Raw genomic sequence first — 187,069 nt, 5'->3', positions numbered from 1 at the left:
ACCCGGCGGGGCGGGGACCCAGGGATGCGCCTTGCCGGTGCCAAGCCCGTGCGCCGGGTCCGCAGGACCGAGCCGCCGGGACCAGCTCTCCGCAGGATTTCCGGCAGGGCGCGCTCTCCGGCGCGCTGAGCGGACGGGGCGGAGAGCGCATCGAGCGATGGGCAGCGAGGCGGAAGGAGGGGGGCGTGGCGCCAGCAGCACCGCAATAGCCGCCGACCCGGCGCAGGTTGTCGAGATCACCCGGGAGAGACGACGGTGGCAGGGGTGCGCCGCCGCAAGGCCTTACGCCCTCGGCGATCGGGACCTGCATCGGCGACTTGCGGCGGAGCATGGAGACTGCCGTTCGCGCCAATCCGCTCGTTCTCCGGCCGCAATGCGGGACACAGCTGCGGGTTCTGCACGACCTCTATGGCGGAGCAGTGCCTGGACTGCGGGCGCGCGGGGGATCATGAAAGCCACTGGTCCGGAAGCATGGCCGAACGGGGCAAGGCCGTCATGAAATGCGCCTGATTGGTCGGAGGCCGGTTTCCGGAGCGCGCCCCTGCGGGTGCGCCATTCGGATCGGTTGAATTGCCCCTCCGCGGGGCTTTCGGAGCAAGACAGCCCATGCCCGGACGGCACCGCATCCATGGCATCGGCTGCAACCTCCAAATCGTCGCCGAGCGTCATGGCAGCGAGACGCTGCATGCCCCCGGCCGCTGCCGTGATCTGTCGCGCAACCGGATCGGCATCTGGATCGGAACGGCGGAGGCCGCGCCCTCGGCGATGGGCGAGCACTTGTTCGCCACCGCTTCTGGAACAAGGGGTGAGAGCGGCGGCCTAGTTCGAGGCCAAGATCGCAGCACTTGAACGGCTGGCCAGGCGCCGGACGCTTAAGATCGGGTTTTCAAAGGGCGCCCATCACGGTCAATCGGCTCTGAAACGGGGCTCTGCCTCAATTTTGGTTCTGGCCTTTGCCTATGGCATCGCAGTCATCCACGCCTTCGGCCTGTTGGCAGCCGTCCGGTCATGCCTCTGCCGTCCCGGCATGTTCAGCCCGGTGATCTGTCCTCGGCCCGGCCGTCCGACCCTGGTCCAGGCCGCGGCCACTGCGTCGCAGTCCCTCCGGAGACCGTCGGCAAAGGCGCCCGGCAGGCTGTCCCAGTCCTCTTCGAGCCACGGAGCCAGCATCGCCTCCGTTGCGCAACGAGCGCAGCTGCGCCACCGGTCCGGGCCCCCGCGCGCATGTGGCGCCCCTCTCGGCCGGCGTTCGGGCCGGCGCCTCCTCGACCCGTCGCTGGCCGCGCGCCTGCCCGGCGCGCTCTCGGGCGGACAGAAGCAGCGCGTCTGCATCGCCCGCGCGCTCGCCGCCGAGCCGCGGCTGATCATCTGCGACGAGGTGACGAGCGCGCTCGATCTGCTGGTTGCCGAGGGCGTGCTGAAGCTGCTCTCCCGGCTCCAGGCCGAGACCGGCGTGAGCTATCTGTTCATCACCCATGATTTCGGCGCGGTGGCTTCCGTCGCCGACCGGGTCGCGGTGATGAAGCAGGGCGCGCTCGTCGCTTCGGGGCCGCTGGCGGAGGTGTTCGACGCGCCGCCCGACCCCTATACCGCGGCGCTGCTCGAGGCGGTGCCGCAGCTCTCCCCCGGCTGGCTCGACGAGATCGCCGCCCGCCGTTCCCTTCCCGACACTGCAAGGAAAGACCATGCCGTCTGACGCCAACGCCCTTCTGATCGCTGCCACGGGCGAGGACCCGGTGCCCTATCGCGACGCGCTCAGGGCACATATGCCCGATCTGGAAATCCATGCCGAGGGCGAAGCCTACGACCCGGCGACGATCGGCTATTCCCTGGTCTGGCAGCCCGCACCGGGGCTGATGGCCAGCCTGCCGAACCTGAAGGCGATTTTCTCGATGGGCGCCGGGATCGACCATATCCTGGCCGATCCCGACCTGCCCGGCGCGGTGCCGATCGTCCGGCTGATGCATGACAAGACCCGCGAGCAGATGCGCGACTATGTCCTGCACGCGGTGCTGCACTACTACCGCCAGATGGACGTGGCGGCGGCGCAGCAGGCCGGGGGCGCCTGGCGCTTCCTGCAGATCCGCGACAAGGCCGCCCTGCCGGTCGGCTTCCTCGGCATGGGCGAGATGGGCCGGGCGGCGGCGGCGGCGCTTGCCGGGCTCGGCTTCACAGTGATGGGCTGGTCGCGCAGTCCCAAGGACATTCCGGGCGTGGAGACCTTGAGCGGCGAGGACGGCCTCGCCGCGATGCTGGCGCGGACCCGCTTCCTGGTTTCGGTGCTGCCCGCCACGCCGGAGACGGTGGGGTTGCTCGATGCCCGGCTCTTCGCGCAGCTGCCCGAGGGCGCGGTCGTCATCAATCTCGGCCGCGGCAACCATCTCGTCGCCGCCGACCTGCTGGCGGCGCTCGAGAGCGGCCAGGTCGGCGCCGCCACGCTCGACGTGTTCGACCCCGAGCCGGTCCCGGCGGACAGCCCGTTCTGGACCCATCCGAAGGTGCGGCTGACCCCGCATATCGGCAGCGACGGCAATGCCGCGATCTGCGGCATCGCGGTCAGCGAGAACATCGCGCGGATGGCGCGCGGCGAGGCGCCCGCCCCGCTCGGCGACCGCATCCGCGGCTATTAGGAGGCAGAGGCATGGAGCCGAAATATCTGGTGATCGACGCCGGGGCGCCCGGCGTGGCCCCGGTGGCCGGCAGTCCGGCGTCGGAGCGGGTGATCGATGGCGCGCCCTCGAACCTGACCTGGGATCTGGAGCGCAGCCCCGACGGCAAGGTCGAGACCGGCGTCTGGGAGGTCGCCCCCGGCGCCTGGCACGTGGTCAAGGACGCCTGGGAATTCATGCATGTGGTTTCGGGGCATTCCGAGATCACCGAGGAGGGCGGCAGCGAGACCGTGACGCTGCGCGCCGGGTCGAGCTTCGTCCTGCGCCCGGGCTTCCGCGGAGTCTGGCGGGTGATCGAGCCGACCCGCAAGGTATGGGTCACCTACGGCTGACCCGCCGCCGCGCGCATCCTCAGCGGGATGCGCGCGGCCGGACCGTTGCCCCGGCTGTGCGCTTCGCGTCGCCGTCGGGATGCCCTGTCTTGATCCGGCACTGTCAGGAAGGTGGCCAGCCTCCGGCCATGACGAACCGCGAGGCCTCAAGGGGTGTGCGGCTGGGGCATCGAGGCGCTTGCGTCCCCGGTGCGGCGTCGCGGTTTTCCGCGCGAAAGGCACTTGCGGGCCACGCGATGTCCAGGCCGAGCGCGTTGGAAAAGGACTGCCCGGCACATCCGGAGCCGCGCAGCGCGCGTGTCAGGTCACGTGTTTCCGGTCCCCGGGCCGCTGCAATCCGGCTCCGCCTCATTTGCGGCTGCGTTCGGACCAACGGCATTGCCGCTCGTTCATGGACCGCTGCCCGGCCCTTGGAGGGGCCGGGGGCCGGCGCCGCCGCATGATGCCATCGGGACTGGGGCTTTCAAGCTGGGCCGGAATGCGGCAACAAGGCTCCGGACATCGGGACCTGCCGCATCCGGAGCAGATGCGCGGATGGCGGCCCGCCCGCCCGCTGGCCGCCGTGGATGGCCGCGGCTCCGCGGCATTGCCCGGCTGACCCCTGCGCGGGGATGCCCTGCAACATGCCGGCCTGTGCCTAGGCGACCGCTGCGCTGTCCTTCCGGGCCCTGCGGAATTCGGCGGCGGCTTCGTCCAGAAGCCCCGGTTCGGCCGCAAGATCGATCGCGGTCAGCGCCATGGCCCTGGCGGCGTCGAGGATCGCCTCCTCGGCCCGCGGCCCGGCTGAAGCCGCATGGAATTCATGCGAATGCGGCGGCACATCCCGGTCTGTCATGGCGATTTGCGGCTGGATCGCCGGGATCTCCCAGCTCGCCGCGCTGGTATCGCCTGACCAGGCTCCCGAGAGCTCGTCGCGTCCCCGCACCGCGCGGCCGAGCCGCTGGAGGTTGCGCCCGAAGCTCCGGGCCATGGCGCGGTTGCTCAGAAGCGGCGGACCGACCGAGGGCGACCACTGCCGGTCGAGCCGCGCGCCGGTCATCTGCGCCGCGCCCTGCAGGCAGGCCTCGATCCGCGGCCGCACCGCCTCGATGGTGGCGGCGTCATTGGCGCGCAAGGTCAGCACCGCGGTGACATGGTCGGGAATGACCTGCGGCAGCGTCCCGCCCTTGGTGATCACGTAATGCACCCGGACATCCGAGTGCAGCTGCTGGCGCAGCGCGGCGATGCCGTTCAGCGCCAGCAGCAGCGCATCGAGCGCGTTGATCCCCAGCTCGGGCCGGGCCGCGGCATGGGCCGCCCGCCCGTGATAGGCGATCTCGGCCCGCGTCACGGCGAGCGCGCGGGAATCGGCGATGTTGTCCATGCCGGGATAGACCAGCATCATCGCGTCGATCCCGGCGAACTGGCCCTCGCGCAGCATGATGTGCTTGCCGCCGCCGCCCTCCTCCGGCCTCCTGCCGCACTGGTCCCGCTTGGGGAGGCCTGCATGGCGCAGCGCCGGGACCCGGCGCAGGGCAGGGCGGGACGCGGGCCGGCATGGACGATGGTGACAGGCCATGCGCCGCGTGCAGCGTCCGATCCGGCGGTCCGCCGCAGGGAATGCAAGAGACAGGCCGGGGAGGCCGCGTGACGATGAAACCCGACGTGATGATGCTGCATGCGCAGCGCCCCGCCGCCATGGCGCAGCTCGAGGCGGCGTATCGCCTTCACCGCTGGGACCTGGCGGAGGACAAGGCGGCCTTCCTGGCCGAGCATGGCCCGAAATGCCGGGCCGCGGCCACCAACGGCCATGCGCCGCTGACCGCGGAGATGCTGGCGGCGATGCCCGCGCTGGAACTTGCCGCCTGTTCCTCGGCCGGGTTCGACGGGTTCGACGTGGCCGAGATGGCGCGGCGGGGGGTGAAGCTGACGAATTCCTCGCCCGCGCTCTGCGACGATGTCGCCGATGCCGCGATCATGCTGATGCTCGCGGCGCGCCGCGGCATGGTGCAGGGCGATGCCTGGGTGCGCTCGGGCGACTGGGCGAAGAAGGGACCGATGCCGCTGATGCACTCCACCTCGGGCAAGGTGCTGGGCATCGCCGGGATGGGAACGATCGGCCAGGCCATCGCGCGGCGCGGCGCGGCGATGGGGATGGAGGTCCGCTACTGGAACCGCCGTGCCAAGGACGTGCCCTGGGCGCATGTCGCCGATCTGGCCGATCTGGCCTCCCAGGCCGACACGCTGATCGCCATCGTCGCGGGCGGCGAGGGCACGCGCGGGCTGGTCTCGGAACGGGTGATGGAAGCTCTGGGGCCCGAGGGGCTGCTGGTCAATGTCTCGCGCGGTTCGGTGGTGGACGAAGAGGCGCTGATCGCCTGCCTCGGCGACGGCCGGCTCGGCCATGCCGCGCTCGATGTCTATGCCTCCGAGCCCGATCCCGATCCGCGGCTCGTCTCGCTGCCAAACACCACGCTCTATCCGCACCATGCCTCGGGCACGGTCGAGACCCGGGACGCGATGGCGCAGACGGTGGTGGACAATCTCGCCGCCTTCTTCGCCGGGCAGCCGCTGCTGTCGGAGGTCATCCTTTCGGGCGGGGCGCCTGCCGCAGGGGAGCGTGCGCCATGCTGAGATATTTTGCCTGGGCGCATGCGGCCACGGCGGCGGGACTAGGGCTTGCCCTCTGGCTCGGCTGGGCGCAGACAGGAACGGCGGCGGGCGCGCTCGGCTTCCTGATGATCGGCGCGGTGCTGGCGGTGCTCGAGATTTCGCTGAGCTTCGACAACGCCATCGTCAATGCCAGCAAGCTCAACGAGATGGACCCGGTCTGGCAGCGCCGCTTCCTGACCTGGGGGATCCTGATCGCGGTCTTCGGGATGCGCATCGTCTTCCCGCTGCTGATCGTGGTGGTCGCCGCCGGTCTCGGTCCGGTCGAGGCGATCCGGCTCGCCGCGACGCAGCCGGCGGAATATGCCGCGATCATCCGCGGCGCGCATCTGTCGATCGCCGCTTTCGGCGGAACCTTCCTGATGATGGTGGCGCTGACCTGGTTCCTCGACGAAGCCAAGGAAGTAGACTGGATCGCCGGCATCGAACGCGCGCTGCGCCGCTGCGGTTCGGTGCGGGGCACCGGGATCGCCATCGTCCTGGCGGTGGCGGCGGTGATCTCGCGCTTCGTGCCGGAGGCGGCGCAGGGCACGTTCCTTTTCGCCGCGGCCTGCGGGCTCCTGGCCTTCCTCGGCACCGACATGCTCGGCCATCTGCTCGACCGGGCTCCGGCCGCGGCGGCGGGCGCGGTGGCGAAGGGCGGGCTGGGCGCGTTCCTCTATCTCGAGGTGCTCGATGCGAGCTTCAGCTTCGACGGCGTGATCGGCGCCTTCGCGCTGACCCAGAACCTGTTCCTGATCGCGATCGGGCTGGGGATCGGGGCGATGTACGTGCGCTCGATGACCATCATGCTGGTGGAGAAGGGCACGCTGGCCGAGTTCCGCTATCTCGAGCATGGCGCCTTCTGGTCGATCCTCGTGCTCTCGGCGATCATGTTCGCCCAGGCGCTGGCCCATGTTCCCGAACTGGTGACGGGCCTGCTCGGCGCGGCCTTCATCGCGACGAGCTTCGCCTCGTCGCTGCGCTACCGCAGGACCCAGGAGGCCGCCGCAGATGGCTGATCCCCGCCAGGCCCTCGTCACCGGCGCCAGTTCCGGCATCGGCGCCGCCATCGCCGCGCGGCTCGCCGCGGAGGGATGGCAGGTCACCTCCATGAGCCGCCGCGCGCCGGGCACCGGGCGCCAGCGGTGCGGGGAAGGCGGCCCTCACCGCCCTCTGCCGGGCATTGCGGCGCCCTGCCGGGAACAGGACGGCCCCGGCCCCGAGGCCGGAGAAGAAGGTGCAGAGCGCTGGTGGCCCGGGTTGTGCCCGTCAAAACGCGCAGCCGGCCACAGCCGCAAGCATGGCGCCTCGCGGGGACCTCGTCCCGGCGTGCCGTAGCATTGGCTGAACCGGAACTCCCCTTTCAGAAGCTCCGGGCGGCCGGTCGTGACAATGTCCGGGCAGGCGGTGCAATGCGAACACTCTCGGCGGTGCGATCCCGGGGGGCACCGGGCCTTGTGGCCGGGGACGGTCGGCGGTTTCAGCCACGGACTTGAGCATCCCCGATGGCCAAGGCGAAGATGGAACTCTCCGAGCGTTTGGCCCGATCCGGGGGACAGACTGCGCGGCAGTGCGCAGGCCGCGCTGCAGGAGATCGAGGCAAGAATGGTGCAAGGGCGTGTGTGGCGCCGGGCGGCACGCGCGCCGGACATGGCGCAACGGCGCTTGCGATGCCTGGCCGGACATGCCGAAGCTGCGGCAGGGCAGCTGCTTCTCCGTTCGGCTCCTCGTCCGCCGCTCCGCGGACCGACCGTTGCCTGCGGCGCCGGGCACTTGCGCCCCGAGGCCGGGAAGACGACGGCGTCAACCTGGTCGAGCGCGCCGAGGGCTTCGGCGTCACCGTCGCGGGCGACAAGGCCGCGCTCGACGCCGCGACCTCCGCGCCGCTGCTGGGCCTCTTCGCCGACAGCCATGCCGATTACGAATCCGACCGTCCCGGCGAAGAGCCGTCGCTGGCCGACATGACCCGCAAGGCGATCGAGGTGCTGTCGCAGAACGAGAACGGCTTCTACCTGGAGATCGAGGCCGGCCGCGTCGACCATGCCAACCACGCCGGCAACGCCAAGCGCGCCATGACCGACGGCAAGCTCTTCGCCGACGCAATCGCGCTGGCCGACGAGCTGACCGATGACGAGGACACCCTCATCATCGTCACCGCCGACCACGAGCACGCCATCGCGATGAACGGCTATTGCGGCCGCGGCACCCCGATCGACGGCCTGTGCTACGACGTCGCCAAGGAAGGCATCATGCATTCCGACGAGCTGGTCAAAGCCTCCGACGGCAAGCCCTATACCGTCGTGGGCTATCTCAACGGCGTGGGCTCGGTCATCGCCGAGCAGGCCGACGGCACGTTCGCGGCCCCCGAAGGCCGCCCGGAGCTGACCCAAGAGCAGGCGCAGGACCTGGACTATGTCCAGCAGGCGCTGATCCCGAAGGACTCCGAGTCGCATTCCGGCGTCGATGTCGCGCTCTATGCCAAGGGCCCGTGGTCGCACCTGTTCGACGGCACCATCGAGCAGAACGTGATCTTCCACGTGATGAACTACGCCGTGAACCCGCAGTAAGCGCAGCGCCGCAGCGTTTTGCGAAGGGCCCCGCCATCCGGGGCCCTTTTCCCGTGGGGGCGGGTGCTTGCCCCGCAAAGCATGTTATACTATCGCATGCCCAGCCCCTGCCTCCGCCGAGCCAAGAGGATGACCCGATGAGACCGGACCGCCGCAGCTTCCTGACCGCCGCCCTCGCCGCGCCCTTCCTGATCCGCCCCGCCTTCGCCGCGGAGGAGCCGGTCAAGCTGCGCGACCTCTACAACAAGGACCGCAGCTTCTCGGATCTGGCGCTGTCGCTGGAGGGCCGCCGGATCACCGTGCCGGGGTTCATGGCGCCGCCGCTGAAGGCCGAAAGCAGCTTCTTCGTGCTGACCAAGATGCCGATGGCCTATTGCCCGTTCTGCGAGAGCGAGGCCGAATGGCCCGACGACATCCTGGCCGTCTACACCAAGCGCACGGTCGAGGTCGTGGCCTTCAACATCAACATCAAGACCCGCGGCGTTCTGGAACTGGGCGGCTACAAGGACCCCGAGACCGGATTCTATTCGATGATCCGCCTGTCCGATGCCAGCTATGGCTGACGGCAGCCTGCCGGTCCGGGGGTTGCCGCTGTCGGTCGCGGGACTCGGCGTGCGCCGCCCGGACGGCACCGCGATCCTCTCGGTCGACCGGCTCGAGGTCGCGCCGGGCACCGCGCTCGGCATCCGCGGTCCCCCCCCGGACTGCGTTCCGACCCTCCCCGCTCCGGCCCAGCCCGCCGGTCGATCCGTCCGCGCTGACGTTCTGGCGCAAGCGCCTCGGCGCGCGCGGCGGCGTGCGCCACCGGTCCGGACACGCCGCCGAACGGGGCGAAATGGCTGCTCATGCAGACTGAGGAGTGTCAGGAACGGCCCCGGTGGCGCGCCTCCCCGGCGAATGAGGCCGGGAAGGCCTCCGGAGCCGCCGACGGGCGCAGCCTGAAGCGCATCGCCGTCGACGCGACCGTGACGGAGAAGACGGCTGCCCATCCGACGGACGCCCGTCCCGGCGAGCGCGCCCGGGCGCAGCTGGTGGCCACGGCGCAGGAAGGCGGGGCGGAGCTGCGCCAATCCGATGCCCGGATCGGACTGCCTCTGTCCCGGCAGGTCGGCCGCTATGCCCATGCCCGGCAGGTCAAGCAGATGCGCAAGGCCCTGGAAAAGCTCAGGGATACACCGGCCGCCGTCGCAGGACGCTCGAACCGGGGGCGCAGCCTGCTCAGTGCGCGACTTGGGCAGCATCCCCAACGGCACCCTGCGCGGCCGGGGGGCGGCGAAGATCGCGCTGGTGCTGCGGCCCTTGCACCGGAAGCCGGCAGACGCGCCGCCCGAGGCGGCCTGGGTATAGGCCGCCTCCATCCCGACCGAGCCGCCGAAGCCGCTGGAGACGATGGTCTGCAGCGTGATGTAGAGGCTGCCGGGCACCGAGATCTTGCCGCCGCCGACGGCATTGGCCTCGATCGGGTCGGCGACCCGGCGGAACCAGCGCCGCCCGGCGAGGTAGGACAGTCCGACCAGCACGCCCCCGGCCAGAGGGCCCGCGAAGGCCCGCAGGGGATCGAGCTCCGCCGCGCCGCTCACCGGATCGGCCGTGCCGAAGATCCACAGCCCCATCAGGTGGATCAGCTCCTGCATCCCCAGCACCGCAAGCCCCGAGACCAGCCCCACGATCGCCGCGAGGAGGGTGTAGGCCATCTCGTTGCGCCGGATCAGGGTCCGGAGCCGGAAGGGCGCGGTGATCCGGCGCAGGGCCCTGCGCCGGCGGAGGGGATGCAGGCGGCGCGGCACTGCTCAGCCCGTGATGTAGGCTTGGTAGAGATCGTTGATCCGCGCCGTCAGCGGGCCGGGCTTGCCGGTGCCGACGGGACGGCCGTCGATCGAGGCCACCGGGGTGATGCCGCCCAGCGTTCCGGTGACGAAGGCCTCGTCCGCCGAATAGACCTCGGCCAGGGTGAAGGGCTTCTCGCGCACGGTCATCCCGGCATCGGCCCAGACCTTCATCGCCTTCTTGCGGGTGATGCCGTTGAAGCAGGTCAGCCCGTCCGAGGTCCAAAGCTCGTCGCCGCGGAAGATGAAGAAATTCGTCGAATTGCAGGAGGCCACGAAGCCGCGGTTGTCGAGCATCAGCGCCTCGTCGGCGCCCATGTTGATCGCCTGGATCAGCGCCTGGATGAAGTTCAGCCGACTATGCGAGTTCAGCCGCAGGTCGAAGACATCCGGGGTCGAGCAGCGGATCGTCGAGGTCATCAGCTTCAGGCCCTTCGCCTTCAGCTCGGGATTGGGCTGCTTCCACTCGGCGACGATCACGATGGTCGCGCCGCCCGTGATGAAGCGCGGGTCCTGGTTCGGCGTCGATTTCAGCCCGCGCGAGATCATCATGCGGATATGGACGCCGTCTTCCATGCCGTTGTGGCGCAGGCATTTCCAGATTTCCTCCACCAGCCCTTCCTTCGAGAAGCCGATGTCGAGCTGGATGGATTTCGCGCCCTCGAAGAGCCGGTCGATATGCTCGTCGATCGCCAGCAGCTTGCCGTCGATCAGGCGCAGGCCTTCCCAGACGCCGTCGCCGAGCACGAAGCCGGCATCGAAGATCGAGACCTTGGCCTCGTCCCTGGGGAAGAACGCGCCGTTGACGTAGATCTCCACGCCGTCATTGCGGGGATCTTTTACGTAGCTTTGCGACGAGGAACTGCTGAGAGGCGTCATGGGGGTACCTTGGATCGTATTGGGTCAGAAAGCAAATTCGCCGAAGCGGCGGAGGAAGTCCTGGGTGCGGGGCTTCTGCGGGTTCTTGAGGACCTCGTCGGGCGTGCCCACCTCGTGGAAGACGCCGTCGGCGAGGAAGATCACCTTGGTGGCGAAGTGGTAGGCGAAGCCCAGCTCGTGGGTGACGAGCAGCATCGTGCGGCCCTCTCCGGCCAGCGTGTTGATGACGCGCAGCACCTCGCCCACCAGTTCCGGGTCGAGCGAAGAGGTCGGCTCGTCGAAGAGCAGCACCTCGGGCTGCATCGACAGCGCCCGCGCGATGGCGACCCGCTGCTGCTGCCCGCCGGACAGGCGGCCGGGCCAGGCATCGTGCTTCTCGGACAGCCCGACCTTGGCCAGCTCGGCTTCGGCGATCCGCCGGGCCTCGGCCTTCGGCATCCCCTTCACCGTCACCAGCCCTTCCATGACGTTCTGGATCACCGTCATGTGCGGGAAGAGGTTGAACTGCTGGAACACCATGCCGAGCCGCTCGCGGACGGAGCAGAGCTGTTTCTCGGGATAGGTGACGCGGCCGTTCCGCTCGGTGCCGATGCGGGTGCCGTCGAGCCAGACCTCGCCCTCGCTCGGCGTTTCCATGAAGTTCATGCAGCGCAGGAAGGTGGATTTGCCCGAGCCCGAGCCGCCGATGATGGCGACGCGCTCTCCGGGGGCGACGGAGAAGTCGATGCCCCTGAGGACATGGTGGTCGGCGAACCGCTTGTGCAGGCCCTTGATTTCCAGAATGGGGTGCTGGGTCATGGTCTTGGTCCTTTCCGGGCTCAGCTGGAGCGCGCCAGGTGCTTTTCGAGACGTCCCGCGAGAAACGTGCCGGGATAGATCAGGACGAGGTAGATGAAGGCCACCGCCGTCAGGATCTCGAAGGGGCGGTAATAGGTCGAGGACAGCAGCCGTCCCTGGTACATCAGCTCGTGGACCGAGATGACCGAAGCCAGAGAGGACATCTTGGCGACCTCGATCGTGCGGTTGGTGAAGGCGGGCAGCATGCGCTTGACCACCTGCGGCAGGATCACCCGGCGCATCGCCTGGGCACGGCTCATGCCGATGGCGAGCGCGCCCTCCATCTGGCCGCGGTGGATCGACTTGATCCCGCCGCGGAAGATTTCCGAGGCATAGGCGCTGGTGTTCAGCGTCAGGCCCAGCAGCGCGGCGGCGAAGGGGCTGAGCTGGACGCCCACCAGGATCGGGAAGGCATAGTAGAACCAGATCAGTTGGATCAGCACCGGCGTGTCGCGGAACAGTTCCACATAGACGAGGCTGCCGCCCGACAGCCAGCGGCGCCGCGACAGCCGCGCCTGGGCGATCAGGAACCCGCCCGCGAGCCCCATGGCGATGGAGGGCAGCCAGATCTCGATGGTGACGACCAGCCCGCGCAGCAGGACCGGCCAGTTGGCCCACACGACGCTGAAATCGGGAGTGTAGTTCATGGCTCGGACCTCACTGATAGGCGGTAAGCCGGGCTTCGGCGAGCCGGGCGAGCTGGCTCGCCGTGACCAGCAGCACGAGGTACATCAGCGCGATGGTCGTGTAGACCTCGGGCGGGCGGGAGGTCTCGGAATTCACCAGCATCGCTTGGTAGAGCAGGTCCGCATAGGCGAGCGTCGAGGCCAGCGCCGTCGTCTTCAGCAGCTCGAAGCTGCGCTCGATGAAGGGCGGGACCATGCGCGAGACCGCCTGCGGGACGATCACCCGGCGCATCAGCGCCGCATGGGTCATGCCGAGCGCGCGGCCGCCCTCCCACTGGCCGCGCTCCACCGAGACGATGCCGCCGCGGAACACTTCGGCATAGAAGGCGCCCGATTGCGTCGACAGCGCCAGCACGGCGGCCACATAGGGGCTCATGCTGACCGACAGGAGCACCGGGAAGGCATAGAAGAACCAGAAGAAATGCACGATGGGCGGCGTGTTGCGGTAGAACTCGACGAAAACGGCGGCCGGCCAGGACAGCCACCTGCGCGAGGACAGGCGCATCATCGCCAGGACCAGCCCCACGAGCACGCCCAGGACGATCGATACGGCCGCGATCTTGACGGTGTTCAGGAGCCCCAGCGCGAGCATGTCGAAATGCTCCAGCACCGGGCGGAAGTCCCAGCTATAGGTCATGTATCGGCTTTCGGTTGGAAGAAACGGGAGGAGGCCCGCGCGGCGCGGATGCGCGCGGGCCTCCGGACCGGCGTTACCAGGCTTCCTTTTCGAGGCCCGGGATGTCGGCGGGATCGATGTTCTTGCCCTTCAGGTAGGCGCCGAACAGCTCGTCGGGGACACCGGCGGCATAGAGCGCGCCGAAGGTGCCGTTGACCCAGTCCTTGAAGGCCGGATCGGCCTCCTTGCGCATGCCCGCCGAGGTCGCCACCGGATTGACCGGGGTCGGCAGCAGCACCTTGCCGAGCTTCAGGCGCGAATACTGCACCACCAGCGCCGGGTGGAACTGGACGACGGCATCGACGCGGCCCGAGGCAAAGGCGGCGATCGCCTCGTCATTGGAGGAAAAGCGGCTGATCTCGGCGGAGGTCATCATCTCGGTCACGTTGCGGTCGAGCGAGGTGCCCAGCGTAACGCCGATGCGGGTCCCGGCCGTGTCGAGATCCGCCCAGGTCGCAGCCTCGCTCTTGTCGGAGACCAGCGCCCCCATGGCGTAGTAGAACAGCGGGTTCTCCGGGAAGTCGATCGCCTTCTTCCGCTCTTCGGTCGGGTCGAGCACGAACATGATGTCGAACTGGTTGGCCTGGAGCCCGGCAACGGCATTGGCCCAGGAGGTTTCCACCGGCACCATCTTCACGCCCAGCTCTTCGGCCATGCGCTCGCCCATGGCGACGCCGACGCCGGTCCATGTCTCGGTCATCGGATCCTTGAAGAACCACGGCTCGGCCGAGGCGACGCCGATGCGCAGCTCGCCGGAGGCCTTGACCTGCTGCAGCGTTCCGCTGTCCTGGGCGCGGGCCATCGGCGCCAGTGCAATGGCCGCCGCGGCGGCGAGAATGAGGGACCGTCTCTTCATGTCTTTCTCCTGCTGGAACCGGCCTTCTCCGCCTCGACCGAGGAGACGAAGGCCATCGTCTTGTCGAGTCCGCGGCGCATGTGGCCGCGGATCTCTTCCTTCATGCGCTCGCAGCTGCCTTCCAGCGCGAGGCGGACATAGTCGTCATGGCTTTCCCGTTTGGGGCCGGTGATGCCGTGGGCGCGGTGATGCGCCGCCCAGTAGAGCTGGAGCCGGGCGCGGATGCCGCGCCAGCTCGACAGCAGGATGCCGTTGCCGCAGGTCTCGTAGGCGAGCCCGTGCAGGTCCAGCTCCGCGCCGATCGAGCCGATGTCGTCTCCGGCATCGATCGCCTCGAGCAGCGCCGCGTGGCGCGCTTCGAGCGCCGCGCGGAAGGTTTCGCCGCGGCGGTCCCAGATCTGCTCGAAGGCAAAAATCTCGAGGCAGATCCGCATGGAATAGATGTCCTCGATATCGGCCGAGGTCAGCTGCAGGACCCGCGTGCCGGTATAGGGGATGGCGACCAGCAGGCCTTCATCCGTCAGCTGCCGCATCGCCTCGCGCATCGGTCCGCGGCTCACGCCGAATTTCACGGACAGGGCGGTCTCCGTCACCGGCGCGCCGGGCGCAAACTCCCCCGAAAGGATTGCGCCCCGCAGAAGGCTGCCGAGCTGGCTGCCCATCGTCTCTCGCTTGATCGTGCCGGCCATCGGAGGGTCTCTTGGCGATTCCATGATGTAGATTGTCTACAATCAGGCAGCGCCGCGAGGGAAGAGCCCAATTGCAGATTGTCTGCAATCTTGGGAAACTGGCGGAGCTGCCTGTTTTTTTGACCACCCGCCGGACGCTCGCGCCTGCAAACGCATCGAAAAACCGCAGGCGGGCGGTTCATTTGTCCCGTTGGCCACGAGGGGAGCGGAGCCATGTCCGTCAAGATGGCGTCGATGCCGGACTCGTCCTTTGCCGCGCCGCTATGGGCAACGGTCCCGATCGCTCCGCGGCTTGGGCCTGGACATGGGACGTCCCGGCGATGCGGCGGTCGCGGCCCTGCCCCTCCGCGCCGGCGGCCCGGGGATAATCCCGGAGCGGCCGCACAGACGGTTATACGGGAAATGTCCGGCCGGTTCTGCCGCCCCGCACGGGTCCCGCGGCGTGACGGCGCCCTGTGCCGCGGATCAGCCGCTTCCCGGCGCGGGCGAAGGGCGCGCGCGTGCCCGGCGCGCCGCGCGGGCCCTTCCCGATCCGATGCCGGCGCCGCCGATGACCGTCCTGCTGCCCGTGCCGCAGGAGCGGATCGAGGCCGCCATCGCCTCGCTTGACGCGCTCGGCCAGGAGGTCCTGGAGCGCTCCGGCGTTCCGGGGCTGGCGATCGGCGTGGTCCATGGCGGCGAGGCGGTCTACCTCAAGGGCTTCGGTGCCCGGGTCGCGGGCCGTCCCGAACGGGTCGATGCCGATACCGTGTTCCTGCTGGCTTCGCTGTCGAAATCGGTCGGCGCGACCGTGGTCGNCGCGGCAGGTCGGCTATGGCCTCGTGAACTGGACCAGCCCGGTCCGGGACTTCCTGCCCTGGTTCGATCTCGGCGATGACTGGGTCAGCGGCCATGTCACGATCGGCGATCTCTATGCCCACCGCTCGGGGCTGCCGGACCATGCCGGGGACGATCTCGAAGATATCGGCTATGGCCGCCGCGAGGTTCTCGAACGGCTGGGCAAGCTGCCGCAGGGTCCGTTCCGCGCGCAATATGCCTATACCAATTTCGGCCTGACGGCTGCGGCCGAGGCGGTGGCGACGGCCGCCGGGACGGACTGGGCCGCGCTTTCGGAGGAGGCGATCTACAAGCCGCTGGGCATGACTTCGACCAGTTCGCGCCATGCCGATTACATGGGCCGCGCCAACCGCGCCGCCGGCCATGTTCCCGGCGAGGGCGGCTACGAGGCGGCGGACCTGCGCCAGCCCGATGCCCAGAGCGCGGCGGGCGAGCCCCGGGAGCCCCTGCTCGGCCTGCGCCATCGGCGCCGCGGTCAGGAGCAATGCCAGGGCCGTGCCGGTGAGGAGACGGAAAGATGCCATTGCTGCGGTCCTTGCAAAAACTGGCGCCCCAGCCCGGGCGCCCGTGGCGACTCGTAGCCGGGCCCTTGGGACCGGGTCCACAGCTTTTCCCGGAACCGGGACGATGTGGCACCGCTTTCAAGGGCTTGACCCCCGGCCATGGCGGCCGGGCGGCTGCTTCGGCAAGACGCACGCCCTGCATCCCGTGGCGACGGGCCGCCGGAAACGCCCGGCACCGCGCAGCTCCGGCCGGGTTTTCCGCGGACGGCCCCGGTTTCGCCGGGCCAGGACGGCATCGCCGCCCTGGTGCGTCACCGGGCGCGGCCGGGCCCTGGCCTTCTGCGCGGCGGGCTTCGGCGTGGCATAGGCCCGCGCGCCCAGGCCCTCGACATGCGAGAACCCGGTCTGTTCGCAGAATGCCTGGTAGACCAGCTCGGGGTCGAGCCCCAGATACCGTCCATAGGACCGGACATAGCCCGCGATGAAGCCGGGCGTCTCGAATGCGGACAGATCTCCGTCCTCGATCGCGGCGATGTAGCTCGCCTTGACCTTGATGTCGCGTTGTACGTCAAGAAGCGACTTCCCCATGGTGGCGCGTTCGCCCCGGAGGATGTCGCCGAGCACCAGCTCGTAATCGTCGAAGCCTTTCGGCAACTCCTGATATGTTCCGTCAGCCGGCGCAGCTTCGCGCCTTGTCATAGGTTCCAGCCCATGGTTGCCGCTCGTGTCCCCAGATGCCCCACGATTCGAATAGCGGGTGCGTTATAAGACAGGGTTAGCACAATTCAACGAGTCTGGCACCCGGGCTCGGGAAAAACCGGGCATTTTAGGGACCTGCCCAGAGGGCAGATCCGTGCTTTCGCGGGCGGACTAGGCGGAAAGCTGCTGACGCGACAGCGCGCATTGCGACCAGAGCTCGTCCAGCGCCCGGATCAGCCGGTCCATGTCCTCGGGGCCGTGCACCGGCGAGGGCGTGAAGCGCAGCCGCTCGGTGCCCTGCGCGAGGCCAAGGACAAGGCCGAGTTCGACCAGTTCATGGAAGACCGCGCCCGCCGCGCCGCCGACACGGCCNGGCGCCTGACACATCTCGGNGGCCGGCCCGCATCCCGGNGCCGNCCCCTCCGCAACGGGAGACGACATGCATTCCAATCCATACTGGGGCCTGCCCGACCCTGAAACGGGCCATGCGNTTCTATGACGGCGTGACCCGGCGACGGCTGCTGGCCTGGGTCGTCGACANTGATCNCTGACCGTGGGGCTCGTGCTGCTGGCGATCCCGCTGACCGCCTTCACGGGACTGTTCTTCCTGCCGCTCCTGTGGCTTGCCGTCAGCTTCGCCTACCGCACGCTGACCATCGCCAATTCGGGCGCCACCTGGGGCATGCATTTCGCCGGGATCGAGCTGCGCCGCCAGGACGGCAGCCGCCCCGACGGGCTGATGGCCGCGCTGCATACCGGCGCCTATCTGGCCATGACCATGGTCTTCCCGGCACAGCTGATCTCGATCGCGGTCATGCTGTCGAGCACGCGCGGCCAGGGCCTGCACGACATGCTCNCTGGGCACGGCGATGATCAACAAGTCGCAGATCTGAGCGCTGCGGCTCCTGTCCTCCGGGCGTCCGCCGCGGCGCGGCGCGCGGAGGATGCCCCGTTTCCCGGCAATCCCGGGCAAGTCCGGTGCAACGCCCGGCGGTCCGGACGGCCGCTCCCCGCACCGCAGGACGGCAAGGCGCTGATTGCACGCCCTGAACCACGCCGCATCCGGCCGGCCGTTAGCAGTCCGTTAGCTCTTTAGGGACTTGGCGGAGGCAGGAAGCATTGCTAGGCTCCGCTGGAAAACCGAACGGAACCCATGCGTCACAGCCTTCCCATCGCCCCCCAGTTCTACGTGACTGCTCCCCAGCCCTGCCCCTACCTGCCGGGCCGGATGGAACGCAAGCTGTTCACCGCGCTGCAGGGCGACTATTCGGAAACGCTCAACAACGCGCTGTCGAAACAGGGCTTCCGCCGCTCGCAGAACGTGCTCTACCGCCCGTCCTGCGCGGAATGCATGGCCTGCCTCTCGGCCCGCATCCGGGTCTCCGATTTCGAGCCGGGCCGCAGCCAGCGCCGCACGCTGAACCGCAATGCCGACCTGGTGCGCCGTGCCACCTCGCCCTGGGCGACCGAGGAACAGTTCTCGCTGTTCCGCAGCTATCTCGACAGCCGCCATGCCGATGGCGGCATGGCCGACATGGACATCTTCGAATTCGCCGCGATGGTCGAGGAAACCCCGATCCGCAGCCGCGTGATCGAATACACCCGGCCCTCGCCCGACACGCCCGGCCGCAGCAAGCTGACCGCGGTCTGCCTGACCGACGTGCTCGATGACGGGCTTTCGATGGTCTATTCCTTCTACGAGCCGGAGCTGGAGCGCCGNCTCGCTGGGCACCTACATCATCCTCGACCACGTCAACATCGCGCGCGAGGCCGGGCTGCCCTATGTCTATCTGGGCTACTGGGTGCCGGGCAGCCCGAAGATGGCCTACAAGGCGAATTTCGGCAGCCTGGAAATCTACAAGAACGGCCGCTGGATCGATCTCGGCGACCCGGAAAGCCATTCCGCCGCCGCCCATCCGCTGTCGATCGACCCGATCGCCGAGCAGGTCGCCAAGATCAGCCTGCCCGACACGATGGCCCCGCCGCAGAAGCGCTGAGACGGGACCCCGCGCTCNAGGTGCCGGGGAAGGCGAAGCTGGTCTTCAGATCCGGGAACTTGCGCGCCGCCAGCTCGGCATTCTCCGCCGCATAGCGCTCGCGGCAATAGTCCGTCACCCGCGCCAGATCCGGANCGCGACGGNCCGGTCGCCCTGCTCGCTGGCAAAGCGGTNGGATGCGCTNCGAGAAGCCCGGTGCGCTCCTGCGCCGCNTTTCTGGCCATNTGACCGGCAGCGCGTTCAGGNATGCGGGCGACCTCGACCGTGGTTTCCGACAGCGACGGGTTCGCCGCGCGCATNCTTCGGCGCCTTGNTGCTCGGAGACATCGACGCCGAGCGGCGCGAGGCAGCGGGCATAGAGCTCGGCATCCCCNGGACTCCTCCAGCATCTCGAAGGGCACGACNGAAGACATTNCTCGGGCCCGAAAGNCCGNCGTCGAACNGCGTCGGTCACCGACAGCCAGGACAGCGCCGAGAGGTCGACGCGCTGCTCCACCCAGTCCTCGAAGCTGCCGGTCTCGCCGCTGCGCTTCACCCGGTGGCCGTAGCAGGAGCGGACATAGCGGTCCTGGCGGCGCACGGTCAGCAGGATCTGCAGCCCCGGCAGTTCCGCCGCCTTGAGGAACTCGATCAGCCGCTCCGTGCCCGCAAAGCCGGTGCGGTCGGTGCCGTGTCCGGGAATGTAGAGATTGGTCAGCGACTCCTCGCTGGCCAGCGCCTTCTTCACCCGCACCTCGGCAAAGACCCGGCGGAAGGACGCAGGCTCCGGCGTGTCCGCGGCGCCCCTCACGTAGTTCAGGCAGGGGCTGAGGATGTCGCTCTTGCGCAGGTCCTTCGGCGACAGCACCCGCACCCCGCCCTCGACCCGCAGCCTGCGGCGGTTGGCGTTCATCCAGCGCTGCAGCGTCGAGGTCGCNCGTCTTCGGTCCGCCNGACATNGCATCAGCACCGACTCGAGCTTCATCTGCGGCNTCGGGCNGCAGCCTCGNGTCTCCGGGGCGGCANGCCTCTGNCCGGNGGCGCCCCCAGAGGCCGGCNGGCGGAGCGGCAGCGGCGGCGGGAGCGGGCTTCGGCGGGCGGGAGGAAAACAGCTTCATGGCCACCTTGAAATATCCGGGAGTGTGCGCTGGATCTAAGGACGGCGCGGCGANGACGGTCAAGAAACGCANATGCCGCACAGGCCTGCGNGCCGCNCGGACCCGCCNTATCCGGNCGAAATGCGCAANCATTATTTCAAAGCANCCCGCTCCCGCATNATACTTAATTGTTTTCNGGTTGACGCCCGGGANTCGCATTGCATAGACAGGCCGCGTTACAGGAAGGNATGCCCCCGATGGAACNTTCGNGATCGTACTTGCAGGAAGACAGCGCATGGGCCGGTGACGNGACCCTGGATGAACCCCATGCGCCCCCGAGTAACTCCGGGGGCTTTTTTGTTTCTGCAAGACCGCGATCCGGAGCCGCTGGGGCTCCCTCGAGGCCGCCATGACGGAGTGGACAAGATGAAGATGACCGGCGCAAAGATGGTTGTTCAGGCCCTGAAGGATCAGGGGGTCGAGGTGGTTTTCGGCTACCCCGGCGGCGCCGTCCTTCCGATCTATGACGAGATCTTCCAGCAGGACGACATCAAGCACATCCTGGTGCGCCACGAGCAGGCCGCCGTGCACGCGGCCGAGGGCTATGCCCGCTCCACCGGCAAGGTGGGCTGCGCGCTGGTGACCAGCGGTCCGGGCGCGACCAACGCGGTGACCGGCCTGACCGACGCGCTGATGGACTCGATCCCGATCGTGGTGCTCTCGGGCCAGGTGCCGACCTTCATGATCGGCAACGACGCCTTCCAGGAAGCCGACACCGTCGGCATCACCCGCCCCTGCACCAAGCACAACTGGCTGGTGAAGGACACGGCCGACCTGTCGAACGTGATCCACCAGGCCTTCCACGTGGCGCGCTCCGGCCGCCCGGGCCCGGTGCTGGTCGACATCCCGAAGGACGTGCAGTTCGCCTCGGCGCAGTATACCGAGATGAAGAAGGCCAAGACCTCGCATTACCAGCCCAAGGTGAAGGGCGATNGCGGAGGCCATCGAGCGCATGGTCGAGCTGATGGAGACGGCCGAGCGGCCGATCTTCTACACCGGCGGCGGCGTCATCAACTCGGGCCCGGCGGCGTCGCAGCTCCTGCGCGAATTCGTGGCGGCCACCGGCTTCCCGATCACCTCGACGCTGATGGGCCTCGGCGCCTATCCGGCCTCGGGCGACGGCTGGCTGGGAATGCTCGGCATGCACGGTCTCTACGAGGCCAACCTGGCGATGCATGACTGCGACCTGATGATCAACGTCGGCGCGCGCTTCGACGACCGCATCACCGGCCGCGTGCAGGATTTCAGCCCGAAATCGCGCAAGGTGCATATCGACATCGACCCCTCCTCGATCAACAAGGTGATCCCGGTGGAGGTGCCGATCATCGGCGATGTCGGCCATGTGCTGGAGCACGCGCTGAACCTGTGGAAGGCCCGCGGCCGCAAGGTCAACAAGGACGGCCTGAAGAAGTGGTGGGCGAAGATCGAGGAATGGCGCAAGGTCGAATGCCTGCGCTACAAGAACTCGGAAACCGTCATCAAGCCGCAATTCGCGCTCGAGCGCCTCGAGGCGCTGACCAAGGGCATGGACCGCTATGTCGCCACCGAAGTGGGCCAGCACCAGATGTGGGCGGCGCAGTTCCTCGGCTTCGAGGATCCGAACCGCTGGCTGACCTCGGGCGGGCTCGGCACCATGGGCTACGGCTTCCCGGCCTCGATCGGCGCGCAGGTCGCGCATCCCAAGAGCCTTGTGATCAACGTCGCGGGCGAGGCGTCGTGGCTGATGAACATGCAGGAGATGGGCACGGCCATGCAGTTCGGCCTGCCGGTCAAGCAGTTCATCCTGAACAACGAGCGCCTGGGCATGGTGCGCCAGTGGCAGCAGCTGCTGCATGGCGAGCGCTACAGCCAGTCCTGGTCCGAGGCGCTGCCCGACTTCGTCAAGCTGGCCGAGGCCTTCGGCGCCAAGGGCATCCAGTGCAAGGATCCGGCAGATCTGGACGACGCGATCATGGAAATGATCAAGTATGACGGCCCGGTGATCTTCGACTGCCTGGTCGAGAAGCACGAGAACTGCTTCCCGATGATCCCCTCGGGCGAGGCGCACAACAAGATGCTGCTGGGCGACGTCCAGGCCACCGACGCGATCCAGGGCAAGGGCGCCGTGCTCGTCTGATCCGGTCCGGGTGCCCTGCGGCACCCGGGTTCCCGCGGGGGCGCTCAGTCCCCGCGAATCCGCATCACGGCAGCCGTCACGATGGCAAAGAGCACATGACCCACCAGCGCCACCCAGGCGATCTGCGCGAAGCCGAGGAAGGGCGGATTTCCCGCCACCAGCGAGGCCATCACGTAGAGCGCGAAGATCCACAGGACCACGCCGTAGAGCGCGGCCGCCGCCAGCCAATGGAGCTGCGGCAGGATCAGGCGGCGCAGCGGCTCGGCCACCAGCACCCAGCCGGCCGGATAGGCGATCATGCCGGCCATGTAGTGCAGCGCATGGGCGCCGGGCAGGCTCTCGGCGCCGATCACGGTGCGGATCACCTGGTTGGCCAGCGGCACGGGGGCGAGTCCGGCGAAGCCGAGCCCCGGGCTGAGGCTCTGGCCGAAGAAATCGAAGGCCACGGTGGCGAAGGCCCCCGCGGTCAGAACGGTGGCAATGCGGTGCGGCAGGCTGTGCAGAAAGGTCATGGACGGGTCGCTCACGGCGGTCATGGGTCTGTCCTCGAAGGCTATGTCAGCGGAATGCCGCCTGTCTACCGCAGCGTGTGCCGCCACATCACCCAGCCCCACGGCGNGGTTCATCCGCCGTGAGATTCCGGCCCCCGGGGCCGCCCGTTCCGCAGGGTCCTGNAAACAATCCGGCCGCCCGGACCGCCTCCGGGCCGCCAATGTTTCAGCCTGCCCCGACAGAGACCGGCCCGGACCCCGGCCCGGCCCCATACATACAGACCCGGAGGTACTCCCGATGTCCGCGCTACAGATCAAGAAAGGCTCGTCGAAGCACTCGGCCTACGATCTCCGCAGCCACATGAGCGAAGTGATGGAGCGCCACACGCTCGCCGTCCTCGTCGACAACGAATCCGGCGTGCTGGCGCGCGTCATCGGCCTGTTCTCGGGCCGCGGCTACAATATCGAGAGCCTGACCGTGGCCGAGGTGGACCATACGGGCCACCGCTCGCGCATCACCGTGGTCACCACCGGCACGCCGCAGGTGATCGAGCAGATCAAGGCGCAGCTGCAGCGGATGGTCCCGGTGCATGACGTGCATGACCTGACCGTCGAGGGCCAGTCGGTGGAGCGCGAGCTGGCGCTCCTCAAGGTGGCGGGCACCGGCGACAAGCGGGTCGAGGCGCTGCGCCTCGCCGACATCTTCCGCGCCAATGTGGTCGACACCTCGCTGGAGAGCTTCATCTTCGAGATCACCGGCACCTCGGAGAAGGTCGATGCCTTCGCCGACCTGATGCGCCCGCTGGGCCTGATCGAAGTGGCCCGCACCGGCGTGGCCGCGCTGAGCCGCGGCGCCGAAGCCTGAGACGCAGCAGGGGGGGGGGCACGCCCCCTCCCGGTCCCTCCCCCGGCCCCGTTCCGGCGGCGGCGCGGCTGGCAGCCGGAATCCGGTTCAGGCGCCGATGCCGGTTCCGATCGGGCAGGTCACGCCGGTGCCGCCGATCCCGCAATAGCCGTTCGGGTTCTTCGCCAGGTATTGCTGGTGGTAATCCTCGGCATAGTAGAAGTCCGGCGCCGGAAGGATCTCGGTGGTGATCGCGCCGAGCCCCGCCGCCTTCAGACGCGGCTGGAAGGCATCCCGCGCGGCCTCGGCCGCGTCTTGCTGCGCCTCCGAACAGGTGTAGATGCCCGAGCGGTACTGGGTGCCGACATCATTGCCCTGGCGCATCCCCTGGGTCGGGTCATGGCCCTCCCAGAAGACCTTGAGCAGCGCCCCGTAGCTGGTCACCGAAGGGTCGTAGATCACCCGCACGACCTCGTTATGGCCGGTCCGCGCGGTGCAGACCTCCTCGTAGATCGGGTTCGGGGTGTGGCCGCCGGCATAGCCGGCCATGGTCAGCCAGACACCCGGCAGCTTCCAGAACATCCGCTCGACGCCCCAGAAGCAGCCCATGCCGAACATCGCCTCTTCCATCCCCCCGGGGACCGGGGCCTTGAGGTCGCGGCCATTGACGAAATGGGTCCGCGCCGTGGGGATGGGATCGGCCCGGCCCGGCAGGGCCTCCGCCGCATCGACCATCCGGGTCTTTGCCGTCTGCATGAAGAACATCGCGCGCTCCTTATTTCCGGTGCTCCCCGAATATAGGCAAGGACCGGGGAAATGCCATCAGGCGGCGCGATAGGCCGCCGTGGCCTCGGCGACCAGCTCCCGGAACCAGCGCGCCGCCGGATCGCCCTGCAGCCGCCGGTGCCAGCCAAGGTACATCTGCATGTCGGGCAGCGTCACCGGCAGCGGCGCCCGGGCGATCCCGGGCCCGCAGGCAGCCGGCGGCGGCATCGACCGGCTCGAACCGGACGCGGTCGCCCGCCTCCAGCAGGAACGGATCGGCACGGCGCGGATCGAAGAGCCGCACCGGCGTCGCCCCGAGGAACCGCCAGCCCGAGGGACCGGCCACGGAATTGATGTTGCCCTGCTTGCCGCCGATGCCGACCGCGCCTGCCGGAACCAGCTGGCGCGGCTGCGGCAGGCGCGGGGCATGCAGGATCTCGGGCAGCCCGCCGAGATAGGCGAAGCCAGGGGCGAAACCGATCATGTAGACGCGGTATTCGGCCCCCGAATGCAGTGCGATCAGCTCCTCGGGGGTCATGCCCTTCTCTTCGGCAAGGCTCTCGAGGTCGAGCGCGGCCGGGCCGCCGTAATGCACCGGCACGTGCCACAGCCGCCCGGTCTCCGCTCCGGTCTCTAGCCCTGCATAGAGCGCCAGCAGCGCTTCGCCGAGTGCCGCGCCGCGGATCCGCTCGGGATCGTAGCGCACGAGAAGCGAGCGGTAGGTCGGCACGCGCTCGGTGACGCCCGGGATCGCACCGCTTTCGACGGCCAGGTCGAGTGCGGCGGCCAGCGCGATGATCCGCCGGTTGGCGCCTTCGTCGACGGCTTCGGAGATCTGGAAGGTCAGCGCCTGGTCGCCCGAGGGGAGCAGGCGCGGGATGTAGCCAGCGTTCGGCATCAGCGGTCCGCCATCATGTTCGGCACCACGTCGACGATGCCCGGCACCACGGCGATGAGCACGACGAAGCCCGCGAGGATCAGGAAGAACGGCAGGGTGGCGCGCGTGATCTTGCCGATCGAGTCTCCGGTGATCCGCTGGATCACGGTCAGGTTGAAGCCCACGGGCGGGGAAATCTGCGCCATCTCGATCACGACCACCAGGAAAATGCCGAACCAGACCTTGGAATAGCCTGCTGCTTCGATCAGCGGCAGGGTGATCGGCAGCGTCATCACGATGCAGCCCAGTCCTTCCATCACGGTGCCGAGGATCACGTAGAAGACCAGCAGCATCAGGATCAGCGCCAGCGGCGACAGGCCCCAGCCCTCGATCGTGCCGGCGATGTAGCGCGGCAGGCCGAGATAGCCGATGGCGGTGGAGAGGAACATGGCGCCGATCATGATCAGGCCGATCATGGCGCAGCTGTCTGCTGCGGCGCGGCAGGAGGCCAGGAGGCCGCGCAGGTCCAGCGTCCGCTGGAAGATGCCGATGGCCATGGCGCCGAAGACACCCACCGCGGCCGCTTCGGTCGGCGAGGCGAAACCGGCATACATCGAGCCGATGACGATGAAGATCAGAACCATGAGCGGTCCCAGGTCCTTCAGCGCGCGCAACTTCTCGACAAAGCTCGTAGGCGCGGGCGGCGTGCCGACCAGGGATGGGTTCATCACCGCGCGCAGGCCGAGATAGCCCATGTAGGCGGCGGCGATCATCAGCCCCGGCAGGATGCCCGCGATGAAGAGGCGCAGTACCGATTCCTCGGCCATGACGCCGTAGATGATCATGATCGTCGAGGGCGGGATCAGGAAGCCGAGCGTGCCGGCGCCCGCCAGCGATCCGGTCACCAGCCCGCGGTCATAGCCGCGGTCGAGCAGCTGTTTCGCGGTGATCCGGCCGACCGTCGCGGTGGTCGCAGCCGACGAGCCGCAGACCGAGGCGAACATGGTGCAGCCGAGAACGGTCAGGTGGCTCAGGCGGCCGGGCACGCGGCGCAGCCAGGGCGAGAGGCCGGTGAACAGCGCCTCGGAAATCTTGGTGCGGAACAGCAGCTCCGCCATCAGGATGAAGAGCGGCAGTGCCAGCAGTTCCGCCGAGGAGAGCACGTTGAAGGCTTGCTGCGCGATCAGCTTCTCGACCGGCATGTTGGGCTTGAAGAGGGCGAGCATGCCCGCGCCGCTGCCGATCAGGCCGAGCCCGATCCAGACGCCGGAGCCGAGCAGCAGGGCCAGGAGCCCGAGCAGTGTGAAGGAAATCTTGGCCATGGGATCACTCCAGTCCGGAACCAGCGGGAAGGCCTTCGCCGCGGACCAGCCGCAGGAACTGGGCGGCAAGCTGCAGGCAGAGGAGGATGGCGCCGAAGGCCAGCACCGACTGCGGCAACACGAGCGGAATTCGGACGACCGAGGCAGAGGTGGAGCCGCGCTCGAAGCTGAGCCAGGCCATCTGGCCGATTGCCCAGGCCAGCATGACGGCGGCGGCAAGTCCCGCGAAGCACGCGAAGAGGTCGAGCGCGTGCGCCGCTTTCGGCGGCAGGTTCTCGGCCAGGCCGGTGACGCGCACGTGGCTGCCGGATTTCAGCGCGCTGGCGCAGGACAGCATGAAGCACGACCCCATCAGGTAGGCGGCGACATCCCAGGAAAAGGAGATCGAGGTATTGGCGAGGTTGCGGGCCAGCACCTCGGCTCCGACGAGTCCGAAGATCGCCAGCAGGCAGAGCGCGGCAGCAACATTGGCGATGTCGGCCAGCCGGTCGGCAGGCGCGATGAACCAGGCGAAGCGGCCCGCGGCAGGGCCGGAGGGATCGTCGGGGGCAGGGTGGGAAGGCTTGCTCTGCATGCGGTCTCCGCTATCGGGAATTCGGGGAAGGCGCTGCCCCGGAGGGGGAGGGAGGGACAGCGCCGTCCGGCCGGAAGCAGCCGCCGCGGGGATGCGCGGCAGCCGCAGGTTGGCGGGCAGGCGTCAGTCGCGCGCGTCCAGGTAGGCGTCGACCACCGGCGCGGCCTCCGGCACGCGTTCCTTGAAAGCGTCCCACAGCGGCAGCGCCTTCTCCAGCAGCTCCGCCTTCAGCTCGGCCGAGGGGGCGGTGACGGTCATGCCGTGCTCTTCGAGGGTGGCGATCTTGCTGGCATCCTCGGCGCGGGAATTCAGCCAGAACTGGCCTTCCATGGCTGCCGCGGCGTCCTCGATCGCCTTCTGGTCCCCGTCCGACAGGTCGTTCCAGGCGTCGAGATTGACGGTTACGATGTTGGAGGAAGCCTGCCAGTTGAAGGTGCTCATGTTGTCCATGAACTCCCAGAACGCGCCGTCCACGCCCGAGGAGGAGGAGGTCGTGACGCCCTCGATCGTGCCGGCGGCCAGGGACGGGATCACCTCGCCCCAGGGCATCTGCACCGGCGCGGCGCCGAGCGCCTCGAAGAAGTCATGGCCGTTGGCATCGACGACGCGGATCTTCAGGCCGGAGATGTCCGCCAGCGTCTCGATCGGTTCCGGCGAGAACACCGCCTGGCCCGGCCAGGGGGTCATGTAGAGCAGCTTCTGGTTCATCTCGCCTGCGATCTTCTCGATCAGCGGGCGGTAGAACTTGTGCAGAAGCGCCAGGTCCTGGCTGGTCGGCGCCAGGAAGGGCAGGGTCTCGACGCCGAGCGCCGGGTTCTCGCCGACCTGCTGGCTCATCAGGATGTCGGCGATCGGCACGATGCCGTCGCGGACCGCTGCCATGCCTTCCGGCCCCTTGATGCCGAGCGCGCCGCCGGAATGGATGGTGATGTTCACCTCGCCGTCGGTCACTTCCTTCACCTTCTCTGCGAAGGCCATGGCGTTCTGCGTGTGGAAGTTTCCTTCCGGCCAGACCACGGACATGTCCCAATCGGTCTCGGCAAGCGCCGGGGCTGCGGCAGCGACGGTGAGAAGCGCAGCCAAAGCCGCGTTATGTCCCTGTTTCATATGTATTTTCCTTGCTGGTAGAGGCAGTTTGTCAGCCACTCGAGGCTTGCCATTTCAGTATACCAGCAGTATCCCGGACGAAACCGGCAACGTCGCGATTGCGAATGTAGCGCTGCAAAATGACTACTTTTTGCGCGCAAGCCGACCCAGTCGATGACAAAGAGTGCAACAGAGGAATGACATGACCCGGACGATCGACCTGAACTGCGACATGGGCGAGAGCTTCGGCGCTTGGACCATTGGCGACGACGCCGCCATGCTGGACCTTGTTTCCACGGCAAATATCGCCTGCGGCTTCCATGCCGGCGACCCCGTGGTGATGCGCCGGACGATTCGCCTGGCGAAGGAGAAGGGCGTTTCCGTCGGTGCGCATCCCTCCTTCGCCGATCTCTACGGATTCGGCCGCCGCCGCATCTCGGGCGAGCGCCCCGAGGATCTGGAGGCGCAGCTGATCTACCAGATTGCCGCGATGCGCGGCATGGCCGAGATCGAGGGCCACGCCATGACCCATGTGAAGACGCATGGCGCGCTCGGCAACATGGCCGCGGTCGATGCCGATCTTGCCGCGCTCTGCGTGCGTGCGGTCAAGGCCGTCGATCCCTCGCTCACCTATGTCTCGTTGCCCTATTCCGAGACCTATGCCGCCGCCGAGAAGGCGGGGCTGGCCGTTGCCTGCGAGATCTATGCCGACCGCAGCTATACCGACCAAGGCGAACTGACCCCGCGCAACCAGCCCGGCGCCGTGATCCATGACCCTCAGGAAAGCCTGGAGCAGGTGCTGGAAATGGTCGTGAACGGCCACATTCCGACCACTGGCGGCAAGCGGCTGCCCGTGGAACCCGCCACGCTCTGCGTCCATGGCGACACGCCCGGCGCCGTCGAGATGGCCCGCACGCTGCGGGCCGCGCTCGCCGAGAATGGCGTCGGCATCTCCCCCTTCGCCCGTCCCTGACCCTTCCCGAAGTACAAGTAACGAGACCTCCCCAATGACCCGCATCGTCTATCTCAACGGCTCCTGGCTGCCCGAAACCGAAGCGAAAGTGTCGATCTTCGACCGCGGTTTCACCATGGCCGACGCCATCTACGAAGTGACCTGCGTGCTTGACGGCATGCTGATCGACTACGGTCCCCATGCCGCCCGCCTGAAGCGCTCGGCAGCGGCGCTCGGCATTCCCGTGCCGCTCTCCGACGAGGAACTGCTTGATGCGCACCGCCAGATCGTCGCGATGAACAAGCTCGACCAGGGCATGATCTACCTCCAGCTGACCCGCGGCGAGCAGGACCGCGATTTCGCCTATCCGCCCGAGGACACGCCGCCGACGCTGGTGATGTTCACCCAGGCCAAGAACGCCCTGAAGAACCCGGCGGCCGAAAAGGGCATCAAGATCGCCACCGTCCCCGACCTGCGCTGGGGGCGCCGCGACATCAAGACGGTGCAGCTGCTCTATCCGTCGATGGCCAAGATGGAGGCCAAGGCACGCGGCTGCGACGATGCCTGGCTGGTCGAGGATGGCGTCGTGACCGAAGCCTCTTCCGCCACCGCGCATATCATCACCGGCGGCAAGCTGATCACCCGCGAGCTGTCCCATGCGCTCCTGCCCGGCGTCACCCGCGCAGGTGTTCTGGAGCTGGCCGGACGCCACGGGCTGGAGATCGAGGAACGCGCCTTCACCGTCGCCGAGGCCCGCGCTGCCGACGAAGCCTTCATCACCTCGGCCACGAATTTCGTGCTGCCGGTGGTCTCGATCGACGGCGCCACGATCGGCACCGGCCGTCCCGGCCCGGTCGCGCGCGACCTGCGCCAGCTCTATATCGACACCCGCCGCGCCGCCGCGATCTGAGGAGGCCGCAATGACACATCTGATCGACCGGACCTCGTCCGGCGTCTACATCATCGCCGCCACCCCCTTTGCCGGGGACGGCAGCGTCGACTATGCCAGCATCGATACGCTGGTCGAATTCTACCGCGGCCACGGCGTCACCGGCATGACCGTGCTCGGCATGATGGGCGAGGCCGACAAGCTGACCCAGGAAGAGCGCCGTGCCGTGCTCGACCGTTTCCTCTACCGTGCGGGCGACATGCCCGTGGTGGTGGGCGTCTCCGACGCCGGTCTCGGCAATCTCGCCGATCTGGGTCGCTACGCCATGGACAAGGGCGCGGCCGGGGTCATGGTCGCCCCGAACCGCGGCCCGGCCCGCGAGGACCGGGTGGAGGGCTATTTCCACGCCGTCGCCCAGGCGCTCGGCCCGGACGTGCCTCTCTGCTTCCAGGATTTCCCGCTGGCGACCGGTGTGCCGGTCTCTGCCGGGCTGATCCGCAGGCTGTCGAACGACCTGCCGCAGATGGTGATGCTCAAGCACGAGGACTGGCCGGGGCTGACCAAGATCTCGGCGCTGCGGGAGCATGAAGCCGGGGGCGATGTTCCGCGGCTGTCGATCCTGTGCGGCAATGGCGGACTCTACCTGCCGCAGGAACTGGCGCGCGGCGCCGATGGCGCGATGACGGGCTTCGCCTATCCGGAGGCGCTGGTGCGCTGCGTGGAGCTGTTCCGCGCCGGGAAGGCGGATGAGGCCGAGGACCTGTTCGACGCCTATGTCCCGATCCTGCGCCACGAGCAGCAGCCGGGCTGGGGCCTCGCGCTGCGCAAGCATGTGCTGACGAAGCGCGGCGCCATCGCCCATTCCGGCACCCGTGCGCCGGGGCCGAAACTCAATGCAACCGACATCGCCGAGCTCGACCGGCTGATGGCCCGCACCGAAGCCAAGCTGGAAGGACTCTGACCCATGGATCTCGGACTGAACGGAAAGCGCGCGCTGGTTCTCGCCTCCTCGCGCGGACTCGGCCGCGGTGTCGCGGCGGCGCTGGCAGCTGAGGGCGCCTCCGTCCTGCTGACCGGGCGCGACGAAGCCGCGTTCGTCGCGGCAGCGGCGGAGATCAATGCCGCGGGGCAGGGGCAGGCACAGTGGGTCGCCTCCAACCTCGCCGATCCGGATTTCGCGGCGAAGCTCGCGGAAGCCGCCGGTGAACGGCTCGGCGGCGTCGACATCCTCGTCAACAACACCGGCGGGCCGAAGCCCGGCGGGGCGCAGGCGATGACGGCGGATGCCGTCATGGCGGCCGCGCAATCCATGGTCGCGCCGGTGATCGGCCTGACCACCGCGCTGCTTCCCGCCATGCGCGCGGCGGGCTGGGGCCGCATCCTGACGCTCGCCTCCTCGGGGGTCGCGCAGCCGATCCCGAATCTCGCCCTGTCGAACACGCTTCGCGCCGCGCTCTCGGGCTGGTCGAAGACGCTGGCCTCCGAAGTGGCTGCCGACGGCGTGACCTCGAACCTGCTGCTGCCGGGGCGCATCCATACCGACCGGGTTGACCAGCTTGATGCCGCCGCCGCCGAGCGCCAAGGCAAGGAGATCGACGCCGTGCGCGCGGCCTCCCGCGCCACGATTCCGGCCGGACGCTATGGCCGCGTCGAGGAATTCGCTGCCGTCGCGGCTTTCCTCTGCTCCGCTCCGGCTTCCTATGTCACCGGCGGCATGATCCGCTGCGACGGCGGCATGATCCGCGGGATCTGAACCCGCTTGGCCGGGCCCGGAAACGGGCCCGGTGTCACTCAGCTTGGATGGCCGGGGGCCGAACCTTCCTGCGAAGGCGCGGAGTCCGGGCCCGGTGCCGATGGTCAATCCGCATCGACCCCGGGAAGGCGTGCGGCGTTTTTCAACGGGGGTGCCATCAGCGCCCGTGTTCAGGCTGTACGCTCCCCCGTCCCGGCCGTGGGCCCGCCTCCGACTGTTCCCCTGGGGAGCGCGTCGGCGGCCCCTTGGCCTCTCGGCATCTCTTCCGGCCGTTCCGGGCCGAGCCAGGCGCAACCGATCGGCGTCCAGCAGCGCGTGCCGCCTGACCAGCGCGCGGACCTGCAGGTGGCGTCCAGCCGTCCGCTCGGTCTGCGGCTTTCATCTTGCTTGGTATATCATGCATCGTCCTTGGCGGCGCGGGGGCCGTCATTGCCGACCGCGGCGACGACCGTCACGCCATGCGCCCGGGCCGAGCCGATGCCCCGGTCGAGCAGCTTGTTGTAGGGGCCTGCCAGGCTGACATTGACGAGGCTGCCCCCTGCGCCGCCATCCAGTCAAGCGCCTGCAGAAGGCTGTCGACCCCGGCTTCCTGCTGGCCGCGCGCCGACGTGCCGACCACGGCCGCACTGTAGAGCGTGACGCCGGAGAGGCGGCGGGGATCGGCCAGCAGGACGGCGATCTCGGTGCCGTGGAGGACCGGAGCGGGCGTCCCGCGCTGGAAGCGTTCCTCGACGATCCGGACTTCCGACAGCTCGGGCAGCGCGGCGTCGATGCCGGTGTCGATCATGCCGATCGGTCCCTGGGCAGGACAGGGCCGGTCCGGCCAGCCCATCATCGCGGTCGCGTAGTCGAGCCCGGCGCGCGCGGGATTCTGCGCGGCAATGCGGTAGGCGTGGTTCACCCCCGCCGTCGCCGAGGGCTCCAGCGCCTCGAGCGCGGCAATGGCGCCCGGCCCGTCAATTCCGCTCCCCCGACTATTTCAGCAGCCTGCTACGCCCGATAGCCGGCCGGGGCGCCTTCGGGCGTTTTCCTCCGCGGCCTGGCGAACGGGGCATCCCATCTCGGCCGCGCCGGAATGCCGGACTCGGTCCTGCCCCTGTCGCAGGGCGGCCCGGTTCGTCTGCAGCGGGGACCGCCGCAAAGGCCGGACGGAGCCACAGGCGCCGACGGGGAATGACGTCCTGCGGGCTGGCCGGAGGCCATCCCGGACTGCGGACATGGAAGGGACGGGTCAATGTGCAGCGGCGGGAAGGGCGGTGCCTTGGCCGCTTTCGGTCAGGGCGCAGGAGGTGCGCTGGACAAGGCGGTTCTTGTCGTCGATCCGCTGCAGCCGTTCCTCGATGTTTTCCTGGAACTGGTCGAGCTGCCGGATCACGCTTGTGAGGTTGTCGCCGGTGTTGCGCAGCCTGGCGCCCTCGATCTTGCACATCATGCGCGTCGCGCCGAGCCCGGTGATCAGCCGCTTCATGTCGCGCACGGACAGGCTGAACCGCTCGGCCTGGCGCGCGACCAGAACCATGCCGTCCTGCGCGGCCGCGTCATGTGCAGCGGCCTGGGTTTCCAGCATCCGCGCCTCGGCCGCCACGTCCATATGCGCGTCGAGCCCGGTTTCGCGGGGAAAGGCAGCAGCCATTTCCTGCTGGATCTGCGCCATGCATTGCCGGAAGAGCGCCTGTTCCACCGCCTTGCGGATATCGGCGAAGGCGCCGCCCGACTCGTCGGCGAAACTGCGCATCCAGCCGCCGATTTCCTCCGAGAGGATGCCGTAATTGGCCGAGATCACGCTGATCGGACCGCCGGCCGCTTCGAGCCGCGAGGCGAGGATGCGCATGTTGTAGGGGATGCCGCGGATGCTTTCGAACACGGCCGAGAGTTCGCGGGTCTGGGCTGCGACGTCGGCCACGGCTGCGGAAATCGTGCGGAACGGCTCCAGCCAAGGGCCGGGGCTGCGGCCGAGCGCGCGGGCGCGTGCCTCGGTCTCCGCAGCCAGCGCATGCGACATGAAGGCGCCGTAGCTGGGGAAGCCCAAGTCCGCCAGCCGCGAGAGCAGGCGCTCCGCCGAGGCTTCGGGGTCGAGCTCGCCGCTGCGCTCGCGCGCCAGCAGCGCGGCATATTCCGCCTCGACCGTCTTCAGCAGCGGGCTGAGCGGCTTCAGCCGGACCGAGAGATAGCCGCCCTTGACCGGGGTGACGATGGCGAAGACCCAGTAGTGCAGCCCGTCGCAGGCCATGTTCTTGACATAGGCGCCGATCGGCTCGCCCGCCTTGATCGTCGCCCAGAGCAGGTGGAACACGCCCTTCGGCATGTCTTTGTGGCGGATGATCTTGTGCGGCGCGCCGATCAGCCGGTCCCAGGGGTGGTCCGCCACGCGCTGGAACACCGTGTTGCCGGTGGCGATCACCCCGCGGGGATCGGTGCGGGAGAAGAACAGTTCCCCGGCAAGGAACGGGGCCTCGCCCTTGGCGGGGCGGTGCAGGCAGGTGGAGGGCGGCCTCATGCCGGGCCCGGCACGGGCTGTGCTGTTCCGATATCTGTCACGCGGCTCCTCCGGTTTTCGCGGCATCGCCCGCTGCTGCGGGGCGGCGATGCCGCGACCCTAGGCGACTCGCGGTTTGCGAAGGCTTAATGGCGCCGGGCCGCCCGGCGGGTGTTTACCTCGGCCTTTTGCCTGCCTATAACCCGCGCCATGACCGCGATGTGCATCATTATTGCGCGAATTATCCGCCCGGCGCTCCACGCTTGAGTTGCCGGGCCAAGGTGCATGATCCCTCGCGCCGCCATCGCCGTTCACGAATTCCCCCTTGAGGACCGTCCGCATGTCGTCTGAGACCGAGACCCCCGACTACAAAGACACCCTGTTCCTGCCGAAAACCGATTTCCCGATGCGCGCGGGGCTGCCCAAGCGCGAGCCGGGCTGGCTGGCGCGCTGGGAGGAGATCGGGATCTACGACCGGCTGCGGGAAAAGGAGGGCCGGGCGCCCTTCACGCTGCATGACGGCCCTCCCTATGCCAACGGCCACCTGCATATCGGCCACGCGCTGAACAAGGTGCTGAAGGACATGGTCGTCCGCAGCCAGCAGATGATGGGCAGGGACGCGCGCTACATCCCCGGCTGGGACTGCCACGGCCTGCCGATCGAGTGGAAGATCGAAGAGCAGTACCGCGCCAAGGGCAAGAACAAGGACGAGGTCCCGGTCATCGACTTCCGCCAGGAATGCCGGACCTTCGCCGAGGGCTGGATCGATATCCAGCGAGAGGAGTTCAAGCGGCTGGGCGTCACCGGCAAGTGGGAGAAGCCCTATCTGACGATGGACTTCCACGCCGAGCGGGTGATCGCCGAGGAATTCATGAAGTTCCTGATGACCGGCACGCTCTACCAGGGCTCGAAGCCGGTGATGTGGAGCCCCGTGGAGAAGACCGCGCTGGCCGAGGCCGAGGTCGAGTACCACGACCACAAGTCCCACACGATCTGGGTGGCCTTCAATGTGCGCCGCGCCGAGGGCGCGCCGGTGCCCTTCGACGACGAGGGCGGCGACTACGACACGGCGAACCAGGCGCTGCTCGACGAGGAGATGGCGCAGGCGCGGGTGGTGATCTGGACCACGACCCCCTGGACGATCCCGTCGAACAAGGCGGTCGCCTTCTCGAACTCCATCGAGTACGGCCTCTACCGCGTGAAAGCCACGCAGGAGGAAAGCTGGACCGCCGCGGGCGAGCTCTATGTCTTCGCCGACAAGCTGGCGGGCGATGCGCTGGAGAAGGCGCGGGTCACCGAATACGAGCGGGTGCGCAGCGTCTCGGCCGACGAGCTGGGCGGTCTCGTGCTGTCGCATCCCTTCGCGGGAATGGACGGTGCCGAGGGCTTCTGGGACTACGACGTTCCGGCGATCGACGGCGACCACGTGACCGACGATGCGGGCACGGGCTTCGTCCATACTGCGCCGTCGCACGGCCAGGAGGACTACGAAGCCTTCGTCGCGCGCAACTGGATCGACCGGATGACCCACAATGTCGGCGAGGAATCCGAGTTCCTGCCGCATGTGCCGTTCTTCGCCGGGCTGCAGGTCTTCGACCGCAAGGGCAAGGAAGGCAAGGCCAACCGCGCCGTGATCGAGAAGCTGGTCGAAGCCGGCGGCATCATCGCGCGCGGCCAGGTCAAGCACAGCTATCCGCATAGCTGGCGCTCCAAGGCGCCGGTGATCTACCGCAACACGCCGCAATGGTTTGCCGCCATCGACCGCGAGGTCGGCGACGGGCAGGACGAGTTCGGCAAGACGATCCGCCAGCGCGCGCTGACCTCGATCGACCAGCTGGTGACCTGGACGCCGAAGACCGGCCGCAACCGGCTGTATTCCATGATCGAGGCGCGGCCCGACTGGGTGCTGTCGCGCCAGCGCGCCTGGGGCGTTCCGCTGACCTGCTTCACCCGCAAGGGCAAGCTGCCGACCGATCCCGACTTCCTGCTGCGCGACCCCGAGGTCAACGCCCGCATCGCCGCCGCCTTCGAGGCGGAAGGCGCGGATGCCTGGTATCAGGACGGTGCCAAGGAGCGGTTCCTCGGCAACGGCTACAATCCGGACGAGTGGGAGCAGGTCTTCGACATTCTCGACGTCTGGTTCGATTCCGGCTCGACCCATGCCTTCGTGCTGCGCGACCGCGAGGACGGCTCGGCGGACGGCATCGCCGATCTCTATCTCGAAGGCACCGACCAGCATCGCGGCTGGTTCCACTCCTCGATGCTGCAGGCCTGCGGCACCAAGGGGAGGGCGCCCTACCGGGGCGTGCTGACCCACGGCTTCACGCTGGACGAGAAGGGCATGAAGATGTCCAAGAGCTTGGGCAACACCGTCGCGCCCGAGCAGGTGATCCAGCAATACGGCGCCGACATCCTGCGGCTCTGGGTGGCGCAGTCGGACTACACCGCCGACCTGCGGATCGGCCCGGAAATCCTCAAGGGCACCGCGGACAGCTACCGCCGCCTGCGCAACACGATGCGGTTCCTGCTGGGCAACCTCGCGGGCTTCACCGAGGAAGAGCGGATCGACGTGTCCGAGATGACCGAGCTCGAGCGCATGGTTCTCGACTGGGTCGCGGAACTCGATGACGTGGTGCGCGACGGCTATGCCGCCTACGACTTCCAGGGCGTGTTCAACCGGGTGTTCAACTTCGCCACGGTGAACCTGTCGTCGGTCTATTTCGACATCCGCAAGGATGTGCTCTATTGCGACGCGCCCGACAGCATCCGCCGCCGCTCGGCCCGCACGGTTCTGGACATCCTCTTCCACCGGCTGACCGCCTGGCTCGCGCCGGTTCTGGTCTTCACCATGGAGGAAGTCTGGCTGGAGCGCTTCCCGGGCGAGACGTCGTCGATCCACCTGCAGGACTTCCCGGCGGCCAATCCGGAATGGAAGGCGCCGCAGCTGCGCGCCCGCTGGGAGACGCTGCGCAATGTCCGCCGCGTCGTCACCGGCTGTCTCGAGCTGCAGCGCCGCGAGAAGGTGATCGGCTCGGCGCTGGAAGCCGCGCCGGTGATCCATGCCCCGGCCGATGTGGTGGCGATGATCGACAACCCGCAGTTCTTCGCGGACATCTGCATCACCTCCGCGGTGGAGCTCAGCACCGATCCGGTTCCGGAAGGCGCCTTCACCCTGCCGGACGTGCCGGGCGTGGGCGTGGTGTTCCGCGAGGCCGAGGGCGGCAAATGCGAGCGCTGCTGGAAGGTGCTGCCGGATGTCGGCACGCATGCCCATGCGGGCGTCTGCAGCCGCTGCGACGAGGCCCTGGGCTGATCAAGGGCGGGAGGGGCGCGGCCCTCTCCCGCGGGCCTCCCCGTCGGCCGGAGCAGGCCGGCCACCCTCCCGGCGATTTGGCCATAGGGCACCTTGGACAGGCCCTTTGACCGGAAGGCAGACTTGGATGGCCGCACCGGAAAACGCAGGCGGACATCCAGGCCGCCCATCGCGCGACGCGCCCCGGGCCATGTCCCTGCCGGCCCGGATCGGGAGAGCCCCCCGCTTGCGCAGCCGCGCGCTGCAGCCGGACCAAGTCGTCCTGCGACGGCAGGCGGGACACGGCTTGCCCATGCGGCCCGTGCAACCGCATGGATTTGCGAAGTGACTCCACAGGCATCAGAGGGCTGCAACGACGCCTCTTGGCACCGGAAGCCCGAATCCGCCCCAACACGCTAGCCCGCAAGACTGCAGCCCCCAGGACGCTTGCGTCGGAAGGTGAATTTTCGGGGGCAAGAACGGCACGGACGACGCGCCTCCGGCTCGATTGCCGACAGGTGCAGGGCGACCTGTCATCGGATCTATTTTTGCAGTCCGACGTCCCGGCGCTCCGTTTCCGGCAGAAGGGCAATTCTTGGATCGCCTTGCCCGGGTCCATGGCGTGCAGCCGCTCGAGCCGCGACAAGAGCTCCATCTCCTTTTTGAGCGCCAATTCCTCGCGGCCGGGCATCATTCCCATGCAGATGAAGCCCCACCTGAAGAACCATGGCGCTGTCGCGGCCAAGGACATTGTGCCAACGATCATTTTCTAGATCGCTGCGGGAATGGCCCGATGATCGCGAGGCAAGACAAGAAGGATAGCGATCAGGTAGATGGGCCATGTTGCACAAAGACGGCCTGGGATTCACATCGTGAATGCAATGTAGTCGCGGGCTGGCATGAGCAGACCGCCGCAACCGGCCTGCAAGACCGCCAACTGGCTTGGCTAGCGAGCCGCTGCGCGCCACCGGTCCGAGCGCAACGGCGAGCGAGGCTTTGAAGCAGCGCGGATCGTCGACCGTCTGGTCCGATCCCTCGATGCAATGGGCCGCGGCGCCGTCCGGGCGCCGCGGCCGCCAGCAGGCGTATGGCGAATGAGGAGGCTCAGGAAATCGTCCGGGGGAGTCCGGGCCGGTCCGCCAGAAGACGGGGGTCATGGCGAGCCTGCTGGAACTGTCCGGGCTGGACTGGTCCGTGCCGGACTTCAGCACCCTGTCGCGCCGCCAGAGCGAGACGGGACCGTGGCGCCAGTGGCGCCGCGAAAGCGCGCAGCACGGCACAGCCGCAAGCACGGTGTTTCCAAACGACGTGTTCGCGGGTTCGCTCGGACCGGTGGCGCAGCCCGCTCCTGGCGCAAGATCCACCTCGGCATAGACGAAATGGAGGAGGATCAGGAAACGGTCCAGCGGACCGTTTCCCCGACGACGGTTGGAGATCCGGGCCNCGCCAGCCATGACGCCATCGCCGCCCGTGACGCGGACGCGGTTCGTCGGGCAAAAGGTCCCCCGGACCTTTTTCTGAACCTCCTCACTTCCGCCCCGCCGCAACGCGAGGCCATGGAAGCCGGACACGGGGGAGCCCGGGCGCGCAACGGGATCCTGAGAACCTCGAAGCACCTCGGCCGGGCGCTCCGGCGGAACCGGAGCGGGGACCACCGCCGCAGCAGGGTGGAGAGATGAGCCGGACCGGGAAAATGTCCGGGGGACCTTTTCCCCGGCGATTGAATGACCTGCGTGAAACTGCTCGGCCAGAGGCTGATGTCACGGGATTTCGACCGCCATGTTGCCGAGGTCCGGACCCGCGCATTCGCGGCTGCGCTTGAACCAATGACGCTTGCCGCTCATTCATGAACCGCCTCGCTGCCTTCGGCATCCCGGTCACCGTGGCAATGGGAAAGTGTGTCCAGGGGAAGGGAAACTGCGGTCATCAGCTGATTTGCGCAACTGTGCCGGTTCCGCCGCATCGGGACAATCGCTGTGATCCGGCGTTGTTCCGCCTTTCCGATAGTGTCCGAGGTGCTGGTGTAATTTCACTGCAGCCAGCGGTGTGATCCCGGGTGGCCATCGAGGTGTAGGATCGAGGCAGAGTTTCGACGCTTCAACCTGAACCATACGGAGACAGCACCCGGCCGAGCGTGGTCTTGCCCCGGCCCGAGGGTCCGTCGAGGCCGAGGATGCGCCCGGGTTCGAGCCGGAGGCTCAGCCCCTCGAAAAGCGGTGTGCCGCCGAAGCCTGCGGCCAGGTCCTGCGCTTCAAGCATCGGCGCGGAACCCGTTTTCCGGCAGCGCCCGCCAGAGCGCGCGGGCATGGCCGGAGGTCAGAAAGCCGCCGTCGCCGCGGAACGCAGCTGCCGGTTCCAGCCCGCTCATCCGGCCCTCGTCGAGAATCGCGACCCGGTCGGCAAAGGGCAGCGCGGCTTTCAGGTCATGGGTGATCAAGAGCACCGCGCCGCCTGCCCCGGCATGGTCCCGCAACAGGCGCAGGACGGTGTCGCGGTTTTCCGGGTCCAGCCCGGCCGTGGGTTCGTCGGCGACCAGCAGATCCGGCGCGCCGGAGGCGGCCATGGCGAGCAGCACCCGGCGCGCCATGCCGCCCGAGAGCTGCGACGGGTAGTCCCTGCAGGGACCGGCGGCGGCGGTGCCCAACCTCCGGAGGCTCGTGGCTCTGCGCCTGGGCGCGGCCTTTTCGGGGCGCGGGTTCGGGACGTTTCCGTCCGCGGCTCCGGTGGAACGGCATTTCCGGCCCCGCCTGTCCGGCGTTCCGCAGGCCCCGTCGGCGGCGGTCTCGTGCTTCGGGACCGCTCCGATGCCGCGCATGGCCTTTCCGTGATTCCGTCTCCGGGCTGCCGGTGCCAATGCCAGCGCGGCAGGCTGGCGGGCATGTCCGGATGATCCCGGGCTCTTCCGGACGCTGATCGGCCCCCCGCCTGTGACGGCCTGTTCAGGCGCTCCCGCGCAGATCGCCGCCGCTTGCACGGGCTCCGGGCGTCGCTTCGGCCAAGGCGCCGGGGCAGCAGGGACATTTTCCGGCGATCTTCCGGTGCCCAAGGGTGCGCTTCGGCGGCAGGGGTGCCGGAAAGGCGAGCGGCGCTTCGCTGGGACGCCGCTGGCGAACCGCTGCGTCTTGCCTTTCCGGACGGTGCCCAGAGGTGGTTCTCTGGTTGCGGCTTTGTCAAGCGGAGGTCTGATCTGTCCTTCGGGGGTCATGGTTCTCTCCGAGGTCGGGCGTATGCGCGCCTCATGATGGCGTCCGGTGGCGGACCGTCTCAGATGTCGCGGGCTGGGTCCCCGCGGGCTGGGTCCCCGGTTGAAATCCGGTGCCCAAACCACCTCAGCGAGATCGATCATGCCCCCGTCCCGTCGGGACATCTTGGCCTGGCCGTCGCTCGGCCAAGTATTTCAACGTGTCTTCAGGCTGCAGCCTCCGCAGTCCATCGGAAGTCCGCGCCCGTTTTCCAGAGCGTCGGCATCAGCACGGCGATCTTGCGGGCGACGGCAACCCTGGCCCGCTTGGCGCCCTTGCGCGCGGCCAGCCGGAGCGCCCATGCCTTGAGCGGCGGGAACCGTTTCACCCGGCACATCAGCGACGTGGCGGCCTCGAACAGCAGGCTGCGCATCGCGGCATCCCCGCATTTCGATATGCGCCCCTGACAATCTGTCTCTCCGGACTGGTATCGGCGGGGGTGAGGCCGGGGAATGCGCCGATGCTTGCGGACCTGCCGAACCGGTCGGCCCTGTCCACGACGGCGGTGAAGTTGAGCGCGACAATCGCTCCGGCACCGGGAACGGTCATCAGGCGCCGGGCCGGCTCCGACCCCTTGGCGAGGTCGCGCAGGTCCTTGTCGATCGCGGCAACGGCCGAGCACAGCGTGGCGTGGACTGTCATGAAGCCGCAGGCCGATCACGCCGAAGACCGGTTCGCGGCTGGCGGCCTCCGCCAGCTGATCGCGGAACGATTGCCGGAGCCTGCCCTGGTGAATGCCGGTCATCCGGATGCGAGCGGTCTTCAGGATACCACGGACATGGCGTTCGGGATCATTGCGCAGACGGAGCAGCCGGTCGCGGGCCCCGATCAGCGTCCGGAGCCGGTCCGCATCAAGGCTGCGGACATGGACAGGCATGATCCAGCCGGTCCGTGCGAGCTGGGCCAGCCTCTCGGCATCGGCGGCATCGGATTTGTTCAGCCGCGCGGACAGGACCTTGTGGGCACCCCTCGCATCCACGCAGGTCACGGCCAGGCCCAGATCGCTCAGCGATCGCTGCAGCCAGATCGACAGCTGGCCGCTTTCGTGAATGGCGAGGACCGGTGCGATCCGCTTCCCTGCGAAAAACCTTGTCACGGCGGCAGGATCGCAGGCAACGGTCTTCCGGGCTTGGACGGCCCCGGTTTCGCCGACGACACAGATCGAGATTTCCTTGAGGGATACGTCGAGCCCGGCATAGTGCTTCATGGTCTTTCGCCTTCCGGCGGTTTCCATGTGTGGCTGAGGATATCTGACCTCGCTCGCCATCGGGGAGCGACCGCCGCAATCACACCATGTCCCGGCGCCGCGGGCGGTGCCGTCGTGGCCGGGAGTTGCCGCTGCAACGCCATGGAAAGCATCGTGCGAAGGGGGCGCCACTGGAAGGGGGGCGGGCGTCTGCTGCCAGCCGGCCTGCGGCGCCATGCGCATGGCCGCCTTGCGCAGGGGGAATGCGGTGCCGCTGCCGTCCGAAGGGCGCGCTGCCCGAAGGGGTGATTCGAATCGCTCCGGTCCGTCTGGCGCAGATGCCGAGCCGGACCGCGCGCGCGATGGCGGCGGGCCGGGCGGCCGTCAGCGGAAAAGGGCAGGTGCGGGGCGGCCGTCAGGCCAGCATGATCCCGGCGACCACGGCCATCAGGCCGAAGGCGGAAATCATCAATGCCGCGAAATTCAGCGTCACGATCTGCTTGAGCCGCGCGCGCAGCGCCGCGTCGTCGAGGCCCGCCGAACGGGCCTTCATTGCCATGACGATGCAGGCGATCAGCCCGCCGAGCCCGCAGAGCGATACTGCGGCTCCGATCCAGATAAGCGCTTCCATGCCCTTGCCCTACTTTGCCCCGTCCGCGAAGGCAAGCGGGCCTTGCATGGGCGCGGGCGAGCGCTTACGACGCGGGGCCTGAGATCAGGGGAGCCCCATGGATATCCAAGAAGACCAGAAAAGCGACCAGTTCCGCGTCACTGCGGCCGAGCTGCGCCAGTTTGTCGAACGCGTCGAGCGGCTCGAAGCCGAGAAGAAGGACATCGCGGAGCAGATCAAGGAAGTCATGGCCGAAGCCAAGGGGCGCGGCTACGACACCAAGGTCATGCGCAAGATCATCTCGCTGCGCAAGCGCGACCGCGACGACATCGCCGAGGAAGAGGCGGTGCTGGAACTCTACATGGAAGCGCTCGGCATGTCCTGAGCGCCTCCGGCCGGGGCCGCCCTGCGGCGGTCTCCGGCCCGATGATCGTCCTTCCGTAAAGACTTTCTTTGCGTTGGCCCGGTAGCACCGGAGCGGAGGCGTGCCTGCCGGGCGCGCCGCAATCCGTTTCCTGGTGGAGGCAGGCCCCGGCATGAAGGACGCAAGACAGCCCATCCGCGTTGCCATCGTCGACGACTCGGCCACGATCCGCCGTCTGGTCGGCCTCGAACTCGCCCGCCACCGCGACCTCGATCTGGTCGGCGAGGCCGAGCATCCCTACCAGGCGCGGGTGATGATCAAGACGATCAATCCCGATGTGCTGATCCTCGATATCGAGATGCCGCACATGAACGGGCTCGAATTCCTCGAAAAGATCATGCGGCTCAGGCCGATGCCGGTGCTGATGTTCTCGTCGCTGACCCGGCGCGGCGCGCAGGCCGCGGTGGAGGCGCTGTCGATCGGCGCCGTCGACTGCCTCGGCAAGACGCCGACGCTGTCGACCGACGGCACGCTGCAGCGGCTGCCCGGCCTGATCCGCATGGCCGCCGCGGCGCGGCTGGCGCAGCCGCGGATCCAGGATGCAGGCGCAGGCAACACGTTCAGCAACCGCAACCGCATCGTCCTGATCGGCTCCTCGACCGGAGGCGTCGATGCGCTGGAACAGGTGGTCGGCGGCTTTCCCGCGAACTGCCCGCCGACGCTGATCACCCAGCACATGCCGGCCGAATTCCTCAAGAGCTTCACCGCCCGGCTCAACACCATGGCTGCGCCCGAAGTGCGGCTGGCCTCAGACGGCGCGCCGCTGCGCGAGGGCGTGGTCTATGTCGCCCCGGGCGGTCCGCACCACCTGGCCATCGATGCCCGCGCGGGCCCGTGCTGCCGCCTCGACCCGCAGGACAAGGTCTCCGGACACCGGCCCTCGGTCGACGTGCTCTATGCCTCGGCCGTGCCGCTCGCGAAGCGCGTCGTCGCGGCGATCCTGACCGGCATGGGCTCGGACGGCGCGAAGGGCATGCTGGAACTGCGCCGCGGCGGGGCCCGCACCCTTGCCCAGGACGAGGACAGTTGCACCGTCTTCGGCATGCCCCGCGTCGCGCTGGAGAATGGCGGGGCAGAGCGTGCCGTGCCGCTCCGGCGGATCGCGCCCGCCATTCTGGACCTATGTACGCAACCCGGTCTGCAGACCGTCTGATCCAAGGAAGCGCCGATGACGGGACCCCGCACCCAGCACATAAATCAGGGGGAGTATGCCGTCGGCAGCGATGCCGAGCACATGATCACGACGTTGCTCGGCTCCTGCGTCGCGGTCTGCCTGCACGACCCGCGCAACCATGTCGGCGGCATGAACCACATCCTTCTGCCCGAGGAGACCGGCGGCGCGGCGACCGGGGCCAGCTTCGGGGTCAATGCGATGGAACTGCTGATCAACGGGCTGATCAAGATCGGTGCGGACCGCTCGCGGCTCGAGGCCAAGGTCTTCGGCGGCGGGCGCATGGTTGCGGGGCTTTCGGATATCGGCGCGCGCAACCGCGATTTCGTGATGCGGTTCCTGACGGCCGAGAAGATCACCTGCGTCGGCGAAAGCACCGGCGGCAATTCCGGACGCCGCATCCAGTTCTGGCCGCACAGCGGCAAGGCGCGCCAGAAATTCATGGATACCGTGATCAAGGAGGCGCCGGTCGTCGTCCCGAAGCCGAAGCCCAGCGACATCGAGTTGTTCTGACCCCGGTACCTGTGTCCTGCCAAGGCTCCGGCTGGCCCGAGTCCTCCTCCCGCGGGCACCGTGTTGTTCCTCGCGTGATGCGTTGGCCGGTCCGTATGGCATTGTTGTTGAAGTGGGCCTCAAGATGCGATGCCCTCTCCGTGGATTTGGCTCCGGCCGCGCGCGCGATCCCGGCGGCGCCGGGGCGTTGACGCGGTTCGCGACTTTGCGGCAAGCGTCCCCGGTCCGAGCGCAGCCGCGAATGACCCGGATGCGGAGTTCGGCGGTTCGGCTGCCGAGGTCCGTCGAGGCGATCCGCTCGCCGAAGGCTCTCGAGCACCGCATCCTTGCCCCGATCCTGCTCCGGACATGGCGGACCGACGATCGCTTGCAGCGCGAACCGGAACCGGGGCGCCAGTGGCGCCGCGAAAGTCCGGAGAACGCGGACGAGGCACCGGGGAGACCTAGGGATGTCGCTGCGGGCCGGGGCGGCAGGGCAGTCCGCCTTCCGGCAGCGGCCGTTCCTGCGGTTCCGGAGCCAGGTCATGGCTGCCGACGGTCCGAAGGCCTGCCCGAGCCCCTTGCCTCTGCGCGCCAGAAGCGCCTGGTGGAAGCGGTCCTTGGACCGGTGCCGCATTGGCTGGCGACGCGCCGGTGACGGTGCCGATCTTCTCTTCCGCCGGTATCCGGTCGAGAAGATCCGGGAAGGAGCGGGATCAGGAAACGATCCGGGCGCCGTTTCTCCGGCGAATGGGGCTGCCGCCCTCGCGGCCGGAGGTGACATCCACCGCCCGGATACCGTCTGCTGCCGTGTCCGTCGCAAGGTGGGTCTTGCAGCGCTGGCGGCGGCTGTGTGCCTTTGCCCCCGGATCCCGGACCGGGGCAGATATTCACACTGCGGCCATCTTGGCGGCCATGTCGATCCGTGTCGGCTCGGGCGTGCGATGTCCCATGATCGAGTGGCGGCGGCGGCGATTGCAGAAGATCGCAATGCAGTCGAACAGCGCCGCCTTGGCCCCGCGGCGGGACCGGAACCTGGTGCGGTGCACCAGCTCGGCCTTCAGCGATCCGAGGGCGCTCTCCATCGGCGCGGTCTGCGCCTTCGAATGATCCCCGGGGTTCCCCCGGATCATCCGATCCTCCGGTGGGGACCAGCTTGAACTCGAGGCAATCACCCTTGCGTCTCATCGAGGCAGCTGCCTTCCAGGCATCGGGAAGCTGCCGGCAATTGCCGCTGGCATATTGGATTCCGAGATCGGAGCGGCAGATCGGCCCCGGTGCCAGCTTCCGGTTCTGCAGCGCCATGCGCATCGCATCGACCGCGGGACTGCTCTTGAGCCGGTCCGGCGTGGACCCGCTGCCGGCAGGCAATTGCGTGCAGTCGCCGGGAAGGACCGGCGATTTCCATGGGCGCGTCCGCCATTGCCGCCCGGAGTTGCCCATCGCGGCGTCCCCGGTCCCGGCCCGATGGCTGAGCTGCCAGCCGGAACCGGGCAGCAGCCGCAGCGCCTCGGCGAGCATGGCGTAGCTGTCGAGCTTGTCGCCCTCGCGCATCATCGCGACCGTCACCAGATGCCCGGGGATCGGCGCGGGCGCGGCCTCGCGGAACGGCGCCGTGTCGATGAAGGGCGGCAGATGCGCGACCCGGATCGACGGGTCGGTCTCGAGCAGGCCCTTCATGTCGCGGCGGGTGAAGCAGATGTTGATCCGCGCGCCGCGCACGGCATCGAGCGCCCGCTCCTGGAAATCGGCCCAGCAGCCGACCGAGCGGCGGGCGGATTGCGAGGCCTCGACGGTGATCCACGGCACCCCGTGGCGGCGGCAGAGGCCGGGTCCGATCAGATCCGGGGACTTGTGGTAGGGATGGTAGGACACCCAGAGATCGGGCGCGCCCCCGGTGCTCCAGAGCGCATCGAGCCGCGCGCTCTCGCGCTTCGCGGCCTCCAGGTGCAGATGGTGGGTGTCGCTGTCGCCGGGGTCGCGCAGATAGGTCTGCAGCCCCGAGGCCAGCTCCACCTCGTGCCCGGCCATCGCGAGCGCCGCCATCAGGTTGCGCGCCACCTGGCGGTCGCCCGAGGGCGAGGGATGGTCCGGCGGCTTCATCGGCGCGTAGAAGGCGATGCGCCGCCGCGTCCTTGCGGGCTCGGGCTGGGTCATCTGGCCTCCGGCCTCCCTCGGGTCATGGGCTCCCCCCGCTCCGGATCAGGCGAGGACGAGATTGTCCCCGTCCGCCCCGGAACGCCGGCAGACATTGCGGGTGTCGACGACCAGCTGCGCATCCTCGAGCAGCCCGGCATAGTCGACGCAGTCATGGTCGGTCACGATCAGGCAGGCATCGTATTGCCCGGCCAGCCCCCGCGCCCAGGGCACGCTGCTGCGACCGGCAAGCTGCGGATGCTCGCGGGTCCGCGGGATGCCGGGCACATGCGGATCGTGGTAGTCGACCACGGCGCCGCGCGCCTCGAGCAGCACCATGATCTTCAGCGCCGAGCTCTCGCGCATGTCGTCGACATTCTTCTTGTAGGCCGCGCCCAGCACGAGGATGCGCGCACCGTTGAGTCCCTTGTTCAGGCGCTGGTCCATGGCCAGGGCCATCCGGTTGACCACGCGGTGCGGCATCGAGGAATTGATCTCGCCGGCCAGCTCGATGAACCGGGTGCGCATGTCGAATTCCCGGGCCTTCCAGCTCAGGTAGAACGGGTCGATCGGAATGCAGTGGCCGCCGAGCCCCGGGCCCGGGTAGAAGGGCATGAAGCCGAAGGGCTTTGTCTTGGCCGCTTCGATCACCTCCCAGATGTCCACGTCCATCGGTTCGAAAATCGTCTTCAGCTCGTTCATCAGCGCGATATTGACCGAGCGGAAGATGTTCTCGGTCAGCTTGGTCGCCTCCGCGGCCCGCGTGCTGGAGGTCGGCACGACCTGCTCGACCACCGCGGCATAGAAGGCCGTGGCAGCCGCGCGCGAGGCGGCGTCGTCGGCCCCCACCACCTTGGGGATCGAGGCCGTGGTGAAGGCGGCATTGCCCGGATCCTCGCGCTCGGGCGAGAAGGCGAGGAAGAAATCCGTGCCGCAGGCCAGCCCGGAGGCCTCGAGGATCGGGCGCACCACCTCGTCGGTGGTGCCGGGATAGGAGGTGCTTTCGAGCACCACGAGCTGTCCCGGCCGCAACGTCTCGGCGATCGCCCTGGCGGTGTTCCGCACGAAGGACAGGTCGGGCTCCTGGTGGCGCGACAGCGGGGTCGGCACGCAGATCACCAGGATGTCGGGCTCGGACAGGCGGGCGAAATCGCAGGTGGCCGTGAACCGCCCGCTGCCGGTGGCGGCGGCGAGATCGGCCGAGGCGATATGCTTCAGGTAGCTGTCGCCGGCGGCGATGCGGCGCGGCTTCTCCTCGTCGATGTCGAATCCGAGGACGGCCAGGCCCCGCGCCGCCGCAGCCAGGCAGAGCGGCAAACCGACATAGCCAAGTCCGACAACGCCCATGACGGCTTCACGGGAGTCAAGTTTCGCAATCAGCGCGTCGCTCAGGCTTTCGGACATCCGGAATACTCTTGTCAGCCCTTCCTCGGCGGGAAGTCGTTGCCGGCCTAACACAATTTTCCGGGTTGGACAGCCTCATTGCGGCCCGCCCCCGCGACGCCGGCGCCGCGAGGCGCATTCCCCGGGTCCCGGAGCCTGCCAGGCTGGGCCCGCGGCGGGGCCCGGAGGCCCCCAAGGCCCGCAGCGGTTTTGCGGCGGCCCGGGCCGGGCACGCCGCGTTCCGGACCGTGCGGAGGCGCCGGGAGGTCCGGCGCTTCCGGGTGCGCGGTCAGAACAGGAAGTCGCTCTGGTCGAGATCGCCGATGTGGAAGTCTTCGAGTGTGAGGACATTGCCCGCGCCGAAATCGATCACCGTGTCGCCGCCCTGCTGGAGCGCGATCGCAAGGATGGCGCTCCATCCGCCGTGGCCTGCAAGCTGGAGGTCGATCACGTCGGTGCCGTTCTCGAAATCGGTGACCGTGTCCTGGCCGTCGGCGAAGACGAAGGTATCCGCGCCGAGGCCGCCGGCCATCACGTCATTGCCCTCGCCCCCGTCGAGCAGGTCATCCCCGGCGCCGCCGATCAGCAGGTCGTCGCCCGCGCCGCCATCGGCCTTCAGCGCGATCGAACCCGCCTCCAGCGCGCCGCCGTCGATGGTGTCGTCGCCGCCGAGGCCGTCGACCTCCAGCACCAGCGGGTCGGCGGCAATGCCGATCGCGTCGAGGATGCGCGCGGCGGCGACCGGGCCGATGCCGGGGATCAGCTGCAGCACGCGGAACCCCGCCACGCGGTCGCGCGGGTTGCGGGCGAAGCGCAGCACCGACATCAGGTCCTTCACATGCGCGGTGTCGAGGAATTTCAGCCCGCCGAATTTCACGTAGGGGATGTTGCGGCGGGTCAGTTCGGCCTCGAGCTGCAGCGAATGCGAGGCGGTGCGGAACAGCACCGCCTGGTCCTTCAGCCGCAGGCTTTCCTCGCGCGCCGCCAGCACGTCCGAGGCGACCATCCGCGCCTGCTCGGCCTCGCCCGCGACCGTGACCAGCCGCGGCAGCTCGGCAGAGTCCCGGCTGGTCCAGAGCGTCTTGGCATGGCCTTCGCGCGCCAGCCCGATGACTGCGTTGGCGGCGTCGAGGATCGGCCGGGTCGAGCGGTAGTTGCGCTCCAGCGCGATCACCTCGGCAGGCGGATCGTAGGCGGCGGGGAAATCGAGGATGTTGCGGACGGTGGCGGCGCGGAAGGCATAGATCGACTGGGCGTCGTCGCCGACCACGGTCAGGCCGCGCCCGTCGGGCTTCAGCGCGGCGAGGATCCGCGCCTGCAGCCGGTTGGTGTCCTGGTATTCGTCGATCAGGACATGATCCCAGGCGGCGCCGAGATGCGCGGCGAAATCCGGGTCCGACATGACCTGCGCCCAGGCCAGCAGCAGGTCGTCGTAGTCGAGCACGTTCTGTTCCTGCTTGGCGCGGACATAGGCGGCGAAGAGGCGCTTCAGCTCGTCCTGCCACATCGTGCACCAGGGAAAGCGGTCGCGCAGCACCTCGCCGAGCGGCTCGCCCGCATTGACCGCCCGCGAATAGATCGCGAGGCAGGTGCCCTTGGCCGGAAAGCGCGTCTCGGACTTCGAGAAGCCGAGCGCGTGGCGGCAGAGATTCATCAGATCCGCGCTGTCCTCGCGGTCATGGATGGTGAAATCCGGATCGAGGCCGATCGCCTGGGCCTGCTCGCGCAGGAGCCGCGCGCCGATGCCGTGGAAGGTCCCCGCCCAGGTCAGCGCCGCCGCGCCGATGCCGTGGCCCAGTGCTTCTTCGGTAATCCGCTCGACGCGCCGTGCCAGCTCGGCGGCCGCGCGGCGCGAAAATGTCATCAGCAGGATGCGCTGCGGATCGGCGCCGTTGACCAGCAGATGCGCCACCCGGTGCGCCAGGGTCGCGGTCTTGCCGGTGCCGGCCCCCGCGATCACCAGCAGGGGCGGTGCGACCTGGCCGGGGGCCACGCCGAATTCCGCCGCGCGGCGCTGCTCGGCGTTCAGCTTGTCCAGATAGCCCGGCCGCGCCGCGGCCTCTCCGATCGCCTGCTCCATGATCTGCCCCTGCCTCGTCTGCCTCGCCTCCAGCATAGGGCAGTCGGAACATAAAGGGAACTTATTCGGGGCCGCATCACGTCGGGAAGTCGTACCGGTATTCCTTGCGCAGCCAGGGGCTGCCGAAGACCGGGCTCCGCCGCCGGTCGGCCAGCCCGGCCTCGTAGAGCGTGTCGAGGAAATCGCCGATCCGGCTTTCGGAGGGCAGGGTTTCCAGCACGGTGGCTTCGTTGCGGGCGGTCTTCATCAGCTTGCGCAGCGCGCCGGGGGTGACGTATTTGGTGCCGCGCTGCATCAGCGCGATGGCGACGGCGCGGGCGGCCTCGAACTGGGCCTGCGACCCGCCCTTGTCGAGCAGCCGCGCCTTGCGCAGCACGTGGTCGAGATCGGTGTTCCGGTAGAGCCCGCGCAGCAGCAATTCGCTGAGCACCGTGCCCTCGACCGTGCCGATGATGCCGCCGCGCCAGACCGGGATCCACAGCCATTTGCCCAGCGTCCGCGCCGTGGCGTTCAGTGGCGTCAGGTCGATCACCCGGTTGACCACCTTGGTCAGCCGCGAGTTCCCCTGCGCGAAGATCGGCTTCAGCGCCTTGTCGCCGATGCCGGGCCAGGCGGGGTCGGGAATGTCCGGCATCGGGCCGGGGTCGATGATCGCTTGGGCGCTGCCGCCGCCCATCACCGGGTTCGACGGATCGAGGGTGAAGTGCTTTTCGAGGAAGCGCTTGCAGTTGCGCTGGCCGAGCAGGAAGTCGTGCTTGCGGAAGCTCTCGTCGAGGAAGCCGCCGAAGCCGTTGAGCGAGCCGCAGGCCATGGCATTGCCGCCGGTCAGATAGGTGTCCTCCGCGACCTTGCGCACCGGCGAGATGATGAAGCGAGAATGGATGCCGCTGTCGGAGGCCAGGAGCAGCTCGGTCGGCTTGAACCGCGCCTGGGCGATGACCACCGACAGGAGCTTCGAGCCGATCGCCAGGAGCCCCGAGAGCTTGGTCGCCGCCTCGGGCTGGAGCGGCATGTATTTCTCCATGTCGGGGAAGGGGTCGATCATGATCACCGCGCGGTTGGCGTCTTGGCGGCCGCGCGGGTTCTCGCGCAGCTGGTTGGGTTTCGCGCCGCGCTTGCGGATGGCGAAGCGGGCATATTCGAAGGGCTCGTTGTTGATCGTGCCGCCATCGACCGCGACATAGGGGGCGGGGCTGTCCGGGGCGACGTCCTCGGGAAAGATCCGCGGGATGTCGCTGCCTTCGGTGATGTCCACGGGCAGCGCGCCGCCGCGCCGCGGCTGGGTGTCCGAGCGGGCGCCCAGCTCGGCCGCGGCCGACAGGATGTAGCGCGCGGGCAGGGCGAAGGGGAAGGCGCCGGTGGCGATCGAGGCGACGGTGAATTTCTTCCACTCGCCGGCATAGTCCTTGTCGCTGAACGGGATCCGCCCGCCGACCGAGCTTTCCGGATCGAGCGCGATGCCGACATCGTCCCAGTCCTCGAGCCAGGGCGAAGACAGCGCGATCCCCGCGCCGAGCCGCGGGATGCGGAAATGGCGGACCAGCGAATGCTGGGTCATGTTGAAGTTCTGCTCGCCGCCGAAGCCGATCTGGTTGCTGACCCCGTTCATCGCGGTGGTGGTCAGGAACAGGTCAAGCTCGCCCGACATGAAGCTGTAGCCGGCGGTCTCCGCGGTCCAGGAGCTGATGCCGTCGATCGCCCCGGTGGCGACGGCATCGAGATAGCTGCCGTTGAGCAGCGACAGCAGCGGCAGGTCGGCTTCGGGCGCCAGCGAGGTGCGGTCGATCAGCACCGGCGGGGTCTTGCCCAGGTCGTCCTCGGCCAGCAGGCCGGTGCCCTGGCCGTAGAAGCGCAGCTGCCGCACCCAGACCTCGTAGACCGGGCCCAGCACATAGCCGAAGCTCGCCGTGCCGTCGCCGGTGACCGGGACGGTGTCGGTCTTCGGGCTGTCCCAGGCGTCGCTGTCTTCGCCCCCGGCATCGAGCAGGCTCGCGACGATCAGGCCGGCGGTGGTGCCCCCGGCCGAGGTGCCGCTGATCGCCTTGACCATCACCTTGTGGCGCGGCCCGCCTTCGGTGCCGACGCGGCGGTTATGGGCACGCATCGCGCGGAACAGGTAGTCCACGACCCCGGCGGTATAGGCGCCCGCCGAGATGGCGCCGGCCATCGCCAGGCCGATCACGAAGACCGGGGTGTCGCCGTCGAAATCGGGCGGGATGTCGGGGAGAGCGTCTTGCGGCATGGCTCCGGGTCCTTCCGGGAAATGCGGGTCTGGAAATGCGCTCGGAAACGGCAGCGCCCCGGAGGAATCCGGGGCGGCGGGCACTCGCAATGACCTTACGTTAGGACCGGTTCCCGCCCCGCGCAAGCGCCATCGGCGGCGCGGGCGGGGCGGGGCAGGGGGTCAGCCGGGCAGGACGGCCTCGGCTTCGATCTCGACCTTGTAGGGGCCGATCAGGCGCGCGACTTCGAGGAGCGTGTTGGCCGGGCAGATGCTGCCGAAGACGCGGCCATGGGCGCGGGAGACGGCCTCGCAATCGGCGGCGTCGGTCAGGTAGACGCGGGTGCGCACGACATGCTCGGGGCCGCCGCCATGGGTGCGGATCGCGGCGAGGATCTTGTCGAGCACATAGGTGGTCTGGGCGCCGGCATTGCCGGGCGCAACGGCGTGGTCCTGGCCATGGGTCGCGGTGGTGCCCGACACGAGGATGCGGTTGCCGACGCGGATCGCCCGGCAATAGCCCGCGACGGGTTCCCAGGCCGAGCCGGTGAAGACCCGCGCGCGGTCCGGCAGCGCCGCGTCGGGCGTCGCCGGATGCACCGGCGGGATCGCGTCGAGATGGTGCGACAGGTCGCCCGAGGCAGTCAGGAAGGGCGGCTTGCGGTATTCGTCGCCGCAATCGCCGGGGACCGGGGCCATCTTCGCGAAGACGGCCTCCAGCGCCGCGTGGTCGCCGGCATCCAGCGCGAAGCCGAAGACATTGAGGTTGTCGGCACGGTGCTCGGCCTCGGTGATCCGTGCGCCGATGATGGTGGCGGCGACGGCGCCATGCTCCAGCACCCAGCGGCTGGCGACATTCGACAGCGACACGCCGTGCTTCTCCGCGATCCCGTGGGCCGTGGCCAGCAGCTCCTGGAAGACGTCCCAGCCGCCCGCGGCGTCGATGAAGCGCTTGTACTTCATCCGGCTCCAGTCGGGAATCTCCGCGGGTTCGGCCTTGCCCAGCCAGCGCTCCGACAGGAAGCCGCCGGAGAGCGTGCCATAGGCCAGCAGCTTCACGCCGGTCCGCGCGCAAAGCTCCGAAAGGGCCCCGGCGGCGCGGCGGTCCACCAGCGAGAAGCTCACCTGGTTGGAGACGATGCCGATGCCTTCCTCCAGCGCGATCTCCAGATGCGCCGCGTCGAAATTGGTGACGCCGATGGCGCCGATCAGCCCCTCTTCGCGCAGCTTCTCCATCTCGTGCAGCGCGTCGAGCCAGCGCGGATCCTCGAAGCTCCACCAGTGGAATTGCAGGAGATCGACCTTCTCCGCGCGCAGCCGGTCCAGCCGCTCCTGCACGCCCGCCCGGACGATGTCGGGCGTCATCGGGCCGGGTTCCGGGCACCATTTGGTGAAGGCGCGCACCGGGCTGCCTTCGGGCTGGCGCGAGATCAGCTCGCCGGTGATCAGCTCTGCCGAGCCGTAATGGTCCGCCATGTCGAAGCTGTCGAAGCCCGCGGCGGCATAGGCGGCCAGCTTGTCCGCGGCCGCCACAGGGTCGAGCGTGGCGCCGTCCTTCTCAAGATCCGCGACCTGCCAGAGGCCGCAGACGAGGCGGGAGATCTCGAGGCCGGGGGCCAGCGCGAAGCGGTCGGGCATGTCAGGCATTGGTCTTCTGTCCTTGGGAAATCTTTGCAGTGTCGCGGCGGGCGGCGCGGCGCAGCGGCGCGCGCAGCGTCCCGGCCTCGCCGAGCAGGGACGAAGGGTGGCTCTACCTGGCGGCAGTCAAGGACATGNTGGTCCGCGCCAGCGGATCGGATGATCCGGGGGATTATCCGAAGGCGCAGAACGCCCCAATGGAGAGCTTCTTCGGCTCCTTGAAGACCGAGCTCGTCCACCGCACCAGGTTCCGGTCCCGCCGCGAGGCCAAAGCGGCGCTGTTCGAGTACATCGCCATCTTCTACAACCGGCAGCGCCGCCACTCCAGCATCGGATATCGCACGCCCGAGCAGGCGAGGATCGACATGGCCGCCGCGATGGCCGCATAGTGAATATCACCCCAGTCAGGGATCCGGGGGCAAGGTCAGCCGGACTTCGAACCCGATCGAGAGCACGTTTGCCACCGTCCGGCACCGGACGAAACGCACCAAGGGCTGCCTCAGCCGCAAGACCGGGCTCGCGATGGCCTTCCGCCTGATGATGTCGGCGCAGAAGCAATGGCGGAAGCTAGACGGCCGGAACCGCCTGCCGGAGATCATAAGCGGGGTTGAGTTCCGCGACGGCGTCTGCCACCTTCAAGCTGCCGCCTGATCAAGCGTCACCAACTTTCACGTATACCTCGTTTCGGCGCATATCTCCGCTGCGCGATGTCGGCGGGACATGCATCAAAGTGCAGCAGATCGGCCTCCGGCAAACTCGGTGCGTGCTGGACGTTGAGAGGCGTCTTCTGTCGTTTTTTTGCTTTCGCCCCGACGGCCCCGGCCGCCGCGAAGCTCGACGCCCCGGCGCCGCAGCCGATGTCGAGCACGCGCATCCCCGGACGCGGCGCGGCCTCGGCCAGCAGAAGATCCGTCACCCTTCCATGCAGCAGGTCGAGATCGGGCTGGAACTCCACCCAGCGCTGGCCCGGTCCCTTGTTCCAGAAGGCTTCCTGTTCGTCATTCGCATGGCTCATCGGCATACTCCCTCGCCGGGACGCTAGCGGCGGGGAGGCCCCGGGTCGAGGCCCGGGGCGGGATTTTCCTGCTGCCTCAAGGGCAGGCAAAGATGCCGAAATTTTCCGCCGCCCTGCCGCCCCCCGCCCGAGCGCCGCAGCGTCCCGCCAGCAAATGCAGGGTCCCCGCCGCGCCTTCGGTTTTTCCGATCCGATGCGGAGCGAAAACCTTCTGGCGGCCGCTGCCCCGCCGCGTCTCGCTGGCCGCGAACAAACCGGAGGCGGACATGGCAGCGGATACCTATGACTACATCATCATCGGCGCGGGCTCGGCGGGCTGCGTGCTGGCCAACCGCCTGTCGGCCGGATCGGCCACGGTCTGCGTGATCGAGGGCGGCGGAGCCGAAAGCGCGCCGAACGTGCAGGTCCCGGCCGGCATCCTGTCGCTCTACGGCAATCCGAAATACGACTACGCCTATGTCGGCACGCCGCAGCCGGAACTCGGCAACCGCCGCATCCCGGTGAACCGCGGCAAGGCGCTCGGCGGCTCCTCGACGATCAACTCGATGGTCTTCATCCGCGGCGCCTGCTCCGACTATGACGAATGGGCGGAACTGGGCTGCGGCGGCTGGGCCTGGGACGACGTGCTGCCGGTCTTCAAATCGCTCGAGAGGAACATGATCGGCCAGTCGCCGGACTGGCACGGGCAGGAGGGCGAGCTCTGCGTGAACCGCGCCCGCGACCCGAACCCGGTCTCGCGCATGTTCGTCAAGGCAGGCCGCGCCATGGGCCTCCCGGAGAACGACGATTTCAACGCGGGCACGCAGGAGGGCCTCGGCATCTATGACGTGACCCAGAAGGACGGCAAGCGCTGGTCCTCCTACCGCGCCTTCCTGAAGCCGGTGGAGGACCGCCCGAACCTGACGGTCATCTCCGGCACCGAAACCCGGCGGCTGATCCTCGAGGGCAAGCGGGTCGCCGGCGTGGCCGTCTCCGGCCCCGAGGGCGAGCGGGAGATCCGCGCCGGGAAAGAGGTCATCCTCTCGGCCGGGGCGATCGGCTCGCCCGCGCTGATGATGCGTTCCGGCATCGGGCCTGCCGAAATGCTGAAGGCCGCTGGCGTCGAGGTCGTCCATGACCTGCCGGGCGTCGGGCAGAACCTGCGCGACCATGTCGACGGCATGATCACGGTCCGCTCCGACTCGATCGTCACGCTGGGGCTTTCCGTCGGCAACCTGCCCTCGATGATCGCCGCGCCGTTCCAGTGGCTCGCCGCGCGCAAGGGGATGCTGAGCACCAACTATGTCGAGGCCGGCGGCTTCGCGCGGACGAAATATGCGGGCCAGGAACCGGACATCCAGTTCCACTTCGTCCCCGGCTACCGCAGCCATCGCGGGCGGCTGGTCGAATACGGCCATGGCTATGCCATCCATACCTGCGTGCTGCGGCCGAAATCCGTGGGCGAGATCCGTCTGGCGCCGGGCGGCGCCGCCGAGATCGACCACCGCTTCTTCACCGCACCCGAGGATGCCGCCACGCTGGTCGAGGGCATCAAGGTGGCCCGCAGCATCCTCGCCGACCCGGCCTTCGAACCGGTCCGCGGCCCCGAGATCCTGCCCGGCCCCGACGTGCAGACCGATGACGAGATCCTCGCCTATCTGCGCGCCGAGGCGCTGACCGTCTATCACCCGGTCGGCACCTGCAAGATGGGCACCGATCCGATGGCAGTGATCGACCCGCAGCAGATGAAGGTCACGGGCATCGAGGGGCTGCGCATTGCCGATGCCTCGGTCATGCCGACGCTGATCGGCGGCAATACCAATGTGCCCAGCATGATGATCGGCGAGCGCTGTGCCCGCGCGATCCTTGCAGCTTAGGGCAGGACTAACCAAAGATGACAGAGCTTTTGCTTTTCCCGAAGCTCCCGCTCGGGCAGCAGAGGGGACAACAGGAACTCCCCGGAAAAGGACAGGAACATGGCCGTTGAGAAGACAGAGGTGCTGGTGGTCGGGGCCGGACAGGCCGGCATCGCGATGAGCGAGCATCTCGGCCGGATGGGCGTCTCCCATCTGGTGCTGGAGCGCGCCCGCATCGCCGAGCGCTGGCGCTCGGAGCGCTGGGATTCGCTCGTGGCCAACGGGCCGGCCTGGCATGACCGCTTTCCGGGGCTCGACTTCGAGGGCGAGAATCCCGACGCCTTCGTCGGCAAGGAAGCGATCGCCGACTATTTCGTCCGCTATGCCGAGATGCTGAAGGCGCCGGTGCGCTGCGGCGTCGAGGTGGGCCAGGTCACCCGGCTGGAGGGCCGCCCGGGCTTCCGCGTCGAGACCTCCGACGGCGTGATCGAGGCGCAGAACGTCGTCGCCGCCACCGGCCCGTTCCAGAAGCCGGTGATCCCCGCGATCGTGCCGGAAGAGGCCGGCGTGGTGCAGATGCACTCCACCGGCTACCGCAACCCGGGCCAGCTGCCCGAAGGCGCGGTTCTGGTGGTCGGCGCCGGCGCCTCGGGCGCGCAGATCGCCCAGGAGCTGATGGAGGCCGGCCGCAAGGTGTTCCTGGCCGTCGGGCCGCATGACCGCCCGCCGCGGCGCTACCGCGACCGGGATTTCGTCTGGTGGCTGGGCGTGCTGAACAAGTGGGACATGGAGACCACGCCGGGCGCCGAGCATGTCACCTTCGCGGTTTCGGGCGTGCATGGCGGCCAGACGGTCGATTTCCGCCGTCTCGCCAATGACGGCATCACGCTTCTGGGCAAGGCCGACCGCTACGAGAACGGCACGCTCGGCTTCACCCCGGATCTGGCCGAGAACCTCGCCCATGGCGACCGCAACTACCTGGCGGTGCTGAAGGAAGCCGACGACTTCGTCGCCCGCAACGGGCTCGACCTGCCGGAGGAGCCGGAGGCGCACCGCATCCTGCCCGACCCGGACTGCGTCACCGACCCGATCCTGTCGCTGGATCTGGCCGCCGAAGGCATCGGCTCGATCATCTGGGCGACCGGCTTCACCCAGGATTACAGCTGGCTGCCCGAGGGCGCGCATGACGGCGCGGGCCGCCCGCGCCATTCGCGCGGCGTCTCGGTGTCGGAACCCGGCATCTATTTCCTCGGCCTGCCCTGGCAGACGCGGCGCGGCTCGTCCTTCATCTGGGGCGTCTGGCACGATGCCGCGGCGATCGCCGGCCACATTGCCATGCAGCGCGCCTATCTCGCCCATGAACCGGCCCATGCGCCGGAAACCGAAACCGCCTGACACACGCCCCGGAGACCCCAAGTGGCCCATACCCGCATCCGTCCGTTCAACACCAAGGACACCTATCCCGAGCAGAAGCTCGACAATGATCTTGCCCAAGCGGTGGTCGCGCGCGGCACCACGATCTTCCTGCGCGGCCAGTGCCCGCAGGATCTGGACACCGCCGAGAACATCGCCAGCAACGATCCGGTCGAGCAGACCCACAAGGTGATGCAGAACATCCGCCAGCTGGTCGAGGAATCCGGCGGCCAGATGGAGCATGTCTGCAAGCTGGTCGTCTATCTCACCGACGTGCGCCACCGCGAGGCGGTCTACCGCACCATGGGCGAGTACATCAAAGGCGTGCACCCGGTCTGCACCGGCCTCGTCGTGGTGGCGCTGGCGCGTCCCGAATGGCTGGTGGAAATCGACGCCACCGCCGTGATCCCGGACTGAACGAAAGGCAGGGCATGACCTTTTCCATCGTGGCGCGCTGCGCCGAAACCGGACAGTTCGGGGTGGCGATCTCGTCGTCTTCCCCGGCCGTCGGCGCGCGCTGCGCCTTCGCCCGCGCGGGCACCGGCGCAGCCGCCTCGCAGAACGTGACCAACCCCGCGCTCGGCCCCTTCGTCCTCGACCGGCTGGCCGAGGGCATGACCGCTTGCTCCGGCACGCGGCTGCGGCATCCGGCCCGCCGATCCTGCACGGGGCCGCCGGTGCGCCCTGTCCCCCGCCGGCGGAGGATCCTGCACCGCCCGATCGCCGCAATCCCGGCCTCGCGGACGGAAGAGACATCGGCTGATCCCTGGATTGCGCAGCAGCCTGGCTCGAGACATTCCGCCTCCGGCCCGCACTCGGCTTCGGCCTGATCAGCGTGCGGGCGCGTTTCCGGCTTTCCAGCCGGAGAAAGGCTCCGGCTCGGCCGGGCACCGCGCCCCGCGGCCTGCAGTGTCACCGCTTCGGAGCTTGGCGGCGCAGATGCGGAACGGGAGCGGCGGCACCACATGGCAGGGCACGCACGGGGCCATCCCGGCAGGAGCCGGAAGAGCGAAGATCCGGCAAGGCGGCCGGACGCGGTAGAGGGGCCCCGTCCCCTTGGGCATCCGGACCCGCCCGCCATCCTTCCGCGAAGCCCGACGGCAGCCCCGGCGTCCTGTGCATGTCCAGTCCAGACGCGGAATCCGGCGGACCCGCCCCCAGCTCGGGCACCGCTCCGGCGGCGAGCCGGATTGACGGACGGGATGGCCTGCGCTGCCGCGGCCGAAATGCGGGCCGGCCCTTGCGGCCCCCGGGAAAGGTACACGGCATCGCCGCCCCTAGCCCAGCACGGTCAGTTCCGGCACGCGCTCCTTGAGAATCCGGCAGATCAGCCGGAAAAGCAGCAGGAACTCGTCCTGGCGGGAGGTGCCGCGGCGCCAGACCATGCCGATGGTGCGAGTGGGTTCGGGGCTGCGGAACCGGCGGGCGACCACGATGTCCTGCGGCTCCACCTCCGAGCGGATGTAGAGCGCGGGCATCAGCGACAGCCCCATGCCCATCGCCACCATCTGGCGCAGCGTGTCGAGACTGGTGCCTTCGTAATTCTTCAGGAGCGTCGCGCCATGGTCGCGGGCCACCGCCTGGACCAGTTCCTGCAGCCGGTGCGCCGCCGACAGCGACAGGATCGTCTCGCCCCGCAGCATGCCCGGCCCGATCACGGTTTCCGCCGCCAGCGGATGGTCCCAGGGCATCACCAGCCCGATCGTCTCGCGGCAGAGCGACAGCGTCTCGAACTCGGCGCTGCGCACCGGCAGCGGGAAGAACAGGAGGTCCAGCGTCGAGTCCTGGAGATCCCGCAGAAGTTGATCCGGCAGGCCCTCGTGGATGTAGAACCCGAGCTTGGGATAGGCTTCGTGCAGGCTCGGGATCACGTGCGGCAGCAGGTAGGAGCCGGTCGACTGGACCACCCCGACCCGGATCGCGGAGCCCAGGACATCCTGTCCGCTTTGCGCGACAAATCTGATTTCCTCTATTTCCCCCAATACCTTGCGGCTGCGCTCGACGATCTCTCTGCCCGCGGGGGTCAAAGCTGCGCCCGAGCGGCTGCGGTCGAGCAGCCGGGTCCCGAGCCGCAGCTCGAGGTCTTTCAACTGCGCGCTGAGCGTGGGCTGGGTGACGCCGCAGCGCTCGGCGGCGCGGCGGAAATGCAGGGTGTCGGCAATGGCGACGAGATACCGGAGCTGGCGCAGGGTGGGCATGGCACCTTATAGACAAAGTCTATCAAAGCTTCGACCAAATTCGATTAGAATAAATCAAGCCGGGCCCCACGTCCTTCACGACAGCAACGGGAGCATGGGCATGGGCGCGTTCCGCAACATACTGGTCATCTGCGACGAGGAGAGCAGCTGCGAGCATGCCTTCGACCGGGTCTGCGGATTGGGGCAGCGCGACGGTGCGCGGGTGACCCTCGCCGACGTGATCGACGGCAGCCCCGGCGACCTCTCCGGCCTGCTGCGCCGCCTGGCCGGGGCGGAGGGGACCGGCGACGGGATCGCCGAAGCCTGCCCTGGCCGGGCTGGCCTTCGGCCTGCTGGCGCTGCGGCGCGGCGGGGTGGCGGACGCGGTGCAGTCGCATGCCGCGGCCAATGCGGTGATTGCCGCCGCCGCCGTCCTCTCGGGGGCTTGGCACCTGATCTGAGCCTGTCCGGAGCGCGGGGTTTTTCGGCGAACCGGCGGTTCGGCGGGAGCTTGGCGCGGCGCGAAGTGCAACAAAATGCTGCACCTGCGAAATTCCACCGGACACATTCGCGAAACTGACGCAATCTCCCCCTAGCCAAATCGGTACCGGAACCGACGCAATCTGTCCGGGGGGAGAGGAATGAAGACAGCGATAACCCCAGCCCGTGCCGCGGAGATGATCCCGGACGGCGCGAGCCTCCTGATCGGGGGCTTCATGGGCGTGGGAACGCCGAACCGCCTGATCGACGCGCTGGTCGCGGTCGGCCGCAAGGACCTGACGGTCATCGCCAACGACACCGCCAAGCCCGGGGTCGGCATCGGCAAGCTGATCAGCGCGGGCGCGGTCAGCCATGTCGTCGCTTCGCATATCGGGCTGAACCCCGAGACCCAGGCCAAGATGATCTCGGGCGAGCTGACGGTGGAGCTGGTGCCGCAGGGCACGCTGGTCGAGCGCATCCGCGCGGGCGGCGTCGGCCTCGGGGGCGTACTGACGCCCACCGGCGTCGGAACCCCCGTCGAGGAGGGCAAGGACAAGATCGAGATCGACGGCACCACCTATCTGCTGGAACGGCCGATCAAGGCGGATTTCGCGCTGATCGCCGCCAAGCAATGCGATTACGTGGGCAATCTCGAATACACGCTGACCGCGCATAACTTCAATCCGGTGATGGCGCTGGCGGGCCGCAAGGTGATCGCCGAGCCCGACCACATCCTGCCGATCGGGGCGATCCCGCCCGATGCGGTGAAGACGCCCGGCGTGCTGGTCCACTACATTCTCGAGAGGAAGCACTGATGGACGCCAAGGAACGCATTGCGCGCCGCGTGGCGCTCGAGGTCGAGGAAGGCACGCTGGTCAATCTGGGCATCGGCCTGCCGTCGCTGGTGGCGAATTACCTGCCCGCCGACGTGCATGTCTATTTCCAGGCCGAAAACGGGGTCATCGGCCTCGGCGCGCGGCCGCCCGAGGGGATGGAGGACCGCGACCTGACCGATGCGGGCGGCGGCTTCGTCACGGCGGTGCCGGGCGCGGCCTCGATCGACAGCGCGATGAGCTTCGGCCTGATCCGCGGCGGGCATCTCGACATGACGGTGCTGGGCGGGCTGCAGGTCGACGAGCGCGGCTATCTGGCGAACTGGATGGTGCCGGGCAAGATGGTGCCGGGCATGGGCGGCGCGATGGATCTGGTGCAGGGCGCGCGCAAGGTGGTCGTGGCGATGGTCCATGCCGCCAAGGGCAGCCCCAAGATCGTGCCGGAATGCACGCTGCCGCTGACCGCGATGCGCCGCGTCAGCCTGATCGTGACCGAGATGTGCGTGATCGAGCCGACCGAGGCGGGCCTTGTGCTGCGCGAGCTGGCCGAGGGCGTCAGCGTCGAGGATGTCCGCGCGGTGACCTCGGCGGCGCTGATCCTCGAGGGCGAGCCTAAGGTGATGCCGCTGGCATGACGCAGACGGCCGGAACACTGGATCTCAGCCGGGCGCTGGTCTTCGCCTCGCGCGCCCATGCCAACCAGCGGCGCAAGGGCGCGGCGCAGGAGCCCTATGTCAACCACTTGATCGAGGTCATGGACCTGGTCGCGCGGACGACAGATGCAGCCGATGTCGAATTGATGATCGCTGCGCTGATGCATGACGTGCTCGAAGATACGCCCGTGACCGCCGCCGAGCTTGCCGCCGCCTTCGGCGCGCGGGTGGCGCGGATCGTGCGGGATTGCTCGGACGACATGAGCCTTCCCAAGTCCCAGCGGCGCGAGAACCGCATCGCCGCGATGCCGGGCAAGCCGGCCGACTCGCGCATGGTCAAGATGGCCGACGTGATTTCCAACATCCGCGCGGTGGTGGTCTCGGCGCCGGCCGGCTGGACCGCCGACCGCAAGCTCCAGTACCTCGCCGATTGCCGCCGCCTGATCGCGGCGGGCAAGGGGGCGAATGCGCGGCTGGAGGAGATTTTCGAGCAGACTGCGGCCGATGCCGAAGAGGCGATCCGCAAGGGCAGCGGCATGGCGATCGACGGCGTGCCCGAGGCGGTGCACGAGCTCGAGAACACCATCGGCCAGCCGGTGCACAAGGTCTACATGGCCAATACCTCCGCGCGGAAGCTGACCGACGGGGATCTCGAGCATCTCGGCCGGCTGATCGCCAGCCAGTTCCCGTCCGGCACGATCGAGAAGGGCCATGCGGTCTATGACAACCGCATGCGCGAGGTCTTCATGGCCTATATCCGCACCGACAGCCCCTCGGCGATCGTCTCTTTCGCCCAGCGGGTCTGCCTCGAATTTCAGCAGAGCTTCGCCGGCATCGAGGTCGGCGGGCGGTATATCCGGGTCTATGCCGACGATACCGGCTAGGATCCTCCGCGGGGCGGGGGAGGTCCCCGGCCCGCGGCGTGACCAGGAACCGCGCGCCCCGCGGGGCGGCACAGACGCGAAGTGGAGTGAGGCCGATGTTTTCCCTGGAAGGCCAGAAGGCCCTTGTGGTCGGGGTTGCCAATGACCAGTCGATCGCCTGGGGCATCGCCAAGGCGCTGAAGGAACAGGGCGCGGATGTGGCGGTGACCTATCTCAACGAGAAGGCCGAGAAATACGTCCGGCCGCTTGCCGAGGAGCTGGGCGCCACGATCATCGAGCCGCTCGATGTCGCCAGCGACGCCGAGCTCGACGCGCTTTTCGGCAAGATCACCGCGGAATGGGGCAAGCTCGACACGCTGGTCCATTCGATCGCCTTCTGCCCGAAGGAGGATCTGCATGGCCGGGTCACCGACTGTTCGCGCGAGGGCTTCGGGATGGCGGTCGACATCTCGGTCCATTCCTTCCTGCGCATGGTCAAGAAGGCCGAGCCGCTGATGCCGAAGGGCGGCACCTGCATGACCGTGACCTACATGGGGTCGGGCAAGGTGGTGGACCATTACAACGTGATGGGCCCGGTCAAGGCCTGCCTCGAATCCGTCACCCGCTACATGGCGGCGGAACTGGGCCCCAAGGGCATCTCGGTCCATGCGCTCAGCCCCGGGCCGCTGAAGACCCGCGCCGCCTCGGGCATCGCGCATTTCGACGAATTGCTGAACAAGGCCGCCGACCGCGCGCCGACCCATGCCCTCGCCACGATCGAGGATGTCGGCGCCTATGCGGCCTTCCTGGCCAGCCGGGAGGCGTGGAACGTCACCGGCGGCACCCACCATATCGACGGCGGCTACAACATCGTCGGCTGACCGCCTCCGACGCCGCAAGGGAGCTGACCCATGAACGTTCTGAACGCGCTTCAAGACCCGACGGAGATTTTCGACGCGATCGAAGCACGGGCCGACACGGTCCGCGTCGCGGCGTCGGCGCATGCCTCGCGGGGCACCAAGTACATCGAAGGCCAGGCGGAGGATTTCGCGGAGAAGGCCTCGGAGATCGCCGAGACCCTGGCGCGCCGCGCCAGCGAGGAGAAGGGGCTGGGCGCGGCCTGGACCGAATATGCCAAGGACGCGCTGCAGCGCTACATCCTGTTCCTCGACGCGCTGCGCCAGCGCAGCGACATGGTGATCGAGCACAACAAGAACGGCGCGCCGCCGGTGCTGGTCTATGACAGCGAGCTGGTGATGGACGGCGCGACGCTCCCAGGCCCTGCAACTATTTCCTCCTGCGCATCCTGCCGCCCGAGGGCGTGACCGTCGATCCGGCGAAGCGCCCCTATGTCATCATCGACCCGCGTGCGGGCCACGGCGCGGGCATCGGCGGCTTCAAGCAGGACAGCCAGGTCGGCGTCGCCTTCAAGGCGGGCCACCCGGTCTATTTCGTCGCCTTCCGCCAGATGCCGGAGAAGGGCCAGACCATCGCCCGCGTCGCCGAGGCCGAGGCGGCCTTCCTGCGCGAGGTGCAGCGGCTCCATCCCGACAGCCCGCTGCCGGTGGTGGTCGGCAACTGCCAGGGCGGCTGGGCGACCGCGATCCTCGCCGCGACCAATCCCGACATCACCGGCCCGATCGTGCTGAACGGCGCGCCGATGTCCTACTGGTCGGGCAAGATCGGCCAGGACCCGATGCGCTATTCCGGCGGGCTGGCAGGCGGCGTGCTGCCTGCGATGCTCTCCGGCGATCTCGGCGGCGGCATCTTCGACGGCGCCGACCTCGTCGACAATTTCGAGAAGCTGAACCCGGCGCGGAACTATTTCGGCAACTATTTCGACCTCTACCAGAATGTCGACAAGGGCGTGCCGCGCTATCTGGGCTTCGAGAAATGGTGGGGCGGGTTCTACCTGATGACCACCGAGGAAATCACCTGGATCGTCGAGAACCTGTTCGTCGGCAACAAGCTCGCGAAGAACATGGCGCAGCTGGAGCCGGGGCGGAACATCGACCTCAAGCAGATCCAGGCGCCGATCATCTGCTTCGCCAGCCACGGCGACAACATCACGCCGCCCGGCCAGGCGCTGAACTGGATCATCGACACCTATGCCGACGAGCTGGAGATCGAGATCCAGGGCCAGCGTATCCTCTACATGGTCCATGACCAGGTCGGGCATCTCGGCATCTTCGTCTCCTCCTCGATCGCCAACCGCGAGCACAGCCAGATGGCCGAGACCTTGGCCAATATCGAGGCGCTGGCGCCGGGGCTCTACGAGATCATGATCGAGGACGTGGTCGGCGAGGACCAGGAGAAGAGCTTCAAGCTGTCGATCGCCAAGCGGACCTTCGCCGACATCATCGAGGAAACCGGCGACCGTTCCGAGGAAGTCGCCTTCGCTGCCGTCGCCCGCGGCTCCGAAGCGCTGGCCGAGGCCTATGACGCGACGCTGCGGCCGATGGTGCAGGCGATGGGCTCGGACAAGCTCGGCGACCTGCGCCGCCGCACCCATCCGCTGCGCGTGGTGCGCACCATGTTCGCCTCCGACGTTCCCGGCATGGCGATGCTCGAACATGCCGCCGAAAAGGTGAAGGCCGAGCGGACGCCCGCGCCCGCGGCCAACCCGTTCCGCCAGATGGAGATGCTCTGGGGCGGCATGATGGAGGCCGGGCTGAACATGATGCGCGACATGCGCGAGTTCCAGCAGGAGATGAGCTTCCTCGGCCTCTATCTCGGCCCGCTGGCGATGCGCTACGGCGCGCACCGCAACTACGAACGCGCGCGCAAGGATCCGTCGCTGCTGGGCCAGTCCCCCGAGGTGCAGATCCAGCTCAACCGGATGTGCATCGGCGGGCTCTCCGAAGGCCTGATCCGGATGCTCGTCATCATTGCCGGCACGCGCGGCGACGTGCGGGCCGACCGGCTGGCGCGCTCGCTCGAGACCCTGCACAAGCGCGCGCCGCTGAACGAGCTGAGCACCCATGAGCGGGTCGAGATCATCCACCACCAGACGGTGATCGCGCATTTCGCCCCCGTTGGCGCGCTCGAGACGCTGCCCGACCTCTTGAAGACCGCCGCAGACCGCAAGGCGGCGATGGAGGCGGTGTCCTATGTCGTCGGCTCCGAGGACGAGATGGCCCCCGAGACCCGCGCGATGATGGAGCGGTTCCGCAAGATCCTGGGCCTGCCGGAGGATGGTGGCACGTCCTCCTCGGCAGCGGCGGCAGAGTGAGAAGAGACGATGAACATGCTGCGCAACACCCCGTATGACAGGCTGGAAATCGGCATGGAGGCAGAGGCGCACCGCCTCTGCGTCGCCGACGACCTCTTCGTCTTTGCCCATGCCTCGGGCAATTTCAATCCGCTGAACCTGCCCGACCAGGACGGCGACGGCGACGGCAAGGCCGAGGCGGTCGCGCCCTCGATGTGGATCGGCGCGCTGATCTCGGGCGTGCTCGGCAACAAGCTGCCCGGGCCGGGCACGGTCTACAAGTCGCAGACCCTGCGCTTCCTCGGCCGTGCCATGGCGGGGGACGAGCTGGTCGCCAGGGTCAAGCTGGTCTCGAAGGGCGCCGACCGCGTCGTCACTTTCGACACCCGCGTCGAGAAGGCCGACGGCACTGTGCTGGCCGAGGGCGAGGCCGAGGTCTATGCGCCCGATTTCGAGGCCAGCATCGACAGCGAACTGGTGCCCGGGCTGACAGTGCAGAGCCACCGGCATTTCGACCGGCTGCTGCTCGAGGCGGAAGGGCTCGACCCGATCCCGACCGCGGTGGTCGCCCCCGAAGAGGCCAATTCGCTGGGCGGCGCGCTTCTCGGCGCCGAGCACGGGCTGATCACGGCGATCCTGATCGGCGACGAGGTCAAGATCCGCGCCGCCGCCGCCGCGCTCGGCAAGGATCTGTCGGGCTACGAGCTGATACACGAGCCGAACCACAAGGCGGCGGCCGCGCTCGGCGTGGCGATGATCCATGACGGACGCGCCAAGGCGCTGATGAAGGGCCATCTGCATACCGACGACCTGCTGGGCCAGGTGGTCAAGCGCGACGGCGGGCTGCGCGTCGGCCGGCGGCTCAGCCATGTCTTCGTCATGGATGTGCCGGGGCTCGACCACCTGCTGACCGTGTCGGACGCGGCGATCAACATCGCGCCGGATCTCGACACCAAGGTGGACATCACCCAGAACGCCATCGACCTGATGCGCTGCCTCGGCGTCGAGGTGCCGAAGGTCGGCATCCTCTCGGCGGTCGAGATGGTCAACCCGAAGATCCCCTCGACGCTCGACGCGGCCATCCTGTCGAAAATGGCGGATCGCGGGCAGATCCGCGGCGGGCTCGTCGACGGGCCGCTGGCGATGGACAACGCCATCGACGCCGAGGCTGCGCGCACCAAGGGCATCACCTCGATGGTGGCGGGCAAGGCCGACATCCTGATCGCGCCGAACCTCGAGGCCGGCAACATGCTGGCCAAGGAGCTGACCTATGTGGCCCATGCCGAGGCCGGCGGGCTGGTGCTGGGCGCGCGCTGCCCGGTGATCCTCACGAGCCGCGCCGATGGCGACAAGGCGCGGCTGGCGAGCTGCGCGATTGCCGCGCTCTACGCGGCGCGGGCGGCGATGCTGTGACGGGAACGATCCGATGAAGTACATCCTGACGCTGAATGCGGGCTCCTCCTCGCTGAAATACTCGGTCTACCGCACCGTCGACGACGGCCCTCTGGAGCTGCGCGCGGTGGGACAGGTCGACAAGATCGGCTCGGACGAGGCGATGCTGATCCTCAAGCATGGCGGCGAGAAGGAGACCCGCGAGCTGGGCCATGCCGACCATGCCCGGGCGGTCGAGGCGATCCTCGAGACCTGCGCGCCGCACATGCAGGGCGCGCCGGTCGCGGGCGTCGGCCACCGGATCGTCCATGGCGGCACGCTGTTCGACAAGCCGGCGGTGCTGAATTCGGACATCCTCTCGGCGTTGCACCGGCTGGTGCCGCTGGCACCCCTGCACCAGCCGCACAACCTGGCGGCGGTGCGCGCGGCGATGTCGTCCTTTCCGGATGCGGTGCAGGTCGGCTGCTTCGACACCGCCTTCCACCGGTCGCAGCCCTGGGTGGACGACACCTTCGCGCTGCCCAGGGAATACTACGACAAGGGCATCCGCCGCTACGGCTTCCACGGGCTCAGCTACGACTACATCACCGGCGAGCTCGACAGGATCGACCCCGAGGACCATCACCGCAAGACCGTGGTGGCCCACTTGGGCAACGGCGCCTCGATGTGCGCGATCAAGGGTGGGAAATCCGTCGCCTCGACCATGGGCTTCACCGCGCTCGACGGGCTGCCGATGGGCACGCGCTGCGGCCAGCTCGACCCGGGCGTGCTGCTCTACATGATCGCGCAGGAGGGCATGGGCCACAACCAGATCCGCGACCTGCTCTATACCAAATGCGGGCTCTTGGGCCTGTCGGGCATCTCCAACGACATGCGCGAGCTCGAGGCCTCGAGCCGGCGCGAGGCGAAGGAGGCGATCGATTACTACGTCTTCCGCATCCGCCGCGAGCTGGGCGGGCTGACCGCCGCCATCGGCGGGCTGGAAACGCTCGTCTTCTGCGGCGGCATCGGCGAGAACTCGGCGACGATCCGGGCCAAGGTCTGCGAGGGCATGGAATGGCTCGGCATCGAGATCGACCCGGAGGCGAATGCGGCCTGTGCGGATGTCATCTCCACGGGCGCTGTGACGGTGCGGGTGATCCGGACTGACGAGGAGCTGGTGATCGCGCGGGCGGTGGACAAGGCGCTGGCCGCATGACGGCGGCCGCGGATCGCGGGACCGGCTTCCCGTTTCCGTGATCCTTGCGCTGGATCAAATCATCTTTCCATGATCGGTGTACACTCCCTCTCACGACCATAGGGGGAGAGACATCATGGCCTGGACAACCGAAAGGGGTGTCCCCGCCGACTGCACGGTCCTCACTGCCTGGAATGCATTGCACCAGACCGGGATGACGACCGCCGCGACGGCCATGGACATCTGGATGAACACCTTGAACGCGATGTACGGCAATTACGTCGCCTTCCTGAACGAGCGGACCCAGCAGAACCTTGCGGCGATGCAGAGCCTGCTGAGCAGCCAGGATCCCGTCGAATTCTTCGCGCGGCAGCAGAGCTTCACGGAAAAGGCGCTGGAATCCTGCCGCGACGAGTCCGAGCAGCTGGCCGAGCTGGCCGAGTCGGGCATGCTGGCCATGGCCCGCGAAGCCCGCGGCGGCGGCGGCGTTCTGGAAGAAGCGGACGCTGTTCCCGTCTGATCCCGGCTGCGTCCGGCACGCAGGCGCAGCCGGGGCCCGACCCGGCAACCGGGGCGCACCGGTCCGGCGCAGCAGCGCCGGTCCGATGGCGCGGCCGAGCCAGCCGGAGGCGCCGGCGAGGACAATGAGGGGATCGGACATCGGGAGGCTCCTTCCATGCGCGGCCCTGGTGCCGCGGGGCCGCAGCCTAGGCGCCGCCGGGCAGCGCGGCAAGGGTAATTGACAGCGGTGTACATTTTTGCGGGGCCTCCGACTTTAGGCGTAGTGCATCCCCCTTGTTTCGTTTTCCGTTCCGGGTAGGCTCACCGGCGGGAGGACATTGTCCGACAGGCAGTTGCGCAAGCAGCCGGTGCAGGAGTGGAGCCTGGGCCGGGCCGGTCGCCGTGTCCGCGGAGGTCCCGCGCGGCAGCGCCCGCCGGGGAACGGAAGGGCGGGATGAGGATCCCGCCGGAAGGGAGGACCCATGACCGAAGTGACCTTGACGGTGAACGGCAAGGCGGTGAAGCGCGACGTGCCGGACACCATGCTGCTGGTGGAATTCCTGCGCGAGGAGCTGCGCCTGACAGGCACCCATGTCGGCTGCGACACCAGCCAGTGCGGCGCCTGCGTGGTGCATCTCGACGGCAAGGCGGTGAAATCCTGCACCACGCTGGCGGCGCAGGCCTCCGGCGGCACGGTCATCACGATCGAGGGGTTGGCGAACGGCGCGCTGCACCCGATGCAGAAGGCCTTCAACGACAATCACGGGCTGCAATGCGGCTTCTGCACGCCCGGCATGATCATGTCCGGCGTCGACATGGTGGCGCGCTACAAGGCGGCGGGCAAGGAGCTGACCGAGCACGCGATCCGCGAGGAGCTGGAGGGCAATATCTGCCGCTGCACCGGCTACCACAACATCGTCAAATCCATCCAGCAAGCCGCCGGGGAGATGTGAGCCATGAGCGAGAACGGGATCGGGAAGTCCGTCAAGCGCCGCGAGGACAAGCGCTTCATCACCGGCAAGGGCAAGTACACCGATGACGTGCGGATGGAGAACCAGGCCTATGCCGCCTTCGTCCGCTCGCCCCATGCCCATGCCAAGGTGACCGGCATCGACAGCTCCGAGGCGCTGGCGCAGGACGGCGTGATCGCCGTGCTGACCGGGCCCGAGCTGGTCGGCGACGGCATCGGCAACATCATCACCGGCTGGGCGATCACCTCGAAGGACGGCACGCCGATGAAGGTCGGCGCCTGGTCGGCGCTGGCGACGGAAACCGTACGCTATGTCGGCGACGCGGTGGCGGTGGTCATCGCCGAGACGCGGCAGGGCGCGCGCAACGCCGCCGAGATGGTCGATGTCGCCTATGACGAGCTGCCCGCGGTGGCGCGCGGCGACAAGGCGCTCGAGCCCGGCGCGCCGACCCTGCATGACTGCGCCCCCGACAACATGATCTTCGACTGGGAGATCGGCGACGAGGCGGCGACGGATGCGGCGCTGGCCAATGCCGCGACGGTGGTCGAGCTCGATCTGGTCAACAACCGGCTTGCGCCGAACCCGATGGAGCCGCGGTCCGCGGTTGCCGTCTATGACGAGGCCGAGGAGCACTACACGCTCTACACCACCTCGCAGAACCCGCATGTCGCCCGCCTTGTCCTGTCGGCCTTCTACCAGGTGGCGCCCGAGCACAAGCTGCGGGTGATCGCGCCCGATGTCGGCGGCGGCTTCGGCTCGAAGATCTACATCTACCCGGAAGAAATCGTCTGCCTCTGGGCCTCGATGAAGACCGGCCGCTCGGTGAAATGGACCTCGGACCGCAACGAGGCCTTCATGACCGACGCGCATGGCCGCGACCATGTCACCCATGCCCGGATGGGCTTCGACGCGGAGGGGCACATCACCGGCTTCAAGGTCGACACGGTCGCCAATCTGGGCGCCTATTGCTCGCTCTTCGCCACCGCGACGCCCACCTATCTCTATGCGACGCTGCTGTCGGGGCAGTACAACATCCCGGCGATCTACGGCAACGTGAAGGCGGCCTACACGAACACCGTGCCGGTCGATGCCTATCGCGGCGCCGGGCGGCCCGAGGCGACCTATCTGGTCGAGCGGATGATGACCACGGCCGCGCGGCAGATGGGCGTCGACGAGACCGAGCTGAGGCGGAAGAACTTCATCCAGTCCTTCCCGCACCAGACGCCGGTCATCATGTGCTATGACGCGGGCGATTTCGCGGGCAATCTCGACAAGGCGATGGCGGCTGCCGATGTGGCGGGCTTCCCGCAGCGCCGCGCCGCGGCCGAGAGCCGGGGCAAGCTGCGCGGCCTCGGCTACTCTTCCTATATCGAGGCCTGCGGGATCGCGCCCTCGAAGGCGGTGGGGTCGCTCGGCGCGGGCGTGGGCCTCTGGGAATCCGCGGAAGTGCGGGTGAACCCGGTCGGCACGATCGAGATCCTGACCGGCTCCCACAGCCACGGCCAGGGCCATGAGACCACCTTTGCCCAGATCGTCGCCGAGAAGTTCGACCTGCCGATCGAGAACATCTCGATCGTCCATGGCGACACCGACAAGGTGCAGTTCGGCATGGGCACCTATGGCTCGCGCTCCGGTGCGGTCGGCATGTCGGCCATCGTCAAGGCGATGGACAAGGTCGAGGCCAAGGTGAAGAAGATCGCCGCGCACCAGCTCGAGGCCGCCGAGGACGACATCGTCATCGAGGGCGGGCAGGTGAAGGTCGCTGGCACCGACAAGGCGCTTGGCTGGCACGAGATCGGTCTGGCCGCCTACACGGCGCACAACCTGCCCGACGGGATGGAGCCGGGGCTGAAGGAGACGGCCTTCTACGACCCTGCGAACTTCACCTTCCCGGCCGGCACCTATATCTGCGAGGTCGAGGTCGACCCGGATACCGGCGTCACCGAGATCGTCCAGTTCACTGCCGCCGACGATTTCGGCACGATCATCAACCCGATGATCGTCGAGGGCCAGGTCCATGGCGGCGTGGCGCAGGGGATCGGCCAGGCGCTGCTGGAACAGGTGGTCTATGACGAGGACGGCCAGCTGCTCACGGGGTCCTACATGGACTACTGCATGCCGCGCGCCGATGACGTGCCGTTCTACACGATCGAGCACAACAAGACCGTCTGTCCCGGCAACCCGCTGGGCATGAAGGGTTGCGGCGAGGCCGGGGCCATCGGCACGCCGCCCGCGGTGATCAACGCGATCACCGACGCGATCGGCACCAACGACCTGTCGATGCCCGCCACGCCGCTCAAGGTCTGGCAGGCGATACAGAAGACCCGCGCGCCGATGGCGGCCGAATAAGGAGGACTGCGCATGTATCCGACGAAATACCATCGCCCCGCCTCCCTTGCCGAGGCGCTCCAGCTTCTCGCCGACAACGAGGATGCCAAGCTGCTGGCCGGCGGGCAGACGCTCCTGCCGACGATGAAGCAGCATCTCGCTGCGCCCGAGGCGGTGATCGACCTCTCGGCCTCGGGGCTCTCGGGCATATCGAACGGCGGCACCATGGTGACCATCGGCGCCATGACCACCCATGCCGAGGTCGCGGCTTCGGCCGATATCGCCGCCATCGTGCCGGTGCTGAACTCGGTCGCTTCGGGCATCGGCGATCCGGCGGTGCGCCATCGCGGCACCATCGGCGGCTCGATCTCCAACAACGATCCGTCGGCGGACTATCCGGCGGCGCTGGTCGGGCTCGACGCCAGGATCGTCACCAACAAGCGCGAGCTCGCGGCCGACGAGTTCTTCGACGGCATGTTTGCCACCGCGCTCGAAGAGGACGAGATCGTCACCCAGGTGCGGGTCGTGCAGCCGAAGCGCGCCGCCTACGTGAAGTTCCCCAACCCCGCCAGCCGCTACGCCATGGTCGGCGTGATGGTGGCCGAAACTGCAAGCGGCATCCGTGTCGCGGTCACCGGCGCGGGCGAGGACGGGGTGTTCCGCCACGAGGGGCTGGAGGCGGCGCTTTCGGCCGATTTCTCGCCCGGCGCGGTGGACGGCGTCGAGGTGGAGGCCGACGGGCTGCTGACCGACATGCATGCCACCGCAGAGTACCGCGCGCATCTCGTCAAGGTCATGGCCAAGCGGGCCGTCGCCGCCTGCTGAGCGCCGTTTCCCGGCCTGGAGCGGAGCCCCGGCAGGCCTGCCGGGGCTCCGGCTTTTGCGGGGCATGTGGCCCCGTTGCCGCCCGTCCGCGCTTTGTCATGTGGTTGAGAACAATGGACTGGCTTTCGCAGCGGCACCGTGCAAGGTCGCCGGAGTTCAAAGGTTCAGGAGAGATGACGATGGAAGCGCCGAGCTATCTGGACACCCCGCAGGGCCGCCGGCTGGCCTATCACCGGACCGAAGGCAAGGGTCCGGGCGTGGTCTTCCTCGGCGGGTTCATGTCCGACATGTCCGGCACCAAGGCGACCCATCTCGAGGCCTGGGCCAAGGCCCGCGGCCAGGCTTTCCTGCGCTTCGACTATTCCGGCCACGGCTGCTCCGACGGCGCCTTCACCGAGGGCACGATCGGCAAATGGGCCGAGGATGCCGCCGCCGTCATCACCGCCGTGACCGAGGGCCCGCAGGTTCTGGTCGGCTCGTCGATGGGCGGCTGGATCTCGCTCCTGCTGCTGCGCCGCCAGGCGGTCGAATGCTGCGGCCTGGTGACCATCGCCGCCGCGCCCGACTTCACCGAGGACGGGTTCTGGGACAGCTTCTCCAATGCCGCCCGCGAGGAGCTGATGAGCCATGGCGTGGTGCATGTGCCCTCGGATTACGGCAGCCCCTATCCGATCACCCGCGGCCTGATCGAGGACGGCCGCCGCAACCTGGTGCTGCGCGAACAGCTCGTCCTGCCGATGCCGGTGCGCTTCCTGCAGGGCACCGCCGACCGCGACGTGGATCAGTCCCGCGCCACCATGCTGCTGAACCACGCCCAGGGCGAGGACATCCGCCTGACGCTGGTCAAGGGCGCCGATCACAGCTTCTCCACCCCTGAATGCCTGGCGCTGGTCGACCGTTCGATCTGCGAGGTGCTGGGGGATGCATGATCCGGCGCGCCGCGCTCCTTGCCGCGCTGGTTGCGGCGGTCCTGGCGGTCTGGAACCGTGAGACGCTGCTGATGGCGTGGCAGGAGCCGGTCGAGCTGGAATGGCAGGACCCGGGCGTGCCCGGCATCGCCGAGCTCGACGCATGGCTCGCCGCGAAAGAGGCGCAGGTTCCGGCTCTGCGCCCCGATGCCGCCAAGCAGATCGTCTGGGCCGGCGAACCGGGCGCGCGCACGCCCTTGTCGCTGGTCTATGTCCACGGCTTCTCGGCGGCGCCGCCCGAAACGAAATGCCCTCCGGGCAAGCCGGGGCGGGTCAAACAGCCGCGGCGGCAGGGTTTCGCCGAGCAGCGGAATGACCTTGAGGCCGGGATGGTCCGACTTGGCCAGCGGTCCCCAGAGCACGGCGGCATCGGTTTCGCCCGCATCGACATCGTCGAGCATGTCGAGCGCCGGAGATTCCACCCGCCGGTCGACCGTCAGGTTATAGGCGTTCGCCTTGCCGATCAGCCCGTTGCACTTGTTCTCGCGCAGGGTTGTTGCGGATGATGCCGGTGGCGATAATAAAAGATGCTANCCCGGCGGCGGTCAGCGTGACGCCGCGCGGCCGCCGTTCGACCAGCGCCACCCCGAGCTGGGACTCAAGCTCGGCCACCTGCATCGACAGCGCCGGCTGGGTGACATGGCAGAGCGCCGCGGCGCGGCCGAAATGCCCGGTGCGGGCCAGCGCCTCGAAATAGGCGAGCTGCTTCAAGGTAACGTGAGCCATCAGTTGACCTTATCGGAGGGAACCCAAAGCGCAATCTGCTCTTTGACCAGCAGAACGCGTCAACCCATCCGACCGACGGAGGAAGTCCATGAGCAAGCGTCTCACGACCACGGCAGGCGCCCCGCTGCCCTCGAACGAGCACAGCCTGACCGCAGGCCAGCGCGGGCCGGTTCTGATGCAGGACTACCAGCTGCTCGAAAAGCTGGCCCACCAGAACCGAGAACGCATCCCGGAGCGCACTGTCCACGCCAAGGGCTGGGGCGCGTTCGGCGCGCTGACCATCACCAAGGACATCTCGCGGTATTCCTGCGCCAAGATCTTTTCGGAGGTCGGCAAGCGCACGGAAGTGCTGGCGCGCTGGTCGACCGTGGCAGGCGAAGCCGGCGCGGCGGATGCGGAACGCGACGTCCGCGGCTTCTCGCTGAAATTCTACACCGAGGACGGCAACTGGGACATGGTGGGCAACAACACGCCGGTCTTCTTCGTCCGCGACGCCTACAAGTTCCCCGACTTCATCCACACGCAGAAGCGCCACCCGGCCACCAACCTGCGCAGCCCGGAGGCAATGTTCGACTTCTGGGCCGGGCAGCCGGAATCGGTGCATCAGGTCACCATCCTGATGTCCGACCGCGGCATCCCGAAGAACCCGGCGCACATGAACGGCTATGGCTCGCACACTTATTCGATGTGGAACGCCGAAGGCGAACGCTTCTGGGTGAAGTTCCACTTCAAGACGCAGCAGGGCCATGACTTCCACACCGCGGAAGAGGCCGAGACGCTCATCGGCAAGACCCGCGAGTCCTATCAGGAAGACCTCTACGCCATGCTGGAGGAGGGCCGGTATCCGAAATGGACCTTCTGCATCCAGGTGATGTCCGAGGAAGACGTGGCCAAGCAGGGCTTCAACCCGTTCGACCTGACCAAAGTCTGGCCGCACGGAGATTTCCCGCTGATCGAGGTCGGCGAACTGGAGATCAACCGCAACCCGGAAAACTACTTCATGTATGTCGAGAACGCCGCCTTCTCGCCATCGAACGTGGTGCCGGGGATCGGTTTCAGCCCCGACAAGATGCTTCAGGCGCGGGTGTTCTCCTATGCCGACGCGCATCGCTACCGGCTGGGCACGCATTACGAGGCGCTGCCGGCGAACGCCCCCAAGGCGGCGCCCGCCACGCACAACTACCACAAGGATGGCGGGATGCGGTTCTTCCCGCCGAATACCGGCCATCCGGACGCCTATTACGAGCCGAACCAGCTTGCCGAGGCCGCCCGTGCCGACGGCACCGTGGCCGAACCGCCGCTGAGGATCGACGGCGATGCGGCGCGCTATGACCAGGCCGATCCGGATGCGGATTACGTGCAGGTCCGCGCATTGGTGATGGAGGTGATGGACGAGGACGAGCGCGCGCGGCTCTACCGGAACATGGGCGGCGCGATGGCGCCCTGCTCGGACAGCGTGAAGGAGCGCTGGTTCGAGGTGCTGCGCCGCGTCCATCCCGATTACGAGGCGGGCGTCCGCAAGGTCGTGGCGTCCGCTCCCGGCGACACCAACGCGCTGCCGGTGACGGAGGACACGCCGCTCGGGGTCCGCGAACCCGCGGAATGAGATCGCTCCGGACGTGAGAAGCGAGGGCGCCGCCGCGGCGGGGCCCTTTGCTGCGTCAGGGGGCCAGCCAGGGCTCCGGCTGCTGCGCGTAGGGCAGGTAGAGCGGGTGCTTCGGATGCCCGGCCTTGGACAGGCCCAGATGGTAGGGCGTGATCCCGGTGGCGCGGATCAGCTTTTCCACCGCCGGGCCGCGGTCGAGGAAGGCGCCATGCGTGCCCCAGGCGCAGACCACGCGGTCGGCCCAGCGGCAGGCTTCGGCGATGGCGGCATCGTTTTCCGGGCCGACCGGCTCGGCGGCGGCGCGCATCGCCTTCGGGTCGGTGTCGCGCCAGGCAAAGATATTCGTCACGCGGAAGGCGCCATAGCCCAGCGTCCGCGCCCGCCGCTCGCAGCGCTCGACCGTCGGGTCGTTCTGCACTTCGGTTGCGGTCGAAGGGTTCAGCATGACGAAGGTCACCTTCTGCCCGGCCGGATCCCAGACCCGGGTCAGCGTGTAGCGGTAGCGTTCGCAGGGCGAATAGACGGCGACGGAGGCGGCATCGCCCTTCTGGTGGGTTCGGGTGATCATGCAAGCGATGTGCGGGATCGAGGGGCGGAGCGCAAGCCTGCGTTCATCCTTCGGCAAGGTCCCGTGGCCTAGCCTGCCCGCAGGAGGATCTGCCGATGCGCGCACCTGTCTGGTTTGCCCTGGGGCTCGGCCATGCCGTGCTTGCCGCTGTTTCGGCGGGCCTGGCGGCGTTCGTGACGGTGATGCTGCTCTCGGGAGCGGCGGCGCCGCTCCGGACGGCCCTCGGCGGCGCTCCGGTTCCGGTCGCCACCTGTCCGATGGAGGTGCAGGGGCCGCATGTCGCGGCGGCGATCCGGGAAAGGCCGCCGCCGGAGCGGGAAAATGCGGGCTTCTCGCGGCCGAAACCTCTCGATCTCGGCCCGCGGGCGCCGTTCATTCCGGCAGATTGAACACCCGGCTGGGATGCAGCATCCCGGCCTTGTAGATGCCGACCGCCACCGGGCGGCCCTGATGCACCGCCCAAGCTTCCTCGCCGAACTCTGCCTCTGAGGACAGCACCTCGCCGGGATTGCCGTTCGACAGCCGGGCCGCGCCATGCGCCGACACCACGACCTTGGGCAGGTCTGTCAGACCGGCTTCCAGCGGCAGCAGCAGCCGGTCGAGCGCCGGATCCTTGGCCTCGGCCTCGATATCGGCCAGGCTCACGCCGTCCTCGTCGGCCTCGAACGGGCCGGACCAGATGCGGCGCAGCCATTCGACATGGCCCTTGCAGCCCAGCGTCTCGCCGAGGTCGCGCGCGATGGCGCGGACATAGCCGCCCTTGCCGCAGACCATCTCCAGCTCGACATGGTCGTCATCGGGGCGCGAGACCAGCTCCAGGCTCTCGACGAAGAGCGGCCGCGCCTCGAGCTGCGGATCGTCGCCTTCGCGGGCCAGCGCATAGGCGCGCTCGCCGTCGATCTTCACTGCGGAAAATTTCGGCGGAACCTGCATGATGTCGCCGGTGAAGCCGTCCAGCGCCGCCGCGATCTCCTCGGTGGAGGGGCGCAGCGCCGACTCGGCGATCACCTCGCCCTCGGCATCGTCGGTATTCGTCGCCTGGCCGAGCCGCACCATGAAGCGGTAGCATTTCAGCGCGTCGGTGATGAAGGGAACGGTCTTCGTCGCTTCGCCGAGGGCGATCGCGAGGACACCCGTTGCCGCAGGGTCCAGCGTGCCGGCATGGCCGGCCTTTTTCGCGTCGAAGGCCCAGCGGACCTTGTTCACAACGGCGGTCGAGGTCAGCCCGGCGGGCTTGTCCACGACCAGCCAGCCGTGAACCTCGCGCCCCTTGCGCTTGCGTGCCATGTCAGTCGTCCTGGTCGAAATCGTCGTCGTCAGCGTCCTGGTCGAGGTCGCGGCGCACATTGTCCTGAGAGAACAGGCGTCGGGTCTCGTCCATCCGGTCGAAGGTCTCGTCGATGCGGAACCTCAGCTCGGGCGCGAATTTCAGCTTCACGGCCTTGCCGACGGCGCGGCGCAGCTCGCTGCGGTTGCGGTTCAGCGCCTCGATCGCCGCCTCGGCGCCCTGTCCGCCCAGCGGCATGACATAGGCGGTCGCGACCTTCAGGTCGGGCGAGGAGCGGACCTCGCCGACCGTGATCGACATCCGGTTGAGATCGGGATCGTGGATTTCGCCGCGGTTGAGCACCTCGGACAGGGTCCGGCGGATGAGCTCGCCCACGCGCAGCTGGCGCTGCGAAGGGCCGGAGAGGGTGTCGTGATGCTTGTGGCGTGCCATGGCCGGCATGTAAGGCATCGCAGGGGCGCCCGCAACAGGACTCTGGAAGGAATGTCGCAGGGGGCCGGATGAAGAGGCGAAGGAACAGGCGATGACGGAGCAGCCGGGAATTGTGATCACAGGCGCCGCGGGGCGGATGGGCCGGATGCTGGTGCAGGCGGTGGCCGAAAGCGGCAAGGCGCGGCTGGCGGGCGCGGTGGTGCGGCCGGGCCATGCCTGGGTCGGCCAGGATATCGGCACGGCGATGGGCGGTCCGGCTCTCGGCGTGACCGTGACCGACGAGCTGCTGGAGCCGATGGCGCGGGCCCAGGCGGTGATCGACTTCACCACGCCCGAGCTCAGCACCGAGGTCGCGGCGGTTGCGGCCCAGGCGCGCGCGGTCCACGTGATCGGCACCACCGGATTCGAGCCCGCGCATCTGGAGAAGATCTCGGCGGCGGCGCGCCATGCCGTCGTGGTGCGGGCCGGCAACATGAGCCTCGGCGTCAACCTGCTGGTCGGGCTGACCCGCCGGGTGGCCGCCGTGCTTGGCACCGACTGGGACATCGACGTGGTCGAGGCGCATCACCGCCACAAGATCGACGCGCCTTCGGGCACCGCGCTGATGCTGGGCGAGGCGGCGGCCGAGGGGCGCGGCAAGTCCTTGGAAGACTTGCAGGACATGACCAGGATGCAGCGCCGCGGGGCGCGCGCGGAGGGCTCGATCGGCTTCTCGGCGATCCGCGGCGGCGATGTGGTCGGCGAGCATGACGTGATCTTCGCCAGCCCGGGCGAGCGCATCGTGCTGCGCCACCTGGCGACCGACCGGGGCATCTTCGCCCGCGGCGCGGTGGCTGCCGCGCTTTGGGGCCAGGACAAGGGCCCGGGCGAATACGACATGATGGACGTGCTCGGCCTGAAGTGATCCGGATTGCCTCCGCTTGCGTAACCCAATGGGAAACAGGCGGAGGCATCCATGGGAAAGACGGCGGCAATCTTGCTTCTGGCGGCGCTCGCGGCGGGCCCCGCGCGGGCCGAGTTCAGGGTGGTCCAGAAGGAGTCCGAGTTCCGGTCGCTCGTCGATGGCCGGAGCCTGACCCGCACCGGCGTGCAGCTGGAGGTGGGGCAGGGCGGGGCGATTGCCGGGCGGGCCTTCGGCCGCGACGTGACCGGCAAATGGCGCTGGCAGGACGGCTATTTCTGCCGCGACCTGGCATGGGGCGAGCGGCAGTTTCCGTACAACTGCCAGCAGGTTGCCATAGATGGCGACCGGCTGCGCTTTGCCTCGGACCGCGGTGCCGGGCAGGCGGCCGTGCTGCGGCTGCGCTGAGGCGGCCGGTCGCTAAAATTGTCTTCAGTTCGCCCGGATTTGCGGGACCTGTCCGCCCGGCGGATCAGCCGGTGTTAAGGTCTGCCGCCTAGCCTGCCATCGCGCGCAACTGCGAGGTGGAGCATGAACCTGGAATCTACGGAACATCCTTACGGCCTGCTGGTCGCTGTCGGCGACTCCCGGATCGACGCTGCCGTCGCGATCCAGTTCAAGGACCGGATGCGGGAGCTGACATCCGGCAGGGCGGGGCGCATCCTGCTCGACCTGTCGAGGGTCGATTTCGTCGACAGCAGCGGTCTGGGCGCGATCGTCGCGGCGCTGAAGCAGCTCGAGGCGGACCAGACGCTGGAATTGGTGGCCCTGTCGCCGACCGTGTCCAAGGTGTTCAGGCTGACCCGCATGGACAAGGTCTTTCCGATCCATGACACGCTGGAACAGGCGAGCGGGTCCTGCGCGGATGCCTCCTGACGCGGCAGATTGCGCCGAGCGGTCTGCCGCTGCGGACGAGGCCGCGCCCTATCTGCGGCTGGCCTTTCCGGCGACAGCCGCGGCCGTGCGCGAAACGCTGCTGCGGTTGCGCAGCGAATTCCCGCGGCTCGGGCTGGGCGAAGCCGAGGCCGGAACCGCCGAGATCGTGCTGGCCGAACTGCTGAACAACATCGTGGAGCATGCCTATGCGGGGGGGGGCAGAGGGCCGGATCGAGCTGGAATGCGAATGCCGGAAATCGCGCCTGATCTGCACGGTCAGCGACGGCGGCACCCCGATGCCGGAGCATCGCCTGCCCGACAGGGAGCTTGCCGCGATCGATGTCGCGCGGCAGGATCTGCCGGAGGGCGGCTTCGGCTGGTTCCTGATCCGCGAACTGGTCGAAGAGCTGAGCTATGCCCGGCAGGACGGAAAGAACATCGTCAGGTTCGGCCTGGGGCTGGGCCGGCCTGCATCCGAAGCGTGACCCGGCGGGGCGTCCCCGCCTGAGGTGTTGGAGACTATGTCCGTGAGAAATTTTCATTTGCCGGGGCGTTCGCCCGTCTATGCCGCAAACGGGATGTGTGCGACTTCCCATCCGCTGGCTTCGAAAACGGCAGTCTCCATTCTCGAAGGCGGCGGCAATGCGGTTGATGCCGCGATTGCCGCCGCGATGGTCCTGGGTCTTGCAGAGCCGCAGATGGCCGGGCTCGGCGGCGACTGTTTCGCGCTGGTCAAGCTGCCGGGCAGCGACGAGGTGGTGGCGCTGAACGGATCGGGCCGGGCGCCGGCGGGCCTTTCGGCCGAGGCGCTGCGAGCGGCCGGACACGAGGAGATGCCGCTGCACGATGCTGTCTCGGTGACGGTCCCGGGGGCGGTGGATGCCTTCTGCCACATGCATGCGAGCTGGGGAAAGGCGGAGCTGGGGGCCGTGCTTGCGCCCGCCATCCGCTATGCCGAGGACGGGATCCCGGTTGCGCCCCGCGTTGCGCTCGACTGGCGCGAGGATTGCGGCGTTTTGGGCGCGGCCGCGCAAGGGTTCTTCCTTCCGGGCGGGCAGCCACCGCAGCAGGGCCAGATGTTCCGGGCGCCGCGCCAGGCCGAGGTGCTGCGCCGGATCGCGGCGGAAGGCCGGGCCGGTTTCTACGAAGGCGAGGTGGCGCAGGACATGGTCTCGGCCCTGCTGGCCGCGGGCGGCTCCCATACGCTGGAGGATTTCGCCGCCACGCGCTGCAGCCGTGGCGTGCCGATTTCCGGCCGCTACTGGGATGTCGAATTGCTGGAACATGCGCCGAACGGGCAGGGGGCGACGGCCATCCTGCTGGCCAACATCCTCAACCGCTTCGACCTCGCGCAGCATGACCCGTTGGACCCGTGGCGCGCGCATCTGGAAATCGAGGCGGCAAAGCTGGCCTATGACGCGCGGGACCGGTTCCTGGCCGATCCCGACCATGTCCGGCGGCTGGATCACATGCTGTCCGGCGACACCGCGTCGGCGCTTGCCGCGCTGATCGACGAGGAGAACGCCTGCAAGCTGATGCTGGAACAGGCGGCGGCGGTGCATCGCGAGACGGTCTATCTCTGCGTGGTCGACCGCGACCTCATGGCGGTCTCGCTGATCTTCTCGATTTTCCACAGTTTCGGCTCGGGGATTGCCTCGCCGGAATTCGGGATCTTGTTCCAGAACCGCGGCGCGGGCTTCAGCCTGGACCCCGGCCACCCCAACGAGGCGGCGGGCGGCAAGCGGCCGATGCACACGATCATTCCGGCCATGCTGCGCGAGGGCGGCAAGGTCAGCACCGTCTTCGGAGTCATGGGCGGGGCCTACCAGCCGGTCGGCCATGTCCGCTTCCTGACCAACCTGGTCGATTTCGGCATGCCTCTGCAGGCCGCGATCGACTCGCCCCGCTGCTTCTGGGAGAACGGCAAGGTGATGCTGGAACAGGGCTATCCCGGTGCCGTCCGGACGGAGCTGGGATATATGGGCCACGAGGCGGAATTCCGCGACAGGCCGCTGGGCGGGGCGCAGGCGATCCGGATCGATTACGGCAAGGGCGTTTTCGAAGGGGCGTCGGATCCGCGAAAGGACGGCTGCGCGCTCGGCTGGTAGGGCGGGCGCCCTGCCGACCTCAGTTCATCTGGGCGTGCAGTTCGTAGGCACCATCGGAGAAATCCCCGAACATGTCGACCACATCGGGATGGTCGATCGGCTCGCCGCTCTGGTCCGGTTCCAGGTTCTGCTCGGAGACATAGGCCACGTAGTAGCTCTGTTCGTTCTCGGCGAGCAGATGGTAGAACGGCTGGTCCTTCGACGGGCGGCTGTCCTCGGGGATCGCGTCATACCACTCCTCGGTATTCGAAAAGATGGCGTCGACATCGAAGACCACGCCGCGGAACGGGTGCTTGCGATGGCGGACAACCTGTCCCAGTCTGTACTTGGCCTGAGTTTTCAGCATGACCTTGCACCCCGTTACGACATAGAACCGGCCGGGCGGCCGTGTTCGAGACCGCGTCATGTCATATTTTTGCCGCGGAGACCAGAGCGCGTGGAACTCTTCCTCAAAGTCCTCGAAGTCGTCACGCCGGTGATCGCGCTCGCGATCGTCGGATTTGCCTGGGTGCGCATGGGGCTCGAATACAGCGTCCAGTTCGTCACCCGGCTGACGATGACGCTCGGGGTCCCCTGCCTGATCTTCACCGCGCTGATGAATACCGAGATCGATCCGGCGGCGATCCGCTCGCTGACCCTGGCTTCGGTCGCGGCCTACGGACTGCTTTCGGCGGGCTTCGCGGGGCTGCTGTTCCTCGGCAAGCTGAGCCAACGCACCTATCTGGGACCGCTGATCTTCGGAAATACCGGCAATCTGGGCCTGCCGCTTGCGCTTTTCGCCTTCGGTCCGGCCGGCTTCGATTATGCCGTCGTGGTGTTCGCGGTGATGATCCTGTGGTCCTTCACTTTCGGGGTCTGGATCGTCGCCGGAGGGGGCGGTTTCGGCAAGGTGCTGAAGGAACCGATCGTCGCCGCGACGGTGCTGGGCGCGGTGTTCCTGTGGCAGGGCTGGAAGACGCCGGCCGCGGTCACCAACACTCTGGAACTGACCGGGCAGATGGCAATTCCGCTGATGCTGATCACGCTCGGCGTCGCGGTGGCGCGGCTGCGCCCGGGCGGGGTATGGCTGGCGGTCGCGCTGTCGGCGCTCAAGATCGTGGCCTGTGCGGGACTCGGCTGGCTGCTCGGGACGGCATTCGGCCTCGATCCGGTGGCACGGGCGGTGCTGATGCTGCAGCTGTCGACGCCGATTGCGGTCACCTCCTACATGCTGGCCGAGAAATACGGCGCAGACGCGCATGCGGTGGCGGGACTCGTCGTGGTGTCGACCTCCATGTCGATCGCCGCGCTGCCGCTGCTGCTGGCGCTGGTTCTCTGAGCGGTGCGGGGCCTGCCATGTCGGTTTTGATTTCGCGGTGCGGAAAGTTGCGATATGCTCGGCGCCAAAGAAAGCAAGAATTAAGCACGAGGCAGAGATGAGCAGTCGTCTGATCGCGCTCGGGTTGTGTCTGGGACTTGCGGCCTGCGGCGGGAAGGCACCGCCGCGGAATCTGGACAATGCCTGCAGCATTGCGAGCCAAAGGTCCGACATCTACCGGGCCATGAAGAAATCCGAGCGCAGATGGGGCGTGCCGGTGCATGTGCAGATGGCGACGATCCACCAGGAGAGCCGGTTCCGCGACAATGCGCGGACGCCGTATCAATGGGGGTTGGGGGTGATTCCGCTCGGTCGGCAGTCCTCGGCCTACGGCTATGCGCAAGCGCTTGACGCCACTTGGGAAGAGTATCGCCGCGGTCCCGGCCGCAATGGTGCGAAGCGCACCAATATCCGCGACGCGACGGATTTCATCGGCTGGTACATGGATGCCAGCTGGCGGACGCTGGGCATACCCAAGAGCGACGCGAAGCGGCAGTACCTCGCCTATCACGAGGGCCGCGGCGGCTATGCGCGGGGCAGCTACAATGCCAAGCCTTGGCTGCTCAGCGTTGCCTCGAGTGTCGAGAGCCGCGCCCAAGCCTACAGGCAGCAGCTGCGCGCCTGCGGAAAATAACGGATTTCCGACCGGTGGTTTTCAAGGTTGTTGTCACCGGTATCCATTTTCAGGCTGGGCAGTCTCCCGGTCCGGCCTTGGGGCCGCCGACGGCTTCCCTGCGGGTGCGCCGGCGGCGCCTTGGCCTCGCGGCATCTCGCGAGCCCGGTCTGGGGTGAGCCAGGCCGATCCGATCGGCGGCCCAAGCGCGTGCTGCACACGCGATCGACAGCCTCGACGCGCTGCTGCCCGGCCCGGTCTCCCGGCTGCTGCAGCTCGCCTTTCTCGGGCTGTCGCTCGCCGTGCTGGCCGTGGCCGCGCAGATCGGCTGGGGCGAGGTGACGGGCTTCGGCGGGCGCTTCGCCACCGCCTCGCTCTACCTGCCGGCATCGCCCGGCTTCGACAGCTGGTACCGGGTGCCGCGCAGCTGGATGATGGCCTCGCTGCTGGTCGGGCTCTGGCTGCTGATCCTCGTCAATATCGAGCTGATCCTGCGCCGGCTCGCCGCGATCGCCGGAGCCGGGGCCCTGCTGCCGCCGATCGCCCCGCTCGGCCATGAGGGTGCCGAATGACGCTGATCTGGTTCCTGCCGCTCTTCCTCGTCCTCTTGCTGGCGGGCCTGCCGGTGTTCTTCGGGCTGCTCGCCGCGCCCGGTGCGGTGCTGTGGCTCAGCGGCCAGGAGCGCGACATCACGCTGCTCTACCGCAATCTCTACAACGGCATGGACAGCTTCCCGCTGATGGCGATCCCGTTCTTCATGCTGGCGGGCGAGCTGATGAACCGCGGCGGCATCACCCACCGGCTGGTGGAGTTCTCCCAGGCGCTGATGGGCCACCTGCGCGGCGGGCTGGCGCATGTCAACGTGCTGTCCTCGATGCTCTTTGCCGGGCTCTCGGGCTCGGCGGTGGCGGACACCTCGGCCCTTGGCTCGATGCTGATCCCGGCGATGGAGAAGCAGGGCTATTCGCGCCGCTTCGCCGCCGCCATCACCGCCGCAAGTTCGGTGATCGGGCCGATCATCCCGCCCTCGGGGATCATGATCATCTATGCCTATGTCATGGGCGAGAGCGTCGCGGCGCTGTTCCTCGCGGGCATCCTGCCGGGCGCGCTGGTCGGGCTGGGGCTGATGGCGATGGTCAAGATCATGGCAGACCGCCATGGATTCCCGCCCGCCTCGCGGAAATACAGCTGGGGCGAACGCGGCGAGGCGAGCCTCCGGGCCTTCTTCCCGCTGATGACGCCGGTGATCATCCTCGGCGGCATCCTCGGCGGCGTCTTCACCCCCACCGAGGCCGCCGCGGTCGCGGTCGCCTATGCGCTCGTCATCGGGCTCTTCGTGCTGCGCACGCTGAAACTCCGCGACCTGCCCGACATCCTGACCCGCGCCGGGCTGACCTCGGCGGTCGTGCTGCTGCTGGTCGGCGCGGCGATGTCCTTCAAGACCGTCGTCTCGCTCAGCCATGCGCCCGAGATGCTGGCCGAGTTCATCCTCGGGCTGACCGAGAACCCGCTGCTGCTCCTGTTCCTGATCAACCTGCTGCTCTTCGCGGTGGGCATGTTCCTCGATGCCGGGCCCGCGATCATCATCCTCGGCCCGATCCTCGGCCCGGTCTTCGCCGGGCTCGGCGTCGATCCGGTGCATTTCGCCATCATCATGTGCGTGAACCTGACCGTCGGGCTGGCGACGCCGCCGATGGGGCTGGTGCTGTTCGTCGCCGCCTCGGTCAGCCGCGAGAAGGTTGCCGCGATCGCCCGCGCCATCCTGCCTTTTCTCGCCGTGGAAGTCGCCGTGATCTTCCTCATCACCTTCGTACCTGCCATATCGCTGGCCATCCCGCGGCTGGCGGGGTTCCTGGACTGACCGAGCATCAAGGGGAGGACCGACCATGCTCAAGACCCTCAAACGTGCGGCACTTGCCGCGATGCTGGCCGGAACGGCCCTGCCGGCGGCGGCCGCCGAGTACACGCTGCGCGCCACCGCCAATTCGAACGAGGCCGACGAGGATTACGACGGGCTCGTGATCTTCAAGAACCATGTCGAGGCCGCCTCGAACGGCGCGATCGAGGTGGAGCTGTTCATCGGCACCCAGCTCTGCTCGAACGGGGCGGAATGCCTGCAGGGCGTGGCCGACGGCTCCATCGACATCTTCGTGTCGACCTCGGGCGGCGCGGCGGGGATCTTCCCCTATGTCCAGGTGCTCGACCTGCCTTACCTGATGTCCGACGACCGCATCGCCGAAAAGGTCCTCTCCGACGGCGAATTCACCCGCCAGATGCGCCACATGGCGCTGGAGGATTCCGGCGGCACGATCCGGCTGATGACGATCGGCAATACCGGCGGATGGCGCAACTTCGCCAATACCCAGAAGCGCATCGAGACGCCCGCCGATCTCAAGGGCATGAAGATCCGCACCGTTGTCGCCGACCTGCCGCAGGAGCTGGTCAAGGCGGTGGGCGCGGCACCGACGCCGATCCCGTGGCCCGAGCTCTTCACCTCGCTGCAGACCGGCGTGGTCGACGGCACCAAGAACGGCATCACCGACATCATGAACATGAAGTTCCCCGATGCCGGGCTGAAATACGTCACGCTCGACGGCCATGCCTATATGGGCGCGCTGTGGTGGATGTCCGAAGCGAGCTTCAAGGGCCTGCCCTCGGAGCTGCGCCGGGTGGTGGTCGACGGCTTCTATGCGCTGCAGCAGGCGACCTTCGCCTCGCCGAAGCGGAAATCCATCGAGGCCTACGAACAGTTCGTGGCCGATGGCGGCGATCTCTACGTGCCGACGCCGGAGCAGAAGAACGAGTTCCGCAAGGCGGCGGACCCGGTCTATGAATGGTTCCGCGCCAACGTGACCCGCGGCGACGAGATCTTCGACGCCTTCGGCACCGCGGTCGAAAAGGCCCAGGCCGAGGTCAATGCCGAGCGCGCCATCGAACTGGAATGACCGGAGGGCGCCCTCCGGAGCGGGGGGCGCCGACGGCCCGCGGCAGCCGGTTCCAAGCTGCGGTCCCGCGCCATGCGGGGCCGGAAAGCCGATCCATCCCGCCCGCTCGTTCCGGTGAAAGGGGCCGCCCTCGCCGGACACGGCTGCAGGGGCCGCGCTCTTTCATGAGCTTGGCCACCGTCTTCCGGGCGACCCTGCACGCCAGGAATGGAACCAGCTCGTGCTCACCGACCCCCTCGTGCTGGGTTGTTGTCACCGTTCTTCGATCTGAAACTATGCAGCGAGGCGGGCAGGACAGGATGACAAGTGGCCTATTCACCGGAACGAAAGGCGGCGGTTCTCCCGGCGCAGCTCGGCGAGTTCGGCGGCCTCGGCTTGCTGTCGCCGGATCCCCTCTGCCGAACCCGCGGCCGCCAGCTCGAGCCGCCAGCCTTTCAGCTGCGACGGCATCACGCCGAGTTCCCGGGCGACGCTGGTCGGGGTGGCACCGGATTCGGAAAGGCACGCAACGGCCTGCTCCTTGAACTCGGCGGTGAAGTGGCAGCGGGTCTGTCTGCTCATCTGGGTTCCCTTTTCCTGAGAGTACTGTAACTCCCAGTCCGGGATCCGGGGGCAAGGTCAGTCAGCGCGGTGATCGACCACCTGAGCACGCTGGACTATGTGGACACTGACCGGATCGGGGCGATGGGGATCTGCGCGGGGGCCGGCTATACTGCCAACGCGGCGATCAACGATCACCGGATCAAGGCCGTCGGCACGGTCAGCGCGGTCAATATCGGCGCGATGTTCCGCAATGGCTGGGACAATGACGTGGCCGATGCCGACGCGCTGCCCTTCCTCGTGGCTGGTGCCGCCGCCCGTACTGCAGATGCACAGGCGCTCGCCACCGGCGGTGATCTGGCGCAGATCCCGATGGCCCCGCTGAAGGAAGAGGATGCCCCCAACGAGGAGCTGCGCCAGGCCTGGGAATACTACCACACCCAGCGTGCGCAATGCGCCACCGCCCCGGGCTACGGTCTGGCGCGCAGCCTGACCCAGCTGATCAGCTACGATGCCCACAATTTCGCCGAGGCCTTTCTGACCCAGCCCCTGCAGATCGTGGCGGGCAGCGTCGCGGGCAGCAAATGGATGAGCGACGATCTCTACGCCCGGGCCGCGAGCAGCGACAAGCAGTTCCACGTCGTCGACGGCGCCAATCACATGGATCTCTATGACGGCGCGAAATTCGTCGGCGAGGCAGTCGGCGTGCTGGCGCCCTTCTTCCGGGAAAAGCTCGGCGCCTGATCCGGCGCAGACGACGCATGCCCCGCCCGGATCGGGGGAGGGCAGCCCCGCCTGATTTGAAAACCAAGGAGGCCCAATCATGGAAAGCGTGACATTTCAGAACCCCGACATGGCCTGGCACATCGCGGCGGACATTCACCTGCCGTCCGCCTTCGACGCGGGCAAGCGCTCCCCGGCGATCGTCAGCATCCATCCCTTCGGAAGCTGCAAGGAGCAGACCTCGGGCAGCGTCTACGGCAAGGGGCTCGCCGCGCAGGGCTACGTCGTCATCGCCTTCGACGCGAGCTATCAGCGCGCGTCCGGCGGCAGTCCCCGCTGGATCGACAGCCCAAGCCAGCGGGTCGAGGATGTCAGCCACGTGATCGACCACGCGGTGACGCTGCCTTTCGTCGATGCGGACAGGATCGGGGTCATTGGCGTCTGCGGCGGTGGCGGCTACGCGCTGAATGCCGCGTTGACCGAGAAACGGATCAAGGCGGTGGTCGGGATCAACCCGGTGAACCTGGGTCGTCTTTTCCGCGAGGGCTTCAGCGGGTTCGATCCGGTCGGCGCGCTGACTGCCATGGCCGCGCAGCGCAGCGCCGAGGCGCGCGGCGCAGCGCTGCAGGTCAATGAATTGCTGCCTGCCAGCCCCGAGGCTGCCCGCGAGGCCGGGATGACGGAGCGCGATGTCTTCGAGGCGACGGACTACTACAAGACCTCCCGCGGCCAAGCGACCGGTGGCGCGACGCGCAGAGTAACGCGGGAAAGTTGGTGATGCCCTGAGGGGCGGCATATCATGGCGGTGTCGAAGCGCCGTCAATTCTCAGCCGAGAGTGAGACCGCGAACGCGATCCGTCCGAGAGAGCGGTCGAACATATGCCACATGTCCGAGACTACCATTGCCACGCTGCCCGATCCATCGGGGTTTTCACCGGACCCGTTGACCGACGTCATTCGGAGCGGCGCGCGCAAGCTGATCGAACAGGCGGTTGAGGCGGAACTCGCCACGCTGCTCGCCGCGTTCGCCGAAGACAGGCTCGAGGATGGCCGGGCCAGGCTGGTCCGGCACGGATATTTGCCGGAGCGCGAAATCCTGACCGGAATCGGCCCGGTCGCCGTGAAGGTGCCGCGGGTGCGGGATCGAGAGCTTGGCGCGGACAAGATTACCTTCACGCCCGGCATTCTGCCGCGCTACCTGCGCAAGGCCAAATCGGTCGAGGAGCTGCTGTCTTGGCTGTATCTCAAGGGGGGTTCCACCGGCGATTTCAGCGAGGCGCTGGCGGCCCTGCTGGGGCCGGACGCCAGGGGCCTGTCGGCCAAGACCATCGCCCGCCTGAAAGCCGACTGGTGGTCCGAATGCGGGGCCTGGCAGAAACGCGACCTTGGCACGCGGCCGTTCCTCTGCACCTGGGCCGACGGGGTCTAATTCAAGCCGGGTATGTCGGCGGAAGTGAGGAGGATCAGGAATTGATCCGCGGGATCAATTCCCCGACGAACAATGCGTTCTGGTCATCGTTGGCGCGGATGAATACGGCCGCAAGGAGCTCCTGGCCATGACCGACGGCTTCCGTGAAAGCACGCAAAGCTGGCGCGAGGTGCTGCTCGATCTCAAGCGTCGCGGCTTGGCGCAGGCACCCAAGCTCGCGATCGGCGACGGTGCTCTCGGCTTCTGGACGGCCCTGCGCGAAGTCTTCCCCACGACGCAGGAGCAGCGCTGCTGGCTGCACAAGGCCATGAACGTGCTGAACGCGCTTCCGAAATCCGTGCAGGCCAGGGCCAAGGCGCACCTGCACGACATCTGGCAGGCCGACACACGCGCCGCGGCGTCCGCCGCCTTCGTTCGGGCTCGCCCTCGAACCGGTGGCGGGCGCCCTCACTCTTCGTCGAGGCCCATGGCGTGAAATGGGACAAGGCGGTGGCCAAGCTGGTCAAGGACCGGGACGCGCTGCTGGCGTTCTGCGACTACCCGGCCGAACACTGGAAACACATCCGGACATCAAACCCGATCGAGAGCACGTTCGCGACGGTGAGGCACCAGACGAAACGCACCAAGGGCTGCCTCAGCCGCAAGACCGGCCTCGCCATGGCGTTCCGCCTGATGATGTCGGCGCAGAAGAAATGGCGGAAGCTCGACGGCCGGAACCGCCTGCCGGAGGTCATCAGCGGGGTTGAGTTCCGCGACAGCGTCCGCCACCTTCAAACCGCCGCCTGATCAGGCGTCACCAACTTTCGCGCATATCTCAGCTTCCGGCGCGCATGGTTTTCAGCCATGCCCAGAAGACCCTGTCTTGGGATGCGTTTGCCTTCGCCGAGACGCTGATGACCCAGCCGGTGATGGTGGTCATTGGCCAGAAGGTCGGTGCCTTTGGCGCCTATCGGGACGGCATGGAGATCCATGGCCGCGCGATGGCATCAAAGGACCGGCAGCTGGTCGACCTGCAGGACTGGTCGCACTACGAGCTCTACGACCGGGAAGAACCGGTTGGCTTGGCGCTGGAGAAGATCATTCCGTTCTTCAGGAAGCATCTCGGCGAAGAAGACGTCGCCGCTGCTGAAGCTGCTTGACGACAAGACGGGTCGGTCCTGCTCTGCGGGACCGACCCGCTGAATGCGGAAAGTCTCAGCTACGGTCTTTTGGTCCGCCGCTGATCTGACTGCCCGTGGGGTTGTATGGTTCCTCTTTGGGGCTCTCTCCAGCCTTGCGGCGCGGAACCAGCTCTGGCCCCACTGCAATCGGAACCGGTCGCTCGAAGTCATGCTACCATCCAGCTGTCGGCGCGGTGCCGTCGCCGGGGTCGGGAGGGCCGGATGGAGACTCGTCATGTCGAACATCCAGTTGCCAGCCGTGACCCCGAAGCGCCCGCCCTGGAACAAGGGCCGTCTCATGGGCCAGAAGCGCGCCTTCCTGCCCCGCCATGTCTGGGCGATCCGGGCGCGGCTCGAGTTTGCCGGAAATCTGCGGGATCTGGCGCTGCTCAACCTTGCCATCGACAGCAAGCTCCGGGGCTGCGACCGCGTCCGGATGAAAGTGTCCGACGTGGCCATCGGCGCCGCGATCAAGGAACGCGCCACGGTGATCCAGAGCAAGACCGCCCGGCCGGTGCAGTTCGAAATCACCGAGAACACGCGGAAATCCATAACCGCCTGGATCGGCGCGCCGCAGATGGCGGGCTGCGCCTGCTTGTTCCCGAGCCGGATCCACGCCTCCGATCATATCTCGCCGCGGCAGTATGCGCGCATCGTGAAGGACTGGGTCAGGATGATCGGGCTGGAGCCGAGCGGGTATGGAACGCACTCGCTGCGGCGGACCAAGGCCTCGCAGATCTACCGCAAGACCGGGAACTTGCGGGCGGTCCAGCTGCTTCTGGGACACGCGAAGATGGACAGCACGGTGCGCTATCTTGGCGTCGAGCTGGAGGACGCGTTGGCGATCGCAGAAGGCATCGAATTGTGAACTGCTGCGGTCATTCGCGGACCTGAAGCCGCCGCCGCCGGTTGCGGGACCGGCGGCGGATTGCAGCCCTTTCCGGCTGGTCGCCAGTGTGTCCCCCTCGCCATGCCTTCGACGGCCGATCCCGAAAAGCGGGCTTGCGGTGCCGGGGCGGAGTTCGCGCTCGATCCCGGGAAGCAGCCATTCGCGGAACTCGAGAGCTATGGCTGAATTTGGGTGACGCGGCTTGAGAGGCCGATGCCCGCGCCGAAGAGGTGCTGAAGCTCTTCGGCGACCGGCTCTGGCCGCGCCGGGGCCAGCCCGCCCACAGCCTGTCCTATGCCAACCGCCGACGGCTCGACATCGCCCGCGCGCTGGCCGCCGGGCCCGAGGTGCTGCTCCTCGACGAGCCCACCGCCGGGATGAACCCGACCGAGAGCCACGAGCTGGCGGATCTGCTGCTCGAGGTCCGTGACCGGTTTCCGCAGATGGCGATCCTGATGGTCGAGCACAAGCTCGACATCGTCCGCAAGCTGGCGCGCCGCACCGTCGTCATGGCCCAGGGCGCGGTCATCGTCGACGACACGCCCGAACGCGCCTTCGCCCATTCCGAGGTCGCGGCTGCCTATCTGGGCAAGGGCGGCAGCCTGTCCTCGCGCCCGGTCGTCAAGGGCCATCTCGACCACGCCCCCGCCGCGAAGATGCCCGGCCCGGCGGACAGCCCGGCAATCGAGCTGCGCGATGTCGACGTGCATTACGGCGCGGTGCAGGCGCTGTTCGGCCTGTCGCTGAAGGTCGGCCGCGGCGAAGCGGTTGCGGTGCTCGGCGGCAATGCCTCGGGCAAATCGACCACGATCAAGACCGTGCTGCGCCTTGCCCGGCCGAGCCGCGGCGAGATCCTGCTCCATGGCCGCCCGATGGAGGCGAAGACCACCGCCGACGTGATCGCCCAGGGCATCGCCTCGATCCCCGAGGGCCGCCGCATGTTTGCCGAACTGAGCGTGCGCGACAACATCCTGATGGGCGCCTATGCCCGCCGCCAGGTTCCGAAGGCCGAGCTAGACGGCGACATCGAGAAGGCAGTTGCCGAATTCCCCTGGCTCGGCAAGCGGCTCGGCCAGCTCGCGGGCACGCTTTCCGGCGGCGAGCAGCAGATGGTCGCCATGGCCCGCGCCTGGCTGCGGAAGCCGCAGATCCTCTGCATCGACGAACCGTCGATGGGCCTGTCGCCGATGATGGTCGACCGGGTCTACGAGATCCTCGCCCGCTGGAAATCGCAGGGCCTGACCATCCTGATGGTCGAGCAGAGCGCCAACAAGGCGCTGGAACTGGTCGACCGCGCCTATGTGCTGAGAAACGGGGCCCTCTCGATGGAGGGCAGCGCTGACAGCCTGCGCCGCAACCCCGCGGTGCGCGACGCCTATCTCGGGGGCGCCGCCGCTCCCGACCACCCCCCGCAGGGCGCCCCCGTGCCCTGCCCCGGCAACTGACCCGGCCCGGCCGGACCTTTCCAGGAGACTGCATCATGAGCCTGCGCGTTGGCGTCGATATCGGCGGCACATTCACCGATTTTGCCGTGCTCGACCCCGAGACCGGACAGTTCGACATCGGCAAGGTGCTCAGCACCCCCGACGATCCCGCCCGCGCGGTGATCGAGGGGCTGCTGGCCCGGGTCGGCCAAAGCGGCCGCGGACCCGCCGAAATCGCCGAGGTGGTCCATGCCACGACCATCGCCACCAACACGGTGATCGAGCGCAAGGGCCCGCCGACCGCGCTGCTGACCACCGAAGGATTCCGCGACGTGATCCTGATCGGGCGGCAGAAGCGCTACGAGCTCTACGACAACCTCGCAGGGCGGCCCGCGCCGCTGGTGCCGCGCGACTGGGTCTACGAGGTCCCCGAGCGGATGCTCTGGACCGGCGAGGTGCATGCCCCGATGGACGAGGCGGCACTGCGCCGGATCGCCCGCGAGATCGCCGCGCGCGGCGCGGCGGCGGTCGCGATCTGCTTCCTGCACAGCTATGCCAACCCCGCCCATGAACGCCGCGCCGCCGAGATCATCCGCGAGGAGGCGCCGGATCTGATGGTCTCGGTCTCCTGCGAGGTCTCGCCGCTCTACCGCGAGTTCGAGCGCACCAGCACGACGGTGATGAATGCCTACGTGATGCCGGGCGTGGCCAGCTATGTCGACCGGCTCGACCGCCAGCTTGCCGAGCTCGGGGCGCAGGCGCCGATGCTGATCATGCAGTCGAATGGCGGGGTGGCGAATGTCGAGAACGTCAAGCGCTTCCCGATCCGCATCATCGAGAGCGGCCCGGCAGCGGGCGTGCTGACCGCGGCGCGCTTCGCCCCGGCCGCCGGGACCGACAACCTGATCTCCTTCGACATGGGCGGCACCACCGCCAAGCTCTGCCTCGTCGAAGACGGCAAGCCGCTGCTGACCAGCGAGTTCGAGGTCGACATGGCCCACCTGAAGAAGGGCAGCGGCCTGCCGGTCAGCATCCCGGCGGTCGACCTTATCGAGATCGGCTCGGGCGGCGGGTCGATCGCGCGGGTCGATCTGGGCACGATCGCGGTCGGCCCGGAAAGCGCGGGCTCGGTGCCGGGTCCGGCCTGCTACGGCCGCGGCGGCGCGCGCGCCACCGTGACCGATGCCGACCTGGTGCTGGGCTACCTGAACCCCGACTACTTCCTCGGCGGCGAGATGCAGCTCGATGCCGAGGCCGCGCTGACTGCGATCGAACGCGACATCGCCGTGCCGCTCGGGATAGACGTGATGGAGGCCGCCTGGGGCATCCACGAGATCGTCACCGCGCAGATGGCGCAGGCGGCACGGGCGGTCACGATCAACCGCGGCAAGGATCCGCGGCAGTTCGCGCTGGTGCCCTTCGGCGGCGCAGGCCCGGTCCATGGCAGCCGCCTGGCGCGGATGCTCGGCTGTCCGCGGGTGGTCTTCCCGCGCGCCGCCGGGGTCGAAAGCGCGGTCGGCCTGCTGATGGCCGAGCCGTCCCTCGACTTCGCCCGCACCCAGGTTCTGGAACTGACGGCCGGGTCCCTGCCTGCGGTCAATGCCCTTCAGAGCGACCTGATGGCCCAGGCGCAGGCCGAGCTCGACGCCGCCGGGGTGCCGCGCGACCGCCAGGCCTTTTCGGCTAGCTGCGACATGCGCTTCCGCGGCCAGGGCTTCGAGATCGCCGTCGAGCTGCCGGTGGGGCCGTATCCGGAGGACGGCATTGCCGCGCTCCGGCAGGCCTTCCACGAGGCCTATGCCCAGACCTATGGAGACCGGACCTTCGATCCTGACTGGACCATCCTCGCCGTGCACTGGCGTCTGCGCGCCGTCGCCACCGGCCGGACGCTGGCGATGGACGCCCTGCCGCAGCGCGACGGAGACGCGTCGCGGGCGCTGCGCGGGACGCGCCGGGTCTGGTTCCCGGAAACCGGCGGCTTCACCGACTGCCCGGTCTATGACCGCTACCGCCTCGCCCCCGGAGACCGCATCGCCGGACCCGCGATCATCGAGGAACGCGAATCCACCATCATCCTGCCGCCCGACAGCGACACAGGCGTGGACGGCCACGGCAATCTCGTCGCCACGCTGAACTGAGGACAGACCATGAGCACGATCGATCCCGTCACCTTCTCCGTCGTCTGGGGCGGCCTCCTCTCCGCCGCCGCCGAGATGGGCAGCACGCTCCTGCGCACCGCCTATTCCATGACCGTGCGCGAGGGCTCCGACTTCTCCACCGGCGTCTTCGATGCCGAGGGCAACATGATCGCCCAGGGCGATTACAGCCCCGGGCATCTGGGCTCCATGGCCTATACCGTCCGCAACATGCTGTCCTGGTATCCCGAGGGCGCGCTGAAGCCCGGCGACGCGGTGATCTGCAACGACCCGACCATCGGCTCGGGTCACCTGCCCGACATATTCATGGTCACTCCGGTCTTCCACGGCGAGCGGCTGATCGGCTACGCGGTCAACATCGCCCACCATATCGATGTCGGCGGCAGCGCGCCGGGCAGCGAGGAAGTCGTCGGCGTCAGCGAGACCTGCCAGGAGGGCTGAAGCTGCTGCCGGTGCTGCTCTACCGCCAGGGCGAGCCTGTCACCGAAATCCTGCGCATCATAGAAGGCAATGTCCGCGTCAAGGACGTGCTGGGCGACCTGCATGCCCAGTACGCCGCCAACCTGACCGGCGTGGCCCGGATGCAGGCGCTGGCGCGCGATTACGGCCCCGACATGCTGGCCGCCTGCATGGCCGAAATCGTCGCCCGCAGCGAGGCCGCCATGGTCGGGGCGATCGCGGAGCTGCCGCGCGGCACCTGGCATTTCGAGGACGTGCTCGACGATACCGGCCCGGACACCGAGCCGGTGCCCTTCCGGCTGGCGCTGACCGTCGAGGACGGCCGGATCATCTGCGACTGGGAAGGCACCGGAGACCAGCGCCCGGCAGGGATCAACGCCTACATGCAATATACCCGCTCTTATTGCATCGCCGCGATCAAGGCGGTGACGCTGCCGCGCGCGGCGCAGAATTTCGGCATCATCCGCTGCATCGAGATCCGCGCCCCGGAGGGCTGCTACGTCAATCCCCGCCCCGGCGCGGCAAGCGGCGCGCGGGCGGTCAATGCCAACCGCATCTACGAAGTGGTGATGGGCGCGCTGGCCCAGATCGTGCCCGACCGGGTGATCGCGGCCAGTTCCGGCTTCACCAATCCCAAGGTCAGCGGCATGGTCAGCCCGCATACCGGCAAGCCCTTCCTGGCCTGGATGACGGCGATCGGCGGGGTCGGCGCGCACCGCCATTGCGACGGCCAGGAGGCGACTACCTCGCCCACCAACGGCACCAACACGCCGGTCGAGGTGCAGGAGATGAACGCGCCGGTCTTCGTCCACCGGATGGAGCTGGTGCCGGACTCTGCCGGAGCAGGACAATTCCGCGGCGGAATGGCCATGCGCAAGGACGTGGAACTGCTGGCCGAGAATGGCCTTGTGACCAATCTCGGCGACCGCAACGTGACCGGCCCCTACGGGCTCGAAAGCGGCCTGCCGGGCACGAAGGCGGCAACGATCCTGAACCCCGGCACCCCCGGCGAGCAACGCCTGCATTCCAAAGGCACCTACACGCTCGAGAAAGGCGACATCATCAGCCTCAGGACGGCCGGAGCGGGCGGTTTCGGCGATCCGGCGCTGCGCGACCCGGACGCCGTCCTGCGCGACGTTGCCCATGGGCTGGTCTCGCGCGAAGCGGCGCGCACCGTCTACAAGGTCGCTTTCGCCCCTGCCGGAAACGCCGTCGACAGGGCTGCCACGCGCCTGCTGCGCGAAGGGGCTCCCTCCCCGGCGAAATGACACCCGGCCGGAGCGCCCGCCCCGCTCCGGCCACGTTCCGCTGTCGGCCTTCTTGCCAACCGGACGCCCGGCGGCATGCCTTGTCGGCCCAGCCTTGTTCTACCGGGTGTTCTCGTCTTCGAGCGCCTTCAACCGGCGTATCTCGTCCGGCAACGGGCCACCGTACTTTTTCTTCCAGTTGAAGAACATCGCCTGGCTGATCCCGGCCTTTCCACAGCTCTCCGCGACCGGTGAGCCTTGCGCGCCCTGCTTCAGGATGAAAGCCTTCTGCGCCTCCGTGAATTTCGATGCCTTCATGCTTTTCCGTTTCGTCGGGCAAACAACGCCGGCTCTGTTTGATGATCCTCCTCAGTCTCCCAGCCAGGAAAGCTTGGCCGAAAACTCCAGCGTCATACGGTCCGGTTTTCAGGGGCTGAACACATGCCGTCCACAGACCGGGTCGGGAGGCCCTGCACGCAGGCCTCCGGGAGCGGGCCTTGTCCGCCATTGATGGCGCGGATGGCTCCGTTCCGGGCCTCGCAATGTGCCACATCGGGCGCTGTCAAAGTCACCACCAAGGGGCGCCATCCATGACGGGGATTGCCACGGCCAGCGCCGATCCGCTGACCGGCAGATGATTGCACGGCAATCGCCGGGAGGGACGCCAAGCCTGCCTTCCAGGTCCACGGTGCCGGCGCAGAAGGCGCAGCCGTCCTGCGGCGGAACCAGATGCTTGAATTCTTCCAGCGCCTTGCGCCCTGCCTGATCGGCATGGAGGCCTGTGCCGGAGGCCCATCACCGGACGCGTGACCTCGCCGCGTTCGGACATGAGGTGCGGCTCCTGCCGCCGTCCTGCGCGACGCCGTATCTTCGGCGCGGAAAAACAATTCAGGCCGAGGCCGAGGCAATCTGCGAAACTGTCGCCTGGCCCTCGATGCGAGCCGTTCCGGTGAAAAGCGAGAAGCTCCGGGCGCTTCTGATGACCCGCAGGGCGCGCGAGGTCTTGGTCCGCCAGCTGACCAAGGTCACCGGCTCGATCCGCACGCAGCTCGGCGAGTTCGGCATCCGATCCTCCTCATGCGCCGAAGGGGGTCCGCAATGTCGGGCGCCTGCCCGAAGCGGGCGAGCGCGACGACCCGCCGGCTGCGTCCCGGGTGCCGCTGCGCCTGCTGGCCGAGCAATTCTCCGAGACCCGCGACCGGACCGAGGCGCTCACGAAGGACATCCGCTGCGGGGCGGAGACCAGCGAGACCGGGAAGCGGCTCCGGACCAGTTCCGGCATCGGCCCGATCGCCGCGACTGCGCGGGTGGCGAACGTGCCGGACCCGGCCGGGTTCCGGACATCACGCGACTTGCCGGCCTGGCTTGGCCTGACGCCGGAGCCGCTCTCAAGCGGCGGCAAGGAAAAGCTCGGGCGGTTCCCGAAGAGCGGGCCGGTGTACGCGATCCGTCCGAGAGAACCGGCGAGCGAACGGCTGCCTGCGGCGGCGGCTCCATCCCGGCGCCATGGGGATCATCTCTGCCCTCCGCCGCGGCCGACCTGGCGACGGCTGGCTGTGGCGCCTCCTGCAGTGCAAAACCGCGACGCAGGCCGCGATCGCCGTGGCCAACCGCATGGCGGGAACCGTCGGAGCTTTTCCGGGAAACGCCCAGGACAACGGCGCGGCGCGCGCCGCTTGGGAGAAACCGGGCCGTCGCCATCGGTCCGGGCACCAATGGCGCCCCCCCGGAGGAAATGGCGAGGTGCAAGACGGCAGGATGGCCATCCGGCGGACAAACTGCCGGGATGTCCAGCGCGATCCTCTCGGCCCGGCTATCCCAGTCCCTTTCCCGGCACCCTCTCTCGGCGAATGCATGCATTCGCGCGCCGGCCCGCGGTTGCGCCGGATCTCGCGAAGCGGCGAACGGAGCCCTTCGCCGGGCCGGTCTTCGCCTCGGCTTCATTCTCGCCACGATCGGTCCTCCGGACCGATCTCGTCACGCCCGAATTCCATGATACGTTCCACGGCATAGGCCAGCATCGCACGCACGAGACCGCCATCGGCGCGCTGTTCAAGCAGCTCGAGCAACGCCGTTCCCTCTTCGGTCATCGTCAACTCCGTGCCGGTTCCTGACAACGCAACCCGAACCTTCTCCGAGGTCCGAGGGTGACCGCCAGCGTCATCCTCGGACGCGCGCGGCCTCCCACAGCAATCGTCGGGACATGATCCGCAACGGCCCACGATTCCCGAGGGCATCGCCATGGGCGGACCAGGTCGCCATGCAGTGGCGGGCGGGCTTGGATTTGCCTATGTCATCCGTCTAAGCGCATGGAGTCGCGGCGGGAGTTATGCAACGCTGATCGAGCATGACATTGTGCGGTCCCGGACACTTCACGGTTCCCTCTGGAGCTGAAAGGCGGCCTGAATGCCGCGCTACTCCAACAGTCCCGGAAGCCAGAGCGTGATGCCAGGCACGAAGACCAGACCCAGGAGCACCAGTACGTCCACGGCAACGAACCAGCCGACGCCACGGAAAATCGTTGTCAGCGACACCCGGTCGCCCAGTGCGCCCTTGATGATGTAGACGTTGAGCCCGACCGGCGGGGTCAGGAGGCCGATCTCGAGCAGCTTCACGAGGATGATGCCGAACCAGACCAGGTCGAGCCCGGCTTCGCGGGCCATGGGCAGGATGATCGGCATGGTCAGCAGCAGGATACCGATGCTGTCGAGGAAACAGCCCAGAATGAGATACAGCAACGAAACCGCCAGGATCACCATCAGCGGCGAGCTGCCCCATGCGATGAAGACATCCGCGACGAAGGTCGGCACGCCGGACAACGCCATGAACCTGCCCAGCAGCGATGTCCCGATGACCACCATGAAGATGCTCGCGGTGCTGACCAACGTCTGGCGGAACCCTGCGGCCAGCACGGTCCAGGTCAGGCTGCGCTTCAGCGCCGCCACCGCGATCGCCAGCGCCGCGCCCACGGCGCCGGCTTCGGTGGGAGTGAAGACCGCAAGGAAGATCCCCGCCAGCACGCCGAGGATGATCACCGGCAGCGCCCAGGTCTCGCGGATCGCCTCCATGAGCTCGGCGCGGGTGAAGCGGCTTTCGACCTTGGGGGCCAGCGACGGACGGCGGATCACCCGCAGAACGATCATCGTCGTGAAGGCAAGCGCTGTCAGGATGCCGGGCATCACGCCGCCCGCGAAGAGCTGGGCCACCGACACCTCGGCCAGGTAGCCGTAAAGCACCATGAGAATGGACGGCGGAATGAGCGAACCGAGCGTGCCTGCCGCCGCGATCACTCCTGTCGCGAGTCCCGGATCGTAACGGTAGCGCAGCATTTCGGGGGTCGCGATGCGCGCAAAGGCGGAAGAGGTGGCGACCGAGGAACCGGAGGCCGCCGCAAGCACGGCGCTCGCGCCGACGCTCGCCACCGCAAGCCCGCCGGGCAGCCAGCTCAGCGCCAACCGCATCGTGCGGAACAGCCCGGAGGACAACCCGGCCTCGGAGGCGATGAACCCCATGAGCAGGAACATCGGGATCGCCGTGAGATTCCAGTCCCCCACGAAGTTGAACGGGATCGCCGTGATGATGCCCCAGGCGGCACGCATGTTCAGCAGAACAGCGATGCCGATGAAGCTCACCAGGCCCAGTGCCACGCCGATCTGCACCCGCAGCAGCAGAAGGAGGATGCCCGCACCGAGCCCCAGAAATCCGATGGTGACGTTTTCCAAAGTGTCGTATCCCGTCTCAGATATGGCCTTCGCCCGGATCCACCGGGTCGGGCGAGAATGCCGGGTCCAGCGCCGCGTGAACCGCGTGGCGCAGCGACACCAGCCCGATCGCGGCGAAGCCGACGGGCAGGACGAATTTCGCGGGCCAGATCAGCACGTAGACATTGCCCATCATCATCTCGCCCTTGGTCATTGCTTTGACCGCGTCGAACCAGGTCTGCCGTGCGAGAATGGCGAAGAACACCGCGCTGACCACGTAGCCCAGCACCAGGACCGCGCGCTGCAGCCAGCCCGGCATCAGCCGCCAGAGCATGTCGACCTGGATATTCTCGTGCTGCCACTCGACGAAGGCGAGCGGCAGGAACACGACCAGCACCATGTGGTAGACCGAAATGATCTCGAAATTGCCGGGGATGGGCCGGCTCCAGAAATTGTCGGCGACGACATCGGCCACGGTCTGCACCATCATCAGCGCAAGCCCCACACCGGAAAGCAGCAGCAATGTGCGTGAGAGCCACAAAAGCCCCGTGTCGATTCTGGCCAGCATCGTCGCCTCCTGTCTTGCAGTTCAGAGCCCGTAGCTCGTCACGTCCACCTGGTTGTAGACTTCGGTCTTCAGAAGCTCGGCAATCGCGGCAAGGTCGTCCGCCGGGATGTCTGCCATCAGTTCTTCCCACTTGGCGTAGGTTTCCTTGAACCGCTCGGCCAGCACCGCGGGTTCCGGGGCGCCCAGCTTCTCGCCGGTCTCGGCTGCCAGGGCATCGACCTCGGCAGCGATGAAATCGGTCAGGCTGGCCGCCAGGTCATCGGCGGGGTCCGCGACCGTGACGCCATGGTCCGCGGCCTCGGCCAGCGCCCCGTCGACGGTGCCGAGATAGGCCTGGGTCATCTCCACGATATTGCCTGCCATGGCATCGATCAGGATCTGACGGCTGGCTTCACTCAGGCCGGCCCAGGCGTCTTCAGCCATGGCGTATTGCCAGCCGGCGAAATAGGGGCCGAATTCCAGCAGCGTGGTGTGTTTCGCCACATCCCAGAGCGAGCGCGACTTGAGATCGTTTGCAGCGTTGATCGCACAGTCGAGCTGGCCTTTCTCGAGCCCCGAGAACATCTCGGACGAGGGGACGTTCACCGGAACGGCGCCCACGCTTTCGGCCCAGGCGGCGTGTACGGGCGACGGCATCCGCAGCTTCTTGCCAGCGACCTGCTCGAGCGTCGTCACCTCGGAAGAGCACATCATCACGTATTGCGGCGAAGCGTAGGAGCCGAGGAAGACGATGCCGAGCCTGTCGAACATGGCCTGCATGGAAGGATCGTTGATGTAGAAATCCGCAACCGCAAGAGCCGTCGTCATGCTGTCGGGCAGGCCGATGGCGAGGGCGGCAAGCGTGTTGTCCTCGGGCAGATCCGACGGGGTGTAGGTTCCTGCGTGGTAGGTCATCTGCACGATGCCGTCAGTCAGGCCGGACAGGTGCGCCACGGGCGGCAGCAGCGAGGTGCCGGTATAGACCTGCATGGTCAGGTTGCCGCCCGAGGCTTCTTCCACGGTGTCCTTCAGCGCGAGATAGCCGTCGCGGGTCAGAGGGTGGGTGTCAGGGAACCAGACAGAGGCGGTGATTTCTTCCGCCGCGACCGGAGGGGCGATGCCGAGCGCCGAGGCGAGCAGCAGTGCTTTGGTCTTCGTCATGATCGGTCTCCGTGTTGGCGCCGGTCATGCCGGCGTTTGTTGGGCCCCGCCCCGTCAGGAGGGGAAGCCGAGCTTGTCTTTCATCCAGTAGTAGCGGACGCCGATGTCCATCACCGGCCCGCGGACAGCGTGCCAGGCGATGGGGCGGATCGGCGTTTCCGGCAGGGGCAGCGGCGTGCCCTCGGCAATCCGTTCTGCCAGAGCCGCGCCCATCGCCGTGGCCATGGCGACACCGCGCCCGTTGTAGGCCGCGACGGTCCAGAGGCCCGGCTCCGGCTCGTGCAGATGCGGCAAGTGGTCCATCGTCAGGGCCAGATGACCGGACCAGGCATGTTCGACACGAACGTCGGCAAGCTGCGGGAACATGCGCCGCATCCCTCCCTCCAGCGCGTCCTGAAGCGCTTGCGAATGCTCCGCGCCCGTGGCCCCGCGACCGCCGATGGCAAAGCGGCCGTCGGGCGTCATGCGGTAGTAGAAGGCCAGCTTGCGGGTTTCCGAGCAACAGGCGCCCTGCGGCAGGATCGTTCCGGCAATGTGCCCGGGCAACGGCTCCGTCGCGAGCATGGTCGATTGAACCGGCAAGATCGAGCGGGCCAACTTCGGCATCAGCGCCGTGTCATAGGCATTGGTCGCCAACACCGCGGTCTTGCCCGAGATGCTCTCTCCGTCCAGATCGAGCGCCCACCCCTGTCCGGACCGCCGGACCGCACGCACGGGGCTGCCGGTGACAATGGTCACGCCGGCGGCCCTCGCGGCGCGCGCAAGTCCGCGAGCATATGACAGCGGGTTCACCAGCCCCGCACGCAGGTCGCGCCAGCCGCCGACATAGGCTGCCGTCCCGGTAGCCTCGGCCATGGACCCGGCGCCGTAGAACTCGACCGGAGCGCCTTCGGCCTCCCACTCCTTTGCACGGGCGTGAACCGCCTTCAGCGCCAGGGCCGAATGAGCCCCCTGGATCCAACCGTTCCGCGTGGCGCCGCAGGCGATGTCGTGGCGGTCGATCAGGTCGAAGACCCGGTCCGCTGCCGCGCCTGCGAAGGCGGCCAGCCGGCTGCCCTCGGCCTCTCCCCAGCGGGCACGCATCTCGGAGGGGTCCAGCTTGAGCCCCGGGATCACCTGTCCGCCATTGCGGCCGGATGCCCCGAAACCGATCTGCTTCGCCTCGACCAGCGTGACGGCGACCCCGCGCTCGGCCAGATGAAGCGCGGTGGACAACCCGCTGAACCCGCCGCCGATCACCAGCACCGTCGCATCCAGAGGCGCGTCGCTGCCCGGGGAGGGCTCTTCCGCAGTCGCATGCCAGAGCGATTGTTCCCAGAGATCGGCGGAAAGCGTCATCCAAGCGCCACCATCTGGGCGGGATAGGCGCGCCGGGCGCTATCTTCCGTGAGCAGGCCATTGCGCAGATCCTCGGCGACCAGCGCCGCAGGGCGCTCTGCAGCCGGGCCGTAGCCCGCACCGCCGCCGAGCCGGAAGACCACCAGATCGCCCGCCTTGAGGTCGGCCATGTCCTTGGACGCGAGCTGGATCACCTCATCGCCCCGGTGGATCTCGCAGGCGCCCATGGAGCCCGCCCCGCCGCCGAACAGCGGCTCGGGCGCGGTCACGAACCGGTCCGCGTAAAGCGCAACGGTCGCGCCGTCACGCAGGATGCGATAGGCCTTCATGAAACCGGCGCCGCCGCGCATCGTGCCGTGGCCGAAACTGTCAGGCGTCAGCGCGTACGCCTCGACGCGGAAGAACTCGTAATCCTGGTCGATGGCCTCGACCGGCGTGTTGGCGCAGTTCGACATGGGGCTGTCGATTGCATCGCAGCCGTCTTCCTGTAGCGAAGCGCCGTAGCCGCCGCCGAAGATCTCGAGATAGACCGAATAGGCTCCGTCGTTCAGCCAGCTCAGGCAGGCCACGGTGGTGCAGTCGAAGCCGTTCGCGATCACCTGCTCCGGGACCGCCTGCGACAGGGCGTTCATCGTGGCGTTGAAGGCGCGGTAGCAGATCTCCATCCGCGCCCGCACCGGCGCGGGGTAGCGCGGGTTGAGGATGCTGCCTTCGGGCACGATCACGTCGATCGATCGGGTCAGCCCGGCGTTGAAGGGAATGTCCGGCGATGTCAGGGCCGATTTCACGCAGGACATGGTGGCAGACAGCGCGGCTGCCAGCGGCGCGTTGAGGTTGGTGGCCACCTGCGGATCGGTACCGGTATAGTCCACCGTCAAGCTGTCGCCCGAGATGGTGACGCAGGACTTNGACGCGGATCGGCCCATGACCCAGCCCGTCGTCGTCGATCACCGCCTCGCCGTGATAGGTGCCGTCCGGCGCTTCGGCGATGGCCGCCCGGACCCGGCGTTCCGTATAGGTCTGGAATTCTGCCATGACCTCTTCGACCGCCTCCGCGCCGTAGCGTTCGCACATCTCGCCGATGCGCTGCGCACCGATCCGGTTTGCCGCGATCTGGGCGTTGAAATCGCCCATGGTCTGCAGCGGCGCACGCACGTTGGCGCGCAGCATCCGCTCGAGCGGGCCACCGTTCCAGTCGCGCGACATGGAGAACTTGGTGGGCGGAATGATGATGCCTTCGGAGTGCACGTCGCGGGCATGGACCGACAGGCCCGGCGCGCCGCCGCCGATGTCGAGGTGATGCGCCACGGAGGCGGCAAAACCCACGCGCCGGCCGCCGGCGAAGATCGGGTGGAAGAAAAAGACGTCCTGCAGGTGCTGGCCGCCGGAGTAGCTGTCGTTGATGACGAAGAAATCATCCGGCCCGACCTCTTCGAGATCGTATTCCCGTGCGCAGGCTTGGAACACCGACCCGATGGTTCCGAGCTGCATGGGGATCAGCTCGGCCTGGGCCACGGTATTTCCGTCGCGGTCGAGGATCGCGGCGGATCCGTCGCGGGCTTCCCGGAGGATCGTGGAATAGGCGGAGCGGACGAGTTTCGTGCCCATCTCGCGCGCGGCGGCGAGGATGGCCTGGCTCAGCACGGCATAGTCGATTGCGGAGACGGTCATTGTGCAGCCCTCGTCAGAATCAGGTTGTCTTCGGGGTCCCGCGCGGCCTGCCAGCCGGGCGGAACATAGGTGGTCGAGGAATAGCCTTCGATCAGCGCGGGACCTGCGACTGGCGTGCCGATCTCCAGCGCCGAGGCCGCGCAGACGGTCGCTCTGGCCGCGCTTCCGTCAGGCAGAACGACGGGTGCGGTCTCTGGCGTCCGCAGGGTGCCTTGCCGCTCGCGGAAGGCAGGCAGCGTCTCGATGGGGCGGGTGACGGTCATGCGGAACCCCACGACCTCGATCTTCTGCCCCCTGGATCCGCCATGCAGGAAGATGCGGTGATGCGCGGCCTGGAACAGGTCCTCGAGCTTCGCGGCATTCAGCGTGCAAATGGCCTGCGGCGTGAGCTCTACCGGAACCTCGAAGGCCTGGCCGACGAACCGCATGTCGGCGACGAACTCGAACCGAAGGCCATCCTTCAGGCCGTAGCTCTAGAAATCCGCCCGGGCGGCGGCCTCCATCTCGGCATGCGCGGCGCGCACCGCTTCCGGCGCGTCTGCGTCGACGGTGAAGCGGCGGGTGATGGCCGTGATCTTGGAGAAGTCCGACGCGATCAGCCCATAGGCCGAAAGCACCCCGGGGTTCGGCGGCACGATCACGCTGGCTAGCTGCATTTCTTCCGCGATCTCGGCTGCCAGCAGGGGGCCGGCGCCGCCGTATGGCACAAGGGCATAGTCTCTCGGGTCGTTGCCCTTCTCGGTGGAGACGATCTGGATGGCGCGCACGATATTGGCGACCGACAGGCGCAGCGCGGCAGTGGCAGCCTCTGGCACGCTCAGCCCCAGCGCCTGCGCGATCGGGGCAAAGGCGCGCTCTGCCGCAGCCCGGTCCAGCGCCATGGTTCCACCCAGGAAGGCCTCGGGACGGATCGTTCCGCGCAGCACATGGGCGTCGGTGATCGTGGGCAGGGTGCCCCCCTTGCCGTAGCAGGCCGGTCCAGGTTCGGCACCGGCGCTGCGCGGCCCGACGCGCAGCATGCCGCCGTCATCGATCCAGACCAGAGACCCTCCGCCCGCGCCAACCGTGGCGATGTCGATCACCGGCGTCCGCACCGGCAGGCCGTCAAGCTCGGTGTCGGGCGAGATGCCCGGCTTGCCGTCNGGTGACGAGANCAGACATCGGTCGAGGTGCCGCCCATGTCGAAGGTGATCACATTGCCCGCGCCTGCGCGCTCGGCCTGCCGGATGGCGCCCACCACCCCTGCCGCGGGACCGGAGAAGAGCGCCGAGATCGCATTGCGCCGCATGGCCGTCGCCGGGATGCGTCCGCCGTTCGACTGCATGATCGAAAAGCGCGATGCGAAGCCCCGCGCACCGAGTTCGGTCTCGAGGCGGGTCAGGTAGCTGTCGATGACGGGCTGGACGTAGGCGGCAAGCGTCGCGGTCGAGGCGCGCTCGAACTCGCGGAACTCGCGGGTCACGTCCACCGAGGCGGTCACCAGCATCTCGGGCAGCGCGGCGTTCAAAGCTGCGCGCAGCGCTTCCTCATGCGCGGCGTTGGCATAGGAGGAGAGCAGGCAGACCGCGACCGACGCGTAGCCGCCGTCGCGCAGAAGCGGCACGAGCCGCTCCACCTCGCCCGCCACGTCGAGCGGCGCGACGACGACGCCGGCGGCATCCATCCGCTCCGCCACCTCGTAGCAATCTGCACGGTCGACCACCGGGCGCGGCCGCTTGTAGCGCAGATCGTAGATGTTGCGGCGGTCATGACGCTGCAGGAAGAGGATGTCGCGGAAGCCCGCGGTCACCACGAAGGCAACCTTCGCCCCCTTTCGCTCGAGCAGCGCATTGGTCGCCACCGTGGAACCGTGCACGAGGTCTGCCACCCCAGACAGCGGCACCTCGGCCTGGTCAAGCGCGTTGAGCATGCCGATATCGGGGCTCGACGGCGTGGACGGCACCTTCCGCAGCTGAATTTCTCCACCATCGACTGCAACCAGATCCGTGAAGGTTCCGCCGACCTCTACCCCGACTCGCATCAAAGCATCCTCACCTATGAAACTTTTAACAACTATTTTCACTTTAGTGCATTCATAGCAAGAATTTTTTCATTTCTTGGCGAAGAAATTTCATTTTTCTGCTAATCTTGCAGGAGATTTCATGTTCTGAGAGAAGATGCTGTGCGGTCGAGGCGGAGTTCGATGAAAGATCAGGAAAAGACAGGCGTGACGGAGAGCCCCTCGCTGGGGGAACGCCTGCGCGGGTTGCGCAAGAGCCACGCGCTGTCGCTCAAGGAGCTTGCCGCGCGCTCGCAGCTTTCGATCGGCGCGCTGAGCCAGATCGAACGCGGGATCAGCTCGCCGTCGGTGCGGACACTGAACAAGCTGGCGACGAGCTTCGACGTCCCCCTGTCCTATTTCTTCGCGGGCGCGGACAGCGACGAGGTCGACGGCGTTGTCGTGCGCCACACCGCCGATGCCGAGATGAAGGTGAGCGCCCAGGGCATTCGCAAGCGGCTTCTCACCCCCAAGACCTTGGAAGGGCTGCAATTGATGCTGGTTCAGGTCGACCCAGGAAGCACTTCGGGCCCCGAGGCCTACGGACATCCCGGTCTCGACGCGGGCTATGTCCTGAGCGGCGCACTGCGCCTGGAGGTCTCTGGCCGGGTCTACCTGCTGACCGAGGGCGACAGCTTCGGCTTTCCCTCGACCCAGCCCCACCGCTTCGAATGCCTTGGCGGCCGGCCCGCCGAGATCGTCTGGGTCAACACCCAGTAGCGCCGCGCTCAACATGACAGCGCCATTCCGTCGGTCGCCGGGTCCGCCCCTCCCTGGAGCACGCCGTCCTCCAGATGGATGCCATGCACCCAGGCGATGCCATAGCTGTGCGGGCTGCGCACGATCCCGTAGCCCTGCGCCTCCAGCTCGCGCGTGACGGACTGCGGAATGCGGTTGGTCACGTCGATCAGGTTGCTGGTGGCCGAGAAGCGCGGCAGAGACACCGCGTCCGACATCGAGGCTCCGAAATCCAGCACATTCAGCGTGGCCTGCAGAACCCCCATGGCAATCTGCGTGGCACCCGGCGCACCGATGGCCAACTTCGGCCGATCACCGTGGAAGATGATCGAGGGACAGACAGAACTGAACCGCGCCTTGCCCGGCGCGATGGAGCCCGCATGCCCCGGACGCGGGTCGAAGACGCCCATGCACCCGTTGTACATGAAGCCCAGGCCCGGCGTGACGACACCGGACGGCATCCCCAGGGAATGAGTCATGGAGACGCAATTCCCGTCCCGGTCCGTGACGCAGATCTGCGTGGTGTCGCGGCTGGGACCCGCAGCCGAGAACCGTGGAACGTCGGCCTTTTCTCCGCGGCGGATCCGCTCGGCGCTTTGCCGGGCGTGGTCATCGGAAAGAAGGGAGGCGACCGGCACATCAACGAACGCCGGGTCGCCGATATGGGCGTCCTTGTCGATGGTCGCCTGCTTCATCGCCTCGCAGACCACGCGGATATATTCGGCGCTGTTGTGCCCCATGCCCTTGAGGTCGAAATGCTCGAGAATGTTCAGCATCTCGGCCAGCATCAGGCCGCCCCCAGGCGGCTGGTTGGTGGTCACGCGATAGCCGCGGTAACGCGTTTCCAGAGGTGGCAGAATGCGCGGGCGGTAGCTCGCGAGATCCTCTGCCGACAGCAGCGCTCCGCAGGCGGTCATGTCCGCGGCAATGGCGCGGGCGATGTCCCCGGTGTAGAAGCTGTCGGCGCCCTCCCGGGCAATGGTGCCCAGCGTCGTGGCCAGGTCGGGGTTGACCACCCGGTCGCCGACCTGCTTGGGACTTCCATCGCCGCGGCAATAAAGCGCCCGTCCGGCGCCGCAAAAGGCGATGCGTTCGAAATTCGCCACCCGGCCCATCTCGGCGGGCATTGACCACCAACCATGCACATGCGGACGCACCACCCAGCCGCAACGCGCCCAGGCGATGGCATGCTCCAGAAGCTCCGCCCAGGGCAGCCGACCATGACGTTCATGCGCCGTGGCATAGGCGCGAAGCGAGGCCGGTACGCAGATCGACTGGTAGCCGATGTCGTTCACGCGCCCCCGGAGGGTGAAGCCGTAGCCATCGCGCGCCTCCCCCTCGATCAAGGCCTCCCACATGTCCGGCGTGGCGGCGGCCGGTGCCGGGGCGTGGAAGTCGATGTACTCATGCGCACCGTCACTGGCGCGCCACACGGCCATGCTGCCAAACCCCGCGATGCCGCACATGAGCGGATCGACCACCCCCTGCACGAAGGCCATCGCGATCGCCGCATCCACGGCATTGCCACCCGCCTGCAGCACCTCGATCCCACATTCGGATGCCTCGGGCTGAGGTGCGACCGCCATTGCCTGTCTCCGGTCCGATCGAGCCATCAACCTGCCCCTCCGTCTTGGCGCTTCAGAACTTCGCGATAGTGTCCGAAAGGATGCGGCCCACCTCCTGCACACGCTCGGGCGTATATCGCTGAGTGATGTTGCCGACGCTTACGGCCCCTGCGAGCGCTCCGTGACTGTCGAAGATCGGCGCGCCGACGCCCACCACGTAGTCGAACATGTCCTGGTCCCCGACCGAGAAGCCTGCGGCGCGCACCTCGGCGATGCGCGCCCGTATCGCCGCCGGATCGGTCACCGTTTTCTGCGTGCGCTTCTCGAGCGGGCCAGCGAGATACGCATCGATATCTTCGGCGCTGGAGTAGGCGAGCATCGTCAGAGGGGCACCCCCGCAATGCAGGGGCAGCTCCATCCCCACTTCCGAGGCGAGAACGCGAACCGGCGCCGAGCCTTCGATCCGGTTTATCACGAGCGCCTGGCGCCCGCTGCGGATCATGAAGAGCGCCGTGTCCTGCGTCCGGTCCACGATCTCGCGCAGGATCAGCTCGACCCGGCTCAGCACCGGGTTCGAAGCCAGCGCCTTGTGAACATAGTGCAGCATCATCGGGCTTACCGAATATCGCCCCGAAGGCGCATCGCGCTCGACGAGCGAGTGATGTTCGAGCGTTCCGAGCATCCGCACCGTCACGGTGCGCGGATAGCCGACGACGTCGACCACCTCGGTCACCGTGCAGGGGCGACCGAAATCGCAGATGGCCTTGAAAACCAGGATGGCCTTGCCGGCAGAAAGGCTGATGTCCACTGTCATTTATCCGATATTCGGTTATTGCATCCGATTTTTGGAGCATGGGTGCCTCATTCCGCTCCTGTCAAGCCGTGTCCGCCGATTTGCGAGCCTTACGGCAATGAGCCCGCGCAAATCGCCGCGGGAATGTGCATCTCGGCAAGCGGCCGGAGGTACTTGCAGTTGAGGCGTTGTTGGACAAATCAGCTGGCGACCGCAGTCCCCCTTTCCCCGGACACACTTACCCCAGGGCCACGGTGACCGGGATGCCGAGGGCGGTGAAGCGGTTGAGGAATGAGCGGCAAGCGCCATTGGTCCGGGCGCAGCCGCGAATGACGCGGATATGGACCTCTGCCATCTGGCGGTCGAGGGTGAGGCATCGCGCTGCCATCGGTCCGAGGCCGATGCCGATGCCGAACGGACATCAGCCGCTGGCCAAGCAGCTTAAACCAGTTCGTTTTCGCCTCCACCCTGCTGCGGCGATGATACCCGCTCCAGTTCCGCCACAGCACCCGGCGCAGGTGCTTCGACGCTCGCAGGATCTCGTTTCGCAAGAGAGCTCCGGCCGTATCCGGCTTCCAGGGCCTCGCAGTCCGCCTCGGCGGGAGTGAGTATCCGTCATTCGCAAGCGGCTTTTGAGGTCCACAGCCTGTCGGCTTTCGCCAGCGCGCTGGCGGCGCGCAGGAGCGTTCGCATGAGCGCGGCTATGGCAAGCTTTGCGGGTGTCCCGGCCTCGCGGAGCTGGATGTACTTGGCCTTGAGGTCAGGGTTGTAGCGCATCGCGACGGCGGCAGGCCTGCAGAGCGCATCGCGCAACGGCTTGCGCCCCCCGCGGATGAAGGACCTGCCGTTCCACTGGCCGGATTCGCGGCTGAAGGGGACAAGGCCCGCGAGGCTTGCGGCCTGCTTTCCGTCGAGCCTTCCGATCCCGGGCAGAAAGGTCAGGATCAGCGCCGTCGCGACAGGGCCGAGGCCGGGAATGGAGCACAGGATCTCTCGATTGCGGGCCATGGTGCCGTCTTCGGCGATCAGCCTGGCAATCCCGGCATCAAGTTCCGCGATCTGGCGCTCGACGAGGGCCAGCCGTTTCGCGGGCTGGCGCTTCGCCGGAGCGTGAATCTGGACATGGCTGCGGTTGCGCAACCGGGTCCGCTCGGTGATCAGGGCGCGTCGCGCAACCTGAAACTCCTTGAGAACCTGAAGGTCCGGCGGCACAGGCGCATCTGGTTCGAGGGCCAGGGCCGCGCCCATGCGGGCCAGGTTGCGCGCATCCACGGCATCGGTCTTGGCTTGCGCACCGCAGGCCTCGGCGAAGCGCCGGGCCTGCAAGGGATTGACCTTTGCGAGCGGAAACTTGCCCGAAAGCGCCGCCTCGAAGGCCCGGTGATGCGGGCCGGCGGGCGCGAAGGCGATGCGCGCCGCCGGTGCCTTGCCCAGCCATCGGATCAGGGCCCGCCACCGGCGGCACCGACGACGGATCGCGGAAGGCCGCGACCAGCGCCTCGGCGCTCTGGAACCGGTCCTCGGGCTCGGGCGCGGTCATCTTGGCGAGGAGGCGGCCGAGGGGCTCGGGCACGCCTGCCAGATCGAGCGGCGCGCGCTTCCGCTCCAGCACCTCCATCGGATTGCGGCCGATCTCGGGCTTCTGCCCGCGGAAGGTCGCCAGCAGGAGCGCGCCCAGCGAATAGATGTCGGTGCGCGGATCGGCCTTGCCGGCCAGCTGCTCGGGCGCGGCATAGGCGTATTTGCCGGCGAACTTGTCGCCGACGATGGTCTCGGCGCCCGGATTGGTGTCCTTGGCAATGCCGAAATCGATGATCACCGCCTCGGCGGGCGATCCGCCGCGCAGGATGATGTTGTCGGGCGACAGGTCGCGATGGACGATGTTGCGCGCATGCGCCGCCGCCAGCCCCTCGGCGATGCGCAGCCCGGCAACCATCAGCTCTTCGGCCGACATGCCCCCCGCCTTGAGCCGCGCATCCATGCCCGGCCCCTCGACATAGTCCATGACGAGATAGACCACCCCGTCGGCCATCCGCTGGGCATCGAAATAGCGCACCACCGCGTCATGGCGGATCTCGCGGACATCTTCCTCGCGGGTCATCAGCGACAGGAAATCCTCGTCGCGGGCGAATTCCGCCCGCAGCGCCTTGACCGCGACGACGCGGCCCGAGATTTCCGAGCGCGCCTTGTAGACTTCCGACACGCCCCCGCGCCCGAGCAGCGCCACGATGCGGTAGGTGTTGTTCAGCAGGTCGCCTGCCTCGAAGATATCGCCGGTCTCCCGGCCGGGACTGGACACGCCTGGCGGCTCCTCTGGACCGGGCTCAGCTGAGCGCCTGGAATTCCACGCGGCGGTTCTCGTCGGCATTCGGGTCGAGATCCTCGAGCGGGAAGCCCTCGCCCACGCCCACCGCCTCCAGCCGGTCGCCCGCGATGCCGCAGTCATTGACCAGGTGGCGCTTCACCTCTGCCGCGCGCAGCTGCGAGAGCTGCTCGTTGTAGCTGGCGGAGCCGGAGGCATCGGTATGGCCGACCACCCGGAACGCCACCGTATCCATCTTCTGCATCACCTGGCAGAGCGTGGCGAGCTTCGGCTTCTGGTCCTCGCGCAGCGCGGCGCTGTCGAAATCGAAGCGGATCTGGATATTGACCTGCTCCTCGGGTGCCAGCGCCACATAGGTCGGCGCGGTTTCGGCCGCGGGCGTGCCGATGGCGGGCGCGGCAGGCGCTTCCTCCGCGGCGGTGACGGTGGTGCCGCCCGCGGTTCCGGCCCCGACGGCCGGCGCGTCCGGCTGGACCAGCACCAAGCCGCGGGTCTTCTGCTTCTCGAAGATCGCCTCCAGCTCCTCGGCGCTCAGATCGCTGGCATCGCCCTGCTGGGCTGCGGCCGGCCCCAGAGCCACGAGAAGACCGAGGAGTCCGACTCCCAGGCCGTGTATTGCAGTCCTCAGCATCGGGACCCTCCCTTCCTCGGTTTGGCGGAATCGTATATCAGCTGACCCAGCGGAACAACGGCTTTGCCACGGCCGGCGTTGCCCGGCGCGCGGCTCATCCGCCCTCCACCGAGAACTCGATGCGGCGGTTGCGGGCGCGCCCTTCGGCGGTCGCGTTGTCGGCCACCGGCCGGTCCTCGCCATAGCCCGCCGAGGCCATCCGCCCCTGCCCCACGCCCTTGCCCAGCAGGTAGTCCACCACCGAGGCCGCGCGGCTTTCCGACAGGCGCTGGTTGAGCCCGGCATCGCCGGTGCTGTCGGTATGGCCCGCGATCAGGATGTTCAGCCCCGGGCAGCGGTTGACGATGTCGGCCACCTGGTCGAGCAGCGGAAACGAGGCCGGGCGCAGCCGCGCCGAGCCCGACTCGAAGGAGATGTTGTCGGTGCGCGACAGGATCTCGAACCGGCCGGTGCAGGCCTCCAGCGAGAAATCGCCCTGCGCCTCCAGCGCGGCGCTGGCGGGCGCGGCAGGGACGGCCAGGTTGCGGCACGGATGCTCCGGGCGGCAAGGCAAGGCGCGGCGGGATCCGGTTGCGGTCCGCCGCTGGGCCGCAGCGGCACTCCTGCAGTACCGCGTCCTCATGCACGGAAGCTGCCAACGGCAAGCAGACAGGCGGAAGACCGGACCGCGGCCCCGCCGGAACCGGCAGGGCCGCGCAGGCAGGCTGCAGAGGGCCGGAGCCCCCCTGCCGGGATCAGATCGTCATGTAGGTCTCGACGACCTCGTCGGTCAGCTCGGCGATCGGCCCGGTGCAGGCGATCCGGCCCTTCTCCAGCATGGCGAAGCGGCTGGCGGCGCGGCGCAGGAAGCCGATATTTTGCTCCACCAGGATCACCGTCAGCCCCATCTCGTCGCGCATGCGCAGGATCACCGCCTCGATCTCCTCGACGATCGAGGGCTGGATGCCCTCGTTCGGCTCGTCGAGCAGCACGATGTCCGGCTCCGCCGCCAGCGCCCGCGCGATGGCCAGCTGCTGCTGCTGCCCGCCCGACAGCACGCCGCCGGGGCGGTGCATGTTGGCGGCGAGATAGGGGAAAAGCTCGGGCACGATGGCCGGGACCTCGCGGCGTCCGGCGCGGTTCGCGAATCCGCCCATCAGGATGTTCTCGCGGATGGTGAATTCGGGGATGATCCCCCGGCCCTGCGGCACATAGGCGATGCCGGCCCGCGCCCGCTCATGGGTGGCGCGCGCGGCATAGTCCTGCCCGCCGATCAGGACCTGGCCGCGCTTCGCCTCGGTCATGCCCATGATCGTCTTCAGCAACGTCGTCTTGCCGGTGCCGTTCCTGCCGGCGATGCCGGTGATCTCGCCCGAGGGGATCTTCAGGTCGATGCCCTCGAGCGCGCGGGAGCGGCCGTAATAGCCGTCCAGATTGACCAGTTCCAGCATCATGCAATCCCCTGCTTGCCCAGATAGGCGGCCTTCACCTCCGGATGGTTCTCGATGAAGGCGACGCTGCCCTCGGCCAGCACCCGGCCGAGATGCAGCACCGTGATCCGCTCGGCGATGTCGCGCACGAAGGCCATGTCATGTTCCACCACCAGGAGCGTGTGCCGCCCCTTCAGCCGGTTGATGATCTCGGCGGTCTTGGCGGTCTCGCCCTGGGTCATCCCCGCGGTCGGCTCGTCCAGAAGGATCACCGAGGCGTCCTGGATCATCAGCATGCCGAGCTCCAACCATTGCGTCTGGCCGTGGCTCAGGAGCCCGGCCTCGCGCTCCGCCTCGGCCCCGAGCCCGATCAGCTCCAGCACCTCGGCGAGCCGCGCCTTCTCGGACATGCCGAGGGCGAAGCGCAGGTTCGACCAGACCGAGGGGCGCTTGGACTGCGCGACCTCGAGATTCTGCCGCACGGTGAGGCCCGAGAATACGGAAGGAATCTGGAACTTGCGCCCCACCCCCGCGCGGGCGATCCGGTGTTCGCGCAGGCCGGTCACGTCGCGCCCCTGCACCAGCACCTTGCCCTCGGTGGCGCGGGTCTTGCCCGAGATCAGGTCCATCAGCGTCGTCTTGCCGGCGCCGTTGGCGCCCAGCAGCACGCGCAGCTCGCCCTGCTCCACCGCCATGGACACGCCGTCCACCGCGCGGAAGCCCGAGAAATCGACGGCCAGCCCGTCGAGCGTCAAGGCAGCGGTCATTGCCCGGCCTCCTCTTTCAGCTGGAAGGACGGGCGGCGGGCGCGCAGCCGCGCCATCCCGTCATGGGCGAGCCCCGACAGGCCCTTGGGCAGGTAGATGACGGTGACCACGAAGAGGATGCCGATGATCGCCTTCCAGGCTTCGACCAGCGCCTCGGTCTCGGAAACGCGGGCCTCGATCATGTTGATCAGGATCGCGCCCACGGCCGCGCCGAGGATCGAGCCGCGCCCGCCGACCGCCGCCCAGACCACCATGGTGATCGAGAAGGACAGCTCGAGGAACGAGGGAGAGGCGAATTCCGAGACGATGACATAGAGCATCCCGGCCAGCCCCGCGATAGCCGCGGAAACGGCGAAGAAGAAGGTCTGGTAGGCCGGAACGTCATAGCCGAGATAGAGCGCGCGGGTGTCGCTGTCGCGGGTCGCCTGCAGGATCGTGCCCGCCCGCGTCGCCACCAGGATGCGCGCCGCCGCCAGCACCGCGATCAGCGCCACCGCGACGAGATAGTAGGTGCCCTTGGCATAGGGGTCGAATTCATGGCTGAAGACCGTGAGCCAGCCCAGATCCGTCAGCCCGTTGAATCCGTTGGTCAGCGGCTGCGCGTCGGTCACCACCAGACGCACCAGCAGCACCAGCGCCAGGGTGATGATCGACACGAAGACGCCCGAGATGCGCTGGCCGAAGATGATCCGGCCCATGATTCCGGCAAGGACCGCGGGCAGGATCACGGCCACGATCACCCCGGTCCACTGCCACTGGAAGGGCAGCCAGATCCACGAGCCGGGCGTGATGCAGCACAGGTCGGTCGGCGCGCCCGGCTGGGCGTTCCACAGCATGAAGTCCGGAACCGGCGTGTCCGATCCCTGCTGCAGCGAGGTGTAGCTCTGCAGCTTCAGCGACATTGCCATCGCATAGGCGCCGATGCCGAAGAACAGGCCCTGCCCGAGATTGAGCACCCCGGCATAGCCCCAGGTCAGCGCCACGGCAGCGCCGAGCATGCCGTAGCAGAGGTATTTTGCGACGCGGTTCAGCCAGAATTCGTCGCCGACGAGCGGCAGCGCCAGGAGCAGGACGGCAAGCCCCGCATAGGCCCAGAAACGGTAGTTGGAGAGACCGGCCATGTCAGCGCCCCTTGAAGGTGAAGAGCCCGGCGGGCTTGAGGAGGATCACGCCGATCACCACGGCGAAGACCGCGGCGCGGCCGAGGATGTCGTTGGTTGCCATCGCGACGAGCGCGTTGAACTCGCCCAGGAGGCCCGAGGCCGCGACCGTGCCCAGGAGGCTGCCGACCCCGCCGGTGACCACCACCATGAAGCCGTCGACCACGAGCGTCGCGCCCATGTCCGGCGCCACGGTCTTGAAGCCGGCCATCAGCACGCCGGCGACGCCCGCCAGCCCGGAGCCGAGCGCGAAGGTCAGCGCGTTGGTGCGCTGGACGTCGATGCCGCAGGCCGCGGCCATCTGCGGGTTGCGGATGATGGCGCGGACCTTCATGCCGAGCGCGGTGCGGTACATCACCGCCCAGGTCGCCGCCGCCAAGATCAGCGTCATCGCGACGATGAAGATGCGGTAGGCGTTGAAGTCGTGGCCGAGGATCTGGACCGTGCCCTGCAGCGCGCCCGGCACCGGCACGTTCTGCAGCCCCGAGCCGAGGCCCGCGATGTGGATGCCGAAGAAGCTGAGGCCGAATTCCAGCCGGATCGCCTGCTGCAGCAGGATGGCGATGCCCCAGGTGGCCAGGAGCGTGTCGAGGAGCCGGCCGTAGAGGCGGCGCACCACCAGCCGCTCGATCGCCAGCCCGGCCAGCGCGGTGACGGCGAAGGCCAGCGGAATCGCGGCGATCAGCCCGAGCCCGAGCCAGATATTGGCCATCACCGCGGTATAGGCGCCGATCATGACCATTTCGCCATGGGCCATGTTGATGATCCCCATGGCGCCGTAGGTCACGGCCAGGCCGAGCGCCACCAGGAGGAGGATCGAGCTGAGGCTCAGCCCGATGAACAGGATGTCGACCACGTCAACGGTCTCCTTGTCACGAGGGGGCCCGCACCCCGCCGGGATGCGGGCGGAGGGGGCTCAGAGCTTGGAGCTGTCGAGGCCTTCGCGGGTGCAGAACAGGTTCTCGGCGGTCTCGCCGTAGGCGGCATAGGGCAGCGGCTTGATCGGCGCGTCGTACTCGTCGACGATCTTGGTCTGGCCGTCGGCCTGCCACTGGCCGATGCGCGGGGTCAGCCAGCAATGCAGGTTGTCCCCGTCGATCTTCACGGTGCCGCCCGGGGCCGCGTATTCTTGGCCGCGGATACCTTCGCGGATCGCCTCGACCGAGGTGTCGCCCGCCTTCTCGATCGCCTGCTTCCACAGGAAGACCTGGAAATAGGCCGCTTCGAGCGAGTGGTAGGTGGTGGCCGCCGGATCGCCGACGAAGGCGCGGTAGCGCTCGATGAAGCTCTTGTTGGCGGGCGTGTCGAGCGACTGGAAATACGGGAAGGAAGTGTAGCTGCCGGCCGCGTATTCCGGACCCATCGCGGCGATCTCGATCTCGGAGGTCACGGTCGCGCAGATCGGGATCTCCTCATGGCTGAGGCCCTGGTTGATGAATTCGCGGTAAAAGGAGATGATCGAGTCGCCGACCACGTTCGACAGCACGACGTCGGCGCCCGAGTCCTTGATCTTGTTGACCATCACCGCCCATTCGGAATGGCCGAGCTCGAGATATTCGTCGGCCACCCATTCGGCGCCGCCGGCCTCGATCAGCCCCTTCGAGACCTTCGCCATCTCGCGCGGATAGACGTAGTTCGAGCCGACGATGAAGACCTTCTTCTTGCCCAGCGTCTCGAGGATCCAGGGGATGTAGTTGCCCAGCTGCTGGTTCGGCACGGCGCCCGAATAGACCACGTTCGGCGAGCATTCGAAGCCCTCGTAATGGGTCTGGTAGAACAGCATTGCGCCGCGGCGCTCGAAGATCGGCAGCACCGCCTTGCGCGAGGCCGAGGTGTGGCAGCCGAAGACGGTGGAGACGCGGTCGCGGATCACCAGCTTCTGCGCCTTCTCGGCATAGGTCTTGGGATCGGAGGCGCCGTCCTCGACGATCACCTCGATCGGGCGCCCCGCGACGCCGCCCGCTGCATTGATCTCTTCGGCGGCCATGCGCACGCCCGCGGCCAGCATCTTCTNCGACGACCGAGAGGCCGCCGGTCTGGGAATAGAGCGCGCCGACCTTGATCGGATCGCCCGAGGCCATGGCCCGGCGCAGATAGCCCGGCGCGGCCAGCGCGGCGCCGGCGGTTGCGGTGGTGGTCAGGAAGGAGCGGCGGTTCAGTTTCATTTTTCTGTCCCTGTTGGACGCGCGCAGGGGACCGGCCCGCATCATGCGGGAGACCGGGCGCTCGGGCGCGGAACGATGGATTGGAAGCCGACAACGCTGTCGAAACGCNAAAACGCCCGCAGGGTCCCTGCGGGGGACCGGTGCGGGCGTCTTTGCCTATGGGGCGGCGCCTTGCGGCGCCTCCGGACTGATGGCCAATGCTGGGGACCAGACCGGAATGCAGGAAGGCTAGCGCAAGGCCCGGCCCGAGGACAAGGCCCTTTGCCGGGCCGGCCTCAAGTTTTTCCGCCCGGCCCCGCGGGGATGGCGGCGTCGTGCATCTCCACCAGCTCGCGGGCCATGATCTCGATGGCGATGCGCCGCTTCATCGCGCGGGCGCGCAGCTCGCGATGGGCCTCGTCCTCGTTCAGCCCCTCGCCCGCCATCAGGATGGTCTTGGCGCGCAGCACCATCTGGTCGCCCATCACCTTGCGCTTGAAGCGCCGCGCGTCGCGGGCCAGCTGCTGGTTCTGCTTCCAGACATTGCGGGTGATCGCCAGGTTGGTGAGCAGGCCGAAAGGCTTGATCGGACGGCTCAGCACCGCCATCGCGCCGCTTTCCAGCACCAGCTGCAGCGTCGCGGGGTTCTCGTAGCCGACGATGGCCAGCAGGGTCGGCGCCGGGTTCGGCAGCGTGCGCAGGAAGCGGCGCAGGTCCTCGCGGGCATGGTCCTCGATGGCGAGGATCAGGATGTCGGTGCGGTCCGGCAGGCGCTCGGGCACCGGCCAGATCAGCTGCGGCTGGCAACCGATCCGGCGCAGGTGGTCNGGTCAGCGCGGTGCCCTCCTCGTCCATCGGATGGATCACGACGACCGAGAGGTTGCGCAGCTCCTTGAGGAAGGCCGAAGACATGGGCGGCCTCCTCAGAACAGCGCCGGGACGGCATCGGGCGCCGCCTCTTCGCCGTCGGCAATGTCGATCAGATAGGGATCCGGCGGCACGCGCCGCAGCGGATTGCTAACGATCTCGTAGGGTTTTCCCTCTCGGATCCGCGCGACCCGCGGCCACAGATGGGTGTGGTTGGTCAGCCGGTCGACCCGCACCGGGCCCTGCGGCGCGTCGTACTCGACCTCGTAGAGCGCCGGCAGCAGCCGGTCGATCCCGTCATCTCCGGCCAGCGCCAGCGCGCGGGCATAGAGATGCACCGAGAAATAGGCGGCCTCGGCCGGCGCGGTCAGCGGCAGCGTGCCGCCGGTCGCCGCGCGGAAGGCTTCGGCAAAGCCGCGCGCCGCGGGCGTGTCGAGCGAATCGAAGAACGGCGCGGCGATCACATGGCCCTCGGCGGTGCCGGGCTTCATCCGCACCACGTCCACCTCCGAGGTCGACTGGCTGGCGATCGGCAGCTCCGCCGGATCGAAGCCCGCCTCGCGGAACGCCTCGTAGAAGCGCACGATGCCGTCGCCGACCAGCGTCGAGTAGATCACGTCCGGCCGGGTCTCGCGGATCAGGTCGAGAAGCCGCGCCACATGCTCGGCGCGCAGGTCGAGCGGCACGTAGATCTCGTCGGCCACCTCGCCGCCGCGCGAGCGGAACAGGTCGCCGACGATGCGGTTCGATTCGTAGGGATAGACATAGTCCGAGCCGATCAGCAGCAGCCGCCGCCCGACCGTCGCGTAGAGATAGTCGACCAGCGGCACCGAATTCTGGTTCGGCGCCGCGCCGGTATAGATGCAGTGGCGCGAATACTCGAAGCCCTCGTAGAGCGTCGGATAGAACATCAGCGCGTTCTGCGCCTCCACCATCGGCAGCATCGCCTTGCGGGTGCTCGACATGTGGCCGCCGAAGATCACCTTGATGCCGTGGTCGCGGCACAGCTCCAGCACCTGGGACCGGTAGAGCCGCGGCGTCGAGGCAGGGTCGCGGTAGACCGGTGCCAGCCTGCGGCCGCGCACCCCGCCCGCCGCGTTGATCTCGGCCACGGCCAGCCTGACGGCTTCGACCTGCGTCTTCTCGATCATGCCGGTCACGCCGGTCTCGGACATCACGACGCCGATCGGCCAGGTATCCTCGGTGGTCAAGTCATCATCCCATCGTTCGAAAGCAAAAGGGGGTCCAAAACGCAAAAGGCGGCCCCGTCCGGTCGCCGATGACCGGAAGAGAGCCGCCCTGCTCAAGGTTCTTCGCCCCGAGAAAAGGCCAAGCCGGGGCGGATGTCAAATCCCTTCGCTGCCCTGCGGCATTTCATTTTCGATCTTGACCGGCCCGGGGCGGCGGCGCAGGATCGCCCCGTTCCGGTCCCCTGGGCAGCCGTCCCGGGCCACCGGAAGCCCGCATCCCGCGATGCGGCATTCCCGGGCCTCATGGCCCCCTGACAGCGCTGTCAGCCCCTTCATTTCCTGCCGCGATCCCCTGCGCCGTGTCCCGTTTGCGGGCCCTGCGCCCGCGGCTTCCATATCGACCGACAGGCCCCGGAGCGCGCTCCGGCGGCAAGGGCGGCGCCGTGCCCGGCGCCGGGAAAGGACCCCTGAGATGAGCGAGACGCTCGAACCGACCGACGCAATCCTGCCCGAGATGCTGGGCGGGCTGACCATCGCCGCAATCCGCGACGGGCTGGCCTCGGGCCGCTTCACCGCCGAGGCGCTGGCCGAAGCCGCCTTGGCGCAGGTCTCACGCCTCGCGCCCGGAAAATGCAGCAACGCCGCGGTTTGCCCTAGGCTCAGGACCCATTGAGTTTTATCGGTCCTCGTGGTTCGGGACTTTTATGATTCGCAACGACTTGAGGTGGCACGACGCGCCCGCTGAACATGGCCCGCACAGGTGAAGGAAACCGTGGCGCGGGGATGGCCCCGGAAACCCTCTGCAACCGTTGGTTCCACCGGAGCCGGATGGGGGTGCCTGCCTGCATCATGGACGGCCTGGCCTGCGAAGGCCGGGACACGAGGACCGTCATGATAGATGCGACCTTCCCCAAGTCCCGCCGGATGGCGTCCGGCCTCCGGGTCAAAAACGGGGCGCGGACGGCTGATCGGGTCGGCCAGGGGAGGTATGGGCTCGAAGCTGCGCGCCGCAACCGGCCGTTTGGGGCATCCGATCCGCTTCCCCCTGTCGGCGGGCCAGGCGAGCGGCGGCAGGGGCGCAGCATCCCTGCCGGCGTCGCAGCCGGAGACGGGGTGGCTGATCGCGGACCGCGGCTGCCGAGCCACGCCGCGCCATGGGGCGAGCGGCATGGCGAACGCCGATCGGGTTCGCAATGCGTTGGAAGCATTGAACATAAAGGTTTGCAGTCCGTCGGGGCGGTGCCGCAAGGTGGCAATCCCGCATGGCAAGAGGCGGTGCAAGCGCCGTCCCCGGATCGAATGCCTGTTCGGCCGCCTCAAGGACTGGCGCCGAGTTGCGCCGAGTTGCGAGGGGTGCCCCTCGGACTTTCCGCCGGCGATGGCTCGCGCAGCCGCCGTCGTATTTGGCCTGGGGGTTCTGGGCATAGGGGAAGAGGTCGAGTATCGGCTTTTCGTGCCGTGGTGCTGGCCGGAATTTTGCTGGACCGCGGCGGAACAGGCTGCCTAGCCTCTGTTCAAAGGCACATGCCAGAAAATAACGGCAAACATGCGTGGCAGGACTTGGTCCTGCTGCGCCCGGAGGCGGTCCTTCAGGGCTTTTCCCGGGCATTCGCTGCCGGCAGGCACTGCTTCCCGGGACTTTTCCGCAGACTCTCTTGCCGGATGCAGCAGCCGGCACAGGTCCCGATGCGGCCCCGGGGTCCGGGCCGCCAACATCTCCGGTTCCATCCGGCCTCCAGTCCCGGCGCATCAGGGGGGCCGATGCAGCCCCTCCATGTCGGATTGCATGGCGCAACAGGCCGCCCGTCATGCTCGCAACCGTTGATGATGTGCGAACACCGCGGCCGAGTTCGTCATGACCCTGCTGTCATCGACGCTGTGCCTGGCTGACCGGCGCGATCCGCTACTGGCCGGTGCTGGTCGGCGGCACCCGCGCGCTGCTTCTCGGCCCCGTGGCGGTGCACCCGACCCGGCAGGGCGAGGGGCTCGGCGCGCTGCTGATGACCGCCAGCATCGAGAAGGCCCGCGCGCTCGGCTGGCACCGGGTGATGCTGGTCGGCGACGAGCCCTATTACAGCCGCTTCGGCTTCGCCAAGCTCGAGGGCGTCGAAATGCCGCCGCCCACTAACCCCGAGCGGGTGCTCGGCATCGAATTGCAGGAGGGCGCCTGGCTGGGCGTTGCGGGCGAGGTCACCCGCTGCCTCTGAGGCCTCAGCCGCGCGGCTCCGACAGATAGGCGGTGCGCCCGCCCGCGATGGTCCGGCGGATCACCGGCGTGCCGGTTTCGGGCCAGTCGATCAGAACCAGATCGGCGCGCAGCCCCGGCGCGATCCGGCCGCGGTCCCCGAGCCCCATCTCGAGGCGCTGACCGCCGGGCTCGGCCGCCTTTCGGGCCGCCATCCGCGGCTGGCGGTGGTGCTCTTCTTCTCGGCCGCCGCTGCGGCGTCGGCGCTGGTCAACAACACGCCGGTGGTCATGGTGCTGATCCCGGTGGCCGCCGCGCTGGCCCGGCAGGTCGGCAGCACGCCGTCGAAGCTCCTCATGCCGCTCTCCTTCATGGTGATCCTCGGCGGCACGGTGTCGATGATCGGCACTTCGACCAACCTTCTGGTCGACGGCATGGCGCGCGATCTGGGCCTTGCGCCCTTCGGCCTCTTCGAGGTCGCGCCGCTGGGGCTCTGCGTCGCCGCGATCGGCGCGCTGTTCCTTGCCGTCGCGGCGCCGCGCCTGCTGCCCGAGCGCCAGACCATGGAGCGGGCCGGGCCGCGCGGCGCTCAGGCGAGGTGCTGCGCGAACCAGCCGAGCGTGCGCTGCCAGCTGAGCCCGGCCGCCGCCTCGTCATAGCGCGGCGTGCTGTCATTGTGGAAGCCGTGGTTCACGCCCGGATAGACATGCGCCTCGTAGGTCTTGCCATGGGCCTTCAGCGCCGCCTCGTAGGCCGGCCAGCCCTCGTTGATGCGGGTGTCGAGCTCGGCATAGTGCAGCAGCAGCGGCGCTTCGATCCGCGGCACGTCCTCCGCCGCCGCCTGCCGCCCGTAATAGGGCACCGAGGCGGCAAGCTCGGGATAGGCCACGGCCAGCGCGTTGCACACGCCCCCGCCATAGCAGAAGCCGGTGCAGCCGACCTTGCCGGTGCTGTCGGGGCGGCCCATCAGATGCTCGAACCCGGCGAAGAAGTCGTTCATCAGCTTGCCGCCGTCGACGCTTCGCTGCAGCTCGCGCCCCTCGGCATCGTTGCCCGGATAGCCGCCGACCGAACTCAGCCCGTCGGGCGCCAGCGNCCATGTAGCCGGCCTTGGCCAGCCGCCGCGCCACGTCCTCGATATAGGGGTTCAGACCGCGGTTCTCGTGCACCACCAGCACGGCGGGCAGAGGGCCCTCGGCCGGCACGCCCCCGGCAGCGGGCTTCACCAGGTAGCCGCGGACGCTGCCATGGCCGACCGGGCTGTCATAGTCGATGTATTCCGCGAAGATCTCGGGATCGTTGAAGCTCACCTGCTGGGCCAGCGCATAGTCCGGGCTCAGCATGTCGAGCAGCGCCGCCGCGGCGACGCCGCCCGCCGCATAGCGGCCCGCGCGGTCGAGGAACTCGCGCTTGGTGATGCGGCCATGGGCATAGTAGTCGTAGAGGTCCAGCAGTCTCTGGTCGAAATCCGCCGCCGTCATCCGGGGCGTCGCAGTGGTCCGGGTCATCTGGGTCTCCCTTTGGCTGCGGCACCGGCAGGCCCCGCAGCCGAAGGCTAGCATATCTCCCGCGTCCCGGAAGGCCCCGCGTCCCTCAGGTCTCCGCCAGTTCCTTCTGATGCGCCTGCACCAGATCGGCCATCGAGTTGAAGCGGAAGTCGTAGTGCGGCATCTCGCCGGGATTCATCGTCGCGCCGAAGCCGTCCTTGTCGTGGCGGCGGTAGATCCAGGCCGAGGTCAGCCCGTGCCGGTTGGCGGGCTGGTGGTCGTGGAACATGCTTTCCGCGGTATGCAGGATGTCGCCCTTCCCGTAGCCGAGGCGGCCGAGCTGCGAGATCATGTAGTCGAAATTGCGGTCGGCGGGCTTGTAGGAGCCGATATCCTCGGCGGTGTAGACATGGTCGAAGGTGATGCCGAGCTTCTCGTTGGAATGGGCGAAGCTCCTGGCGTCGACATTCGACAGCACCGCGAGCTTGTAATGCGCCTTGAGGTATTGCAGCGATGCGGCGCTGTCGGGGAAGGCGGGCCAGTATTCCACCGAATTGCCGTAGGTTTCGCATTCCGCCCAGGTCACGGGCAGGCCCCAGTCCTCGGCGATGCGGCGGTAGACCGTGGCCAGCAGGCGGCTGTAGGGCATGGCCGGGGTCAGCGCCTGCTGGGTGCTCTCGTGGAAGGCATGGGTTTCCAGGACCTTGTCGCGGGACGGCTGCTCGGGCAGCCGCTCGAAGAGCGGGCGCAGGCCTTCGAACATGCCGGTTTCCCAGTCGATCAGGGTGCCGTAGACGTCGAAGGTCAGGATCTTGTAGTCACGCAGGGTCATCGGTCTCTCACTCGCTCTTGGCACATCGTTGCGTCGGTCATTGGGCCGGCCGGTCCACGGGGCGCGGGCGGCACGGCCTCCATCGCCGACAGATGCACGCCGCAGCCCGGCTCTGCAAGCGCCTGCACCGGACGGCGCGCGCTGCGGCCCCTCGCCGCCGCCGCCTTCGAGGCTGTCATCGCCCTGCCGCCCGCGCAGCAGGTCGGCTCCGGAACCGCCGTCGAAGGCATCCTCTCCCTCGCCGCCGATCAGCGTGTCGGCCCCCTCTCCGCCGGCGACCGCCCCGGCCATGCCGCCGCGGCCGTCATAGCTGTCGCTGCCATTGCCCAGATCGACCTCCCCGGCCGTGCCGGCATTGCGGAACCGGTCGGCATCATCGCCCATGCCGACATCGCCCAGGATGCCGCCGGAATTCTTCAGCAGGTCGGCCCCCTCCCCGGTCTCTACCCCCTGCATGCTGCCGGTGTTGCGGATCTCGTCATCGCCGCCCTCGGTGGAAACCCGGCCGAGGATCGTGCCGGAATTGCCGATCGCATCGCGCGCGCTGCCGCCCGAGATCGCCCAGCCGAAACCGCCGGGTTCGCCGACCGCGGAGATCGTGCCGCTGTTGGTGATCTGCGAGACATCGCCGACGATCTGGATGCCGGTATAGCCGATGATCGTGCCGCTGTTGGTCACATAGGCGCTGGCGCTGCCCGGCTGGAGCCGCACCGCCGAACCGACCACCGACGAGACCGTGCCCGAATTGGTGACATAGACATTGCCGAAATCGTCGGTCACCCGGCCGTAGAGCCCGTAGTAGTAGCCCGAGACATAGCCCGCGTTCTCGACGGTCAGCAGGCTCGTGAAGCGCGAATAGAGCCCGTAGAGCGATTGCGAGACCAGCTGCCCGGTCGCACCGACGGTCAGCCGGAACTGCGCCGATTGCTGGTTGATGCCGTTGTCGTCGCCGCTGAACACCGTGCCGAAGATCGCCAGATCCGCATTGCCGTTGACCACAACCGCGTCGTCCTGCAGCGCCAGGCTCGCGCCCTCGGCCACGAAACCGACCTCGCCCGCGTTCAGCGTCCGCTGCGCCTGCGAGTTTCCGAACAGATAGAATGTTGCCATGGCCCATACCCCTTTTCCCAAGGGAAGCCTCGGCGAGTCCCGCCCCCAAGGCGAGTCAGGATTTCTGTAATCGTCCCGAAGGAGATGTCGCGCCCGGACCGCAAACCGTCCGGATTGGCTATGGCAGGCTGGGCGGGAACGGAGTAACCCGGAGCCATTCCCCACGGAGAAGCGCCATGACCGATTTCGTCGTCACCGTCACCTGCCCGTCGCGCCGCGGCATCGTCGCCGCCATTGCCACCTTCCTGGCCGAGCATGGCTGCAACATCACCGACTCGGCCCAGTTCGACGATCCCGAGACCGGCAAGTTCTTCATGCGGGTCAGCTTCGTCTCCGAAACCGGCGCCCAGCTCCCGGCGCTGCGCGACGCCTTCGCCCCGGTCGCGGCGGAATTCTCCATGGAGCCGGAATTCTTCGACGGCAACGAGCGGCCCAACATGCTGGTCATGGTCAGCCGCTTCGGCCACTGCCTGAACGACCTGCTCTACCGCTGGCGGATCGGCGGGCTGCCGGTGAACATCACCGGCGTGATTTCCAACCACATGGACTACCAGAAGGTGGTCGTGAACCACGACATCCCCTTCCACCACATCGAGGTGACGAAAGAGAACAAGCCCGAGGCCGAGGCGCATATCATGCGCATCATCGAGCGCTCCGGGACCGACCTGGTGGTGCTGGCGCGCTACATGCAGATCCTGTCGGACCAGATGTGCCGGACCATGTCGGGCCGGATCATCAACATCCACCACTCGTTCCTGCCGNTCCTTCAAGGGCGCGAACCCCTACAAGCAGGCCTACCAGCGCGGCNGTGAAGCTGATCGGGGCGACGGCGCATTACGTGACCGCCGATCTCGACGAGGGCCCGATCATCGAGCAGGACACCGTGCGGGTGACCCATGCCCAGTCGGCGGCCGACTACGTGTCGCTCGGACGCGACGTCGAGGCCCAGGTGCTGGCCCGCGCCGTGCATGCCCATATCAACCACCGGGTCTTCCTGAACGGCAACAAGACGGTGGTCTTCCCCGCCTCGCCGGGCGGCTACGCCTCCGAACGCATGGGCTGAGCCCCGCGCGCGGTCACAGCCCGGTCAGCTCGACCAGGACCGGGCGGTGATCCGACAGCCGGTACATGTAGTCATGGCCGAACGGCGTCCCGCCCGGCGACATCGGGAAGGGGATCACCGAGGTCTGCGCGCGCCCCAGCGCCACGCCGTCGACCACCGCGCCCGGCGACCGGATGCTGGTCCCGGCATAGACGAGGTCCAGCCCCTCCTGGTGCGGCACCGGCCCGGTTCCGGTGATGGTCGTCGACTGCCCGGTCCGGAACAGCGTCATCGGCGTGTCGACCGGCGTGCCGCTGCGGTCCAGTCCGGTCATGTTGAAATCGCCCAGGAACAGGTCCAGATCGCCATGCAGCCTGGCCTGGAACACCTGGTTCAGCAGCGGCGCCGAGCCCTTGGCCGGCCCCGGCGCATGCCAGCCCGCGACCCGCAGCACCCTGGTCGAGCCGTCATGTTGGTCAGGTTGAAATGCACGACCGCCGGGATCCGGAATTCGGCCCGGCCAAAGGCAAGGTCGAAGCGCACGGTATCGATCATGCAGGCCTTCAGCGCCTCCAGCCCGAGCCGGTGGAGTTCGGCGTCCCATTGGTGCTGGGCCGCCAGATCCAGCCGGAAAGTCTTCACCGTGCCGTGCTTCGTCGGGTGGTCGACGCGTTTCGAATAGACGATCCAGACGAATTCTCCGGTCCCAACCTGGTAGCGGTAGCCGCCCCATTCGCGCCGCATGTCGCCGTTCGCCGCCGCGCGGGGCGTCAGGCCGTGCTCGAAAATATCCACGAAGTCCCGGCCCATGTCGTTGCTCTGCTTGTTCTCGTAGAAGAACAGGATGTGCCCCTCCGCGGTCTGGTCGAGGATCTCGTCCATGAAGTCCTCGACCTTGTCGAAACGCAAATGCCGGATGTTCCAGGAAATGATGTTCAATCTCATGCGCACAGGCCTCCCCGCTTGCTTCCGCGCGGCAGCGCGCCGCCGGAGATCCGAATGGCGCGGAGGCTAGCACGGCCTCCCCCGCTTGCCGCAGGGTTTTCCGTTCCCGCCGCCGCGGATGCCGTCAGGGACTCCTTAACCCCGCCGTCCTAGGCAGGAGGGATGATCCGCCTGTGCCTCGCCCTCTTTCTCGCCTGCCTTGCCCTCGCCGCGCCTGCCGGCGCCCAGGGACGCGGCGACAGCGTGCGGATCAAGCCCGTGCAGATCGCCATCCGCGAAGGCCCGGGCACCGGATTTCCCGCCGTTGCCACGGTCTACAAGGGCGACGAGCTGCCGGTGCTGCAAAGCCGGGGCAATTGGCTGCTGGTCGCCGTGCGGCGCGGCGGCGGAAAGGTCGAGGGCTGGCTCAACGCCGCCTTCGCGGAAGAGGTCGAGCAAGACCGCGGCCGGCCCGGGCGGAACTGGCCCGACCGCGGCGGATGGACGGACGAACGGCCCGGACGGGACGGTGCACCGCATTGGGACAGGGATTCCCCTTGGCCGCCGCAGGGCGGCAGCGGCAGCAGCAGCCCCTCCTGGCAGCCGGAGGTGACAGGCGCCCCGGACCGCTTCGCCGGCGCCGCTGCGCTCAGCGCGGCCTTCCGCACGGATGCGCAGCTCCTGTCGCTGTCGCCGGAGGGATACGAAAGCCGCTATGGCGGCGTGCTCGGTTACGGGCTCGAAGGCGGCGACCGGGCAAACGCGGCATGGGAGGCGCTGCGGCCGGAGACCCTGGCCGCCGGAACCGATGCCGCGCGCTTCCGTCGCGTTCCGCGGCTTTATTTCGACATCGGCGCGGATGATCCCTTCTTCGAGGGCACGGCGGCGCTTCATGTCGCGCTGCGCGATGCCGGGCTGCGGCACCGGTTCCGGGTGACCGAAGGCGGGCATGACTGGCCGTTCTGGCGCGGCGCGCTGGAAGAGGCGCTGCGCCATGCCGATGCCGTTCTGACCCGCGGCTACGGGGAGTGACGCCTGCCAAAGGCGAAAAATGCGGCCGGCTTGATGCAGCGCACGGAAACTTTACGCGGAAATACGATTCTGTGATCGCGAATCATAACGCAAGGGTATCTTGAGGTGCTTAGCTACCCCTCCCCTCATGGAAGCCGTACGATGACCGACACTATCGTGACCCCCGTCGACCCCGCCCTCGAGGCGGCCCGCATCCTGTATTTCAGCACCATCCCCGAGGCGGTTCTGATCCATTCGTCCATTTTCGGACAGGGCACTGGCCGGGCTGCCTCCGGAACGCGGACGGGCGCCCCTGCCGGAGACGGCAGCTCCGGCGAAGCCCTGCTTGCCCCGGCCACCTACATGATGGCCTACTCCACGTCTTCGCAGGGCATCACGATCAACGGAGACAGCTATGTCCTGACCTTCGCCGACGAGTTCAACGGCTCCACCGTCTCCTTCTGGACCGGGTTCGGCAGCGGCGGCATCTGGGCGACCTCTTTCTCGCCGCATCTGGACGACACCCGGACCATTGCGGCCAATGGCGAGCTGCAATACTATGCCGATCAGGACATGGCCGGGCTGCCGAGCCCCTTCACGCTGAGCGAGGGCGTCCTCACGATCCATGCCTCCGAACTTGACCAGACGCAGCAGCAGCTGACCGGCGGCCTCGATTACGTCTCGGGCCTGATCTCGACCGAGATGACCTTCAGCACGTCCTCCGGCTATATCGAGATCAGCGCCGACGTCCCGGACCAGACCGGCTTCTGGAGCGCCTTCTGGCTGATGCCCGCCGACGGCGACTGGTCCGCGGAGATCGACATCTTCGAGATCCTCGGCGAGGATGCAGGCACGCTGCACACCAATGTCTGGGACGACGGCTCGCCGAATGCCGACTATGTCACGGATACCGGTGCGGGGGACGGGTTCCACACCTACGGCCTGTTCTGGGATGCCGACACGATCCAGTGGTATTACGACGGCGCGATGATCCGCGAGGCCGACAACACGGTGACCGAGGACATGTTCCTGATCATCAACCTGGCGGTCGGCGGCTGGGCATCGGATCCGGATGCGACCACGGATTTCTCCGACGGGCTGAGCATCGACTACGTGCGCGTCTACGAGCTCGACAGCGATCCGGACCGCAATCCCGAGCAACTGTCCGCGACCTTCGTGCCCGCCGGCCCCGATGTCGGCAGCAGCGCCTCGGAGGCGATCAACGGGTCGCATTTCGGCGATCTGATCAACGGGCTCGAGGGCAATGACACGCTCTACGGCAAGGACGGGGATGACAGCCTTTCGGGCGGACCGGGCGACGACCGGATCTTCGGCCAGGACGGCGACGATGTCCTTTACGGCAATGACGGCAACGATCACCTGATCGGCGGTGCCGGCGCGGACACGCTCGAGGGCGGTGCCGGGACCGACCACATGTGGGGCGGTCCCTACGGGGCGGATGGCAGCCGCGACAGCTTCGTTTTCTCTGACGGCAGCGGCACCGACTACATCCATGATTTCGAAGCCGGCATCGACGTGATCGATCTGAGCGCCTTCAATACGGACTGGACCGCCACCCAATCGGCGCTGAGCGATCAGACTTGGGCGGTCCGGCTGGATCTGCAGGCGCTCGGCGGCTCCGGCGGGGATGTCGTGTACCTGGCCGATGTCGCGATCCAGGATCTGGACAGCAGCAGTTTCCTCTTCGCCTGATCCGGCGCGCGCCAGCCGCCGGCCACGGTTCCCGGCAGGCAGGCCATGGAGGTGCGGGTGAGGCCCGCTCTTTCCTGGCCTGCCATGCGCTGGGGGTGTTGGCCCCGGGCCGTGGCTGTGACCGGGGCGGATCGGGGCGTCGCCCAGCCTGCCGGCGATTTCGCCTGCGGCCCGGCGAGTCCTCCCGTGATGGCCTGCCCGTGCCTCCTGCAGTGCAGAGCAGCGCCTTCCGCTCCGGAACTGGAGAGTACGGCCCTCGTCCTGCCGCGCATCGTGATGCCAGGCAGATCGGGATGTCCGCAGAGGGGACAGGATGCGTGCGCCCGCCCCGGCGCATGCGGTCTTGCCATGTCCCGCCATATCGACTTGGTCCGGCCCGGTTCCTTGCCGCAGCGGGCCGGCGCGGCGCATGCCAGAGGCCGCGCCGGTCCTCCCTGCCCCGTGGCGGCGGTGAGTACCCCCCGCCGAACCGGCTTCCTTGTGCGCTTGCCGGTTGAGGCCGCACCCGGCGCCGGCATCCCCTTCCGCCGGAAGCGGGACGGGTTTCCGGCCTCGGCGATACCGTGCGGCCAGCCGCCAGCGACCCTCGGCATCCCGCATGGCGGCTCCGAAGAAGATGCAGGGTCTCGGCCGCTCCCCGGCCAGTGCCGCGCAATGGCGCAGCGGGGGCAAAGTGGGCTCCCGCCTTTCGGCCCGGGAGAGGCCTGGCACCCGCGGACCGACAGGTGCGCGGCAGGGCACGGAGGGAGGCCTGCCGCGCGGGTGCCGGCCGGGACCGTTCCAGGTTTTCCGTCCGGCACCGGGCCGCCCGGACATCCTGCAGCCAGTTCCGCGCGGAAGCTGTCTCCGGTCCCAGTCGGCGCAGGGTCCGGAGCTGCCGCGGCCGCGAATCGGAGGTTTCAAGATACCTCATTGGGCGGCGGACCATGCTCATGGCCGGGCTTGTTTCCGCGGCCGATGCCCTGGTGCGGCTGCCGCTGTCCGCGCCGGGCAGCTGCGCGCGCGCCTCTGGAGAGAAGTCGTTCTGGAGCCTGCAATCTGAAGGTGCGGCTGCGGGACAGTATTGCCACATAAATCAAGGAAACTATCCTTTCGGATTGTTTGCTATACCTAATTTGGTTCGCGCCATGTGACCCCTGCGGATAGATCGCAGGTCCGGCTGCATGTCCAGCCGGCCATGTCACAGGTACGCCGTTCAATCGGTGCGTATTTTCCCGGAGCCAGAAACAGATGCCCGCGACCCCGTCCTCCACCGAATTCCTCGGCACCAGCCTTGACGACACCATCGCCGACGGCTTCGAAGCACCGTTCGGCGAGCGCCTCGACGAGTCCGCCGACACGGCCGACAAGGTCAACGGGCTGCAGGGCAACGACACCATCTCGACCGGTGCCGGCAACGACCTCGCGGCGGGCGACATGGTCGGGTCCGAATGGTCCTATGACGGCAGCAAATGGGTCTACGCGCCGGTGACCGGCGCGCACTCTGTCCACGGGCCGGAATGGGATTTCGACGACGTGATCGTCACCGGCGCGGGCAATGACGTGCTGCTGGGCAATGGCGGCAATGACAGCCTCTTCGCCGGCAGCGGCAACGACATCGTCAATGCGGGCTCCGGCAACGACCGCGCCTTCGGCGGCAAGGGCGACGACACCGTCAATCTCGAAGATGGCGACGACTATGCCGAGGGCGGCCTCGGCGCGGACATCATCAATGGCGGGGCCGGCAATGACGTGATCTTCGGCGACGACGCGGGCGGAAACCTGCTTGCCGGCAGCGCCGCGGCGCCGCTCGGCTTCGGCGCGCTGGCGCAGGCCGGCGGCTGGACCATGGCGGCCGCGAACGGTTACCAGACCGTCTCGCAATCCGCGGCGACGGTGGCCGGGGAAACCTATGCGCTGTCCTTCGATCTCGCGGTCAACCCTGCGTCCGGCGGGTCCGCCGCCATGGTCGAGGTATTCTGGAACGGCCAGGCCATCGGCACCGTCGAAGCAACTGCCGAGACCCGGACCTTCGGCTTCGACGTGGCGGCCGCAGGCGCCGGCAGCGAACTGAGCTTCCGCACCCTGCAGACCGAAACCGCTGCCCCGCTGGAGCGGGAGATGCAGATCGGCGGCACCGCCGTGACCGTCACCGCCTTTGCGGCGGGCCAGGAGCAGTTCTTCCATGTGATCGACGACCAGCTCCATGTCTATGACGTGGCAGCCGGCAGCCATGCGCGGCTCGGCCGGGAAGCTGATTTCAAGCTCAACGCGATCGGCTTCAACGGCGAGGACGGGCTCATCTACGGCATCGCCAAGACCGGCGGGCACGATGCGCTCGGCAACAAGGTCAAGTCCGACGACATCGTGATGATTGACGCGACCGGCGCGATCTACCGCATCGGCGAAGGCTACCGCGACGATCTGGTTGCCGATTTCGACGGGCAGGGCAACCTGTGGAGCTTCGACGAGTCGCTCAACACGATCACCGTGACCGATGTCGACCGCTTCGACGCGGACGGCAATCCGGTCCATGCGGCCTTCCGGTTCAAGGGCTCGGACTTCAAGGGCAAGATCGAGGACGTGGCCCATGATGCGGCGCGCAACGTCTTCTACGGCGTCGCCTCGCCGAACAAGGACGGCCGCAACGGTGCGCTGGTGCTGGTGGACGTGAGCAAGGTCGCGGCCGGCGGCGACCCGGTGATCACCCAGATCGCGATCTCGGGCACGCTGATCGGCGGCAAGATGCTGGGCGGCATGCCCGAGGGCGAATACGGCTCGGTCTTCCTCGGCCGCGACGGCACGCTCTATGCCGCGCTGGATGACGGCAACCACGACCTGTCGAAATCGACGGGCGACACGGGTGCGCTCTACAAGGTGCATGTCGACGCGGCGTCGGGCCAGGCCTATCTGGAATTCGTCTCTCTGGCGCCCGAAGGCAAATATTCCGACGGGGCGTCCGATCCGCGCGCCGCGGAGGCGGCGGTCACCGATTCCTCCGTGCTTCTGGGCGCGGCCACGCTGACGCTGGTTTCGGGCGGGAACGACACGCTGCGCGGCGGCGAGGGCGATGACGAGATCCACGGCAATGCCGGGGATGACGACATCAATGGCGGCAGCGGCAATGACAGTCTCTGGGGCGATGCCGGCAATGACAAGATCTCGGCCGCGGCAGGGGACGACCTGGTCTTCGGCGGGGCAGGCAATGACAGCCTGCGCGGCGAAGCGGGCAACGACACCATGTCGGGCGGCGACGGCGCGGACTACCTGGACGGCGGCAGCGGCAACGACCTGCTTTCGGGCGGCGACGGCGCCGACAAGATCGTCGGCGGCACCGGCGCGGACACCATCGACGGCGGGGCGGGCGACGACCAGCTCTGGGGCGGCAACTGGGCAGCCGACGGCGAGGGCGACACCTTTGTCTTTGCGGCCGGCGACGGAAAGGACTTCGTCCATGATTTCGAAGCGGGCCGGGATGTGCTCGACCTGTCGGATTTCGGCACCGATCTGGACTCGGTCCTGGCGGTCGCGAGCGACAAGGGCTGGGCAACCGTGATCGACACGGGGGCGCTCGAGGGCGGCGAGGCCGGCGACCAGATCATCCTGAAGTCGGTGTCGCTGTCCGATCTCGGAGAGGACAGCTTCCTCTTCTGAGCGCGCGCTGCGCCTCCCTGCGGCACCGGCCTGCCTTGCCGGTGCCGCAGGGCCGCAGGTCCCTGGCTTCGGGAAGGCCCTGTACTGCCGGCAGCGTACCTGGCAAGCACAGGGCGGAGGCTGGCCGCTTTGCCCGGCGTCCCGACCGGGATCGGGCATGGGATGAATGTGCCACTGGCGGACCGGGTTGCGCTGCCGCCGGGCAGAAGCGGCGACGGCGCGTGTCGGGGATGGCTGCCGGGGACCGGGCCACGGCTGCCATCAGCCTGCTGACCGCCGGGGCCGCCTGGCCGCTCGGCGCCTCCGCTGCGATCCTGCTTGCGGGCGTTCTGCTGTCGGGCTTCGCGCTGCCTTTCGACCTGTCGCTGGCGCCGCCGTCGAAATCTGCCGGTCCCGGCCGCCGCATCTGGCCGGTCGCGCTGCAGGCGGCGGTGATCGTCGTGGTGATCGGGCTCTTCGCCGAAGTGCTGGGACCGCGCTGGAGCGCCGTTCTGACCAGCATTCCGGTCGCCATGATCACCGTCACGCTCGGCCTGAAATCGCGCGGCAACCCCGGCTGGGCCGCGACCTACCAATCGGCCCGGCTCGCCGTGCTGCCGCTCTTCGTCTATCTCGCCACCGTCGCGCTCGCGGCCCCCCGCTGGGGGGGCATCCCGGCAGCCGCCTTCGCGCTCCTGCCCTCCGCCGCTGCCGCCGTCGCCGCGACCTCTCTCCGCCACCGCCTGTTCCCGAGGACTCCCGCATGACCTCCGAGACCGATCCGGCCATCGCCGATCCGATCGCCTTCCAGCTCTTCCGCCATGCCATCACCGGCATTGCCAACGAGATGGCGCTGACCATCTTCCGCACCGCCTATTCCGGCGTGCTGAAGAACATCATGGACTACTCCACCGCCATCTGCGACCGCGAGGGCCGCCTTGCGGCGCAGGGCCTGTCGCTGCCGGGGCACCTGTGCTCGATCCCCGTCGCGCTCAAGGCGACGCTTGCCGCGATGAACGAGCCCGTGGCCGAGGGCGACGTGCTGGTGATGAACGACCCCTATTCGGGCGGCATGCACCTGCCGGACATCTTCACCTTCAAGCCGGTCTTCGTCGCGGGCGAGGTCGTCGCCTATGCCTGCGCCGTCTGCCACCATACCGATGTCGGCGGCCGCGTGGCCGGCTCGAACGCCTCGGACAGCACCGAGATCTTCCAGGAAGGCATCCGCATCCCGCCCTTGAAGCTCTACCGCAAGGGCGAGGTCGACCGCACGCTGATGGCGATGCTGGAATCGAATGTCCGCATGCCCGACCGGCTGCGCGGCGACCTGCGCGGCCAGCTCGCCGCCTGCCGCATTGCCGAGCAGGGGGTGCAGGCGCTGGCGAAGACGGAAGGCGCGGAGGCCTTCGTCGGCAAGCTCGACGAGCTGATGAGCTATTCCGAGATCCTCACCCGCAACGGCATCCGCAACCTGCCCGACGGCGAGTTCACCTTCACCGACTATATCGACGATGACGGCATCGATGTCGGCAAGCCGATCCCGCTGGTCTGCACCGTGCGGAAGTCGGGCGAGAAGCTGGTGATGGACTGGACCGGCACCTCCCCGCAGGTGAAGGGCGCGATCAACAACACCTTCAGCTACACGGCGGCCGCCAGCTACACGGCGGTCAAGACCGTGCTCGGCGACGGCGCGCCCAACAATGACGGCGTGTTCCGCGCCATCGAGGTGATCGCCCCCGAAGGCACCATCGCCAATGCCGTCATGCCGGCCGCCTGCGCCGCGCGCGGCCTGACCGGGTTCCGCATGGCCGATTGCGCCTTCGGGGCGATGGCAGGATTGGCGCCGGGCCGGGTGCTGGCCTGTTCCGACGGCGGCAACACCAACGTGTCGATCGGCGGCTATGACGGCGACCGCAAGCCCTTCATCTTCGTCGATTTCGTCTCTGCCGCCTGGGGCGCGCGGCCGTGGAAGGACGGGCTCGAAGGCAACACGACGCTTTTCGCCAATATGGCCAGCTATTCGACCGAGACCGTGGAATCCGAGAACCCGGTGCTGATCACCGTCAACGAGTTCGTCGATGACAGCGCAGGCGCCGGCAAGTTCCGCGGCGGCGTGGCGATGCGGCGCGACTACATGCTGCTCGAAGACGAGGCGGTGCTGTCGGTGCGCGCCGACCGCCAGGCCTTCCGCCCCTGGGGGCTGGAGGGCGGCCATGACGGCGCGCCGGGCGTGAACGTGATGAACCCCGACGGCGCGGCGGAAAAGCTGGTCAGCAAGTTCACCATGGCGATGAGGAAGGGCGACGTGCTCAGCCATTGCCTGCCCTCAGGCGGCGGCTACGGCAACCCGCTGGAGCGCGATCCGCAGGCGGTGGCCGAGGACTGGCTCGACGATTTCGTCTCCACCGAAACCGCGCGCGACATCTACGGCGTGATCCTGACGGCCGAAGGCGCCGTCGACCTGCCCGCGACGCAGGCGCGCCGCGCCGAACTTGCCGCCTGAGGACCGAGGACAGACCATGACCGAGACCGCAAAATCCCGCCTCGCCATCGATATCGGCGGCACCTTCACCGACTTCATCCTCGAGGACGCGGGCGGAGAGCTGCACAGCTTCAAGACGCTGACCACGCATGAGGACTACACCCGCGCCATCGGCACGGGCATCGACCGGCTGCTTTCCGTCGCGGGCGTGGCCCCGGCGGAGGTCGGACAAGTGCTGCATGCCACGACCCTGGGGTCGAACACCCTGCTGGAACGCACCGGGGCCAAGACCGGGCTGATCACCACCAAGGGCTTCCGCGACGTGCTGGAGATCCGCGACCTGCGCATGCCGCGGCTCTATGACCAGGACTGGGACAAGCCCGAGACGCTGGTCCGCCGCCGCTGGCGCCGCGTCGCCGAAGGCCGCATGCTGGCCGACGGGACCGAGATGGCGCCGCTTTCCGAGAACGACATCCGCGAGGCGGTGGCGTTCCTCAAGGCGGGTGGCATCACCTCGGTCGCGGTCTGCCTGATCAACAGCTACGCCAATCCGGCGCATGAAATCCGGGCGGGCGAGATCATCCGCGAGCTCTGGCCCGAGGTGCACCTGTCGCTCTCCCACGAGCTGCTGCCCGAGGAAGGCGAGTACCCCCGCACCTCGACTTGCGTGATCAATGCCTATGTCCAGCCGGTCTTCAAGGACTACATCGCCCGGCTGAAGGGCCTGATCGCGGGCCGGGGCATCGCCGCGCCCTTGTTTTTCATGCAGTCGAATGGCGGGCTCACTCCGGCCGAGACCGCCGCGGAGCAGCCGATCCACATCATCGAAAGCGGCCCGGCTGCGGGTGTCGTCGGCGCCTCGATCCTCGGGGCGGCCACCGGCACCGAGACCATGATCACGCTCGACATCGGCGGCACGACGGCCAAGGCGGCGCTGGTGCAGGACGGGCGGCCCGGCATGGCGACGGAGTTCCAGGTCGGCGGCCATGTGCTCCAGACCGAGCGGCTGCTCTCGGGCGGCGGCTTCTCGCTGCGCGTCCCGGCCATCGACCTGGCCGCCTTCAGGACCTCAAAGCCAAATGCGATTCCCCTGAGGGTCGAGCGGCCGTTCTGCGGCGCGCTGCATAGCAGCATTCCCAGGTCGCGAATGGCCGGTCTGAAGAAAGGCGCATTGATCTTGGGCGCGACACCCTATGTTCCTGGTCGGCCGCTTTCTGCGCTCTTCGCCCTTACGGTGGCGCTATCGCGACCGGCCGGACTGGGGCGACCCATCCAGGGCGGCGCCGATCAAGCTCCACCCGCCGTGACCGCTTGCGCAGTGACACCACCTGGCTCCGCCGCAGTGCCGCAAGTCCCCTTCTCCTGGCGATCGCGCGGGACGCTTCGAACTCGGCACCCGCGCGAAAGGCCGGAAAGGGCTACCTCGGGCGCCTGGGGCATCAGGCGCGACCGCCAGGTTCAGCCCCTCATCCCGGCATGATGACATCCAATGACCTATCGTTGAGAACGGCGCCGCGGCCAGGCTTCCTCGCTGCCGCAAGGCCGGTGAGAGCCCTTCCACGACACTGGCTCTGGTCCGTCGTGAAAGGGCAGCTCCGGGTATTGGTCACCCGGAAATCTCTATCCCGATCTTGCCCAGATGGGCCTTTTCAAGGAAGGCCTCCTGGGCGGCGCGCAACTCGTGCAGCGGGTGACGCCCAGCGAGCACCGGACGTATCTCGCCTGCCTCGATGTAGTCCACCAAGTCGGCGAAGACCTCTGGATCCTGTCGGGTGCTTCCGACGAGTGCCAGGTCTTTCAGGTACAGAGTCCGCAGGTCGAGCTCGACGATCGGCCCGGCGATAGCGCCCGAGGTCACGTAGCGGCCTTTCGGCACCAGCGCATCCAGCAACACGGGCCAACGCGGCCCGCCAACCAGGTCGAGCACCACGTCAAAGGCGTTCTCGGGAAGCGGCTCGTTGCGATGGATCGTGACATCGGCCCCGAGCTCTTTGAGTGCCTCCATCTTCGCCGGGCTGGTGACGGCCGTGACATGTGCGCCGCGGCGTTTGGCGAGCTGCACGGCGGCCGAGCCGACACCGCCCGAGGCCCCCGTGACCAGCACCCGCTCCGCCCCCACGGACGCGCGCTGGATCATTCCCTCGGCGGTCGAGAAGGCGCAAGGAAAGGACGCAAGTTCGATATCAGAGTGCGCGCTGTCGATCCTCAGGGCGTGCTCGGACCCGACGGTCGTGTATTCTGCAAATGCTCCGTCGCGCTCGGAGCCGAAGGTCACGAGTGCATCGGGGCCCGCCCCCTCCGGGCGGTGCATCGGTCGCACGAGGACCCGGTCCCCAATGCGTGCGGCGTCCACGCCCTCGCCGACCGCGACGATCCTGCCGCAGCAATCGGCGCCCTGGATGCGCGGAAAACTCAGCGCTCCGGACCATGCACCGTCGGCAACTGATGCGCCGCCATATCCTTCCGCGGCCGCCGAGTTCGTGTCGCCCCGAACGGACTTGGAATACCAGCCCGTCCGGGTGTTCACGTCGGTATTGTTCACGGATGAGGCACCGACCCGGATCAGCACCTCTCCTGCGAGCGGCTGCGGAACCGGCACATCGTCGCGCCATTCCAGCTTCCCGAGACCGCCATGTCCGGTAAGGACGACGGCTTTCATTCTTGTCGGCAGTGTCATCGAAGGTCTCCAATGTAGAATGATCACTCTACTTGCGTAGGTAGAGAGATCATTCTACATCGTCAACCATGGCAGACATGACGAGCAAGATATCCGCCGGGCTCGAGCGAGCCTTCGCCGCCCGCGGCTTCGCGGAGCCCTCCGTCGAGGATTTGAGAGATGCCGCTGGCGTGAGCCTGCGCACGCTTTACAAGTATGTCCCCTCCCGGGCTGACATGGTTCTCGCGGCACTGGAGAACCGGCATCAGCGCTACCTGTCGCGTATCTTCGACGGCTTGCCGGACGTTCCCGAAGACGCAACGGATGAAATTTTCGCCAGGGTCGGCAGCTGGATGGCGACCGAGACATCGCATGGCTGCCTGTTTCATGCCGCCGTGGCGGCCGACCCGAACAGCGCCCGCCTCCGCGCGCTTCTCGAGCGGCACAAGGCCGAGGTCGCATCCAGAGCAGCCGCCGCAACCGGCCTCGCTGCTGCCGAGACCGAATTGCTCGTCATCATCGAGGGCTTGACCCAGGCATGGCCAATATGCGGCGAGGCAGCCGCCGAGGCCGCCAAGCGGTTGGGGCATGCGCTTCGGATATCGCTCGGATAGCTATCGCCGCACAGGTTCGCGCAGAATGAAGCGCACTGCCGCGCTTTGGCTCCCGGNCAGCGACGTTGAACGCCTGATTGTCCGCACCTCGGCCGACCATCATGCCGCGACGGCTGCGGCGAGGGTCGACCGGCCGCAACGGGGAGCGCCGACCCGATCGGCCCCGACGATGCTCCGACCGTCGCGACCGGCCAATATCGCAGATTCACCCGTTTGGCTCCGCCGCAGCGCCGCAGGTCAGCTTCTCCTGGCCGTTTGCACCGGGCTCTTCGAGCAAGGTGCCGACGCGAGCGGCCGAAAAGGACGGGCTCAGGGCGCCGCCGCACCAGAGAACGAGCGGCCGCTAAAGGCTGCCTCTGATCGGCCCTGCGCCCGGTACGGATCTCAAATTAGGGCTGCGCGGAACCCACCGCTTGGCAAGGTCGAGCAGCAGGTTCCTTTTCACCCTAGCCTGGCAAGGTGACTTTGGGGGCTCGTTCAGACCTATGGCCGCATCCAGCACATCCGCCATTTCCGCTGCAGGAGGATCGCCTATAGGGGCCGAAACTACCTGCTCCGGAGACGATCTACATGCGCTGGCTCCCGGCCGTCCTGACCACGCTCACCCTGCTTTCCGCCTGCGAGGCNGCCGCAACTGACTGCCCCGGATGCCGCCTACGCCCCGTATCCCGGAAGCGCCCAGTTCGCCGGCTGGTCCGGCGCTGACGACGGATGCGGCAACAAGCGGGCCGAGATCCTTCGCACGTCTTCCACCGTGCNCGGTAACCTATGACCGCGAGGACAGCCGCTGCACCGTGGACACCGGGCGCTGGCTCGACCCCTATACGGGCCGGACCTATACGGATGACGACGACATCGACATCGACCACGTCATTCCGAAGAAATGGGCGTGGGAACACGGGGCCTGGCGCTGGTCGCCCGAGATGCGGAGCCGCTTCGCGAATGACAACCAGAACCTGCTGGCCGTCGACGATTCCGCGAACCAGAGCAAGAGCGACAAGGGCCCCGACGAATGGATGCCGCCGCTGGCCTCCTATAGCTGCGATTACATCACCCTCTTCGTCGCGCTGGTGGCCAAGTACGAGCTGCAGCTGTCGCCCGCGGAGGACGGCACCTACAACCGGATCGAGGAAGAAAGCTGCCGCGACAGTGATCCTCTCGGATAGCGCCCTCCGGCACCCGCTGCGGGGCACCTGGCAGGTCCCAGCTGCGGATTCCGGAGCATCCGGTCGCTCGTTCCAGGGACATCAGGTCACCCTGGAAGACAGCCGCTGAGCTCTTCTCCTTGATGTCGTCCGAGGCAGAACCGGTCAATCGTTCCGGCTCCTGCGAGACGGCAGCCGCGCGCGTCGCCGTGCGCGTGCCATGACGCTGGCCGTGGCGGCGGGCCGGGCGCCGATCACGATGTTCCCCCTTCCTCCCCCGAACCGCGCGCCTTGCGCAGCGACCGGCCGTCGAGCGCAGGCGATGAGCGTTGTGGATTGAGCCATTGCGTCGCCATGTGTTCGAGACCAATGGCGAACCTGGTCGAGAGTGGCCTCGGCCAAGGCGGGCTCGTCGACGACGTCGTGCCAAGCCTCGACCGGCAGTTGGCTGGCGATGTCGGCGGAGCCGGTGCCGTAGCGGTCCTCGACGACTGTCATGAGGTCCCGCTGCTGCCCAGCCGTCAGGCCGGCGGGGCCCCAGACCGCGCGGCGACAGGCAGGGGCTGTCTCCGAGCCGGTCTCGCGACCGCCCGCAAGCGCCCGCCCCCCGGGGACGCCCCCGCCCCTCCCGGGCGATGCCGAACGGCAACCTCTCTCGGAGGCGGAGTTCCGCGGTCAATGCGACAGGAACTTGGTGTCCCCGTCCGCCACCGGCGTTTCGGTGAAATCCTCCTCCTCCGGGATGCGCCCGAAGGCGATCTTGGCGCCGACATAGCCGCCCGGGATCTCCTCCTGCAGCCCGAAGGACAGCGCCTTCGCGCCGTGCGACCGCCGCAGATCATCGAGAAGCTCGCTGACCTTCTCCCATTTCGCCCGCGTCGCGTCGGTCTCGCCCGCGCCCGTCGGGTCCAGCGCGCCGCCGAAGAGGTCGCCGGTGATCTCGTCCTCGCCCTTCAGCCCGTGGATCACGACGCTGACGGCGCGCGGCGGGAACCGCACGGCCGCGCGCGCCGCCGACAGTCCTTCGGACAGCGATCATCAGGGCAACCCGGATGTGGATCTCGGCGGTCTGGCGATCGGGGTCCCTTGACGAGATCCGTTCGCCGAAGGACTTCAGGTTTCTCATCCGGGCTTCGATCCTGCTCCGGACATGGTAGCCGGACCACTTCTTCCAGAGTGAGACGGAACCGTGGCGCCAGTGGCGCCGCGAAAGTCCGGCGAACGCGACCGAGGCGCCTGGTCGCCCGCAGGATGTCGTTTCTGGCGATCGCTGCCGGGCAGTCCCCCTTCCAGAGGCGTCCGTTTCTGCGGATGGGAATGACCGCCGTGCCGCCGCGCGCCAGGATCGCCGAGTGGCACCGGCGGGTGTCGAAGGCGCCATCGCCGGTGACAGTGCCGATCTCCTCGCCGTCCGGGATCTGGTTGAGAAGCTCTGGCAGAACCGGGCTGCCGCCCTCGCGGCTGGAGGTGAACTCCACCGCCCGGATGTCGCCGGTCGCCGTGTCCATCGCCAGATGGACCTTGCGTTGCTGGCGGCGGCGGTGGGTGCCATGCGTCCTCGCCAGCCACTCGCCGTCGCCCAGGAGGTGGTGACGGTCGAGGCCAGCAGCGGCATGGCGAGGCGGCGGACCGCGTCGCCCACCGCACGTTCGCGCCCCATGCCGCGGGCCAGCCGCTGGCGCACCTCGTCGGTCATGACGATGGCGGCATCGACCAGGAGACCCAGCGCCACGATCAGCCCGGTGACCGACATCTGGTGCAGCGGCAGGCCGATCAGGTTCATCGAGGCGAGCGTGGCGAGGCTGACCAGCGGCAGCACTAGCCCGACGATCAGCGCGGCGCGGACGCCCAGCGTGACCAGGAGCACCGCCACCACCAGCGCGACGCCGATCCCCATGTTCTTCGCGACCTCGGCCAGCCGCTCGGCGGTATAGCCCGACTGGTCGAAGATCAGCTCGGCATCCAGCGAGGCGGGCAGCGCGGCATTGAAGCTTGCGAGATCGTCCGTCAGCCGGTCCATCCAGACGTCGACCTGCAGCCCGTCCTCCAGCCGCGCGGCGACCAGAACGGCCGGGTTGCCGCCCGACAGCGCATAGCTGCTGCCGGGGTCCCGCGGGCCGCGGCTGACCGCGGCGATCTCGCCCAGCCGCGTGACATGGCGGTGATGGCGGCCACCGATGACGGCGCCGCCGCTTTCGGCGATGCCGATGCCGAAGCCGATCCCGAAGCGGTCTGGGGCGCGCTCTGGCAGGCCGGGGCGCGGGTGCTGTCCACCGGACGGGCAGATGCCTTCCTGCGCTGGCGCGCGCGGCGGGTCGCGGCCTGACGCCTTATTGCCACCCGCGCCCCGCCAAGGCATGACTGGGGGAGATACAGGCAGAGAAGGACCCTCCCCACGTGCCCCTGACCCGAGACGAAGAGAGCTTCCTCATCGACATCGTGCGCGAAGCGGCGCGGCAGCACATCCTGCCCCGCTTCCGGGCCTTGCCCGAAGATGCGATCGCCTCCAAGACCGCCGATGACGATCTGGTGACGATTGCCGACCAGCAGGCCGAGAAGCACATCGCCGCGGCGCTCGCGGGCGGCGCGCTCGGCGAGGTTCTGGTGGTCGGCGAGGAAGCGGTCGAGGAAGACCCGGGCCTGCCCGGGCGCATTCCGGGCGCGGCCCGCGCGGTGATCGTCGATCCGGTGGACGGGACCTGGAACTTCGCCCACGGGCTGGCGAATTTCGGCGTGATCGTCGCGGTGGTCGAGGAGGGCGAGACGGTGTTCTCGCTGCTCTACGACCCGGTGGTGGATGACTGGATCCTGGCGCGCAAGGGCGGCGGCACCTGGTTCTGCCGTCCCGATGCCGAGCCGCGCCGCCTGACGATGCCGGTGCATCCGTCGCCCGCGACGGGCGGCTTCCTGCCGCTGCGGCTGTTTCCGCTTGCCGACCAGCCGCGGCTGGCGGCCGAGGGGGGCTCGCCCGGCCGGCAGGCGATTTGCGGACCAGACCGGCGAGACGCTTCGGGGATGTGCGGCGGCATCGCGCCTGGGATCACGCCGCCCCGTCAACCGGCCAGATCACGTCGAGCGCGCTGCGGGCGATGCGCCACCGGCCGTCCACGCGGACATAGTCGTCGGCATAGCGGCCGAGCAGCAGGACGGGATGCTGCGCGCCGGGCCGGTCGGTGACGAGATCCAGCAGGTAGCAGCTGCCGGTGGCGGTATCCGGGCCGGTCAGGGTGATCTCGTGATTGGCAATGGCGTGGACAAAGGGGAAATGCCCGCGCTTCTGCGTGTCGAACGCCTCGTAGGCGGCGGCCAAGCCCGCCTTGATCTCGCCGAGCCCCGTCATCGCGCCGACGGTCACGGCGACCTCGGCGTCTTCCGTGAAGACCTCGCCCATCCGCCCGGCTTCGCCGCCGTCCAGAAGGGCACTGTACAGCAGCCGCAGGGCGCGGATCTCCTCTCGGTCGAGCAGCGCGGCGATGCGGTCCTCGCGGGCGGCGGCGATCGGGGTCATCTCAGTCATCGGTCTTGCCTTTCTCTTCGTCCCAAGTGGGGAAATCGGTGTAGCCAGCCGCGCCCGCACCGCCGTAGAAGGCCTCGCGCGACGGGGTGTTGACCGGCCAGCCGTTCTGCATCCGCTCGACCAGGTCCGGGTTGGCAATGAAGGGCTTGCCGAAGGCGATCAGATCGAGCGCGCCGTCCTTCAGCGCCTGTTCGGCGGTCTCCCGGGTGAAGCCGCCCGCGGCGATCAGCGTGCCGGTGAAGGTCTTGCAGAACTGCGACGGGAAGCCCGCGGGCATCGCCTCGCCGCCGATGGTCAGCTGGTCGCTGAGATGGACATAGGCGGGTCGGCGCGCCTCCAGCGCCTCGGCCACGGCCAGCCAGGTCTCGGCCTCGCCGTCATAGCCCTGCATCCCCGACAGCCGCCCGAAGGGCGAGATGCGGACCCCGGTGCGGTCCATGCTGATCTCGGCGGCCACCGCGTCGATGGTCTCCAGAAGGAAGCGCAGCCGGTTCTCGATGCTGCCGCCATAGCGGTCGGTCCGCTGGTTCGAATTCGCATTCAGGAACTGCTCGAAGAGGTAGCTGTTGGCGCCGTGGATCTCGACCCCGTCGAAGCCCGCGCGGATCGCCCGCCTTGCGGCCGCGACGAAATCGGCGGTGACGCGGGCGACCTCCTCGGTGTCCAGAGCGCGGGGCGTGCTGGCGGGCTGCTGGCCCGGCTGGCCATCGGGGTCCATGGCGAAGGAAAACGCGCCTTCGCCGCGCTGCGCGCTGGCCGAAACGGGTGCCGCGCCGCCCGGCTGCAGCGAGACATGCGAGACGCGGCCGACATGCCAGAGCTGAACGAAGATGCGCCCGCCGCGGTCATGCACGGCCTGCGTGACCTTGGCCCAGCCGGCCTCCTGTTCGCCGGTCCAGATGCCCGGCGTGTAGAGATAGCCGTTGCCTTCCTGGCTGACCGGCGCGCCTTCGGTGATGATCAGCCCGGCGCTGGCGCGCTGCGCGTAATAGAGCGCGGTGTGGGCGTCCGGCACGCCGGCCGTCGCGCGCGAGCGGGTCATCGGCGCCATGACGGCGCGGTTCGGCAGGGTCAGCCCTGCAAGGTCGTAGGGGGTGAAAAGCTGGGACATGGGAGGAACCTTCGGTCAGGCGAGGGAGGGAAAGCGCGGCAGCACGTACAGGACAAGCTCGGACGGCAGATCCGGGACGCGGAAGGAGAGGTCGATGCCAGCCGCACCAAGGGCAATGCTGCGCGTCTTGGCGGTCTTGCTCTGATCAATGGGCATGGGCTGAGAGGTCAACGGTCGTTCCTTTCAAGGCCGCAATCTATTGATCCCGTCAGAAAAGATAATATGGTCTCCGTTCCAATCATTCCTTCCTGGGGTTCCAATATGCCCGAGACCGCCGACCCCTTTGCCGGAGTGCGCGAATTCGTTGAGACCATGCGAAGCGGATCCTTTACCGCTGCGGGTGCGCAGCTGGGGCTGACCGGATCGGCCGTGGGCAAGAGCGTGAGCCGGCTCGAGGCCCGGCTGGGCACCAAGCTGCTGCACCGCACCACGCGGCGGCTGTCGCTGACCCCTGAGGGACAACGGTATTTCGACGGCTGGGTCGCGATCCTGTCGGATGTGCAAGGGCTGGAAAATTCGGTGACCGAGGGCAGCGGGCGGATTTCGGGACGGCTGAATATCCATCTGCCCGCCGCCTTCGGGCGTCGCCATGTGATGCCGGTGCTGACCCGGCTTGCCGCGGAACATCCGGCGCTCGACCTTGCGGTCAGTTTCACCGAACGGCGCGTGAACCTGATCGAGGACGGCGTGGACCTGGTGGTGCGCATCGGCACGCTGGCGGATGATCCCGATCTCGTCGCGCGCAACCTCGGGCGGCAGCGGCTGGTGATCTGTGCCAGCCCCGACTACCTCGCCGCCCACGGCACGCCGGGCGCGCCGGCGGCGCTGACCGAACACGACTGCATCATCGGAAGCCGGCGTGAAGGCGTGCCCGCCTCCTGGCTGATGCGCCAGCCCGACGGAACTGTCAGCACACAGCTGATCCGGGCCCGGCACGAGTTGACCGACGGCGACGCCATGCTTGAGGCGACCCTGGCAGGCGCAGGCGTATCGCAGCTTCCGACCTGGCTCGTGAGCAGCGCCCTCGGCACGGGCGCTTTGATTCCAGTCCTGGAGCGTTTCTCCGGGGCCGAAATGCCGATCCACGCCGTCTGGCCGCGCTCGCGCTACCTCAAACCCGGACAACGCGCCCTGATCGACGCGTTGGTGGCAGATGCCACACGGGCAGACTCCGTCTATTGGCTCTGACTTCGCCACCGGCCGCCTCCAATTCTGGAATCTGACGCCGGACTGATCGTACAAATCGCAGGGTTATAGTTTTCGGGAGGGGGAATATCCTCGCTCCCGAAGCAAAACAGACCCGCAACCAACGCCCCATCACGACGCCCCCCGCCATCTCCCGCAACAGCGCGAGGTGACGAGGATCCTGTTGCCTTCGCGGCGACGGGACATGAGCCCCGCAAGGACATATCCGGTGCCCCATCCATCGCAATCACGCGCCCTTCCGCACGACGGGGAGGAAACGCCCCTCGACGCCGTTTTCGGAAGCGGCGGGATGACAGTCGGCCTCATCACGCCGCTCGAAGCCTATGCCGACAGCCCGATCCCCACGCTCGATGGCCATGCCGAGGCAGCCCGTCGTGCCGAAGACGCGGGATTTTCCAGCATCTGGCTGCGGGACGTTCCCTTCTTCGATCCGAAATTCGGCGATGCGGCCCAGATCCTCGATCCCTTCGTCTATGCGGGCTTCCTGGCCTCGCAGACCCGCGACATCGCAATCGGCACCGCCGGGATCGTGCTGCCGCTGCGCGAACCCATCTCGGTGGCCAAGCAGGCCGCCTCGGTCGACATGCTGTCGCGCGGACGGTTCATCCTCGGACTGTCCTCGGGCGACCGTCCGGCGGAATACCCGGCCTTCGGCATCGATTTCGGCAAGCGGGCCGAGCGGTTCCGCGAGGCGTTCAGCCTCGTCCGCAAGCTGCATGGCGAAGGGTTTCCGAAAGGAAAGACCAAAGGGTTCGGCACGCTGCGCGGCGATCTGGACCTGCTGCCCAAGCCGCTGGACGACAGGCTGCCGATGATCGCGGTCGGACGGGCCGGACAGACGGTGCCGTGGATCGCGAAAAATGCCGATGCGTGGATCTGGACGGTGGATGACCCGAAATCGGTCGGGAAAATCCTCGCCGACCTCAAGGCCGCCTCCGGCAAGCGCCGCCCGCCGCCCTACGGCTATTCGACCTTCCTCGATCTCGACCGCAACCCCGATGCCCCGGCGCAGCGCCGGCACAACGTGCTGCGCATCGGCCGCAAGGCGCTGCTGGAGCGGCTGCAAAGCCAGGCGGCCCTGGGCGTGCGGCACGTCGCGTTCAACCTGCGTCCCTCGCGGCGCCCTGCCGAACGCATCATCGACGAAATGGGCGAGCACATCCTGCCCGAACTTGCCCGGACTTCCCCGAAAGGAGCAAGGAAATGATCATCGAGCAACACGCTGACGGCCAGGACCGCGAGACGCTGCTGTCGCTGACCGACCGGCTCGCGGCCGCCTGGTCCGGCGACGGCGGAGCGGACATGCGATGGCTGGCCGCGGATGCCCGGCTGGAAAGCAACCTGCACGGCCAGCTGCAGGGCGCGCAGGAGATCGCGGCCGCGCTCGCGGGCGACAGCCGGCAGGGGAGCTGCACCATCCGCACGAGCAACCGCTATGCCGCCAGCCGCGGCGAGAGCGGCGTGGCGAGCTTCTATGCCTATGGGCTGCTGCAGACCCGCAGCCACGCGCCGCAGGCGCTGCTGTTCGGCGCGACCGTCGTGCTGCGCTTTCTCCGCGCCGGAGACGGCAGCTGGCAAGTCGTGCATCTCCGGATCTCCAGCAGCTGGATGCGCGGGACCGAGCGGCTAGCCGCCCACTGGCTCCTGCCTCCGAGCGACGCGGGCTGGCAGGTGGGCGACCAGCCCCCGGTCCTGGTCAGCGAAATCGACTCGCCCTGGGCGCTGCAGCCTCCCGGGCCGCCCCCCAGCGATCTGCACGCGGCGATCTCCGAGCTTTACAGCCGCTATTCCTTCGCCATCGACCAGGGCGACATCACCCTGCTGATCGGCAGCTACACCGAAGACATCGCGGGCGGGTTTGCCCCGATGGGCCAGTTCGAAGGCCGCCATGCGGTGATCGGCCAGCTACGCAGCTTCCGGCGGCACTGGCCCTGGATGCAGCACTTTGCGGACCTCGTCCGCGTCGAAGCCGAACCCGATGGCCGCCACGCGCGCGCCATCGTCGGGCGGATCGTGCCCGACCAGCCCTTCACCCCCGAAGGCAAGCCACACTACGGCGCGCATTACCAGCTGCGCGCGCGGCTGGAGGATGACGGCCAGTGGCGATTCTGCTGGACCGATTACCGCCCCGGCTGGTTCGGCACAGATGCGGTTCCCGCCTTCGACATCGGCCGCAGCACCGCCTGACCGGCCCTCTTCCCCTCCTGCCGCCCGTCACCGCCCCTGCAGGCAGGCGGCCAACTCATTCCGAAAGGATATCCCATGCGACTGAGCATCCTCGATTACGCACCCGTCGACGAAGGCCTCGAGGCGCAGGACGCGCTCGAAGCTTCGCTGCGGCTGGCCCGGACCGCCGACGCCGCCGGTCTCCACCGCTACTGGTTCTCCGAACACCACGGCATGCCCGCCATGGTCAGCAGCGCCCCCGAGATCATGATGGCGCGGACCGCCGCCGCCACCAGCACCATCCGGCTCGGATCGGGCGGCGTGCTCCTGCCCAATCACAGCAGCTTCAAGATTGCCGAGAATTTCCAGCTGCTCGAGGCGATGTTCCCGGGACGCATCGATCTGGGCTTCGGCCGGGCGCCGGGCGCGGACCAGCGGGTCAATGGCGCGCTCAACGACGAGAAAAGCGATCAGCTGCCCTATGGCCACAAGGTTGCGGACCTGCTGGGCTTTCTCAGCGGACAGCACCATGGCGGAACCCGCCATGCCGGGCTGAAGGCCCTGCCGGACACCGCGCGCCCGCCGCAGACCTTCGTGCTCGGCGCCTCCGGCTCCACGGCAGAGATCGCGGCGCAGGCGGGGCTTGGCTTCACCTTCGCGCATTTCATCAATCCCGGCCCGCGGGGCGCCGAAGCCGCAGCGGCCTATCGCGCCGCCTTCCGGCCTTCGGCCTTCGGCGACACGCCTTCGGTGGTCGTCGCGGTCTTCGCCGCCGTGGGCGAAACGGAGGCCGAAGCGGCGGCTTTTGCCGATGCCTTCCATCTCTGGCTGTCCCATGCGGAGAGCACCCGACCCTTCAACCGGCTCCCCTCCCTCGAGACCGCGCGCACCCATGCCCGGAGCAGCCATGAGACGGCCGTGCGCCAGCGCAACGAAGGACGGCTGATTTCCGGCACGGCCGAAAGCGTCGCGGCGCAGCTGCAAGACCTGGGCCGTGCCTACGGGACGGACGAGGTCATGGTGAACCTGATGATGCCGGGCGAAGCCGCCCGGCAGAAGGCCCTGACCAGCCTGGCGCAGGCGCTTGCCCTCGCGCCGCAGGCCGTGCCCGCCTGATCTCCGCACACCTGTCCCGGCCCGAGAGGGGCCGGGACGCCCCCATCTGAAAGGACCCCGGCCCATGACCCCGCTTCCCGGACGGCTGCGCCAGCAGCATGACGCGCTGCATCTTTCCCATCGCTGGTTTGCCTTCTTCGAGGCACCGGGCAGCGCCCTGGCGCCGCACCTGGAGATCTTCGCCCCGCAGGTCCGGCTGAGTGGCCATCAGGGCCGCCACCTCTTCGCCGATGACCTGCAGAGCCTCGCGGACTGGTTTGGCACCGTGCCGGACGAGCGCAGCTCGCATCACATCCTGCATGCGACCTTCGGGCCCGCCCCCGCAGGCCAGTCGCAGCTGCACATGCTCGTGGCCTATCAGGCAGCTCGGCCCGAGGGGGTGCAGGGTGCGATCATCCGTTACGAGACCCGCCTGTCCCATGGACCCGAGGGCGCGCGGTTCCTCGCCCTCGACAAGACGCCGATCCTGCCCGACACCTGCCCGACCTTCAGCCCCTCCTGGGCAGCGAACCGCGTGCTGGCGCTGGCCCATGCGGCCTTGGCCGAACGACCCGGCAGCGACGCTCGCCTGCGCAAGGCGCTCGGCAGTACAGCAGGACAGATGCGGGTGCAGGCGGATGCGGCCGAGGGCAGTCCGTGTTACCAGGCCATGCTGAGCGCGAGCGACCCGGATGCAGAGATTGGGCGCAACCTGCTGCTCCAACTTGAAGATGATGCCGCGGCTCCGCTGCCGCAGCTGTGCAGCATCGTTCCGGCAGACGCCCATTCCGGAGGCCACGTCTGAACCGCCGCTCCTCTTGGCGCTCCCGCGGCTGCCATCGACCGGAGCTGCCTGTCCGGATCCGACGGATCGCGCCGGCCCCTCAGCCCCTCCCCCTGCCAAGGCATCAAACACCGCGCGCAACGGCTGCGGCCTTGAACTCTGCCCAAGCGGTTTCCGACCTGATTAGCCAGGGCGCGCCACCCTTCGGGGCATGAGGAGGACCAAGAAACGATCCGGAGGGATCGTTCCACGGGCGATTGAACCCCGATCCTCTCGCCGTGGCTGAACGCGGAACGCGGGGTCCGCTCCATCGCCTGCCACAGGAAGGCCGCGTCCGCCACGCGCCTCGGAGTTGCCAGCGGCAGCGCCACCGGTCCGGGTCCGTTGGCCGGCGAAACCGGCGAAGCGCTGGTGCGACAGCTCTGCGCTGACGATGTAACCGCCCCCCGACGGCATCACTGTGCCAAGATGGGATCGCAACAATCCGAATTGGGAGGCGGTCATGTCGGAGATTGTCACGGCCGGGCTCGATCCGCTGACCGGCAGGCGAATGCAGAGCAATTGCCGGGAGGTTGGCGAAGAATGCGGTCCAGGTCCATGGCGCTGACGCCAGGGGCCCTGGGCCCGGCGGAACCATAATTCGACGGCAATCGTTCGACGGGCTTGCACGACACCGCTGGCGCCACGGTCCCGTCTCGCTTCGGCGCCGGCTGAGCGTGGATAAGCCGGGGACCGGCCACTCCAGCCCTGCCCTCCCGACGATGCCGAAAACCATTCCGGTCGTTTGCCTGAGCGGCAGCCCGAAGAGCACCTTCGCCATCAGGCAGACCTGGATGGCGGCATCGGAGAACATTGGCGGAGTCCCCGGCTTGCCTGCCTTCGGGGCGGGCAACCCCTTGTCGTGGTCAGCCGGACCAGCAGAGACCCGCGCCGCTTCGGCGCGTTCGCCGTGGCGCTCGGACCACCCGCGCAGCCACGGCTGACTGCAGAATTTCCAGTTGGCGNCTGCGGCAGAAGTCAGGCCCNGGGCTTCGCCNATGCAANAGCCATTAACNCTGCCGGATTCCCGGGATGTATCCCGATCCTCGGAGAGTTTCGCAACAATGGCGGGCCGATAGCCCATCTCGGGCCATCATCCGCGGCGGTCAGGACATGGTTGCCGACCGGCCGCCTGCGGCAATTTGCAGAACGCCTTGCGGCCCATCACAGGCTGCCCGGCACCGAAGCCAGGCTTTGCCGACGTCGCCCTGGCTCCTGCCTTGATGCTCGGCGAGGGCCAGCCAACTATGCCAGCTCGCCCAAGAGATCGGCGCGCACGACCCGCCGGGCAAAAGCTGCCATCCCGGCAGATCCCGACGCCCGGTCCTTCACATGGATGCAGATATCAGGACGGAGCCCGGCGATCACGCCGATCAACTCCCCTCTCAACCGGTCTTCGAGTCCCGCGCCCATCACGACGGCAGCGATCCCGGGTTCATTTTCAAGTTGAGCTTGCACTTCTTCGCGATTGTGGGCTCCGAGCCACTGGACGGGCAGGTCGTCCAGTTCCTGGGCCACCGTTTCCACCACCGCCGGCAAGCGTCCTACAAGCAATACGACTGGTCTCATCTCGTGTCCTCCCGAGTCCAACCCGATCAATGCGTTCTGCGAACGCCGCGCGCAGAACGCAGAGTCGAGGATACCACATTCTCCGGGGATCGTCGCTGCTTCGGCACGGGCCGTTGCGCCCCGTTTGCGCCGCTGCCGGGCCCGCCATGCGTGCAGCGGCCAGTCAAGGGAAGCGGACTTGCGGCGCCGCGGCGGAGGCCATGCGGGCTATCTCCACAAGTGGCCGGTCCCTTTCATGTGCCGCCATCCGGCGAGGCGGCACAGGTCCTTTTCCCCGCGCCCCAAACAAATCATGACGGGAGGCCGGAGACGTCCTTGGCGTCCTCGACTGCGGCAGCGCGCAAGCGCCGCCGGCGCAGGGGCTAGGCGTCGCTGTCCTCAGCTCCGTCGTCCTGCGCATATTTCCGGCCGATTGCCGTGAGCGCGCCGCGGAGGCCCCGCAGGCCGCGGCCGGCCTCCTTCCGCACGCCGCTGGTCCTCGCTTCGATCCGCAACCGGTTTCTCTGCGTGTCGAGCGCCGCGCCGATGAGGCTGTCGATGCGGGACCGGAGGCGGTCGAGGTTCCAGTCGGGCTCGGTGAGCACGACGGGAATCGTGTTGGCGGTGACGCCCGGATCGGCGAGGTCCTGCTGCACGGCCGAGACGGCCGCAGTGACGCGTTCCAATGCATCCGGCGCGAGGTGGCCTTCGGGGAAGGGCCAGGCGGGAAGCAGCTCGTCGATGCAGGACACGGCCACCACCACCGGCGGCATCCGGCGGCGCGGATCCTCCGAAACGATCTCGCGCAGCATGGCGATGGCGGTGCGGTCGATGTCCCGCGCCGGCCGGTTGGCGCGGACGGTCCAGATGACGAGGTCGGCGCGCGCCAGTTCCGCGGCGACCGTCCGGGCCAGCCGGGACGAGCCGTCGAGCCCCGGCATGTCGAGCAGCATCGTCTCCACCCCGTCGAAGCCGGTGGGATAGGCCGTCGGCGCCTCGGTGGTCGGGATCACGTCGACTTCGGCCAGGCCGGCGCCGAGCAGCGCATTGACGAGGCTCGACTTGCCGGCGCTGATCTGGCCGGCAACGGCGATGCGCAGCGGCATGTCGCTGGCCGCCAGCCGTGCCCGGTCGAGATCGCTGGCGGCGAGGCCGAGATCGAGCAGCTCGGAATCGGAGAAGCGCAGCCGCCCGGAATAAAGCTCGACGGCGGAGGCCGCGACCTCCTCCAGCAGCAGCCCCTGCAGGATGGCGGTGCCTTCGCTGGTGATGAAGGAGGAATGGCCCTCGGCGATGGCACCCTCGATCTCGCGCAGGACGGCGGTGGGCAGGGACTTGACGGCGCGGATCACCCGCCAGGCGTTCCAGCCGTGCTTCGTGACCTTCCGTGCCAGGTCGCGGCGGTTCCAGAGCCAGAGCAGGGTGCGCAGCGAGATGCTGTCCGAGAAGGGAACCTTGTTGCGGATATCCGAGCGCAGGCGCACCGCGACCCGGTCGATGAGCAGCAGGGCCTCGGGAACGGTGAAGTCGAGCAGTCCCTTGTCGCCCTTTCCCGAGGCCTCCGCGACCCGCCGCACGACTTCCTGCGCGACCGGCTGCAGGTCCTCCCAGGGCAAGGGGCTCGCGGTCTTCTCCTCGATGAATGCCTGGGCCGCAGCGAAGGCACCTGCCTCGCGCTCGCTCCAGGAGGGATCGATCCGCGCATGCAGCTGCCCGGGCCTGTGCGCAGGCGGGCTCTGGCGGCTGCGCATCCAGATCCGCAGGAGGCGGATGAGCGCGACCAGCCCGCCGAGCGAGATCGAAGCCACGATGAACGCGACGAGCCAGCCGTGCTCGATCATCCAGGCGAAACCGGCGAGCATCGCCGCCAGGAAGGGCATCGCAAGGGCGGCCGCGGCGAGCAGGCGGTCCCATCGCAGGAAGGCCGGGCGGAGGCGCTCAGCCAGCTTCATCCGAAGACCTCCTGAAGGCGCGCTGGTACACCCTGCGCAGCTCTTCTTCGCTGGGCGGGCTGCCCTGCGCGCTGCCGAACAGGAAATAGGCTGCGGCCCGGCCGAGCGCGTAGGTGGAGGCGAAGCTGATCGCGCCCGCGGTGGCGGCCCCCACTGTCTGACCGTAGACCGGGATCAGCTTGGCCAGTTCGCGCAGGCCGAAATTCGCCGCGTATCGCGCGCCGATGCCGAGCCCCATGGTGCCGAGAAAGGCCGCGCCGACCTTGCGGTCCCATGTCACCCCGTAGCGCCGCCCCAGCTCGTGCAGCATCTTGAGCTGCGTCGCGGGCACCGTGACCATGCCGACCACCGGTGCGAGATCGCCGGTGAGCGCAACCCCGGCATAGGACAGGACGCAGCGCTTGTGCTTCTGGAATTCGAGATACTCGGCGTCGCCGCTGCGGGATTTCTCGAGAACGAGGCCCACGGCCGGAAGCACCTCGAGCAGCTGCTGCCGCAGCGCATCGAGCCCCGCAGCATCGGTGGCCCGGCCCGGCTCCAGCGACAGGATGGCCCGGGGCAGGTCCCGTCCGGCGGCCCGGTTCATCCGGGCGGCGATGGTCCGTTCCGCGCGCGCGCGGGCATCATGGCCGGACACGAGGTCCCTGCCCGTCAGCACGAGGATGGCGCGCCTCCGCCGGTCCGCCCGGACAATGTCCGCCAAGGCATCGGCAACTGCGCCCTGCACGGGATCGTCGAGCCGGCAGACAACCAGCAGCACGTGGCTGCGGTCGCGGCAGGCCGCGATATCCTCTGCCGGATCATAGCCTGCCTCGCCCAGGCCCCGCGTGTCGAGGAAGCGCAGGAGCGGCTCCCCGGCGGGGAAATCATAGCTGCGCGCCGAGCGCGTGCAGGGCTGGAAACCGTTGCCGATCTCGGCATCGGATTTGCCGGTCAGCGCGCAGATCAGGGAGGACTTTCCCGCGCCGGTCTTGCCGAGGAGCCAGACGACGGGCAGCACGGCATCGCCCGTCCCTTCGGGCGGCGGATGTTTGGAGCGTGTGAATATCCGGTTCCGCATCTTGTGTCCGATCTGTGGCCAGCCTCCTCCGCCCTTGGAGAAACTTCGGTCAAAAAGCCGCCCAGTTCAACAGGATCGACCGGCTGGTCCGGACGCCCGGTCCGCAGGCCCGCGATATCGACAGCGCTCCCGCCGAGCCGAGCGGGGTCCGCGGCACATCGGCGGACAGCATCCTGCTTGCGTCCGCCGGTGCCGGTCGCGTGTCCTGCCGGATGCCGCCCTCCGGGTCGCGCCAGCGCCAGCGCCAGCGTGTGCGGTTGCAGGCCAAGCTCGGCACGGGTGCCCGCCGCCATCGCATCGCCGGCGAACTCCACGAGTTTCCGGCGATCGGGAGCGGAGGCCATTCGTCCCGTCCGTCCGCCGGCCCGTCGCATGGCTCCGGGCATTCCGTGCTCCGTGGCTCCGCCCGTCCGATCCCCGGGGACTCCGCCGGTTCCCTCCTCAAACAGTCCGCCGGGGCAGTTTGCCTCCTGCAGAGGACCGGAGCGTCCCCCGCCGGACGATTTGCCGCTTTCGCGGACCGGATCGAACTCCATGGGACGGCCCGATCCGGCTCTGCCGGGGCGCGCTCCCCCAGATCGCCGCCGCCCTTGTTCTCGGGACCAGGTGCGCCGCAGCCTGCGCCAACGCCTTCCCCTTGCGCACGGGTTCCCGCCCTCCCGGCAGGCAGGCGGTCCCCCGGACTGCCTGCGCGTACGCCTCATCGCCGGATCCGTTCCCTGTCGTCCTTGTGCTGCGGGCTTTCGCGGCGCCGCTGGCGCCACGGTCCCAGTCATTGGCCCGTTCGCAGAAGTCCCGCCAGAACGCGAGCTGCGCGGAAAAGATACCGCGGCGGCTGCAAGCTTGCCCCGCGACGTCCAGCCGTCGGCATTCGCGTCGGCTTTCGGCAACAGCTTGCCCTTCGCCCGCGTCCCCGCGATACCGCTTCCTCAACCGCAAGGCGGTTCAAGGGCATTCGCCGTCGTCCATCGGGCTCGGGCCGGTGGCGCCGCGATGGGCAACGCGCCCGGACCAATGGCGCGACAGGGCCCACTGTTCGGCGGCAGCATCTTCGCGGGAACCGCCGCCTTCCGTTCCGGTGGATACCCCGATCGCCATCCTGTCCCGCCCGTCCGCCCAAATGCATGGTTTCAGATTGCAGGCCGGTGACAACGCCCCTGACAGAGGGAGCGGGCGCATCACGCGACCGCCCGAGATGCGGCTCTGGCCGCCCTGCGGCGCTGCGGAAACCTGACCGTGGTCTCCGTTCCCGCCGCAGGAGCGGAGCACCGGAAGTTGCGGCAAGCCCGGGGCGCAGATAGCATGAAGCGGCCAGCCCGGCCGGATGAACCGTCCCGCGACGCGGTGCAGGCGCAGGGCTTTCCGGAGGAAGCAGATGTCGAGCGCCTTGACCGGACTCTGGCCGGAGATATCGGTCTGGCTGCTCCTCGCGGCGGCCTTGGCCCTCGGCTGGGCGGGACGGCGGGCGGCGGCGATGCCGCTCTTGGCCGCAGCACTGGTTTCCGGCTGGTGGTTCGGATTTCTGGAGGCGTCGGCCATCCTGCTCTTCGCGGCCTGCCTGGCGGCAGCCTCCGGACTTCCGGCCATTCCGGCCAGGTGCCGTCCGGCGGGACATGCCGCGCTGATCCTCGCCTGCCTCGCCTTCAGCCTCGGGCTTGTCCCCGGGCTCGAAAGGCTGCCCGTCGCGGCGGATGTCCTCACCGGCCCGCAGAGCGTACCCTTCAGCTACAGCCTCGGGGCGGGCAAGGCGCTCGCCTTCTTCCTGCTGCTCTTCGCGCTGCCCGACCTCCTGGCCCGGCCGCAGAAACCCGATGCCATGCGGACCGCGGCGGCCGCTCTCCTGCTGGCCGCCCTGTTTGCCGCCGCCCTCGCCGCCGGGACGATCCGCTGGGAGCTCTCCGTGCCGGGCTGGCTGCCGGTCTTCATCCTCGGCAATCTCCTGCTGACCTGCCTGCCGGAAGAGGCGTTCTTCCGCGGCTATATCCAGCGCGGCCTGTCGGACCGGTTCGGCAACTGGCCCGCGCTGGCCGCCTCCGCCGCGCTCTTCGGCCTGGCGCATGTCGGCGGCGGCCCCATGCTCGTGCTCGCCGCGGGCCTGGCGGGACTGGCCTACGGGACGGCCTTCCGGTTCGGCGGCGGGCTTGGCTGCGCCATCCTGTTCCATTTCGGCTTCAATCTCGCCCATCTGGTGCTCTTCACCTATCCGGCGGCAGCCCGCTGACTCCCCGCGGGCCTGTCCCGGCGTCACACGAATCAGCATTTGCCTCCGCGTGCCGGAGCCTGCACCCTGTTCCAAACGGCGCAGCCTGATCCGCGGAGCACCCCATGACCGACCTTCGTTTTCCCTTCCGTTTCCTATGCGCGGGCGTCGCGCTCCTCCTGACAACGGTGCAGCCAATGGCAGAAGACAGGACCCTGACCGGCACGGTCACCTATCGCGAACGCATCGCGCTGCCGCCGGATGCGCGGGTCGAAGTCGAGCTGCTGGATGTCTCGCGCGCCGATGCGCCGGCGCTGGCCATCGCCGAGACCGGTTTCGTGCCCGAAACGCAGGTGCCGATCGCCTTCTCGCTGGACTATGACAGCCGGGAGATCGACGCGCGCCACAGCTACGCGCTGCGCGCGCGCATCCTGCGGGGCGACGAGGTCCTGTTCCGGACGGTCCAGCATCACGGGGTCCTCACCCGCGGCGAGAACAGCACCGAGATCATGCTCGAACGCGCCGCGGTCCCGCCGGAGACCCCCGCCGGGCGCTGGCTGGCGGAGGATATCGGCGGCGGCGGCGTGGCCGACCGGGTGCAAACGGTTCTGGAGCTCGGACCGGACGGCACGGTCTCCGGATCGGGCGGCTGCAATGCCCTATCCGGCAGGGCGGAGCTGTCGGGGGCGGAGCTGACCTTCGGACCGTTGGCGGCGACGCGGAAGCTATGCCCGCCCGCCATCATGGATCAGGAGGGGAAATTCCTCGCTGCCCTGGCCGAGACGCGCTCCTGGAAGATGGATCCGGAACGGGGCAAACTCCTCCTGCTCGACGGGACAGGCCGGACGGTGGCAGTGTTTTCGCGGGACTGACCCGCCGAGGCCCGGAACGCGGCCGTTCCGGGCCAGTTCCCCGGGATCAGCCGCAGGCGCCCGAGGATCACGGCAAGGCCGTCTCCCTCGGCAAGGCCGGGGCCGGAGAGCAAGGCCAGCAGGAACGGCAGCCCGGCCATCGCCGCGCCGATCCGCACCAGCAGTGCCGCGATCGCCAGCGCCGCCAATGCCGAGACCGCCCAGTGCAGCCGCACGACGATCAGCTTGCGGCGGCGCCGCACTACCGGCCAGACCTTGTCGAGGCTCTTGCGCAGCTTGTCCGCAGGCGCCTCGATCCGTTCCAGCTGGGAGGGCAGACAGGATTCCCTGGCACCGCGGATCATACGGGCGCCGCCGAGGAGCCCCTCTGCTGCCGCCCATGTCCCTGCGAACTTGCTGGTACGCACTCCTGCCGCGTTGACCGATGCCGCGGATGTCCATCTGCATGACCATGTTCAATCTCGACGCAGACCGCGTTCCGAAATTGCGGCACCTGCATGGTTTTTGTGCGCAGGTGCAGCATCTTGTCGGTTCACGGGCGATTTGCTTCGGCAGAAACATGCCCGGTGCTTAACTGATTTCCGAGGCGGAGCATTCCGCTGTGGCAGGCCCTGCCGCCTCGTCAGGAATGGCGCGGCCCAAGCCGGGGCCGGACGCATTCCGAGCTGCACGCCAGGGGAAAGAGCCAGACCATGCTTATGACCACGGAAACGCCGACATTCGTCCAGGTGACCGAGATCTGGGTCCCAGACGGCGACATGCTGAAACACGCGGGCGGCAACTACGCCGGGAAGGACGGCTTCGCGGGCACCTCCGCAACGACGAACTTCGCCAAGGGCGAGGGCCTGCCGGGCAAGGCCTGGGCCGAAGGGCGTCCCGTCGTGCTCAAGGGTTTCGACGGCTCGTATTTCCTGCGCGCCGAGGCGGCGGCGGAGGCCGGGCTGACGGCCGCCGTCGCGATCCCGGTCTTCGACGGCGAGACGCTCAAGGCCGTGCTCGTCGTGCTCTGCAGCGACGACGCCGAACACATGGGCGCGATCGAGGTCTGGGAGGACAAGGGGGGCGTCCTCGTCCTGAACGATGGCTATTACGGCGCGGCGCAGGAATTCGAGTTCGTCTCGCAGCATACGCATTTCTCTTATGGCCAGGGCCTGCCGGGCGGGGTCTGGGCGGCGGGCGTGCCGATCCTGATGCGCGACCTCGGCAAGGGCTATGCCTTCGTCCGCGCCGACGCGGCCGGGCGCGCGGGCCTCTCCACCGGCATCGGCATCCCCGTGCCGAGCCCGACGGACTCCACCTATGTGCTGACGCTGATCTCGGCCAAGGGCACCCCAATCGCCCGGCGCTTCGAGATCTGGGATGCCCGCGCCACCACGGTCGGCCCGGCGAAGGAGGCGATGCTGACCGACGGGCTCTGCGAGATCGAGGGCCCGCTTGGAGCGGCCGGAAACCGGATTTCGACGCGCCGCGGACGGCCGCCTGGCGCGGTCCGGTGGGCCAGGTGCTGGGGACGGGCCTGCCCTTCGTCTCTACGGGGCCCGGCCTGCCCGCGGGCTACGGCGCGATGGTGGCGCTGCCGGTCTATCACAGCGGCGAACTGGCCCATGTCGTCGCCTGGTATCTTTGAACCTGACACTTCCGGAAAGGATCAAGCCATGGAAAAGCTCGTCGTCATCGGCGCGGGCATGGCCTCGGGGCGGGTGCTGGAGCACCTGTTCGAGGCTGCTCCCGGCGCTTTCGACGTGACGCTGTTCAACGCCGAGCCGCGTGGCAACTACAACCGCATCATGCTCTCGCCGGTGCTGTCGGGCGAGAAATCCGCGGAAGAGATCGTCACCCATGACACGGACTGGTATGCGCGGCACGGCGTGGCGACGCGCTTCGGCGAACGGGTCACCGGGATTGACCGCGCGCGCAAGGTCGTGACGGGCGAAAATGGCGAGGTGCCCTATGACAAGCTGGTCATCGCCACCGGTGCCGCCCCCTTCATCGTGCCGCTGCCGGGCCACGACCTGCCCGGCGTCATCGGCTTCCGCGACATGGAGGATACCGACGCCATGATCGCGGCCGCGGGTTCTCCGGGCACGGCCGCCGTGGTGATCGGCGGCGGGCTGCTCGGCCTCGAAGCCGCCGCGGCGCTGAGGCTGCGCGGCATGGAAGTCACGGTGCTGCACAATTCGGGGCACCTGATGAACCGCCAGCTCGACGAAGCCGCGGGCTACCTTCTGGAAAAGGACCTCTCCCGGCGCGGCATCAGGGTGATCACCCGTGCAGGCACCGAGCGGATCGAGGGCGCGGGCAAGGTCGAGCAGGTCTTTCTGGGCGACGGGACCGAAATCGCGGCCAGCCTTGTGGTCATGTCCGCCGGGATCCGCCCGCGTGCCGAGCTGGGCGCCGCAGCCGGTCTCGAGATGGGCCGCGCGATCAAGGTCGACGCGCAGATGCGCACCTCCGACCCGGATATCTTCGCGGTCGGCGAATGCGTGGAATTCGAGGGCAACCTCTTCGGCCTCGTCGCGCCGCTCTACGACCAGGCGAAGGTCCTGGCGAAGACGCTGCTCGGCGAGGAGGACAGGTTCCAGATGCGCGAGCTCTCGGCCAAGCTGAAGGTCACCGGCTGCGACCTGTTCTCGGCGGGCGATTTTGCCGAAGGCGAAGGCCGCGAGGACATTGTGTTCCGCGACCCGGGCCGCGGCATCTACAAGCGGCTCGTGATCGAGGAGAACCGCCTCGTCGGCGCGGTCATGTATGGCGACACGGCGGATGCGAACTGGTTCTTCGGCCTGATCAAGGACGGCACCGACATCGAGGAGATGCGCGAGACGATCATTTTCGGTCCCGCCTTCCAGGGCGGCGGAGGGCCCGCCGCGGACCCTCTGGCAGCCGTTGCAGCATTGCCGCCTGAGGCGGAAATCTGTGGCTGCAACGGCGTCTGCAAGGGAACCATCGTCACGGCGATCAACGGCGGCGCGCAGACGCTGGACGCGGTCAAGGCCCAGACCAAGGCCTCGGCCTCCTGTGGGACCTGTTCAGGGCTCGTGGAACAGGTGCTGGCGGTCACGCTCGGCTCCGCCTTCGAGGCCGGGGGCACGAAGCCGGTCTGCGGCTGCACCGATCTGACGCATGAGGACGTCCGGCGGCTCATAAAGGCCCGCGAGCTGAAATCGCAGCCCGCGGTGTGGCAGGAGCTGGGGTGGAAATCGAAGGACGGCTGCCATGTCTGCCGCCCGGCCATCAACTACTACCTGCTGGCCGACTGGCCGCTGGAGTACAAGGACGACCCGCAAAGCCGCTTCGTCAACGAGCGCAACCACGCCAACATCCAGAAGGACGGCACCTATTCGGTGATGCCGCGGATGTGGGGCGGGATGACCACGCCGGAGGAACTGATCGCCATCGCCGAGGCGGCCAAGCGCTTCAACGCCGTCGTGAAGGTCACCGGCGGCCAGCGGATCGACCTCCTGGGCATCAGGAAAGAGGACCTGCCGCTGATCTGGAAGGACCTCAACGATGCCGGGATGGTCTCGGGGCATGCCTACACGAAGGGGCTCCGCACCGTGAAGACCTGCGTCGGCTCGGACTGGTGCCGCTTCGGCACGCAGGATTCGACCGGGCTGGGGATCAAGCTGGAGAAGCGGCTCTGGGGCAGCTGGACGCCGCACAAGGTCAAGCTGGCGGTGTCGGGCTGCCCGCGGAACTGCGCCGAGGCGACCTGCAAGGATGTGGGCGTGATCTGCGTCGACTCGGGCTACCAAATCGGCGTCGCGGGCGCGGCCGGCATGGACGTGAAGGAGACCGAGCGTCTGGTCGATGTCGCCACCGAGGAGGAGGCGATCGAGTGGACGACCGCCTTTGTCCAGCTCTACCGCGAACACGCCAAGTACCTGGATCGCCCGTACAAATGGGTGGCTAAGGTCGGGCTCGACTGGGTCAAGGAAATGCTGTCGGACGAAGCCAAGCGCAAGGCGCTGAACGCCCGCTTCGACATCAGCCAGAGCGTCTACCAGACCGACCCCTGGGCGGCGCTGGTCACCGAGGAGGAGCGGAAATCCTGGTCCGCGCCCCTGTTGGACCTGAGCCGGGAGGCCGCGGAATGAGCTGGACCGATATCGGAACCCTCGACGACATCCCGGTGCGCGGCGCGCGCGTGGTCAAGACCGGCCATGGCTGCATCGCGGTGTTCCGCACGACGGCGGACGAGGTCTTTGCCCTCGACGACGCCTGCCCGCACAAGGGCGGACCACTGTCCGAAGGGATCGTCCACGGAGACTCCGTGACCTGCCCGCTGCACAGCCGCGTCTTTGCCTTCGCCACCGGCGAGGCGCAGGGGGCGGATACGGAGGTTACGCAGACCTATCCGGTCAAAGTCGAGGACGGGCGGCTGATGCTCGACCTCTCCAAGCTCGCCGACCGGAGCGCCGCCTGATGACGCATCCCGGTCCCGTCGAGACCCGCTCCACCTGCCCCTATTGCGGGGTGGGCTGCGGCGTGCTGCTCTCGCCCGACGGCGCAGGCGGGGTCGCCGTCCGCGGCGATCCGGAGCATCCGGCCAATAGCGGGCGGCTCTGCTCCAAGGGCTCGGCGCTCGGCGAGACCGTCGGGCTCGGCAGCCGCCTTCTGTCACCGCAGATCGATGGACAGGACACGGACTGGGACAGCGCGCTCGACCTCGTCGCGCGCCGCTTTTCCGAGACCATCGCGGAGCACGGGCCGGAGTCCGTCGCTTTCTACGTCTCCGGCCAGCTGCTGACCGAGGACTACTACGTCGCCAACAAGCTGATGAAAGGCTATATCGGCTCGGGCAACATCGACACGAATTCAAGACTCTGCATGGCTTCCTCGGTGGCGGGGCACCGCCGCGCCTTCGGCACCGACACGGTGCCGGGCATCTACGACGATCTGGAGGAAGCAGACCTGATCGTGCTGGCCGGGTCGAACCTCGCCTGGTGCCACCCGGTGCTCTACCAGCGCATCCTCGCCGCCCGGAAGGCCCGGCCAGAGATGAAACTGGTCGTCATCGACCCGCGCCGCACCGCCAGCTGCGACGGCACCGATCTGCACCTCGCGCTGAAATCGGGAACCGACGTGGCGCTGTTGAACGCGCTCCTCGCCGGGATCGGCGCGCGCGGGGCGGTGGACGAGAGCTTCGTCGAGGCGCATGTCGAGGGGTTCGCGGCCGCCATGGCGGCAGCCAAGGCCTCGGACCCGTCAGTCACCAGACTGGCGACGGAGGACATCGCTGCCTTCCTCGACCTCTGGATCGGCACGGAGAAGGTCGTGACGATCTTCAGCCAGGGGGTGAACCAGTCCTCCTCGGGCAGCGACAAGGTCAATGCGATCCTGAACTGCCACCTCGCCACGGGCCGGATCGGCAAGCCCGGCATGGGGCCGTTTTCCGTGACCGGCCAGCCCAACGCGATGGGCGGGCGCGAAGTCGGCGGCCTGGCCAACATGCTGGCCTGCCATCTCGACATCGAGAACCCGGAGCATCGCCATGCGGTGCAGGGCTTCTGGTCCTCGCCGGTGATCGCGCAGGCCCCGGGACTGAAGGCGGTGGACATGTTCCGCGCGGTCGCGGACGGGCGGATCAAGGCGCTCTGGGTGATCCATTCCAACCCGGCGGTGACGCTGCCCGATGCCGACCGGGTGCGCGACGCGATTGCCGACTGCCCCTTCGTCGTGGTCAGCGACATCACCGCCGAGACCGACACGGCGCGGCTTGCCGACGTGCTGCTGCCCGCCGCCGCCTGGGCGGAGAAATCCGGCACCGTCACCAATTCCGACCGCACCGTCAGCCGCCAGCGCGCAGTGCTGCCCGTCCCCGGCGCGGCGCGCCCGGACTGGGAAATCCTCTGCGAGGTCGCCCGGCGGATGGGCTGCGACGAGGGCTTTTCCTTCGCCTCGCCTGCCGAGATCTTCCGCGAATACGCCACACTCTCCGGGATCGCCGGGCAGTTCGGGCGGGATTTCGACATCTCGGGACTGGCGGAACTGGACGAGGACGGCTACCGCGATCTCGCGCCCTTCCGCTGGCCGGTCTCGCCGACGAAGACCGGGGGCCGCTTCTTCGGCGACGGCAAGTTCTTCCATCCCGGCGGGCGGGCGAAGATGCTGGCGCTGGAGCCCCGCGTGCCCGGCACTATGCCGGATGCCGCGCATCCGTTCCGGCTGAACACCGGGCGGATCCGCGACCAGTGGCACACGATGACCCGCACGGCGCTGAGCCCGCGGCTCTCGGCCCATCTGGCCGAGCCGTTCCTCGAGGTGAACCCGGCCGATGCGGAAGCGCAGGGGCTACGCCCCGCCGATCTGGTCGAGGTGGCGAGCCCGCAAGGCAAGGCGATCCTGCGCGTGAAGATCACCGCCGATGTCAATCCGGGCGAGGTCTTCGCGCCGATGCACTGGACCGGGCAGCTGTCCTCCGCGGGCCGCGTCGATGCGCTAGTCGCGCCGGTGACCGACCCGGTCTCGGGCCAGCCGGAAAGCAAGGCCTCGCCGGTCGCGCTCGCCCGCTTCGACGCCGCCTGGTACGGCTTTGCCGTCTCCGATGCCAGGTTCCGGCCCTTCGGCGGCTACTGGGCGCTGGCCCGGACTCCAGCGGGCTTCCGTGCCGAACTGGCCGGGACGGAGCCGGTCGAGGACTGGGAAACCGCGCTGCGGAACATGTTCGGCCTGCCGGACGCGGCGCTGCAATCCGTCGAAGACCTGCGCCGCGGCCGCCACAGCTTCGCCTTCCACGACGGGCCGATCCTGAAGGCCGCGTTTTACGTGGCGCGCGAGCCGGTGACGCTGATGCGCGACTTCCTCGCCGGGTTGCCGGGCACGGAGGCACCCTGGGCAATCGCGGGTCGGGCGAAGGGCGACATGCCGGATCCGGGACCGGTCCTGTGTTCCTGCTTTGCTGTAGGGCGCAACACCATCCAGCGGGCGATTGCCGAACACGGCCTCGCGACCGTCGAGGAGGTCGGCGCCAACTGTTCGGCCGGGACCAATTGCGGATCCTGCAAGTCCGAGATCGCGGCGCTTCTGGCGCTGTCACAGGAGGCGGCCGAGTAGCGCGGCCGCCAGCGCTACAGCCACAGCGGTCGTGGCCAGCGCCCAGCCGCGCCAGAACTCTGTAGAGCCGCGCTGCAAGAGCGGGACGAAGGTCGGCTTCGTCCCGGCCTTGCCCTGCAGCTTGCGCATGTCGCCCAGGAATTCCGACATCACCTCGGGCCTGTCCTTCGGGCTGAAGGACAGCGCGCGGAACAGCACCGCGCCGGTGGCCTCCGGCAGGTCCGGCCGCAGCGCCGCGAGATCTCCGGGCACCCAGTCCGAAGGCTGAGACGGCAGCCCGGTGCGGTCCTCCAGATCGAAGGGCACCTTGCCTGCCAGCATTTCCCAGGTGATCGCGGCGATGGAGAACAGATCCGACAGCGGCTGCGCCCCCTTGCCGGCCAGCACCTCGGGGGCGATGTAGTTCAGCGTGCCCTCCGGCATCTCTCCGGCATCGCCGCGCTCCAGATCGCGGAAGCCCGAGACCTGCACCGAGCCGAAATCGATGATCTTCGCGGTGCCGTTCCCTGCAATGATGACGTTCTCGGGCTTCAGGTCGCGATGCACCATGCCGAGCCGGTGGAAGACCCGCACCGCCGAGATCAGCGATGACAGCACCGGCACGATCTCGGCGATGGAGGGCTTGGGATGCGCCTTCATCCAGTCGCGCAGGGTCTCTCCCTCGACGAAATCGGCGATGTAGTAGAGGAACCGGCTGTCCTCGTGCGGGCGGATCTTCATCACCTGCGGGTTCGAGATCCGCCGTCCGACCCATTGCTCCAGCGTGAAGCCTTCGAGGTATTGCAGGTTCTCGGCGAAATTCTGCGACGGCGCCTTCAGGACGAAGCGGCCGTCCTCGCCCGCGCGGCGCACCAGGTAGACATTGCTGCGGGTGGAGGAATGCATCACCTCCAGCACCTCCCAGCCGTCGATGCGGTTGCCGGGCTTCATCGCGGGCGGGATCACCTGCGCGGTCAGGCGGCGATGCGCCTCGGGCAGGGTCTCGGACGGCAGCGCGAGGATCTTCAGGAGCATGCAGCTGACATTGTCGCTGCTCCCGGCCTCCAGCGCCGCCTGGCAGAGCATGCGCGCCGCCGCTTCAAGGTCCTCGCGGCTCTCCTGCGGCAGATCGGCCAGCCGGTCGCGCATGCCGGCCTCGCCCAGCGTGTCGTGCACCCCGTCGGAAGTCAGGATGTAGAGGTCGCCCTCGGCCATCGTCTCCTGCGCATAGTCCACGCGGATGTCGGACTCAGCGCCAAGCGCACGGGTCAGGGACTCCGAGCCGCCCATGAAGCGCGCCGAATGGTCCTCGGTCAGCGGCACCAGCCGCCCGGCGCGCAGCCGCTGGCACCGGGTGTCGCCGATATGGACGATGTGCAGCGTGGTGGAGCGGGCGATGGCGGCGGTGAAGGTCGTCACCATGCCCTCGGCATCGGGCGAGCCGCTGCGGTTCTGGGCGTGGAGCCAGGAATTGAGCGAGTTCAGGAGCCGCCCGGCGCAATCCCGCACCGGCCAGCTTTCCGGCGCCGAGTAGTAGTCCCGGGCGAATTGCACGACCGAGATCTGCGCCGCTTTGTCGGAATTGAGCCCGGTCGAGATGCCGTCGGCGATGCAGGCGATGGCGCCCTTCACCTGCATCTCGTAGGCGGCCTCGGGGATGCGCCCCGAGATCGCGTCGTCGTTCCTGGGCTTGGTGCCTGCCCCGGACCAGCCGCCGAGCACGGCACGCAGCCCCTGCGCCGGGAACTGTCCCGGAATGGTGGTGTGGTCGCCTCTGCCCGCCATCCTCGCCTTTCCCGGCAGGCCCGGGGTCCGCGCCTGCCGTGCCTGTCAGCCGCGTTCAGTGCGCGCGGCTCACGTTGATCATCGTGACGTTGCCGTCCTCGTCAATCTCCGCGATCTCGCCCTCCGGTTCCTCGAGGAAGATCAGCGCGACGAAGCCCAGCACGGCCGTGCCCGCGATCACGAAGAAGAAGGTCGAGGCATCCACCACCGAATAGATGATCAGGTAGATCACCGCGCCGACATTGCCGTAGGCGCCGGTCATGCCCGCGATCTGCCCCGTCAGGCTGCGCTTGATCAGCGGCACCACGGCAAAGACCGCGCCTTCGCCTGCCTGCACGAAGAAGGAGCAGGCCATCGCCGCCACCACTGCAAGCCAGACCGGCCAGGACGAGTCGATGACCCCCATGGCGGCATAGCCGACCGCCAGCCCGGCCGTCAGGATCAGGAGCGTGGGTTTCCGCCCGAACCTGTCCGAGATCATCCCGCCGCCCGGACGCGACATCAGGTTCATGAAGGCATAGGCCGAGGCGACCATGCCCGCGACCACCGCCGACAGCCCGAACATGTCGGTGAAGAACAAGGGCAGCATCGAAACCACCGCCAGTTCCGAACCGAAGGTCGCGAAATAGAGGATGTTGAGGATCGCCACCTGCTTGAACTTGTAGCGCTGGAACTCGGGGACGGTCTCGGTGAAGACCCTGCGGTTGGCCCTGACCGCCAGCATCGAGTCATAGACGTAGAGGAGGAGGAGCCCGAACCAGACCGCGTATTGCGTGGCCGGGTTGAAGATGCCGACATTCTTCAGCCGCCAGGCCAGCGCGCCGAGCGCGATGTAGAGCGGCACCTTCATCACCAGCAGGAAATAGAGGTCGCCCTTCGAGGTGACCTCCATGGCGGTCGCGTTCTTCGGGCGGAAGTATTTCGAGCCCTTGGGCACGTCCTGCACGGAGGCGTAGTAGACGAAGCCGTAGACCAGCGCCATTGCGCCTGTCAGCCCGATCGCCCAACGCCAGCCATCCTCGCCGCCGAACATCAGCGCGATGGTGGGCAGGGTGAAGGCGGCAGCGGCGGAACCGAAATTGCCCCAGCCGCCATAGATGCCCTCGGCGGTGCCGAGCTCATGCGCCGGGAACCATTCCGAGACCATGCGGATGCCGATGACGAATCCCGCCCCGATCAGGCCGAGCGCGAAGCGCGCCAGCGCAAGCTGGGTGAAGCTGTCGGCCACCGCGAAGACGAAGCAGGGGATGGAAGCGACGATCAGGAGCCCCGAGTAGACCCGCCGCGGCCCGTAGAGGTCGGTCAGGATGCCGATGATGATCCGCGCGGGGATGGTCAGCGCGACGTTGAGGATGAGGAGCGTGGTGACCTGCGCCCGGTCGAGCCCGAGGCTCGCCTGGATCGCCCCGAGCATCGGTGCGAGGTTGAACCACACGACGAAGGTCAGGAAGAACGCGAACCAGGTCATGTGAAGAATTTTCATCTTCCCGGTGAAGGAGAAGATGTTGAAGCCGCTAGGTGCCATGGACCCTCCGGATTTTGCCTGGATACGCCCCAGATCTAGCCTGCAACCGGTTCAGCCCGGCGACACAAATGCGCAGCATGCCAAACCTGTGCTGCAGATGCACAAAAACACCGCGCTCCCGCGGCACCTTGCAGGGAAATGCCGCCGGACGTGCCAGAAAAGGAATCCGCCCGAACCCGATCGAGACCTGCTGCCGCGCTGCGGCGCGCGCTTCGTCGGAACTGCAACAGCAGCAAAGGTCTGTTTTGTGCGCTTCTCCGTCGGCCAGCTAGTGGAGAATGCTGCGGGACGGATCGAGCGGCCGCTTCAGGGAAGGCCCAGGCGCAGCGGCATTGGACTTCGAACGACCGAACTGTAGTGCAATGATCAAGTTTCCATGGATCATTGGCCCGCCCCCTCCCCCCAAAAAAACTCCGGCGCCGTCCGACAGAGCGCCCGCGGTCAATGCGAGAGGAACCGTGTGTCCTCGTCCGCCGCCGGGGTCTCGGTGAAATCCTCCTCCTCGGGGATGCGCCCGAAGGCGATCTTGGCGCCGACATAGCCGCCCGGGATCTCCTCCTGCAGCCCGAAGGACAGCGCCTTGGCGCCATGCGACCGCCTCAGGCCGTCGAGAAGCTCGCTGACCTTCTCCCATTTCGCCCGCGTCGCGTCGTTCTCCCCGGCGCCCGCCGGATCCAGCGCGCCGCCGAAGAGGTCGCCGGTGATCTCGTCCTCGGCCTTCAGCCCGTGGATCACGACGCCGACGGCGCGCGGCGGGAACCGTACCGCCGCGCGCGCCGCCGACAGTCCTTCGGACAGCGAGCCCTGCCCGGCGCGGGCGACCTGGCGATCTTCGCCCATGGCGGGGTCGGCAGGCTCTTGGCCTGCGCGCTCTCCGGGCAGGCCGGCCAGCCGTCCCAGGGGCATTTCCGGACAGCCGGCCTGCCGGAACTGACGCGCATCTCGGGCTGGACGCCGATCGCGCCGCGGGTGCCGGGAAGTTTTGTATAGACCAAAATCTTCGCAGGGCGCCTGATAAGGCAGCACCTGCGATGAAACACATGGCGATTAGGCGATGCCTAAGATGAGCTTCCGCAAGCCGTAATTTACGTTCGCCGCAGATTCACGCTTCCTTGCCGCCGATACGGAGAGAGGACCCCAAGCGTGCCCCCCAAGCCCTATGACATCCTGTTCGAGCCGGTGAAGATCGGCCCGCTGACGGCAAAGAACCGCTTCTACCAGGTGCCGCATTGCAACGGGGGCGGCTACCGCGACCCGTCTGCGGCGGCGGCGATGCGCGGGATCAAGGCCGAGGGCGGCTGGGGCGTCATCTTCACCGAGCAGACCGAGATGCACCACACCTCGGAGATCACGCCCTTCATCGAGCTGCGCCTGTGGGACGACCGCGACATCCCGGCGCTCAACCGCATGTCGGAGGCGATGAAGGCCCATGGCGCGCTGGCGGGCATCCAGCTGGCCTATTCCGGCATCAACGGCCCGAACCTCTACACCAAGGAGGTGCCGCTGGCGCCCTCGGCCCTGCCGATTCGCACCTTCACCAACGATCCCGTCCAGGCCCGCGCGCTCGACAAGAGCGACATCCGCGACCTGCGCCGCTGGTTCGTGAACGCCGCCAAGCGCTCGAAGCTGGCGGGCTTCGACCTGCTGTGCCTCTACGGCGCACACGGCTTCGGCATTTTCCAGCATTTCCTCAGCCGCGCGACCAACCAGCGCTCGGACGAATACGGCGGCAGCCTCGAGAACCGCGCCCGCTTCGTCAACGAGGTGGTCGGCGACATCCGCGACGCGGTCGGCGACACGATGGCGATCACCCTGCGGGTCAGCCTCGACGAGACCCTGGGCGATCTGGGCTTCTCCAATGCCGAGGTCCGCGAGTTCATCGAGATGAATGCCGACCTGCCGGACCTGTGGGACCTCGCGCAGGGCACCTGGGAGGACTGCTCGGGCCCCTCGCGCTTCAAGGAGGAGGCCGCGCAGGAGGTCCTGGTCAAGGGCATCCGCGAACTGACCTCGAAGCCCGTCGTGGGCGTCGGCCGCTTCACCTCGCCCGACGTGATGGCGCGGCTGGTGCGGCAGGGCACGCTCGATTTCATCGGCTGCGCGCGGCCCTCGATCGCCGATCCGTTCCTGCCCAAGAAGGTGGAGGAAGGCCGGATCGAGGACATCCGCGAATGCATCGGCTGCAACATCTGCGTCACCGGCGACATGACCATGTCGATCAGCCGCTGCACCCAGAACCCGACCTTCATGGAGGAATGGCGCAAGGGCTGGCACCCGGAGAGAATGAACGCGAAAGGCAGCAGCTCCAACGTCCTGGTCGTGGGCTCCGGTCCCGCCGGCCTGGAAGCCGCCCGCGCGCTGTCCCTCAGGGGCTATGACGTCGCGCTGGCCGAGGCGGGCACGGAACTGGGCGGCCGCGTCGCGAAGGAGCGGCTGCTGCCGGGGCTTTCCGCCTGGGGCCGGGTCGCGGATTACCGCGCCTACCAGCTGAGCCAGCGCCCGAATGTCGAGACCTATTTCGACAGCCCGCTTTCGGCGGAGGACATCCTGGAGTTCGGCTTCGAGAATGTCTGCCTCGCCACCGGCGCCAAGTGGCGCGCCGACGGCGTGTCGCGCCAGCATGTGGTGCCGATGCCGATCGACCCCGGCATGGCGGTGCTGACCCCGGACGACCTGATGGACGGCCGCCTGCCCTCGGGCAAGGTCACGGTCTTCGACGACGACCATTACTACATGGGCGGCGTGCTGGCCGAGCTCTGCGCCCGGGAAGGCTGCGACGTCACGCTGGTCACGCCCTCGGCCTATGTCTCCGACTGGACGCTGAACACGCTGGAACAGGCCGAGATCCACCGCCGCCTCGTCGCGGCAGGGGTGAAGATCGTGCTCAACACCGGCATCGCCGCGATCCGCGCCGACGGGGTGGAGACCTGCTGCAGCTACACCGATGCGCGCGGACATCTCGGCTGCGATGCCGTGGTGATGGTCGCCTCCCGGACCGGGCAGGACGAGGTCTTCCGGGCGCTGAAGGCGCGCGAGGCCGACTGGCAGGACGCGGGCATCAAGTCGGTGAAGCTCATCGGCGACGCCGAGGCGCCGGGGCCGATCGCCTGGGCGACCTATGCGGGCCACCGCTATGCCCGCGAGCTGGACGGCGCGCCGATCGGCGACGCGCTGCCCTTCCGGCGCGAAATCACCGAACTGGCGTAACGATTGGCCGCGCAAAGCGGCAGGGAACAGGGATAAACGCATGGCGCGCGGCAAGGCGGTCGAGGTCTACAACGTCTCCAAGAGCTTCGGCTCCTACCAGGCGCTGGACGGGGTCAGCTTCACCATCCGGGAAAACGAGTTCTTCACGCTGCTGGGCCCTTCCGGCTGCGGCAAGACCACGCTCCTGCGGATGATCGCGGGCTTCGAAAGCCCCTCCGAGGGCGCGATCCTTCTCAACGGGGCGGAGATCGAGACCCTGCCGCCGCACAAGCGCCGGGTGAACACGGTGTTCCAGAGCTATGCGCTCTTCCCGCACATGACGCTGGCGCAGAACATCGCCTTCGGGCTGGAAAACCTCGGCTGGGACCGCAAGCGGCGCGAGGCCCGCGTGGCCGAGATGCTGGAACTGGTGCACATGGCGCCGTTTGCGGCGCGCCGTCCCGCCCAGCTCTCGGGCGGGCAGCGGCAGCGGATCGCGCTCGCCCGCGCGCTCGCCCCCGAGCCGCAGGTGCTCTTGCTAGACGAGCCGCTCTCGGCGCTCGACCTGAAGCTGCGCCAGGCGATGCGCGACGAGTTGAGATCCCTGCAGAAGAAGACCGGCATCACCTTCATCTTCGTCACCCATGACCAGGAGGAGGCGCTCGACATGTCGGACCGCATCTGCGTGCTCGGCAAGGGGCAGATCCAGCAGATCGGCACGCCCTCGGAAATCTACGAGGACCCGGCGAACCGCTTCGTGGCCGACTTCATCGGCGAGACCAACTTCATCGAGACCGAGGTGCTGTCGGTCGAGGGCGGCGAGGCCCGCGTCCGCACCCCCTTCGGAATCGAGATCACCGCCCGGCAGAAGGGGCTGACCGGCCCCGGCCCGGCCACGCTGTCGCTGCGCCCCGAGAAGATCGGCATGGAGACCCAGGCCGACGGCCATGTCCTGCAGGGCACCGTGTCGGGGCGCAACTACATGGGCGGCTACACCCATTACACCGTCGACGTGGCGGGCCAGAGCCTGCGCGTCTCGCGCCGCAACGCGCGGTCCCATGCCGACAGCTACGAGCCCGGCCAGCCTGTCACCCTCGGCTTCCGAGAGGACAGCGCACGGGTGCTGGCGCGATGAAGGCGCTCCGGACCTTCCGCTTCTGGGGGCTCGCGCCCGCCTGGCTGCTGATGGGGCTGACGCTGATCATCCCGATCGGCATCGTGGCGGGCGTCAGCCTCGGCGACCGCGGCCCCTATGGCGGCTTCGACTGGGCGCTGAACTTCACCAGCTACCGCGAGATCCTGTTCACCATGGGCTGGACGGACGAGCTGGAATTCGACCCGAAATACCTGATGATCATCGGCCGCACCCTGGCCTACGGCCTCGCCACCACGGCGATCTGCATGGCGCTGTCGGTGCCGGTCGCCTATGTGATCGCCAATGCCCGCGAGGGCTGGAAGCCGGTGCTGGTCTATCTCGTCACCCTGCCCTTCTGGGTGTCGATGATCGTGCGGGTCTATGCCTGGCTGATCATCCTCGGCAACGAGGGGCTGGCCGAGAAGACCTGGAAATTCTTCGGCGGCGGCGATGTCGACACCTTCCTCTTCACCCCCGGCGCGATGCTCGTCGGCATGGTCTACAGCTACATCCCGCTGATGGTGCTCCCTGTCTACGCCGCCATCGAGAAGCTCGACCCGGCGCTCCTCGAGGCGTCCCACGACCTCTACGGCAACCGCTGGACGACGCTGCGCCGGGTGATCCTGCCCTTGACCTGGCCGGGGCTCTCGGCCGGCGCGATCCTGGTCTTCGTCCCCGCCATCGGCACGGTGCTCGAACCGATGCTGCTCGGCGGCGGCAAGCAGATGATGATGGGCACGCTGATCCAGACCCAGTTCGGCGGCGGCCGCAACTGGCCCTTCGGCGCCGCCGTCGCGATGGTGCTGATGGCGCTCGTCGTCATCGTCCTGATCCTGAATGCCCGCCGCGCCGCCGGCGCCGCCAAGGAGGCCGCCGCATGAGCGACCATGCCCATGACATCCGCCGCTATCCCGGCGCGCGCGCCCTGACGGTCGTCTTCTTCCTCTGGCTTTACCTGCCGATCGCGGTGGTCATCGCATTTTCCTTCAACCAGAACCGGCTGGTCTCGGTCTGGACCGGCTTCTCCACCGAGTGGTACGCGGCCGCGCTGGCCAATGCCGCGCTGATGGACGCGCTCAAGGTCTCGCTGACCGTCGCCGTGATCGCCACCACCGGAGCCACGGCGATCGCGCTCATGGCCGCGATGGTGCTGAGCCGCGCGCCCCGGAAAGGCGCCTACCGGCTCTCCGAAGTGGTGGTCAACCTGCCGCTGATGCTGCCCGAGATCGTCGTCGCCGTCGCCGTTCTGATCCTGTTCTCGCAGCTCGGGCTGGCCAACGGCATGCTGAAGCTGACGCTGGCGCACATGGCCTTCTGCACGCCCTTCGCCTTCCTGCCGATCCGCGCCCGCCTGCAGGGCATGAGCCGCGATTTCGAGGAGGCCGCCCAGGATCTCTACGCGCCGCCCCTCACCGCCTTCCGCAGGGTGACGCTGCCGCTGATCGCGCCGGGCGTCTTCGCGGGCGCCATGCTGGCCTTCGTCATGTCGATGGACGACTTCATCACCTCGAACATGCTGAATTCGGGCGGCACCACCACCCTGCCCGTCTACATCTTCGCCCTGATCAAGCGCGGCACCACGCCCGAGCTGAACGCCATCTCGACGCTCCTGATCCTGGCCTCTCTGGTGATCGCGACCATCGCGCTCCTTGCCAGCGCCAGGGCCATGCGGCGCGACCTCTGACCCATAACCACAAACGCCCCAACAGGAGACCTCCCATGAAGAAAACGCTGCTGACCGGCACCGCGCTCGTCTGCCTCGCCGCCCCGGCCTTTGCGGACGAGCTGAACATCTACTACTGGTCCGACTCGATCGCGCCCGAGCTGATCGAGAAGTTCGAGGCCGAGACCGGCGCCACCGTCAATCTCGACGGCTTCAACTCGAACGAGGACGCGCTGACCAAGCTGCAGGCCGGCGCCTCGGGCTATGACCTCGTCACCCCGTCGCAGCACTTCGTGAAGATCATGATCGACGAGGGCCTGCTGGAAGACATCGGCGCCGCGGACCTGGACGCCTATGGCGCGGTCGACGAGCGCTGGAAAGGCCAGTGGTGGGACCCGGAGAACGCCTATTCGATCCCGATGGCCTATGGCACGGCCGGCTTCGCGGTGAACCGCGATCTCTATGACGGCCCCGTGGACAGCTGGGCGGCCTATTTCGAGCCGACCGAAGCGCTGCAGGGCAAGATCGCCTCGCTCTCCTACCCGGACGAGGTCGTCGGCGCCGCGCAGCTGTATCTGGGCGTGCCCTTCTGCTCCGAGGACAAGTCGGAGATGAAGAAGGTCTATGACCTGCTGATGGCGCAGAAGCCCCATGTCGCCGCCTATTCCTCGGACAATATCGAGAACCGCCTCGGCTCGGGCGAGGTCGCGGCGCATTTCTGGTGGGACGGCAACGTGCTGCGCACCCGGAACGGCGGCGCGAATGTCGAATTCGCCATGCCGCAGGAAGGCCTGGTCGGCTGGCTCGACAGCTATGTCGTGCCGAAGGGCGCGGCGAATGTCGAGCTGGCGAAGCAGTTCATCGAGTTCATGTCGACCGAGGAAAACGCCACGATCCAGTACAACTACTACGCCCACTCCGCGCCGGTGAAGATCGACGAGGCGGCGGCCAAGTACACCCCCGAGAACGCGCCCGAGCTGTTCCCGACCGTGCCGGTCGAGTTCTCCAAGGCCTGCTCGCCCGCCGCGCAGGATCTGGTGACCAAGGTCTGGACCGACCTGCTGCAGTAAGACCATCCGCTCCGCCCCTTCCCGGGGGCGGAGCCACGACCGACCGGAAGACCCCATGCCCGCCCTCCACATCACCGGCGCCGCCGATCCGCTGACAGGACGCGAGATCTCCGTCGCCATCGCAAACGGCGTCCTCGTCCCGGCCCCTGCCGCCGGATCGCGGGAGATCGACGGGCGGGGGATGTTCCTGATGCCCGGACTGATCGACAGCCATCTGCACCTGCTGACCGGCGGGGTGGCGCTCGGCCAGCTGAACCTGCTGGAGATCAACGGAGAGGACGCCTTCCGCGCCGCCCTGGCCGCCTATGCCGAGGGCCGCGACAGCGACCCGGTGCTCTGCGGCTGGTCGGCGACTTACGGCATCTTCGGCCCCGGCACCCGCCCGGACCGCCACCGTCTCGACCGGGTCAGCCCGGACCGTCCGCTCATGATCACCTCGGTCGACTGGCACTGCGCCTGGGCCAATACCGCCGCCCTGCGCCTCGCCGGGCTGATGGAGACCGTTCCGGACGTGCCCGGCGTGATCCTCGGCGATGACGGGCTGCCCAATGGCGAGCTGCAGGAATTCGAGGCGATGGGGCTGGTGCAGCGGCATGCGTCGAGCGGCGGCCGCGAGGGGCTGGGCCTGATCGGCCGCGAGCCTCCGGCGGCCGATGCCGCCGAGCGGCCGGTCCGCGCAGGCACCGGACACGCAAAAGGCCCGCCCCGGCACCCCCGGGACAATCTCCGCAGGGCAGCCGGGCCGGGCCTTGCCGTCATTGCCGCCCGCGCGCGCAGGCGGCAGAGGGGCGTCAGCCCATCTTGTCCGAGGCGTATTCGCCGGAGCTCGCCGGGAACACCACCGTGCGGTCGCCGTTGAGGAAGCTGCGGCCCTGGATATGGGCGTGGATCGCCCGCGCCAGCACCTGGCTCTCCACGTCGCGCCCGAGCGACACGTAGTCGGCCGCCGATTGCGCATGGGTCACGCGCACCGTGTCCTGCTCGATGATCGGGCCCTCGTCGAGATCGGCGGTCACGTAATGCGCCGTCGCCCCGATCAGCCGCACGCCCTTCGCCCAGGCCTGCTTGTAGGGGTTCGCGCCCTTGAACGAGGGCAGGAACGAGTGGTGGATGTTGATGATCCGGCCCGACATCCTGGTGCACATCTCGTCCGAGAGGATCTGCATGTAGCGCGCCAGGACCACCAGCTCGGCGCCGGTGCGCTCGACCACGCGCATGATCTCGGCCTCGGCTTCGGGCTTGTTTTCCTTGGTGACTTCGATGTGGTGGAACGGGATGTCGGCGTTCACCACCTGCTTCTGGTAGTCGAGATGGTTCGACACGACCGCGGCGATCTCGACCGGCAGCGCGCCGATCCGGGCGCGGTACAGGAGGTCGTTCAGGCAGTGGCCGAAGCGGCTGACCATCACCACGATCCGCGCCTTGCGGCGCGGGTTGAGCAGCGCCACCTCCATGCCGAAGCGCTCAGGGGACCGTCCGGGGGACGGTCACCCCGACGAATGACTGGACAGCGGTGCTGCCCGAACGGCGGAAGCGGCCGCGCCTGGCGGGATAGCCGCGGCAGGATGACTCTGGCCGCGCTTTCGGGCGGCGCACCCTGCGCCGCTCCGGCAGAAGCGGCCCATGGCATCGGAAGGGGCGATCAGCGCGGCCCATGTGGCCGATCTCGAGCGGCGGCTGGCCGAGGCCGAAGCTGCCCGCGCGGCTGCCGAGACTGCGCGGACCCTGGCCGAGACCCTTCTGGCCAGGACCGAGGAGGCCCGCGCGCGGCTGGAACGGATGATGGCGCAGGCGCGGCGCGACAAGTACGGCGCCAAGTCCGAGAAGCTCGATCCCGACCAGCAGAACCTGCCCTTCGAGGAGCGAGCCATCGTGGCGCCACCGGTCCGAGCCCGATGGCGAGCGAAGTGGCCGAGGGCATGCCCGCAGCGGCCACCGAAGCGGCGGAGAAGGCGCTCGGCAAGCGCAGCAAGCGGACACCGGGGAAGGCCCGCAAGTTGCCAGCGGCTGCGCCACCGGTCCGAGCACCGCTGGCGACGGGCACCTGCCGGAGCATCTCGAGCGGATCGAGCAGGTCATCGAGCCCGGCAGCATCCAGTGTCCCTGCGGCTGCGGCGAGATGATGAAGGTCGGGGCCGACCGCGCCGAGCGGCTCGATGTCATTCCGGCCAGGCTGCGCGTGCTGGTGACGGTCCGCCCCAAGTACATGTGCCGCACCTGCGCGGGGAAATCCCACGCCCAGGCGCCCGCGCCGGAATGGCTGGTGCCCCGGGGCCTGCCGACCGAGGCACTGGTGGCGCACAGCATGGTCTCGAAGTACGGCGACTACCTCCCGTTCTACCGCCAGGCGGGCATCTACCGCCGACAGGGCATCGAGCTCGACCGCTCGATGCTGGCCGCCTGGTCGGGCCGCGCGGCCGCGCTGCTCGCGCCGGTGATCGACGCGATGACCGCCGAGCTGCGGCGCTCGGACCGGCTGCAGATGGACGAGACCTACCTGCCGGTCCTGGCCCCGGGCACCGGCAAGGTCCGCAAGGATTTCCTCTGGGCCATTCTCCGCGACCAGAGGGGCTGGGGCGGCAGCGATCCTCCGATCGTGGTGTTCCGCCATTCCAGGCTCCGCAACGGCGAGGTCGCGCAGGAGATGCTGAAGGGCTTCACCGGCAGCACGCTCATGGCCGATGGCCACCCGGTCTATGACACGCTCGCGGACCCGAAGAAGACCGCCAAGCCATGGGCCATTGCCTATTGCTGGACGCATTGGAGGCGGCGCTTCGTCAAATTCGGCCAGGACACGGCTTCGCCGATCTGCGAGGAGATGATCCGGCGCATCGCGTCGCTCTACGCGATCGAGAAGGAGATCCGCGGCCGCGATCCGGCCACCCGCGCGGCGGTCCGGCAGAAGCTGTCCCGGCCGATCACGGATGCCCTGCGGCCCTGGCTGGAGGGCTGCCTTCAGCAGCTCTCCTCGGCAAGCGATCTGGCAAAACACATCCGCTACGGGCTGAAGCGATGGGATGGTCTCACCCGCTTTCTCGAGGACGGCCGACTCGAGATGGACACGAACGGTGTCGAAAATTCCATCCGNCGTCGTCCCTAGCGACGAGCAGCGCCTCCAGCGCGGCGCGGCGCTGCTCCTGCTCCGACAGCCGCGCCTCGAGCTCCTGGAGCCTGGACCGGAGCCGCGACGCCTCGGCGTCCNTCGTCCTTGAGCCGGAGCTGCTCCGTGAACGCCTCCACCTCCGCGCTGTGCCGGCGCCGGATCATGCTCGTGTACTTCTCCGTCTCCATCTTGAACCACTCCTGCAAATCCTGGTACTCCTCGCGGCGGCAGGCAGCGGATCGCCGGAGGGGCCGAGCGCCACCGGAGCCAGTTCCAGCGAGCGGGCGAGGACGCCGGTGAGCGGCACGCTATGCGCGGGGTCCGGGGCAAGCCCGCCGAATCTCTGTTCGAGCTGGCCGTCGCGGAAGATCTCGAGGTCGAATTCGACGCTGGCGACGCGGATGGCGCGGTCCATGTCGAAGCCCGCGAGCGGCTGGGGCAGACGGATCAGGCCCCGCACCGTGTCGATCGCGGCGGGCTGGAGACGGGCAACAACGCTCGGCCCCTCCCCCGCCGCCTGGCTGAGTTCGAGGACCGACGCCGTCTCGACCCCGGCCAGAGAAGCGAAGCGCAGCGAGAACCCGTCGTCAAGGAGGCCGGGACGGGTTTCGGTGCGCACCCGCGCGCTTCGGGTGATCCGCAGCGAGAGCGCATTGCCCCATTGCCCGGGATCGGCACTGCGCGGGCCGCCCTCGCGCAGCTGCCGCTCATGGATGCGGATCCAGATCGCCGCCTCTGCCTGCTCCGCCCGGCTCAGCCGCGCCGGGTCGATCGAAATCCAGGGGAAGGACGCGCGCGCCCGCCAGGCCAGCGGGCCGCTGCCAAGGAGCACCTCGGCGGGCTCGGCAGGGTCGCGGCCGGCGGCGCCGCGGCCGGTGTCCCGGAGACCACGCGCGGCGTGATCATCTGGCCCGAGGCCAGCCCGCCGATCGGCGAGGCGTCACCCGATTGCAGGCGCCAGAGCTCCTCGCTGAGGCAGGTCCCCTGCTTGCAGGCCATCTCGTCGGCATGGATCACGTCATCGACCGACAGCGCCGCGGCGCGGTTCACGCAGTTTTCCAGCTCGCGGACATTGCCCGGGAACTTGCAGGCGCAGAGCGTGTCCATCGCGGTCGGCGCGAAGGAGATCGCGGTGCCGTTCTGGTCGTTGAACTGCCTGAGGAACAGCTCGGCCAGGGGCTTGATGTCGCCCGGACGCTCGCGCAGCGGCGGCAGGACGATCGGCACCACGCAGATCCGGAAATAGAGATCGGCGCGGAACTTGCCGCTGGCCACCGCCTCTTCGAGATCGCGGTTGGTGGCGGCGATCAGCCGGAAATCGGTCTTCACGGTCTGCGTGCCGCCGACCCGCTCGAACTCGCTTTCCTGAAGCACGCGCAACAGCTTGGCCTGGAATTCCGGGCTGATCTCGCCGATCTCGTCAAGGAACAGCGTGCCCTTGTCCGCAAGTTCGAACCGGCCCTTCTTTTGGCCGCCGGCACCGGTGAAGGCGCCCTTCTCGTGGCCGAAGAGTTCGGATTCCAGCAGCGTCTCGCTCAGCGCCGCGCAGTTCACCGAGATGAACGGCTTCTTCGCCCGGTCGCTCTGCGCATGGATGGCGCGGGCGAACAGCTCCTTGCCGGTGCCGCTTTCGCCGCGCAAGAGAACCGCCGCCCTGGTCTTGGCGACGCGGGCAATGCGGGCGATGACCTGGGCGATCTCGTCGCTTTCGCCGATGATCCCGTCGAGCTGGATCGCGGGCATCCGGTCCGCCGACAGGCCCTTGGCGGCTTTCAGCGCACGGGCCGCGTCGTTCATCACCCGTTCTCGGTCCTTGGCGACGACCCGCCGGAATCTCAGCGCCTGTTCCAGCAGCGCGCTGACCATGGTCAGCACATTGGCGTCGTTTTCGGTCAGTCCGGCCATTTCCCCGCCATGCGGGCGGAACGCGGCGAGCACGCCGATCACCAGGGGCGACCGGCTGGTTTCTCGCACCGGCACGGCGACCAGCGTGTGGCGCGTGCCGCGGGCATGGGCGGGAACCGCCTCCGGGCCGTAGTCTTCCTCGGCATCCCAGGCGATCACCGGCACGCCGCTGCGGAATACCGCCTTGGCCGCGGCGGTCGGGATCGCGCCGCCATCGGCAGGTTCCTCGCGCCGCCCGCGCGTCGTGGCGGCGATGACATAGGGATTGACCTGTCTGCCTTCGCTGCCCGCCACCGGATCGGACAGCAGCGCCAGCGCGCCGTTGCCGAGCCCGATATAGGAAGACAGGATGTTCAGGACCTTCGGCATTTCCGCGATCGGATCCGCCGCGCTGGTCATGATCTTGGCGATTTCAAAGACGGCCTCCAGTGTCAGCGCCGGAAGATCGCCGCGTGTGCGGCCGCTGGAGGAATGCCTGGATTTCAAGTCGATATGGGCCACTGACCGCTCCTTGGCTTGGGGGGGTGCCACCTGCGTGGAGGTCAAGTTTCCTTGTTCTTCCACGTTAGCAGGGAAGTGCGGGCGCGCGGAGCGAAAGCGCTTCCACCGGCGCCCGGCAGCGCTCCGGCCCGGTGAAGCTGCCGCAATTTGCGACAGCCGCATGACGGTTTCGCTGCGGCTGCAAAGAGAACGGGCAGTTCGTGCATGATGCGCCGGATCGCCGGGAATCACATGTTTCATGGGGAAAAATCACAATGCGCAGGCCTGGCTGCGCGGCGGCCATGCTGCACTGCAATATCGGGCGCGCAGGATCAGACGGCCATCTTGCGGCGGCGCTGGAAAGAGGAGCCGATGCCCAGCATCGAGCGGTATTTCGCAACGGTGCGCCGCGCGATGGCAAGTCCCGCCGCATCGCTTTTCTGCACGATGGCCTCGTCCGAGAGCGGCGCGGCCGGGTCCTCTTCCGAGATCACCTTGCGGACGAATTCCAGCGCGGCATCCTGCGAGGCGGTGTTCAGCCCGTCGGCGGTCGGCACGGCGCGGCTGAGGAAGGCGCGCAGCGGCAAGGCGCCCGCGGGCGTGTCGATCATCCGTCCGGCCGTGGCGCGGCTGATGGTCGAGGGGTGCAGATCCAATTCCGCGGCGATGTCCTCGAGCGAGAGCGGCACCAGATGGGCGCGGCCATTGTCGAGGAAGGCCTGCTGGCGCGCGACCAGCACGGTGGCGGCTCGCAGGAGCGTCTTGCCGCGCCGCGGGGCAGTCCGGCTTCCAGGCGCGCCCGTTGCGGCGGACCGGAATGATCGGTTCTGCGCGATGCTCGAGGATCGCCGCATGGCAGCGGCGCGTGTCATGGGCTCCATCGGCGGTGACGGTTTCGATCTTTTCTGCGGCCTGGATCTGCGACAGCCGTTCCGGCAGGATCGGGCTGCCGCCCTGCCGGCCCGCGGTGAACTCGGCCGCGCGGATATCGCCCGTGGCCGTGTCCATCGCAAGCTGCACCTTCCGCCATTCGCGCCTGCGCGTCGCACCCGCGGCCCGCGCCGCCGGCGGCCCGGCAACCGGGCTGCTGCGCCATGCCCCGGTTCCGGCGCTCGACTTCAACGCGGCGGGGCTGCTCTATTTCCCGACCTTTTCGAAGCTCGCCGAGATGGCCGATCCCTCGCGCGGCCCCGGCCTCACCCGCGACATCGCCTATCTCGCCAATCTCGATCCCGGAGAGACCGTCACGGCAGGCAAGGCGGACGGCCTCCTCCTGCTCGCGGCCGCCGACCGGACCCCCCTGGCCGCGATCAGGACGGCAGGGCATTGACGGCGCGGGGTGCCCCCGATCCGCCCTGCCGGTGACGGCGGTGTCCCTTTACGCCGCCTCCGACCGGCTACCGCTTTCCCTGCGGCATGCTCCGGATCGGGACACCGGCGGCAGGTCCATCCCGGCCGCACGCCCGACATGCCGTCCGGACAGTCCCCGCGGCTTCCCTGGCAGTAGACCACAGTGATCGCGGACGCGGGCCTCGGCCGCCCCCCGGCGCGGCGGAAGCCTGCACGGGGCCGGACCGGCGGGCATCGGGCAGCCTTCTCTCAAGGGCGCGCCCCAAGCTCATGAGCGTCATTGCAGACCGGCGGCCAGGCAGGCTGCGCAGCGACGCAGGTCGTCAGCCAGCCCCGGACCGGAAGGCCGCTCCGGATACATCGCGGGCCCGATGCGCCGCCATGCTTCCGGCGCGAAGGGGCACCGGAGCGGATGCGGCGTGCCCCATCCGGCATGGCGGCGGCGGCCCCGGCAACGCTGTCCATCTTTCCTGCCGGACCGCACCTGCCTGCGGGCCGTCGCACGGGACACTTGCTGCCGGAGATGTCGCGCGCCGCAAGCCTCACCTTGCCTGCAGCGGAAGAACGCCCATGCCCCTGGGCTGCGGCAAGACGGACCTCCGGAACCGGACTCCGGCCCGAAGCGGATCGTCTGCCCGGCAACGCTCCCGGCGGGTGCCGCCGCCCGCCCGCAATTGTCCTGCCCGGCGGCCTTCTCGATACCAACCCGCAGGAAGGCTGCCGCCCCGGAGCGGCGTCAGAACCGGTCCGGGCGGAAGCGCTCGAGCGCGATTTCCGGGACGCCTCCATCGGCCAGCGCCGCGACCAGTTCGGCCGTGCCTGCCGACTGGGTCAGGCCGAGATGTCCATGGCCGAAGGCATAGATCACCCGGTCGGCCCTCTTGGCGCGGCCGATCACCGGCAGGCTGTCTGGCACCGAAGGCCGGAACCCCATCCACTGGGTGCCGCCCTGCGGATCGAAGCCGGGCAGGAACTCCGCCGCCTTCTTCACCAGGATCGCGGCCCGGCGGTAATCCGGCGGCAGATCCAGCCCGCCAAGCTCGACCGCCCCGCCGACGCGCAGCCCCTCGCCGATCCGCGTCACCACGAAGCCGTGCGCCGGGAAGGTCAGATGCGTGCGCAGGTCGAAGCTGGCCTGCGGGAAGGTCGTGTTGTAGCCGCGCTCGGTCTCCAGCGGCAGCCGGTCGCCGAGCATGCGCGCCAGCCGGTGCGACCAGGCTCCGGCCGCGATCACCGCCTGCGGCCGAAGCCGCCGCGCGGCAGGCCGGAACCGAGGCCGCCGACGCCGTGGCCGCCGGCATCGGCGCGCTCTATGCGATGGGGATGGACGGGTTCCTCGTCTTCAACCTCGCGGATGTCGGGCAAAGCCCGCGCTTCGCCGCGCCGGATGCGCTGGGAACGAACCCAGATACCGGCGGCAGCAACGGCGCCTATGCCACCCTGGCAACCGAGGCCTTCAACGCCCGGCTGGCCGAGCGGCTGGCGCTGCTCAAGGGGCTGGGCCTGACCATCTGGGAGGCAGATGCCGCGGGGCTCTTCGCCGATATCCTCGCCGATCCGGATGCCTACGGCCTGATGGACGGGACCAGCGCCTGCGGCACGCTGGCGGGCTTCGCGGCGGTCGGGATGGCGCTCTATGATTTCAGCAGCCCGGTCTGCGACGAGACCGATCCGGCCAGCATCACCGCGCCCTATTGGGACGGCGTGCATCCGAACCAGAACCTGCACGCGCAATACGCCAAGCTGGCGCTGGCCGCGCTGCCGATGGCCGAAGTCCCCGCGCCGCTGCCCGTGCTGATGCTCGGCAGCGCACTGGCCGGACTCGGCTGGCTGCGCCGCAAACCCCCGCCCTGAAACGCAAAACCCCCGGCCGATGGCCGGGGGTCCGCAAATCGCGCGATGCCGGAGATCACTCTTCGGCGTCGGCCTTTTCCTTGGCCAGCTCTTCGCCGGTGGCTTGGTCGACCATCTTCATGGCGAGGCGCACCTTGCCGCGGTCGTCGAAGCCCAGCAGCTTGACCCAGACTTCCTGGCCCTCTTTCAGGACATCGGACGGGTGGTTCAGGCGGCGGTTCTCGATCTGCGAAACGTGCACCAGGCCGTCGCGCTTGCCGAAGAAGTTCACGAAGGCGCCGAAATCGACGATCTTCACGACCTTGCCCTTGTAGACCTTGCCCTCTTCCGGCTCTGCCACGATCGAATAGATCATGTCATAGGCCTTCTGGATGGCCTCGCCGTTGGCGGAGGCGATCTTGATCACGCCGTCGTCGTTGATGTCGACCTTGGCGCCGGAGGTTTCCACGATCTCGCGGATCACCTTGCCGCCCGAGCCGATCACTTCGCGGATCTTGTCGGTCGGGATCTGCATGGTCTCGATGCGCGGGGCATGGGCCGAGAATTCCTGGCGGCCAGCGGAGAGCGCCTTGTTCATCTCGCCGAGGATGTGCATCCGGCCGTCCTTCGCCTGCGCGAGGGCCTGCTCCATGATCTCGGGGGT

General features: G+C 68.2%; 163 protein-coding genes and 33 pseudogenes (1 of these 196 cut by a window edge). 105 read left to right on the top strand and 91 right to left on the bottom strand.

Features of this window, described 5'->3' with window-relative positions; genetic code table 11:
* Positions 1 to 606 precede the first annotated feature (606 nt).
* The 4 genes from C7T91_RS31755 to C7T91_RS20210 all read left to right on the top strand — a co-directional run bounded on the left by C7T91_RS31755 (position 607) and on the right by C7T91_RS20210 (position 3,001).
* Positions 607 to 849, top strand: a complete 243-nt coding sequence (locus C7T91_RS31755; RefSeq protein WP_145962954.1) for a hypothetical protein — start codon at positions 607 to 609, stop codon at positions 847 to 849.
* A gap of 91 nt (positions 850 to 940) precedes the next feature.
* Complete coding sequence (locus C7T91_RS38600; RefSeq protein WP_330848860.1) at positions 941 to 1,696, top strand: ATP-binding cassette domain-containing protein; 756 nt, start codon at positions 941 to 943, stop codon at positions 1,694 to 1,696.
* Complete coding sequence (locus C7T91_RS20215) at positions 1,686 to 2,630, top strand: 2-hydroxyacid dehydrogenase (RefSeq protein WP_108260776.1); 945 nt, start codon at positions 1,686 to 1,688, stop codon at positions 2,628 to 2,630. The genes C7T91_RS38600 and C7T91_RS20215 overlap by 11 nt, the downstream gene beginning before the upstream one ends.
* An 11-nt stretch (positions 2,631 to 2,641) precedes the next feature.
* Complete coding sequence (locus C7T91_RS20210; RefSeq protein ID WP_108260775.1) at positions 2,642 to 3,001, top strand: cupin domain-containing protein; 360 nt, start codon at positions 2,642 to 2,644, stop codon at positions 2,999 to 3,001.
* A 637-nt stretch (positions 3,002 to 3,638) separates the two neighbouring features.
* On the opposite strand, the gene C7T91_RS20205 is transcribed toward C7T91_RS20210, so the two are convergent.
* Positions 3,639 to 4,421, bottom strand: coding sequence for a peptidase dimerization domain-containing protein (locus tag C7T91_RS20205; RefSeq protein WP_161556018.1), 783 nt, complete (start codon positions 4,419 to 4,421; stop codon positions 3,639 to 3,641).
* 212 nt (positions 4,422 to 4,633) lie between these two features.
* Here C7T91_RS20205 and C7T91_RS20200 point away from each other — a divergent pair, with 212 nt between their 5' ends.
* The 6 genes and pseudogenes from C7T91_RS20200 to C7T91_RS36355 form a co-directional block, all read left to right on the top strand.
* Entirely contained in the window at positions 4,634 to 5,614 is a 981-nt protein-coding gene (locus C7T91_RS20200) for a 2-hydroxyacid dehydrogenase (protein WP_108260773.1), read from the top strand.
* On the top strand, positions 5,608 to 6,651 hold the full coding sequence (locus tag C7T91_RS20195; RefSeq protein ID WP_108260772.1) for a DUF475 domain-containing protein: 1,044 nt from the start codon (positions 5,608 to 5,610) through the stop codon (positions 6,649 to 6,651). Before C7T91_RS20200 ends, C7T91_RS20195 begins: the two co-directional genes overlap by 7 nt.
* On the top strand, positions 6,644 to 6,970 hold the full coding sequence (locus C7T91_RS38595) for an SDR family NAD(P)-dependent oxidoreductase (RefSeq protein WP_108260771.1): 327 nt from the start codon (positions 6,644 to 6,646) through the stop codon (positions 6,968 to 6,970). The genes C7T91_RS20195 and C7T91_RS38595 overlap by 8 nt, the downstream gene beginning before the upstream one ends.
* Before the next feature lie 332 nt (positions 6,971 to 7,302).
* A complete protein-coding gene (locus tag C7T91_RS20185) occupies positions 7,303 to 8,199 on the top strand; it encodes an alkaline phosphatase (protein WP_236638354.1) in 897 nt (298 codons plus the stop codon).
* A gap of 137 nt (positions 8,200 to 8,336) precedes the next feature.
* A complete protein-coding gene (locus C7T91_RS20180; protein ID WP_108260770.1) occupies positions 8,337 to 8,762 on the top strand; it encodes a hypothetical protein in 426 nt (141 codons plus the stop codon).
* Between the two features lie 176 nt (positions 8,763 to 8,938).
* Positions 8,939 to 9,513 (top strand): annotated as a pseudogene (locus C7T91_RS36355) (hypothetical protein); the annotation flags it as partial.
* Positions 9,514 to 9,989: 476 nt separating this feature from the next.
* Here C7T91_RS36355 and C7T91_RS20175 read toward each other — a convergent pair.
* The 6 genes from C7T91_RS20175 to C7T91_RS20150 all read right to left on the bottom strand — a co-directional run bounded on the left by C7T91_RS20175 (position 9,990) and on the right by C7T91_RS20150 (position 14,648).
* The gene (locus C7T91_RS20175; RefSeq protein ID WP_108260769.1) at positions 9,990 to 10,904 is read right to left on the bottom strand and encodes an aminotransferase class IV; all 915 of its coding nucleotides are present in this window, start codon (positions 10,902 to 10,904) and stop codon (positions 9,990 to 9,992) included.
* Between the two features lie 24 nt (positions 10,905 to 10,928).
* Positions 10,929 to 11,702 carry an amino acid ABC transporter ATP-binding protein gene (locus C7T91_RS20170; protein WP_108260768.1) on the bottom strand — a complete coding sequence of 258 codons (774 nt, stop codon included), beginning with the start codon at positions 11,700 to 11,702 and terminating at the stop codon, positions 10,929 to 10,931.
* Positions 11,703 to 11,722: 20 nt separating this feature from the next.
* Entirely contained in the window at positions 11,723 to 12,388 is a 666-nt protein-coding gene (locus tag C7T91_RS20165) for an amino acid ABC transporter permease (protein ID WP_108260767.1), read from the bottom strand.
* 10 nt (positions 12,389 to 12,398) lie between these two features.
* Entirely contained in the window at positions 12,399 to 13,064 is a 666-nt protein-coding gene (locus C7T91_RS20160) for an amino acid ABC transporter permease (RefSeq protein WP_108260766.1), read from the bottom strand.
* Between the two features lie 73 nt (positions 13,065 to 13,137).
* Complete coding sequence (locus C7T91_RS20155; protein ID WP_108260765.1) at positions 13,138 to 13,959, bottom strand: transporter substrate-binding domain-containing protein; 822 nt, start codon at positions 13,957 to 13,959, stop codon at positions 13,138 to 13,140.
* A complete protein-coding gene (locus C7T91_RS20150; protein WP_108260764.1) occupies positions 13,956 to 14,648 on the bottom strand; it encodes a GntR family transcriptional regulator in 693 nt (230 codons plus the stop codon). Before C7T91_RS20150 ends, C7T91_RS20155 begins: the two co-directional genes overlap by 4 nt.
* Before the next feature lie 304 nt (positions 14,649 to 14,952).
* Here C7T91_RS20150 and C7T91_RS40435 point away from each other — a divergent pair, with 304 nt between their 5' ends.
* Entirely contained in the window at positions 14,953 to 15,525 is a 573-nt protein-coding gene (locus C7T91_RS40435; RefSeq protein ID WP_456237852.1) for a serine hydrolase, read from the top strand.
* On the top strand, positions 15,470 to 16,066 hold the full coding sequence (locus tag C7T91_RS20145) for a serine hydrolase (protein WP_201742155.1): 597 nt from the start codon (positions 15,470 to 15,472) through the stop codon (positions 16,064 to 16,066). The genes C7T91_RS40435 and C7T91_RS20145 overlap by 56 nt, the downstream gene beginning before the upstream one ends.
* A 60-nt stretch (positions 16,067 to 16,126) precedes the next feature.
* Here C7T91_RS20145 and C7T91_RS39735 read toward each other — a convergent pair whose 3' ends face one another.
* Positions 16,127 to 16,642: a helix-turn-helix domain-containing protein gene (locus C7T91_RS39735; RefSeq protein WP_407943311.1), complete on the bottom strand. Its 516-nt coding sequence runs from the start codon at positions 16,640 to 16,642 to the stop codon at positions 16,127 to 16,129.
* 216 nt (positions 16,643 to 16,858) lie between these two features.
* Positions 16,859 to 16,987: pseudogene (locus C7T91_RS20135) on the bottom strand (5-aminolevulinate synthase); the annotation flags it as partial.
* On the opposite strand from C7T91_RS20135, the gene C7T91_RS36345 reads away from it, so the two are divergent.
* From C7T91_RS36345 to C7T91_RS20110, 4 genes and pseudogenes are all read left to right on the top strand, one after another.
* Positions 16,946 to 17,164 carry a DUF2852 domain-containing protein gene (locus C7T91_RS36345; RefSeq protein ID WP_236638371.1) on the top strand — a complete coding sequence of 73 codons (219 nt, stop codon included), beginning with the start codon at positions 16,946 to 16,948 and terminating at the stop codon, positions 17,162 to 17,164. The pseudogene C7T91_RS20135 and the gene C7T91_RS36345 overlap by 42 nt on opposite strands.
* Positions 17,165 to 17,240: 76 nt before the next feature.
* Positions 17,241 to 17,783 (top strand): RDD family protein, encoded by a 543-nt coding sequence (locus tag C7T91_RS38590; protein WP_330848859.1) that lies wholly within the window; start codon positions 17,241 to 17,243, stop codon positions 17,781 to 17,783.
* A gap of 57 nt (positions 17,784 to 17,840) precedes the next feature.
* A pseudogene (locus tag C7T91_RS20120) lies at positions 17,841 to 18,684 on the top strand (arginyltransferase).
* Positions 18,685 to 20,186: 1,502 nt separating this feature from the next.
* A pseudogene (locus C7T91_RS20110) lies at positions 20,187 to 21,936 on the top strand (acetolactate synthase 3 large subunit).
* A gap of 44 nt (positions 21,937 to 21,980) precedes the next feature.
* On the opposite strand, the gene C7T91_RS20105 reads toward C7T91_RS20110, so the two are convergent.
* Positions 21,981 to 22,472, bottom strand: a complete 492-nt coding sequence (locus tag C7T91_RS20105; protein ID WP_236638353.1) for a hypothetical protein — start codon at positions 22,470 to 22,472, stop codon at positions 21,981 to 21,983.
* Between the two features lie 253 nt (positions 22,473 to 22,725).
* Between C7T91_RS20105 and ilvN the strand changes: the two genes are divergently transcribed.
* Positions 22,726 to 23,292 (top strand): acetolactate synthase small subunit, encoded by a 567-nt coding sequence (gene ilvN, locus C7T91_RS20100; protein WP_108260761.1) that lies wholly within the window; start codon positions 22,726 to 22,728, stop codon positions 23,290 to 23,292.
* An 87-nt stretch (positions 23,293 to 23,379) separates the two neighbouring features.
* Here ilvN and msrA read toward each other — a convergent pair whose 3' ends face one another.
* The 5 genes from msrA to C7T91_RS20075 all read right to left on the bottom strand — a co-directional run bounded on the left by msrA (position 23,380) and on the right by C7T91_RS20075 (position 27,916).
* Positions 23,380 to 24,036 (bottom strand): peptide-methionine (S)-S-oxide reductase MsrA, encoded by a 657-nt coding sequence (msrA, locus tag C7T91_RS20095; RefSeq protein WP_108260760.1) that lies wholly within the window; start codon positions 24,034 to 24,036, stop codon positions 23,380 to 23,382.
* A gap of 10 nt (positions 24,037 to 24,046) precedes the next feature.
* Positions 24,047 to 24,934, bottom strand: coding sequence for a 5-oxoprolinase subunit PxpB (gene pxpB / locus C7T91_RS20090; protein WP_108260759.1), 888 nt, complete (start codon positions 24,932 to 24,934; stop codon positions 24,047 to 24,049).
* Positions 24,934 to 26,235 (bottom strand): TRAP transporter large permease, encoded by a 1,302-nt coding sequence (locus C7T91_RS20085; RefSeq protein ID WP_108260758.1) that lies wholly within the window; start codon positions 26,233 to 26,235, stop codon positions 24,934 to 24,936. The genes pxpB and C7T91_RS20085 overlap by 1 nt, the downstream gene beginning before the upstream one ends.
* A gap of 4 nt (positions 26,236 to 26,239) precedes the next feature.
* Positions 26,240 to 26,809 carry a TRAP transporter small permease subunit gene (locus C7T91_RS20080; RefSeq protein ID WP_108260757.1) on the bottom strand — a complete coding sequence of 190 codons (570 nt, stop codon included), beginning with the start codon at positions 26,807 to 26,809 and terminating at the stop codon, positions 26,240 to 26,242.
* 123 nt (positions 26,810 to 26,932) lie between these two features.
* Positions 26,933 to 27,916 (bottom strand): TRAP transporter substrate-binding protein, encoded by a 984-nt coding sequence (locus tag C7T91_RS20075; RefSeq protein ID WP_108260756.1) that lies wholly within the window; start codon positions 27,914 to 27,916, stop codon positions 26,933 to 26,935.
* Positions 27,917 to 28,097: 181 nt separating this feature from the next.
* Here C7T91_RS20075 and C7T91_RS20070 point away from each other — a divergent pair, with 181 nt between their 5' ends.
* The 4 genes from C7T91_RS20070 to C7T91_RS20055 are packed head-to-tail and all read left to right on the top strand — an operon-like array spanning position 28,098 to position 31,489.
* Entirely contained in the window at positions 28,098 to 28,868 is a 771-nt protein-coding gene (locus C7T91_RS20070; protein ID WP_108260755.1) for a LamB/YcsF family protein, read from the top strand.
* A 34-nt stretch (positions 28,869 to 28,902) separates the two neighbouring features.
* Positions 28,903 to 29,757 (top strand): D-amino-acid transaminase, encoded by an 855-nt coding sequence (locus tag C7T91_RS20065; RefSeq protein ID WP_108260754.1) that lies wholly within the window; start codon positions 28,903 to 28,905, stop codon positions 29,755 to 29,757.
* Positions 29,758 to 29,767: 10 nt separating this feature from the next.
* The gene (locus C7T91_RS20060; protein WP_108260753.1) at positions 29,768 to 30,697 is read left to right on the top strand and encodes a dihydrodipicolinate synthase family protein; all 930 of its coding nucleotides are present in this window, start codon (positions 29,768 to 29,770) and stop codon (positions 30,695 to 30,697) included.
* Between the two features lie 3 nt (positions 30,698 to 30,700).
* The gene (locus C7T91_RS20055; RefSeq protein WP_108260752.1) at positions 30,701 to 31,489 is read left to right on the top strand and encodes an SDR family oxidoreductase; all 789 of its coding nucleotides are present in this window, start codon (positions 30,701 to 30,703) and stop codon (positions 31,487 to 31,489) included.
* Positions 31,490 to 31,940: 451 nt separating this feature from the next.
* On the opposite strand, the gene C7T91_RS20050 is transcribed toward C7T91_RS20055, so the two are convergent.
* Positions 31,941 to 32,390 carry a S8/S53 family peptidase gene (locus C7T91_RS20050; protein ID WP_108260751.1) on the bottom strand — a complete coding sequence of 150 codons (450 nt, stop codon included), beginning with the start codon at positions 32,388 to 32,390 and terminating at the stop codon, positions 31,941 to 31,943.
* Positions 32,391 to 32,720: 330 nt separating this feature from the next.
* The gene (locus tag C7T91_RS20045; RefSeq protein ID WP_108260750.1) at positions 32,721 to 33,986 is read right to left on the bottom strand and encodes a PAS domain-containing protein; all 1,266 of its coding nucleotides are present in this window, start codon (positions 33,984 to 33,986) and stop codon (positions 32,721 to 32,723) included.
* Between the two features lie 319 nt (positions 33,987 to 34,305).
* Here C7T91_RS20045 and ileS point away from each other — a divergent pair, with 319 nt between their 5' ends.
* From ileS to C7T91_RS20030, 3 genes and pseudogenes are all read left to right on the top strand, one after another.
* On the top strand, positions 34,306 to 37,278 hold the full coding sequence (gene ileS, locus C7T91_RS20040) for an isoleucine--tRNA ligase (protein ID WP_108260749.1): 2,973 nt from the start codon (positions 34,306 to 34,308) through the stop codon (positions 37,276 to 37,278).
* Between the two features lie 497 nt (positions 37,279 to 37,775).
* Entirely contained in the window at positions 37,776 to 38,030 is a 255-nt protein-coding gene (locus C7T91_RS20035; protein WP_108260748.1) for a hypothetical protein, read from the top strand.
* A gap of 126 nt (positions 38,031 to 38,156) precedes the next feature.
* Positions 38,157 to 39,062, top strand: a pseudogene (locus C7T91_RS20030) (transposase); the annotation flags it as partial.
* A gap of 292 nt (positions 39,063 to 39,354) precedes the next feature.
* On the opposite strand, the gene C7T91_RS31750 reads toward C7T91_RS20030, so the two are convergent.
* From C7T91_RS31750 to C7T91_RS20015, 4 genes are all read right to left on the bottom strand, one after another.
* Entirely contained in the window at positions 39,355 to 39,516 is a 162-nt protein-coding gene (locus C7T91_RS31750; RefSeq protein WP_145962953.1) for an ATP-binding cassette domain-containing protein, read from the bottom strand.
* Positions 39,509 to 40,072 (bottom strand): ATP-binding cassette domain-containing protein, encoded by a 564-nt coding sequence (locus tag C7T91_RS20025; RefSeq protein WP_108260747.1) that lies wholly within the window; start codon positions 40,070 to 40,072, stop codon positions 39,509 to 39,511. Before C7T91_RS20025 ends, C7T91_RS31750 begins: the two co-directional genes overlap by 8 nt.
* 593 nt (positions 40,073 to 40,665) lie before the next feature.
* The gene (locus C7T91_RS40430) at positions 40,666 to 41,706 is read right to left on the bottom strand and encodes an IS110 family transposase (RefSeq protein ID WP_456237851.1); all 1,041 of its coding nucleotides are present in this window, start codon (positions 41,704 to 41,706) and stop codon (positions 40,666 to 40,668) included.
* Positions 41,707 to 42,100: 394 nt separating this feature from the next.
* Complete coding sequence (locus tag C7T91_RS20015) at positions 42,101 to 42,316, bottom strand: hypothetical protein (protein ID WP_108260746.1); 216 nt, start codon at positions 42,314 to 42,316, stop codon at positions 42,101 to 42,103.
* 97 nt (positions 42,317 to 42,413) lie between these two features.
* On the opposite strand from C7T91_RS20015, the gene C7T91_RS20010 reads away from it, so the two are divergent.
* The 3 genes from C7T91_RS20010 (at position 42,414) to C7T91_RS20000 (ending at position 44,403) form a co-directional block, all read left to right on the top strand.
* Positions 42,414 to 42,680, top strand: a complete 267-nt coding sequence (locus C7T91_RS20010) for a DUF2312 domain-containing protein (RefSeq protein WP_108260745.1) — start codon at positions 42,414 to 42,416, stop codon at positions 42,678 to 42,680.
* Positions 42,681 to 42,831: 151 nt separating this feature from the next.
* On the top strand, positions 42,832 to 43,872 hold the full coding sequence (locus C7T91_RS20005; RefSeq protein ID WP_108260832.1) for a protein-glutamate methylesterase/protein-glutamine glutaminase: 1,041 nt from the start codon (positions 42,832 to 42,834) through the stop codon (positions 43,870 to 43,872).
* A 15-nt stretch (positions 43,873 to 43,887) separates the two neighbouring features.
* Complete coding sequence (locus C7T91_RS20000) at positions 43,888 to 44,403, top strand: chemotaxis protein CheD (RefSeq protein ID WP_108260744.1); 516 nt, start codon at positions 43,888 to 43,890, stop codon at positions 44,401 to 44,403.
* Between the two features lie 243 nt (positions 44,404 to 44,646).
* Here the strand turns inward: C7T91_RS20000 and C7T91_RS39730 are convergent.
* The 6 genes and pseudogenes from C7T91_RS39730 to C7T91_RS19965 all read right to left on the bottom strand — a co-directional run.
* Positions 44,647 to 44,754: pseudogene (locus C7T91_RS39730) on the bottom strand (IS5/IS1182 family transposase); the annotation flags it as partial.
* Between the two features lie 171 nt (positions 44,755 to 44,925).
* Complete coding sequence (locus tag C7T91_RS40425; RefSeq protein WP_456237850.1) at positions 44,926 to 46,539, bottom strand: hypothetical protein; 1,614 nt, start codon at positions 46,537 to 46,539, stop codon at positions 44,926 to 44,928.
* 45 nt (positions 46,540 to 46,584) lie between these two features.
* Entirely contained in the window at positions 46,585 to 47,922 is a 1,338-nt protein-coding gene (locus C7T91_RS19980) for a nucleotide sugar dehydrogenase (protein ID WP_108260740.1), read from the bottom strand.
* A gap of 268 nt (positions 47,923 to 48,190) precedes the next feature.
* Positions 48,191 to 49,981, bottom strand: a complete 1,791-nt coding sequence (locus C7T91_RS19975) for a UvrD-helicase domain-containing protein (protein ID WP_108260739.1) — start codon at positions 49,979 to 49,981, stop codon at positions 48,191 to 48,193.
* A gap of 76 nt (positions 49,982 to 50,057) precedes the next feature.
* A complete protein-coding gene (locus C7T91_RS19970; protein WP_108260738.1) occupies positions 50,058 to 52,223 on the bottom strand; it encodes a hypothetical protein in 2,166 nt (721 codons plus the stop codon).
* A gap of 162 nt (positions 52,224 to 52,385) precedes the next feature.
* The gene (locus C7T91_RS19965) at positions 52,386 to 53,849 is read right to left on the bottom strand and encodes an aldo/keto reductase (RefSeq protein WP_108260737.1); all 1,464 of its coding nucleotides are present in this window, start codon (positions 53,847 to 53,849) and stop codon (positions 52,386 to 52,388) included.
* Between the two features lie 179 nt (positions 53,850 to 54,028).
* Between C7T91_RS19965 and C7T91_RS32775 the strand changes: the two are divergent.
* A pseudogene (locus C7T91_RS32775) lies at positions 54,029 to 54,229 on the top strand (IS3 family transposase); the annotation flags it as partial.
* A 40-nt stretch (positions 54,230 to 54,269) separates the two neighbouring features.
* Positions 54,270 to 54,491 (top strand): annotated as a pseudogene (locus tag C7T91_RS19955) (IS256 family transposase); the annotation flags it as partial.
* A gap of 7 nt (positions 54,492 to 54,498) precedes the next feature.
* Here the strand turns inward: C7T91_RS19955 and C7T91_RS19950 are convergent.
* Entirely contained in the window at positions 54,499 to 54,855 is a 357-nt protein-coding gene (locus tag C7T91_RS19950; RefSeq protein WP_108260735.1) for a hypothetical protein, read from the bottom strand.
* Positions 54,856 to 55,121: 266 nt separating this feature from the next.
* Here C7T91_RS19950 and C7T91_RS19945 point away from each other — a divergent pair, with 266 nt between their 5' ends.
* The 4 genes and pseudogenes from C7T91_RS19945 to C7T91_RS19930 all read left to right on the top strand — a co-directional run.
* Positions 55,122 to 56,711 (top strand): GMC family oxidoreductase, encoded by a 1,590-nt coding sequence (locus tag C7T91_RS19945; protein ID WP_108260831.1) that lies wholly within the window; start codon positions 55,122 to 55,124, stop codon positions 56,709 to 56,711.
* Positions 56,712 to 56,810: 99 nt separating this feature from the next.
* The gene (locus tag C7T91_RS19940) at positions 56,811 to 58,085 is read left to right on the top strand and encodes a flavin-containing monooxygenase (RefSeq protein ID WP_108260734.1); all 1,275 of its coding nucleotides are present in this window, start codon (positions 56,811 to 56,813) and stop codon (positions 58,083 to 58,085) included.
* 21 nt (positions 58,086 to 58,106) lie between these two features.
* The gene (locus C7T91_RS19935) at positions 58,107 to 58,520 is read left to right on the top strand and encodes a RidA family protein (protein WP_108260733.1); all 414 of its coding nucleotides are present in this window, start codon (positions 58,107 to 58,109) and stop codon (positions 58,518 to 58,520) included.
* A 14-nt stretch (positions 58,521 to 58,534) separates the two neighbouring features.
* A pseudogene (locus C7T91_RS19930) lies at positions 58,535 to 58,726 on the top strand (DUF1028 domain-containing protein); the annotation flags it as partial.
* A gap of 654 nt (positions 58,727 to 59,380) precedes the next feature.
* Here C7T91_RS19930 and C7T91_RS19925 read toward each other — a convergent pair.
* On the bottom strand, positions 59,381 to 60,301 hold the full coding sequence (locus tag C7T91_RS19925) for a LysR substrate-binding domain-containing protein (RefSeq protein ID WP_108260732.1): 921 nt from the start codon (positions 60,299 to 60,301) through the stop codon (positions 59,381 to 59,383).
* A 100-nt stretch (positions 60,302 to 60,401) separates the two neighbouring features.
* Between C7T91_RS19925 and C7T91_RS19920 the strand changes: the two genes are divergently transcribed.
* From C7T91_RS19920 to C7T91_RS19855, 13 genes and pseudogenes are all read left to right on the top strand, one after another.
* On the top strand, positions 60,402 to 60,860 hold the full coding sequence (locus C7T91_RS19920; protein ID WP_161556016.1) for a universal stress protein: 459 nt from the start codon (positions 60,402 to 60,404) through the stop codon (positions 60,858 to 60,860).
* Between the two features lie 61 nt (positions 60,861 to 60,921).
* Complete coding sequence (locus C7T91_RS19915) at positions 60,922 to 61,575, top strand: 3-oxoacid CoA-transferase subunit A (protein ID WP_108260730.1); 654 nt, start codon at positions 60,922 to 60,924, stop codon at positions 61,573 to 61,575.
* On the top strand, positions 61,575 to 62,228 hold the full coding sequence (locus C7T91_RS19910) for a 3-oxoacid CoA-transferase subunit B (protein WP_108260729.1): 654 nt from the start codon (positions 61,575 to 61,577) through the stop codon (positions 62,226 to 62,228). Before C7T91_RS19915 ends, C7T91_RS19910 begins: the two co-directional genes overlap by 1 nt.
* A complete protein-coding gene (locus C7T91_RS19905) occupies positions 62,225 to 63,130 on the top strand; it encodes an HD domain-containing protein (protein ID WP_108260728.1) in 906 nt (301 codons plus the stop codon). The genes C7T91_RS19910 and C7T91_RS19905 overlap by 4 nt, the downstream gene beginning before the upstream one ends.
* Positions 63,131 to 63,225: 95 nt before the next feature.
* A complete protein-coding gene (gene fabI, locus C7T91_RS19900) occupies positions 63,226 to 63,990 on the top strand; it encodes an enoyl-ACP reductase FabI (protein WP_108260727.1) in 765 nt (254 codons plus the stop codon).
* 30 nt (positions 63,991 to 64,020) lie between these two features.
* A pseudogene (locus C7T91_RS19890) lies at positions 64,021 to 66,341 on the top strand (DUF3141 domain-containing protein).
* A gap of 15 nt (positions 66,342 to 66,356) precedes the next feature.
* Entirely contained in the window at positions 66,357 to 67,733 is a 1,377-nt protein-coding gene (locus C7T91_RS19885) for a bifunctional enoyl-CoA hydratase/phosphate acetyltransferase (protein ID WP_108260830.1), read from the top strand.
* Positions 67,734 to 67,746: 13 nt separating this feature from the next.
* Positions 67,747 to 68,910: an acetate/propionate family kinase gene (locus tag C7T91_RS19880; RefSeq protein ID WP_108260724.1), complete on the top strand. Its 1,164-nt coding sequence runs from the start codon at positions 67,747 to 67,749 to the stop codon at positions 68,908 to 68,910.
* Between the two features lie 115 nt (positions 68,911 to 69,025).
* Positions 69,026 to 69,409 (top strand): phasin family protein, encoded by a 384-nt coding sequence (locus C7T91_RS19875; RefSeq protein WP_108260723.1) that lies wholly within the window; start codon positions 69,026 to 69,028, stop codon positions 69,407 to 69,409.
* A 463-nt stretch (positions 69,410 to 69,872) separates the two neighbouring features.
* Positions 69,873 to 70,343 (top strand): (2Fe-2S)-binding protein, encoded by a 471-nt coding sequence (locus C7T91_RS19870; RefSeq protein WP_108260722.1) that lies wholly within the window; start codon positions 69,873 to 69,875, stop codon positions 70,341 to 70,343.
* Between the two features lie 3 nt (positions 70,344 to 70,346).
* Positions 70,347 to 72,710: a xanthine dehydrogenase family protein molybdopterin-binding subunit gene (locus C7T91_RS19865; protein WP_108260721.1), complete on the top strand. Its 2,364-nt coding sequence runs from the start codon at positions 70,347 to 70,349 to the stop codon at positions 72,708 to 72,710.
* A gap of 12 nt (positions 72,711 to 72,722) precedes the next feature.
* Positions 72,723 to 73,514: an FAD binding domain-containing protein gene (locus C7T91_RS19860; RefSeq protein WP_108260720.1), complete on the top strand. Its 792-nt coding sequence runs from the start codon at positions 72,723 to 72,725 to the stop codon at positions 73,512 to 73,514.
* A gap of 179 nt (positions 73,515 to 73,693) precedes the next feature.
* Positions 73,694 to 74,443: an alpha/beta fold hydrolase gene (locus C7T91_RS19855; RefSeq protein WP_108260719.1), complete on the top strand. Its 750-nt coding sequence runs from the start codon at positions 73,694 to 73,696 to the stop codon at positions 74,441 to 74,443.
* A gap of 314 nt (positions 74,444 to 74,757) precedes the next feature.
* Here the strand turns inward: C7T91_RS19855 and C7T91_RS36320 are convergent.
* Both C7T91_RS36320 and C7T91_RS38585 read right to left on the bottom strand, forming a co-directional pair.
* A pseudogene (locus C7T91_RS36320) lies at positions 74,758 to 75,000 on the bottom strand (substrate-binding domain-containing protein); the annotation flags it as partial.
* Positions 74,924 to 75,208: a helix-turn-helix domain-containing protein gene (locus C7T91_RS38585; RefSeq protein ID WP_108260718.1), complete on the bottom strand. Its 285-nt coding sequence runs from the start codon at positions 75,206 to 75,208 to the stop codon at positions 74,924 to 74,926. The gene C7T91_RS38585 and the pseudogene C7T91_RS36320, both read right to left, overlap by 77 nt.
* Before the next feature lie 88 nt (positions 75,209 to 75,296).
* On the opposite strand from C7T91_RS38585, the gene C7T91_RS19840 reads away from it, so the two are divergent.
* The gene (locus C7T91_RS19840) at positions 75,297 to 76,814 is read left to right on the top strand and encodes a catalase (RefSeq protein ID WP_108260717.1); all 1,518 of its coding nucleotides are present in this window, start codon (positions 75,297 to 75,299) and stop codon (positions 76,812 to 76,814) included.
* Between the two features lie 55 nt (positions 76,815 to 76,869).
* Here C7T91_RS19840 and C7T91_RS19835 read toward each other — a convergent pair whose 3' ends face one another.
* Positions 76,870 to 77,382, bottom strand: a complete 513-nt coding sequence (locus tag C7T91_RS19835) for a DUF1643 domain-containing protein (RefSeq protein ID WP_108260829.1) — start codon at positions 77,380 to 77,382, stop codon at positions 76,870 to 76,872.
* Between the two features lie 95 nt (positions 77,383 to 77,477).
* Between C7T91_RS19835 and C7T91_RS19830 the strand changes: the two genes are divergently transcribed.
* Positions 77,478 to 77,771 (top strand): hypothetical protein, encoded by a 294-nt coding sequence (locus C7T91_RS19830; RefSeq protein ID WP_108260716.1) that lies wholly within the window; start codon positions 77,478 to 77,480, stop codon positions 77,769 to 77,771.
* Here C7T91_RS19830 and truB read toward each other — a convergent pair.
* The gene (truB, locus tag C7T91_RS19825; protein WP_108260715.1) at positions 77,755 to 78,669 is read right to left on the bottom strand and encodes a tRNA pseudouridine(55) synthase TruB; all 915 of its coding nucleotides are present in this window, start codon (positions 78,667 to 78,669) and stop codon (positions 77,755 to 77,757) included. The genes C7T91_RS19830 and truB overlap by 17 nt on opposite strands.
* 1 nt (position 78,670) lies before the next feature.
* Positions 78,671 to 79,102, bottom strand: coding sequence for a 30S ribosome-binding factor RbfA (rbfA, locus tag C7T91_RS19820; RefSeq protein WP_108260828.1), 432 nt, complete (start codon positions 79,100 to 79,102; stop codon positions 78,671 to 78,673).
* 91 nt (positions 79,103 to 79,193) lie between these two features.
* Here rbfA and dapB point away from each other — a divergent pair, with 91 nt between their 5' ends.
* From dapB to C7T91_RS19795, 5 genes are all read left to right on the top strand, one after another.
* Complete coding sequence (gene dapB, locus C7T91_RS19815; protein WP_108260714.1) at positions 79,194 to 80,006, top strand: 4-hydroxy-tetrahydrodipicolinate reductase; 813 nt, start codon at positions 79,194 to 79,196, stop codon at positions 80,004 to 80,006.
* A gap of 51 nt (positions 80,007 to 80,057) precedes the next feature.
* Positions 80,058 to 80,411 (top strand): dihydrodipicolinate reductase, encoded by a 354-nt coding sequence (locus C7T91_RS19810; RefSeq protein WP_108260713.1) that lies wholly within the window; start codon positions 80,058 to 80,060, stop codon positions 80,409 to 80,411.
* A gap of 123 nt (positions 80,412 to 80,534) precedes the next feature.
* Positions 80,535 to 80,879 (top strand): STAS domain-containing protein, encoded by a 345-nt coding sequence (locus C7T91_RS19805; RefSeq protein WP_108260712.1) that lies wholly within the window; start codon positions 80,535 to 80,537, stop codon positions 80,877 to 80,879.
* A 206-nt stretch (positions 80,880 to 81,085) separates the two neighbouring features.
* Entirely contained in the window at positions 81,086 to 81,364 is a 279-nt protein-coding gene (locus C7T91_RS19800; protein ID WP_161556014.1) for an ATP-binding protein, read from the top strand.
* A gap of 42 nt (positions 81,365 to 81,406) precedes the next feature.
* Complete coding sequence (locus C7T91_RS19795; protein WP_108260827.1) at positions 81,407 to 82,987, top strand: gamma-glutamyltransferase family protein; 1,581 nt, start codon at positions 81,407 to 81,409, stop codon at positions 82,985 to 82,987.
* Between the two features lie 19 nt (positions 82,988 to 83,006).
* Here C7T91_RS19795 and hspQ read toward each other — a convergent pair whose 3' ends face one another.
* Positions 83,007 to 83,333: a heat shock protein HspQ gene (hspQ, locus tag C7T91_RS19790; RefSeq protein ID WP_108260710.1), complete on the bottom strand. Its 327-nt coding sequence runs from the start codon at positions 83,331 to 83,333 to the stop codon at positions 83,007 to 83,009.
* A gap of 90 nt (positions 83,334 to 83,423) precedes the next feature.
* Here hspQ and C7T91_RS19785 point away from each other — a divergent pair, with 90 nt between their 5' ends.
* The 5 genes from C7T91_RS19785 (at position 83,424) to C7T91_RS19765 (ending at position 87,902) form a co-directional block, all read left to right on the top strand.
* Entirely contained in the window at positions 83,424 to 84,305 is an 882-nt protein-coding gene (locus tag C7T91_RS19785) for an AEC family transporter (RefSeq protein ID WP_108260709.1), read from the top strand.
* A gap of 97 nt (positions 84,306 to 84,402) precedes the next feature.
* Positions 84,403 to 84,978 carry a transglycosylase SLT domain-containing protein gene (locus C7T91_RS19780; RefSeq protein WP_108260708.1) on the top strand — a complete coding sequence of 192 codons (576 nt, stop codon included), beginning with the start codon at positions 84,403 to 84,405 and terminating at the stop codon, positions 84,976 to 84,978.
* Between the two features lie 281 nt (positions 84,979 to 85,259).
* A complete protein-coding gene (locus C7T91_RS36310) occupies positions 85,260 to 85,529 on the top strand; it encodes a hypothetical protein (RefSeq protein ID WP_407943310.1) in 270 nt (89 codons plus the stop codon).
* Positions 85,526 to 86,818, top strand: coding sequence for a TRAP transporter large permease (locus tag C7T91_RS19770; RefSeq protein WP_108260707.1), 1,293 nt, complete (start codon positions 85,526 to 85,528; stop codon positions 86,816 to 86,818). The genes C7T91_RS36310 and C7T91_RS19770 overlap by 4 nt, the downstream gene beginning before the upstream one ends.
* A gap of 25 nt (positions 86,819 to 86,843) precedes the next feature.
* Positions 86,844 to 87,902: a TRAP transporter substrate-binding protein gene (locus C7T91_RS19765; RefSeq protein ID WP_108260706.1), complete on the top strand. Its 1,059-nt coding sequence runs from the start codon at positions 86,844 to 86,846 to the stop codon at positions 87,900 to 87,902.
* Between the two features lie 315 nt (positions 87,903 to 88,217).
* Here C7T91_RS19765 and C7T91_RS19760 read toward each other — a convergent pair whose 3' ends face one another.
* Positions 88,218 to 88,463, bottom strand: a complete 246-nt coding sequence (locus tag C7T91_RS19760; protein ID WP_108260705.1) for a transposase — start codon at positions 88,461 to 88,463, stop codon at positions 88,218 to 88,220.
* A 69-nt stretch (positions 88,464 to 88,532) separates the two neighbouring features.
* Between C7T91_RS19760 and C7T91_RS19755 the strand changes: the two genes are divergently transcribed.
* The 10 genes and pseudogenes from C7T91_RS19755 to C7T91_RS19715 all read left to right on the top strand — a co-directional run bounded on the left by C7T91_RS19755 (position 88,533) and on the right by C7T91_RS19715 (position 97,950).
* Positions 88,533 to 89,186, top strand: a complete 654-nt coding sequence (locus tag C7T91_RS19755) for an alpha/beta hydrolase (protein WP_201742153.1) — start codon at positions 88,533 to 88,535, stop codon at positions 89,184 to 89,186.
* Between the two features lie 79 nt (positions 89,187 to 89,265).
* Positions 89,266 to 89,943 carry an alpha/beta hydrolase gene (locus tag C7T91_RS19750; RefSeq protein ID WP_108260704.1) on the top strand — a complete coding sequence of 226 codons (678 nt, stop codon included), beginning with the start codon at positions 89,266 to 89,268 and terminating at the stop codon, positions 89,941 to 89,943.
* A gap of 108 nt (positions 89,944 to 90,051) precedes the next feature.
* Positions 90,052 to 91,380: pseudogene (locus C7T91_RS19745) on the top strand (IS256 family transposase).
* A 44-nt stretch (positions 91,381 to 91,424) separates the two neighbouring features.
* Positions 91,425 to 91,733 carry an alpha/beta hydrolase family protein gene (locus C7T91_RS19740; RefSeq protein ID WP_201742152.1) on the top strand — a complete coding sequence of 103 codons (309 nt, stop codon included), beginning with the start codon at positions 91,425 to 91,427 and terminating at the stop codon, positions 91,731 to 91,733.
* Positions 91,734 to 91,989: 256 nt separating this feature from the next.
* Positions 91,990 to 92,622, top strand: a complete 633-nt coding sequence (locus C7T91_RS19735; protein WP_108260703.1) for a tyrosine-type recombinase/integrase — start codon at positions 91,990 to 91,992, stop codon at positions 92,620 to 92,622.
* Positions 92,623 to 92,864: 242 nt separating this feature from the next.
* Positions 92,865 to 93,005: pseudogene (locus tag C7T91_RS38020) on the top strand (ATP-binding cassette domain-containing protein); the annotation flags it as partial.
* A 15-nt stretch (positions 93,006 to 93,020) separates the two neighbouring features.
* Positions 93,021 to 94,088, top strand: a complete 1,068-nt coding sequence (locus tag C7T91_RS38015; RefSeq protein WP_330848867.1) for an ATP-binding cassette domain-containing protein — start codon at positions 93,021 to 93,023, stop codon at positions 94,086 to 94,088.
* A 35-nt stretch (positions 94,089 to 94,123) separates the two neighbouring features.
* Entirely contained in the window at positions 94,124 to 96,205 is a 2,082-nt protein-coding gene (locus C7T91_RS19725; RefSeq protein ID WP_201742151.1) for a hydantoinase/oxoprolinase family protein, read from the top strand.
* A gap of 9 nt (positions 96,206 to 96,214) precedes the next feature.
* Positions 96,215 to 96,664 (top strand): hydantoinase B/oxoprolinase family protein, encoded by a 450-nt coding sequence (locus C7T91_RS38010; RefSeq protein WP_108260701.1) that lies wholly within the window; start codon positions 96,215 to 96,217, stop codon positions 96,662 to 96,664.
* An 11-nt stretch (positions 96,665 to 96,675) separates the two neighbouring features.
* A complete protein-coding gene (locus tag C7T91_RS19715) occupies positions 96,676 to 97,950 on the top strand; it encodes a hydantoinase B/oxoprolinase family protein (protein ID WP_161556013.1) in 1,275 nt (424 codons plus the stop codon).
* Between the two features lie 102 nt (positions 97,951 to 98,052).
* Here C7T91_RS19715 and C7T91_RS19710 read toward each other — a convergent pair.
* A pseudogene (locus C7T91_RS19710) lies at positions 98,053 to 98,247 on the bottom strand (transposase); the annotation flags it as partial.
* A gap of 570 nt (positions 98,248 to 98,817) precedes the next feature.
* Positions 98,818 to 98,994 (bottom strand): hypothetical protein, encoded by a 177-nt coding sequence (locus tag C7T91_RS32765; protein WP_161556012.1) that lies wholly within the window; start codon positions 98,992 to 98,994, stop codon positions 98,818 to 98,820.
* Positions 98,995 to 99,083: 89 nt separating this feature from the next.
* Between C7T91_RS32765 and C7T91_RS39715 the strand changes: the two are divergent.
* Positions 99,084 to 99,305 (top strand): annotated as a pseudogene (locus C7T91_RS39715) (transposase); the annotation flags it as partial.
* A 406-nt stretch (positions 99,306 to 99,711) separates the two neighbouring features.
* Here the strand turns inward: C7T91_RS39715 and C7T91_RS39710 are convergent.
* The 10 genes and pseudogenes from C7T91_RS39710 to C7T91_RS37990 form a co-directional block, all read right to left on the bottom strand.
* A pseudogene (locus C7T91_RS39710) lies at positions 99,712 to 100,019 on the bottom strand (hypothetical protein); the annotation flags it as partial.
* A 324-nt stretch (positions 100,020 to 100,343) separates the two neighbouring features.
* Positions 100,344 to 101,651 (bottom strand): TRAP transporter large permease, encoded by a 1,308-nt coding sequence (locus C7T91_RS19700; protein WP_108260698.1) that lies wholly within the window; start codon positions 101,649 to 101,651, stop codon positions 100,344 to 100,346.
* Positions 101,652 to 101,667: 16 nt separating this feature from the next.
* A complete protein-coding gene (locus C7T91_RS19695) occupies positions 101,668 to 102,198 on the bottom strand; it encodes a TRAP transporter small permease (protein ID WP_108260697.1) in 531 nt (176 codons plus the stop codon).
* 21 nt (positions 102,199 to 102,219) lie between these two features.
* The gene (locus C7T91_RS19690) at positions 102,220 to 103,338 is read right to left on the bottom strand and encodes a C4-dicarboxylate TRAP transporter substrate-binding protein (RefSeq protein ID WP_108260696.1); all 1,119 of its coding nucleotides are present in this window, start codon (positions 103,336 to 103,338) and stop codon (positions 102,220 to 102,222) included.
* Positions 103,339 to 103,392: 54 nt separating this feature from the next.
* Entirely contained in the window at positions 103,393 to 104,676 is a 1,284-nt protein-coding gene (locus tag C7T91_RS19685; protein ID WP_108260695.1) for an NAD(P)/FAD-dependent oxidoreductase, read from the bottom strand.
* Positions 104,673 to 105,602, bottom strand: coding sequence for a hydantoinase B/oxoprolinase family protein (locus C7T91_RS38005; RefSeq protein ID WP_269102243.1), 930 nt, complete (start codon positions 105,600 to 105,602; stop codon positions 104,673 to 104,675). Before C7T91_RS38005 ends, C7T91_RS19685 begins: the two co-directional genes overlap by 4 nt.
* 46 nt (positions 105,603 to 105,648) lie before the next feature.
* A pseudogene (locus C7T91_RS38000) lies at positions 105,649 to 106,284 on the bottom strand (hydantoinase B/oxoprolinase family protein); the annotation flags it as partial.
* A gap of 59 nt (positions 106,285 to 106,343) precedes the next feature.
* Positions 106,344 to 106,775, bottom strand: a complete 432-nt coding sequence (locus C7T91_RS36300; protein WP_236638350.1) for a hydantoinase/oxoprolinase family protein — start codon at positions 106,773 to 106,775, stop codon at positions 106,344 to 106,346.
* Positions 106,776 to 106,820: 45 nt separating this feature from the next.
* Entirely contained in the window at positions 106,821 to 107,429 is a 609-nt protein-coding gene (locus C7T91_RS37995) for a hydantoinase/oxoprolinase family protein (protein ID WP_269102242.1), read from the bottom strand.
* On the bottom strand, positions 107,426 to 108,367 hold the full coding sequence (locus C7T91_RS37990) for a hydantoinase/oxoprolinase family protein (RefSeq protein ID WP_269102241.1): 942 nt from the start codon (positions 108,365 to 108,367) through the stop codon (positions 107,426 to 107,428). Before C7T91_RS37990 ends, C7T91_RS37995 begins: the two co-directional genes overlap by 4 nt.
* Positions 108,368 to 108,529: 162 nt before the next feature.
* Here C7T91_RS37990 and C7T91_RS19670 point away from each other — a divergent pair, with 162 nt between their 5' ends.
* On the top strand, positions 108,530 to 109,105 hold the full coding sequence (locus C7T91_RS19670) for a cupin domain-containing protein (protein WP_108260694.1): 576 nt from the start codon (positions 108,530 to 108,532) through the stop codon (positions 109,103 to 109,105).
* A gap of 8 nt (positions 109,106 to 109,113) precedes the next feature.
* Here the strand turns inward: C7T91_RS19670 and C7T91_RS19665 are convergent, their stop codons facing one another.
* The 15 genes and pseudogenes from C7T91_RS19665 to C7T91_RS19600 form a co-directional block, all read right to left on the bottom strand.
* Positions 109,114 to 110,709, bottom strand: coding sequence for a gamma-glutamyltransferase family protein (locus tag C7T91_RS19665; RefSeq protein WP_236638349.1), 1,596 nt, complete (start codon positions 110,707 to 110,709; stop codon positions 109,114 to 109,116).
* Positions 110,710 to 110,761: 52 nt separating this feature from the next.
* Positions 110,762 to 111,496 carry an IclR family transcriptional regulator gene (locus C7T91_RS19660; protein WP_161556010.1) on the bottom strand — a complete coding sequence of 245 codons (735 nt, stop codon included), beginning with the start codon at positions 111,494 to 111,496 and terminating at the stop codon, positions 110,762 to 110,764.
* Between the two features lie 223 nt (positions 111,497 to 111,719).
* Positions 111,720 to 112,086: pseudogene (locus C7T91_RS36295) on the bottom strand (hypothetical protein); the annotation flags it as partial.
* A 10-nt stretch (positions 112,087 to 112,096) separates the two neighbouring features.
* Positions 112,097 to 112,489, bottom strand: coding sequence for an IS110 family transposase (locus C7T91_RS36290; protein ID WP_236638348.1), 393 nt, complete (start codon positions 112,487 to 112,489; stop codon positions 112,097 to 112,099).
* 174 nt (positions 112,490 to 112,663) lie between these two features.
* Positions 112,664 to 112,891: pseudogene (locus tag C7T91_RS36285) on the bottom strand (IS110 family transposase); the annotation flags it as partial.
* Between the two features lie 94 nt (positions 112,892 to 112,985).
* Positions 112,986 to 113,849, bottom strand: a pseudogene (locus C7T91_RS19645) (serine/threonine-protein kinase); the annotation flags it as partial.
* Positions 113,806 to 114,435 carry an OmpA family protein gene (locus C7T91_RS19640; protein ID WP_108260690.1) on the bottom strand — a complete coding sequence of 210 codons (630 nt, stop codon included), beginning with the start codon at positions 114,433 to 114,435 and terminating at the stop codon, positions 113,806 to 113,808. The pseudogene C7T91_RS19645 and the gene C7T91_RS19640, both read right to left, overlap by 44 nt.
* Before the next feature lie 94 nt (positions 114,436 to 114,529).
* A complete protein-coding gene (locus C7T91_RS19635; protein WP_236638347.1) occupies positions 114,530 to 114,988 on the bottom strand; it encodes an OmpA family protein in 459 nt (152 codons plus the stop codon).
* 181 nt (positions 114,989 to 115,169) lie between these two features.
* On the bottom strand, positions 115,170 to 115,868 hold the full coding sequence (locus C7T91_RS19630) for an ATP-binding cassette domain-containing protein (protein WP_236638346.1): 699 nt from the start codon (positions 115,866 to 115,868) through the stop codon (positions 115,170 to 115,172).
* A complete protein-coding gene (urtD, locus tag C7T91_RS19625; RefSeq protein ID WP_108260687.1) occupies positions 115,865 to 116,611 on the bottom strand; it encodes an urea ABC transporter ATP-binding protein UrtD in 747 nt (248 codons plus the stop codon). Before urtD ends, C7T91_RS19630 begins: the two co-directional genes overlap by 4 nt.
* Positions 116,608 to 117,732 carry an urea ABC transporter permease subunit UrtC gene (gene urtC, locus C7T91_RS19620; protein WP_108260686.1) on the bottom strand — a complete coding sequence of 375 codons (1,125 nt, stop codon included), beginning with the start codon at positions 117,730 to 117,732 and terminating at the stop codon, positions 116,608 to 116,610. The genes urtD and urtC overlap by 4 nt, the downstream gene beginning before the upstream one ends.
* A gap of 1 nt (position 117,733) precedes the next feature.
* Positions 117,734 to 118,627, bottom strand: a complete 894-nt coding sequence (urtB, locus tag C7T91_RS19615) for an urea ABC transporter permease subunit UrtB (protein WP_108260685.1) — start codon at positions 118,625 to 118,627, stop codon at positions 117,734 to 117,736.
* Positions 118,628 to 118,687: 60 nt separating this feature from the next.
* The gene (locus tag C7T91_RS36280) at positions 118,688 to 119,779 is read right to left on the bottom strand and encodes a transporter substrate-binding domain-containing protein (RefSeq protein WP_330848858.1); all 1,092 of its coding nucleotides are present in this window, start codon (positions 119,777 to 119,779) and stop codon (positions 118,688 to 118,690) included.
* 432 nt (positions 119,780 to 120,211) lie between these two features.
* A complete protein-coding gene (locus C7T91_RS19605) occupies positions 120,212 to 120,736 on the bottom strand; it encodes an ANTAR domain-containing response regulator (protein WP_330848866.1) in 525 nt (174 codons plus the stop codon).
* A 102-nt stretch (positions 120,737 to 120,838) separates the two neighbouring features.
* Entirely contained in the window at positions 120,839 to 121,993 is a 1,155-nt protein-coding gene (locus C7T91_RS19600; RefSeq protein WP_108260684.1) for a transporter substrate-binding domain-containing protein, read from the bottom strand.
* Positions 121,994 to 122,444: 451 nt separating this feature from the next.
* Here C7T91_RS19600 and C7T91_RS19590 point away from each other — a divergent pair, with 451 nt between their 5' ends.
* Both C7T91_RS19590 and C7T91_RS19585 read left to right on the top strand, forming a co-directional pair.
* Complete coding sequence (locus C7T91_RS19590) at positions 122,445 to 122,645, top strand: hypothetical protein (RefSeq protein WP_108260682.1); 201 nt, start codon at positions 122,445 to 122,447, stop codon at positions 122,643 to 122,645.
* Positions 122,646 to 123,858: 1,213 nt separating this feature from the next.
* Positions 123,859 to 124,179 (top strand): annotated as a pseudogene (locus C7T91_RS19585) (GNAT family N-acetyltransferase); the annotation flags it as partial.
* Between the two features lie 4 nt (positions 124,180 to 124,183).
* Here the strand turns inward: C7T91_RS19585 and C7T91_RS36275 are convergent.
* Positions 124,184 to 124,372 (bottom strand): hypothetical protein, encoded by a 189-nt coding sequence (locus tag C7T91_RS36275; protein ID WP_236638345.1) that lies wholly within the window; start codon positions 124,370 to 124,372, stop codon positions 124,184 to 124,186.
* Positions 124,373 to 124,387: 15 nt separating this feature from the next.
* On the opposite strand from C7T91_RS36275, the gene C7T91_RS36270 reads away from it, so the two are divergent.
* Entirely contained in the window at positions 124,388 to 124,816 is a 429-nt protein-coding gene (locus C7T91_RS36270) for an SLC13 family permease (protein WP_236638344.1), read from the top strand.
* Here the strand turns inward: C7T91_RS36270 and yghX are convergent.
* Positions 124,747 to 125,665 (bottom strand): annotated as a pseudogene (gene yghX / locus C7T91_RS19575) (YghX family hydrolase). The gene C7T91_RS36270 and the pseudogene yghX sit on opposite strands and share 70 nt — an antisense overlap.
* 85 nt (positions 125,666 to 125,750) lie before the next feature.
* Positions 125,751 to 127,586 carry a haloacid dehalogenase type II gene (locus C7T91_RS37985; protein WP_269102236.1) on the bottom strand — a complete coding sequence of 612 codons (1,836 nt, stop codon included), beginning with the start codon at positions 127,584 to 127,586 and terminating at the stop codon, positions 125,751 to 125,753.
* On the opposite strand from C7T91_RS37985, the pseudogene purU reads away from it, so the two are divergent.
* Positions 127,577 to 128,649, top strand: a pseudogene (gene purU, locus C7T91_RS39705) (formyltetrahydrofolate deformylase). The gene C7T91_RS37985 and the pseudogene purU overlap by 10 nt on opposite strands.
* A 13-nt stretch (positions 128,650 to 128,662) precedes the next feature.
* On the opposite strand, the gene C7T91_RS19560 reads toward purU, so the two are convergent.
* Together C7T91_RS19560 and C7T91_RS19555 are read right to left on the bottom strand one after the other, a co-directional pair.
* Positions 128,663 to 129,016, bottom strand: a complete 354-nt coding sequence (locus C7T91_RS19560; RefSeq protein ID WP_145962952.1) for a hypothetical protein — start codon at positions 129,014 to 129,016, stop codon at positions 128,663 to 128,665.
* A 5-nt stretch (positions 129,017 to 129,021) separates the two neighbouring features.
* Positions 129,022 to 129,573 carry a hypothetical protein gene (locus tag C7T91_RS19555; RefSeq protein ID WP_145962951.1) on the bottom strand — a complete coding sequence of 184 codons (552 nt, stop codon included), beginning with the start codon at positions 129,571 to 129,573 and terminating at the stop codon, positions 129,022 to 129,024.
* A gap of 162 nt (positions 129,574 to 129,735) precedes the next feature.
* On the opposite strand from C7T91_RS19555, the gene C7T91_RS19550 reads away from it, so the two are divergent.
* The 7 genes from C7T91_RS19550 to C7T91_RS19525 all read left to right on the top strand — a co-directional run bounded on the left by C7T91_RS19550 (position 129,736) and on the right by C7T91_RS19525 (position 139,850).
* On the top strand, positions 129,736 to 130,584 hold the full coding sequence (locus tag C7T91_RS19550; protein WP_108260677.1) for an SH3 domain-containing protein: 849 nt from the start codon (positions 129,736 to 129,738) through the stop codon (positions 130,582 to 130,584).
* Positions 130,585 to 130,725: 141 nt separating this feature from the next.
* Positions 130,726 to 132,276, top strand: coding sequence for a family 16 glycosylhydrolase (locus tag C7T91_RS19545; protein ID WP_108260676.1), 1,551 nt, complete (start codon positions 130,726 to 130,728; stop codon positions 132,274 to 132,276).
* 932 nt (positions 132,277 to 133,208) lie between these two features.
* Positions 133,209 to 133,409, top strand: coding sequence for a hypothetical protein (locus C7T91_RS31745; protein WP_145962950.1), 201 nt, complete (start codon positions 133,209 to 133,211; stop codon positions 133,407 to 133,409).
* Positions 133,410 to 133,506: 97 nt separating this feature from the next.
* Complete coding sequence (locus C7T91_RS19540) at positions 133,507 to 135,909, top strand: calcium-binding protein (protein WP_108260675.1); 2,403 nt, start codon at positions 133,507 to 133,509, stop codon at positions 135,907 to 135,909.
* A 221-nt stretch (positions 135,910 to 136,130) separates the two neighbouring features.
* Positions 136,131 to 136,655 (top strand): hypothetical protein, encoded by a 525-nt coding sequence (locus C7T91_RS19535; RefSeq protein ID WP_145962949.1) that lies wholly within the window; start codon positions 136,131 to 136,133, stop codon positions 136,653 to 136,655.
* On the top strand, positions 136,652 to 138,391 hold the full coding sequence (locus C7T91_RS19530; RefSeq protein ID WP_108260673.1) for a hydantoinase B/oxoprolinase family protein: 1,740 nt from the start codon (positions 136,652 to 136,654) through the stop codon (positions 138,389 to 138,391). The genes C7T91_RS19535 and C7T91_RS19530 overlap by 4 nt, the downstream gene beginning before the upstream one ends.
* A 16-nt stretch (positions 138,392 to 138,407) precedes the next feature.
* Positions 138,408 to 139,850, top strand: a complete 1,443-nt coding sequence (locus C7T91_RS19525; protein ID WP_108260672.1) for a hydantoinase/oxoprolinase N-terminal domain-containing protein — start codon at positions 138,408 to 138,410, stop codon at positions 139,848 to 139,850.
* A gap of 126 nt (positions 139,851 to 139,976) precedes the next feature.
* On the opposite strand, the gene C7T91_RS19520 is transcribed toward C7T91_RS19525, so the two are convergent.
* On the bottom strand, positions 139,977 to 141,047 hold the full coding sequence (locus tag C7T91_RS19520) for an alcohol dehydrogenase family protein (protein ID WP_108260671.1): 1,071 nt from the start codon (positions 141,045 to 141,047) through the stop codon (positions 139,977 to 139,979).
* Between the two features lie 68 nt (positions 141,048 to 141,115).
* Between C7T91_RS19520 and C7T91_RS19515 the strand changes: the two genes are divergently transcribed.
* Together C7T91_RS19515 and C7T91_RS19510 are read left to right on the top strand one after the other, a co-directional pair.
* Positions 141,116 to 141,640, top strand: a complete 525-nt coding sequence (locus C7T91_RS19515; protein WP_108260670.1) for a TetR/AcrR family transcriptional regulator — start codon at positions 141,116 to 141,118, stop codon at positions 141,638 to 141,640.
* A 647-nt stretch (positions 141,641 to 142,287) separates the two neighbouring features.
* On the top strand, positions 142,288 to 142,806 hold the full coding sequence (locus C7T91_RS19510; protein ID WP_108260669.1) for an HNH endonuclease family protein: 519 nt from the start codon (positions 142,288 to 142,290) through the stop codon (positions 142,804 to 142,806).
* Positions 142,807 to 142,950: 144 nt separating this feature from the next.
* Here the strand turns inward: C7T91_RS19510 and C7T91_RS19505 are convergent, their stop codons facing one another.
* From C7T91_RS19505 to C7T91_RS19490, 4 genes and pseudogenes are all read right to left on the bottom strand, one after another.
* Positions 142,951 to 143,310 (bottom strand): ATP-binding protein, encoded by a 360-nt coding sequence (locus C7T91_RS19505; RefSeq protein ID WP_269102262.1) that lies wholly within the window; start codon positions 143,308 to 143,310, stop codon positions 142,951 to 142,953.
* Positions 143,311 to 143,460: 150 nt separating this feature from the next.
* Complete coding sequence (locus C7T91_RS19500) at positions 143,461 to 143,784, bottom strand: alpha/beta fold hydrolase domain-containing protein (protein ID WP_108260667.1); 324 nt, start codon at positions 143,782 to 143,784, stop codon at positions 143,461 to 143,463.
* Between the two features lie 37 nt (positions 143,785 to 143,821).
* Positions 143,822 to 144,371: pseudogene (locus C7T91_RS19495) on the bottom strand (IS5 family transposase); the annotation flags it as partial.
* Between the two features lie 59 nt (positions 144,372 to 144,430).
* Positions 144,431 to 144,922, bottom strand: a pseudogene (locus C7T91_RS19490) (efflux RND transporter permease subunit); the annotation flags it as partial.
* A gap of 18 nt (positions 144,923 to 144,940) precedes the next feature.
* On the opposite strand from C7T91_RS19490, the gene C7T91_RS36255 reads away from it, so the two are divergent.
* Both C7T91_RS36255 and C7T91_RS36250 read left to right on the top strand, forming a co-directional pair.
* Positions 144,941 to 145,111: a DUF4996 domain-containing protein gene (locus C7T91_RS36255; RefSeq protein WP_236638374.1), complete on the top strand. Its 171-nt coding sequence runs from the start codon at positions 144,941 to 144,943 to the stop codon at positions 145,109 to 145,111.
* Positions 145,112 to 145,182: 71 nt separating this feature from the next.
* A pseudogene (locus C7T91_RS36250) lies at positions 145,183 to 145,641 on the top strand (inositol monophosphatase family protein); the annotation flags it as partial.
* Between the two features lie 184 nt (positions 145,642 to 145,825).
* On the opposite strand, the gene C7T91_RS19480 reads toward C7T91_RS36250, so the two are convergent.
* The 3 genes from C7T91_RS19480 to C7T91_RS32755 are packed head-to-tail and all read right to left on the bottom strand — an operon-like array spanning position 145,826 to position 147,584.
* Positions 145,826 to 146,302, bottom strand: coding sequence for a nuclear transport factor 2 family protein (locus C7T91_RS19480; protein ID WP_108260665.1), 477 nt, complete (start codon positions 146,300 to 146,302; stop codon positions 145,826 to 145,828).
* Complete coding sequence (locus C7T91_RS19475; RefSeq protein ID WP_108260664.1) at positions 146,295 to 147,413, bottom strand: alkene reductase; 1,119 nt, start codon at positions 147,411 to 147,413, stop codon at positions 146,295 to 146,297. Before C7T91_RS19475 ends, C7T91_RS19480 begins: the two co-directional genes overlap by 8 nt.
* A gap of 15 nt (positions 147,414 to 147,428) precedes the next feature.
* Positions 147,429 to 147,584: a hypothetical protein gene (locus tag C7T91_RS32755; RefSeq protein WP_161556008.1), complete on the bottom strand. Its 156-nt coding sequence runs from the start codon at positions 147,582 to 147,584 to the stop codon at positions 147,429 to 147,431.
* Between the two features lie 90 nt (positions 147,585 to 147,674).
* Between C7T91_RS32755 and C7T91_RS19470 the strand changes: the two genes are divergently transcribed.
* The 5 genes from C7T91_RS19470 to C7T91_RS19450 all read left to right on the top strand — a co-directional run bounded on the left by C7T91_RS19470 (position 147,675) and on the right by C7T91_RS19450 (position 152,685).
* Positions 147,675 to 148,601: a LysR family transcriptional regulator gene (locus tag C7T91_RS19470; RefSeq protein ID WP_108260824.1), complete on the top strand. Its 927-nt coding sequence runs from the start codon at positions 147,675 to 147,677 to the stop codon at positions 148,599 to 148,601.
* A gap of 226 nt (positions 148,602 to 148,827) precedes the next feature.
* Positions 148,828 to 149,826: an LLM class oxidoreductase gene (locus C7T91_RS19465; RefSeq protein WP_269102231.1), complete on the top strand. Its 999-nt coding sequence runs from the start codon at positions 148,828 to 148,830 to the stop codon at positions 149,824 to 149,826.
* The gene (locus C7T91_RS19460) at positions 149,823 to 150,806 is read left to right on the top strand and encodes a nuclear transport factor 2 family protein (RefSeq protein WP_108260662.1); all 984 of its coding nucleotides are present in this window, start codon (positions 149,823 to 149,825) and stop codon (positions 150,804 to 150,806) included. The genes C7T91_RS19465 and C7T91_RS19460 overlap by 4 nt, the downstream gene beginning before the upstream one ends.
* 75 nt (positions 150,807 to 150,881) lie before the next feature.
* Entirely contained in the window at positions 150,882 to 151,901 is a 1,020-nt protein-coding gene (locus C7T91_RS19455) for an MsnO8 family LLM class oxidoreductase (protein WP_108260661.1), read from the top strand.
* A gap of 64 nt (positions 151,902 to 151,965) precedes the next feature.
* A complete protein-coding gene (locus C7T91_RS19450; protein ID WP_108260660.1) occupies positions 151,966 to 152,685 on the top strand; it encodes a hypothetical protein in 720 nt (239 codons plus the stop codon).
* Between the two features lie 679 nt (positions 152,686 to 153,364).
* Here the strand turns inward: C7T91_RS19450 and C7T91_RS19445 are convergent.
* The 4 genes and pseudogenes from C7T91_RS19445 to C7T91_RS19430 form a co-directional block, all read right to left on the bottom strand.
* Positions 153,365 to 153,609, bottom strand: a pseudogene (locus C7T91_RS19445) (transposase); the annotation flags it as partial.
* Between the two features lie 339 nt (positions 153,610 to 153,948).
* Positions 153,949 to 154,272, bottom strand: coding sequence for a hypothetical protein (locus tag C7T91_RS19440; RefSeq protein ID WP_108260659.1), 324 nt, complete (start codon positions 154,270 to 154,272; stop codon positions 153,949 to 153,951).
* A 362-nt stretch (positions 154,273 to 154,634) separates the two neighbouring features.
* Positions 154,635 to 155,387: pseudogene (locus tag C7T91_RS39700) on the bottom strand (GTPase family protein); the annotation flags it as partial.
* Positions 155,388 to 156,189: 802 nt separating this feature from the next.
* The gene (locus C7T91_RS19430) at positions 156,190 to 157,203 is read right to left on the bottom strand and encodes a YcjF family protein (protein WP_236638340.1); all 1,014 of its coding nucleotides are present in this window, start codon (positions 157,201 to 157,203) and stop codon (positions 156,190 to 156,192) included.
* Between the two features lie 1,435 nt (positions 157,204 to 158,638).
* Here C7T91_RS19430 and C7T91_RS19425 point away from each other — a divergent pair.
* Positions 158,639 to 159,484 carry a CPBP family intramembrane glutamic endopeptidase gene (locus C7T91_RS19425; protein WP_161556007.1) on the top strand — a complete coding sequence of 282 codons (846 nt, stop codon included), beginning with the start codon at positions 158,639 to 158,641 and terminating at the stop codon, positions 159,482 to 159,484.
* 176 nt (positions 159,485 to 159,660) lie between these two features.
* Positions 159,661 to 160,335 carry a YbaY family lipoprotein gene (locus C7T91_RS19420; protein WP_161556006.1) on the top strand — a complete coding sequence of 225 codons (675 nt, stop codon included), beginning with the start codon at positions 159,661 to 159,663 and terminating at the stop codon, positions 160,333 to 160,335.
* Positions 160,336 to 160,403: 68 nt separating this feature from the next.
* On the opposite strand, the pseudogene C7T91_RS39695 reads toward C7T91_RS19420, so the two are convergent.
* Positions 160,404 to 160,742 (bottom strand): annotated as a pseudogene (locus C7T91_RS39695) (exopolysaccharide biosynthesis protein); the annotation flags it as partial.
* Between the two features lie 1,248 nt (positions 160,743 to 161,990).
* Between C7T91_RS39695 and nirB the strand changes: the two are divergent.
* The 3 genes from nirB to C7T91_RS19395 are packed head-to-tail and all read left to right on the top strand — an operon-like array spanning position 161,991 to position 167,391.
* Positions 161,991 to 164,432, top strand: a complete 2,442-nt coding sequence (gene nirB / locus C7T91_RS19405) for a nitrite reductase large subunit NirB (protein ID WP_108260653.1) — start codon at positions 161,991 to 161,993, stop codon at positions 164,430 to 164,432.
* Positions 164,429 to 164,761: a nitrite reductase small subunit NirD gene (nirD, locus tag C7T91_RS19400; protein WP_108260652.1), complete on the top strand. Its 333-nt coding sequence runs from the start codon at positions 164,429 to 164,431 to the stop codon at positions 164,759 to 164,761. Before nirB ends, nirD begins: the two co-directional genes overlap by 4 nt.
* Positions 164,761 to 167,391, top strand: coding sequence for a nitrate reductase (locus C7T91_RS19395; RefSeq protein ID WP_108260651.1), 2,631 nt, complete (start codon positions 164,761 to 164,763; stop codon positions 167,389 to 167,391). The genes nirD and C7T91_RS19395 overlap by 1 nt, the downstream gene beginning before the upstream one ends.
* On the opposite strand, the gene C7T91_RS19390 is transcribed toward C7T91_RS19395, so the two are convergent.
* The 3 genes from C7T91_RS19390 to C7T91_RS19380 all read right to left on the bottom strand — a co-directional run bounded on the left by C7T91_RS19390 (position 167,371) and on the right by C7T91_RS19380 (position 171,520).
* Positions 167,371 to 169,155: a bifunctional protein-serine/threonine kinase/phosphatase gene (locus tag C7T91_RS19390; protein ID WP_108260650.1), complete on the bottom strand. Its 1,785-nt coding sequence runs from the start codon at positions 169,153 to 169,155 to the stop codon at positions 167,371 to 167,373. The two genes, C7T91_RS19395 and C7T91_RS19390, sit on opposite strands and share 21 nt — an antisense overlap.
* Positions 169,156 to 169,210: 55 nt before the next feature.
* The gene (locus C7T91_RS19385) at positions 169,211 to 170,680 is read right to left on the bottom strand and encodes a NarK family nitrate/nitrite MFS transporter (protein WP_108260649.1); all 1,470 of its coding nucleotides are present in this window, start codon (positions 170,678 to 170,680) and stop codon (positions 169,211 to 169,213) included.
* Between the two features lie 441 nt (positions 170,681 to 171,121).
* Positions 171,122 to 171,520 carry a hypothetical protein gene (locus C7T91_RS19380; RefSeq protein ID WP_145962947.1) on the bottom strand — a complete coding sequence of 133 codons (399 nt, stop codon included), beginning with the start codon at positions 171,518 to 171,520 and terminating at the stop codon, positions 171,122 to 171,124.
* A gap of 303 nt (positions 171,521 to 171,823) precedes the next feature.
* Between C7T91_RS19380 and C7T91_RS19375 the strand changes: the two genes are divergently transcribed.
* Genes C7T91_RS19375 through C7T91_RS19350 form a run of 6 tightly spaced genes read left to right on the top strand, consistent with a single transcriptional unit; the run spans position 171,824 to position 178,593 of the window.
* Positions 171,824 to 173,887: an oxidoreductase gene (locus tag C7T91_RS19375; RefSeq protein ID WP_108260647.1), complete on the top strand. Its 2,064-nt coding sequence runs from the start codon at positions 171,824 to 171,826 to the stop codon at positions 173,885 to 173,887.
* Between the two features lie 40 nt (positions 173,888 to 173,927).
* Positions 173,928 to 175,001, top strand: coding sequence for an ABC transporter ATP-binding protein (locus C7T91_RS19370; protein WP_108260646.1), 1,074 nt, complete (start codon positions 173,928 to 173,930; stop codon positions 174,999 to 175,001).
* Complete coding sequence (locus C7T91_RS19365) at positions 174,998 to 175,882, top strand: ABC transporter permease (protein WP_108260645.1); 885 nt, start codon at positions 174,998 to 175,000, stop codon at positions 175,880 to 175,882. The genes C7T91_RS19370 and C7T91_RS19365 overlap by 4 nt, the downstream gene beginning before the upstream one ends.
* Positions 175,879 to 176,685, top strand: a complete 807-nt coding sequence (locus C7T91_RS19360; RefSeq protein ID WP_108260644.1) for an ABC transporter permease — start codon at positions 175,879 to 175,881, stop codon at positions 176,683 to 176,685. Before C7T91_RS19365 ends, C7T91_RS19360 begins: the two co-directional genes overlap by 4 nt.
* A gap of 35 nt (positions 176,686 to 176,720) precedes the next feature.
* Complete coding sequence (locus C7T91_RS19355) at positions 176,721 to 177,734, top strand: extracellular solute-binding protein (protein WP_108260643.1); 1,014 nt, start codon at positions 176,721 to 176,723, stop codon at positions 177,732 to 177,734.
* A 55-nt stretch (positions 177,735 to 177,789) separates the two neighbouring features.
* Positions 177,790 to 178,593, top strand: coding sequence for an amidohydrolase family protein (locus C7T91_RS19350; protein ID WP_108260642.1), 804 nt, complete (start codon positions 177,790 to 177,792; stop codon positions 178,591 to 178,593).
* Here C7T91_RS19350 and C7T91_RS19345 read toward each other — a convergent pair.
* A pseudogene (locus C7T91_RS19345) lies at positions 178,526 to 179,149 on the bottom strand (formyltetrahydrofolate deformylase); the annotation flags it as partial. The gene C7T91_RS19350 and the pseudogene C7T91_RS19345 sit on opposite strands and share 68 nt — an antisense overlap.
* Positions 179,150 to 179,357: 208 nt before the next feature.
* Between C7T91_RS19345 and C7T91_RS39690 the strand changes: the two are divergent.
* Positions 179,358 to 179,630: pseudogene (locus C7T91_RS39690) on the top strand (transposase domain-containing protein); the annotation flags it as partial.
* Complete coding sequence (gene tnpC / locus C7T91_RS19340; protein WP_407943318.1) at positions 179,566 to 180,834, top strand: IS66 family transposase; 1,269 nt, start codon at positions 179,566 to 179,568, stop codon at positions 180,832 to 180,834. The pseudogene C7T91_RS39690 and the gene tnpC, both read left to right, overlap by 65 nt.
* Before the next feature lie 163 nt (positions 180,835 to 180,997).
* Here the strand turns inward: tnpC and C7T91_RS19335 are convergent, their stop codons facing one another.
* The 4 genes and pseudogenes from C7T91_RS19335 to C7T91_RS19320 all read right to left on the bottom strand — a co-directional run.
* On the bottom strand, positions 180,998 to 181,669 hold the full coding sequence (locus C7T91_RS19335) for a hypothetical protein (protein ID WP_108260641.1): 672 nt from the start codon (positions 181,667 to 181,669) through the stop codon (positions 180,998 to 181,000).
* Entirely contained in the window at positions 181,591 to 183,243 is a 1,653-nt protein-coding gene (locus C7T91_RS19330) for a sigma 54-interacting transcriptional regulator (protein WP_236638339.1), read from the bottom strand. The genes C7T91_RS19335 and C7T91_RS19330 overlap by 79 nt, the downstream gene beginning before the upstream one ends.
* Positions 183,244 to 183,554: 311 nt before the next feature.
* Positions 183,555 to 183,962, bottom strand: a complete 408-nt coding sequence (locus C7T91_RS19325; RefSeq protein ID WP_236638338.1) for an RNA polymerase factor sigma-54 — start codon at positions 183,960 to 183,962, stop codon at positions 183,555 to 183,557.
* Positions 183,910 to 184,284: pseudogene (locus C7T91_RS19320) on the bottom strand (transposase); the annotation flags it as partial. The gene C7T91_RS19325 and the pseudogene C7T91_RS19320, both read right to left, overlap by 53 nt.
* Between C7T91_RS19320 and C7T91_RS31740 the strand changes: the two are divergent.
* Complete coding sequence (locus C7T91_RS31740) at positions 184,217 to 184,552, top strand: hotdog family protein (protein ID WP_145962946.1); 336 nt, start codon at positions 184,217 to 184,219, stop codon at positions 184,550 to 184,552. The pseudogene C7T91_RS19320 and the gene C7T91_RS31740 overlap by 68 nt on opposite strands.
* Positions 184,553 to 185,308: 756 nt before the next feature.
* Here the strand turns inward: C7T91_RS31740 and C7T91_RS19315 are convergent.
* Positions 185,309 to 185,812: pseudogene (locus C7T91_RS19315) on the bottom strand (NAD(P)/FAD-dependent oxidoreductase); the annotation flags it as partial.
* Between the two features lie 47 nt (positions 185,813 to 185,859).
* Here C7T91_RS19315 and C7T91_RS19310 point away from each other — a divergent pair.
* Positions 185,860 to 186,426 carry an SGNH/GDSL hydrolase family protein gene (locus tag C7T91_RS19310; protein ID WP_108260639.1) on the top strand — a complete coding sequence of 189 codons (567 nt, stop codon included), beginning with the start codon at positions 185,860 to 185,862 and terminating at the stop codon, positions 186,424 to 186,426.
* Positions 186,427 to 186,481: 55 nt separating this feature from the next.
* Here C7T91_RS19310 and pnp read toward each other — a convergent pair whose 3' ends face one another.
* A protein-coding gene (gene pnp, locus C7T91_RS19305; RefSeq protein ID WP_108260638.1) for a polyribonucleotide nucleotidyltransferase crosses the window boundary here: on the bottom strand, positions 186,482 to 187,069 show its 3' end. Its footprint extends 1,554 nt past the window's final position; 588 of the gene's 2,142 nt are visible here — the last part of the coding sequence; its start codon lies off the right edge, out of view — the gene reads right to left on this strand; its stop codon occupies positions 186,482 to 186,484.

The sequence above is a fragment of the Mangrovicoccus ximenensis genome (genome assembly GCF_003056725.1).
GTDB classification, from domain to species: domain Bacteria; phylum Pseudomonadota; class Alphaproteobacteria; order Rhodobacterales; family Rhodobacteraceae; genus Mangrovicoccus; species Mangrovicoccus ximenensis.
This window is presented reverse-complemented; position numbering and strand designations above follow the sequence as displayed.

What these genes read in the sequence shown, in the direction of transcription:
- C7T91_RS19590 (WP_108260682.1), top strand. Translation starts at nt 122,445, where the DNA reads ATGAGCGAGACGCTCGAACCGACCGACGCAATCCTGCCCGAGATGCTG.
- C7T91_RS19975 (WP_108260739.1), bottom strand. Translation starts at nt 49,981, where the DNA reads ATGGAGCAGGCGATCGGAGAGGCCGCGGCGCGGCCGGGCTATCTGGAC.
- C7T91_RS19545 (WP_108260676.1), top strand. Translation starts at nt 130,726, where the DNA reads ATGACCGACACTATCGTGACCCCCGTCGACCCCGCCCTCGAGGCGGCC.
- C7T91_RS19740 (WP_201742152.1), top strand. Translation starts at nt 91,425, where the DNA reads ATGGTTTTCAGCCATGCCCAGAAGACCCTGTCTTGGGATGCGTTTGCC.
- C7T91_RS19980 (WP_108260740.1), bottom strand. Translation starts at nt 47,922, where the DNA reads ATGTCCGAAAGCCTGAGCGACGCGCTGATTGCGAAACTTGACTCCCGT.
- urtD (WP_108260687.1), bottom strand. Translation starts at nt 116,611, where the DNA reads ATGACCGCTGCCTTGACGCTCGACGGGCTGGCCGTCGATTTCTCGGGC.
- C7T91_RS19810 (WP_108260713.1), top strand. Translation starts at nt 80,058, where the DNA reads ATGGGAAAGACGGCGGCAATCTTGCTTCTGGCGGCGCTCGCGGCGGGC.
- C7T91_RS19670 (WP_108260694.1), top strand. Translation starts at nt 108,530, where the DNA reads ATGAAAGATCAGGAAAAGACAGGCGTGACGGAGAGCCCCTCGCTGGGG.
- C7T91_RS20065 (WP_108260754.1), top strand. Translation starts at nt 28,903, where the DNA reads ATGACCCGCATCGTCTATCTCAACGGCTCCTGGCTGCCCGAAACCGAA.
- fabI (WP_108260727.1), top strand. Translation starts at nt 63,226, where the DNA reads ATGTTTTCCCTGGAAGGCCAGAAGGCCCTTGTGGTCGGGGTTGCCAAT.
- truB (WP_108260715.1), bottom strand. Translation starts at nt 78,669, where the DNA reads ATGGCACGCAAGCGCAAGGGGCGCGAGGTTCACGGCTGGCTGGTCGTG.
- C7T91_RS32765 (WP_161556012.1), bottom strand. Translation starts at nt 98,994, where the DNA reads ATGCCGAACTCGCCGAGCTGCGTGCGGATCGAGCCGGTGACCTTGGTC.
- rbfA (WP_108260828.1), bottom strand. Translation starts at nt 79,102, where the DNA reads ATGGCACGCCACAAGCATCACGACACCCTCTCCGGCCCTTCGCAGCGC.
- C7T91_RS19765 (WP_108260706.1), top strand. Translation starts at nt 86,844, where the DNA reads ATGCTCAAGACCCTCAAACGTGCGGCACTTGCCGCGATGCTGGCCGGA.
- C7T91_RS19780 (WP_108260708.1), top strand. Translation starts at nt 84,403, where the DNA reads ATGAGCAGTCGTCTGATCGCGCTCGGGTTGTGTCTGGGACTTGCGGCC.
- C7T91_RS20055 (WP_108260752.1), top strand. Translation starts at nt 30,701, where the DNA reads ATGGATCTCGGACTGAACGGAAAGCGCGCGCTGGTTCTCGCCTCCTCG.
- C7T91_RS19385 (WP_108260649.1), bottom strand. Translation starts at nt 170,680, where the DNA reads ATGGCACCTAGCGGCTTCAACATCTTCTCCTTCACCGGGAAGATGAAA.
- C7T91_RS20075 (WP_108260756.1), bottom strand. Translation starts at nt 27,916, where the DNA reads ATGAAACAGGGACATAACGCGGCTTTGGCTGCGCTTCTCACCGTCGCT.
- C7T91_RS19770 (WP_108260707.1), top strand. Translation starts at nt 85,526, where the DNA reads ATGACGCTGATCTGGTTCCTGCCGCTCTTCCTCGTCCTCTTGCTGGCG.
- C7T91_RS20185 (WP_236638354.1), top strand. Translation starts at nt 7,303, where the DNA reads ATGCCTGGCCGGACATGCCGAAGCTGCGGCAGGGCAGCTGCTTCTCCG.
- C7T91_RS19690 (WP_108260696.1), bottom strand. Translation starts at nt 103,338, where the DNA reads ATGACGAAGACCAAAGCACTGCTGCTCGCCTCGGCGCTCGGCATCGCC.
- C7T91_RS19940 (WP_108260734.1), top strand. Translation starts at nt 56,811, where the DNA reads ATGGCCGTTGAGAAGACAGAGGTGCTGGTGGTCGGGGCCGGACAGGCC.
- C7T91_RS36280 (WP_330848858.1), bottom strand. Translation starts at nt 119,779, where the DNA reads ATGCTGGCCGCGGGCGTGCGCATGGCCGCCGAAGAGATCAATGCAGCG.
- C7T91_RS19970 (WP_108260738.1), bottom strand. Translation starts at nt 52,223, where the DNA reads ATGCCGCAAGACGCTCTCCCCGACATCCCGCCCGATTTCGACGGCGAC.
- C7T91_RS19685 (WP_108260695.1), bottom strand. Translation starts at nt 104,676, where the DNA reads ATGACGCTTTCCGCCGATCTCTGGGAACAATCGCTCTGGCATGCGACT.
- C7T91_RS19525 (WP_108260672.1), top strand. Translation starts at nt 138,408, where the DNA reads ATGACCGAGACCGCAAAATCCCGCCTCGCCATCGATATCGGCGGCACC.
- C7T91_RS38010 (WP_108260701.1), top strand. Translation starts at nt 96,215, where the DNA reads ATGAGCACGATCGATCCCGTCACCTTCTCCGTCGTCTGGGGCGGCCTC.
- C7T91_RS31755 (WP_145962954.1), top strand. Translation starts at nt 607, where the DNA reads ATGCCCGGACGGCACCGCATCCATGGCATCGGCTGCAACCTCCAAATC.
- C7T91_RS19515 (WP_108260670.1), top strand. Translation starts at nt 141,116, where the DNA reads ATGGCAGACATGACGAGCAAGATATCCGCCGGGCTCGAGCGAGCCTTC.
- C7T91_RS19380 (WP_145962947.1), bottom strand. Translation starts at nt 171,520, where the DNA reads ATGGGCGAAGATCGCCAGGTCGCCCGCGCCGGGCAGGGCTCGCTGTCC.
- ilvN (WP_108260761.1), top strand. Translation starts at nt 22,726, where the DNA reads ATGTCCGCGCTACAGATCAAGAAAGGCTCGTCGAAGCACTCGGCCTAC.
- C7T91_RS19855 (WP_108260719.1), top strand. Translation starts at nt 73,694, where the DNA reads ATGGAAGCGCCGAGCTATCTGGACACCCCGCAGGGCCGCCGGCTGGCC.
- C7T91_RS19550 (WP_108260677.1), top strand. Translation starts at nt 129,736, where the DNA reads ATGATCCGCCTGTGCCTCGCCCTCTTTCTCGCCTGCCTTGCCCTCGCC.
- C7T91_RS19390 (WP_108260650.1), bottom strand. Translation starts at nt 169,155, where the DNA reads ATGGCGGGCAGAGGCGACCACACCACCATTCCGGGACAGTTCCCGGCG.
- C7T91_RS36275 (WP_236638345.1), bottom strand. Translation starts at nt 124,372, where the DNA reads ATGGCGGCCCGAAAGGCGGCCGAGCCCGGCGGTCAGCGCCTCGAGATG.
- C7T91_RS19470 (WP_108260824.1), top strand. Translation starts at nt 147,675, where the DNA reads ATGCCCGAGACCGCCGACCCCTTTGCCGGAGTGCGCGAATTCGTTGAG.
- C7T91_RS31745 (WP_145962950.1), top strand. Translation starts at nt 133,209, where the DNA reads ATGGCCGGGCTTGTTTCCGCGGCCGATGCCCTGGTGCGGCTGCCGCTG.
- C7T91_RS19355 (WP_108260643.1), top strand. Translation starts at nt 176,721, where the DNA reads ATGAAGAAAACGCTGCTGACCGGCACCGCGCTCGTCTGCCTCGCCGCC.
- msrA (WP_108260760.1), bottom strand. Translation starts at nt 24,036, where the DNA reads ATGTTCTTCATGCAGACGGCAAAGACCCGGATGGTCGATGCGGCGGAG.
- C7T91_RS19630 (WP_236638346.1), bottom strand. Translation starts at nt 115,868, where the DNA reads ATGATGCTGGAACTGGTCAATCTGGACGGCTATTACGGCCGCTCCCGC.
- C7T91_RS19365 (WP_108260645.1), top strand. Translation starts at nt 174,998, where the DNA reads ATGAAGGCGCTCCGGACCTTCCGCTTCTGGGGGCTCGCGCCCGCCTGG.
- C7T91_RS20015 (WP_108260746.1), bottom strand. Translation starts at nt 42,316, where the DNA reads ATGGAAGCGCTTATCTGGATCGGAGCCGCAGTATCGCTCTGCGGGCTC.
- C7T91_RS19440 (WP_108260659.1), bottom strand. Translation starts at nt 154,272, where the DNA reads ATGAGACCAGTCGTATTGCTTGTAGGACGCTTGCCGGCGGTGGTGGAA.
- C7T91_RS19925 (WP_108260732.1), bottom strand. Translation starts at nt 60,301, where the DNA reads ATGCCCACCCTGCGCCAGCTCCGGTATCTCGTCGCCATTGCCGACACC.
- C7T91_RS19455 (WP_108260661.1), top strand. Translation starts at nt 150,882, where the DNA reads ATGCGACTGAGCATCCTCGATTACGCACCCGTCGACGAAGGCCTCGAG.
- nirB (WP_108260653.1), top strand. Translation starts at nt 161,991, where the DNA reads ATGGAAAAGCTCGTCGTCATCGGCGCGGGCATGGCCTCGGGGCGGGTG.
- C7T91_RS31750 (WP_145962953.1), bottom strand. Translation starts at nt 39,516, where the DNA reads ATGCTTGAAGCGCAGGACCTGGCCGCAGGCTTCGGCGGCACACCGCTT.
- C7T91_RS20205 (WP_161556018.1), bottom strand. Translation starts at nt 4,421, where the DNA reads ATGCTGCGCGAGGGCCAGTTCGCCGGGATCGACGCGATGATGCTGGTC.
- C7T91_RS20165 (WP_108260767.1), bottom strand. Translation starts at nt 12,388, where the DNA reads ATGAACTACACTCCCGATTTCAGCGTCGTGTGGGCCAACTGGCCGGTC.
- C7T91_RS20085 (WP_108260758.1), bottom strand. Translation starts at nt 26,235, where the DNA reads ATGGCCAAGATTTCCTTCACACTGCTCGGGCTCCTGGCCCTGCTGCTC.
- C7T91_RS20105 (WP_236638353.1), bottom strand. Translation starts at nt 22,472, where the DNA reads ATGACCGCCGTGAGCGACCCGTCCATGACCTTTCTGCACAGCCTGCCG.
- C7T91_RS19735 (WP_108260703.1), top strand. Translation starts at nt 91,990, where the DNA reads ATGTCGAACATCCAGTTGCCAGCCGTGACCCCGAAGCGCCCGCCCTGG.
- C7T91_RS19920 (WP_161556016.1), top strand. Translation starts at nt 60,402, where the DNA reads ATGGGCGCGTTCCGCAACATACTGGTCATCTGCGACGAGGAGAGCAGC.
- C7T91_RS19870 (WP_108260722.1), top strand. Translation starts at nt 69,873, where the DNA reads ATGACCGAAGTGACCTTGACGGTGAACGGCAAGGCGGTGAAGCGCGAC.
- C7T91_RS19800 (WP_161556014.1), top strand. Translation starts at nt 81,086, where the DNA reads ATGCGGGGGGGGGCAGAGGGCCGGATCGAGCTGGAATGCGAATGCCGG.
- C7T91_RS19805 (WP_108260712.1), top strand. Translation starts at nt 80,535, where the DNA reads ATGAACCTGGAATCTACGGAACATCCTTACGGCCTGCTGGTCGCTGTC.
- C7T91_RS19945 (WP_108260831.1), top strand. Translation starts at nt 55,122, where the DNA reads ATGGCAGCGGATACCTATGACTACATCATCATCGGCGCGGGCTCGGCG.
- C7T91_RS20175 (WP_108260769.1), bottom strand. Translation starts at nt 10,904, where the DNA reads ATGACGCCTCTCAGCAGTTCCTCGTCGCAAAGCTACGTAAAAGATCCC.
- C7T91_RS19370 (WP_108260646.1), top strand. Translation starts at nt 173,928, where the DNA reads ATGGCGCGCGGCAAGGCGGTCGAGGTCTACAACGTCTCCAAGAGCTTC.
- C7T91_RS19750 (WP_108260704.1), top strand. Translation starts at nt 89,266, where the DNA reads ATGGAAAGCGTGACATTTCAGAACCCCGACATGGCCTGGCACATCGCG.
- C7T91_RS36255 (WP_236638374.1), top strand. Translation starts at nt 144,941, where the DNA reads ATGGCGGTGATGGCGGCCACCGATGACGGCGCCGCCGCTTTCGGCGAT.
- C7T91_RS19540 (WP_108260675.1), top strand. Translation starts at nt 133,507, where the DNA reads ATGCCCGCGACCCCGTCCTCCACCGAATTCCTCGGCACCAGCCTTGAC.
- C7T91_RS20160 (WP_108260766.1), bottom strand. Translation starts at nt 13,064, where the DNA reads ATGACCTATAGCTGGGACTTCCGCCCGGTGCTGGAGCATTTCGACATG.
- C7T91_RS40430 (WP_456237851.1), bottom strand. Translation starts at nt 41,706, where the DNA reads ATGAAGCACTATGCCGGGCTCGACGTATCCCTCAAGGAAATCTCGATC.
- C7T91_RS19555 (WP_145962951.1), bottom strand. Translation starts at nt 129,573, where the DNA reads ATGAGATTGAACATCATTTCCTGGAACATCCGGCATTTGCGTTTCGAC.
- dapB (WP_108260714.1), top strand. Translation starts at nt 79,194, where the DNA reads ATGACGGAGCAGCCGGGAATTGTGATCACAGGCGCCGCGGGGCGGATG.
- C7T91_RS38595 (WP_108260771.1), top strand. Translation starts at nt 6,644, where the DNA reads ATGGCTGATCCCCGCCAGGCCCTCGTCACCGGCGCCAGTTCCGGCATC.
- C7T91_RS20005 (WP_108260832.1), top strand. Translation starts at nt 42,832, where the DNA reads ATGAAGGACGCAAGACAGCCCATCCGCGTTGCCATCGTCGACGACTCG.
- C7T91_RS20170 (WP_108260768.1), bottom strand. Translation starts at nt 11,702, where the DNA reads ATGACCCAGCACCCCATTCTGGAAATCAAGGGCCTGCACAAGCGGTTC.
- C7T91_RS19350 (WP_108260642.1), top strand. Translation starts at nt 177,790, where the DNA reads ATGCCCGCCCTCCACATCACCGGCGCCGCCGATCCGCTGACAGGACGC.
- C7T91_RS19905 (WP_108260728.1), top strand. Translation starts at nt 62,225, where the DNA reads ATGACGCAGACGGCCGGAACACTGGATCTCAGCCGGGCGCTGGTCTTC.
- C7T91_RS19360 (WP_108260644.1), top strand. Translation starts at nt 175,879, where the DNA reads ATGAGCGACCATGCCCATGACATCCGCCGCTATCCCGGCGCGCGCGCC.
- C7T91_RS19950 (WP_108260735.1), bottom strand. Translation starts at nt 54,855, where the DNA reads ATGAGCCATGCGAATGACGAACAGGAAGCCTTCTGGAACAAGGGACCG.
- C7T91_RS19860 (WP_108260720.1), top strand. Translation starts at nt 72,723, where the DNA reads ATGTATCCGACGAAATACCATCGCCCCGCCTCCCTTGCCGAGGCGCTC.
- C7T91_RS20155 (WP_108260765.1), bottom strand. Translation starts at nt 13,959, where the DNA reads ATGAAGAGACGGTCCCTCATTCTCGCCGCCGCGGCGGCCATTGCACTG.
- C7T91_RS20080 (WP_108260757.1), bottom strand. Translation starts at nt 26,809, where the DNA reads ATGCAGAGCAAGCCTTCCCACCCTGCCCCCGACGATCCCTCCGGCCCT.
- pxpB (WP_108260759.1), bottom strand. Translation starts at nt 24,934, where the DNA reads ATGCCGAACGCTGGCTACATCCCGCGCCTGCTCCCCTCGGGCGACCAG.
- C7T91_RS20000 (WP_108260744.1), top strand. Translation starts at nt 43,888, where the DNA reads ATGACGGGACCCCGCACCCAGCACATAAATCAGGGGGAGTATGCCGTC.
- C7T91_RS19915 (WP_108260730.1), top strand. Translation starts at nt 60,922, where the DNA reads ATGAAGACAGCGATAACCCCAGCCCGTGCCGCGGAGATGATCCCGGAC.
- C7T91_RS19830 (WP_108260716.1), top strand. Translation starts at nt 77,478, where the DNA reads ATGCGCGCACCTGTCTGGTTTGCCCTGGGGCTCGGCCATGCCGTGCTT.
- C7T91_RS19665 (WP_236638349.1), bottom strand. Translation starts at nt 110,709, where the DNA reads ATGGCGGTCGCACCTCAGCCCGAGGCATCCGAATGTGGGATCGAGGTG.
- C7T91_RS19425 (WP_161556007.1), top strand. Translation starts at nt 158,639, where the DNA reads ATGTCGAGCGCCTTGACCGGACTCTGGCCGGAGATATCGGTCTGGCTG.
- C7T91_RS20195 (WP_108260772.1), top strand. Translation starts at nt 5,608, where the DNA reads ATGCTGAGATATTTTGCCTGGGCGCATGCGGCCACGGCGGCGGGACTA.
- ileS (WP_108260749.1), top strand. Translation starts at nt 34,306, where the DNA reads ATGTCGTCTGAGACCGAGACCCCCGACTACAAAGACACCCTGTTCCTG.
- C7T91_RS19910 (WP_108260729.1), top strand. Translation starts at nt 61,575, where the DNA reads ATGGACGCCAAGGAACGCATTGCGCGCCGCGTGGCGCTCGAGGTCGAG.
- C7T91_RS19965 (WP_108260737.1), bottom strand. Translation starts at nt 53,849, where the DNA reads ATGCCTGACATGCCCGACCGCTTCGCGCTGGCCCCCGGCCTCGAGATC.
- C7T91_RS19395 (WP_108260651.1), top strand. Translation starts at nt 164,761, where the DNA reads ATGACGCATCCCGGTCCCGTCGAGACCCGCTCCACCTGCCCCTATTGC.
- C7T91_RS20150 (WP_108260764.1), bottom strand. Translation starts at nt 14,648, where the DNA reads ATGGCCGGCACGATCAAGCGAGAGACGATGGGCAGCCAGCTCGGCAGC.
- C7T91_RS19420 (WP_161556006.1), top strand. Translation starts at nt 159,661, where the DNA reads ATGGCAGAAGACAGGACCCTGACCGGCACGGTCACCTATCGCGAACGC.
- urtC (WP_108260686.1), bottom strand. Translation starts at nt 117,732, where the DNA reads ATGGCCGGTCTCTCCAACTACCGTTTCTGGGCCTATGCGGGGCTTGCC.
- C7T91_RS20070 (WP_108260755.1), top strand. Translation starts at nt 28,098, where the DNA reads ATGACCCGGACGATCGACCTGAACTGCGACATGGGCGAGAGCTTCGGC.
- C7T91_RS20045 (WP_108260750.1), bottom strand. Translation starts at nt 33,986, where the DNA reads ATGAGGCCGCCCTCCACCTGCCTGCACCGCCCCGCCAAGGGCGAGGCC.
- C7T91_RS20060 (WP_108260753.1), top strand. Translation starts at nt 29,768, where the DNA reads ATGACACATCTGATCGACCGGACCTCGTCCGGCGTCTACATCATCGCC.
- C7T91_RS20180 (WP_108260770.1), top strand. Translation starts at nt 8,337, where the DNA reads ATGAGACCGGACCGCCGCAGCTTCCTGACCGCCGCCCTCGCCGCGCCC.
- C7T91_RS19835 (WP_108260829.1), bottom strand. Translation starts at nt 77,382, where the DNA reads ATGATCACCCGAACCCACCAGAAGGGCGATGCCGCCTCCGTCGCCGTC.
- C7T91_RS19530 (WP_108260673.1), top strand. Translation starts at nt 136,652, where the DNA reads ATGACCTCCGAGACCGATCCGGCCATCGCCGATCCGATCGCCTTCCAG.
- C7T91_RS20010 (WP_108260745.1), top strand. Translation starts at nt 42,414, where the DNA reads ATGGATATCCAAGAAGACCAGAAAAGCGACCAGTTCCGCGTCACTGCG.
- C7T91_RS36300 (WP_236638350.1), bottom strand. Translation starts at nt 106,775, where the DNA reads ATGCGGTTCGTCGGCCAGGCCTTCGAGGTTCCGGTAGAGCTCACGCCG.
- C7T91_RS19725 (WP_201742151.1), top strand. Translation starts at nt 94,124, where the DNA reads ATGAGCCTGCGCGTTGGCGTCGATATCGGCGGCACATTCACCGATTTT.
- C7T91_RS19840 (WP_108260717.1), top strand. Translation starts at nt 75,297, where the DNA reads ATGAGCAAGCGTCTCACGACCACGGCAGGCGCCCCGCTGCCCTCGAAC.
- C7T91_RS19695 (WP_108260697.1), bottom strand. Translation starts at nt 102,198, where the DNA reads ATGCTGGCCAGAATCGACACGGGGCTTTTGTGGCTCTCACGCACATTG.
- C7T91_RS19475 (WP_108260664.1), bottom strand. Translation starts at nt 147,413, where the DNA reads ATGTCCCAGCTTTTCACCCCCTACGACCTTGCAGGGCTGACCCTGCCG.
- C7T91_RS19880 (WP_108260724.1), top strand. Translation starts at nt 67,747, where the DNA reads ATGAAGTACATCCTGACGCTGAATGCGGGCTCCTCCTCGCTGAAATAC.
- C7T91_RS19450 (WP_108260660.1), top strand. Translation starts at nt 151,966, where the DNA reads ATGACCCCGCTTCCCGGACGGCTGCGCCAGCAGCATGACGCGCTGCAT.
- C7T91_RS19865 (WP_108260721.1), top strand. Translation starts at nt 70,347, where the DNA reads ATGAGCGAGAACGGGATCGGGAAGTCCGTCAAGCGCCGCGAGGACAAG.
- C7T91_RS36290 (WP_236638348.1), bottom strand. Translation starts at nt 112,489, where the DNA reads ATGGCCCGCAATCGAGAGATCCTGTGCTCCATTCCCGGCCTCGGCCCT.
- C7T91_RS40425 (WP_456237850.1), bottom strand. Translation starts at nt 46,539, where the DNA reads ATGACCCAGCCCGAGCCCGCAAGGACGCGGCGGCGCATCGCCTTCTAC.
- C7T91_RS38015 (WP_330848867.1), top strand. Translation starts at nt 93,021, where the DNA reads ATGAACCCGACCGAGAGCCACGAGCTGGCGGATCTGCTGCTCGAGGTC.
- hspQ (WP_108260710.1), bottom strand. Translation starts at nt 83,333, where the DNA reads ATGCTGAAAACTCAGGCCAAGTACAGACTGGGACAGGTTGTCCGCCAT.
- C7T91_RS19480 (WP_108260665.1), bottom strand. Translation starts at nt 146,302, where the DNA reads ATGACTGAGATGACCCCGATCGCCGCCGCCCGCGAGGACCGCATCGCC.
- C7T91_RS19460 (WP_108260662.1), top strand. Translation starts at nt 149,823, where the DNA reads ATGATCATCGAGCAACACGCTGACGGCCAGGACCGCGAGACGCTGCTG.
- nirD (WP_108260652.1), top strand. Translation starts at nt 164,429, where the DNA reads ATGAGCTGGACCGATATCGGAACCCTCGACGACATCCCGGTGCGCGGC.
- C7T91_RS37985 (WP_269102236.1), bottom strand. Translation starts at nt 127,586, where the DNA reads ATGGCAACATTCTATCTGTTCGGAAACTCGCAGGCGCAGCGGACGCTG.
- C7T91_RS20025 (WP_108260747.1), bottom strand. Translation starts at nt 40,072, where the DNA reads ATGCGCGGCATCGGAGCGGTCCCGAAGCACGAGACCGCCGCCGACGGG.
- C7T91_RS19875 (WP_108260723.1), top strand. Translation starts at nt 69,026, where the DNA reads ATGGCCTGGACAACCGAAAGGGGTGTCCCCGCCGACTGCACGGTCCTC.
- C7T91_RS20200 (WP_108260773.1), top strand. Translation starts at nt 4,634, where the DNA reads ATGAAACCCGACGTGATGATGCTGCATGCGCAGCGCCCCGCCGCCATG.
- C7T91_RS20215 (WP_108260776.1), top strand. Translation starts at nt 1,686, where the DNA reads ATGCCGTCTGACGCCAACGCCCTTCTGATCGCTGCCACGGGCGAGGAC.
- C7T91_RS19885 (WP_108260830.1), top strand. Translation starts at nt 66,357, where the DNA reads ATGCTGCGCAACACCCCGTATGACAGGCTGGAAATCGGCATGGAGGCA.
- C7T91_RS19640 (WP_108260690.1), bottom strand. Translation starts at nt 114,435, where the DNA reads ATGCTGAGGACTGCAATACACGGCCTGGGAGTCGGACTCCTCGGTCTT.
- C7T91_RS19520 (WP_108260671.1), bottom strand. Translation starts at nt 141,047, where the DNA reads ATGACACTGCCGACAAGAATGAAAGCCGTCGTCCTTACCGGACATGGC.
- C7T91_RS20210 (WP_108260775.1), top strand. Translation starts at nt 2,642, where the DNA reads ATGGAGCCGAAATATCTGGTGATCGACGCCGGGGCGCCCGGCGTGGCC.
- C7T91_RS19760 (WP_108260705.1), bottom strand. Translation starts at nt 88,463, where the DNA reads ATGAGCAGACAGACCCGCTGCCACTTCACCGCCGAGTTCAAGGAGCAG.